A 230,686-nucleotide genomic window follows, 5' to 3' on the forward strand; every position below is an offset into this window, starting at 1 on the left:
CGTACAGGTTCATGCCGGCTTCCAGGCGCAGCGTGTCGCGCGCGCCGAGGCCGGCCGGCTTCACGCCCGCCGCCAGCAGGCGGTTCCAGAACGCGACCACGGCATCCTGCGGCAGCAGGATTTCGAAGCCGTCTTCGCCGGTGTAACCAGTGCGGGCGACGAACAGCTCGACGCCGTCGTCGGACTGCACCTGGAGGGCGGCGAAGCGGCCCAGCTTGGTCAGCGCCTCGCGCTCGGATTCGCGGGCCAGGCCGATCACGATCCCGCGCGCCTGTGGGCCCTGCACGGCCAGGATGGCCAGGTCCGGCCGCTGCTCGACGCTGACGCCGAACGGCGCGGCCTGCTCGCGCAGCCAGGCCAGGTCCTTTTCGCGGGTGGAGGCGTTGACCACCATGCGGAAGAAATCTTCGCCCAGGTAGTAGACGATCAGGTCGTCGATGACGCCGCCGCGCGGATTCAGCATGCAGGAGTACAGCGCCTTGCCCGGCACCTTCAGCTTGTCGACCGAGTTGGCCAGCAGGCGGCGCAGGAACGGCTTGACCTGGTCACCGCGCAGGTCGACCACGGTCATGTGGCTGACGTCGAACACACCCGACTCGCGACGCACCAGGTGGTGCTCGTCCAGCTGCGAGCCGTAGTGGATGGGCATGTCCCAACCCCCGAAATCGACCATCTTGGCGCCAAGGGCGCGGTGGGTATCGTTGAGCAGCGTCTTCTGGGTCATGACCGGGTCCGGCAGCAGAGGAAACAAGAATCCCCATTATCCCAGATCGGTCGCCCGCAGGCGCGCCGCAGCGCAGCGGCGGAGCTGTAGAGCCGAGCCTACGCTCGGCTCCCACACGAAGAGCAGCCGAGCATGGGCTCGGCTCTACACGGGGCGGTCTGCCACCTCGACCACCAGCGTGCTGCCCCGTACCGCCACCACCCGCACCAGGCTGCCGGCCTGCAGTTCCGGGCCGCTTACCTGCCAGTACGCATCATCGATGCTGACCCGGCCCTGCCCGCCGACGATGCCCTGCTGCAATGGCACCACCCGTCCGACCAGCTGCTCGGCGCGGCGGTTGAGCAACGGTGCATCGCTGGGTCGCGCCCTTGCCTTGCCCCAGCGCCGGTAGCACTGGATCGAGACCACGCTCAGCACGACGAAGGCAACGACCTGCCACAGCAATGGAATGCCGCTGAACACGGCCACCAGCACGAACACGGCGGCCGCGCCGATGCCGATCCACAGCATGAACGCGCCCGGCGCCAGTGCCTCTGCGGCAAACAGCAGCAGTGCCAGCGCGCCCCAGCCCACGACCTCCCAGCGCATGTCAGCCTCCGATCGGCGGCGGCCGCTTGCCTGCGGCCTTGTTGTTCTGGTCGCCCAGTGCCTGCTTGGCCAGTTCGGCCACGCCAGCGATCGAGCCGATCACACCGCTGGCCTCCATCGGCATCAGCACCAGCTTCTGGTTTGGCGAACTGGCCAGCTCCTTGAACGCTTCCACGTACTTCTGCGCAACGAAGTAGTTGATCGCCTGCACGTCGCCTTCGGCGATCGCCGCCGACACCATCTGGGTTGCCTTGGCTTCGGCCTCGGCCAGGCGTTCGCGGGCCTCGGCATCGCGGAACGCCGCCTCGCGGCGGCCTTCGGCTTCCAGCACCGTGGCCTGCTTCTCGCCATCGGCGCGCAGGATCTCCGACTGTCGCGAACCCTCGGCTTCAAGGATCTGCGCGCGCTTCTCGCGCTCGGCCTTCATCTGCCGCGCCATTGCATCCAGCAGGTCGCGCGGCGGCTGGATGTCACGGATCTCGATGCGGTTGACCTTCACGCCCCACGGGTTGGTGGCATGGTCGACCACGCTCAGCAGCTGGGCGTTGATCACTTCGCGCTGGCTGAGCGATTCATCCAGGTCCATCGAACCGATCACGGTACGGATGTTGGTCTGCACCAGGGCGATCATCGCCACTTCCAGATTGGCTACCTCATAGGCCGCCTTGGCCGCGTCCAGCACCTGGAAGAACACCACGCCGTCCACGCGTACGGCAGCGTTGTCCTTGGTGATCACTTCCTGGCTGGGCACGTCCAGCACCTGCTCCATCATGTTCACCTTGCGCCCGACCCCGTACACGATCGGGATCAGGAAGTGCAGGCCGGGGGTCATGGTGTGCGTGTAGCGCCCGAAGCGCTCGACGGTCCATTCGTATCCCTGCGGCACCATCCGCACCGCCTTGAACAGGATCACCACGGCCACAAAGGCCAGTACCACGGTAAAGAACATGGTCGGGAACATCGCGCTTTCCTTATCGATGACGTCCAGGCCCCAGCATAGCGCGTGAGGGCGGCCCCCAGGGCGGCCGCTACCAGGGTACGCGCCGGCGCAGGATGTCGGCGAACATCACCCAGTCGCCCATGAACGAGTACAGCGGATGCTGGAATGTTGCCGGACGGTTCTTCTCGAAAAAGAAATGACCGACCCAGGCGAAGCCGTAACCGCAGAACAGGGCGGCAAGCACGAGGATGGCTTGCCCGCGCAGGATCGCCGCCGCAACCAGCAGCAGCACCCCGCAGCTGCCGATGAAGTGCAGGCGGCGCGACACCGGGTGGCGGTGCTCGCTGAGGTAGAACGGATAGAACTCGCGGAAGCTGGCGAAGCGGGACATGCGCGTGCTCCGGGGACCAGGGGCGCCCCCATCATGCACCTTCCGGGAAGGGAGCGCTGCCCTTGCAGAGCCGAGCCATGCTCGGCTTGCGCGCGCCCGCGCGGCCGGAAGGAAGAGCAGCCGAGCATGGCTCGGCTCTACACTGATGAGGCGCGCGGCCCGAACATGATCACTGCCATGCCGGCCAGGCACAGCGCCGCACCCAGTATGTCCCAGCGACTGGGGCGGATGCCATCGACCAGCCACAGCCAGAACAGCGCGGTGCCGATGTAGACGCCACCGTAGGCCGCATAGACCCGGCCGCTGGCGGTCGGGTGCAGGGTCAGCAGCCAGGCGAACAGCGCCAGGCTGGCGGCCGCCGGCAGCAGCAGCCAGATGCTGCCGCCCTTGCGCAGCCACAGCCACGGCAGGTAGCAGCCGACGATCTCGGCCAGCGCGGTCAGCAGGAACAGGCCGAGTGTCTTCACGCTTTCTCTGCTGCCTTGGCGTGCTGCCACAGCGCTTCCTGCGCATCCAGGTCCATCGCTGCCAACGCTTCCCCCTGCGCGTCGGCCTGCGCTTCCATCGCACGGAAGCGACGCTCGAACTTGTGGTTGGCCCCGCGCAGCGCCGCGCCCAGGTCGATGTCGGCATGGCGGGCCAGGTTGGCGCAGACGAACAGCAGGTCACCCAGCTCCTCCTGCAGGCGCGCCTTGTTGCCGGCGATGTCGCCGCGCTCGAACTCCTCGCGCAGCTCCTGCAGTTCCTCGGCCGCCTTGTCCAGCACCGGGAGCGGGCCCGGCCAGTCAAAGCCGACCTTGGCCGCGCGCGACTGCAGCTTCACTGCCCGCTGCCATTCCGGCAGGCCGCGCGAGATGCCGGCCAGTGCGGAGGTGTCCTGCTCGCCCTTGGCGGCGCGCTCGGCGCGCTTGATCGCCTCCCAGTTGCGCATCACCCCGTCGGCATCATCGACGCTGACCTCGGCGAACACGTGCGGGTGGCGGCGCTGCATCTTGTCGCTGATCGCGCGGGCCACGTCTGCGAAGGCGAAGCTGCCCTGCTCTTCGGCCATGCGCGCATGGAACACCACCTGCAGCAACAGGTCGCCCAGTTCGTCACACAGGTCGTCGAGGTCGCCGCGGTCGATCGCATCGGCCACCTCGTAGGCTTCCTCGATGGTGTATGGCGCGATGGTTGCGAAGTTCTGCTCCAGATCCCACGGGCAGCCGCCCTGCGGGTCGCGCAGGCGCGCCATGATCGCAAGCAGGCGCTCCAGCTCCTCGGAGGCGGCGCTGCCGGTGGTGGGGGTGTCGTGCGCGCTCATGCGGCCTCCAGGGTCAGTCGGACAACCAGTCGCGCCACGGCAGGCTGGTATCACCAAGGGCAATGAAATCGCCGTTCAACAGGGTTTCGCGGCGGTTGTAACGGAAAGGCTTGCCGGTCGCGGCCGACAGCACCGCGCCGCCCGCGGCATGCAACACGCACTGGCCGGCAGCGGTATCCCATTCGGAGGTCGGGCCCAGCCGCGGGTAGACATCCAGGCCGCCTTCGGCGATCCGGCAGAATTTCAGCGACGAGCCCTGGGCGACTGTCTCGATGCGGCCCATGCGCGCCAGCAGCGCTTCGGTTTCCGGTGAGCGGTGCGAGCGGCTGGCGGCGACGCGCAGCGGTGCGGTGGCCGGCGTGCGGGTGCGCAGCACGGTGTCGTGCAGGCCCTGCCGGCGATAGGCCAGCTCGCCACGCATGGCATGCCAGACGATGCCGGTGACCGGGGCCAGCACCACGCCGAAGGCAGGTGCGCCCTGGTAGATCAGGGCGATGTTGACGCTGAACTCGCCATTGCGCTTGACGAACTCGCGGGTGCCGTCGAGCGGATCGACCAGCCAGTACGCGCCCCAGTGGCGCCGCTGCTCCCACCCCACCTGCGCCGATTCCTCGGACAGGATCGGCAGGTCCGGAGTCAGCTGCTGCAGGCCCTGCTCGATCACGAGGTTGGCGGCCAGGTCGGCGGCGGTAACCGGGCTGTTGTCATCCTTGATCTGCACCTCGAAGCCATCGGCATACACCTGCATGATGGCTTGTCCGGCTTCCTGGGCGATGGCGATGGCGGTCTCGCGCAGGTCCGTGGTCAGTTTGATCATCGCGTTCCCTGCAGCCACTGGCGCGCGATGAACAGCGCCGCCAGCGAGCGTCCCTCGGAGAAGTCCTCGCGCAGCATCAGCTGGTCCAGTTCGGCCAGCTTCCACGGCACCACTTCCAGTTCTTCCGGCTCGTCACCGGCCAGCTTTTCCGGATACAGGTCACGTGCCACCACCAGCCACGACTGATGGCTCATATAGGTCGGGGCCAGGGTCATTGCGCGCAGCACGTCGACCCGGCGCGCACCGTAACCAGCTTCTTCCTTCAGCTCGCGATCGGCGGCCTGCTCGGGGGTTTCGCCGGCGTCGATCCGGCCCTTGACCAGGCCCAGTTCGTAGCGGTGCATGCCGGCGGCGTATTCACGCACCAGCAGCACGGTCTCGTCATCCAGCATCGGCACCACCACCACCGCGCCGTGGCCACGGCTGACCAGGCGCTCGAAGCGGCGACGTTCGCCGTTGGAGAACTCCAGGTCCAGGTGCTGGCGCTGGAAGGGGCCGTTCTCCTCATCGGTGATCCGATGGATGATCGGCAAGCGACGGCCGGCACGGTCATCGTTCATGCGGAATCTCCGCGGCGGCCGGCGCCAGCGCCGGGGCCGATAGAATGTGCAGGCAGCAACATGTTCATGAGCCCGAAATGCTAGCAGACCCAACCCCCTCCCCGCTGGCCCAGCACTGGCGGCAACGCGACCTGCAGGTGCTGTGGCACCCGTGCACGCAGATGCGTGAGCACCCGCACACCCTGCCGCTGGTGCCGATCGCCCGTGGTGAAGGCGCATGGCTGATCGACCACGACGGCAACCGCTACCTGGACGCCGTCAGCAGCTGGTGGACCAATCTGTTCGGCCATGCCGAGCCGCGCATCGGCGGCGCCATCGCGGCGCAGGCCGGGCAGCTGGAACAGGTGATGCTGGCGGGCTTCGGCCACGAGCCGGCGATCACCCTGGCCGAGCGCCTGCTGGCGCTGGCGCCACGCCAGCCCGGCCGCGAACCGCTGGCCAAGGTGTTCTACGCCGACAACGGTTCGGCCGGCGTGGAAGTCGCGCTGAAGATGGCGTTCCAGTATTTCCAGAACCGTGGCGAGCCCCGGCGCACGCGTTTCATCGCGCTGGAGAACGGCTACCACGGCGAGACCCTTGGCGCGCTGGCGATGGCGGACATCCCGTTGTACCGCCGCGTCTACGCACCGCTGCTGGCCGAAGGCCTGTTCGCGCCCTCGCCCGATGCCTACCTGGCCGAGCCGGGCCAGAGTGCCGCTGATCGTGCACGCCAGGCTGCCGATGGCCTGGCCACCCTGTTCGACCAGCATCCCGGCGAGATCTGCGCGGTGGTCCTGGAGCCACGCCTGCAGTGCGCCGGCGGCATGCGCATGCATGACCCGGTCTACCTGCAGCGTGTGCGCGAACTGTGTGATGCGCACGGCGCATTCATGATCGCCGACGAGATCGCCACCGGCTTCGGCCGCACCGGCACGCTGTTCGCCTGCGAGCAGGCCGGCGTGATGCCGGACCTGATGTGCCTGTCCAAGGGCCTGACCGGCGGCTTCCTGCCGCTGGCCGCGGTACTGGCCACGCAGGCACTGTACGACGCCTTCCTTGATGACTCGCGCGAGCGCGCCTTCCTGCATTCGCACAGCTACACCGGCAACCCGCTGGCCTGTGCGGCCGCGCTGGCGACGCTGGACATCTTCCGCGACGACGATGTCATCGCCCGCAACCGTGGTATCGCCTCGGTGATGGGCACGCTGGCTGCGCCATTCAGCGACCATCCGCACGTGGCCGACGTCCGCCAGGCCGGCATGGTGGTGGCCTTCGAGCTGTCGCGTGATGGCAACAAGCGCACCCCGTTCGACCCGGCGCTGCGACTGGGCCTGCACGCCTACAAGGCCGCGCTGAAGCGTGGCGTGGTGCTGCGTCCGTTGGGCGACGTGCTGTACTGGATGCCACCCTACTGCGTGGATGACGAACAACTGGAGCTGCTGGCACATACCACGCTGGCGGCGATTGACGAGGCGATTGCATGCGCGTGACCCGCTGCCCCATCGACCTGGCGCTGCACAGCGGCCAGACCCTGACCCTGCCGGAAGAGACGGCCAACCACCTGGTGCGGGTGATGCGCCTGCGCGAGGGTGATACCTGCGTGCTGTTCAACGGCGATGGCCACGACTACAGCGCCACGCTGACCGCGGCCGGCAAGCGCGAGGTGCAGGTGCGCATCGATGCGGTGCAGCCGGTGGACAACGAATCGCCGCTGGCGATCACTCTGCTGCAGGGCATTGCCCGAGGCGAGAAGATGGACCTGATCCTGCAGAAGGCCACCGAGTTGGGCGTGAGCGCCATCGTTCCGGTGAATGCCGAGCGCACCGAGGTGAAGCTGGATGCCGCGCGCGCGGAGAAGCGCGTGGCGCACTGGAACAACGTGGTGACCTCGGCCTGCGGCCAGTCCGGGCGCGCACGTATTCCGCAGGTGGGTTCGCCGTTGTCACTGGCGCAGGCTGCGGCGGCACTACCCGCCGATACGTTGCGGCTGACACTGGATCCGCTGGGCGCGCATCGCCTGTTGACGCTGGAGGCTGCGCCGGCCGGTGGCATCGTGATCGCGATCGGCCCGGAAGGCGGCTGGTCGCCGCGCGACCGTGATCAGCTGGCAGCAGCAGGCTTCCAGGGCCTGCAACTCGGCCCGCGCATCCTGCGCACGGAGACGGCCGGCCTGGCCGCGATCGCGGCGTTGCAGGCGCGGTTGGGCGATCTGGGGTAAGGCTGATTCGTGGTAGTGCCGGCCGCTGGCCGGCATCCACGGGATCATGCGGTTGCCGGCCAGCGGCCGGCACTACCGCGACCAGCGCGTCCAAGGCAGCAGCCGAGCGTGGGCTCGGCTCTACAGGGCCGGCGCCAGATTGCAGTTTCCTTGTGGAGCCGAGCCATGCTTGGCTCGGTGCCGGCCAGCGGCCGGCACTACCGGTCTGGTGGATCAGGCCGCCAGCGAATCCAGCGCGGCTTCCAGCGCGTCCAGGTTCGGCAGCAGCGCGCTCTGCTCCCCCAGCAGCACGCGCATGTGCACGATCTGCGGCAGGGTTTCCTCGGAAGCATCGGCCAGCAGGCCATCGCGCGGCACCGAGATCAACTGCGGGAAATTCTGCGTCAGCAGCGCGTAGTACGGGCGCTGAGCGTTGCCGCTCAGTGCCTTCAGCACCACCACCTTGTTGTGGCCGCCCACCGCTTCCTCGCCCAGCCCGGAAAGCCGCGCGAACGACACCAGCGGCACCTGCCAGCCGTGCCAGCCGATCTCGCCGACCAGCCAGCGCGGTGCATCGGAGACCGGCTGTACCGGCACCCGCGACATCATTTCGGCCACAGTGGCATTGGGCAGCAGCACGCGCTCGTTGCCGGCCTGGATCAGGACGCCGCGGATTTCGTCATTGCTGGCATAGCTCATGGTGCGTCTCCGTTGTCGTCCTGCTCGCCCCAGCGCGCGGCAATCGCCTGCGCCAGGTCCTGCGGTTCGCCGGCCACCATGCCGGCAGCCACCACGGCCGTCGCCGCGGCGGGGTCGTAGCAGCCCTCGCCCACCTGGCCGGCCACCCAGGCACCGGCTGCGGCAAGGTCCAGTGCCGGCCCGACATGGGCCAGGTCGGCGCCGCTGAGCAGCACCAGCGCAGTATGTTCCGCCGGCAGCGCGGCCAGCGAGATACCCTGCGCATCGCTTAGGAAATGCAGGCCGTCGGCGGTCACGCTTACGCCGATGTCATCGGCCAGCACGTGCACCTCACCGGGGACGGCCCGCTGGCCGGCTTCGGCCAGCTGCACCGGCAACGGCGACACGCGTGCCATCTGCTTGACCAGGTTGCCGTAGCGGCCGCCATCCAGGCGCATGTGCACCAGCACCGGTACGCTCAGCGACGACGGCAGCGCGCCGAGCAGGCGGCGCAGCGCGTCCGGGCCACCAATGCCGGCCAGCACCAGCAGCGAGCCGGCACGTGCGCCCGCAGGCGCCGCAGCGTCCAGGTCCACCAGGCTGAGGTGATCGGTATCGAAGGATGGCAGCGGCGCTTCCACCGCGGCGCTGTGGCCGGTGGCCGCGGGTACGTCTGCCACGTCATCGACCAGCGACCACGCGGTGTGGTCGAAGGATACCGGCGGCGTAACCGGTGCGGCCGGCGTGGCGACCGGCTGCATCGGCGCTGCCTCCAGCGGCTCCGGCACGACCGGCTGCAGCGCGGCCAGTGCCTGCTCCAGCGCGATCGGTTCGTGCAGGTGCGCCGGTGGCGCATACAGGCTGTCCGCCGGCACTTCGTCCGCCCAGCTCAACGCCTGGTCCAGATGCGGCTGAAGCGCTTCTTCCCGTGGTGCCGGCGGCGGTGCCGGGTGACCCGGTTCCAGCTGCAGGGCGGGTTCGTCTTCCGCACCCGGCGGCAGCACCTGCTGGTGACCGTGCAGCTTGGCGGCCAGGTGGCGGCCCCAGCGCTGTGCCTCCCAACCATCACGGCGCGCCGCGAGTTCGGCCTCGTCGAAGACCAGGGTCAGGCCCGGTGCGGACAGCACCGCTTCAAGCCGTTCCAGAGCATCCTCGATGGCCGCCTCCAGCGCGATCACCACGAACTGTGGACGCGCGTCCTGCAGGAGCTGAGGCTCCAGGACGTTCGGGTCGTCTTCCAGCACCAGCTGCACATCGGCGTGCGACAACGCTTCGCGCAGGCGCTCGCGCGCCGCGCCAGGGCGGGCCAGCAGGGCGACGGCCGGAGCCGCCTGGGCTTCACTCACGGACACGGGCGATCCCCAGCAGGTCGTACACGTTACGCATCAGGTCCAGCTCCTGGTACGGCTTGCCCAGGTAGCGCTGCACGCCGATCTCGAAGGCACGCTGGCGGTGCTTGTCGCCGCTGCGCGAGGTGATCATCACGATCGGCACGTCCTTGTAGCGCGGGTCGGCACGCATCGCGGTGGCAAGCTCGTAGCCATCCATGCGCGGCATCTCGATGTCCAGCAGCATCAGGTCGGGCACACGCTCTTCCAGGCGCTCCAGTGCTTCCACGCCGTCGCGGGCGACACTGACCTCGAAGTTGTGGCGTTCGAGGATGCGCCCGGTGACCTTGCGCATGGTCAGCGAGTCGTCCACCACCATCACCAGCGGCACCTGGCGCTCCTGGCGCGGGGCGTTGGCCAGCACCGGCAGCGTCGGGTTGGCGAGGAAGCGGCGCACCAGCGGTGCCACGTCCAGGATCACCACCACGCGGCCATCGCCGGTGATGGTGGCGCCATAGATGCCCGGCACCGAAGCGATCTGCAGGCCGACCGGCTTGACCACGATTTCGCGGTTGCCCAGCACCTGGTCGATCGCCACGGCGGCACGCAGGTCACCCGCACGGACCAGCAGCAGCGGCACCTGGTCCTGGCCATCGGCACGCGCCGGAGCCTGCCCGACCAGGCTGCCGAGGTCGTACAGCGGATAGTCCTCGCCGCTGTAGCGATAGCTGCTGTCGGCCGCTTCGAAACGCTCGCGCGACAGGCGGCCGATGCCACTGACCGAGGCGACCGGCACCGCAAAGGTGGTTTCGCCGATCTGCACGAACACCGCCTGGGTGACGGCCAGCGTCTGCGGCAGGCGCAGGGTGAAGCGCACGCCCTGGCCACGCACCGACTGGATGTCGACCGAACCACCCAGCTGGCGCACTTCGTTGCGCACCACGTCCATGCCCACGCCTCGGCCTGCCAGCTGGCTGACCTGGTCGGCGGTGGTGAAACCGGAGGCGAAGATCAGGTTGTCCAGTTCCTGCTCGTTCGGCTGCGCATCGGCGGCCAGCAGGCCACGGTCGATGGCGCGGCGGCGGATCGCTTCGCGGTCCAGGCCGGCACCGTCGTCAGCCACTTCCAGCACGATCTCCGAGCCTTCGCGGTGCAGGCGGATGGCGATCTCGCCCTCCTCCGGCTTGCCAGCGGCGCGGCGCTGTTCCGGCGCTTCCAGGCCATGGGCCACGGAGTTGCGCAGCATGTGCTCCAGCGGCGCGACCATGCGATCGAGGACGTTGCGGTCCAGTTCGCCGTGAGTGCCTTCCAAGGTCAGGTGGACCTGCTTGCCGGTATCCATGCCGGATTGGCGGACCACGCGGCGCAGGCGCGGCACCAGGCCATCGAACGGCACCATGCGCGCACGCATCAGGCCGTCCTGCAGTTCCGAGCTGACGCGCGACTGCTGCTGCAACAGCGAATCGTACTGGCGCGACAGATCGTCCAGCACGCCCTGCAGGCCGCCAAGGTCGGCAGCGGACTCGTTCAGCGCACGGCTGAGCTGCTGCAGGGTGGAGAAACGGTCCAGTTCCAGCGGATCGAACTTCTGGTCAGCCTGGTCCTGCTCGCGCTGGTAGCGGGCGACGATCTGCGCCTCGGTTTCCAGGTCGAGGCGGCGCAGCTGGTCGCGAAGACGCGCATTGGTGCGCTCCAGTTCGCCCATGGCGCCACGGAAGGCGCCGAGCTGCTGTTCCAGGCGCGAACGGTAGATCGCCACTTCACCGGCGTGGTTGACCAGGCGGTCGAGCAGGTCGGCGCGCACGCGCACCTGTTCCTGCTGCGGACGGGCCGACGGGTCTTCGTCGGCCACGCCTTCGGCCGGCAGCGGTGCCGACAGCGGGGCATCGGCCGGCGACGCCAGCGGGCCCTCAGCCTGTGCCGGCACAGCCTCGGCCTCGCTGGCCGCACGCGCGGCCACAGCGGCCGCCGCGATATCGGTGGTGGTGCGGACCTCGAAGGCCTCCACCAGATCCTGTGCGGGCTCCACCACGCGGTGGGCACCGGTGCGCGTGAGCAGCTGGTGCAGACGGTCGAAGCCGCGCTCCAGCAGCTGCACGTCGCGGCGTTCGATCTCGGTGCGACCGGCCGCCACGGCTTCCAGCAGGGATTCGATGCTGTGGCCCAGATCGCCGATGGCATTGATGCCGGCCATGCGTGCGCCACCCTTCAGGGTGTGCAGGTCACGCTGCAGGCCGGCCAGTACCTCTCGATCCTGCGGCGCATCGCGCAGTTCGCTGATCAGGCCGTCGCAGTGGTCAAGCAGATCCTTGCCTTCCTCGACGAAGATGTCGACCAGCTCGCGGTCATAAACACTGAAATCGAGCGCATCGGCGCCGTCCGCGTTGTCTTCCAGAGCGGAGGCTTCTTCGTGGAGCGGGGAACGCGCCACGGCGCCGGCCTCGACATCGGCCTGGACCTCGCCCTGCCCCGGTGCATCTTCCAGTTCGAAGAACCGCACCGGCTCGGCGGAGGCCTGCAGTGCTTCGGTCGCGCTCACCTCATTCACCGTCGCCGGGGACGGCTGATCGGCGCTCTCTCCTTCGCCGACCGCCGCCTCCCCGCCGACGTCCGCATCCTCGGCAAAGGCTTCCGCCTCGCCCGGCGCGAGTTCGCTGGCCTGGAGGCCGAGCACGGGCCATTGCCCGTCGTCGTCCAGGGTCTGCTCTTCGTCGATCACGTGCAGGCCGGCCTCGAGCGCGGCTGCCAGCGTGACCGGTTCTGCAAAACCCGGCGCAGCCATTTCATCCTGCAGGCTCGACAGCTCGCTGTCGAGTGGCAGTGCAGCAGCGTCGTCATCGAGGCTGGCGTCGGCATCGCCCAGGTCAGCGGACATCGACGTATTCAGGTCGATTGCGTCAACCTCCACGGACACCGGCATCTCATCGGCGTCGCGGTCATCCACCGGCAGCGCGCGGGCGTCGAGGTAGGGCGACAGGTCGTCCGCGGCGGTCAGATCGGCCTCCGCGACCGGCGTCGCTGCGGCGTCCACGTCGGTCGTCGCAACAACCGGCTCGCCCTCGACGGGCTGGATCGATTCAATCGATCCGATGTCCTCGGCGATGGCTTCGCCTTCACCCGGTACCAATGGCCATCCGGCATCGAAGTATCGCGACAGATCATCGCTGCCGGTCAATTCGCCGACATCGAGGCCTGTGCCGATCGCGCCCGCGGTCCCGGCGGCCTGCACATCGGCGGCAAGCGGTTCCAGCTCGGGCCCGGCAGGTTCGATCCCGGGCGCAGCAGCTTCGAACGCAGGACCAGTCTCCCCGGCCTCCAGCGCCAGATCCTCGTCGTCGGCCTCCAGCCCGACCATCGGCCAGCGCGCTTCCGGCAGTTCACCGGCCAGCGCCTGCAGGCGCTGCACCAGCGCTTCCTGCGGGGTGATGCGCGGCTGTTCGGCCTGCAGCGCTTCCATGGTCGCGGTGATCGCCTGCGCGGTCGCATCCAGCGCAGCCACGCCCTCGTCGCCCGGCACCACGTCTGCAGCCAGCGCACGCTTGATGTAGGACTCGGCACCGCCGGTAACGGCAGTGATTTCCGGCACTTCGGTCATCGCGAAGGCGCCGTTCATGGTGTGCACCGCGCGCAGCAGCGCGTCGCTGACCGGCTGCGGCGCCTGCTGCGCCGAGCGCAGCCAGTCCTGCAGGGTCGCCTGGTGGACTTCCACTTCGGCTTCCAGGATCTCGCGCAGTACGCTGTCGATGTTGGCCGGCGTGCCCAGTGCTTCGGGCGCCGGGTCCGCATCGGCTTCAGCCTCCACCGACGCCATTGCTTCGGCTTCGAGGATGCGGCTGATCTCGTCCTCGCCATCGACTTCGACCACCGGTGCGGCGGGAGCAGCCGCAACCGGCAGCGGTACGTAATAGGTTTCCTCACCCGCGCCGACGCGATCGGCAATGGCCTGCATCGCCTGCAGGTCCAAGCTGATCCGCTGGCCATGGCGCAGAGCGGCGTTCAGCTGCGGCAGCGCGGCATGCGCGTTGTCGACCATGGCCAGCACGGCTGGCGTCGCCGGGCGGCTGCCGTCGAGCACGCGGTTGAGCATGCCCTCGATCTTCCACGCGAATTCACCCAGGGTGCGTGCACCGACCAGTCGGCCACTGCCCTTGAGCGTGTGGAAGATGCGGCGGATAGGACGCAGACGGTCCATGTTGTCCGGCTGCATGCGCCATGCCGGCAGCAACGTACCGAGGTTGGCCAGTTCGTCGTCGAACTCTTCCAGGAACACCTCGCGGATGTCCTCGTCGATGTTCTCGGCATCGTCGTCGAAGCCCGCCTCGAAGCCGGCTTCTGTACCTTCCGCGTCGCCCACGGCGACCGGCGCTTGCGCATCGGCCGGCGTTGGGGTCGCCTGCGGATTGAAGTCCGCGGCCGCAGCGCTCAGCTCGGCAAAGAACTGCGCGTCGGCTTCGCTGAAATCAATCGGCGCGATGGTGTCGATGTCGATCACCGACACCGCCGCTGCCGGCGCATCGGCAAGCGACGCGGGCGCTTCCACCGGCACATCCACAGGGGTGATGTCCGGTTCTGCGGCAACAGGGTTCTCTTCCACCACCACAGGGGCGGTGGCATCGACGCTCTCCAGCAACGGATGCAGCCCGGCAGCGTCGTCCAGCGACAACGTTTCCATCGCGTGCAGCGAGAGCACATCGTCGGCGTTATCCAGCGAGTCGGCGTCGAAACGGAACACCACGTCGTCGCTTGCAGAAACCGCATCATGCTCGGCGGCCACCGGGTCGAACACCGGTGCGGCATGCGTGCCGGTCTCGATGGACAGCGTCGCGTCGGCGGCGTCTTCGACGTCCAGGCCAGCCGTTGCACTGGACTGCACCGGCAGCGTCCACTGCGTGGCGGCCCCCTGCCCTGCATCGACCTGTTCGAAACTGACCGGATCGAAGCTGGCAAACGTCGGGCTGCGCTCATCGTCCGCTGGTGCGAGCGGATCGGCCTCCGGATGGAACGGTGCCAGATCCCATTGCGGGACCTCGGGCGCCGGTGCACTGGAAGCAGCAAAGACCAGCGGTGCATCCGCCTCGTCATGCAGCGACAGCGGCGCGGAGGCGTCGGACCCCAGCCCACCGAACATCAGGCTGTTGTCGACCGCCGCCGTCGAAGGCGTGGCCGGTGGCGGATCGAAGGTGAAGTCCGGCAGCGGTACCGGCACCTCACCGGGTGCCGGTGCCGCCGACTGTACCGGGATCTCGATGTGCTCCGGCTGCAGTGCCGTGGCCAGCAGCGAAACCGGCTCACGCTCGATGGCCTGCGGCGCAAACAGTGCCGGCTCGCCCGCATCGCGGTCCGGCAGCGGCCAGTAGCGCAGCGCCTCGAGGCTGCTGCGGGTGATGTCGAGGATGTCCTCGCGGCCCGGACGACGGTCGCGCAGGGCTTCCAGGTAGTACTCCAGGCTGGCCATGGCGTCGGCCAGGGTGTCCAGCTGGCGGCCGCTCGGCACGCGCTGGCGGCCAATCAGCTCGGCCTCGATGTACTGCTGCACACCGCGCAGGTAGTCGGCAGCGGTACCCAGGTCGAGCATGCGCAGCGCGCCGGAGACGTCGCCCAGCAGGCGCGGCACGTCCTGCAGCTCAGCGTGGTGCCAGCCGGTTTCGATGAACGCGACGAAATGCTCGCGGGCGGCGGCGAAGTTGGCGATGGCCTCATGGGCCAGTACCTCTACCGTGCGCCGGTTCTCCACTGCGCTCGGATCGTCCTCGCCACTGCCGCCGGCGCCCAGATGGGCGACCTGGTCATCCAGCGAGGCATCCACGTAGAGCAGCGCACCGGCGATATCCAGCAGCAGGTTCTCATCGATCTGCTGGCGGCCTTCGACCACGCCACGCAGTGCATCACGCTGCTGCACGACCACGCCGCGGGCCACGCCCAGGCCCATCATGCCCAGCGTATCGGCCACCGCGCCCAGTTCATTGGCCTGGGTCTGCAGCTGTTCCGGCGCACCGCCGGTACGCAGGTGCAGGTCCAGTGCGTCCTTGATGCGCAGCAGTTCTTCCTTCACCGCGCTGCCAACGGTGTCGAGCAGTTCGCGGTTGCGCCCGCTCAGACTGCCACGCGCATGGTCCAGTTCGGCCTCGGTGGCGGTGACGCTGTCCGGCGCGAACGCCAGCAGCACGCTGTCATGCACGCCTTCCTCGCCACGCGCGGCGCGGATCTCGTTGAGCAACGGCATCAACACGATCGGAATGTCGCGATGACCGTTCTGCAGGCGCTCCAGGTAGTCGGGCAGCAGCACGCTGCCGCGCATCAGGGTCGCGCAGGCTTCATCCCGGTCCGCCACGCCACCGGCGCCGATGGCATGGGCCAGCTGTTCAAGCTCCTCGGCCACCATCGCCGGCGCGTACAGCTCGACCATGCGCAGGGTGCCCTGCACCTGGTGCAGGTAGCCGGCGCAGATGCGCATGCGGCTGGCATCGCTCGGGTCTTCCGCGTAGTACTCGACCTCGTTGCGCACCTGGCGCAGGGTCTCGTCCAGCTCGGGCTTGACCCAGCCCAGCGCTGCATGGCTCATCGCATCGCGCAGACTGCTCATGGACGCGCTCCGTTCGCCGCCGCGCGGAAGCCGCGCGAGTTCTGGCGTGGGGAATGGAAATGCTTCATCGACTGGTTCCTTGCTCGCCGCCCTGCCCGCGTCACGCCGGCAGCTTGAAGTCGGCGACCGAACGACGCAGGTCGGCCGCCAGTTGCGCGAGGTGGCCGATCGATTCGGCGGTCTGCCCGGCACCCTGCGAGGTCTGGCCGGTGATCTGCCGGATCACGCCCATGGTGCGGGTGATGTCCGAGGCCGCGGCCGACTGCTGCTGGGCGGCGATGGAGATGTTCTTGATGAGGGTGTTCAGTGCATTGGACACGCGCTCGATTTCGGTCAGCGCGGTGCCGGCGTCCTCGGCCAGGCGTGCACCGGACACCACTTCGGCGGTGGTCTGTTCCATCGAGGTGACCGCTTCGTTGGTATCGGCCTGAATGGCCTGCACCAGGTTCTCGATGCGTCGGGTCGCACCCGAGGTGCGTTCTGCCAGGCGCTGCACTTCGTCGGCCACGACCGCGAAACCGCGACCCGCTTCACCGGCCGAAGCCGCCTGCACCGCCGCGTTCAACGCCAGGATGTTGGTCTGCTCGGAAATGTCGTTGATCAGTTCCACGATCGAGCCGATTTCCTGCGACGACTCGCCCAGGCGCTTGATGCGCTTGGAGGTTTCCTGGATCTGGTCGCGGATCTGGTCCATGCCCTGGATGGTCTCGCGCACCACGCCGGCACCCTCGGCGGCGATCACCACCGAGCGCTGTGCCACGTCGGCCGATTCGGCCGAGTTGCGCGACACCTGCTCGATGCTCGCCGCGATTTCGCCGATGCGGTCCGACGCCGAGGTGATCTGGTTGGCCTGGTGGCCCGCCGCCTCTGCCAGCTGCATGGCGGTGGCCTGGGTTTCCTGGGTGGACAGCGCGACCTTGGCCGAGGTGTCGTTGATGGTGGTCACCAGGTGGCGCAGCTCGTCGACCGCGTAATTGATTGCGTCCGCGATCGCGCCCGTCATGTCCTCGGTCACCGAGGCCTTCACCGTCAGGTCACCCTCACCGAGCGAGGAAATTTCGTCCAGCAGCCGCATGATCGCCTGCTGGTTGCGGCTGTTGAATTCCACCTGGGTCTGGTAACGCAGTTCCTGCTCGCGCGAGCGGCTGCGCACGTTGGTGGAGACAAAGCCGATGATCGCGATCAGCGACAGCGCACCGGACACCACGCCGATCCAGAAATTCGGGAACAGGCGGGTATCGGACACCGAACCGAACGAGGAGAACGCCTCGAACAGCTTGCGGCTATCGTCCAGCATGTGCGCCGAACCCTGGCCCAGCGCGGTGGCCGCCGACTGCGCGGCGAACAGCTGGCGCGAGCTGGCCAGGATCGCGTCGGCGTCCTGCTTCATCGCCTGCCACTTCTGCTGCGACTGCTCCAGCGCGGCGACGGCAGCGGCACCGCGCACGGCGGTGATGCCCAGTTCCTCGTTGCCGTTGCGCAGGCCGTCGAGCACCTGCGAGAACACGGTGATGTCACGCGCCAGCGCGTCACCGGCGGTGGCCGCGGCGCTGCCACCGGCACGCATTTCGGTCACGCGGCGGGCCATCGAACCGGCCACCACCACCTGCTGCAGTGCGCTGTACACCTGCGCCGACGGAGCACCCGAGGCTGACATCGCGCGCACCAGCTCGTTCAGCTGGGCCTGCAGGCCCGGCACCGCGCCGGTGAAGTTGTTGGCGTTGCCGGCCAGGGCCAGCACCGCCGGCTCGCTGGCCACCAGCTGCCCGGCCTGCTTGCCCAGCGGCGCCCAGGTTTCACCCAGCGTGGTGATCGCGCCGGATACGCCCGGCTCCTTGCCGTAGCGTCCCTGCAGGGTCGACACGTTCTGTTCGATCGCATTGCGGGTCGCCTTGAAGGCGGTGAACGCCTGCGCGTTGCCGCCGACGGCATCACGGCCCTGGTTGGCCAGCTGCTGCGACAGCACCTGCAGGTCGGCAGCCTTGGAGCCGGCGTCGGCCAGGCGGCTGCCCTGCCAGGTGGCGACGCCGGTGTTGACCCCGAACAGGATCATCGATGCCAGCAGCAGGAACAGCCAGAGGTTGCTGCCGCCCAGCCGCAGCTTGCCGGATTTGGTGGCGTCCGAAGCAGTACTCATCGTTCAACCTCGATCTTCAATGCAGGGGGCGGTGCCCGGCCTCAGGCCGCGGCTTGCCGGAATTCAGGGGTGCGCGACAGCAGCGAGAGCGAGAACACGCCCCAGTCATGGCCGTCGGCGTGGAAGGCGCGATCGACGAAATGGCCGTAGCGCCCTTCGGCCAGCATGCCGGCTTCGATCTGCTGGTCCAGTTCAAAGCTGCGCTGGCCGAACAGTTCATCGATGGTCAGCGCGACGTCGCCACCGGCCTGGCGCATGATCAGCACGCGCTGGCCTTCCTGCTGCACGGTACGCGTGCCTTCCAGGAAGTACTTCAGGTCGACCACCGGGAACAGGTTGCCGCGCAGGTTGCCCACGCCCAGCAGCCACGGCTGGGCGCACGGCACCGGGGTGACCGGCGGCATCGGCACGATCTCCACCACTTCGCGGAAATCGGACACCAGCCGGCGCTGGCCGACGCGGTACCCCACGCCACGCCAGAGATCCTGCGCGAACTGCCGTTCGGGCAGCTGCACCGCGTGGGCCAGGCTGCGCCGTTCGTAGGCTTCGAGGATGTCGAAGGGCGAGCGCATCAGGCCACCAGCTCGTTGATCCGCGCGATCAGTTCATCCTCGCGCGGCGGCTTGACGATGTAGTCGGCCGCGCCCTGGCGCAGGCCCCAGGCCTTGTCGGTTTCCATCGCTTTGGTGCTGACGATGATCACCGGGATGTGCTTGATCGCTGCGTCACGGGCCATCGCCCGGGTCGCCTGGAAGCCGCTCATGCCGGGCAGGACCACGTCCATCAGCACCAGCTGTGGCGCCTGGTCACGCACCAGCTGCAGTCCATCCTCGGCGTTGTCCGCTTCCAGCACCTCGTGGCCGGCACGGCGCAGCCACTGGGTGAACACCGCGCGGTCGGTCGGTGAATCCTCGATCAGAACGATACGAGCCATTGTGCCTTTCCCCCCTGGTCAGGCGTTGACGTATGTGCGGATGGCACCCAGCAGTTCTTCACGCGTGAAAGGCTTCGTCAGGTATTGCTCCGAGCCGACGATGCGTCCCCGCGCCTTGTCGAACAGCCCATCCTTGGACGAGAGCATGATGACCGGGGTCGCCTTGAACAGCTGGTTGCCCTTGATCAGCGCGCAGGTCTGGTACCCGTCCAGGCGCGGCATCATGATGTCGACGAAGATGATCTGCGGTTGCTGGTCTGCGATCTTCGCAAGCGCTTCGAAGCCGTCGGTGGCGGTGACCACCTCGCAGCCTTCGCGCTTGAGCAGCGTTTCCGCAGTCCTGCGGATGGTCTTCGAATCATCGATGACCATCACCCGGAGTCCTGCGAGTTCCCCGCCCGCAGTCGTGTTTTCAGTCATTGCCTATCCCCAAGCGCACGGCCCGATCTCTGGCGGGGGCCGCTACGAAAGCGTATCTATATCGCACTTTCCGCGCCCGCTTCAAGGCCGCCCCACGGCGTGGGGCATGGAGGCCCCTGAACGTGACGGGTTTCGCAATGACTGCGCGAGCGCCCGGCGGACGCAGCGTTGCAGTACGGCGGGGAGGCGCGCGACCGGCGTTGCCGCTACCATCAACGCCTTGCCTGACAGGTGCGCCCATGCCGTTGAACGTCATCGTGGTGATGGACCCCATCGCCCACATCAAGATCGCCAAGGACACCACCTTCGCCATGCTGCTGGAAGCCCAGCGCCGCGGCCATGCCCTGCACTACGTGCGTCCGGGCGGCCTGGCCCTGGAGGGCGGCGTGGCGGTGGCCCAGACCGCGCCATTGCAGGTGCGCGACGACCCGGCCGGCTGGTATGAGCTGGGCGCATTCAGCCGCACCGAATTCGGCCCCGGCCAGATCGTGCTGATGCGCAAGGACCCACCGGTCGACGCCGAGTACATCTATGACACCCAGGTGCTGGACGTGGCCGCAGCTGCCGGCGCCTGCGTGGTCAACAACCCGCAGGGCCTGCGCGACTACAACGAGAAGCTGGCCGCCCTGCTGTTCCCGCAGTGCTGCCCGCCCACCCTGGTCAGCCGCGACGCCAAGGCGTTGAAGGCCTTCGCGCTGGAGCATGGCCAGGCCGTGCTGAAGCCGCTGGACGGCATGGGCGGCCGCTCGATCTTCCGCAGCGGCCAGGGCGATCCGAACCTGAACGTGATCCTGGAAACGCTGACCGACGGCGGCCACAGGATGGCGCTGGCGCAGAAATTCATTCCCGACATCACCGCCGGCGACAAGCGCATCCTGCTGGTCGATGGCGAGCCCGTCGACTACTGCCTGGCGCGCATCCCGCAGGGCGATGAATTCCGCGGCAACCTCGCCGCCGGCGGTCGCGGCGAAGGCCGCCCGCTGAGCGAGCGCGACCGCTGGATCGCTGCCCAGGTGGGCCCGGAAATGAAGCGTCGTGGCATGCGCTTCGTCGGCCTGGACGTGATCGGCGACTACCTGACCGAGGTCAACGTGACCAGCCCGACCTGCGTGCGCGAACTGGACGCACAGTACGGCCTGAACATCGCCGGCACCCTGTTCGACGCGCTCGAGGCCGGCCTGCGCTGATGCCCTCCGCACCTGCCGTCCTGCCCCCGCCACCGCGCGAAGCGCAACGGCTGGGGGCGACCATCGCGCTGTCTGTGCTGGTCCACGCCCTGCTGATCCTGGGCGTGGGCTTCGCCGTGAAGGGCGATGCGCCGCTGGTGCCGACGCTGGAAGTGATCTTCAGTCAGACCCGCACCGCGCTGACCCCGAAACAGGCCGATTTCCTGGCTGCGGCCAACCAGGAAGGTGGTGGCGAGCACGACCGCGCGCAGCGTCCGCGCGACAACCAGGCCGGCATCGTGCCGCAGGCCCAGTCAGGGCTGAGCCCTGTGCCGCAGCAGCAGCAATCGGCTGCGCCGGTTCCGCCGCCGCAGGCACGGGTGGTCAGCAGCCGCAATGGCGAAGAGGTGGTAGCGCAGGCGCAGGCCCGCCCCACGCCGGATCAGCCCGAACCGGATGCGCCCTTGAGTGCGCGCGAACAGCGCGACGTGGAGATGGCACGGCTGGCTGCCGAAGTGCACCTGCGCTCGGCGCAGTACGCCAAGCGCCCGAACCGCAAGTTCGTGTCGGCCAGCACGCGTGAGTATGCCTACGCCAATTACCTGCGCGCCTGGGTCGACCGTGCGGAGAAGGTAGGCAACCTGAATTACCCGGATGAGGCCAGGCAGCGCCGCCTCGGCGGCCAGGTGGTGATCAGCGTGGGCGTGCGCCGCGATGGCAGCGTGGAGAGCAGCCGGATCCTGCGTTCGAGCGGTACGCCGTTGCTGGATGAGGCAGCGCTGCGGGTGGTGCAGCTGGCGCAGCCGTTCCCGCCGTTGCCGAAGACCGAGGACGAGATCGATATCCTGCAGGTGACCCGTACCTGGGTGTTCCTGCCGGGCGGCACCCTGCACGACGACCGGTAGGGGTTTGTTGCCCGGGCCTGCGGCCCGGGGCCCGCTGCAAGGCTGGAGCAACGGCAACAGCAACGGCAACAGCGGCGGTCGGTGTACTGAGGCTTGGCGGGGCGGTGTCGGGCGGCGGGGACGCCGCAAGTACGTCCCTGTAGGCTTAGCCGCGGCATCCATGCCGCGGATACCCCGCCACCCGACACCGCCCCACCTCCGACAGATCGCGGCGCATCATCGCTTTTGGTAGGTGTCGACCTTGGTCGACACACATCCGCGCCATGCGTGGATGCGAGCGAAGCGATCCGCTTTTGACTTTGATTTTCTTTTTGATTTTCCGTGGCGGACGCGCACGGAAACTGTCCGAGGCCGGGCGGGGTGGGTTCGCGGGGGTGTCGGCGGCATGGATGCCGCGGCCAAGCCCCCAGGGGTGAGGGCGCTTTGGTTGCGAAGCACTGCTTCGCAAGCGCCCGAACGCACAGCCGCCAGCGGCTGGGCCGGTCTGGGGGTTCACGGCGTCCCCCGCGAACCCACCCCGCCCGGCCAAGCGCGGCTTTTGATTTACACGACCAACCACCCCCGCCACGAGGGGCTCAGCCGTTGGCCTTCGCCTTCGCCTCGCGCGCGGCCTGCTGCTCCACCAGGGTCAGTGCCACGTTGTCACGCAGGTACGCGGGCTCGACCTTTTCCGGCGCAATCGCCTCGCCACGCGCGAAGGCCGGCACCGCCAGTGCCAGCACGTCCGACGCCCGCGGCAATGCCGTGGCATCGAATCCGCGAAGGCCGCTGGCCAACTCCGCCACCAGCGCGCCGTCGGCCGCGCCAAAGCCAGTGCCGACGCCGTAGGCCGACAAACCTTCCGGCAACGCCACCGCAGTGGGTGCGCACACGCGCTCGCCATCGCGCGCGACCGGCAGGGCGTCAACACGCTCGAAGCGCGCAACGTACAACTCCCCCATCCGTGCGTCGATCGCCGACAGGATCTGCGTTTCTTCCGCTGGTGCCCGCAGCGCCAGCACCTGCAGCGTCGAGACCGGCAGCAGCGGACGATCCAGCGCCAGTGCGATGCCCTGCGCGATGGCGATCGCCAGGCGCACGCCGGTGAAAGCACCAGGACCGCGGCTGAGCGCGATGCCGTCCAGCTGGCGACGGCTGATGCCGGCCTCGGCCAGCAGTGCCTCGGCCCACGGCAGGCTCAGTTCGGCATGCCGGCGCGGGGCAATCTCGAAGCGTTCCAGCACCTGCCCATCGACATGCAGGGCAACGGAACAGGCTTCGGTGGCGGTTTCAAAGGCGAGCAGTTTCATCGGATCAGGTCAGAACAGGGGGAACGTGGCGCCGGGCGCCGGTTCCGGGCCCACCGGAGGGGCGGTGGCTGGAACGGCATCATCGGCCACGGGCGCCCATTGTGGCGTAAAGAAGGCCTGCACATCGGCCAGGCTGCGGGTACGGCGGAACGGTGGCAGTGAATCGAGGAAAACCCGGCCGTAACCCCGGTTGAGCAGGCGCGGGTCGCACAGCACCAGCACGCCGCGGTCGCTCTCGCTGCGGATCAGGCGGCCGACCCCCTGCTTCAATGCGATCACCGCCTGCGGCAGCTGTTCATCACGGAACGGGTTGCCGCCCTGGCTGCGGATCGCCTCCAGCCGCGCCTCGTAGACCGGGTCGTCCGGGGCGGCAAAGGGCAGCTTGTCGATCATCACCACGCTCAGCGCTTCGCCGACCACGTCCACGCCCTCGCGGAAACTGGCCGAGCCCAGCAGCACACCATTGCCCGATTCGCGGAAGCGTTGCAGCAGCGTCGCGCGCGGCGCCTCGCCCTGCACGAACAACGGCCATGGCCCATCGCGCAGTGCCTCGGCAGCCTCACGCAGGGCGCGATGCGAAGCGAACAGCAGGAACGCCCTGCCCTGCGAGGCCTGCAGCACCGGCCGCAGGGTCTGGATGAGCGCGGTTCCGAAACCACGTGCGGCCGGATCGGGCAGGCCTTCGGGCAGGTAGCACAACGCCTGCTCGGGCCAATTGAAGGGGCTTGGCTGGACCAGCGTATGTGGATCGTCCAGGCCCAGGCGCGTGGCGATGTGATCGAATCCGCCGCCGACGGTCAGCGTCGCCGAGGTGAAGATCCATGCGGCGCGACTGCGTTCGCGATGCTCGCGCAACGGGCCGGACACATCCATCGGCGTGCGCTGGCAGCGGAAACCACGCGGCGTGAGCTCGTACCAGAGCACATCGGCGGCGCTGGCGGTCTCCACCGGATCGGTATCGAAATCGAGGGTGGGCTCATCATCGCCCAGCCAGCGACTGAGCCGCGAGACCGCCTCGCGCGCCCGGGCATGGCAGGCATCCAGGCCCGCCGCCGCTTCGCGCAGCGGCTGCAGCGCCTGTTCCAGCGCCACCAAGGCTGCCATCACCATGTCGAATCCGTCGCGCACCTGTGGCATCGCCAGCGCTCGCCATTGCGTGCCACGCGGCGGCAGCCCTCCCATCGACGAGCGCAACGCCAACAGCGACTGCTGCAACTGGTCGACCGGTTCCTGCAACGCCGACTGCGCCCCTCCTACGCCACGCGCTTCGGCCAGGCAGTCGCGACCCAGTTCCTGCCACGGGCGCATGCCAAAGCCTTCGCCGAAGAACTGCGCAGCCAGCTCGGGCAACTGGTGCGCCTCGTCGATGACGAAGGCCTGCGCACCCGGCAGCAGTTCACCGAAACCGTCCTGCTTCAACGCCAGGTCGGCCAGCAGCAGGTGATGGTTGACCACCACCACGTCGGCGGCCTGTGCGCGCTGTCGCGCACGCACCACGAAGCAGTCGTCCCAGAACGGGCAATCGGTGCCCAGGCAGTTGTCGACAGTGGAGGTGACCATCGGCAGCAGCGGTGAATCGTCGGCCAGCCCGTCGAGCTCGGCGACGTCGCCGAACTCCGAGCGACCGGACCAGGCCAGGATGCGCTGGAACTGCGCCGCTTGTTCACGGCTGGAGAACCGCGGCTCGCCGCGTGCCTGCTGCAGACGGTAACGGCACAGGTAGTTCGCACGTCCCTTCAACAGCGCGCTGCGCAGGCCGACACCGAGCGCTTGGCGCACGCGCGGCAGATCGCGGTGGTAGAGCTGGTCCTGCAGCGCGCGGGTACCGGTGGAGATGATGGTGCGCAGCCCGGACAGCAGCACCGGCACCAGATAGGCGAAGGTCTTGCCGGTGCCGGTACCGGCCTCGGCCAGCAACAGATCGCGCTGCTGCATCGCGTCGGCGATGGCTTCGGTCAGGCGCAGCTGGGCCGGGCGCGGGACGAAGGCGTCCAGATGCGAGGCGAGCGCGCCGCCGTCGCTGAGGGCTTCGCGGCTGGCATGGACAAGGTCGGACATCAGAGAGAAAGGATACCCGGCCGGGCGCTGCCCGGCACCCGTTTCAAGCCAGAGCCGGAGCAACAGCAACAGCAACAGCGTTGTTCGTGGCTCTGGGGTGTCCTGAGGGTTGGCGGGGGACTGTGGGTTTGCGGGGACGCCGTGAACCCGTCCCTGGGGGCTTGGCCGCGGCATCCATGCCGCGGACACCCCGCAAACCCACAGTCCCCCGCCTTCGACAGTTTCCCGGTGACGGATGGGCGCGCTTCGTAGAGTCGAGCTTGCTCGACTGGCAGCTCAGGAGCTGTGGCAGGAACGGGAAAAGAAGATGGATTACTGCGAGAGCGCGCAGCGCGCGACCCGCTTTTGATTTTCTTTTTCTTCTCCGTGGCTGGCCGCACACGGAAATTGTCAGAGGTCGGGCGGGGTGGGTTCGCGGGGGTGTCCGCGGCATGGATGCCGCGGCCAAGCCCCCATGGATGGGTTCACGGCGTCCCCCGCGAACCCACCCCGCCCGGCCAAGCGCGGCTTTTGCTTCACGCGGCCAAACAGCCAGCCACGAGGGGCTGCGCCGTTGGCAGGAAACCTAGTACCGCTTGATCCCAGGCACAGTGCAGCCTTCCAGCTGCGCATGCGCCGACACCGCATTCTCCTTCTCGCCCCGTGCCAGGCGCGACTGCTCGATCGTCGCCCAGTGCCGGCGGCACAGCGGCCCCGTCTTCGAGCCCAGGTCGACCGCCTTGCGTGCGAACGTCTCCGCCTGCGCCCACTGCCCCTGCAGCAGCGCCAGCTCGGCGCGCTCCTGCAGCACCGCCGGATCACCAGCGACGATCTCCAGCGCATGGTCCAGGCTGCTGGCGGCACCGGCCAGATCGTTGGCCTGGCGTTGCGCCTGCGCGGTCACCCGCAGGTCTTCCACCTGCGAATCACGCAGCGGCTGCACCGACAGCTCCTTGTCGTCCGGGCCAGCGGCGGCGTCCACTGCCGCCAGGCGCTGCGCCGGCGTCGTGGTATCGACCGGCTTGACCACCGGCGGCGCACTGGTCACGCAGGCGGCCAGGGCCAGGCTGAGGCCGGTCAAGGCCAGGGGCTGCAGCAGGGATCGCATGTTCATCGGCATCATCGGCTCGGAGGAGGAGTGGCAGCGGCAGGCGCCGCGGCAGGTTCGGCAGGGGCATCCGGCTTGCGGTCCAGGCCGAACCAGCTGCGCCAGCCACCGCCCTCGCCTTCGGCCTCGCCCTGCCCGTCCGGCGATACCGCCGGTGCGCAGGGCGCATAGGCCGGCGCATAGCCGACCACGAACGGGAAGCGACGCGCTCCCGGACAGCCCTCGTCGGTGGTGTTGAGGCCGGTGGCGGCCACCGACTGCCAATCCAGGCCCTTGTTGCTGACCCGCAGCGGCGCACTGGGAAGGCGCTGGAAGATGCCCGACCAGACCCGCATCGCGCCGGTGGCGCCATACAGTCCGGCCTGCTCGTTCTGGTCGTTGCCGATCCAGATCACCGCCAGGTGATCGCCGGTGTAACCGGCATACCAGCTGTCGCGACCATCGTTGGTGGTACCGGTCTTGCCGGCGGGCTGCAGGCGGCTGAGGCCATCGGCGTTGAGGCGCTGCGCGGTACCGCTGGCAACCACCTGCTGCAGGCCCACGCTGATCAGGTTGGCGGCAATCGAGTCGCCCTCCTGCGCCGGTGCCGGGGTCTTGTCGTAACGCTTGAGCAGCTTGCCCTGCGGATCGAGCACACCACGCACCGCGTGCAGCGGCTGGATCTCGCCACCGGACGCCAGGAACTGGTACAGCTGCGCCATCGCGTACGGGCTCTGGTCGGTCGAGCCGAGGATCACTGCAGGGTTGGCCTCAGCCTTGATGCCCGCCAGCACATGGATCAGCTGGGTCACGCGCTCGGGACCGACCTGCATGCCCACGCGCACCGTGGCCTGGTTGTAGGAGTGCGCCAACGCATCGATCAGGCGCACCGTACCGTGGCTGCGGTTGTCCGCGTTGCCGGGGTTCCAGTTGCGGCCGCGGCCGAGCTGCACGGTCACCGGTGAATCATCGACCCAGCTGGCCAGCGAGTAACGATCCGGCTGCGCCAGCGCCAGCAGGTAGACGAACGGCTTCAGCAGCGAGCCGACCGGGCGCTGTGCTTCGATCGCGCGGTTGAAGCCCACCTCGGACACTTCACGGCTGCCGATCACCGCCAGCACGTCACCGTTGTGCACGTCGGTCAGCACCATGCCGGCCTGCAGTTCGGGACGGCGCTTGCTTTCCAGCGACTTGATGGTGCGGGTCACCGCGCCTTCGGCATAGGCCTGCGCGGACGGTGACATGCCTGTCATCACGCTCAGGCCGGCGCCCTGCAGCGCCGATTCCGGATAGTCATGGCCGAGCTGGCGGCGAACCAGGTCCACATAGGCCGGGAAGCGGTTGGCCGCCACCAGGCCCGGCGTCTTGGGCACGCCCAGCGGCGCTTTCAGCGCACGCTGGTACTCGGCATCGTCGATCAGCGTCGCCTCGTGCAGCTTGCCCAGCACGAAATTGCGGCGATCCAGCGCGCGTTCCGGATTGCGCCGCGGGTCGTAGAAGGACGGACCCTTGACCAGGCCGATCAGCAGCGCGATCTGCTCGGTTTCCAGCGACTGCAGGTCACGGCCGAACCAGAACTCGGCGCCGGAAGACATGCCGTGGATGGCCTGGCTGCCACGCTGGCCCAGGTACACCTGGTTGAGATAGGCCTCGAAAATGGTGCGCTTGTCGTAGCGCGCTTCCATGATCAGCGCGTACAGCACTTCGTTGAATTTGCGGGTGACCGTCTGTTCCTTGCCGATCCCGAGCAGACCGCTGCGAGCCAGCTGCTGGGTCAGCGTGGAAGCACCCTGGCGACTCTGGCCACCGGAGCGGATCGTCACCCACACCGCGCGCGCAATGCCGGACAGATCGATGCCGTGGTGGCGGTTGAAGTCCTTGTCCTCCACCGCCTGCAGGCCGGTCACCAGCAGGTCCGGCGCCTCGTCCATGCGGATCAGGCGGCGTTCTTCCTGCTTCTGCCCGTACAGGGTGGCAATACGTGCCGGGTCCAGGCGCGCAGCCTTCAGCGCCTTGCGGTTGTCGGCGTCACGCAGCGAGGCGACCGCACCGTCGGCCAGCGACAGTTCCAGCCGGCGCGGTGCGACGCGGCCATCCACATCGTTGTAGCCACGGCTGGAAATGACGAAGCGCCCGCCGTTCGCCGCATAGGTGGCCGGCTCCTTGCCCTGCCCGTCATCGCGGTAGGCGGATGCGGCGAGCTCGGTCTTCAGGGTCGCCGCGTCCATCGCCTTGCCCGGCGTGAGCACCAGCGGGCGGGCGTACACCCGGGTCGGAATCTGCCAGCGAAGTTCGCCGAAGCGCTGGGTCACCTGTTGGTTCAGGTACAGCGTATAAGGGATCAGGAAGCCCAATCCCAACGCGACCGCAGCCATGCTCCAGGTGATCAGGCGACGCCGCCACAGCGGGCTGTCGTCCTGCTGGTCGTCGTCGAAATCGTCGATGTCGTCGGAATCGTAGCGTCGGGGCACGGGGATGCAGGCAGGTAGGATCTGGCGAGTCTAACGCAGGCACTGCGGTGGCTGGCAGGCGATGGACCGCGGTTTCACTGCAGTTCAAGCAGCGCGCGGCGCCCGCCACCCGGCCCAGGCGCCCGCAAGCGCCGCCCAGCCCCCTTTCCAGCCGCCCCCCGCCAGGCAGACGTTGGCCAGGCGTGCGATCAACCGCGGCGCATCATGGGCGATCCAGCCTGCCGGCACGTCCGCGCGGCGATACAGCTGCAGTCGCGACCAGGCCATGCGCCAGGCGAGCGCGTGAAGTCCCTGGAAGCGCTCCGGCGCCACCACCACGCCGCGCTGCCCCAGCAGATCGGCCAGGGCAAGCAGGCGCCCGGCAGTGCGCTGGCGTGCCTGCGAATCGAACAGATCGAGATGGCGCAGGCGTTGCAGGAAACCGCGGCGACTGGCTCCGATCTGGTTGTTGCCATGCTGCCGGTAGTCGATGGTCGGTTCGGCCAGCATGTCCAATCCTCCACGCAGCGATGCGTGGACCGCCAACCATTCGTCGTGGCTCCAGCCCGGCGGGACCGGCAGCGATTCGGCCAGCAGCCTACGGCGCAGCGCACAGGTGGCACCGGTGATGAAGTTGCGCAGCAGGATCGCGTCGATCGCAAGGCCCGAGCGTTCCAGCTCGACCTCGGCCGGATGGACCACCAGTACCTCCAGCAGCTGGTGGCCCAGCGGCGCGCCCTGCGCGTCCACCAGCCGCGCATCGCTGTGCAGCAGCAACAGGCCCGGGTCGGCGTGGAAGCGCTCCACGTAGCTGCGGACACGCCCCGGATGCCAGACATCATCCTGGTCGCAAAGGAACAGGATGTCGGCCTGGCAACGCATCAGTGCGTCGGCGAAATTGCGCACATAGCCGAGATTGCGCGCGTGCTGGACGATCTCGACACGGATGCCCAGCGCCTGTGCGCGCGGTACGAAGGCCCGCAGCAGCGGTAGCGTCTGGTCGCTGGAACCGTCATCGCCGATCATGACTTCGTTCACCGGAAGATCCTGGTCCAGGATGCTGTCCAGCTGCGCCTGCAGGTAGCGCGCACCGTTGTAGGTGCACAGCGCGACGCCAATGCGCTCGGCAGGGGCCGATCGGGATGGCGCGTCAGGCATCGAACGTACTCGCGGAAACAGGGGCCGGGGGATGGTAGCAGAGCCCCCACTTGGCGGATGGATACGGTGGCTGGCTAGCCGTTGCCGGGATACGCAGCGATCCGCTGCAGGGCCTGGGCCGCGCTCATCGGTCGCCATGTGTTCGCGTCAGGCTGGAACGGCCGCGGATGTACGCCCAGCAGCGCCTGAAGCGGGCCGTTGTCCGCAATCAGATCCTGCTGCAGGCGTGACACCGGACCACGCGCTCGCGGCAGCACCGCAGCGAGGCCTCGCAGTGCAGCGCCCGGCAACGGCAGCGCCAATGTTGGCTGTGCCAGGCTGGCGTGCACGCGGCGGAACATCACGTGGTACGGCAGGCGCTCGCCACCGCCGATTTCCAGCACGCGCGCCGAAGCTGCTCCGGTGGCGATGCAGGCCACCACGGCGCGGGCGATATCGTCGGCATGCACCGGTTGGCGCAGGCCTCCCACCAGCGGTATAGGAAACAGGCGCAGACGCAGTGCACGCTGCACGATCGGGGTGATGCTGCGGTCGATGCCGGCCCCATAGATCAGGGTTGGCCGCAGGATCGTCCACGCCATGCCAAGTCGCTCGGCCTGTGCGATCAAGCCCGCTTCGCCCCGCTGCAGCATCGCCACGACGTCCTGCTCATCGGCCTGCTCGGAATTCTGCTTGCTCAACACGCTCATCGAACTGGTGGCGATGACCTGCCGCGCCGGAGCTGCCGTCTGCCGCGACAACCACTGCGCCAATGCTTCAAGGGGGCCGAAGCTGGCGATGGCCTGCCAGTCCGGAGACGGCACGCTGTCCAGCGCAGCCGCCAGGTCCCCGCACAGCCACTGCACGCCGTCCTGTACCGGTTGCGGTTGCCGGCTCACTGCCTGTACCCGCCCATGCGCCTGCACCAGGCGTGGCAGCAGGAACCGGCCGATCTGGCTGGTGGCTCCGGAAACAAGGACGGTCATCGGCACTCCGTGGGGATGTTGCGAGGGGGGCTACTATAGCGGTCCCTGCGGCAGTGGCGGGCTCAGGGCGACGACACCCCGATGTCGCGCAGGCGCTGCCGCAGCTGCTGGTACTCGCTGCTGGAAGTGCCAACGCCAAGTTCGCCCGCCTGCTGGAGCGCACGTTCGGCAAAGGCAACATCGCCATTGCCCAGTCGCTCGCTGCCGATCGCCAGCCAACGCTGGGCGAGGCGCTGGCGGGCCGCGGGCAGGCCCCCGGCAGTGGGAGCCAGCGTCTGCCAGGCCTGCAGGCAGGCACCTGCAGCCTGCACCCGGTTCTGCCGCAGGTTGTCGTCGAAGCAACGGCGACTGGCAGGCAACAGGCGCGCGGCAGCGGCCTTCACCCGTGAATCGCGCGGTGCCAGCGCCTGAGCTTCGCGCAGGGCATCAAATGCGCTGTGTCCCGGCGGGCTGATCCACTGGCCTGCGCGCTCTGCGCGTTCGATCCGGCGCAGGTGATCGCGCAGCTCGCGTTCACGCTGCGCGTTGCTCACTGCGGGCTGCTGCAGTGCCTCCCGGGCCTGCCGTGCACGCTGCAGGCGCTGCGCCAGTTGCTGTTGTGCCGCCAGCGAAGCGCTCAGTGCTTCCGCCAGCGCGGCATCACGCTGCGCCGCCTCGAACTGGAAATCGTCGGCCTGGACCTGGCTTCGCGCCAGTACCGCCTGCAGCACCTGCTCGCGGCCCCGCTGGGCAGTGGGATCATCCGGCGCCACCGCCAGCACGGCCAGGAACCCCTTTGCGGCACTCTCCAGCTGCTGTCGCTGCAGTGCGCGCTGCGCCTGCCGCAAGCGCTCATCGACCGCCCGTGCCAGCGCCTCCTGGCTGGCGGGCAGATCGGCGTGGCCTGCGTCGAACAGTCGCGCGCGCTGCAACGTCGCAGCGGCTTCAGCCAGTTCCCCGCGTCCGGCCAGCGTGCGCGCGTGCTGCAGCAGATCGCTCAGTGCGTCCTCGCGACCCTCCAGTGCAGGCAGGTTGTCCGGCTGCAGTGCCAGGATGCGCTGGAACAGCGGCAACGCACTGCTGTCGCCATCGTCCAGCCGGCCGGCTGCGAACGCGTTGCGGGCTTGGGCCAGCAACGCGCCGATACCGGCGCCGGCACTACGCCGCGCCTGCAGTTGCCGGGCAACGGCGTCGGCGTCGCCCTGCGGCACCTGCAGCTCGCGGGCCAGCGCCAGTGACTGCGCGCTGCCCTCAAGATCGTCGCCCTGCAGCTTGTCGCGGGCCTGCTGCAGGGCCGCCGCTGCGGTTCGTGCAAGGCCCTGGCGGGCCTGCGGCCGATCACCATCCAGTGCCAGCACCGCCTGGTAGCGCTCGCGCGCACCGCTGCCGTCGGCCGCACTCAGCCGGCCGGCGGCGAGCGCACGATCACCTTCGACCAGCAGCTGTTCGATCTGCGGCTCATCCCAGAACCAGTCGGCCAGCGGCTTGCGCAGCAGCACCAGCAGCACGAACACCGCCAGCGCCGCGACCAGCGCCCAGCGCCAGACCCGCCGCGCATGGCGTGCCTGCAGCCACCACCATCGGCCTTCGCGGCGGACGCGATCCAGCGCAGGGTGTTCAGCGCCATGCGGGCGATGCGGGGGCTCGCGTTCCATGCGTGCAGGGTAGCCGGGGCAGCGTGAAGCTCAGCCGAGGCGGCGCGCCTCGCTCACGCCCGGCAGCGCGTCCAGCTTTCCCAGCAGGTTCGACAACTGGTCGTAGTCGCTGACCTTCAGGCGCAGGCGCAGATGGGCACGGCCACTGTTGCGCACGTTGTCACTGTGAATGTCCAGCACGTAGGCGTCTTCCTGGGCGATCAGGTTGGTGATGTCCTTCAGCAGCCAGCGGCGGTCGACCGCATCGACCACCACGTCCACCTCGTAGCCGCCCCCGGCCTGGCCCCATTCCACCGGCAGGATGCGCTGCGGGCTGGTGGCCGCCAGCCGGGCCAGCGCGGCACAGTCTGCCCGGTGCACGGTGACACCGCGGCTACGGGTCAGGTAGCCGACGATCGGTTCGCCAGCCACCGGCTGGCAGCAGCGCGCCAGCTGCACCAGCAGGTTGCCCACGCCCTGCACCGTGAACTTGGACTTGCCCAGGTTCTCGCGGCGGGCGGTCGGGCGCGGAAGCGTCGGCGCAGGGGCCGGCTGGCTGGCCGCGCGCTCTGCTTCCAGCAGGGTTCGGCTGACCTGGTTGGGGCCGGTATCGCCCAGCGCCACCTGGATGTAAAGGTCATCAACGCTGTCGGCGTGGAACTTCTTCGCCGCCACCGCCAGGTCCGAATGCTGCAGCCCCAGGCGCTTCAGCTCGCGCTCGAGCAGTTCGCGCCCGGCCTGCACGTTGCGCGCGCGGTCCAGCTTGTGGAACCAGCTGCGCACCTTTTCGCGCGAGCGGTTGCTGGCCAGAAAGCCCAGCGCCGGCATCAGCCAGTCGCGACGTGGATCGGCCTCCTTGCCGGTGAGGATCTCGACGCGGTCGCCGCTGCGCAGGCGGTAGGTCAGCGGCACGATGCGGCCGTTGACCTTGGCGCCACGGCAGCGGTGGCCCACCATCGTGTGTACCTGGTAGGCGAAATCGAGCGGCGTGGCCCCCTGTGGCAGGTCCAGCACCTCGTCCTTCGGGCTGAGCGCATAGACCCGGTCCTCGGTCAGCTCAGCGTCGAGTGCCCCGGCCAGCTCATTGCCCTGCCCGTCCTGCGCCTGCTCCAGCAGCTGGCGCATCCAGGTGATCTTGCGATCGAACGACTTTTCCGCGCCCTTGCCGCCTTCCTTGTACTTCCAGTGCGCGGCCACGCCCAGCTCAGCCTGCGAATGCATCTCGTGGGTGCGGATCTGCACTTCGATCGTGCGCCCTTCCGGACCGACCACGGCGGTGTGCAGCGAACGGTAGTCGTTGGCCTTCGGGCGTGCGATGTAGTCGTCGAACTCGCTCGGCACCGGCGCCCACAGCGCATGCACCACACCCAGCGCGGCGTAGCAGGCGGCGACGTCGTCGACCATCACCCGCACCGCGCGGATATCGTACAGCTGGTCGAACGCCAGCCGCTTCTTCTGCATCTTCCGCCAGATGCTGTAGATGTGCTTCGGGCGGCCACTTACTTCGGCATGGATGCCCTGTGCGGCCAGCTCGCGCGACAGCTGCTTCTTCACGTTCTGCACGTAACGCTCGCGCGCCACGCGGGTTTCGTCCACTTCACGCGCGATGCGGCGGTAGGTCTCCGGCTCCAGGTGGCGGAACGCCAGATCCTCCAGTTCCCACTTCAGCTGCCAGATGCCCAACCGGTTGGCCAGCGGCGCGTGGATGTCGCGGGTCAGCTGGGCCAACGCCCGGCGCTGTTCGTCGTCCAGCTTGTCGGCAGCGCGCATCCTCGCCAGCTGCCGGGCCAGCAGGATCGGCACCACGCGCAGGTCGCGGATGATCGCCAGCAGCAGGCGGCGCAGGCCCTCGCTGTTGCGCCCGGCCTCCCGGCCAGCATGCAGCGCCCAGACTGGATCGGCGGCGTCCTGGCCGTCGAGCAGGCCGATCACCGCCGCCTTGTGGTTGCCCAGCGGCAGCCGGTCCAGGCTGGCACGCAGGCCGGGCAGGTCGAACAACAGCGCGGCGACCACCGCGCCTTCGTCGGCCGAGAGCATCGACAGCGCATCGAGGGTATCGCCCAGCACCGACCAGCTGGCGCGCATCTGGTGGTCGCACTCCGGTGCTTCCCAGTGCTCGCGCAGGGCCTGGCGCAGCGGAGCGGGCAGCACCGCTGCGGAGGGACGGTTCAACAAGGCATCCAGGCCGGGGACAGAAGCGCGGTTCACAGCATCGAGCAGGCAAGACAGAGGTTCCTACACTAGCGCCGGCGCCGTTCAGGGACAATCACCGCGGCCACCATCACCCGGCATGAAGACATGCCGCTACACTCGCGGGCAAACCCAGGAGAGTTCCGCCATGCCCTCGATCGCCCCGCGTTTCCGCCCACGGCTGCTGGCCTGCGCCGCACTGCTGCTGTCCCTGTCGGCGCCTGCGCTGGCCCAGCGCGTGGTGGACGGTGACCTGCAGCAGCAGATGTCTCCGACCGAGTTCAAGGCGGCCGGCCTGGACAAGCTGAGCGCGCAGGAACTGGCCACGCTCAACCGCTGGCTGCAGGGCAAGGTCGAAGCGGCGACGACCCAGGCGGTAGCGGCGGTACGCGAAGAAGCCCGCGAACAGGGCCGCCAGGAAGTGATCGTGAAGAACCGCGGTTTCTTCGATTTCGGCAGCAGCGAGCCGATCACCGGCGTACTGCAGGGCGAGTTCCGTGGCTTCGGCAAGGGCCGTGTCTACGTGTTGGACAACGGCCAGGAATGGGAGCAGACCGACAGCACCAGCGTGGTCGGTGTGCGCAAGCAATCACCCAAGGTCAGCATCAAGCCCGGCGTGATGGGCGTGTGGTACATGAAGGTGGAAGGCGTGAACAGCCAGCCCAAGGTGCGCCGCTCCAAGTAACGCCGCGGCTTTACCTGTAGAGCCGAGCCCATGCTCGGCTGCTTTTCGATGCACCGTCATCATCCATCGCGGGAAGCAGCCGAGCATGGGCTCGGCTCTACAGGAGGGGGGCTACGCCTGGCGCAATGCGGTCACCCGCTGCGCCAGCTTCTTCGCCGAAATGCCGGTGCGCGCGCCCAACTCCTGCGCAAACAGCGACACCCGCAGCTCTTCCAGATCCCAGCGCAGCGCCTGCCATTGCGGGCGATCGCGCAGGCCCTGCTGCTCGCCCACCTCCAGCGCTTCCAGGAATGGGTGCAGCTCCAGCATGCGCGCCTGATCACGCGGCGGATCACGCTTGGCACGCTCGGTGCGCAGGATCATCGCCTTCAGGTAGCGCGGATACTGCGCCAGCGCGTCGGCCGGCGTATCGCGCAGGAAGCCAGGATGGATCAAGCCGGCCAGCTGCGCCTCCATGTCGTCCAGGTTGCCGCGCGCCCAGCCCATCAACGGCGCCTCCAGCATCGGCTTCAGTTCCGCCACCAGCGCCAGGATGGACTCGGCCAGTTTAAGCCGCGACATCGCCTCGCCGAACAGGGCCTTGGCAGCATGCTCGCGTCGATGCTCAAAGGCAGCCGCATCGCGGATGTCTTCCAGGCCCTCGGCCAGCACTGCGTTCATCGCCGCATCGACCAGGTCGCCGCGCAGGCGTTCCTGTGATTCGATCGCGGCATACAGCAGGCCGGTCTTGGCGCCCACCGGCAACTGCTTGCGTGCCTGCTTGACCTTCTCGGCCAGGGCGATCTCCAGCAGGCGGCGCACGCCCAGCGGATGAGCCTCCTGCGCCTGCTGCCGATCGGCGAAGATGCGCAGCGCTACGCTGTCACCCTCGTCCAGCAGCGCCGGATAGGCCGGTACACCGGCTTCGCCGGGCACCTGCAGCGGAACCGGCGTGGCCGGGAACGTGCGCAGGCCGTCAGCCGCCATCTCGCGCCCGGCACGCGCCGCGAAGGCATCGCCGGCACGGCCGCCAAACTTCCCGCGCAGCGCGTCCAGATCACGCGAGGTGGCCAGCACCTTGCCCTGTTCGTCGCGCAGGCGCAGATTCATGTGCAGGTGCGGTTCGATCGAACCCGGCTCGAAATCGAGCGCGGTCACCGTGGCGCCGGTCGCGCGTGACAGGAAACGCGCCAGTTCGCCGGTGATGGCATCGGCGCTGGGCTGCGGGAACGCCTCGAAGAACGCGCGTCCGAAATCCGGGGCCGGCACATAGTTGCGGCGCATTGCCTTGGGCAGGCTGCGGATCAGTGCCGAGGCCTTGTCGGCCACGAAGCCCGGCGCCAGCCAGCCCAGCTGCACCGGATCCAGTGCATTGAGCAGGTGCAGCGGCACGTCCAGGGTCACGCCGTCGTCGTCTGCACCCGGCTCGAAGCGGTAGTGCAACGGCAACCGCGCCTGGCCCAGCGCCAGGTACTTCGGGTAGCGCTCCTGCTCGCTGCCTTCGCCGGGCAGCAGGTCGGCCAGCGACCAGTGCAGGGTCTTGCGCTGTTCCAGCGCCAGCCCCTTCCACCAGGAATCCAGGCCCGCGGCCGAATGGATCTGCGGCGGTACGCGGTCCAGGTACCAGCGTGCCTGCCAGTCCTCGTCGGCAACGATGCCGGCGCGGCGCAGCTTCGCTTCTTCCTCGCGGGCGATCTCCAGAACTTTCTGGTTGTCGGCCACGAAACTGGCGCGGGTATTGATCTCGCCGGTCACCAGCGCCTGGCGCACGAAAATGTCATGCGCCTCGCCCGGTTCGATGCGGCCGTAGTGCACAGGTTTCTTTGGTGCCAACACCAGGCCGAACAGGCTGATCTGCTCGGACGCCAGCACCTGGCCCTGCGCGCGCGACCAGTGCGGGTCAAAGTGCTTGCGCAGCAACAGGTGAGGCAGCTCGGCGATCACCCAGTCCGGCTCGATCGCGGCCAGGGTCATGCCCCACACCTTCTGCGTATCCAGCAGGTTGGCCACCAGCAGCCACGGCGGCGGGCGCTTGGACAGCGCCGAGCCCGGGAACGGCAGGAAGCGACGCTGGCGTGGCGCCTGGAAATCGCCCTTCTCGGTGCGGTGACCGATCTGCGTCGGCAGGCCCGCCACCAGTGCACGGTGCAGGGTCTGGTAGGCAGTGGCACGCACGCGCTCGCTGAAACCGCCGCCAGCCGGCGCCTGTTCCTTCTGCGCACGCACCGCCACCGGGGCCGTTGCGGCCTCGGCCTTGCCTTCGCGGGCCAGGCGTGCCGCGCGATGCAACTGGCCACGGGTGGCCTTCACTGCGGCGGCGTCATCACGCGCTGGCGCCGGCGCGCTGCTGCCGGCCAGCAACGGCGCCATCGACGCCTCGTTGGCCTCTTCCTTCCAGCCCAGTTCCTCGCACAGCAGGCGCAGCTGGCGATGCAGCTCGCGCCACTCGCGCATGCGCAGGAAGCCGAGGAAATGGCGGCCACACCAGTCGCGCAGCTTGGACTGGGTCAGGTCTTCGTGGGCCTGCCGGTAGGCATCCCACAGGCGCAGCACGCCAACGAACTCGGAGCGGCCATCGGCGAACTGCGCATGCGCGCTGTCGGCCGCACCCCGCGCCTCCGGCGGGCGCTCGCGCGGGTCCTGGATGCCCAGGAACGAGGCGATCACCAGCATCGGCCGCAGGCAGCCGGCGGCCTGCGCGGCCACCAGCATGCGCGCAAGCTTCACGTCCACCGGCAGGCGTGCCATCTGCTTGCCGATGGTGGTCATGCGCCGCTCGGCATCAATCGCGCCCAGCTCGGTCAGCTGCTGCCAACCGTCGGCAACGGCACGCTCGTCCGGTGCTTCCAGGAACGGGAACTCCTCGATGCGGCCCAGGCCCAGCTGCAGCATGCGCAGGATCACCCCAGCCAGGCTGGAGCGACGGATTTCCGGATCGGTGAACTCTGGCCGCGCCTGGAAATCGGCCTCGGCGTACAGGCGGTAGCAGATGCCCTCGGCGATACGGCCGCAACGGCCCTTGCGCTGGTTGGCGCTGGCCTGCGAGATCGGCTCGATGTGCAGGCGGTCCAGCTTGTTGCGCGGGCTGTAGCGCTTGACGCGGGCGAAGCCCGGATCGACCACGTAGCGGATGCGCGGCACCGTCAGCGAGGTTTCGGCCACGTTGGTGGCCAGCACGATGCGCCGGTTCGGCCCCGGGTTGAACACCCGGTCCTGGTCCTGGTTGGACAGGCGCGCGTACAGCGGCAGCACCTCGGTATTGCGGTACTTGCGTCGCTCCAGCGACTGGTGCGCATCGCGGATCTCGCGTTCGCCCGGCAGGAAGATCAGCACGTCACCGCGCGAATCCAGGCGGGTGATCTCGTCGATGGCCGACACGATGGCATCGTTGACCGTGCGTTCGCCCTGGTCTTCGCCCTCGCCTTCCAGCGCGCGGTAGCGCACTTCGACCGGGAAGGTACGCCCTTCCACGCTGATCACCGGCGCATTGTCGAAATGCTGGGCGAAGCGTTCGGTGTCGATCGTGGCCGAGGTGACGATCAGTTTCAGGTCCGGGCGCTTGCGCAGCAGCTGCTTCAGGTAGCCCAGCAGGAAGTCGATGTTGAGGCTGCGTTCGTGCGCCTCGTCGACGATGATCGTGTCGTAGTTCGACAGCCAGCGGTCGCTGGCGATCTCCGCCAGCAGGATGCCGTCGGTCATGAACTTGATGCGGCTGTCTTCGCTGACCTTGTCATTGAAGCGCACCTGGTAGCCGACCAGCTGGCCCAGTTCGCTCTGCAGTTCCTGCGCCACGCGGCTGGCCACCGCACGTGCGGCAATCCGTCGCGGCTGGGTGCAGCCGATCATGCCGGCCTGGCCGCGACCCGCGGCCAGGCACAGTTTCGGCAGCTGGGTGGTCTTGCCCGAGCCGGTTTCACCGGCGATCACCACCACCTGATGATCGCGGATCAGCTCGATGATCGCGTCGGCTTCACGCGCAATCGGCAGCTGCGGGTCCAGAGTAATGGACGGCTGCTGTTGCGCCCGCACCTTGCGGCGCTGCACCGACGCCTGCAAGGCCTGCTCGAAGGTGGCGGCCAACGCCGCATCCTGTGGCTTGGCCTGGCACCGCGAGAGCATCCCCAGCAAACGGCCCCGGTCGCGGCTCATGGCGCCGTCGATGGCGGCGCGCTGTTGGCGCAGGCGGGGCGATGGATTTTTATCGATAGAGTTCATCAATCGGTTCGTTCAAAACTTTGAAAGCGACCAGTCATCACGACCGGTTTATTGTGAAGGCCAACGATTCCACAAGGAGGAACCCCATGGCGAAGACCAAGAGCACGACCAAGGCCAAGACCGGCAAGCAGAAGCTTGCGGCGGCGGCACCGTCGGCACCGAACATCGATATCGGGATCACCCAGGGCGACCGCAAGAAGATCGCCGACGGTCTGTCGCGCTTCCAGGCTGATGCGTTCACGCTCTACCTGAAGACGCACAACTTCCACTGGAATGTGACCGGGTCGATGTTCAACTCGCTGCACACCATGTTCGAGACGCAGTACACCGAGCAGTGGGCGGCACTGGACGACGTGGCCGAGCGCATCCGCGCGCTGGGCTTCAATGCCCCGGGCTCCTACCGGGAATTCGCTGCGCTGACCTCGATCGCCGAGGAACCGGGCCTGACCGACAGTGCGGACTGGCGTGAAATGGTACGCCAGTTGGTGGTCGCCAACGAAGCGGTCTGCCGTACGGCACGTGAAGTGCTGGACGTGGCGGCCAAGGGCGACGACGCTCCGACCGAGGATCTGATGACCCAGCGCCTGCAGACGCACGAGAAGTACGCCTGGATGCTGCGTTCCCTGCTCCAGTAAGAGTTGGGGGTGGTTCGGCAGGGCTGCGCCCTGCACCCGCAGAAACCTTGAAACCAAGGCCAGAGCCAGAGCAAAAGCTGGTTTCCTGTGGGTTGGCGGGGTGGGTCCGGTTGCGGGAGACGCCGTAAACCCGTCCATGGGGGCTTGGTCGCGGCATCCATGCCGCTCACACCCCCTCAACCGGACCCACCCCGCCTTCGACAGATTTCCGCGATCTGCCAAGGCATTGCTTGGGGTCAGATCCGTTTTCCGCAGGAAAACGGATCTGACCCCATTTTGATTGTCGATATCTGACAGATTTCATCCACGCATGGCGTGGATGGCCCCTCCGTCAACCGAAAGCTGTCGGGGGCGGGTCGGTGTGGGCTTGCAGGACCGTTGGCGCCATGGATGGCGCCATCGAGCCCCCAAGGACGGGTTTACGGCGTGTCCTGCAAGCCCACACCGCCCCGCCCAACCAGCAGACACGCCAGAGCCGGCTGTTGCCGTTGACGTTGCCGTGGCTTGTAGCAGGTGCAGGGCGCAGCCCTGCCGCCGCCTCCGGGAGGTAAACTAACCGGATGGCTTCCCGTCCCGCGCACGACCTGCTCCAACGCGTCTTTGGTTACGACGATTTCCGTGGTCCGCAGCAGGACATCGTGGAGCATGTGGCTGCCGGTCACGATGCCCTGGTGCTGATGCCCACCGGCGGCGGCAAGTCGCTGTGCTACCAGGTGCCGGCCCTGCTGCGTGACGGTTGTGGCATCGTCATCTCGCCATTGATCGCCCTGATGCAGGACCAGGTCGAAGCCCTGCGCCAGCTCGGCGTGCGTGCCGAGTACCTGAACTCCACTCTGGATGCCGAGACCACCGGTCGCGTCGAGCGCGAGCTGCTGGCCGGAGAGCTGGACATGCTCTATGTCGCCCCCGAGCGGCTGCTGACCGGCCGCTTCCTGTCGCTGCTGTCACGCAGCCACATCGCCCTGTTCGCCATCGACGAAGCACACTGCGTGTCGCAGTGGGGCCATGACTTCCGCCCCGAATACCGCCAGTTGACCGTGCTGCACGAGCGCTGGCCGCAGATCCCCCGGATCGCGCTGACCGCCACCGCCGACCCGCCGACCCAGCGCGAGATCGCCGAGCGCCTGGACCTTCAGGAAGCACGCCACTTCGTCAGCTCCTTCGACCGCCCCAACATCCGCTACACCGTGGTGCAGAAGGACAATGCCCGCAAGCAGCTGACCGATTTCCTGCGCGGCCACCGTGGCGAGGCCGGCATCGTCTACTGCATGTCACGGCGCAAGGTCGAGGAGACTGCCGAATTCCTCTGCGGCCAGGGCTTCAACGCCCTGCCCTACCATGCCGGCCTGCCGCCGGAAGTGCGCGCTAACAACCAGCGCCGTTTCCTGCGCGAGGACGGCATCGTGATGTGCGCCACCATCGCCTTCGGCATGGGCATCGACAAGCCGGACGTGCGCTTTGTCGCACATACCGACCTGCCCAAGTCGATGGAAGGCTACTACCAGGAAACCGGCCGCGCTGGCCGTGATGGCGAAGCCGCTGAAGCATGGCTGTGCTACGGCCTGGGCGACGTGGTCCTGCTCAAGCAGATGATCGAGCAGTCCGAGGCCGGCGAAGAACGCAAGCAGCTGGAGCGGGGCAAGCTCGACCACCTGCTGGGCTACTGCGAATCCATGCAGTGCCGCCGCCAGGTGCTGCTGGCCGGTTTCGGCGAGACCTATCCCCAGCCCTGCGGCAACTGCGACAACTGCCTGACGCCGCCAGCCTCGTGGGACGCGACCATTCCAGCGCAGAAGGCGCTGAGCTGTGTCTACCGCAGCGGCCAGCGCTTCGGCGTCGGCCACCTGATCGACGTCCTGCGTGGCAGCGAGAACGAGAAGGTGAAGCAGCAGGGCCACGACAAACTCAGTACCTATGCGATCGGCCGCGACCTGGATGCACGTACCTGGCGCAGCGTGTTCCGGCAACTGGTCGCCGCCAGCCTGCTGGAAGTGGACAGCGAGGGCCACGGTGGCCTGCGCCTGACCGATGCCAGCCGTGACGTGTTGACCGGCCGTCGCCAGATCAGCATGCGCCGCGATCCGGCCAGCAGCACAAGTGGCCGCGAGCGCAGTGCGCAGCGCACCGGCCTGTCGGTGCTGCCGCAGGATCTGCCCCTGTTCAACGCCCTGCGCGGCCTGCGGGCCGAACTGGCGCGCGAACAGAATGTGCCGGCCTTCGTGATCTTCCACGACAGCACCCTGCGCAACATCGCCGAGCAACGCCCGACCAGCCTGGACGAACTGGCACGGGTCGGCGGCATCGGCGGTACCAAGCTGAGCCGCTACGGCCCGCGCCTGGTCGAAATCGTGCGTGAAGAAGGGTAGCGCCAACCGTACGCTGATGCCCCTGTAGAGCCGAGCCCACGCTCGGCTGCCGTTCGTGCAGACGCAGCCGAGCGTGGGCTCGGCTCTACACTGGAGCAGGTCCAACCTTGAACCAGCCATTCAGCCGGAAGTGCATCCACGCCCGCTTGCAGCTAGATTAGCGCCATGTCCCTCGCCTCGACCCTGCTTCGTGTCGTGCTCATGCTCAGCCTGCTGCTCAACGGGCTGAACGCGGCCATGGCCAGCGGTCATGAGGAAATGGGGCGGATGGCCCATGCCGTGGCCGCCACGGTTGAGGGCGGCGATGCCGACTGCCACCACCACGCCGCCATGCGGGCCGACGAGACCCCGCAGGCCAAGGCTCCCGCCCACGACGCCCACTGCCAGATCAAGGACTGCGTGCGCAGCTGCGCCCAGCACCCGTTGCTGGTGGTGCAGCCGCTGCCGTACCTGGCCGCTCCCGGCCTGTCGCTGGCACCGCAGCCGATGCCGGCCAATGGCCGCCCGGCGCCGCCGCTGCCGCCGATCTCACGCCCTCCCATCGGCTGATTCCCCACGAACCGTGCGCCCTGCGCACCGGAGCCGGCCGCCTGCCGGCGTCTTTCCGTGTCTGGAGTCTCCACCATGAATACCCGCAATCCCCCCGGTCCGGGCGCCGTGCCCATGCCGTCGCGACGCCTGTTCGTACAGGGTCTTGCCGCCGGTGGCGTGGTCGCCGGCATCGCTGCCGTCGGCGTGCCGCAGCGCGCGCTTGCCGCGGCCACTGCCACCCCACGCCTGGCCGGTGCCCCGGCCGTGCTCAGCGATACCCGCATCGAACTGGCCATTGGCGAATCGCTGGCCAATTTCACCGGCCGTACCCGCCCGGCGATCACCGTCAACGGTTCGCTGCCCGCGCCGATCCTGCGTTGGCGCGAAGGCCAGACGGTGGATCTGTTCGTGCGCAATACGCTGGACCGCCACCCGACCTCGATCCACTGGCACGGCATCCTGCTGCCAGCCAACATGGACGGCGTGCCCGGGCTGAGCTTCAACGGCATCGGCCCCGGCGAGACCTACCACTACCACTTCGACCTCAAGCAGTCGGGCACCTACTGGTACCACAGCCACTCGATGTTCCAGGAGCAGGCCGGCCTGTACGGTGCACTGATCATCGACCCGGCCGAACCGGCGCCGTACCACCACGACCGCGAGCACGTGATCATGCTGTCGGACTGGACCGACATGGATCCCGGCGCGCTGTTCCGGCGCATGAAGAAGCTCGCCGAGCATGACAACTACTACAAGCGCACCCTGCCCGACTTCCTGCGTGACGTGAAGCGCGAGGGCTGGTCGGCCGCGCTGTCCGACCGTGGCATGTGGGGCCGGATGCGGATGACGCCGACAGATATCTCCGACATCAACGCGCACACCTACACCTACCTGATGAACGGCACCGCCCCGGCCGGCAACTGGACCGGGTTGTTCCGCAGCGGCGAGAAGGTGCTGCTGCGCTTCATCAACGGCGCCTCGATGACCTACTTCGATGTGCGCATCCCCGGCCTGAAGATGACCGTGGTGGCCGCCGACGGCCAGTACATCCATCCGGTCAGCATCGACGAGTTCCGCATCGCCCCAGCCGAAACCTACGATGTACTGGTGGAACCGACCGGCCAGGACGCGTTCACCATCTTCTGCCAGGACATGGGTCGCACCGGCTATGCCGCCGGCACGCTGGCGGTGCGCCATGGCCTGCAGGCACCGATCCCTGCGCGCGACCCGCGCCCGTTGCTGACCATGAGCGACATGGGGCATGACATGGGGGGTGACCACGCGGGGCACGACATGTCCGCGATGATGGGCATGGGCCAGGGCGACATGGACCACAGTGCACATGGCGGCGGCAGTACCGCCAGCAAGGCACCGAAGCATCCGGCCAGCGAACGCAACAACCCGCTGGTGGACATGCAGAGCTCGGCCACCGAACCGAAGCTGGACGACCCCGGCATCGGCCTGCGCGACAACGGCCGCCAGGTGCTGACCTACGGCGCGATGCGCAGCCTGTTCGAGGACCCGGATGGTCGTGAGCCCAGCCGCGACGTTGAGCTGCACCTGACCGGGCACATGGAGAAATTCTCCTGGTCGTTCGATGGCATCCCGTTCGCCAGCGCCGAACCGCTGCGGCTGAACTACGGCGAGCGCATGCGCATCGTGCTGGTCAACGACACCATGATGCAGCACCCGATCCACCTGCACGGCGTGTGGAGCGATCTGGAAAACGCGCAAGGTGAGTTCCAGGTCCGCAAGCACACCATCGACATGCCCCCTGGCACCCGCCGCAGCTATCGCGTGCGCGCCGATGCACTCGGCCGCTGGGCCTACCACTGCCATCTGCTGTACCACATGGAAGCGGGCATGATGCGCGAAGTGAGGATCGAAGAATGAGCCGCTCACTCCTTTCCCCCAGCCTGCTGGCCCTGGGCCTGGCCGCCGCATTGCCGGTGTTCGCGCAGTCGCACGCGGGCCATGACATGGGCGCGATGAACGCACCTGCGAAGACCGCGAAGACCCCGGCCGAACCGGTCGATCATTCAACGATGGATCATTCGAAGATGGACATGGACGCGGCAGATCACGCCGGCATGGACCACTCGAAGATGGACCATGGCGCGACGCAGCCAGCGACGATGGACCATTCGCAGATGGACCACGGGGCGATGGGCCACGGCACGCCCGCACCTACCGAACCGCGCGAGCCGATCCCGGTCCCGACCGACGCCGACCGCGCCGCCGCGTTCCCGCCCATTGCGCATGGTGCGATGGAACACGCGCCGGAGATCAACAGCCTGCTGCTGATCGACCGCCTCGAACACTGGGATGGCAAGAGCAGCAACGGCCAGGCCTGGGAAGCCACCGGCTGGATCGGCGGCAACATCAACCGCCTGTGGCTGCGCACCGATGGTGAACGCAGCCGTGGCCGCACCGAGTCTTCATCGCTGGAGGCCCTGTACGGCCGTAGCGTGTCGCCGTGGTGGGACGTGCTGGTCGGCGTGCGCCAGGACTTCCGCCCCGCCGACTCGCGCACCTGGGCGGCCCTTGGCATCCAGGGCCTGGCGCCGTACAAATTCGAGAGCTCGGCCACGCTGTACATGGGCTCCGGTGGCCAGGTGCTGGCCAAGGCCGAAGTCGAGTACGACGTGCTGCTGACCAACCGGCTGATCCTGCAGCCGCTGCTGGAAGCCACGGTGGCGGCCAAGGGCGAGCCGGAGTACGGCATCGGCCGCGGCCTGAACAAGGTCGAAGCCGGGCTGCGCCTGCGCTATGAGTTCAGCCGCCGCTTCGCGCCGTACATCGGCATCAGCCACGAACGCAGCTTCGGCGACACCGCCGACTATGCCGGCGACCACGCACGCGATACGCGCTGGGTGGCCGGCGTCCGCATGTGGTTCTGATCAGCGGATTGTGAGCAACCGCCAGCCCCGGCAGCCGCCGGGGCCGGCTACACTGCGCCACGTTCCAATGCAGGCTCCGCCATGTCGCTGCAGATCCGCCGCGCCACCCTCGCCGATGTCGACGCGCTGTCGGCCATCGCCATCACCACCTACAACGAAACCTGGGGCGACTCCTACCCGGCGCAGGAGCTGCAGGATTTCCTGCAGGCGCACTACAGCAGCGAACCGCAGCGCGCCGAACTGTCCGACCCGCGCAGTGCGATCTGGCTGCTGATGGACGGCGACGCCGTGGTCGGCTATCTGGCGGCCGGTGCCAACACCCTGCCGCACGCCGAGGCGCGCGAGGGCGACATCGAACTGAAGCGTTTCTACATCCTGGCCGACCATCAGAACGGCGGCCACGGCGCGCGCCTGATGCAGGCGTTCATGGACTGGCTGGACCACCCGCAGCGCCGCACCCTGTGGGTGGGCGTATGGGAAGAGAACTTCGGCGCGCAGCGCTTCTACGCGCGCTACGGCTGCAGCAAGGTCGGCGAGTACGACTTCATCGTTGGCGACACCCACGACCGCGAGTTCATCCTGCGCCGGCCGTGAGCATGCGGCCCCTGTAGAGTCGAGCATGGCTCGACTGTACAAAAGCAACGCGCCTAGAAGTCGAACAACTCCGACAGGAAGCTGTCCTTCTTCTTTTTCTTGTAGCCGTGGCCGTACTGCTGGCCGCGGTTGTCCTCGTAGCGCTGGCCAAGGTGGCGGGTATCGCGATGCATCACCGGCGGCGGCGCAGCGGCCGGCTGTGCCTGCACCGGCGCAGGCGGCGGTACCGTTGCACTGGCACCAGCACCGGCGCGCTCGATGATCTTGTCCAGCTCGCCACGATCCAGCCACACACCTCGGCAGCTCGGGCAGTAATCAATCTCGATGCCATGGCGCTCGGCCATCTGCAGGGTCTGGGTCTTGCACACGGGGCACAGCATGGGCATGGCTCCTGAAGGTCTGGCAACGACTCTACCTGCCCACGGATGACTGTGCGGCAACACATGACCGATGGCACAGGGACTTCCGGCGCGTGCGAGCGTCCCCGGCCGCCTTCCACACTGCACGCTGGTTCCGCAGGGAGTGCGTGCATGACCGTCCTGTCCCGCCTGTCCCGTCTGCCCAGCGCCGCGCGCCTGCTGTTGGTGCTGCTCGGCGTCGGCCTGGGCCTGAATCTGCGTGATGTCGCTGCGGCCGCAGGCGCGCCGATTCCCGCCTTGCCTATGCCCTACGGCGGCAGCCTGCTCGACAACGCACTGGCCGTGCTGCTGGCGCTGCTGCTGGCCGCACTGCTGCGCCCGCGTGGGGAGGGCCTGATGGCCAGCCTGGGGCTGCGCGGCAACGGCTGGCGCGGCCCGTTGTGGGTGTTGCTGGCCAGCCTGCCCTGCTGGCTGGGACTGGCGCTGCTGGGCACGCCCAACACCGCACTGACCGCACTGGATGCAACGACGCTCGCCGTGCTGTTCCCGCTGGCCGAGGAAGTGCTGTTCCGCGGCCTTGGCTTCGTGCTGCTGGTGAAGCTCATGCGCGGCCCGTGGGCCCTGCTTGCGCTGCCGCAGGCGCTGCTGTTCGGCTGGGTGCACTGGCTCGGCTTCGGTGGATTCGACGGCGGCGGCACCGCCCTGTTCGTCGGCGCGGTGATCGCACTGGGCGGCTTCATCTTCGCCTGGCTGGACCATCTGGATGGCGACACCCTGTGGTGCGGCCTGGTGCTGCACGTGTCGATGAACCTGGCCTGGAATGTGTTCAGCCTCGATGACACCGTCGCGCTCGGCTGGCAGGCCACCAGCCTGCGCATAGGCACCGCGCTGCTGGCGGTAGCGGTACTGGCCTGGCAGGTACGCCAGCGGCGCCAGCGCCCGCTGTAACGCCCACTTAGCCTGGCGTGCACGCCGGGATCACCCCCGGCTTGCGCATACTTGCGCGCCTTTTCATTGCTGCTTTCCGGAGCTGTAGCGTCATGTTGCTGTCCAAGCGCCACGTTGAACCCCGCGTCCTGCTGATCGAGGACGCCGAGGAAACCCGCGAGCTGAGCCGTCTTGCGCTGGAAAGCCAGGCCTGCCACGTGGTGGGCGTGAGCTCTGCCGAAGCGGCATTGGGCCTTCTGGCCGCTGGTGAGCGTTTTGACCTGCTGTTCACCGACGTCAACCTGGGTGCGATCAGCGGTATTGAAGCTGCCAACCAGGTGCGCGGGCTATATCCGCAACTGCCGATCCTGGTGACCTCGGGCATGGACCAGCATCAGGTGCTGCCGCAGCTGCGCGATGGCATCCATTTCCTGCCCAAACCGTACAACATGAGCGAGCTGCTCGACGCCATCCGGCTGTGCTTCCGGCACGCCGATGTGGGCGTGTTGACCCGGCCGGATGCACAGGCGGCGTGAGGCGTTCATCCACCATCAACCGCTGCTGTACGGTCCGGTACCCGGGAACACCTTCAGCAGCGCGCGGGTGATCATGTCCGGGTAGACCGTGAAGTGATCTTCGTCATCGATCACCATGTTCTCCACCTTCAACGATCGCCCGCTGTTGCGCAGCTGCTCGGCGAATTCGGCGTTGTGGCGCAGCATGTCGTTGCGGGTGAAGTAACGCGGTTCGGGCTTGACCGTTTCAAAGCTGCCCACCGACAGCACCACCGTGGTCGGCTGCGCCGGCGCCTTGGCTTCGGCCTGCATGCGCGGCACCCGATGGTCGTCGAACCACAGCGATGGGCTGGAGAGGATGTAGGTGCGGAACATATCCGGGCGCGTGGTCAGCACATAGGCGCCGAACAGGCCACCATAGGAATGACCCGCATAGGCGCGCCGCGCCGGATCAGTGCGGTAGCGCGCATCGATCATCGGCAGCACCTGCTCAGCGAGGAAATCGCGGTAGTGCGCCGCGCCGCCGTAGCTGACGTCATCGCTGTAGTCACGCGGATCGGTACGCGCCGGGTCGCTGGGCGTGTAATCGCGCGAGCGGCTCTGCTTGGACGTCAGGCCCTCCTGCGGCGGCAGCCCGACCAGGATGAAATCCTCCAGGTTGGCGCCCTTTTGCCCCACCATGTTGCGCACGCTGCGTACCAGCGGGAAGCTGTACAGCGCATCGGTTACGTACAGCACCGGATAGTGCTTTTCCGGATGTGCGGCGTAGTCGGCCGGCAGCGCCACCCAGACCGGGTAATCGCGGCCGACCGGATCGTGCACGCGCAGCGCTTCGGTATCCGGCAATACCACGCCCGACACAGCGGTGGCCGGGCTCTCCTTCGCTTCACTCTGCGCTGCCGGCGGCGCCACCGACATCGCACAGCCGCTCACGGCCAGGCAGGCCGCCACACTCCATCCACGCACACGCTGCATCCACACGCTCCCGTTGCGGGCGGCGCACCGGATGGCGCCGCTGCCGCATCCTTGCATGGAGTGCAGCCGGGTACCAGTGCGGTCAGGGCGAGGCCGGCGGCGGTGCCGGGAACAGCGTGCGCAGCGCCTGCAATGCGGCCGGGTGATAGATGGTGGCGTGGGTTTCTTCCGGCAGCGGCAGGTATTTCACCAGCGGCGACGGCGACGCCTGTTGCAGCAGCGTGGCCAACTGCGCGGCGGACGCAGCCAACTCCGGCTGCCCACTGCTGGCCAGGAACACGCGCGGCTGCACACGCGTCACTGCCGGCAGCTGCTTGGCCACACCCGCCAGCATCGTGCCCCGGTTCCACCACAGGCTAGGGTCCAGCGCGATGTAGCTGTTGAACAGCGTCGGCTCCTGCAGCAGCGTTTCCACCACGAACAGGCCGGCCAGCGATTCACCGATCAGCGCGCGCTCGTCGGTGGTCGGGTAGCGCTGGCGCACCTGTGGCATCAGTTCATCGCGCAGGAAGGTGCGGTAGGCCGCCGAGCCGCCGATGCGCGGCGCGATCTTCTGGTCCTGCGGGTCCTTGCTGGGGCCGGTCATGTCGCGGCGGCGCTCGGTGTTCTCGATGCCGACCAGCAGGAACGGACGCATGCTGCCATTGCCACTCAGCACCTGCACCAGGCCGGCCACGTGCAGGAAATCCTCACCGATGCCGCCGTCGGGCATGTAGAGCACCGGCAGCGGCGTTTTCGGGTCAAGGCCCCACGGCTGCGGGCGGTAGACGTTGATGCGACGGGTCTCGCCCAGCGCCTTCGACTGCACGGTGAAGGTCTCGCCGATGACCAGCGGCGTGGCCGGCGTTGTCTGCGCGGACGGCGCCGGTTCGGCGGCCATCAGTGGCGTGGTGGAGACAGCGGACAACAACAGCGACAGCACGATGAGGCGCATGGGGAAAACCCATCCTGGGAAAGAGACCGAGGATACCGCCCTGCCGCAGGCATTGGCGGCTTCGGCACGCTCAACACCCCTGCCAGATGCGTAGATCCACGCCAAGCGTGGATGGACCACTGTAGAGCCGAGCCCACGCTCGGCTAGGCCTTGGTGCAAACCGCAGCCGAGCATGGCTCGGCTCTACAACACCTCACCCAGGCGCGGACGCCAACACCTCGTTCGTCGCAAATGCACCGATATTTGAGGACATGACTCGCGGGTCGTGCCACCACTTCAGGCGATAATCACGCCAACTATCCACGTGATACATCACGGCATTGTCGCCGCCGCCAGCAGATTTCGACATTTTCCAACGCGATTGACTGAGCACTAGAACGAACACGTCGCGTGCTGTCGCTTGCTGCATCAGATGTGTCTGCGCCACCATCGCCGCGCGCCTGGGTACTGCATTTCTCTTCGGAGAATCCTCATTGAAATCCAAGCGCATGCGTAAACACCATGCTGCGCCACCGACAACGGGTGGCACCGGGCCTGCAAGCCCGTGATGACTGTAAGCATGTTGTTTGCGCTCACCCGCCGACACTGTCTCTGGACCGTGCCGGCGGGTGATCCGTCGGCCTTCATGGCGGGCGGTGCGTGGGGGTTTTCGGACCCGCCGGTTAACTGCTTACTGTCATCCCGGCTTGCAGCCACGCATCGCCCGCCACCCGCCCTGCGCGGTGGCATTCCCACCCCAGCGCCGAGGAAGCCGACATGACCCAGCGTCCGCCCTATGCTTCAGATGCCGCCAGCGTCAACGATGACGACGACAACCCTTCGCCCGAACTGAGCACCTTCCTGGGCTGCCTCAGACGCATCCGCGCGGGCGAAGGCGCCGATGGCTTGCCCTGGCCTGAAACCAGCCTTTCCGCAGGGCGCGGGGTTGCCCTGTCGCGGGTGGAACGGGCCGCCATCGGCATGCTGACCGTGGCGGAAATGCTGCACGCAGCCGACCGTTGTCGGTCGATGGCAACACCGGAACGCCATCTGGATGAGGGCGTGGTTGAAGGGCTGTTCTTTGGCTGCCGCAGCCTGGCCGAGCTGGTGTGCCGGGATGTGCGGCCGGAGTAGCCTCACCCTGCACCGCAAACCGGGCCATACTGGGGCCGGACCGGCCGGTACCGGGTCCCATCGAAACCTACAAGGAGGTTTGTATGTTGAATGTTGTGATCGTTGCCGCGCTGGCTGCTGGCCCCGCTGCGTCCGTACCGTATGCCGATTGCCTGCTGGGCAATATCCAGCCCGGACTGTCCGATCATGCAGTGCAACTGGTACAGCAGGCGTGTGCCGCAAAGCATCCAGACAGTTTCCTTGCCTCGCTGGAACTGGAACGCACCTACAGCGCCCAGCGGCAGGCGCGGTTCGATGCGGATCGTGCCGCGGCGGAGCGGGCCGCCAACGCCGCAGCCTCTGCCGCACAGGCAGCGGCGGAGCGCGAGACGGCGCGAGCGCAGGGTGCCAAGGCCAAGTAGGAGTTGGCACAAGCAACAAAAAAGGCACCGCTTGGCGGTGCCTTTTTGAATGACCTGGATCATTGATGCAATGGTGGGCCGTGTAGGATTCGAACCTACGACCAAAAGATTAAAAGTCTTCTGCTCTACCGACTGAGCTAACGGCCCATTGCACTGCCCCAGCCTTTCGGCGGGGTGGGCATTCTACCCTACTTTGTCCGATCGCGTGAAACCCCGGTGTGTCGAGGTTGCCGGCCAGCGGCCGGCTCTACCTCGATCTGGGCCGCGGGCTTAAACCTTCCGGGCCAACGTCGCATCTCAGCTGTGATCCATCGCGGAACTCCGGATGCGCCTGCCCTTCAGCCTCATTGCCGCCCTGCTGCTGCCCTGCGCGGCCCTGGCCGCCCCGTCCCAGGTGGTCACCGACGACATTGCCCGCTTCTGGGCCACCTACGATGCGGTGCGCGCCGAACCCGACGCCGAGCGCCAGGTGGCGCTGGTCCAGCAGCGCTACATCGATCCGGGCAGCCCGGGACTGCATGCGCTGATGCAGGTGCGCAACTACACCGCCCGCGAATACGCCGAGGCCATGAACGCGTGGCCGCGCTTCTGGACATCGGTGCGGCCGCTCACCGCCAACGCACAGCAGGCCAGTGCCTCGCTGGAGCGCGATCTGGCTGCGTTCCGTGCGCTCTACCCTGCCCTGCGCCCGGCCACCATCACCTATGCGGTGGGCGTGCTGCGCACCGGTGGCACCACGCTGGGCGACAAGGTGCTGCTTGGAGCGGAGATGGCGCTGGGCGATGAGCGCGTGGACGTGAGCGAGCTTCCGGAGAAGATGCGCGACCGCCTGCGGATCTTCTACGACAGCCGGCCGGGCGCGAACAACGCGCAGAACAACCTGCACGAGTACGTGCACACGCAGCAGCGTGAGACCACCGGCAGCCTGGCCCAGTACGCGGTGCGCGAGGGTGTGGCCGAGTATGTAGCAGAGCGGTTGAGTGGGCGTCGGCCGGCGTTGCCGCTGTACAGCTACGGGCCCGCGCATGAGGCGGACATCCGCACGCGTTTCATTGCCGAGATGGACGGCGGTAACCTCGACAACTGGCTCTACAACAGCGCCCGCAATCCGTTCGGGGTGAGTGATCTGGGGTACTACGCCGGGTATCGCATCGCACAGGAGTACATGCGGCGGCAGAAGGATGAGAAGGCTGGGATCGCGCGGATGATCGAGTTGGACTATGCCGATCCGAAGTCGGTGCGGGCCTTCATCGAGGCGTCGGGGTGGTTGCCTGATGAGGCTGCCGGCCAGCGGCCGGCACTACCAGACTCCAGCCGCCGGTAGCGCCGGGACAGAGAGTGCGAACCAACGGTTCGCACCCACCATCGGGGGCATCAGCCCCATCACCTCAGGCGTACAACGTGGGGTCCGGCACGCCGGCTTCGGTGAAGCCCTGCGCGCGCAGGCGGCAGGCGTCGCAGTGGCCGCAGGCGGCGCCGTTGGCGTCGGCGTTGTAGCAGGACACGGTCAGGCCGAAGTCCACGCCCAGGCGCACGCCTTCGCTGACGATCTGGCCCTTGCTGAGGAACTGCAGCGGGGCATGCACCTTGATGCCCGCGCCTTCCACGCCCGACTTGGTGGCCAGGTTGGCCAGCGCCTGGAACGCGGCCACGAACTCGGGGCGGCAGTCCGGGTAGCCGGAGTAGTCCACGGCGTTGACGCCGCAGAAGATGTCATTGGCACCGAGCACTTCGGCCCAGCCCAGGGCCAGCGACAGCATGATGGTGTTGCGCGCCGGCACGTAGGTGACCGGGATGCCGGCACCGCCGGCTTCGGGCACGTCGATGTCGTCGGTGAGTGCCGAGCCACCGATGCTGCGCAGGTCCACGTCCACGGTCTTGTGCGCGACCACGCCCTGGGCCTTGGCCACGCGGGCGGCGGCGTCCAGTTCGGAGGTGTGGCGCTGGCCATAGCGCACGCTCAGGGCATGCACGGCGAAGCCCTGTTCCTGGGCCATGGCGATGACGGCGGCTGAATCCATGCCGCCGGAGAGAAGCACGACTGCCTTCTTCATGGGTAAAACATCCGGTTGGGAGGGGAAAGCCAGCACGCTGTCCCGCGCCGGAGTTACATCAGGGAACGTTGCCTGGCCTCATCGGCCCGGCTCGTCGTTCCACAGGATTTTATGCAACTGCATCTGGAAGCGCACCGGCAGGCGGTCTTCGACGATCCAGTCGGCCAGCTGGCGCGCGGTGATCTCGCCCTTGCTGGGCGAGAAGAACACGGTGCAGCGCTTGACCAGATCGTGCTCGGCCAGCAGGGCCTTGGCCCAGTCGTAGTCTTCGCGGCTGCAGATGACGAACTTGATCTGGTCGCGGGCGGTCAGCAGCGGCAGGTTTTCCCAGCGGTTGCGCGCCACTTCGGCCGAACCCGGGGTCTTGATGTCGACTACGCGCGATACGCGCGGGTCCACCGCGCTGACATCCAGCGCGCCGGAGGTTTCCAGCGAGACGTCCATGCCGGCGTCGCACAGCTTCTGCAGCAACACCAGGCAGCGCTTCTGCGCCAGCGGCTCGCCGCCGGTCACGCAGACGTGGCGCACGCCCTGGGCCATCACCTCGGCCACGATGTCGTCGATGTCCCACCAGGTGCCGCCGTGGAAGGCGTAGGCGGTGTCGCAGTACTGGCAGCGCAGCGGGCAGCCGGTCAGGCGCACGAACACGGTCGGCCAGCCGGCGGTATCGGCTTCGCCCTGCAGCGAGGTGAAGATCTCGGTGATCTTCAGGCGCGGCAGCGGCGACTGCACGATGTCGCTGGGGGTGGCGACGGCGTTGGACGGGGTAACGGCGGTCATGGCGGGCACTTCTTGGTGGGACACGTGGCGGGTGGGCTACCGTGGCCGGTAACGAAAGCAGCCGAGCATGGCTCGGCTCTACAACTGCAACCGGACGGGCATGGCCCGGCGCTACCGGATCCGGGCGGGTTTGCCGATCCGGAAACGAAAGCAGCCGAGCATGGGCTCGGCTCTACAGGGCATCTATTGTACGCCCGGTCAGCGGATCAGCGGATCTGCTTGCCGAGGCGGATGGACTGCAGCCGGTCCTGGGCGGTGCGCGCGGCGTCCGAGCCCGGGTACTGCGCCACGACGGTCTCCAGCGTCTGCTGGGCCTGGTCGACCTTGCCCTCGCCATACTGCGAGAGGCCAACCTTGAGCAGGCCACCAGCGGCCTTGTCGTGGGTCGGATAGCGCGCGAGCAGTTCACGGAACTGGGTCTCGGCCATCGGGAAATTGCGGGTGGCGTAGTAGCTCTCGCCCAGCCAGTACAGCGCGTTCGGCGCGTAGACGCCGTTCGGGTACAGCTGCAGGAAGCTCAGGAACAGCTGCGCCGAATCATCGTACTTGCCGGCCTTCAGCGAATCGAAGGCGACGTTGTAGGAGGTGCGCTCGTCGCCGGTGGCGGCAAGGCTGCCGGCATCACCATGGACGGAAGGCGGCCGCTCGGAAGTGGCCGCCGCTGCGGGTTTTGCCGGGGCCGGTGCGGCCTTCGGCGCGCTCGCCGGAACGGGCGGCAGGGCCGGGGCGGCATTGCCCCCTTCCAACCGGTTCAGGCGGCTGTCCAGATCCAGGTACTGGTCCTGGGCGGACTGCTTGAGCTGGGCGTTGTCGTGCTGCAACTGCTCGATCGAGGCCTGCAGGCTGGTGACCTGCTGCCGCAGCTGGTTGATCTGGTTCAACAGGTCCTGGTTGGCACTGTTGTTGTACATCTGCTGCTCGAGCGCGCCGACACGGTCAGCCAGGCTTTGTCGCTGTGCATGCGCCGGTGCGGCAGCCACGAGGGCTGCCGCAACGACCAGCATCAGTTTGATGCCAATGCGCATGGATTACTGCGCGGTGTAGACGATTTCGACGCGACGGTTCTGCGACCAGCAGGACTCGTTCGACTCGGTGCAGACCGGACGCTCTTCACCGTAGGACACGACGGTCAGCTGCGAAGCCGAGCCACCGTTGGCCTGCAGGGCCGAGTTGACGCCGTTGCCACGACGCTCGCCCAGGGCCTGGTTGTACGCGCGCGAACCGCGCTCGTCGGTGTGACCCTGCAGGGTGATGCGCGAGGACGGACGGTCACGCAGGTACTTGGCGTGGCAAGCCATGATGGCCTGGAATTCCGGCTTCACGTCTTCCTTGTCCAGGTCGAAGTAGACAACGCGCTGGCGCAGGCAAGCGTCGGTGTCCAGGTCGCCCGGGCCGTACAGGCCCGAGGTCGACGGACCGGTCGGGGTGGTGGTCGAGGTGCCGGTGTCGACCGGGGCTGCCGGCTCTTCCTTCACCTTCTTCGAGCAACCGGCCAGGACGGCCACAGACAGCAGGGAAACAAGCAGAACGCGGGTGGACTTGTTCATGGCGATACCTTTGTGGCTCCTAGGCCGATGAGGGGTTCAAGACAACGAAAATATTAACACTCTTTTAGCGCTGGGTACGGTATGGGGACCATGCCGGTTCGCGCACATCACCATCGGCCAGGACCAGACGCTGGCGAACCCGCGCATCGGCCGAGACGGCATACAACACGCCACGCCCACCTTCGCGGGCGGCGTACAACACCATGCTTGCGTTGGGCGCAAAGCTCGGCGACTCATCCAGCGAACCCGGCGACAGCGTGCTCCAGCGCGGCGAACCCAGCGAGCTGTCCATCATCGCGATCTTGTAGCTGTTGCCCGAGCCCTGGGCGACGGCGATCTTCTTGCCGTCGTAGGACACCGAGGGCTTGGCATTGTAGTTGCCCTGGAAGGTCACGCGCTCGGCGCTGCCGCCGCCCGCACCCACCTTGTAGACCTGCGGACGGCCGCCGCGGTCGGAGGTGAAGTACACCGCGCTGCCATCCGGCGCCCAGGTCGGCTCGGTATCGATGGCGAAGTGGTTGGTCAGCTGGGTCAGCTGCTTGCTGCCCAGGTCCATCACGTAGATTTCCGGGTTGCCCGAACGCGACAGGGTTAGGGCCAGCTTGCGGCCGTCCGGCGAGAACGCCGGGGCGCTGTTGATGCCGCGGAAGCTGGTGACCAGCTCACGCGCGCCGGTGCCGATGTTCTGGATGTAGATGGCCGAATTGCCACGCTCGAAGCTGACGTAGGCCAGCTTGCTGCCATCCGGGCTCCACGACGGCGACAGCAGCGGCTCGGCCGAACGCACGATGGTCTGCGGGTTGTAGCCGTCGGAGTCGGCCACCATCAGCGCATAGCGCATGGCATCGCCCTTGCCGCTGGCGGTCACGTAGGCGATGCGGGTCCAGAAGGCGCCGCGCACACCGGTGATCTTTTCGTAGATGGCGTCGGCCATCTGGTGGGCAACGTCGCGCATGGCGTTGCCACGGGCGGTCATCGCCAGGCCCAGCAGGCGCTCCCCCTTGGGCACGTCGAACAGTTCGTACTCGACGCGGTAGGCGCCAGCCCCGGCGTCGAGCACGCGGCCGACCACGATGTAGTTCTGCTTCAGCGCGCGCCAGGTGGCGAACTGGATGTCGCCGCCGCGCACCGGCTTTTCGACGATCTGCGCTTCGGGCAGCGTACGGAACTGGCCCGAACGCTCCAGGTCGGCACGGACCACGCCAGCGACGTCGGTCTGCGGTGCAGCCGCCGAACCCTGATAGGGCATCGGCACGATGGTGATCGGCAGCGCGGAGGCATTGCCGCCGATGATGTCGATATCCAGCCCCTTCTGCTGCGCGACGGCAGCAAAGGGCAGCAACAGGGCCGCAAACACGGCAAGCCAGCGAGGCATCTTTTTCATGGAGCGCTCAATAGGGGGAAACCGGAACGAGGGATAACAAAGCGGAAGTGAACCGCTTCGCAATCATGAACCAAGGGTACGTGAATTCCGGGTCAGTTCCAGCCCGTCCTCTCACGCACCGTTAACGTCGTGGCTAACATCGCGCCCGCCTGCCCCGTCACGCCGCCCAGCGGGGCGGTGTTCGACAGCAGTCCACAGACTGCCCGACCGGAACCGGGCCGACCAGAGGCAGGCACGACAAACGTGGGCACGAGCGGCCGTGCTGGCCGCCCTGCCCGGCCGCCTCAGCGATCCTGGGCGGTAAAGGTGAAGTTGAGCGTGCGCGCGAATACCGACTCAAAGCCGCGATACGGCAGCGGCTGCGCGTTGAGCACAGCGGCCTCGATCGAACGCTTGCCGGCCTCGTCGTACGGGCAGTTCGGGCTGACCTTGGCCTGCATCACCGTGCCACCCGGAATCTGGGTAATGGTGATCTGGCAGCGCTGGCCCAGCGGCACCGTATCCGGGCGCACCCACTGCGACAGTACCTTGGCCTGGATCGCGGCTGCGTACTTGGCCGAAAGATCGTCGCTGTTGCCTCCACCACCGGCGGCCGGCTGGGACGCACCGCTGGCACCGGCGGCGGCACTGCCGGCAGCGTTGCGCGCGGCGGCCACCTGGCGCAGCTTCTGTTCGGCCAGCTTGGCTTCCTTCTCGGCCTGCTCGCGGCGGGCACGGATCTCGGCGATCTTCTTCTGCTTCTCGGCCTCGGCCTTGTCAGCGGCCACGCGCTCCTGCTCGGCCTGCTTCTTCTTCTCGTCCGCTTCCTGCTGCTTTGCCAGGCGCAGCTTCTGCTCCGCTTCTTCCTGGCGCTTGCGTTCGGTCAGGTCGATCTGCTCCTGGCGGCGCTTGGCTTCCTGCTCCTGCTTGGCCTTCTCCTGCGAGATGGCCAGCGCGCTCACCGCTTCCTGGTCCTTGGTGTCCGGCTGCGCGACGCGCTCCTGCGCCTGTTGCTGCTGCGGCGTGGGGGCGTCCTGCGGGCGCGGCTCGGGGATCGGCTGCGGCGGCGGAATGGTGTCTTCCGGCACCGGGACCGGCTCGGCCACCGGCGGCGGCAGGTCTTCCAGCTTTTCCGACTGCCGCAGGGCCTGGCGCGCAGCGGAGGCCTCGGACGCAGACAGCGCCAGGCTGGCCTCGACCGACGGATCACCGGCGGCGGCGTCGGTGTTGCGCTCGGGCGACCAGAACCAGGCCACGATGAAGACCAGCGCGACCAGCAGGTGCACCAGCAACGCCAGCGCCAGGGGCAGGCCCCAGCCGGGTTCGCGCTGCTGCGGGGGTGGCAGGGCGTCAGCGTGCATCGGTGGCCAGGCCTACCTTGTCTACCTTGGCGCGCTTGATCACATCCATCGCGGCGATGACCTTTTCATAGGCCACGGCACGGTCGGCGGCGACGATCACGCGCACGCCCTTGTCCTGGGCGGCGATGCCGGCCAGGCGGCCTTCCAGTTCCTCGGCCGACACGGCAGTCGGTTCCTTGGCATCGGGCAGCTTCAGGCTGAGCTGGCCGTCCTGGCGCACCGAGACGATCACCGGGTCCTGCTTGCTTTCCAGCGCCTTGGCGTTGGACTGCGGCAGGTCGACGTCGAAGCTCAGCGTGAGCAGCGGCGCAGTGACCATGAAGATGATCAGCAGCACCAGCATGACGTCGATGTAGGGAACGACGTTGATTTCCGATTTCAGCTTGCGGCGCTTGCGGCGACCGATGGCAGCGGACATGGCTTGGACTCCCGGGTCAGGCGCTTACTCGTCGCCAGCGCTCTGGCGCTGCAGGATGGAGCTGAACTCTTCGGCAAAGGTCTCGAACCGCACCGACATGCGCTCAACGCGGGTGGTGAAGCGGTTGTAGGCCCACACTGCCGGGATGGCCACGAACAGGCCGATGGCGGTGGCGAACAGCGCTTCGGAGATGCCCGGGGCAACGGCGGCGATGCCGGCCTGCGCACCGCTGCTGATCATGTCGTGCATGGTCACCATGATGCCGAACACGGTGCCGACCAGGCCTACGTACGGCGCGGTCGAGCCGATGTTGGCCAGCAGCTCCAGGTTACGCTCGAGCTGGTCCACTTCGCGGGTGTAGGTGGTGCGCATGGCACGCTGTGCGCCTTCCAGCTGCGCGCGGCCGTCCAGCCGGCGCTTGTCGCGCAGGCGGGTGTATTCGCGGAAACCGGCTTCGAAGATCGCTTCCAGGCCACCGACATTGCGGCTGCGGTCGGTGGCCGAGCTGTACAGCTTGCCCAGGTCGGCGCCGGACCAGAAGCGGTTCTCGAACTCGTCGGCTTCACGGGTGGCCTGCTTGAACACGCGGGCCTTGCGGAAAATGATCACCCAGCTGACGAACGAGCCGACCAGCAGCAGCAGCACGATGATCTTCACCGGCAGGCTGGCCTTGGCCATCAGCTCGAGGTAGTTGATGCCGCCGCCGGTGGTGGCCTGGGCAAGGGTCTGGGTCGCGGCGTTGCTGACATCGGCCGGCAGTGCCTCGGTGACCGTGGCCTGCAGGGCCAGGAGCGTTGCGATCATCCGTTGTTCCTCAAAGTTCGGATTCGGGGTGGAGGTGGGGTTGCAGCATGGCAAGGACGGCCTCGTCCATGCCACGCGGGCGGAAACTGGCCGCTTCCAGTGCGGCGATGCGGACCTGGGCCGACAGCAGCAGTTCGCCATCGCGCAGGATCTGCTGCTCGAAGACCATGCTGGCCTTCTTCAGCTGGACCAGGCGGGCGCTCACCTGCAGGGTGTCATCCAGCCGTGCCGGCCTGATGAAATCCATCTGCATCGAACGCACCGCGAAGATCATGCCGTGCTCGATGCGCATGCGCTCCTGGCCGTAGCCCAGCGCGCGCATCCATTCCGTCCGGGCCCGTTCCATGAAGGCCACGTACCGGGCGTGGTAGACCACGCCACCGGCATCGGTATCTTCCCAGTAAATGCGTGTCGGCCAACTGAATCGCGGCTCAACCGACATCGGGAACCTCGGCGAACAGGTCCTGCGGCGGGTTCTTGGGTTTCAGGCCCATGTGCCGGTAGGCCTTGTGCGTGGCCATGCGGCCACGCGCAGTGCGCACCAGGAAGCCCTGCTGGATCAGGTAGGGCTCGACCACGTCTTCCAGCGTGCCGCGCTCTTCGGACAGCGCCGCAGCCAGCGATTCGATGCCGACCGGGCCACCGTCGAAGTAGTCCACCATCGTTTTCAGCAGGCGCCGGTCAAGCTCGTCGAAGCCTTCCGGGTCGACCTTGAGCATCTTCATCGCGGCCTGGGCCACCGGCTCATCGATGTGGCCACCTGCCTTGACCTGCGCGTAGTCGCGCACGCGTCGCAGCAGGCGGTTGGCGATACGCGGGGTACCCCGCGCGCGGCGCGCGATCTCCCCTGCCCCATCGGCGGTGCAGTCGATGCCGAGGATGCTGGCGGAGCGGCGCACGATACGGGTCAGCTCCTCGACGCTGTAGAACTCCAGGCGCTGGACGATGCCGAAGCGGTCGCGCAGCGGCGCGGTCAGCAGGCCGGCGCGGGTGGTGGCGCCGATCAGGGTGAACGGCGGCAGGTCGATCTTGATCGAGCGCGCCGCGGGGCCCTCGCCGATCATGATGTCGATCTGGAAGTCTTCCATCGCCGGGTACAGCACTTCCTCGACCACCGGCGACAGGCGATGGATCTCGTCGATGAAGAGCACATCGTGTGGCTGCAGGTTGGTCAGCAGCGCGGCCAGGTCGCCGGCCTTCTCGATCACCGGGCCGGAGGTCACCCGCAGGGCCACGCCCAGTTCATTGGCGATGACATGACTGAGGGTGGTCTTGCCCAGGCCCGGCGGCCCGAAGATCAGCACGTGGTCGAGGGCGTCGCCACGCCCCTTGGCCGCCTGGATGTAGATCTCCATCTGCTCGCGCACCGGCACCTGGCCGAGGTAATCGGCAAGGCGCTTGGGGCGGATGCTGGCGTCGGCGGCGTCATCCTCGCGGGTGGCGCCGGCGCCGATGATGCGGTCGTCGGTCATGTGCTGATTATGCGGCAAAAGTACGGGTTTCGGCCGGGCTGCGCCCGGCACCCGCAGAGGCCGAAGCAACGGCAACAGCCGAAGCAAGAGCAGAAGCAGGGTTGCTGAGGGATGGCAGGGTGGGTCCGGCTGCGGGGGGGCCGTAAATACGTCCATGTAGGCTCGGTCGCCGCATCCATGCGGCTCACGCCCCCGCAACCGGACCCACCCCGCCTTCGACAGATTCCCGCGATCTGTCTGGATGGCGTGGCCTGCTCTGCCCGCTCTTGGTGGGTGTCGACCTTGGTCGACACGGTAGATCCACGCCATGCGTGGATGGAACGGTGCAGCCGAGCAATGCCCAGCTGCTGGCGCGGAACACTTCGGGAAGCCCAGCCCCCTTGTTGTTCAAGGGGGCGCGCCGATAGGCGGGGGGATAAGGTGGAATGCGCGCGGGGCCCACGGTTTGCGCAGCAAATCGTGGGACGTAGCGCAGGTGGAGATTAAATCTCTACCTGCGCGCCCAGCTCGACCAAACGGTTGCCTGGAATCCGGAAGAAGCCCGTGGCCGGCGCGGCATTCCGATGCATCAGCGCGAACAGCTTGTCGCGCCAGATCGGCATGCCGCGGTTGGCGGTGGCCACGATGGTCTCGCGGCTGGCGAAGAAGGTGGTGTCCATCGGGTCGAAGTAGATGCCGCCGTGGTCGCACGAGCGCATCAGCGCCAGCGGCACGTCCGGGGTCTCCATGAAGCCGAAGCGCACGTAGACCCGGTAGAACTCGTCGCCCACCGATTCGATCTTCAGCCGCTGTCCCTCCGGCGCGTACGGCACCGGCAGCGTCACCACGTGCAGGAACACGTTGCGCTCGTGCAGCACCTTGTTGTGCTTGAGGTTGTGCATCAGCGCGTGCGGGGCCACGGTCGGGTCGGCGGTGAGGAACACGGCGGTGCCCGGCACGCGTACCGGCGGTGCCAGCATCAGGCCCGGCAGGAAGGTATCCAGGCGGATGCCGTCCTTGCGGATCTCATCGCGCAGCAGTTCGCGGCCACGGCGCCAGGTGCGCATCATGGTGAACAGGAAGATGCCCAGCACCACCGGGAACCAGGCGCCCTGCAGCAGCTTGGCGCCGTTGGCGATGACGAAGCCGAGGTCGATGATGAAGAACACCACGCACAGCGGCAGCAGCCAGGCGCGCGCCTTCGGCCACAGCGAGCGGGCGACCAGGGCCAGCAGCAGGGTATCGATCAGCATGGTGGCCGACACCGAGATGCCGTAGGCCACGGCCAGGTTGGACGAGCTGCGGAAGGCCAGCACCAGGCCGATCACCATCACCGCGATACCCCAGTTGATCCCCGGGATGTAGATCTGGCCGATGGTGTCGTGCGAGGTGTGCTTGATGCGCATGCGCGGGATGTAGCCCAGCTGCATGGCCTGGCGCGAGACCGAGAACGCGCCGGTGATGACCGACTGCGAGGCGATCACCGCCGCCATCGTGGCCAGGATGATCATCGGGTACAGCGCCCACGACGGCACGGCCTCGAAGAACGGGTTCTTCAGCGCCTCGGGATGGTTGAGCACCAGCGCGCCCTGCCCCAGGTAGTTCAGCACCAGGCACGGCAGCACGAAGAAGTACCAGGCGTGGCGGATCGGCTTGGCGCCGAAATGGCCCATGTCGGCGTACAGCGCTTCGCCGCCGGTCACTGCCAGCACCACCGCACCGAGGATGAAGATGCCGTGCCAGCTGTGCTCCATGAAGAAGCGGATCGCCCACCACGGGTTGAAGGCTTTCAGCACTTCCGGCGCGTCGACGATGTTGTAGATGCCGATCGCCGCCAGCGAAATGAACCAGACCGAGGTGATCGGGCCGAACGCCTTGCCGATCTTCTCCGTACCGAAGCGCTGCGCGGCGAACACCATCAGCAGCACCACCACGGTGATCGGCACGATGAACGCATGCAGGCCGGGGGCCGCCACCTCCAGGCCTTCGACCGCGCCCAGCACTGAAATGGCCGGGGTGATCACGCCGTCGCCGAAGAACAGCGAGGCGCCGAAGATGCCCAGGATGCCCACCACATAGGCCGAGCGCGACCCGTTGCGCAGCGTGCGCTGGGTCAGCGCCATCAGCGCCATGATGCCGCCCTCGCCGTCATTGTCGGCGCGCATGATGATGGTCACGTACTTCAGCGTAACCACGATGTTCAGCGCCCAGAACGCCAGCGACAGCACGCCCAGCACGGTGTCGTGGTCGCTGTTGAGCCCATAGTGCGGCGAGAACGCCTCCTTCAGGGTGTACAGCGGGCTGGTACCGATATCGCCGAAGACCACGCCGATCGCACCGATGATCAGCGCCATGCCTCCGGCTGGAGGAGCGTGACCGTGGCCGCCGGGGGCAGCTGCGTGCGGGGTTTGACTGCTGGACATGGGACTCCTGGCGAAGCTCAGGCGGTTCGTTGAAGGAAAGGAAGGCGGATCAGCGCAGCGCCGACTGCAGCGCCTTGCGGATCACGGTGGCCACTTCGTCGCCTTCATTGAAGGCGTCCCGGGCCATGCGGGCGGCTTCAGCCGGCTTGTAGCCCAGCTGCTGCAGCGCCACGGTGGCATCGGACAGCGGGTCGGCCGGGGCCGGGCCACTGCCGGTGGGCAGCGCGCCGCCGGCACCGAACTGGGCGGCGCGGTCACGCAGCTCCAGCACCATGCGCTCGGCGGTCTTCTTGCCGATGCCCGGAATGCGGGTCAGCGCGGTGATGTCGCCGGCCTGGACCATGCGCGCGAATTCCTCGACGGTGACGCCTGACAGCACGGCCAGCGCGATCTTCGCGCCGATGCCGCTGACCTTCTGCACGTCGCGGAAGAGGCGCCGCTCGCCCTCGCGCAGGAAGCCGTACAGCGAGACGCTGTCTTCCTTCTGTGCGTAATGGGTGTACAGGGTGACCTCGCGGCCGAGCTCGGGCAGGTCATAGAAGGTGCTCATCGGCGCCTCCAGCTCGTAGCCCACTCCGTTCACGTCCACCACCAGCCACGGCGGCGCCTTGTAGGCGACGATGCCGCGCAGTCGACCGATCATTGCGTGCAGCTCCTCATTTGCGGCCCCACGCCTGGCGGGCACTGAGCCCCAGGCGGTTGGCCGTCGCCCTTACGTGGGCATGGGTGATCGCCACCGCCAACGCGTCGGCCGCGTCGGCCTGCAGCTTGGTTTTCAGGTTGAGCATGAGCCCGACCATGTGTTGAACCTGTTGCTTTTCGGCGCCACCGCGGCCGACCACCGCCAGCTTGATCTCGCTGGCCGCATATTCGTGCACCGGCAGGTCGCGCAGCACCACGGCCGAGATCGCCGCGCCACGGGCCTGGCCCAGCTTCAGCGCTGAATCGGGGTTGCGGGCCATGAACACGCGTTCGATGGCCACTTCCTGTGGCTCGTATTCGCGGCACAGGTCGGCCAGGCCCAGCACCAGCAGCTTCATGCGCTGCGGGAAGTCGTCGGCGCCCAGCAGCACCAGCGGCTGGTGGTGCACGTGGCTGACGCGGCCGGTGGCGTCGACATCGATGATGCCGACCCCGGTCCGCTGTGAACCGGGGTCGATGCCGAGGATGCGGGTCATGCCGCACTCCTGGCGGGGCGGAACGGGATGCGCTGGCAGGCGTATGGGCTCATGACTGTCCGCGGTGACCGTTCAACGGCCCGCGCCCAGGCCGTCGAAGACGGCTCAGGCGTAGGCGTCGGCGCCGAGTTCGGCGTTGGAGTACACGTCCTGCACGTCGTCCAGGTCTTCCAGCATGTCCAGCAGCTTCTTGACCTGCAGGGCGACGTCGCCTTCGACCTTGATGTCGTTGTCGGCGCGGAAGGTGATCTCGGCGTGGTCGGCGACATGGCCCGCAGCGGTCATTGCATCCTTGACCGCGTTGAACGCGTCAGGGCTGGTGACCACATCGATCGAGCCGTCGTCCGGATAGACCACAATGTCATCGGCGCCGGCCTCGATGGCCGCCTCGGTGATGGCTTCCTCGTCGGCACCCGGGGCGAAGCTGAGCACGCCCAGGCGCTTGAACATGAAGGCCACCGAGCCTTCGGTGCCCATGTTGCCGCCGCACTTGCTGAACGCATGGCGGACATCGGCCACGGTGCGCACGCGGTTGTCGGTCAGGCAATCGACGATCACGGCCACGCCACCCGGGGCGTAGCCCTCGTAGCGGATTTCCTCGTAATCGACGCCTTCCAGTTCACCGGTGGCCTTCTTGATGGCGCGCTCGATCACGTCCTTGGACATGTTCACGGCCAGGCCCTTGTCCACCGCCACGCGCAGACGCGGGTTGTTGTTGGGGTCGCCTCCACCGCCGCGCGCGGCAACGCCGATCTCGCGGATGATCTTGGTGAAAATCTTGCCGCGCTTCGCGTCGGACGCGTTCTTGCGGGCTTCGATGGAGGGGCCTCTACCCATGGGTGCTACCGTCTGGCTGCTTCAGGATCAAGGCGCGGATTCTACCTGATCGGGGGCGGCAACCGTGTCTAGGCCCTTATTGTTGTAGAGCCGAGCCAATGCTCGGCTCAATGGGCCCGACGGAATGCAGCCGAGCATGGGCTCGGCTCTACAGGGCGGCCCCGCCCCCCCCTGCCCCTATGCCGCCGCCGCGTCGCGGCTGTGGTCGAACTGGCCGTGGCGCAGGAAATGCGCGGTCTGCCGGGCAGCGTCGGGCGACACCACCAGGCCACTATGGCTGGTACGCACCACGCAGTGGTCAGCCAGCCCCGGCAGGCGGGTCTCGGCCAGGGCCACGGTGCCATCGGAGGCGTCGTCCATCGCGCCCAGCAGGCTGCCCAGCCCATGCGGCACTGAGCCGGCGATCAACCCAACCTCGGCCTTGCCCTGCCAGTCCGGCAGGCCATCCAGCAGCAGCTCGCTGCTGCGGCCCAGCGCCAGGCCCCAGCCATGATCGGACAACGAGCGCGCGGTGCCACTGCCGCGCAGCGGCGAGCCCAGGCAGACCACGCGCTGTACCGGCAGCTGCGGATTGCGCCGCAGCGCTTCCAGCGCCAGCAGCCCGCCCAGGCTGTGGCCGACCAGCGACAACGGGCCGGCATCGGCCAGCCGCTCCAGCAGCTGCGGCACGGCCACGTCCGGGCCACCGAACACCGAGGAATAACCAAACGCGTGCACCTGGAAGCCACGCGCGCGCAGGCGCCAGGCCAGCGGCCCGACCCAGGCGCGGGCATTCCAGATGCCATGCAGCAGCAATACGGGGGGAGTCATGCAAACAGCCTGGCAGTCAGCGGGGCAGGAACGTACGGTGATTGAACACGCGCGCGCAGCAAGCGGCGGTGAACATCAGGCTGCGCGCGGTGCGCGGCGCAGGATGAATTCGAGATCGTTCGTGTCGCCCACCGGGAACAGGTATTCGCCGGCCTTCTCGAAACCGTAGCGGGCGTAGAAGCGCTGTGCGCCGAAGTTTTCCGACCACACGCCCAGCCACAGGGTGCGCGGGCCTTCGTGTTCCAGCCAGGCCAGTGCGGTTTCCAGCAGGCGGCTGCCCCAGCCACAGCTCTGCTGGGTCTTGATCAGGTACAGGCGCTTGAGCTCGCCGTCACCGGGCTTCACGTCCGGGTGCGGCAGGCCACAGGGACCGGCGGCGGCATGGCCGACCGCCTCCCCGTCCAGCTCGAGCAGCCACACCGCGTAATCCGGGTGGGCCAGGATCACGCGCTGGCGCTCGACCGTATAGGCCTCCTCAAGGAAGGCCTGGAGGTCCTGCGGCGGATACAGATGGCCGAAGGTTTCGGTGAACGTGCGGGCCGCCAGCGCCGACAGGGTCGGCGCGTCGTCCACAGTAGCGCGGCGGATCGAATACATGCAGGAAGTTGACGTCAGCGCGGAGGGACGGTCAAGCCTTTTCCGACGATTCCGCTTCTTCGTCTTCCTCGTCCTCTTCCTCGTATTCCTCTTCGTCCTCTTCTTCCTCGCCTTCCTCGCCTTCCTCGTCCTCGTCGTACTCTTCCTCTTCGTCGTCTTCGTAATCCTCGACGCCGAAGTCTTCACCGTCCCAGCGGCCTTCGCCGTCGGAGACGAAGGTCAGGGCCATCGCCGCCGGGTTGGTACCGACGCGGACCAGCCAACCACCGAACACACGCGCACGCTCGGTGACCAGATTGGCCTCGGCGCCTTCATTGCCCAGCTTTTCCCACTCCAGCGAAAACGCGAACTCGGTCATTGCCTGGATCTCCTGATCAGTTGGTCTTGGGGCGAACCTGGATGTGCACTTCGGCCAGCTGCGCGTCGACGATCGGCGACGGCGCGTCGGTCATCAGATCCTGTGCACCGGTGGTCTTCGGGAACGGGATCACGTCGCGGATCGACTCGGTGCCGGCCATCAACGCGGCGATGCGGTCGATACCGAAGGCGATGCCACCGTGCGGCGGCGCGCCGTAGTTCAGCGCGTCGAGCAGGAAGCCGAACTTGGCACGGGCCTCCTCGGCACCGATGCCGAGCAGCTCGAACACCGCGCTCTGCATGTCCGGACGGTGGATACGGATCGAACCACCGCCGATTTCATTGCCGTTGAGCACCATGTCGTAGCCGCGCGAAACGGCGGTACGGGCGTTGGCGCGCAGGTCGGCGATGTCGTCCACGGCCGGTGCGGTGAAGGGGTGGTGCAGGGCGACGTAACGCTGTTCTTCCTCGTCCCACTCGAACATCGGGAAGTCGGTGACCCACAGCGGCGCCCAGCCCTCGGCGACCAGGCCGAAGTCCTTGCCGGCCTTCAGGCGCAGGGCGCCCATGAAGTCGGAGACCTTGTTGTAGCCACCGGCGCCGAAGAACACGATGTCACCGTTGCCGGCACCGACGTGGGCGACCAGCGCGGCGAAGGACGCTTCGCTGAAGAACTTCTGGATCGGCGAGCTGACTTCGCCGTTGTCGGCGATCTTGATGTAGGCCAGGCCCTTGGCGCCGTACTTGGCGGCATGCGCGGCGTATTCGTCGATCTGCTTGCGCGACAGCGACGCACCGCCCGGGATGCGCAGCGCAGCCACGCGGCCCTCGGCATCATTGGCCGGGCCGGTGAACACCGGGAACTCGCTGTCCTTGACCAGTTCAGCCACGTCCACCAGTTCCAGCGCGATGCGCAGGTCCGGCTTGTCCGAGCCGTAGCGGCGCATGGCTTCAGCCCAGGTCATCCGCGGGAAGCTGGCATCCAGCTGCACGTCCACCACTTCCTTGAAGATGGCGCGGATCATGTCTTCGACGAAGTCCTGCACGTCGCGCTCGCGGACGAAGGCGAATTCCATGTCCAGCTGGGTGAACTCCAGCTGGCGGTCGGCACGCAGGGCCTCATCGCGGAAGCAGCGCGCGATCTGGTAGTAGCGGTCGAAGCCGGCCACCATCAGGATCTGCTTGAACAGCTGCGGGCTCTGCGGCAGGGCGTAGAACTCGCCCGGGTGCATGCGCGCCGGCACCAGGAAGTCGCGCGCGCCTTCCGGGGTGGCCTTGGTCAGGATCGGGGTTTCGATGTCCTGGAAGCCCTTCTCGTCCAGGTGGCGGCGCAGGGCCTGCACCAGCTTGATGCGGGTGCGCTGCATGCGCTGCATTTCCGGGCGGCGCAGGTCCAGGTAGCGGTACTTCAGGCGGGTTTCCTCGCCCGGGTTCTCGTGGGCGTGGAACGGCAGCGGCGCGGCCTTGTTCAGCACGGTGATGGCGGTGGCGATCACTTCCACCTTGCCGGTGCGCATCTTGTCGTTCACCGCGTGGCGGGCGCGCACGACGCCTTCCACATGCAGCACGTCCTCGTAGCCCAGCGACGCGGCCACGGCGAACACTTCGGCATTGTCGACCTCCACCGTCACCTGCACGATGCCTTCATGATCGCGGAGATCGATGAAGCAGACGCCGCCCTGGTTACGGGCCACGTCGGTCCAGCCGGCGAGGGTGACAGTCTGGCCAATCAGGGTCTCGTCGACCAGGCCGCAGAAGTGGGTACGCATGGGGGGAAGCTCCGCTGGAGAACGCCGGCACCGGATGGGGGCCGGAAAGCCTCGTATTCTGCGGCCGAGGCCCCGGCCGGGGCAAATCCGGCCAGTCACACCGGCTTGATCGCCCCCCTCCCTATAGTCGGGCACCTGCCACCGTATGGGATGCCGCCATGAAACCGCTGTCCCTGGCCAGCCTGGCCGTAACCCTCAGCCTGGGTGCCCTGGGCACCCTCACCCTGCCCGCCCCATCCGCCTCTGCGCAGAACGGGGTGATCCGCTGCGAAAGCCAGAGCAACCGCGAACGGGTCTGCAACACCGGCTGGCGCGGCGCGCAGCTGGTCCGTCAGTTGTCTGGCAGCCCCTGCGAGGAAGGCCGCACCTGGGGCAGCCGCAACGGCACCATCTGGGTCACCGGCGGCTGCCGCGCCGAGTTCGTCGAGTCGCGCGGCGGCTGGGGCGGTGGCAATGGCGGCGGCTGGGGTGGCAACAACGGTCGACCCGGCGAGACCATCCGCTGCGAAAGCCAGAACAATCGCGAGCGCAGCTGCCCGGTCGGCTGGCGCAATGCCCGCCTGGTCCGCCAGTTGTCCGGCAGTCCTTGCGAGGAGGGCCGTACCTGGGGTGTGCGCAACGGCGCGGTGTGGGTCAGCAATGGCTGCCGCGCCGAATTCGCCGAGGCCCGCGGCTGGGGCGGTGGTGGTGGCGGCTGGGGCGGTGGCAACAGCAACTATTCCGTCACCTGCAGCAGCAACAACAACCGTTCGCAGACCTGCGACTGGGATGATCGCCAGGGCCGGCCAGTGCTGCAGCAGCAGCTGTCCGGCAGCGCCTGCCAGGAAGGCCGCAGCTGGGGCTACTCGCGCGGCCAGGTGTGGGTGAGCAACGGCTGCCGCGCGCGCTTCGGTACGCGCTGAGTTGCGGGGGCGGATCCCTGGCCAGCGGCCAGGGCTCTTACCCCGGCCAGGCATCCCGCATCCACGCATGGCGTGGGTCTACTGGCGGTCTTTCCGGGGTCGGAGCCCTCCGCAGGAGGGATCCGATCCCGCGATCACGGTGCGGGCGCTTTGTCGTCGCCCCAGGGCGGCGGCGGCAGATCGACCGGCTTGCTCAGGTCGAACTGCACGCGGAACCGGCGGCCCTCCGGGCGCGTCAACTCGTAGACGAACGTCTGGTCCGGATCGATCTCCATCGCCCAGGTGTTGTGCGTGGAAGCCAGCATGTCGGCACGGCGGAACATCGCCACCGAGTCGGCATCGGCCGGGAACTGCTGACGTTCGGCAGTTCCCGGCGGCGTGCTGTCGCCACCGTACAGGGTGATCGCGTCGGGGCTGCCGTCTTCGTGGCGATGGTCGTGTTTCAGGCGCAGCCCGTTCGGCGTGCGGGTCAGCACCCAGGTCCGCGAGTGGTCATCACCGACATGGAACGGGATGCGCAGCTCATGCGCCGGATCGGCGCAGCCGCGCACATGCATCACCAGGCGCTGCCCGGCGAACGGGTCCTTGCCGGTTGGTGCCGGCGTGTCCTCCACCACCTTGCCTGCGTAGGCCTGGCCGCAATGTGCGGCGATGGCGGCCATGAACGCATCGGCCGGTGCGGTCGCCAGGTCATGGGCGACCGTATCGGAGCGCTGCGTGCACGCAGCGAGGCTGAGCAGGAGGGCGGCGGTAGTGGCAACGGCAATCGGTCTCATGCCCCAACCCTAACGGCCATGGCCGATGGGCGCAAACCGCGCGCCAGGTCCGCTCAGCGCTCGGCAGACGGTGCTGCCGGCAGTACTTCGGTCGCCGCCACCGGTGCGGCCTCGCCCTCGCCGGCCGGCTCCTGTTCCACCGGGTCGACATCGAACGGGGTACGGAACACCAGCGACGGCAGCAGCGTGGTCAACGCGGCATACAGCAGCAGCGCGCCGAACAGCACCGCCGGAATCTGGAAGCGCTCGCGCATGATCGCCGCCAGCACCAGGGTGAAGATCAGCGTCGGTGCCAGCGCCAGCGAGACCCGCAGGCTGCTGCGGAAGCTCTCGCCGAACATCACCCGGCGCTGCAACCAGACCACGCCGATGCGCAGCGGCAGCACCACCAGGGTGATCACGATGCCCAGCCCCAGCGCCTCGAAGCTGAGCGCTTCACTGGGCACCTTGGTGCCGGCGTTGAAGAAGTAGAACGGCACGAAGAACGAGGCGAACAAGCGCAGCGCGTGCAGGTTCTCGTGCGAGGCCAGCAGCGGCATGCGCTGGTGCAGCAGACGCGCGACCAGCCCGGCGATGAACGCGCCGACCAGGTAGTACACGCCCAGCAGGTAGGTGATGTAGGCCGCCACCATGCCCACCATCACCAGCAGCGAGAACTCTGAACCCGGCGCGTGCGGCGCCACCCAGCGTCCCAGCGCGATGAACAGCAGCGGCAGGCCGACCATCATCGCCAGCAGGGCCAGGCTGGACAGCGCCATGTGGCCCGGATCGCCGGCCTGCAGCACGATGAACAACGCCGCCAGCGCCAGCAGTTCACCAGCGATGGCCTTGCTGGTCACCCAGAACCGCTCGTCTTCGCTCAGGCCCAGCCGTGACAGCGAATCCATGATGAAACCAGTGGAGGGCGTCAGCAGCGCCAGCGCCAACAGGCCGGCGGCCTGCCAAGGCAATCCCGCATAGCGCCAGGCCAGCCAGCCCACGCCGAACAGCGTCGCACTGCGGATCACCAGGTGCGCCAACAGCGGCCACATGCCACGACGTAGCGCCTGCAGGTCCACTTCCAGGCCCGCGAACAGGAACAGCGAGGAAATACCCAGCGTGGCCAGCAGGCCGATCACCGCATCGTGGGCCTGGTCGCCCAGCCAGAGCATGCCGATGATGCCGAACAGCAGGCAGGTCAGTGGTGCGGGCAGGCTGAAGCGCTGCAGCGCGCGCGGGATCACCAGCAGCGCGAAGATCAGCAGCAGGTAGATCAACTCATGGCTCATCGGGGTCTTCCGTGGGGTTCGAACGCGCGCAGGATGCGCGCGCCGAACCGATCCGGCAAGCCACGTTTGAATGACCCCGGTTACCTCATCCAATCAGTCGGTCGGCGATCCGGCCTACCTGGGCCAGCACCAGGGCGCGCTGCTCGTTGCTGATCGCGCCGGCCTGCAGATAGGCGGTCAGCACCCACGGCGCGCCGCCCGCGCGCGGCCACAACACGGCGATGTCGTTGCGCGCGTCCTCGCCATTGCTGCCGGTCTTGTCGCCCACCCGCCAGCGCTTGCCCAGGCCCGCGCGCAGGCAGGCATCGCCGGTTTCATTGTCGATCAACCAGTCGGCCAGCTGCTGGCGCGATGCCGGCTGCAGCACTTTCCCCAGCACCACGCGCTGCAGCGAACCAGCCATCGCCGCCGGCGTGGTGGTGTCGCGCGGGTCACCTTCGGCGAAGCTGTTCATTTCCGGCTCCAGCCGGTCGCTGCGGCTGACCGCATCGCCGCTGGCACGCAGGAACGCGGTGACCGCTGGCGGCCCGCCGACCACACCGAACAACAGGTTGGCAGCCGTGTTGTCGCTGGTGATGACCGTGGCCCGGCACAGGTCGCGCACGGTCATGTCCTTGCCGGCATGGCGGCGGGTCACCGGTGCGTGCGAGAGCAGGTCGGCCTCGCGCACCGGTACGCGCCGGTCGAGCAGCGAAGGGGTGCGTTCGGCCTGGCTGAGCACGGTCGCGGCCAGCATGCTCTTGAAGGTGCTGCACATCGGGAAACGCTCGTCCTGGCGATGGCCGACGCGGCGGCCGCTGGCGGTATCGAGCAGGGTCACGCCCAGACGGCCGGCGCAGGCCTTCTCCAGCGCGGCGAAATCACTGGCGGCGGCGATGGCCGCATCGGCCGGGGCGGCGGCGGTCGTGGCGCCCGCCGCACGTGCCAGCAACGGCAGGGCGAGCGAGGAAGCAACAGCGGCACCACTGAACTGCAGGAATCGGCGACGGGCGAGCATGCGGGGTTCTCCTGGGGACCGTTCGATTATTGGCGTCGCCCACCGGGGCGACCAGCGCAAAAAATCAGCGCGAGCCATTAGCTGAACTCATGCCTGTCGCATTCAACCCCTTAATTTTCCGAAATCACCCGTTGCCACGCTAGGATCATCCATCACTCCAGCTCACGACTGCGCCATGCTGCACCCGACCCTGCCGCTGAACGCCCTGCGCGCCTTCGAGGCCGCCGCGCGCCACCAGAATTTCACCCGTGCCGCGCTGGAGCTGTGCGTCAGCCAGGCCGCGCTGAGCCACCAGATCCGCAGCCTGGAGGACCGGCTCGGCATTCGCCTGTTCCATCGCCTGCCGCGCGGCGTTGCCCTGACCGATGAGGGTTCCGCGCTGTACCCGGTGCTCAGCGAATCGTTCGAGCGCATTTCGGCCAGCATCGCGCGTTACACCGGCGGACCTGCGCGTGAGGTACTGACCCTGGGCGTGGTCGGCACCTTCGCCACCGGCTGGCTGCTGCCACGACTGGCTGCGTTCGAGAGCGCGCATCCGGACATCGAGCTGCGCCTGCAGACCCACAACAACCGTATCGATCTGGCGGGAGAAGGGCTGGACCTGGCGATCCGCTTCGGTGATGGCGACTGGCAGGGCCAGCACTGCACGGCGATCCTCGACGCGCCCTTCGCACCGCTGTGCGCGCCGGCGCTGGCACGGCGCCTGAAGCAACCGCGTGACCTGGGCACGCTGCCACTGCTGCGCTCCTACCGCAGCGACGAGTGGCCGCGCTGGTTGCAGGCGGCCGGGGTCAGCGGCGTGGAGGCACGCGGGCCGGTATTCGATTCCTCGTTGACGGTGGCGATGGCCGCTGCCGGCGGTGCCGGCGTGGCGCTGCTGCCGTTGCGCATGTTCGAGCAGGAACTGGCCGAGGGCCGCTTGTTGCAGCCGTTCGGCACCACGCTGGAGCTGGGCCGCTACTGGCTGACACGGCTGCGCTCGCGCGTCGAACGTGAGCCGGCCAAGCGCTTCCGCGAGTGGCTGCAGGCGCAGTCATGATGTAGAGCCGAGCCCACGCTCGGCTGCTTCATGTCCAATACCGCGCTGCGCGCGCAAGCCGAGCATGGCTCGGCTCTACAAGAAAGCCAGCCGGCCAGCGGCCGGCACTACCGGTCAGGACTCCAGCAGTTCCATCCAGGCCGCTTCGGCTTTTTCAAGCTGCGCGGCAGCGGTTTCGCGGTCACGGCCGATCACCGCCATGCGCGTGGCATCGGCGTAATTGGCCGGGTCGGCCAGCTGCCGGTCCAGTTCGGCCAGGGCGCCTTCCAGCTCGGCCACCTTGGCTTCGGCGGCGGCCAGCTTGTGCGGGTTCACCGGCTTCTTCTGCACCACCTGCGCCACCGGGGCGGTCTTGACCACCACCGGCTCTTCCACCTGCTCCATGCGTGCCTTGGTGCCCTGCGCCTGCGGGCGGGTACGCAGCCAGGCGGCGTAGGCATCGAGGTCGCCGTCGAACGGCTCGACCACGCCATCGGCCACGCGCCAGTAGGTATCGCAGACCAGGCCGATCAGGTGGCGGTCGTGCGAGACCATCACGATCGCGCCTTCGAAGGTGGCCAGTGCTTCGGCCAGCGCTTCGCGCATTTCCAGGTCAAGGTGGTTGGTCGGTTCGTCCAGCAGCAGCACGTTCGGCTGCTGCCAGGCGATCAGCGCCAGCGCCAGGCGTGCGCGCTCGCCACCGGAGAAGCCATCGACCGGCTCGAATGCGCGGTCGCCGGGGAAGTTCCACTTGCCGAGGAAGTCGCGGAACGACTGGTTCGGCGCATCCGGGGCGATCTCGCGGAAGTGCTCCATCGGCGACTGGCCTTCGTGCAGCGACTCCACCGTGTGCTGGGCGAAGTAGCCGATCTTCAGGTCCGGGTGCGCCATGCGCTCGCCGACGATCGGTGCCAGTTCGCCCACCAGGGTCTTCACCAGCGTGGTCTTGCCGGCGCCGTTCGGGCCGAGCAGGCCGATGCGCTGGCCCGCTTCCAGGCCGAAGCCGACGTTGTGCAGGATCACCGCGTCCTTGCCGTAGCCGGCCTCGACGTGGTTCAGGCGGATCAGCGAGAACGGCAGCTTGGCCGGCGGCGCGAATTCGATGCGGAACTCACGCTCGGCGCGCACCGCTTCGGTGCCGGCCAGCTTGGCCAGGCGCTTCATGCGGCTCTGCGCCTGCGCGGCCTTGCTGGCCTGCGCCTTGAAGCGGTCGATGAAGCTCTGCAGGTGGGCGCGCTCGGCCTGTTCCTTCTCGTGCGCGATCTGCTGCTGGCGCAGCTGTTCGGCGCGCTGGCGCTCGAAATCGGTGTAGCCACCCGGGTAGAGCTTGGCGCCACCACCGTGCAGGTGCAGGGTGTGGGTGGCGACGTTGTCGAGGAACTCGCGGTCATGCGAGATCAGCAGCAGCGTACCCGGGTACTTCAGCAGCCACTGTTCCAGCCAGTACACCGCGTCCAGGTCGAGGTGGTTGGTCGGTTCGTCCAGCAGCAACAGGTCGCTGGGCATCATCAGCGCGCGCGCCAGGTTCAGGCGCACGCGCCAACCGCCGGAGAACGAGGACACCGCGCGGTGATGGGTCTCGGCCGGGAAGCCGAGGCCGTGCAGCAGCTTGCCGGCGCGCGCTTCGGCATCGTAGGCATTGAGCTCGGCCATCTTCGTGTGCGCCTCGGCCACCGCTTCCCAGTCTTCACGGGCGGTCGCCTCGGCCTCGGCGGCCAGCACCGCGGCCACTTCGATGTCACCGCCCAGCACGAAGCTCAGCGCCGGGTCCGGCAGCGACGGGGTTTCCTGCGCCACGCTGGCGATACGGACCTTGCCGGGCAGGTCGACGTCCCCCTTGTCGGCCTCCAGCTCGCCCTTCACCGCCGCGAACAGGCTGGACTTGCCAGCACCGTTGCGGCCGACCACACCCACCCGGTAACCGGCGTGCAGGGTCAGGTCGACATTGGACAACAGCAGCCGCTCGCCGCGGCGCAAGGCGAAATTACGAAGGGAGATCATCGGGGGAGGGGTCCATATAACCGGATGGAATGTGCTGGTAAGCACTGTTCCTGCGACGCAATTCTAGCGTTAACGAATACTTGACGTGTCCCGGGATGCGCAGTGGCCGACGTTCCTCTCTCCCACGTCCTCGCCGCGCGCGTCCCGGGCTCCCTTCCCGCCAGCGCTGATCCGGGCTAAATGGTTGCTGCTGCAACGTTTTTTCTGACGCCCGGCATTTGACAGGCACTGAATATCCCGTTAATTGCTGTATTGCGCACCGCAACAACCGCCGTCCGCCTCACCCCCGTGATGTCGATTCCGGTGCCGCCCCTGCCAACCGGAGCCCCATCCCGATGACCCGCAAGACCAGCCTGATCGCCGCCGCCGTCGCTGTCGCACTCGGTGGCTCTCCGTTCGTCGCCGCTGCCCAGCAGGCCGGCACCGCCGCCAACACCCTGGACACAGTGATCGTCACCGGCACCCGCGTGGCCGACCGCACGGTGGCCGAATCGCAGTCGCCGATCGACATCATTACCCCCGAAGCACTGCAGTCCACCGGCACCAGCGAACTGGCCACGGCGCTGTCGCGCGCGCTGCCCTCGCTGAACTTCCCGCGCCCGGCCCTGACCGACGGCACCAGCGGCGTGCGCCCGGCGCAGCTGCGCGGCCTGTCGCCGGACCAGGTGCTGGTGCTGGTCAACGGCAAGCGCCGCCACACCTCGGCGATGATCAACGTCAACGGCAGCATCGGCCGTGGCTCGTCGGCGGTGGACATCAACGCGATCCCGATCGCCGCGATCGAGCGCGTGGAAGTGCTGCGCGACGGCGCGTCGGCGCAGTACGGCTCGGACGCCATTGCCGGCGTCATCAACATCGTGCTCAAGGGCAGCGGCCGTGGCGGCAGCCTGGCGGTGGATTACGGCCAGTACTCGGCCGGTGACGGCAACAAGTACCAGCTGTCCGGCGATACCGGCGTCGAGTTCGGCAACGGCCGTGGCCGCGTGCACGTGGCCGGCCAGATCAGCCAGCAGGACGAGAGCAACCGCGCCGGCCCGTACCGCGGCACCACGCCGAACACCGGCAACTTCCCGAGCATCGGCCAGAAGACCTTCATCGTCGGCGACCCGCGCGTGGATGCCACCGCCGCCTCGGCTAACGCCAGCTTCGACTTCAGCGACCACGTGACCGGCTACGCCAGCGCGCTGCTCAGCAACCGCGACATCACCTCGTTCGCGTTCTACCGCTCGCGCAACCACAGCGGGCAGAGCGCGCTGCTGGCGCAGACCTACCCGGATGGCTACGTGCCGGAGATCAACCAGTATTCCAAGGACCGTTCGCTGGTGGCCGGGGTCAAGGGCAACACCGACAGCGGCTGGACCTGGGACCTGAGCCTGAACCACGGCGAGAACACCCTCGATTTCCACACCCGCAACAGCATCAACTACAGCCTCGGTGCGACCAGCCCGCGCTCGTTCTACGACGGCACGCTGAAGTACCAGCAGGACATCTTCAACGCCGACCTGACCAAGTCGCTGGACTGGGGCCTGGCCTACCCGGTCACGCTGTCCTTCGGTGGTGAGTACCGCAAGGAGAAATGGGACCAGAAGCCGGGCGAGCTAAACTCGTACACCGGCAGCGGCGCGCAGGGCTTCGCGGGCTTCACCCCGACCAATGAAGTGCATGCCGACCGCCACAACTACGCGGTCTACGCCGGCCTGGAAGCGGACCTGACCGAGAAGTTCTCGGCGGGCATCACCGGCCGCTACGAGGACTACTCGGACTTCGGCGACCGCTTCTCCGGCAAGCTGTCGACGCGCTACGCGTTCACCGACAAGGTCGCGCTGCGCGCTACCGCGTCCAGTGGCTTCCGCGCACCGTCGCTGGCGCAGCAGGGTTACCAGGCCGTCACCAGCCAGTTCCTCAATGGCGTGTTCGTTGAACGCGGCACCTTCCCGACCACCAGCCCGGCCGCGCAGGCGCTGGGCGCCTCGCCGCTGAAGGCCGAGACCTCCACCTCCTACAGCCTGGGCCTCGTGCTGCAGCCGGTGGACCGCCTGTACATCACCGTCGATGCCTACCAGATCGACATCGACAACCGCATCGCGCTGTCGTCCAGCATCACCACCAACGCGGCTTCCAGTGCCCTGCTGGCCGGGTTGGGCCTGCCGCAGGTGACCGCGTTCTCGTACTTCACCAACGGCCTGGATACGCGCACCCGTGGCGTGGACTTCGTGTCCAGCTACACGGTGCCGTTCAGCGCCAGCAGCCTGGAGCTGACCGCGGCCTACAGCCTCAATGACACCGAAGTGCGTCGCGTCGGCGGCACCCCGGCGGTGTTTGGCACGCTGGGCCTGACCCAGTCGCTGATCGGCCGCGATGAGATCGGCCGCATCGAGGACAGCTACCCGCGCGACAAGGCGATCCTGAGCGGCACCTGGCGTTCGGATCACTGGGAACTGGGCCTGGCCGCCACCCGCTACGGCAAGTTCACCGTGCGCAACTCGGCCACCGCGCTGCGTGACCAGACCTACGGCGATGCCTGGGTGGTGGATGCCTCGGCCAGCTACAAGCCGAGCAGCAACTGGACCCTGACCGTGGGCGCCGACAACCTGCTGGACAAGTACCCGGACCGCACCGAAGACCTGCAGAACTCCACCTTCGGCATGCTGCCGTACAGCAACTACTCGCCGTTCGGCTTCAACGGCGCGTATGTGTATGGGCGGATCAAGTACACCTGGTAAGGGGTAGTGCCGGCCGCTGGCCGGCATTCCGTGGCCCGGGTGGGGTCAGATCCCTTTTCCTGCAGGAAAAGGGATCTGACCCCATTTGCCTGCTGGGTTTGCTGCATCTGGCGCATTAGGTGAAAATCGGGGCATCCCCCCGATTTCTGCGAGAGCCGATGCACCATGACACCGACCTGATCAACATCGTTGCCGTTGGCCTGGGGCTCGCCTTCATCTTCGGCGCGCTGGCCAACAAGCTCCGCTTGTCTCCCCTGGTCGGTTACCTGGTTGCTGGCATCTGTGTAGGCCCGTTCACCCCCGGCTTCGTCGCCGACCAGGCGCTGGCCAACCAGCTGGCCGAACTGGGCGTGATGCTGCTGATGTTCGGTGTCGGCCTGCACTTCTCGCTGAAGGACCTGATGGCGGTCAAGGCCATCGCCATTCCCGGTGCCATCGGCCAGATCGCGGTCGCCACCCTGCTCGGCTGGGGCGTGGCCTCGCTGATGGGCTGGCCGGCCATCCATGGCGTCATCTTCGGTTTCTCGCTGGCCACTGCCAGTACCGTGGTGCTGCTGCGGGCGATGGAGGAGCGGCGCCTGCTGGAGACCATGCGCGGCAAGATCGCGGTCGGCTGGCTGATCGTGGAAGACCTGGCCTGCGTGCTGGCACTGGTGATGATGCCGGTGATGGCCGGCGTGTTTGGCCCCGATGCGGCCAAGGAATCGCACTCGCTGGGCAGCGTGCTGGCCGACATCGGCTGGACCTTCGTGCAGCTGGGCCTGTTCGTGGCGGTGATGCTGGTGGTCGGGCGCCGGGTCATTCCGTGGATCCTGGAACGCATCGCCGGTACCGGCTCGCGCGAACTGTTCACCCTGTCAGTGCTGGCGATCGCGCTGGGCGTGGCATTCGGCTCGGCGATGCTGTTCGGTGTCTCGTTCGCACTGGGCGCGTTCTTCGCCGGCATGCTGCTCAACGAATCGGAGCTGAGCCACAAGGCTGCGCACGATTCGCTGCCGCTGCGCGACGCGTTCGCGGTGCTGTTCTTCGTCTCCGTAGGCATGTTGTTCGACCCCAACATCCTCGTCCAGCACCCCTGGCAGGTGCTGGCCACCGTGCTGATCATCATGTTTGGCAAGTCGGCCGCCGCGTTCTTCATCGTGCGTGCGTTCGGCCACCCGACCAGCACTGCGCTGACCATTTCGGCCAGCCTGGCGCAGATCGGCGAGTTCGCCTTCATCATCGCCGGTCTGGGCGTGGCGCTGCAGATCCTGCCGAAGGAAGGCCAGTCGCTGGTGCTGGCTGGTGCGCTGGTGTCGATCATGCTCAATCCGCTGGTGTTCGGCCTGCTCGACCGTTGGCAGGCCAAGCAGGAACAGCAGCCGCAGCCGGCGGAGCCAGAAGAGGCCATCGGTCCCTCGCGCGACCTGCGTGACCACGCCATCGTGATCGGCTACGGCCGGGTCGGCAGCGAACTGGCGCAGGTGCTGCGCGATCGCGGCGTGCCGGTGCTGGTGATCGATGACAACAAGGAACACGTCGAACAGGCGCACGCCAAGGGCCTGGCGGCGATCCGCGGCAGTGCCGCCGCCGACCGGGTGCTGGCCGAAGCTCATCCGGAGCGCGCCAAGATCGCGGTGCTGGCGATTCCGCAGCCGCTGGAAGCCGGTGAGGCGCTGGCCAAGCTACGGGCGATCAACCCGGACCTGACCCTGCTGGCACGTGCGCACAGCGATGCCGAGGTGAAGCACCTGCTGGAACACGGTGCCGATGGCACGGTGATGGCCGAGCGCGAGCTGGCCTATTCGCTGGCGGAGATGATCATGTCGACGCCGCCGTACCGGAATCTGGGGCAGCACAGCATTCCGGTGGTGTGAGGGGTGTGGGTGCGGCAGGGCTTGCAGCCCTGCACCTGCCAAAGCAACGGCAAAAGCAAAAGCTGACTATCCGTGGGATGGCGGGGAGGGTCCGGTTGCAGGGGACGCCGTGAATCCGTCCATGGAGGCTCGGTCGCGCCATCCATGGCGCTCACGCCCCTGCAACCGGACCCACCCCGCCTTCGACGGTTCGCTGCTGCTGTTGGTGGGTGTCGACCTTGGTCGACACGGCGGCGTATGGGGTCAGATCCGTTTTCCGCAGGAAAACGGATCTGACCCCGGAAACATGAAAAATCCCCGGTCGACCCGCATCGACCGGGGATCTGGATCGCCACGTTGCCACGCCTTGGAGAGGCAGCTCCACCGTAGCGCATTGCGCGATGGGTGGTGATCGCCTGTGGCGATGACGACCAAGCGTGTGGCTATCAGGCGCCGGCCAGGGCCTGCTCAAGGTCCGCGCGCAGGTCGCCGATGTGCTCGATGCCGATCGACAGACGCACGGTGTCTTCGCTGACGCCGGCCTTGGCCAGTTCAGCTGCGTCCAACTGGCGATGGGTGGTGGACGCCGGATGGGTGGCCAGCGACTTGGCGTCTCCCAGGTTCACCAGCCGGGTGAACAGCTTCAACGCATCGAGGAAGCGTGCGCCGGCTTCGCGCCCACCCGGCAGGCCAAAGGTCAGCACGCCCGAGCCGTGGCCACCGAGGTAGCGCTGCGCGGCGGCATGCTCCGGGTCGTCGGCCAAACCAGCGTAACGCACCCACGCCACCTTGGCGTGCGCCTTCAGGAACTGCGCGACGGCCAGTGCGTTGGCGTTGATGCGCTCCATGCGCAGTGCCAGCGTCTCGATGCCCTGCAGGATCAGGAAGGCATTGAACGGCGACAGCGCCGCGCCGGTATTGCGCAGCGGCACTACGCGCGCGCGGCCGATGTAGGCGGCAGGCCCCAGGGCCTCGGTGTAGACCACGCCGTGGTAGCTGGGATCGGGCTGGTTGAGGCGGGCGAAGCGCTTCGGCTGCGCAGCCCAGTCGAAACGGCCAGAGTCGATGATCGCACCGCCCAGGCTGTTGCCGTGGCCGCCCAGGTACTTGGTCAGCGAATGCACCACGATGTCGGCTCCGTGCTCGAACGGGCGCAGCAGGAAGGGCGTGGCCACGGTGTTGTCGACGATCAGCGGCACGCCGGCCGCGTGAGCGACTTCGGCGATGGCGGCGATGTCGGTGACATTGCCGCGCGGGTTGCCGATCGATTCGACGAACACCGCCTTGGTTCGCTCGTCGATCAACGCGGCGAACGCGGCCGGATCGGCGGGGTCGGCGAAGCGCGCCTGGATGCCGTACTGCGGCAGCGTATGCGCCAGCAGGTTGAGGCTGCCGCCATACAGCGCGCTGGAGGCGACGATGTTGTCGCCGGCCTCGGCAATGGTCTGGATGGCATAGGTGATCGCGGCCTGCCCCGAGGCCAGCGCCAGTGCGCCGATGCCACCTTCCAGGGCGGCCAGGCGCTGCTCCAGCACGTCGGTGGTGGGGTTCATGATGCGCGTGTAGATGTTGCCCGGCACCTTCAGGTCGAACAGGTCGGCGCCATGCTGGGTGTCATCGAAGGCGTACGCCACCGTCTGGTAGATCGGCACCGCCACCGCGCGGGTGGTCGGGTCGGGACGGTAGCCGCCATGCACGGCCAGGGTTTCCAGTTGCCACTGCGGGTCGCTCATTGCACCAGGCTCCATCCGGGGAAACCGCCACCATAGGCCAGCCGCAGCCTGGCACTGAGAGCCACTGGCGATGACGTGCGTACCGGCGGTTATCAGGTTGGCCGGGATTCAGGCAGCCGTCATGAGCCGTTGCTAGGCTTCGCCGCCGGGCGCTCCTGCCCGGGCACGGAGGCCCCACGCGCATGCAGCCATCCCCTTGGACACCCACCACCAACGGCATGCCGACACCGGTCCTGCTGGTGGAGGACGATCGTCGCCTTGCCGAACTGGTCAGCGACTACCTGCACGAGCATGGCTTTGCCGTGCAGCATGTCGCCCGTGGCGACCAGGCCGGCGCCGCCTGCCGCCAGCATGCGCCGGAACTGGTGGTACTGGACCTGATGCTGCCCGGCCTCGGTGGCATCGACGTGTGCCGGCAGATCCGCAGCTTCTCCGACGTGCCGATCCTGATGCTGACTGCCTGCGAGGACGACATCGAACAGGTGCTGGGCCTGGAATCGGGCGCCGATGACTATGTGCACAAACCGATCGAGCCGCGCTTGCTGCTGGCCCGCCTGCGCGCGCTGCTGCGCCGCCGCCACGGCAGCAGCAACACCGGCACCCCCTGCCGGCTGATGCATGGTGAACTGCTGATCGACCGCATGCAGCGCGACGTACACCTGCACGGCCAGCCGGTCGAGCTGGGCACCACCGAATTCGAGATCCTGTGGTTGCTGGCCAGCCAGCCCGGGCAGATCCTCTCCCGCGACCAGATCCTGCAGGCGGTGCGCGGCATCGGCTTCGATGGCCTGGACCGCAGCGTCGATGTCAGCATCGGCAAGCTGCGCCGCAAACTCGGCGACGATGCGCGTGAACCGCGGCGCATCAAGACCGTGTGGGGCCGTGGCTACCAGTTCAATCCATCGGCCTGGTCGGCGTGAAGCGACTGTTCCTGTGGCTGTGGTTTATCACGGGTGCCTGCTTCCTGGTGTCGGTGTTCTTCCTCAACCACATCCTGGACGGCATCTACACGCCTGTGCAGGATCGCGTGTTCGTCGAGCAGGTGCGCGGGCAGGTGTACGCCCTGCGCAGTGGCCTGGCCGGCCTGGACGCCGGCCAGCAGCGTGAGCGCCTGCAGCAGTGGCAGCCACACTACGGCATCGCTCTGACCCTGCTCGACAGCCCTCCCGCGCTCGCCCCCCAGGAACAGGCAGCCGTGAAGACCGATGGCTTCATCGTGCGCGATCAATACCAGCAGGTCCTGCTGCCCATCGAAGGCATCGGAGGCCGGTGGCTGCACCTGCGCCTGCCTGGCGCGGTGCAGATGACGACGTACATGACAATCGCGGCATACCTCAGCATCCTGCTGCTGGTCGGCGCCAGCCTGTACGCCTGGGTGCGCCTGCTCTGGCGCGATCTTGAAGCGCTGCGCCTGCACGCCGACCGCATCGGTGCCGGTGATCTGCAAGCGCGCGCACAGGTCTCGCCGCGCTCGCAGATCCGGGTCATCGTCGAACACTCCAACCGCATGGCAGCGCGCGTGGCCGAACTGGTGCAGCGCCAACGCGACCTGACCCATGCGATCTCGCACGAACTGCGCACCCCGATCGCGCGCGTGGCCTTCGGCCTGGACCTGATGCAGGACAGCGATGATCGCGAACGTCGCGAGCGACTTGCGCAGGGACTCCACGGCGACCTGGCCGAACTCAACCGGCTGGTCAGCGAACTGCTGGCCTATGAGCGGCTGGAACACCCCAGCGAAAGCGAGCCGCTACAGCGCATCGAAGCCAACGACTGGCTGCAGGCCTGCCTGGCCGATGTGCGTCGTGACGCCGAACGCGCCAGCCTGGTGCTGCGCGTGCTGCGCGTGCTGCCCAGCGCGCTGCCGCGCGTGGACGCCGAGCCGCGCCTGCTGCAGCTGGCGTTGAGCAACCTGGTCGGCAACGCGCTGCGCCATGCACGTTCACAGGTCGAGGTCTCGCTGGTCGGCGTCGACGGCCGTGCCTGCCTGCGTGTGGATGACGACGGCCCCGGCATCGCCGAAGCCGATCGCGAGAAGGTGATGCGTCCATTCACCCGCCTGGACGACAGCCGCAGCCGCGATACCGGCGGCTTCGGCCTGGGCCTGGCCATCGTCAGCCGCATCGCCGCCCGCCACGGTGGTGAGCTGCGCATCAGCCGCGCCACGCTGGGCGGCGCTCGCCTGGAAATGCACTGGCCGCTGGCTGCCAGCTGAACGCCCGAGGGCGCGATTACAGTTGATTACAACTCCCGCACAACTGCGGAGGGAACCGTCGCCGGCATATCGCCACGCTGGCGACCCTGCAGCGTACGCCGGATGCGCGTGCTGCTTTCCTCCCATTGCCGAGAGTTTCCATGTCCCAGCGTCGCCGTTCCCGTTCCCCTGCCCTGCTCTGCCTGGCCGTGTTGCCGCTGTTCGCCGTACCGATCGCCCATGCCAGGGATGACCACTGGACCTTCGAAGTTGCCGCTGGCGGCGGCGTGACGCCGCGCTACAGCGGCAGCGAGGAGTATCGTGCGACGCCGTCGTTGTCCTTTGATGTCACCTCGCCGGGGGGATGGTTTCTGGGCACCAGTGGCATTGGCTGGGGCACCTCCATCGGCGAGCACACCCGCGTGCGTGCCTATGTCGGCGCCAGCGGCATCCGCAAGGAAAAGGACTCGCTGCTTGGCGGTTCGGACTTCCTGCGCGGCATGGGCGATATCGATACCCGTCCCCTGGTCGGCGTCTCGGCTGGTTATACGCTGGGCGAAGCCGTGCTGAGCGGTTCCTGGCAGTTCACCCGCAAGGATGAGGACAAGGCCGAGAACGGCCTGGCCACCCAGCAGGTGCACCTGAACCTGACCATGCCGCTGTTCGACCTGGCCGGCGGTGTGGTCAGCGGCAGCGTCTCCACCGACTACGGCAACCGCGGCTACATGCAGACCTGGTACGGCGTCAGCCCGGAACAGGCGGCGCGTACCGGCTTTGCCGAACACAAGCCGAAGGCCGGCCTGTTCAGCGCCGGTGTCGGCCTGAAGTGGAGCCACCGCGTGGGCCGCAACGGCAACTGGTACATCTCGGCCGAAGGCACGCGCCTGCTCGGCGATGCCGCCGACAGCCCGATCGTGCAGAAGCCCAACCAGTTCGGCTTGATGAGCGGTTACACGCACCGCTTCTGAGAAGTCGCCGGGCATGGCCCGGCGCTACCGGAAAAAACGGGGCGCTACGATCAGGCAGCGCCCCGCATGATTCACGCCTTGGCGAACACCAGGTGACCGCCGTCGTTGCCGACTTCGATGGTGTCGCCGTTGACGAAGGCCCCGGACAGGATCTTCTGTGCCAGCGGGTTTTCCAGCTGCGCCTGGATCGCACGCTTCAACGGACGCGCGCCATACACCGGATCGAAGCCAACGTTGCCGAGCAGGTCGAACGCCGCATCGGAGACCGCCAGCTTCAACCCACGCTCGGCCAGCCGCTTCTCCAGCCCACGCATCTGGATGCGCGCGATCTGCTTGATCTGCTGCTTGTCCAGCGGATGGAACACCACGATGTCGTCCAGGCGGTTGATGAATTCCGGACGGAAGTGCGCCTGCACCACGCCCATCACCGCCGCCTTCATCTGCGTGTAGGCCTCCGGGCTGTCGTCGGCGCTCATGTCCTGGATCTGGTGCGAACCCAGGTTCGAGGTCATCACGATGACGGTGTTGCGGAAGTCCACCGTGCGACCCTGGCCATCGGTCAGGCGACCATCGTCCAGCACCTGCAGCAGGATGTTGAACACATCCGGATGCGCCTTCTCCACTTCGTCCAGCAGGATCAGCGAATACGGGCGACGACGCACGGCCTCGGTCAGGTAACCGCCTTCCTCGTAGCCGACATAGCCCGGGGGCGCACCGATCAGGCGGGCGACGCTGTGCTTCTCCATGAACTCGCTCATGTCGATGCGGATCATCGCGTCGGCGCTGTCGAACAGGAACTCGGCCAGCGACTTGCACAGTTCGGTCTTGCCCACGCCGGTCGGACCGAGGAACAGGAACGAGCCGGCCGGACGGTTCGGATCGGACAGGCCCGCACGCGAGCGGCGCACCGCATCGGAGACGACCTTGATCGCTTCCTCCTGGCCGACCACGCGGTTGTGCAGCACCTCTTCCATGCGCAGCAGCTTGTCGCGCTCGCCTTCGAGCATCTTGTTGACCGGAATACCGGTCCAGCGCGAAACGACTTCGGCAATCTCCTCGTCGGTCACGCGGTCCTGAACCAGCTTGAAGTCCTTGTGCTCGGCTTCCTGCGCGGCGGCCAGCTGCTTTTCCAGCTGCGGCAACAGGCCGTACTGGATCTCGCTCATCCTGGCGAAATCCTGGCGGCGCTGCGCGGCCTCCAGTTCCAGCCTGGCCTGCTCGACCTGCTCCTTGATCTTCGTCGCACCCTGCAGCGCGGCCTTCTCCGACTTCCAGATTTCATTGAGATCGGAGAACTCGCGCTCCAGCGCCTCGATGTCGTTCTCCAGGTCGGCCAGGCGTTGCCGCGAGGCTTCGTCCTTTTCCTTCTTCAGCATCTCGCGCTGGATCTTCAACTGGATCACCCGGCGCTCCAGGCGGTCCAGCTCTTCCGGCTTGGAGTCGATCTCCATGCGCAGGCGCGAAGCGGCTTCGTCCATCAGGTCGATGGCCTTGTCCGGCAGCTGGCGGTCGGTGATGTAGCGGTTGGACAGCGTCGCGGCGGCGACGATGGCCGGGTCGGTGATCTCCACGCCATGGTGCAGCGCGTACTTCTCCTTCAGGCCGCGCAGGATCGCGATGGTGTCCTCCACCGACGGCTCGCCCACGAACACCTTCTGGAAGCGGCGCTCCAGCGCGGCATCCTTCTCGATGTACTTGCGGTACTCGTCCAGCGTGGTCGCGCCGATGCAATGCAGCTCACCGCGTGCCAGCGCCGGCTTCAGCATGTTGCCGGCATCCATCGCGCCATCGGCCTTGCCAGCGCCGACCATGGTGTGCAGTTCGTCGATGAACAGGATGATCTGGCCTTCGTTCTTGGCCAGGTCGTTGAGCACGCCCTTCAGGCGTTCCTCGAACTCACCGCGGAATTTGGCACCGGCGATCAGCGCGCCCATGTCCAGCGACAGCACGCGCTTGCCGCGCAGGCCCTCAGGCACTTCGTCGTTGATGATGCGCTGGGCCAAGCCCTCGACGATGGCAGTCTTGCCCACGCCGGGTTCGCCGATCAGCACCGGGTTGTTCTTGGTCCGGCGCTGCAGCACCTGGATGGTGCGACGGATCTCTTCGTCGCGGCCGATCACCGGGTCGAGCTTGCCGCTCTCGGCGCGCGCGGTCAGGTCGATGGTGTACTTCTCCAGCGCCTGCCGCTGTTCCTCGGCATTCTCCGACTGCACGTTCTCGCCGCCACGCAACTTGTCGATGGCCGCCTGCAGGCGGGTCTTGTCGGCACCGGCGGCGCGCAGCGCCATGCCCAGCGTGCCGCCATCGTCCAGCGCGGCCAGCACGAACCACTCGCTGGCGATGAAGGCATCCCCATGCTGCTGGGCCAGCTTGTCGGTCTGGTTCAGCAGGCGCCCCAGGTCATTGCCCATCGAGACATTGCCGGCCTGGCCGGACACCTTCGGCAGCGCGTCCAGCGCCTCGGTCAGGCGCTCGCGCAGCACCGGCACGTTCACCCCGGCCTGGGCCAGCAACGGGCGCGTGCTGCCGCCCTGCTGGTCCAGCAGCGCGCTGAACAGGTGAACCGGTTCGATGATGCTGTTGTCGCGGCCCACGGCCAGCGACTGTGCGTCTGCCAGCGCCTGCTGGAAACGCGAGGTGAGCTTGTCCATCCGCATTGCGAATCCTCATCGGTCATCAGGGCCGGCCCGCGCCGGCGATGCTGGAAAGATGCGGTTGCCCCACCCAGTTTCAAGGGTGGCTGCGACTGCACCCCGAGGCCAGTCAGCCTGTGGCCAGCATGCCGGAACCGGTGTGGTCGGCGCGTTGATCCCGATCAGTTCCTCGTGGCGGACGGGCTCAGCGGGTGATCGCGCTGCGGATCGCGCGCAGCTGCTGCTTGACCGCCCGCGCCTGCGCCACGTCCATGCGCAGCAGCGCCTTCTGCCCGATCGAGCGCGACTGCAGGGCGGGATCGACAAAGCGATAGCGGCCACGCTCATCGCGCTGCAGCAGCGGTGCCTGGACCAGGTCCGGGGTATCCAGCAGATGGTCGATCACCGCGACCAGGCGGTCGTTGAAGTAGCCTTCGGGCCGGCCCAGGTCGACGTAGGCCTGCTGGATCAGCGGATAGAAGCGTTTGTACGCGGTGGCCGTTGCCGCCGGGTCCAGCGCGGTGAAGGCCTGCACATAGGGCGCATAGCGCGCGGCGTTGCCGGCGGCGATGCGTTCGCCACCCTCGCCGGGCTCGACCTGCAGGTTGCCAGGCAACGGCCTCGCAGCCAGCGCGGTTGGGGGCACGCTGGGCTTGTCCAGGTTGTCGACCTGGGTGACCAGGCGCTGGATCAGGTGATCGCGCAGCAGCAGGGTCAGCGGGCCCTCGCCCTGGAACAGCTGGCTCAATGCGCCCCAGGCCGCGGTATCGCTGTCGGCCAGTTTCGGCAGCGCGGGATCGGCGGCGGCATCGGTGTCCAGCGGATGCCTGATGGCAGGTGGCGCCGGTGCGGTCTCTACGGCCGGCTTCGGTTGTGGCGGCGCACCAGCACTGGCGGGGGGTGATTGCACCGGCACCGGGACACCGTCCGCCAGGCTCTTCAGCTGATCGCGGAACAGCCAACCGCCCGCGCCACCGATCACCACCACGCCCAGCACCCAGGGCCAAACCGCTTTTCCACTCTGCATGATGCAGCACCTCGTTTCACACGCATGTAGAAGGTGTGACCCCGCCGATTCCAACGGGTTCCCCACCTGTTCCGCTGCCGTTCGGGTTCGGGCCTGCAGCAAAACCGCGCTCACGCCTGCTTTGCACGCTCCGCGCGAGGCTGTAGGTCTTGTCCTGTGGAGGCACTGCCATGCAGTACGCGCTGTATTACTGGACCGGCATCCAGGGCCGTGGCGAGTTCGTGCGGCTGGCACTGGAAGATGCCGGCGCCGACTACATCGACATGGCGCGGGTGCACGGCGATGCAGTGATGCAGCCGCTCCTCGACGGTGGCAGCGAAGGCGCACAACCGTTCGCGCCACCGTTCCTGAAGGCGGGACGACAGGTGATCGCACAGGTCGCGGCCATCCTCGATTTCCTCGGTCCGACGCTGGACCTGGTGCCACAGGCGGCGTCGCGGCGGATGCAGGCGCTGCAACTGCAGCTGACCATCGCCGACCTGGTGGCCGAGGTGCATGACACCCATCATCCGATTGCCGCATCGAAGTACTACGAGGAGCAGAAGACCGAGGCCAAGGCGCGTGCAGTCTCGCTGCGCAGCGAACGGCTGCCGAAGTACCTCGGCTACTTCGAGCAGGTGCTGACGGCCAATGGCGGTCGCCATGCACTGCGCGAGCATTCGTATGTGGACCTGTCGCTGTTCCAGCTGCTGAGCGGGCTGGACTACATGTTCCCGCGCCGCATGCAGGCACTCGGCCCCACCCTGCCGCTGCTGCGTGCACTGCAGGAGCGGGTGTCGAAGCGACCGAACATCGCCGCCTACCTGGCCTCGGAGCGACGGCTGCCGTTCAACACCCAAGGCATCTTCCGCCACTACCCCGAGCTGGATGGAGCGCGCTGATACCGCCGCCTGCAACTCCTGTTGTAGAGCCGAGCCATGCTCGGCTCAGAGCAGCCGAGCGCAGGCTCGGCTCTGCAACACATCGGAGGCGGAAAGAAAGCGGTAGCGCCGGGCCATGCCCGGCGCCCCCGGTCAATGATCGATGCGATCGCCCAACGGCTTCACCGGTTGCTTCTGCAGCGACAGCAGCCCCAGCAGCATCGCCAGCGCCACATACGCGCCCGCGAACTGCCAGCTGATGATGCGCGCCAGGCCGTCAAGGTCCCACGGCAGGTAGATGCCGCCGCGCGGGTCCACCGAGTGGATCAGCCCGAACAGGGTCAGCAGCGCCGCCACCAGCAGGAAGCCACAGGCGCGGCGCAGGCGGCCGTCCACCATTGCCGCCACCGCCGAGATCCACAGCATCGAGGTGATGATGAAGCCATTGCCGAGGGTGAAGATCACCGCCAGTTCCGGCAGGCCGTGGCCGTCGAGCTTGGTCAGCAGCTGCGGCAGCTGGTCCGGTGCGATCCAGCCCGGTGCCTTGATCGCCAACAGGTAGGCCACCGACGGCAGGAAGCCGAACACCATCGCACCGGCGTGGTGGCGCGGCGTGGCCTGGAAGGCCTGGGTGGTGATGTCGATGGCCACGTACACGATGATCGGTGCCAGCACTGCCAGCGGCAGCCACTGCACCAGCCCGGAAATGATGCCGAGCATGCCGCCGATGCCGACGAACAGGCCGGTCAGCAGCGTGTAGCCGCTGCGTGCGCCCATGTGCTTGTAGGCCGGCTGGCCGATGTACGGCGTGGTCTGCGCAACGCCGCCGCAGACACCGGCCACCAGCGTCGCCACCGCTTCCACCAGCAGGATGTCGCGGGTGCGGTAGTCATCGCCGGCCGCACGTGCGCTCTCTGACACGTTGATGCCACCGACCACCATCAGCAGGCCGAACGGCAGCAGCAGCGGCAGGTAGGTCATCGCGGTGGGCAGGCCCTCAAGGAAGCCCAGCGTCGGCAGCGGCAGCACCACCTGCGGCGGCACCCATTCCGGCACATGGAAGCCCGGCGCGCCCAACCCGGCCACGCCGAGGCCGTAATACAGCACGGTGCCGAACACGAAGGCCAGCAGCACGCCCGGACCACGCACCGGCAGCCTGCCCTTGGCGATCAATACATACAGCAGGAGGCCCAGCGTGGTGAAGCCGACCAGCGGCGAGCGCAGCGTTTCCAGCAGCGGCAGCAGGCCCATCAGTACCAGCGCGATGCCGGCGATCGAGCCCAGCAGCGCCGCACGTGGCAGCGCGCGGGTGACCGCTTCGCCGAAGAACGACAGCACGAACTTGAGTACGCCCATGATGACCAGCGCGGCCATGCCCAGCTGCCAGGTGGCGATGCCCGCAGCGTGCGGGTCCATGCCCTGCTGCTTGAACGCGATGAAGGCCGGGCCGAGCACCAGCAACGCCATGCCGATGCTGGTCGGTGCATCCAGGCCCAGCGGCATGGCGGTGACATCGTCGCGGCCGGTACGTGCCGCCAGCCGGCGCGCCATCAGGGTGTACAGCAGGTTGCCGACCAGCACGCCGAAGGCGGTGCCGGGGAACATGCGGCCGAACACTACATCGGCCGGGAACTGGAAGATCCCGACCAGCGCCATGGCGATGAAGCCGAGAATGGAGAGGTTGTCGACGACCAGGCCGAAGAAACCGTTGAAGTCACCGGCGACGAACCAGCGACGCGGTGCGGCGGAAGCGGGAGCGGACATGGAAGGGGCGGTGGGGGTGGGGACCGCCGATGGTAGGCCCAGCGGGGCCCGGGCGCCAATTCCGCGGTGGGATGATGGGTTCCAGCCAACGGCGGGGCCCCTCGTGGCTGGGGGTGGGTCGCCAAAAGCAGCTTTATTGGAGTCGGCCGGTCGGGATGGGCTGCGCAGGACACGCCGTAAACCCGTCCTTGGGGGCTCGATGGCGCCCTCCATGGCGCCAACGGTCCTGCGCAGCCCATCCCGACCGGCCCCTGACAATTCCCTGCGCGTGCCAGCCACGGAAAGGAATCAAAAGATCAAAAGCAAAAGCGGGTCGCTTCGCTCTGAGCCGAGCATGGCTCGGCTCTACACGAACAATTCGATCATTTCCACGTTATCCACACATGGCGTGGATCTACCGACAGATCGCAGGAAACTGTCGAAGGCGGGGTGGGTCCGGTTGCGGGGGGCCAGATCAGTCCGCGGCATGGATGCCGCGGCCAAGCCCCCAGCGACGGGTTTACGGCGTCCCCCGCAACCGGACCCACCCCGCCATCCCTCAGGAAACCAGCTTCTGCTCTGGCTCTGGCTCTGGCTCGTAGCGGGTGCAGGGCGCAGCCCTGCATAAAACCCCAACCCTCACTTCTTCAGGAAGTTGTCCACCAGCAGATGCTTCACGTCGTCGAAGCGGCCGTTCAATACCGCCTTGGCGGCATACAGCGCCGTGCCTGCCACCTGCTTGGCCTCGATCTGCGGCGGCATCACCAGTTCGGCGCGGCTGGTATGCACATCCAACAATGCCGGGCCACGTTGCGACAGGAAGTCTTGCACCGCTTCCTCCAGATCCTCGCTGCGGGTCACGGTGCGGCCGTGGAAGCCGATCACTTCGGCAAGGCGGCCAAAATCCGGGTTCTTCAGGTCGGTGTAGTTGTCCAGCAGCCCTTCCACTTTCTGCTCCAGCTCGACGAAGTTCAGCGAACCGTTGTTGAACACCACCACCTTGATGGGCAGGTTTTCCTGCACTGCGGTCAGCAGATCGCCCAGCAGCATCGCCAAGCCTCCGTCACCGGACAGCGAGATCACCTGGCGGCCCGGGAACGCCTTCTGCAGGCCCAGTGCCTGCGGCATCGCGTTGGCCATCGTGCCGTGAAGCAGGCTGGTCAGCGTGCGGCGGCGGCCGTTGACGCGGATATGCCGCAGTACCCACACCATTGGCGAGCCGCCGTCTGCGGTGAACAGCGCATCGTCGGTCGCATACTTCGACAGCAATGCGGTCAGATGCTGCGGGTGGATCAGCTCGCCTTCGCCCGGCTGTTCTTCCTGTTCGCGCTTCTTCAGCGCCTTGTCTCGGCGCTCGATGCATTCGTCCAGGAACGTGCTGTCCTCACGCGGCGGCAGCATCGGCAGCAGCGCATCCAGCGTGGGCGCAATATCGCCGACCACGCCCAGGTGCACCGGGTGGCGGCGGCCGAGGTGGCTGCCATCGCGGTCGACCTGGATGATCGTGGCCTTGTCCGGGTAGAACTGGCCCCAGGCGAAGTCGGCGCCGAGCAGCAGCAGCGTGTCGCACTCCATCAGCGTGTGGAAGCCGGATTCGATGCCGAAGATGCCGGTCATGCCCATGTTGTACGGGTTGTCCGGCTCGACGAAATCCTTGGCGCGCGAGGTGTGCGCGATCGGGGCCTGCAGGCGCCGGGCCAGTTCCAGCAGCTGCGCGTGCGCACCCTGGCAGCCGGCGCCGGCATAGACGCCGATGCGCTTGCCCTGCCCCAGCAGCTCGGCGATACGCTGCAGTTCGGCGTCGGAAGGGCGCAGCACCGGCTGGGTGTAGTGCACCGAAAACGGCACATCGTGCTTCACCTCGGCCTGGCTGATGTCGGCCGGCAGGATCACCACCGCCACGCCGCGGCGGCTGATCGCGGCCTGGCAGGCCAGTGTGACCACGCGGCGTGCCTGTTCGGCGCTGTGCACCTGCTCGCAGAACACCGAACAACTGGCGTACACCGCCTTGAAGTCCACTTCCTGCGGGAATTCCATGCCCAGTTCGCTGGTCACCACCTGGCTGGCGATCAGCACCATCGGCGCGCGGTTGCGGTTGCTCTCGAACACACCGTTGATGAAATGCAGGCTGCCGGGCCCGCAGGAGCCGGCGCAGGCGGTCAGTTCGCCGCTCACCAGCGAATCGGCGCCGGCAGCAAACGCTGCCACTTCTTCATGCCGCACGTGCACCCAGGCGATCTCACTGCCATGCATCGCATCGGTCACATGGTTGAGCGTATCGCCCACGATGCCGTAGCAACGGCGGACACCGGCCTGCTGCAGGGCGTCCACCACGATTTCGGCCACGCGCTTGCTCATCGGATACATCCTCGAACGGGGGAACGTCCGAGGCTAGACCCGGTGAAGTGATGCCTCCGTGGGCAAGTTGCGCATCGCCTCGATGTGCAAACTGCGGGTAGACATCTCGTCAATCATTGACGTTGATCCAACCCTCCACCACGCCCTGCTTCGGGTTGCGGTAGCGCAGCTTCACCCAGCCGTCCTGTTCATCCAGCATTTCCACGCGATCGCCCTGCACCAGATAGCGCTTGGTGCTGGTCGCGCCGGGTCGGTCGAACAGGAACAGGCGTGTTGGCACCACGGTGGCCTGCTGGCCACGCAGCGGCCCCTCGGGCCGTGCGCCCAGGCCATCGGCGATGGCCGTCTCCAACACGCGGCCATCGGCATCGTAGGTGCGCCAGACCGCCAGCGGGCCCTGCTCGTCGGTCTGTTCCCACTGCAGCGCGGCGCTCACCGTATCGCCCAGCATCAGCACATTCTCGCTGCGGTAAAGGTAGAGCTTCGCGCCTGCGAACCGGTACTGGTCGGCGTACCACATCGGGCCGCTGCGGCAACTGCTGGTGAGGGTGCGGGTGGCAACGTCCACGCTCAGCCCCATCAGGTCACCGCAGCTGTCCTTGCCGTGGGTTTCGGTCTGCAGAACGCGATACGAAGCGCTGGCTGGATCGAACCGGTACACCGCTACCGCTTCGTTGACCATGCCCACCGATGCACGCGCAACCAGTTCCGGGTAGCCATCGAAATCGACGTCTTCGAGCGACCACCGCGAATTGCCGTCGGCATCCGCCGCGCCCGCCAGCACCTGGCGCTTGCCCGACGGAGACAGCTGCACGGCGATGCTGCCGTCCTGCTGGGGATCGGCGTGCGCCTGCACGTGAGCGGCCACCTGGAACCGCAGCGTTTCGCCGTCGCCGCCACTTGCCTGCGCCGACGGCGCCAGCAATCCCGCCAGCACCAGGCCCAGCGCGCATTCCCTGTGTTTCATCATCGCTCCCTGCGGCACCGCAGCGGCACCTTCAACTCAGAACGATACCTCGACCGGCTGCCGCGACCACAGCACCGATTGATGCTTGGTCTGCTGCTTCCACGCCAGGCGGATCGCTTCGATATCGGTGCGACGCTGCGGAGTGTCCTCATGCAGCACCACCAGCACCTTGGTGCGCAGGCGGTTGGGCGAAGCATCGCCGCGGAACAGCCACTGGCCATAGGCATCGAACACGGTCAGTCCATCCGGGAAGCGCGGGGTCACTTCCTTGTCCAGGAATGCGCGCCACTGCGCCTCGCTGATGGTGTCGGCCTGCGGACGGTTGCCCGCGCCCTGCTCCTCGCCCACGCCGAAGTACAGCTCGCTGCGCACCCAGCCGTGGCCGTCGGACGGGCGTGCGGCATCGCCCTTCAGTTCGGCGGTGGTGGCCGTGGCATAGGCGCTGGGCGCCTGCGAGGACAGGCTGGCACAGCCACTGGTGGCCAGCAGCACGGCAAAGACGAGGCCAAGGTGTTTCATCGGTACAGCTCCGGGGAAGGGGGACAGGGCGAGCCGGCAGCGTACAGCGCCACCGGCCCGGCGTGCTGATGCCAGCAGGGCATCAGCTCATGCCGGACCGGCAGGGGCTTGCATCTGCACCGGCCATCACGCGAAGATGATATATCGCTTCATCCGGATGGATGTAAGTGAGTCTATCTCCCCCTTCCCCGTCGTCGTTGTTGCTGGAGCCCCCATGTCCGCCCGCCTGCCCGCGTCGCCGCTCGGCCTCGCCATCGCCCTCGCGCTTTCCTCCGCCGCCGTCCCGGCCCTGGCCCAGGACGCCACCAACCTGGACACGGTGATCGTCACCGGCACCCGCGCCGCCGACCGCACCGTGCTTGAATCCACCTCGCCAGTGGACGTGCTCACCGCCGAGGACATCCGCAAGGCCGGCGTGGTCAACGGTGAGCTGGGCAGCGCACTGCAGGCGCTGCTGCCGTCGTTCAACTTCCCGCGCCAGTCCAACTCCGGCGGTGCCGACCATGTACGCGCCGCGCAGCTGCGTGGCCTGTCGCCGGACCAGGTGCTGGTGCTGATCAATGGCAAGCGCCGCCATCACACCGCGCTGGTCAACACCGACAGCAAGATCGGCAAGGGCACCACCCCGGTCGACTTCAATTCGATCCCGGTCAGCGCGATCAAGCGCATCGAAGTGCTGCGCGATGGTGCTGGAGCGCTGTACGGCTCTGACGCGGTCGCCGGCGTCATCAACGTGATCCTCGACAACGGCGGCGACGGTGGCGAGATCGAAGCCAGCTACGGCGCCAACCACACTGACCTCAAGCCGATCGGGCGCACCCTCACCGACGGCCAGACCGGCAACATCAGCGCCAAGGTCGGCACCTCGCTGGGCGAGGATGGCGGCTTCCTGCGCGTCGGCCTGGAATACAAGCACCGCAACGGCACCAACCGCGCCGGCTTCGACCAGATTCCGCCGTGGGACCAGACTCCAGGCAACCTGGTGCTGCAGGGCAAGCGCAACTACGTGCTGGGCGATGGCAAGAGCAAGGACTTCAACCTGTGGCTGAACACCGAGATCCCGGTCGGCCAGACCTCGACGTTCTACGCGTTCGGCACCTTCAACCAGCGTGACACCGAGGGCGCGAACTACTTCCGCTACCCCGACGGCGATGCCAACTGGAAGCAGGTCTATCCGAACGGTTACCGGCCGATCTCCGAAGGCGAGAACCGCGACGTGCAGGCCGTGGCCGGCGTGCGCGGCCAGTGGGGCGAGTGGAGCTACGACGGCAGCCTGGATTACGGCCAGAACGACTTCACCTACCGCCTGCGCGATTCGCTCAATGCCTCGCTGGGCCCGACCAGCCCGACCCGTTTCAAGACTGCCGATTACGAGTACGCGCAGACCGTGGGCAACCTCGACCTGAGCCGCGTGTTCACCCAGAGCGAGAGCATCAGCCACACCCTGGGCCTGGGTGTGGAAGCACGCCACGAGCGCTACCAGACCCGCCCCGGTGACCCCGCCAGCTATGCGGCCGGCCCGTTCACCGACCGCCCGACCGGCTCGCAGGCCGGCGGCGGCCTGACCCCGCAGGATGCGGCGCGTCTGTCGCGCGATGTGGCCAGTGCCTATGCCAGCCTGTCCAGCCAGTTCGGCGAGAAGTTCTCCACCGATCTGGCCGCGCGCTACGAGCACAACGATGATTTCGGCGGTGAACTGACCGGCAAGCTCGGCCTGCGCTACGAATTCACCCCGGCGTTCGCGTTGCGTGGCGCCATCTCCAACAACTTCCGTGCGCCGTCGCTGGCACAGATCGGCTACGAGTCCACCTCCACCGGCTACAACGCTGGCGGTCAGCTGGTGCAGGGACGCCTGTTGTCGGTCAACAATCCGATCGCGCGCGGCCTGGGTGCGCAGAACCTGAAGCCGGAAAAATCGCTCAACACCTCGCTGGGCTTCACCAGCCGCATCGGCGAGCACTTCGACCTGTCGCTGGACTTCTTCCAGATCGACATCGACGATCGCATTGCGCTGTCCGAGAGCATCACCGGTGATGCGCTGACCGACTATGTGGCAGCCAACTACGGCGTCACCGGCCTGCAGAGCGCCAGCTTCTTCGTCAACGCCGCCGACACCCGCACCCGCGGCGCCGAGCTGGTGAGCAACTGGCGCCAGTCGCTGGGCGATGGCCAGCTGCTGCTGGCCGGCACCTATGCGTACACGAAGACCACGCTGAAGAACGTGCTCGCCACGCCGGCCCAGCTGCGTGCACTGAATCCGGACTACGTGCTGTTCGGCATCGAGGAGACCAACACGCTGACCGATGCCACGCCGCGTACCCGCGGCAGTTTCTCGGCGGCCTGGAGCAACGACCATTGGTCGCTGAGCACCCGTGTGAACCGCTATGGCAGCGCCACCCGCGTGTTCAACTTCGGTGACGGCTACATTCCGCGCCAGACCTACCAGGCCGAATGGCAGCTGGATGCGGAGGTCGAGTACCGCATCACTCCGCGCTGGAGCGTGGCCATCGGTGGCCAGAACCTGACCGACAACTACCCGGATCGATCCAACAGCGACATTCACTACTTCGGCAACCTGCCGTATGACGTGCTGTCGCCGATCGGCAGCAACGGCGCGTACTACTACGGCCGCGTCCGCTATACGTTCTGATTCGCAGAATCGACCCGGTAGAGCCGACGGGGTAGAGCCGACGGGGTAGAGTCGACTGTTAGTCGACTGCTCTTCACGCAGATCGCAAAAGTCCCGCGCTGCGCGCGATAGTCGACTAACAGTCGACTCTACCCCGTCGTGGTTTCCCCATCGTCTTCCGTCCCGACCAGCGGTCGGCACCCACCACGAACTGTCGCCCTGCCTCGACCTGCCCTACACGCCCACGCTGGCAAGGTGGGGGCATGGCTGAACCGCTCCCCCTGCGTCCGCCACCGCCATTGCTGGATGACGCCTGTGCGTTGTTCCTCGATGTCGATGGCACCCTGATCGAATTCGCTGCGCGCCCGGATGCCGTGCAGCTGCTGCCGGATGTGCGTGAAGCCATCGGCCGCATCAGCGACCGCCTGGAAGGTGCCGTGGCACTGGTCAGTGGTCGCCCGCTTGAGCAGCTGGACACGCTGTTCGCCCCGCTGCAGCTGCCTGCCGCCGGCCTTCACGGCCACGAACTGCGTGGCCAGGATGGTCGCGTCCTGCGCGACGAGCATGACGACGACACCGCCGAATGGCTCCACGCACTGCACCAGCAGGCCATGCGCTTCGCCCATGGGCATCCCGGCGTGCTGGTCGAGGACAAGGGCGTGGGCCTGGCCCTGCATTGGCGCGGTGCGCCGCACGCCGCCAGTGATGTCCGCGCATTCGCCGACCGGCACGTGCGCGGCCGCACCAGCTATCGCCTGCAGCCCGGTGACCACGTGGTCGAGTTCGTGCCCGTAGGCACCGACAAGGGCCGGGCAGTGCGGAGGATGATGCAGTACCTGCCGTTCCGCGGTCGCCTGCCCGTGTTCATGGGCGATGACCTCACCGATGAATTCGGCTTCGATGCCGCCAACGGCCAGCATGGCTGGAGCGTGCTGGTGGGCGAGCGTGAACCCAGCGCGGCGGTGTTCGCACTGCCCGACATACGCAGCGTGCACGCCTGGCTGCGTGAGAATGCCTATTGACCCGGCCCCCCCCACGGCCGCAACCGAGATGTACCGCGTGATGACCCAACCCGATCTTGATCTGGGCGTGGTCGGCAACGGCAGCTTCGGCGCCCTGGTCGACAAACATGCCCGCGTTGTCTGGAGCTGCCTGCCCACCTTCGACGGCGACCCCACCTTCTGCGCCCTGCTCGGTCCCAACCAGCAGACCGGCGGCGACTTCGCCATCGAGCTGGAGGACTTCGCCGACAGCGAGCAGGAATACCTCACCAACACCGCGATCCTGCGCACCGTGCTGCGTGACACGCATGGCGGCGCACTGGAAATCCTCGATTTCGCCCCGCGCTGGCGCCAGAACGACCGCTTCTACCGCCCGGTCAGCCTGATCCGCCAGGTCCGCCCACTGGCCGGCAGCCCACGCATCACCGTGCGTGCGCGCCCGCTGGCCGACTGGGGCGCGCGCGTGCCCGAGTCCACCTGGGGCAGCAACCACGTGCGCTGGATCCTGCCCGAGCACGTGCTGCGGCTGACCACCGACGTGCCGGTACGGTTCGTGCGTGATGGCCTGCCGTTTGTGCTCAACCATCCGATCCACCTGATCCTCGGCGTGGACGAATCGCTCAACCGCTCCATCAGCGGCTATGTGCAGGAAGCCTTCCAGCGCACCCGTGATTACTGGCGTGAGTGGGTGCGCTACCTGTCCATTCCGCTGGAATGGCAGGACGCGGTCATCCGCAGTGCAATCACGTTGAAGCTGTGCCAGTACGAGGACAGCGGCGCGATCATCGCGGCGATGACCACCTCCATTCCGGAAGCGCCCGGCAGCGTGCGCAACTGGGACTACCGCTACTGCTGGCTGCGCGATGCCGCCTTCGTGGTGCGTGCGCTGAACCGTCTTGGCGCCACGCGCACGATGGAACAGTTCCTCGGCTACATCTTCAACCTGGCCACCACCGATGGCACGCTGCAGCCGCTGTATGGCATCGGCTTCGAGGCCAAGCTGGACGAGAACGAAGTCCCCAGCCTGTCCGGCTATCGCGGGATGGGCCCGGTGCGTCGCGGCAACCTGGCCTGGGTGCAGCGCCAGCACGATGTCTACGGCAGCGTGGTGCTGGCCTCCACGCAGCTGTTCTTCGACCGTCGCCTGCAGGACCCGGGGGATGCGCACACCTTTGCCCGCCTGGAACCCTTGGGCGAACAGGCATTCGCCCTGCACGACGTACCCGATGCCGGTCTGTGGGAGTTCCGCGGGCGTACCGAGGTGCACACCTACACCAGTGCGATGTGCTGGGCGGCCTGCGACCGCCTGTGCAAGATCGCCGTACGCCTGAAGCGCGACGACCGGGCGCACTATTGGCGCGAGCGCGCCGACACCATCCACGCACGCATCATGGCTGAAGCCTGGAGTGACGAGCTGGGCCACTTCACCGACACCTTCGGTGGCCACCGACTGGATGCCTCGTTGCTGCTGCTGGCCGACATCGGCTTCATCGATGCGATGGACGCCCGCTTCATCGCCACCGTGGAGGCCATCGGCCGCGACCTCAAGCATGGCAATTCGCTGTACCGCTATGTCGCACCGGATGACTTCGGTGAGCCGGAAACCAGCTTCACCATCTGCACCTTCTGGTACATCGATGCGCTGGCGGCGATCGGGCGCATGGACGAAGCACGCGGGATGTTCGAGCTGCTGCTGAAGCAGCGCAACCACCTGGGCCTGCTGTCGGAGGATCTGGCCTTCGACAGCGGCGAGGCCTGGGGCAATTTCCCGCAGACCTATTCGCACGTCGGCCTGATCACCGCCGCGATGCGCCTGTCGCGGTCCTGGCAGGAGGCATCGTGAGTCGTCTTGTAGTGGTTTCAAACCGGGTGGCGGTGCCCGGCGAGAATCGCGCCGGTGGCCTGGCCGTCGGCCTGCTCGCCGCGCTGAAGGAACGCGGCGGCATGTGGTTCGGCTGGAGCGGCAAGAGCGTGCGCGATGGCAGCGGCACGCTGCACACGCAGAAGGACGGCGACATCGAATTCGTCACGCTGGACCTGAGCAAGCGCGAGGTGGATGGCTATTACAACGGCTTCGCCAACCGCACATTGTGGCCGCTGCTGCACTTCCGCCTGGACCTGGTCGACTACGACCGTGGTACCCGCGAGACCTACCACAAGGTCAATGCGCTGTTCGCCGACAAGCTCGCGCCGCTGCTGCGCGAAGACGATATCGTCTGGATCCACGACTACCACCTGATCCCGCTCGGCGCACTGCTGCGTGAGCGCGGCATCGGCTGCCGCATCGGCTTCTTCCTGCACATCCCGATGCCCTCGGCCGACCTGCTGCAGGCCATGCCCGACCACCTGCGCCTGTTCTCCGCGCTGTATGCCTATGACCTGGTCGGTTTCCAGACCCAGCGCGACGCCGATCGCTTCCAGACCTACCTGCGCCTGTTCGGTGGCGGCCGCGTACTCGACAATGGCGAACTGGAAGCGCCAGGTGGACGCCGCTTCCGCGCGGCCGCGTTCCCGATCGGTATCGACACCGAGCTGATCGCGCGGCAGGCCAGTACCGCCGCGACCAAGGCCGCAGTGAAGAATCTGCGCGCCAGCCTGCGCGACCGCCAACTGGCCATCGGCGTGGATCGCCTGGACTATTCCAAGGGCCTGCCCGAGCGCTTCCTTGGCTTCGAGCGCTATCTGGAGCGCCATCCCGACCAGCGGGGTTCGCTGACGTACCTGCAGATCGCTCCGGTCTCGCGCGGTGATGTCACCGAGTACCGTCAACTGCGCAGCCAGCTGGAACAGATCGCCGGCCACATCAACGGTGGCCACGCCGAACCGGACTGGACACCGCTGCGCTACGTCAACCAGAACTTCACCCACGCCACGCTTACCGGCTTCTACCGGGCGGCGGCAGTGGGACTGGTGACCCCGCTGCGTGATGGCATGAACCTGGTGGCCAAGGAGTACGTGGCCTCGCAGGACCCGGACGATCCCGGCGTACTGGTGTTGTCGCTGCTGGCCGGGGCCGCCGACGAACTGAAGCAGGCGCTGCTGGTGAACCCGCATGATCTGGACGGCGTGGCCGACGCCATCGCCACGGCCGCGACGATGTCGCTGCGCAGGCGCAAGGAACGCTGGCACGCGATGATGGAGCACCTGCGTACCTACGACATCAACCATTGGCGGCGCAGCTATCTGGACGTTTTGGAAGGCTGAGCGACCACCTTCGCTGCGGGCCGGTTCGACACGTCATCGGCGTGCCAGCACGGCCCGCAAATTGTCGCTTTCAGCACTAAAGTGGATGCGAATGAAACCAAATCACCGCACCGGCAACGCGACCGGCCCACGGCCGCGCGGAATGCCGATCCTCATGTAAAGCCAGCTTCGCATAGGGGTTTTTTCCGGTTTCATCACGCCTGCCGCTCATGCGTCCGCAAAAACGAAAGCTGCAGCGCGCACCGGTTTTCATTCCGCATTGACACCCGCTCCCCAAAGTGACGCCCCCAGAACGACCGCACGCCATCGCCACCGCGTTTGCGAGGCGTCGCGCACATCACACCTGGGGAGTCACCGCATGTCCGCTTACGACCGTTTCATCGAAGATGCAGCAACACGCCTTGAACTGGGCCATCGCACCCGTTGGGTGATCGAGGTGATCACCGCCTGGGTGGCCTCGCATCCCCACGGTCTGGACGGCGTGCAGCAGCGCTTCGAACAGGCCGGCCTGGCCGCCCGCTTCCACTCCTGGCGGCACCCGGCCAGCCTGCGCCTGCCCATCGTTGCCAGCGAAATGGAGCGCGCCCTCGGGGCGCACACGCTGGCCATGATCGCCCACCGCAGCGGCATGTCACCCGGGCCGTTCCGTGTGGTGATCTGCAACCTGCTGCCCGGCGTCGTCACCCTGATGTCCGCCCCGCACAGCGCCGATGAAGTGGCCGCTGCCGCCGTTCCAGCACGCAGGAACGCCGCGCCCAGGCGCATGCGCAGTCTGGTGCCCTCGCGTGCGATGTACGGCATGGCCCTGCGCGGCCTGCTCTGGACCGTGGCTGTGGTTGCGGTGCTGGGCCTCACCACATGGTTGTTGCTGAAAGCGCGCACACCGCTGTGGACGGTGCAGGACACGCCCGCGCAGCATGAAGCGCACCTGTCCCTCCTTCAGCGCGGCACGCAGGTACAGGTACACGGGCGCCTGCCCAGCGAGAGCGACCGTCGCCGCGTCTGGAATGCGCTTTCCGCCGTGCACGGCGCGCGCAACCTGGAGGGTGGCATCGCACTGGACCCGCACACCCAGGCGCCGCGCTGGCTGGATCGCCTGATCGTGGATCTTCCCCTCCTGCGGGGCGACGGCCTGCACCTTGTGTTTGAAGGCACCCGGTTGCGGATCGATACCCGTTCCATGCAGGAGCCCGAGCGGCTGGCCATCTCGCGGCGGTTGCGCCAGGACTTCCCGTCGCTGGAGATGCGCGGGCTGTGGGGCCCGGGCCTGGCCGCGCTGGCGCAGCTGTCACCTGACGCTGCCCCTGCACAGCGGGTAGCTGCGTTGAACCAGACCACGCTGAAATTCCACGCCGGCTCCTCCGAATTGACCGGTGACTCGCGGCAGACGCTGGAAGCTGCCGCCAACGCGCTGCGTGACACGCCAGCAGGCACGCGCGTGGAAATCGGTGCGCACACCGACAGCCGCGGCCAGGCCGAAGCCAATCTGCATCTCAGCCAGCAACGTGCCGAAGCGGTGTCGCAGGGGCTGCAGGCGCTGGGGGTGGAGCCTGACACGCTGGTCGCCGTGGGCTACGGTCAGGAACATCCCGTGGCCGACAACCGCAGCGACAGCGGCCGCGCGCAGAACCGCCGTATCGATTACCGGCTGCTCGACTGAGCCTGCCGACGCTGCAGGCTTGAAGCACCTGCTCCTGTAGAGCCGAGCCATGCCCGGCTGCCTTTTTCATAGCCTCGACGGGAACAGCCGAGCATGGCTCGGCTCTACAGACGTCCGGTGATCAATCCAGGAACCGCGCGAGGTGTTCCGGCGCCGGCAGATGGCACGCATCGTGGCGTCCGAACCAGCGATAGCGGTTACGCGCCAGCAGGCGATACGCCGCGTCCCGCCAGCTGCGCGGCAGCAGGCGCAGCACGCCGCTAAAACGCCAGGCACCGCCGAGTCCCGCCAGTACGCGCAGGATCGCATCGGTATCGGTCCACGCGCCCCGTGCGTCCAGCAACAGGAACGACGCCGGGTCCTGCGGATCCAGCCCGTGCGCACGCAACAGCGCGCTGCCCTGCGTGCCCTGCATCGCGGCGAAGCGGTAACGCCCCGCGCGATCGAAGCGCAGCAGGAAGCGCACCCATTGGTTGCACAGCGCGCACACACCATCGAACACGATCACCGCGCGGCCGGTCTCGGTGGCAACCTCACTGCGGTTCGAGCCAGCCTTCATAGCGGATCAGGGCTCCGGCCCAGGGCAATGTCACATCGACCAGGAAAGTGTAGCGCTGGCCGTGCCACGCTTCACGGCAGCGCACGCCACCGAACCAGCGTGTTGGCAGCGGCAGCAGGCCCAACGCCCAGACCCGCCGCACCGTCCAGTCGATGCCGCCATCGCGGGCCTGCAGGTCGAACGCGAAACGCACTGCACCCAGCTGCTCGTGCAGATGCCCTTCGTGCTCCCACAACCGCGACACCATCGGCCAGCGTCCGAAGCGTCGCGCCCATTGCTCGCCCTGCCCGTGGGCGCTGAACGCTACCTCGGTCGGCAGCGCATCGCCGTTGTTCGGCAAACGTGCCACTGCGGCCAGCAACGGCACCAGCCAGTGCCGTCCCCGCACGATCCGCGCCTGCCCTGCATAACGGCAGGGCAACGGCGCGGCATGCAGCGCCTGCACCGGGGCGGCCAGGGTGGCGAAGGCCGGCCCCAGCACCCGTGCGAACAGGGGCGTACTCAGGGTGCGATCCAGGCCAGCGTCGCCATGCGTCCGGTACGACGATCGCGCCGGTGCGAGTACAGGTCCGGATCGGCCATGGTCGACACCGTGCCGCCGTATACCTGCGCCGGGTCCATGCCCGCGGCCTGCAGGCGCTGCCGCGCCAGCGCGAACAGGTCCACCTTCCAGTGGCCTGCGCGGGTGGCCACGAACGCCGCCTCGGCGGCCGGATCATGGCCGACGAAAGCGTGGTAGACCTCTTCACCGATCTCGTAATCGGCCGGCCCGGCAGCCGGTCCCAGCCAGGCTCGCAACTGCCCGGGCGGCGTCTGCATGGCCGCCACGGTGGCCTCCAGCATGCCGTCGGCCAGGCCACGCCAGCCGGCATGCGCCGCGCCCACCTCACTGCCATCAGCGGCGGCGAACACCACCGGCAGGCAGTCGGCGGTCAGGATCGCCAGCACCACGCCGGGCACCGAGGTTACTGCGGCATCGGCCACCGGCTCGCTGGCGCCGGGCACTGGTGGCGTGCTGAAGCGCAACACGGTGCTGCTGTGCACCTGGCGCAGCCAGTGCGGCGCGGAGGGCAACGCCAGCCCCTGCTGCAGCAGCTGGCGGTTGTGCTCGACGTTGGCCGGGGTATCACCATCGGCCGCGTGCCGGTTGCCCAGGTTGAACTGCGCGAACGGCGCCGGCGAGATGCCCGCGCCATGCCGGCGCGTCGTCAGCGCATGGACGCCCGCAGGCGCCGGCCAATCGGCCCACAGCAACGGCAGCGCGGCGTCCATTACCAGCGGTCCCGCTCGCGCGCGGCGAAGGCTTCGCTGTCTTCGCGCAGCACCTTCATCAGGTGCAGCATGTCCTCCGGCACCGGCGCGGTGTTGCGCACCGGCTCACCGGTGATCGGGTGCGTGAACTCCAGGGTCTCGGCATGCAGGGCCTGGCGCTTGAAGCCACGCAGCGCGGCCACCAGCTCATCGCTGGCGCCCTTGGGCAGCTTCAGCGCGCCGCCGTACAGCGGATCACCGATGATCGGATGGCGAACGTGCGCCATGTGCACGCGGATCTGGTGGGTACGCCCGGTTTCCAGACGGCACTCCAGCGCGGTGTGCGCACGGAAGCGCTCACGCAGCCGGTAATGGGTGATCGCCTCCTTGCCGTCCTCGCGCACCGCCATCTTCAGGCGGTCGCGCGGGTGGCGGTCGATCGGGGCATCGGCGGTACCGCCGGCCACCAGCGCGCCCATCACGATGGCCAGGTACTGGCGGTGCACGTCGCGTGCGGCCAGCTGCTCGACCAGCGCGGTCTGCGCTTCCAGGGTCTTGGCCACCACCATCACGCCACTGGTGTCCTTGTCCAGGCGGTGCACGATGCCCGCGCGCGGCAGCACCGCCACCGACGGGTCGCGGAACAGCAGGGCGTTGACCAGGGTGCCGCTGTGGTTGCCGGCCCCCGGATGCACCACCAGGCCGACCGGCTTGTTGATCACCAGCAGGTGCTCGTCCTCGAACAGCACGTCCAGCGGGATGTCCTCCGGCTGGGCGTCGGTCTGGGTTTCCAGCACCACGTTGAGGGTCACCACCTCGCCGCCGCGCAGCGGATCGCGCGGGCGCACCTGGGCGCCGTCCAGCAGGACCTCACCGGCCTTGATCCACTCGGTCAGGCGCGACCGCGAGTATTCGGGGAACAGTTCGGCCACCACGGCGTCGAAACGGCGGCCGGCAGCGGTGTCGGGGACGATGGCCTGGCGGGCCGATTCAGAGGGTTGTTCAGACATGGCAGGGGCATTCTTTGAAATTTTGGGGTCCCGGCGGCCGGTTTCAGTCGCTGGACAGGACACTAGGCTATCATCGACCCTTCGTATTCCAGCCGCGTCCCGCCTCGACCTCATGATCCGACGCTCCTCCATGCTCTCCGCGCCCGTCCGCCTCACCGCCCTGCTGCTGGTGCTGGTCATCGCCGCCACCGGCTGCCACCGTGGCGCCAAGAAGGGCGATCGCCCCGATGAAGGGACGCCGGTCGAACAGTTGTACGAGAAGAGCCACAAGCTGATGCAGGGTGGCAACTGGAGCGGGGCTGAAACCAGCTTCCGCCGCCTCGTGGCCCAGTATCCGTACGGCCCGTATACCGAACAGGCGATGATCGAAACCGCCTACGCGCAGTACAAGGCCGGCAAGCACGACGATGCGGTGTCCAGCATCGACCGCTTCATCCGTACCTACCCGACCCACCGCAACATCGCGTACCTGTACTACCTGCGCGGCCTGGCCAACTCCAACCGCAGTACGGTTTTCCTGCGCCGCGTATGGTCGCTGGACGCCAGCCGCCGCGACCTGTCCACGCCGCACCAGGCGTATTCGGACTTCAACATCGTGGTCGACCGCTACCCGAACAGCCGCTACGCCGCCGATGCGCGCCAGCGCATGCTGGAGCTGCGTGACGTGTTCGCCCAGCACGAGCTGGACAACGCCCTGTACTACATGCGCCGCGGCGCCTGGGTCTCGGCCGCCGGCCGCGCCAACTACCTGCTGGAAACCTATCCGCAGAGCGCGTTCCAGTACGACGCCGTCGCCGTCCTGGCCGATTCCTACACCCACCTGGGCAACAAGACCCTGGCCGACGACGCCCGCCGCGTCCTGCAGCTGAACCAGCCGGACCACCCGTGGCTGGAAGGCAAGTGGCCGAAGTACCCGTGGATGATCCGCAAGCTGAACCCGTTCGCCGGCGAGAAGTCCGCCAGCACCGGCCAGCGCAACGCGCGACTGGAAAAGAAATAAGAAAGCAGAGGGCCCCGCAAGGGGCCCTTTCTTTATCCGGTAGATCCACGCCATGCGTGGATGGCGGGCGCCCCGCTGGACTTGGGGTATTAGGAATTCTACGAATCGGCCGCCGTTGCGATGCCGTTCCCAAACCGGACCCGCACGGCCCTCCACACTCCAGCGCACGGCCATTCCCGCCTGCCTGGAGTCCGAATGAAGACCTCAACCGTTTCCCGCACCCGGCCCCTGCTGGCCACCCTCGCCGCCACCCTGCTGGCCCTGCCCGCTGCAGTCCAGGCCTCAGAGCCGGGCGAGCTGCTCAGCGCAGCGCCCTATCGTGCCGCCTGGGTGCCCTCGAAGGCATCCCAGGCGTACCTGCTCAGCTACCGCACGCCCGATCATCACAACCGGCTGGCGCAGGGCACCGGTCTGCTCTATCTGCCGGCAGGCACGGCGCCAGCGGGCGGCTGGCCGGTCGTTGCCTGGGCGCATGGCACCCAGGGCATTGCCGATCACTGCGCCCCTTCCCGTTCCGGCCCCACCCACGCCGAACGCGATGGGCGCTTCCTGGACGCCTTCCTCGCCCAGGGCTACGCCGTCGTCGCGGCCGACTATCAGGGCCTCGGCAGCCCCGGCGATCACGCCTACCTGCATGTACGCACCGCCGCGCGCAACAGCATCGACATGGTCAAGGCCAGCCATCGGTTCCTGGGCAGCCGCCTGTCACCGCGCTGGGTCTCGGTGGGCTACTCGCAGGGCGGTGCCGCGGCGCTCAGCGCCGGCCACCAGGCTGCCGCCTATTCCGGCCCCGGCCTGCAGTACAAGGGCAGCTTCACCGCAGGCACGCCCACGGCCGTGGAGATGACCGCACTGGTGATGCGCCCCGACAGCCGCAGCGCCAATCCCGGCGCACTCAATGCCTACCATGCCTATCTGCTTGATGGCCTGCTGCAGGTGGCGCCGCAGATCGACCGCGTGCTGAGCCCGCAGGGGCGGGCACGCATTGCCCTGGCCCGACAGCACTGCCTGACCGATCTGGCGGCACAGCTGGAGGGCGCCAGCACCGGCGAGATGTTCAGCGCGCCGTTGACCTCGGTGCCGGGCATCTGGACGCTGCTGCACGACTATCTGGGCGTGCCACGGCACGGGTTCGCCCAGCCGCTGATGCTGGCCCACGGCACGCGCGATCAGGACGTGCCCTATCTGACCACCCTGCTGTATGCCGCCGGCTTGGCCCTGCGCGGCGAACCCGTGGCCTTCCGCCAGTATCCGGTCGACCACCGCGCCACGCTGGATGCGGCCACCGCTGACGGGGTGGCCTTCGTAAAAGCACGCCTGGCAGATGCCCGCTTCGACGAAGCCGCCGAAGCCACCGGCCTGGAAAAACTGCTGGACGCCGCACGGTAGATCCACGACATGCGTGGATGATCTTCGACGATCGTGCGGACCAAGGTCCGCACCCACCGGAGAGGGGCCAACGGGTTGCCGGCCAGCGGCCGGCATTACCCCCCACCGCTACCTCAGCCCTTGTAGCCGTTGCTGATCGGGTAACGACGCTCGCGGCCGAACGCGCGACGCGAGACCTTGGGCCCTGGCGCGGCCTGGTGCCGCTTCCATTCGCTGATGCGCACCAGGCGCAGCACGCGGTCGACCACGGCGGCGGCGTAACCGGCGGCAACGATCTCCGTGCGCGACTGCTCCTGGTCGATGTAGCGGTACAGGATCCCGTCCAGCACGTCGTAGGCCGGCAGCGAGTCCTGGTCCAGCTGGTTCTCGCGCAGTTCGGCCGACGGCGGGCGGCTGATCACCGCCGGCGGGATCACCGGTGCACCGCCCACGGTATTGCGCCACTTCGACAGGCCGAACACTTCGGTCTTGTACAGGTCCTTCAACGGCGCATAGCCACCGCACATGTCGCCGTAGATGGTGGCGTAGCCCACCGCGTATTCGCTCTTGTTGCCGGTGGTCAGCAGCAAGCCGCCGAACTTGTTGGCCAGCGCCATCAGGATCACGCCACGGCTGCGCGACTGCAGGTTCTCTTCGGTCACGTCCGGCGTGGTGCCCTCGAACATCGGCGCCAGCGATTCCATCAGGCCCTTGAACGCCGGCTCGATCGAGACCGCTTCCAGCTTCACGCCCAGTGCCTGGCACTGTTCGGCCGCCAGGTCATTGGACAGGCCGGCGGTGTAGCGCGACGGCAGGCGCACCGCGGTGACGTTCTCCGCCCCCATCGCGTCCACCGCCATGGCCAGTACCAGTGCCGAATCGATGCCACCGGACAGGCCCAGCCACACCTTCCTGAAGCCGTTCTTGCGGCAGTAGTCCTGGATGCCGCGGGTGACGGCACGCCACGCCAGTGCATCCATGCTTTCGTCGCCATCGTCCATCCACACGTGCGGCATGAAGCGGCGCGTTTCGCCGTCGTACTCCACCACCAGCCACTGGTCGACGAAGGCGGCGGCGGCGGGGTGCACCGTGCCGTCACCATCGGCCACCACCGAGGCGCCATCGAACACCAGCGCATCCTGGCCACCGACCACATTGAGATAGGCGATTGCCGCGCCACTCTCGCGGGTACGTGCGGCCAGCACCGCATCGCGCTGGGCGTGCTTGCCGCGCTCGTACGGCGAGGCATTGGGTACCACCACCAGCTGCGCGCCGGCGCGCACGGTGTCGGCCAACGGCTCGGCGAACCACAGGTCCTCGCAGATCAGCAGACCCACCGGAATGCCGTTGACCTCGAACACGCAGCTGCCACCGTCCGGATCGACATCGAAGTAGCGGCGTTCGTCGAACACGGCGTAATTGGGCAGCTCACGCTTGCGGTAGGTCTGCTCGACCAGGCCATCGCGCAGCACGCTGGCGGCGTTGTAGACCACCGCGCCAGCCGCCTGCGGCCAGCCGACCACCGCGGTGATGCCGCGGCAGGCCGCGGCGATGCGCGTCATTGCCTGCTCGCACTCGTACAGGAAGCCCGGGCGCAGCAGCAGGTCTTCCGGCGGATAGCCGCTCACCGCCAGCTCGGGGAACATCACCAGCTCGGCGCCGTACTCGTCGCGCGCCTGGCCGATCATCTCGATGATGCGCTCGGTGTTGCCGGCGACATCGCCGACCGGGAAGTCGAACTGCGCCATCGCGATGCGGATCGAAGCCATGGGAATCCAGCCTGTGGTTGCAATGCCGCCATTGTAACGCCGCGCCATGCGCGCGCCGGGCGCGCTCACTGCGTGGACAGCCCTGGCTCAGTAGATCCACGCCGTGCGTGGATGGAGCCGACCGGGACACTGCCAGACGCAGAACAGCCGCCCGGAGGCGGCTGTTCTATTGAAGCAGGTAGAGCAGTCGACTAACAGTCGACTCTACCGATCGTGCCGGCCGCAGGCCGGCAACAATCTTATTTCACCAGCTTGGCGATGGCAGCGCCCAGGTCGCCCGGCGAGCGGACGGTGACAACACCGGCAGCTTCCATGGCAGCGAACTTGCCTTCGGCAGTGCCCTTGCCGCCCGAGGCGATCGCACCGGCGTGGCCCATGCGCTTGCCGGCCGGAGCCGACGCACCGGCGATGAAACCGACGACCGGCTTCTTCACGTGGTTCTTGATGTACTCGGCGCCGGCTTCCTCGGCGTCGCCGCCGATTTCGCCCACCATGATGATGCCTTCGGTCTGCGGGTCTTCGTTGAACAGCTTCAGGCAGTCGACGAAGTTCAGGCCGTTGATCGGGTCGCCACCGATGCCGATGCAGGTGGACTGGCCCAGGCCGACTTCGGTGGTCTGCTTGACCGCTTCATAGGTCAGGGTGCCCGAACGCGACACGATGCCGATCTTGCCCGGCTGGTGGATGTGGCCCGGCATGATGCCGATCTTGCACTCACCCGGAGTGATGACGCCCGGGCAGTTCGGCCCGATCAGCACGGTGTCCGGATGCGAGCGGGTCAGCACGTTCTTGACGCGCAGCATGTCCAGCACCGGGATGCCTTCGGTGATGCAGACGATGACCTTGATGCCGGCAGCAGCGGCTTCCAGGATCGCGTCAGCCGCGTACGGCGGCGGCACGTAGATGACCGAGGCATTGGCGCCGGTGCTCTGCACGGCGTCGGCAACGGTGTTGAAGACCGGCAGGTCGATGTGGGTGGTGCCACCCTTGCCCGGGGTCACGCCGCCGACAACCTGGGTGCCGTACTCGATCATCTGAGTGGCGTGGAAGGTGCCCTGCTGGCCGGTGAAGCCCTGCACGATCACCTTGGTGTTCTTGTTGATCAAAACAGACATTGGAATTCCTTGGTGTCGGTATCAGGCGGCGTTCTTGACAGCTTCAACGATCTTCTTGGCGCCATCGTTGATGTTGTCAGCCGGGATGATGGCCATGCCGCTGTCACGCAGCAGCTGCTTGCCTTCTTCCACGTTGGTGCCTTCCAGGCGCACCACGACCGGAACCTTGACGCCCACTTCCTTCACGGCGGCGATGATGCCTTCGGCAATCATGTCGCAGCGGACGATGCCGCCGAAGATGTTGACGAAGATGCCTTCGACCTTGTCCGAGGACAGGATCAGCTTGAAGGCTTCGATGACGCGCTGCTTGTTGGCACCGCCGCCCACGTCCAGGAAGTTCGCCGGCTCGCCGCCGTTGAGCTTGATGACGTCCATGGTGGCCATGGCCAGGCCGGCGCCGTTCACCATGCAGCCGATGTTGCCGTCCATGGTGACGTAGTTGATGTCCAGCTCCGAAGCGATCACTTCGGTCGGATCTTCCTGGGTCTTGTCGCGCATGGCGACCAGGGCCTTCTGGCGGAACGCGGCGTTGTCGTCGCTGTCGAACTTGCCGTCCAGCGCGTACAGGTTGCCGTCGTCCAGGATGGCCAGCGGGTTGATTTCAACCAGGGCCAGGTCTTTTTCGTTGAACAGGCGGTACAGGTTCACCATGATGCTGGCGAACTGGCCGGCCTGCTTGGCGGTCAGGCCCAGCTTGAAGCCGAAATCACGGCCGTGGTAACCCTGCACGCCTTCGACGAAGTCGACGTTCAGCGAGTGGATCAGCTCCGGGGTTTCAGCAGCGACCTGCTCGATCTCCACGCCGCCTTCCGAAGAGGCGATGTAGGTGATGGTCTTGGTGCCACGGTCGACCAGCACCGACAGGTACAGTTCCTTGACGATCTCGCCGGCTGTGGTCACCAGCACCAGGTTGACCGGCAGTTCAACGCCTGCGGTCTGGTAGGTGGCCATCTTGGTGCCGAGCATCTTGGCCGCAGCGGCCTTCACGTCGTCGGTGGTCTTGCAGAACTTGACGCCGCCAGCCTTGCCGCGGCCGCCAGCGTGGATCTGCGCCTTGACCATCCAGGGGCCCTGGCCCAGGGAGTTGGCAGCGGCAACCGCTTCGTCCGGGGTCGCAGCGACCTTGCCGGCCGGGACCGGGATGCCGTACTCGGCAAGCAGTTGTTTTGACTGGTATTCGTGGAAATTCATGCGTCACCGTGGGAATAGGAACGACCGCACGCAATTCCTCAGGGCCCCGGCGGGGCGCCGGCATGGACCGCGGCGGGCCCACTATTGTGGCCGAGCCGGCGCCGGGGCGCAAAGAAGTCTGTACAAAACGCCGGACGCGGGCAGATTTCCACCATCATAAATGCGCGATCCGGGCCACTTCGGCGGCGCCCGGCCGGGGGCCCTATACTGCCCTTCGCAAACGCGACGTGCCGGCCCGGCTTCAGGGGGCGCCGGCCAGGCCCGCCGCAGAATCCAGACCCAGGCAGCCAGAAGGGGAGTTCCGGCGTGTCACCCAGTGCTTCATTGATCGACCGCATCGAATCGATTCCGCGGCGTGAACTGTATTTCTTCGCGCTGTACCGGGTGCTGATCGCTACGGTCATCGCCGCCCTGCTCTACAGCCCGTTGTCGGCCATGGTCGGTGAAGCCCATCACCCGCGGCTGGCCGACGTCGTTGCGGTCATCTACCTGGCCCTGTCGCTGCTGGCCCTGGCACTCGGCCGCAACGAACGCTGGCTGCGTCCGATCGTGGTCAGCGGCGTGCTGGTGGATATCGTGGCCGCCACCCTGCTGTCGCACGCCCTGCCCGGCGCCAGTGCCGGCATCTCGATGTCGCTGCTGTTCAACATCGCCGCCGCCGCCACCCTGCTCCCGCTCAGCCTGGGGCTGGGCCTGGCGCTGGCCGCCAGTCTGGCCACCGGCGTGGAGTACACATGGAAGCTGCTGGAAGGCGGCGACCCCACCCGCACCCTGGCCGAACTGGCGATGTTCGCCACCAGCTACCTGGCACTGGCCTTCATCAGCTACCAGGTGGGCAACCGCGCTCGCCGCAACCAGCAACTGGCCAACCAGCGCGGCGACGAAGTAGCCAACCTGTTCCAGATCAACGAACTGATCATCCGCCGCATGCGCACCGGCGTGCTGGTGGTGGACGCCGACAACCGCATCACCCTGGCCAACGAAGCCGCCTCGATGCTGCTGGGCGACAACGACGGCAACGGCGAAAGCGGGCGCCTGGACCTGGCCAGCGCCGCACCGGAACTGGCGCGCAGGCTGCAGCGCTGGCGCAATGGCTGGGCACAGGACGAACTGCCGCTGCAGCTCAACCCCGACCAGCCGGAAGTGCAGCCGCGCTTCGCCCGCCTGCTGGCCGGCAGCGACCTTGCGCTGGTGTTCCTGGATGATTCCAGCGTGGTCTCGCGCCGCGCCGAATCGCTCACCCTTTCCGCGATGGGCCGCTTCTCGGCCAGCCTCGCCCACGAGATCCGCAACCCGCTGGCGGCGATCAACTATGCCGTGCAGCTGCTCGAGGAAGGTACCGGCTTCAACGAGAGCGACCGCCGCCTGCTGCAGATCATCCGCCAGCAATGCCAGCGCACCAACGGCATCGTCGAAAGCGTGCTGGGCCTGGCACGGCGCGAGCGTGCCACGCCCGAGAACGTGGACCTGGTCGCCTTCGTGCGCCGCTTCGTGCTGGAGTACAAGCAGGGCCAGACCCTGGAGACCGACAGCATCGAACCGATCATCAGCGATACCTCGGTGATGGCCCAGGTCGACACCAAGCATCTCTACCAGGTGCTGACCGTGCTGGTGCACAACGCGCTGAAGTACGGCCGCATCGGCCAGCAGCCGGCACGGGTGCGGCTGCGCGTGGCCCAGCACGAACGCAGCGCGGTGATCGACGTGATGGACCGTGGCCCGGGTATCCCCGAGAGCGTGGCCGCGCAGCTGTTCCGGCCCTTCTTCACCACGTCCGAGCATGGCACCGGACTGGGCCTGTATATCGCGCGCGAACTGTGCCGGGCCAACCAGGCCCGCCTGGACTACATCGCGGTGCCGGCCGGCGGCTCCTGCTTCCGCCTGGTGCTGCCCGGTCCACACACGCTGCTGCCCAGCTGATTCCCATCCTGTGCGTCAAACATTTGTCGCTTCCAGCCCCCTCGTTTATCTTTCACGCCCATGAATGAAACCCGCAGCGCCCTCGTCGTCGACGACGAACGCGACATCCGCGAACTGCTGGTGCTGACCCTCGGCCGCATGGGGCTGCGCATCAGTACCGCCGCGAACCTGGCCGAGGCACGTGAGCTGCTGGCCAGCAATCCGTACGACCTGTGCATCACCGACATGCGCCTGCCGGATGGCAACGGCATCGAGCTCGTCAGCGAGATCGCCCAGCACTACCCGCGCACGCCGGTGGCGATGATCACCGCGTTCGGCAGCATGGATCTGGCCGTGGAGGCGCTGAAGGCCGGCGCGTTCGATTTCGTCAGCAAGCCGGTGGACATCTCGGTGCTGCGCGGACTGGTCAAGCACGCGCTGGAACTCAACAACGCCGAGCGCCCGGCACCGGGCCCCAACGCCGAACAGGGCGGGCGCCTGCTCGGCCACTCACAGGCCATGGATGTGCTGCGCACCACCATCGGCAAGGTCGCGCGCAGCCAGGCGCCGGTCTACATCCTCGGCGAGTCGGGCGTCGGCAAGGAGCTGGTCGCACGCACCATCCATGCGCAGGGCGCGCGCGCGGCCGGCCCGTTCGTGCCGGTCAACTGCGGCGCCATTCCCGGCGAGCTGATGGAGAGCGAATTCTTCGGCCACCGCAAGGGCAGTTTCAGCGGCGCGCACGCCGACAAGCCCGGCCTGTTCCAGGCGGCGCATGGCGGCACCCTGTTCCTGGACGAAGTGGCTGAACTGCCACTGCAGATGCAGGTGAAGCTGCTGCGCGCGATCCAGGAAAAGTCGGTGCGCGCGGTGGGGGCGGCCAACGAGGAGCCGGTGGATGTCCGCATCCTCTCGGCCACCCACAAGGATCTGGCCGAGCTGGTCGAGGACGGGCGCTTCCGCCACGACCTGTACTACCGCATCAACGTGATCGAACTGAAGGTGCCGCCGCTGCGCGAGCGCCGTCAGGACCTGCCCGAACTGGCCGCGGCCGTGCTGGCCCGATTGGCCCGCAGCCACGGCCGTGCCACCCCGCTGCTGGCGCCGTCGGCGCTGGAAGCGCTGGCGCAGTACGCGTTCCCGGGCAATGTGCGCGAGCTGGAGAACATCCTGGAACGTGCGCTGGCCCTGGCCGAGGAAGACTGCATCGGCGCCGACGACCTGCGCCTGCCGCAGCACGCGCCGCGTGCACCCGGCAGCGCGGCGCCCGCCGAAGCGGTGGCCGACCTGCAGCCGGGCAGCGCCGCCCTGCCCTCCTACATCGAGCAGCTCGAGCGCAGCGCCATCCAGCGTGCGCTGGAAGAGAACCGCTGGAACAAGACCCGTACTGCCGCGCAGCTGGGCATCACCTTCCGTGCGCTGCGCTACAAGTTGAAGAAGCTGGGGATGGAGTAGAGCCGAGCCCATGCTCGGCTGCGCGGTGATTGGGGCCACGTAATCCACGCATGGCGTGGATCTACTGTGGAGCCGAGCATGGGCTCGGCTCTACGGAAAACCGCGTTGCATCAATCCTTGGTGACGCGGTTGATCTCGGCCAGGCTGGTGATGCCCGCTGCGGCCTTCTTCAACGCCGACTGGCGCAGGTCATTCACGCCGATCTGCTGCGCCGCCTCGGCAATCTGCAGCGCATTGCCACCGGCCAGCACGATGGTGGCGATCTCATCGGTCATCGGCATGACCTGGTAGACGCCGGTCCGGCCCTTGTAGCCCTCGGTGCATTCATCGCAGCCCACGGCCTCGTACAGCTCGATGCCCGCATCCAGCTGCGCCTGGGTGAAGCCTTCGGCCAGCAGCGCATGTTCGGGCAGGCTGGACGGGCGCTTGCAGTTGCCGCACAGGCGGCGTGCCAGGCGCTGGGCGATCACCAGCGTCACCGAGCTGGTGATGTTGTACGGCGCAATGCCCATGTTCATCAGGCGCGCGATGGTCTGCGGCGCATCGTTGGTGTGCAGCGTGGACAGCACCATGTGGCCGGTCTGCGCGGCCTTGATCGCGATCTCCGCCGTTTCCAGGTCGCGGATTTCGCCGACCATGATGATGTCCGGGTCCTGTCGCAGGAACGAGCGCAGCGCCGCGGCGAAGGTCATGCCACGCTTGTTGTTCTGCTGTACCTGGTTGACGCCCGGCAGGCGGATTTCCACCGGGTCTTCGGCGGTGGAGATGTTGCGCGTCTCGTCGTTGAGGATGCCCAGCGCGGTATACAGCGACACGGTCTTGCCCGAACCGGTCGGGCCGGTCACCAGCACCATGCCGTAGGGCTTGTGGATGGCATCCAGGAACAGCTTCTGCTGGTCCGGCTCGTAGCCCAGCTTGTCGATGCCCAGCTTGGCCGCGCTGCCATCGAGGATACGCAGCACCACCTTCTCGCCGAACAGGGTCGGCAGCGTGCTGACACGGAAGTCGATCTGCTTGGTCTTGGACAGGTTGAGCTTGATGCGGCCGTCCTGCGGGACGCGCTTCTCGGCGATGTCCAGCTGTGCCATCACCTTCAGGCGGGCGGCGATGCGCTGGTTCAACTTCACCGGCGCGCGCGCGACCATCTTCAGCAGGCCATCGATGCGCAGGCGCACGCGGTAATCGTCTTCGTAGGGCTCGAAGTGGATGTCCGAGGCACCCTTGCGGATCGCATCGACCAGCACCTTGTTGACGAACTTCACCACCGGGGTGTCGTCGCCCTTGGCGTCGATGCCGGAATCGCCGCCGGTGGCGCCGAGATCCTCGTCGCCGGCCGCCACGTCCAGATTGCCCATGCCATCGTCATCGCCACCCAGGGCGTCGCCGAGGGTGTCATGGCTGGCGTGCCACTGTTCCAGCGTGCGGCGGATCTGGTCCTCGTCGACCAGGATCGGCTCGACCACCAGGTTGGTGTGGAACTTGATCTCGTCCAGCGAGTGGGTCGGGTTGCTGGTGCCGACGAACAGCTTGCCGCCGCGCTTGAACAGCGGCAGCACGTTGTGCTTGCGCAGCAGCTCCTCGCTGACCAGGCTCATCGCGTTCTGGCTGGCGTCGAAGGTGGACACGTCGAACAGCGGCATGCCGAACTCGACCGCATTGGCGGCGGCCAGCTGCGAGGCATTGACCAGCTTGTTCTGCGCGAACCACGTCGGCAGTGGCTGGCGGGCGGCCGCGGCCTTGGCCATGGCGTCGCGGGCGGTGGCCTCGTCCAGGGCCCCGTCCTGCACCAGACGACGGGCCAGGCCGGTGATGCCGACAAGATTGGCGGTGGTGACAGCGTTCATATGAATCCTTGGCTCATGGGGTCATGCCATGCCGTGCGTCTTGCACGGACACCGCACGGGGCAGCAGAACCCGCCGCGACCCAATGGCCACCGGCATCGCCAATCCATGAGCAACACTGCCTTGCCCGGCACTCCCGGCCCGGCAGGCACGATCCTGACTCCCCCGGGGATGATAGCCCCGTCAAGGGGCGGCCAGCATCCCATTGAAGCGCTGAAGTGTGATCAGCAGCCGGTCGGGCGATAGCGCGCTTCGAACGCGCTGCCATCGCAGCTCCAGATGCCCTCGGCGGAGCGGCGCAGGATCAGGTCCTTGCCGTCCAGCACGCTGTGGCCCTTCAGGGTGCAGCTGATATGGCCGACACCGGATTCACTGAGCTCGGCCTCGACGTTGGAGCAGTGGGCGTTCTGGGCACCGCCGATAAGATCGGCTGTCACCAGACTGGCCGGACGGTTCTCGTTGACGAGGATTTCCACCTTGGTCTTTCCCGGCGTGATATCCGCAAGCGCCGCCGCCAACTGGGTGCGCACGACGTATGGCTGAAATGCCACAGTCGCAATCGCCGCAAGGATCGCGATGATGGCCACCACGATCATCAGTTCGATGAGCGTGAAACCCTTCTGGGTGTACATGATTCCCCCTGTTTGATCCAGCAATCCCCATTGCTGCCTGCTGACCGGATTTCACGGCCCGGTCAGCACAAGGCCCGCCGAAGCGGGCCCTGTGTTCATCTCATGAAATGAAGGGAGCGTATGCTACGCGCCACTCAGGAAATCATTAGATCAGCTGCAGCCCTTCGGCTTGAACTTGGCGTCAACAGCATTGGTAACGCAGGCGAAGCCGCCAGCAGTCGTGATGGCACCAGTGGTGGCATCAACAACCGAATCCGTGTAAGTCAACGCGATGGTGGAGCCGGTGCCAATGCGGCCCGGATCACGGATGGTGCAAGTCATACCATCACCGTCCACGGCGATCGTCGAGCAACTGCCAGTCGAGGTACCCTGGAAACCAGCACTGTTCGGAGTCGGAACGCGACCCGCGCTCTTTTCCATCTCGAACTGGGTCTTGTGCGAGGCCAGGTCGGCCAGCGCAGCGGTGACCTTCGACTTCGAGGTGTAGTCCTGGTAAGCCGGCAGCGCGATGGCGGCCAGGATGGCGATGATCGCGACGACGATCATCAGTTCGATAAGGGTGAAGCCCTTCTGGTTCTTCATTGGTACATCCCCAAGATAGTGGTGGTTGAGTTCAGTGCACGGGATCGGACCGGACAGCGCCGGCATGAGCGGGCCCCATGCCCTGCGGGTGGATCAACGCAGGTTGCGTGCCAACCCCGGCACGCCTCCCCCTGGATTTCCCCGCGCCCATGATGGCAGCAATTTCGCGGATGGGAACCCCCCGCATCCGAATCTGCGATGGACGCGGCAATGTGACGCAGTGCGTCACCTTTGGTCGGCACCCGGCACGAAATCGCACGCAGGGCCGCCTGCCAACTGCCCATCCGGCCTTGAACCCGCTACCATCGATGGCTAGTTACCCGCCTGGGGATGGCGGGTCTTGGGGAGCCAACATGTCTGTCAGTCGCAGTGCGATCAAGAAAGAGCCGGTGGCGCGCGCCACCATGGAACTGCAGCCGTTTGTCTGGGAGGGGACCGACAAGCGGGGCGTGAAGATGAAGGGCGAGCAGCTGGCCAAGAACGCCAACCTGCTGCGCGCCGAACTGCGCCGCCAGGGCATCAACCCGGGCCAGGTCAAGCCCAAGCCGAAGCCGCTGTTCGGCGCCGCCGGCAGCCCGGTCAAGCCCAAGGACATCGCCTTCTTCAGCCGGCAGATGGCCACGATGATGAAATCCGGCGTGCCGATCGTGTCGGCGCTGGACATCATCGCCAGCGGGCACAAGAACCCGCGGATGAAGAAGCTGGTGGACACCATCCGCACCGACATCGAGGGCGGCTCCTCCATGTACGAGGCGGTCAGCAAGCACCCGGTGCAGTTCGACGAGCTGTACCGCAACCTGGTGCGGGCCGGCGAAGGCGCCGGCGTGCTGGAAACCGTGCTGGACACGGTGGCCACCTACAAGGAGAACATCGAAGCGCTGAAGGGCAAGATCAAGAAGGCGCTGTTCTACCCGATCATGGTGGTGGTGGTAGCCATGCTGGTCAGCGGCATCATGCTGGTGTTCGTGGTGCCGCAGTTCGAGGACGTGTTCAAGAGCTTCGGCGCCGAGCTGCCCGCCTTCACCCAGCTGGTGGTGAACCTCTCGCGGTTCATGGTGTCGTGGTGGTGGCTGATATTCCTGATCGTGGTGGGCTCCGCTGTCGGTGCCATCATGGCCTACAAGCGCTCGCCGAAGATGCAGCACGCGATGGACCGGTTCGTGCTGAAGGTACCGGTGATCGGGCAGATCATGCACAACAGCGCCATCGCCCGCTTCTCGCGCACCACCGCGGTCACCTTCAAGGCCGGTGTGCCGCTGGTGGAGGCGCTGGGCATCGTGGCCGGTGCCACCGGCAACACCGTGTACGAAGAGGCGGTGCTGCGCATGCGTGACGACGTCTCGGTAGGCTACCCGGTGAACATGTCGATTAAGCAGACCAACCTGTTCCCGCACATGGTCATCCAGATGACCGGCATCGGTGAAGAGGCCGGCGCGCTGGATGCCATGCTGTTCAAGGTGGCCGAGTACTATGAGCAGGAGGTCAACAATTCGGTGGATGCCCTGAGCAGCCTGCTGGAACCGATGATCATGGTGTTCATTGGTACCATTGTGGGCGGCATGGTGATTGCCATGTACCTTCCCATCTTCAAACTCGGCGCCGTCGTCGGATAACACATACATGGCTTTTCTCGACCAGCATCCTGGCCTCGGCTACCCCGCCGCGGCCGCCTTCGGACTGCTGCTGGGCAGTTTCCTGAACGTCGTCATCCTGCGCCTGCCCAAGCGGCTGGAATGGCAGTGGAAGCGCGATGCGCGCGAAGTCCTGGAGGAACCGGACTTCTATGAACCGCCCCCGCCGGGGATCGTGGTCGAGCCGTCGCACTGCCCGCACTGCAAGCACAAGCTGAGCTGGTACGAGAACATCCCGCTGTTCAGCTGGATCATCCAGGGCGGCAAATGCCGCCACTGCAAGGCGCCGATCTCGCTGCAGTACCCGCTGGTGGAGGCGATGACCTCGCTGCTGGTGGTGGCCTGCGTCTGGCAGTTCGGCTTCGGCTGGCAGGGCTTCGGCGCCATCGTGCTGACCTGCTTCCTGATCGCCCTGTCCGGCATCGACCTGCGCACGCAGCTGCTGCCCGACCAGCTCACCCTGCCGCTGATGTGGCTGGGGCTGATAGGCAGCATCGACAACCTCTACATGCCGGCCAAGCCCGCCCTGGTGGGCGCGGCGGTGGGCTACCTGTCGCTGTGGACGGTCTGGTGGCTGTTCAAGCAGCTGACCGGCAAGGAAGGCATGGGCCACGGCGATTTCAAGCTGCTGGCGGCCCTGGGTGCCTGGTGTGGCCTGAAGGGCATCCTGCCGATCATCCTGCTGTCCTCGGTGCTGGGCGCCATCATCGGCTCGATCTGGCTGTACAGCCGGGGCCGTGACCGCGCCACCCCGATTCCGTTCGGGCCCTACCTGGCCATCGCCGGCTGGCTGTACTTCATGTGGGGTGCGCCGCTGGTGGAGCAGTACATGGTGATGAGCGGGCTGCGCTGAGGGGAGTCCCCATGAGCCGCTACGTGGTTGGCCTGACCGGCGGCATCGCCGCCGGCAAGAGCGAGGTGACCCGGCGCTTCGAGGCGCTGGGCATCGTGGTGGCCGACGCCGACCTGGCCGCCCGGGCCGTGGTCGCCGCCGGCAGCCCGGCCTTGGCCCGCATCGCCGAGCGCTTCGGCGCCGGCATGTTGCTGGCCGACGGCAGCCTGGACCGGGGTCGCCTGCGCGCCCACGTCTTTGCCGATCCGGCCGAGCGGACGGCGCTGGAAGCCATCACCCATCCGGCCATCCGCCTGCTGATGCAACAGCAGTGCGAGCAGGCTGAAAGCCCGTATGCGATTGCCGCCATTCCGCTGCTGACCGAGGTCGGTGGGCGGAAGGCATACCCGTGGCTGGACCGGGTACTGCTGGTGGATGCGCCGGAAGCCGTGCAGCATGCCCGCCTGATGCAGCGCGATGGCATCGACGCTGCGCTGGCTGACCGGATGATTGCCGCCCAGGCCAGCCGCGCGCAGCGGTTGGCGCTGGCCGATGACGTGGTGGTCAATGATGGACGGCCGGAGGACCTGCAGGCGCAGGTGGAACAGCTGCATGCGCGGTATCTGGGGTTGGCCCGGGGGTGAGGTCTGGTTGCCGGCCAGCGGCCGGCACTACCGGAACGCATCCACCCATGGCGTGGATCTACTGTAACTCTGGTTGCCAGCCAGCGGCCGGCACTGCCGGAGCGCATCCACGCGTGGCGTGGATCTACTGTAGAGCCGAGCCCATGCTCGGCTCCGGAAAGCCAGGGCAGCCGAGCGCAGGCTCGGCTCTACACGAGGCAGGCGCTTACAAGGGTTTCGGCGAGAACGTCAGGGTGGCAATCACGCCGCGCTCGCCACCGGGGCGCACGCTCACCTGCCAGCCGTACAGGTCGCACAGACGGCTGACGATCGACAGGCCGATGCCGCCACCCTGCGAATGGCCGGCGTGCGTGCCGCGGTAGCCACGCTGGAACAGCTTGGCTGCATCTTCCTCGCTCAGGCCTGGGCCGCTGTCCGTCACCGATACCGAATTGGTGCCGACGAAGACGCGCACTTCGCCGTCCTGCGAGTACTTCACCGCGTTGCCGATCAGGTTGCCCAGCGCCACCGACAGCGCCGCCTCGGGTGCATCGATCACCAGGTTGCGCTCGCCTTCCAGCAGCAGCTCCAGCGGCTTGCCGCCCAGCTGCGCGCGGTGCGCATCCAGCAGCTGCTCGGCCACGCGCGCCACGTTGCTGGTGCCCTGCCCGCGCTCGTTGCGCGACAGCAGCAGCAATGCGCCGATCAGGTCGCTGCACTGCTGTTCGGCTCGCTGGATGCGCTGCAGGCGCTGCAGCACCTTCTCGTCCAGGCCGGGCCGGGTCAGCAGCAGCTCGGTGGCCCCGCGGATCACCGCCAGCGGCGTGCGCAATTCATGGCTGACGTCTGCATTGAACTCGCGGTCGCGCTGAACGACTTCGGTCAGCCGCGAGGAATAATCGTCCAGCGCCTGTGCCAGCTGCCCCACTTCGTCATCGGGAAAGCGCGGCGCCAAGGGCTCAGGTTCACTGGTACCGCCACGGTACGCACGCAGCCGCGCGGCCAGGTCCGACACCGGCTTCATCACCTTCGACGCCGACCACCAGCCCAGCACCAGCGACAGCACGCTGAACACCAGCACCGACAACACCAGCGCGCGGTTGAGCTGCTTGCCACCGCGCACGCTGTCGGTCATGTCATAGGCGAGGAAGAACCAGGCGTCGGGCGTCTTCCGCACGGCCAGCTTGTAGGAATAGGGTTCGCCGTGTTCGTCGCCGCTGACGCTGTGGATGCCATCGGAGAAGCCCGCCCACTGCGCGCGCTCTTCGCGCACCCGGTCGAACTTGTCCTTGGAATAGGCATACGCACGGATCTGCAGCACCGGCGCGTCCGGGTTGTGGCCCGGGTGTTCGTAGTAGCGCCGCGCGTACTCGTCGATGTTGCGGTTCATCAGCTCTTCCACCAGCTGGTTTTCCACGCGCAGGCGGGCCCAGTTGGTGGCGAACGCGAACAGTGTTGTCAGGCAGAAGCCCAACAATACGAACGAGACGATGATGCGGCTGCGCAGGCGCCGCCTGTATGGCGTGCGCCGGCGCTCCCCCTTGGTTGCCACGGAATCAGGCTTCCGGGGTGGCGATGCGGTATCCGATGCCATGGCGGGTCTGGATCAGCGGCACTTCAAACGGCTTGTCGACCACCGCACGCAGGCCATGGATATGCACGCGCAGCGAATCCGAGTCGGGCAGTTCCTCGCCCCACACGCGGGTTTCCAGCTCCTGGCGGGTCACCACCGCCGGCGCCGCTTCCATCAGCGCCTGCAGGATCTTCAGCGCGGTCGGGTTGAGCTGCAGCAGCTTGCCCTGGCGGCGCACTTCCAGCGTGTCCAGGTTGTACTCCAGATCGCCGGTTTCCAGCACGCGGGTCTGCACGCCCTTGCCGCGGCGCGACAGGGCGTTCAGACGCACTTCCACTTCCTGCAGCGCGAACGGCTTGATCAGGTAGTCATCGGCACCGGAATCGAAGCCGGCCAGCTTGTTGTCCAGCGAATCGCGGGCCGTCAGCATCAGCACCGGCGTCTGCTTGCGCGCTTCGTTGCGCAGCTTGCGGCAGACTTCGATGCCGTCCATGCCTGGCAGGTTGAGATCCAGCACGATCGCGTCGAACTCGTGCACCACGGCCAGATGCAGGCCGGTGACCCCGTCAGCCGCGAAGTCCACCGTATGCCCCCGGTCCTCCAGATAGTCGCCCAGGTTGGCCGCAATGTCGCTGTTGTCTTCGATTACCAGGATTCTCACTGTCACCTCTAATTGACTGTACTGCCGGCGCGCATGACCTGCCTCATGTCCTGCTGAGCCCGTTCCTTCTGCCGAGCGCGCTCGGCAACGGTCATGCACTGCGTCGTGGTCCGATTGGAACCGATGGGCTTTTCACGTTGGCATATTAGACGACTATCTTCACGCGCCTGTGTCAAAACCGTGTTCACGACCTGCTGATCGTTGAAGACCTGGGTTTGCACCGGTTCAGGCATGGAATCACGTGCCGGGTACTGCTCCACCGCCGCCCGCATGCGTGCCAGGGCGTCGTTGACGCGGGTGCGCTCGTCCTGCTTGAGTTCCGAATAGGTTTCGCCGTCCTTGAGCTCCACCTCGATACGCGCGATCTGCTGCTGCAGCGGCTGACCGGGCACGAACACGTCCTTGCCCCTGGATGCCGATGCGGTACTGACCAAGGCGAGTCCTGACAACAGGACGGCCGACATCAAAGCCTGTTTCATGGCAAACAAATCCTTGTCTGTGGCGAATCCCGACTCTATTCGCACCACCTTCACGCCAGCAAGTGCCAATGGTCGGGGCAGCGGTGGCCCTACCGCGAGCTGGCAGGGTTGAAGTTGTTGAAGGTGCGCTGGTCGTTCAACAGAGCCTTGCCCTTTTCTTCGATCCGGCGGCGCTCCGCCACCGTCAGGCAGCGGCTTTTCGGCATGTTGCTGCCGGTGGTGCGCGTGTGCTGGCAGATCTGCCGGCTGTCCTCATGGGCGCGGGTGAGCAGGGTATTGATCCGCTCCTGGTCGTTGAAGACTTCCCCCTGCACCTGCGGTGGCAGTTCCTGCAGGCTCTGGTGGCCTCCCATCCGCGCGGTGATCCGGGCCAGTGCCTGGCGCACCTCGCTGCGGTCATCAGCGGAAATCTCGCTGTAATCGCCATCACCCAGGGCCTTTTCCACCTGGCGTACCTGCTCGGCCACCGGCGACTGCCGGTCCATCTGCACAACGGATTTCTCCGGCTTGGCCGCAGCAGATCCGGCCAGGGACAGCAACAACGCGATCATCGTGATGCGGTACATCGCCAGCCTCCGATCCATCCAGGAACGATGGGGGCCACTCTACGGGCGTCACGCTGCCTCCACAAGGGACGCCGGGCAGGCATAAAAAAGACCCAGGCGGTGCCCCCGCCTGGGTCTGAAGTTGTATCCCGATACCGATCCTGCTGAGAGGCAGAGCTGCGGTTCGCTGAAGCCTACGCGCGGGCCGATTAAAGGCTTGTTAAAGCCGGCCTCATCCGCCCATGAGAATCTCAAGCAACTGAAATTTCAAGGTTTTTTCAGCTTCTCGACGTGCTCGATGATGCGCGTGGCCACGTCCACCCCGCAGGCAGCCTCGATCCCTTCCAGCCCCGGCGTGGAGTTGACCTCCAGCACCAGCGGGCCGCGCGCGGAGCGGATCAGGTCCACCCCGCACACCGACAGTCCCAGTGCCTTGGCCGACCGCACCGCCACCTGCTGCTCGGCACGGCTGGCCTTGGCCGCCACCGCCGTCCCCCCCGCATGCAGGTTGGAGCGGAAGTCACCTTCCGGCGCCTGACGCTGCATCGAGGCCACCACCTGGTCGCCGACCACGAAGCAGCGCAGATCCGCCCCCTTGGCTTCGCCGATGAACTCCTGCATCAGGAAATTGGCATACAACCCGCGCAGGGCCTCGACAATGCCGCGCGAGGCGCTGGCCTTCTCGGTCAGGATCACGCCCCGCCCCTGGGTACCCTCGTTGAGCTTCACCACATGCGGCGGCGGGCCCAGCATGGACAACAGGTCGACGGTGTCGTCAGGGTTGTCGCCGAACACAGTGACCGGCATGTCGATGCCCTTGGCCGCCAGCAGCTGGTGTGCACGCAGCTTGTCGCGCGAACGCAGGATCGCGTCGGACGGATTCGGGGTACGTGCGCCCATCAGTTCGAACTGGCGCAGTACTGCGGTGCCGTAGCGGGTGATCGAGGCACCGATGCGCGGGATGACCATGTCCACGCCGGTCATCGGCCGGCCCTTGTAGTGCATCGAGAAGCCATCAGCGGCGATGCGCATGTAGCAGCGCAGCGGGTCCAGGATGCGAACGGTGTGGCCGCGCGCGCGCGCCGCCTCGACCAGCCGGCGGGTGGAGTACAGGGAGCTGTTGCGGGACAGGATGGCGAGCTTCATCGCGGCAGGATCGGGCGGCAGGCGCGCAGCATAGCGCGGGCGTGTGGCGCTGCGATGATGGATGTACTCAGAGCCGCTGGCGCAACAGTGCCGGTGTCAGCTGCGTCATCTTCAACGTCAGCTTCCGCAGCGACGTTGCATTGGCATAGCCAACCCGCTCGGCCACATCCTCCACCGAAAGATCTGTCCGCTCCAGAAGCCGCTGAGCCATCCGCATCCGTACTGTCTGCACCAGCACCCGTGGCGAACTGCCGGTAACCCGATGGACGCGTCGGGCCAGGGTACGCGCCGTCAGGTGCAGGCGCCGGGCCGCTTCTTCCATGCCCAGAGCATGCGGAAGGCTGGTTTCGATCAACGATTCGAAACGGCGCACGGTGTCGTCATCGTGGTCGGCATCCTGCCAGGCCATGTAGCGAGCCTGGGTGGTGCGGCTGTCCACCAGCAGGAAACGCATGACCGCCTCGGCAACGTCACGCCCGGAGTACTGGCGCACCAGGTGCAGCATCAGATCCATCTGTGCCATTGCTGCTCCTGCCGTGGTCAGTCGACCTTCCTCTGCCACCATGCAGGCCGGATCCAGCCGTGCCTGCGGGAAGCGCCGACGCAGCAGGCCCGCCAATGCCCAATGACTGGTGACACGACGGCCGTCGAGCAATCCAGCCTCCCCCAGCACCAGTACCCCCGAACAGCTGGCGCAGACCCTGCCCCCGCTCGCGTGGAAGTGGGCAGCCAAGCGTGCCAGATGCTGGGCATCCGGCATGGCCAACCGGCGCAATGCAATACCGTCGGTGTAGCGGGCGTCCAGTCCACATGGCTCGTGCCCGTTGGCATCGAGCATGCCGTCCAGCCCCAGGCTGGGTATGACCAGTACGCCGGCAGCCCCATCGCCGATGCTGGACAGCGGCTCGGCCTTCAGCGTCATGCCATTGCTCAACCGCAACTGGCGACGGCTGCCTGCCACGCGCCAGCGCAGCGCCGGCTGACCGAGGCGCTCGGCCGAGCGATTGGCGAAATCCAGTACATCGAGTGTCGCGCCCACGCTGGCAGCCAACGTCCCGTCGAGCACCGCGATGATGAATTCAGGCTTGTCCATTCTGGATTGTTTTTTGTCAATCAAGACACCTCGCAGTGTAGACCAGCAACGCTTTAATAGGTCACGCGGTCATCACATCGGGGGCTTGAGCAATGCAGACAGAGCCACGCAGCACGGTGTTGATGGGCTCGCCTGCAGTACTGCCATCACTGTGGCCAGCCTTCGCCCTGTGCCTGTCGATGGCGGTTGCCAACGGCCTGGGGCGATTTGCCTACGCACTGCTGCTTCCCGCCATGCGCGAGGATCTGCAATGGACCTATGCGCAGGCGGGTTGGCTCAACACGGCAAATGCGCTCGGCTATGTGCTTGGAGCAGGCACCGCCTATGCGCTTCTGCACCGGGTCAGCGCACGCCGCTTGTTCCAGGCAGGCCTGGGGCTGTGCGTGTTCACTCTGGCCGTGACCGGCGCCAGCGGTGCCCTGCCCTGGCTGAGCACCCAACGCGTGCTCAACGGCGTTGGCGCTGCCTGGGTCTCGGCCTGCGGCAGCACGCTCGTGCTGCTGCACTACCGGCATGCACCCAACCGTCGCGGAGCGGCAACAGGTCTGTTCTTCGGCGGCGCCGGCATCGGGCTCATTGCCGCCGGCCTGGCCGTGGCGCCGCTGCTGGCCATCCATGGGGCCGCAACCTGGCCAACGGCGTGGCTGGTGCTGGGGGCCGTTGGGCTTCTCGCCTCGATATGGCCAATGACACTGGCCGGCCGGATACAGGAATCAACCGCCGTCACTGAAGCCCACGACCATGCGCCGCTGCCACTTCGGCACCTGGGTGCCTGCCTGGCAGCCTACTTCTGCTGGGCCGGTGGCTACATCATCTATCTCACTTTCATTTTTGCGTGGCTGCGCGACCACGGACTGTCCTGGCAGCAGGGCATCGCCGTGTGGACGGTGCTGGGCATCGCAATCCTGTGTTCGGGAATGCTCTGGCGGCGCGCGCTGGGTGCATGGCCTGGCGCGCACGTGCTGTCAGCGTGCTGCGCGGTGTCACTGCTGGGCACGCTGGCACCGTTGCTGGGCGGCACGACGGGCCTGTTTGTTTCCGCTGCGGTGTTCGGCTCAAGCGTCTTCATCGCTGCAGCCGCCATCGCGGTCCTTGTCCGGCAGAACCTGCCCGCAGCGCGCATAGGCCGCGCGATGGCTCTGTTCAACCTCGCCTTCGCCGCCGGCCAGGCCATCGGTCCGGTGGCCGCCGGCGCAGTGGCCGATCGTACCGGTCTGGATGGAGCGCTATGGCTCAGTGCCGCGCTGCATGTCGCCGCCGTCGCCCTGCCGTGGGCGGCACGCGCCCCGCGCGGCGCCGGATGAACCTCACCAGCCTCCAAGGAGCTCCGTGTGCGCATTGTCATCTCTCCGCGATTTTCCGAAGTCGATGTGCTCGGGCATGTCACCAACACCGCGCTGCCGGTGTGGTTCGAGCATGGCCGCCTTCCGATCTTCCTGCATTTCAGCCAAACCGGAAACATGCGCGATCTCAGTCTGATCCTGCGCCGTTATGAGGTCGACTTCCTGAAACAGATCCGCGCAGAGCACGACGTCGAGATCGACACCCGCATTGATGCGATCGGCCGGTCGTCCCTGTCCATCGTGCAGAACGCCTTCCAATGCGGCCAGCAGGTCGCCAGCGGACGCTGCGTGATGGTCCATTTCGACTACGCCGCCAACGCTACGCAGGAGATCGACGGCACGCGACGGCGCGCCCTGTCGATCTTCTTCACCGAGGAGTACGCCCAATCACTTGCGATGAAGGAACCATCATGCTGAACAAGACCCACCGCGACACCGAGAGCTTCCTGCGGCAGATCCAGAACTTGCTGCCCGTGTTCGACAGCAATGCGCTGCCGCAGGAGCCGCTGCCCAAGGAGCGCTGGGCGCAACTGATGGACGAGGGCATCTGCCTGCCCGCTATTCCGGTGTCGCACGAGGGGCGGCACAACCACCGCGAAATGTGCGAAGTGATTGAAATGATGTCGGAGTACAACCTGCCGCTGGGCATGTACACGATGATCGTAACCGTGCTTTTCCTGCGCAACGTAGCGCTCAGCGGATCGTCCCGGCTGCAGGCGGAGGTCTTCGAGGACTTCCTCGAAAACCCCGTGATCGGCGGCATCGCCTTCACCGAGCCGGAGCATGGCTCGAGCCTGTCGCGCATGAAGACTACCTATGAAGAACAGGATGGCAGCTACTACGTGCGGGGCAGCAAGCATTGGCAGGCCTTCAGCGCACAGGCCGACTGGTGGATCGTGTGCGCCCGCCAGTACGCCGGAAAGCAATTCGGCTACTTCGTGCACCGGCGCTCGGACGGTGGCTTCGTTACCACCGAGGTTTACGACAGCCTGGGCCTGAAGAACCTGGGGTACGGGCTGAACGAAATCGACATCCGGGTCGCCCCCCATCGGCGGCTCGACAAGCGTCGCACGGGACTGGGCGATACAGCCGAGATCCTGTGCGCGTCGAGGTTCAGCAAGGCGGCCATGTCCAGCGGCTTTCTGCGCCGTCTCTACCGGGAAGCGCTGTCGCAGACGCAGAACCGACAGATCGGCGAAGGCTCCCTGTATGACATCGAATACGTGCGCTACAAAGTGTCGCGCATCCGCAACCACTACGTGATCTGCAACGCGCTTTACCACCATCTTCTGCTTGAAGAAGACTACACCTGCGATATCTCCGGCAGCATGTTCGCCTCCCTGGCCACCAAGGTGCTGTCGTCGGAACTGATGCTGGATTCCGCCATCGACTACCAACAGCTGTGCGGCGGAGAAGGCTACCGCACCGGTGCGGACAACATCGCTGCACACGCCCTGCTGGATGCACGGGTGTACACGATCTTCGATGGAACCAATGATCTGCTGTGCCAACACCTGGCCGACATTGCCCTGCATGAGATGCATGTTGGCGGGTTCGCGAATCTGCGCGACGTCCTGCAGGCCAACCCCTACAGCCGCTTCGCTGCGGCTCAGGCACCCCAGTTCTACGACATCGATACGCAGAACCTCAACCAGGCAGGCCGGGTTGTTCTGGGGCGGATGCTGTCGCGGATCTTCGGACTGGACTGCCTGGTGCGCCGCGCACAGCGCCTGCACCAGATGCCCGGAGCGGGTCTGGTGGCGCGCGACCACGAGTCACAGGCACGCTACGACCGTCGCGACATTCGACAGGCGTCAAAACTGCTGATGCTCAATCTCAATGCGCTGCGGGAAGAGCTCGATTACGTGCAGAGCGACGCATGCGCATGAAGCAGCGTCGATCAACGGCAGCTGTGGCAGGACCGCGTGGCGCAGCAACGTGGAAACTGCAGGTTGAACCACAGGGCTGTGCGGAAACCCGGAGCATCTGATACTGGCCCAGACCGCAGGGTGGAGCGGGCGATGGGAATCGAACCCACGTCAGTAGCTTGGGAAGCTACAGCTCTACCATTGAGCTACGCCCGCGTTGCGGTGGAAAGTCTATGCGCTGGGGCCGGTGTTGTGCAATGGTGCCCCCCCGCATCAGAGCGGGGTCGGAGCCCTTTGGTTGCCGAAAGGGATCCGACCCCGCCTGGTTTCTGCTTAGAAGCTGCCGCTGAAGTTGGCGAACAGCGTCGCGTCCTGGGCACGCTTCTGCCCGGCCGAAGCGCTCAGGCCGAAGTTGCTCTGCAGGCCGAACAGCTCGGTACGGGCACCCAGCACCACGGTGGCGTAGTCCTTGTCGAACTTCAGGCCCGGCACGCGGTAGCTGCCCAGCTCCGGCAGCGTCTGCAGCCATGCGCTGGCCTGCTTGGTGTCTTCGAACTCGTGGTCGTAGGTCAGCTGCGCGTATGGCTTGACGGTGCCGCCATCGAAGCGTGCCTGCCAGCCGATGCGGCCAACGGTCGAATCAACGTTCTGTCGGTCGTAACCCAGCGCGGTGGCCAGGGTGCCGGCCGCAGCGCTTTCGGTGTAACCATCGATCTTCACCTTCTGCCAGATCACCGAAGCGATCGGACCGTGGCGGAAGCCGCCTTCGGTGCCGAACTCGTAACCGGCGTTCAGGGCGGCAGTCAGGTTGCTGCCGTCCGGCGAACCACCGTGCTCGCGGGTGGCCGGGCCGAGCTGGACCTTGCGGTTCACGTCATACGACAGCCAGGTGTAGCTGACCTGGCCGTTGACCCAGATGCGATCGCCGTACCAGCCGGCGAACAGACCGGCGGTGGTGTCCTTCTGGGTGAAGTCGCCACGGCTGTTGCCGAAATCGGCGTTGAGGCGGCCGAAGCCGGCGAAGCCGCCGACCACCATGCCGTCGCGCGCCCAGTCGATGCCGAACAGGCCGGCCGGCGCCAGGCCGTCGTACAGATCCGCGTGGTCGTAACGCTGCAGGTCACCGCGCACGCCACCCCACCAGGACAGGCCGTCGGCCGAACGACCGCCCAGGTGCATGCTGACCTGATCGGCACGCGAACGACCGATGGTCTGCGCCGAGTGGCTCAGCACCTGCTGCAGGCGCGGGGCTTCCAGCACCGAGACCGCGTACTGGCCCAGCAGCTGGTGGCCCGCCGTGGTCGGATGCACGCCATCGGCAAACAGATAGGTGTTGGCCGCATCCGGGCTGACGTAGCTGGTCGGATTGCAGGTCAGGATGCTCTGCGTCGAGTTGGCCGGATCGATCTTGCAGGCGGTGCTGGTGACGTTGGTGAAGCCATACATGCCTGGATTGGCGGCGACTTCGCCCAGAACGGTGAAGGTATCGAGCGGAATGAACTCGATACCGGCCTGCTTCAGCCCGCCGTACAGCGCCTTGTTGTAGCCGGCCGACAACGCGGTGGCAGCGGCGGCATTCGGGCCGCGGAAGGCCGGAGTCAGGCCGACGTTGGGCAGGTTCGGCACCAGCACGTATTCGGCACCGGCCTGCTTCAGCGCGCCGACCAGGGCGATCTGGTCGGTGACGGCGGCGCCGATGATGGCCTGTGCCTGCGTCGGCGCAGCGGCGGCGGCGAACAGGTCATTGGCACCGCCCCACACCGTATACAGGACATTGGCGTCAGCCTTGCCGCCATTGGCAGCCAGATAACGGGCCGCCTGCGACTTCAGCGACGGGATGGTTCCCATCGGACTCGCCACGTCCACGCCGACGCGGGCACCGCCGACCGCGTAGTTGTCACCGCTCTGGCCGTTGCCATTGGCGGCGCCATTGAGGCCATAGTAGTTGGCGACCTGCTGCGACCACACCCAGCCCGGGTTGGTGGTGAACTGGCCGGTTACCGGGCGCACATCGGCCGGCAGCAGCGGGCGGAAATAGCCGGCATCGGTCAGGCTGTCGCCGAAGAACACGGCCTTGGAATACGGGGATTCGCCTGCCATGGCCGGAAGCGCGGCCAGCGCGATCGCGGCCGCCATCAGGGAGCGGATCGGGTGTTTGCTGAGCTGCATGTAGGAAACTCCTGTGGGGAAATCATTGGGGACCCGGCGCACGTACGCCGGCGCACGGTGAATGGTTTCACTGCGCAGCGTTTTGCTCACGCTGCGCCGCCGCATGGATTGTCGCCCGATCACCGGGAAACCTGCTGTGCCGGAGCTGGCGCCCCGTTCAATTTGCAAGCGTTCCGATCCCGGCGGGCTATCGGCGACAATGCGCGGATGAACATCCAGCTCAATGGCGAACCCCGCACCCTGCCCGCTTCGGCGACCGTCCACGACCTGCTCGAGGCCGAGCAGTTGCTGCAGCGCCGGGTGGCCGTGGAGGTCAATGGCGAAATCGTCAGCCGCAGCCGCCACGGCGAACATGTACTGGCCGAGGGTGATGTGGTCGAGATCGTGCACGCACTGGGCGGGGGTTGAGGCTGCGCGGGTCTTCAGGGGTCAGAGCCCTTTGCCGGTGGCAAAGGGCTCTGACCCCATGCTCGGCCCTGCCCGCTGTATGACCCCATCTTCAGGCGGATAGGCGATAATCGCGCCATGAACGTTCATGTCTCCCCCGATTCGCTGGTGATCGCCGGCAAGACCTATGGCTCGCGGCTGCTGACCGGCACCGGCAAGTTCAAGGATCTGGAAGAAACCCGCCTGGCCACCGAGGCTGCAGGCGCCCAGATCGTCACCGTGGCGATCCGCCGCACCAACATCGGGCAGAACCCGGGGGAGCCGAACCTGCTCGACGTGCTGCCGCCGGAGCGCTACACCATCCTGCCCAACACCGCCGGCTGCTACACCGCCGAAGATGCCGTGCGCACCTGCCGCCTGGCCCGTGAGCTGCTGGACGGCCACAACCTGACCAAGCTGGAAGTGCTGGGCGACCAGAAGTCGCTGTACCCGGACGTGGTGCAGACCCTCAAGGCTGCCGAGCAGCTGGTCAAGGACGGTTTCGAGGTGATGGTCTACACCTCCGACGACCCGATCCTGGCCAAGCGCCTGGAAGAGATCGGCTGCGCCGCGGTGATGCCGCTGGCCGCGCCGATCGGTTCGGGCCTGGGCATCCAGAACAAGTACAACCTGCTGCAGATCATCGAAGACGCCAAGGTGCCGATCATCGTCGACGCCGGCGTGGGCACCACCTCCGACGCGGCGATCGCAATGGAGCTGGGCTGCGATGGCGTGCTGATGAACACCGCCATTGCCGGTGCACGCCACCCGGTGCTGATGGCCAGCGCCATGCGCAAGGCAGTCGAGGCCGGCCGCGAGGCCTTCCTGGCCGGGCGCATTCCGCGCAAGCGCTACGCCAGCGCCTCCTCCCCGGTGGATGGGCTGATCGGCTGATGACCAATCCTTTTGACAGCGCCGGCTCCAAGGCCCCGCCCAAGCCCTTCACCGTGAGCGAGGGCCGCCGCGAGGTGCGCAGCTTCGTGTTGCGCCAGGGCCGCTTCACTCCCGCCCAGCAGCGCGCGTTCGATGAACGCTGGCCGCGCTTCGGCATCGACTACAACGGCCAGCCGCGCGACCTGGATGCCACCTTCGGCCGCCCGGCGCACAAGGTGCTGGAAATCGGCTTCGGCAACGGTGCCGCGCTGCGCTTCGCCGCCCAGCACGACCCGTCGCGCGACTACATCGGCATCGAAGTGCATGCCCCGGGCGTGGGTCGCCTGCTGAACGCGCTGGCCGAGGACAACGCCGACCACGTGCGCCTGTACCACCACGATGCCGTGGAGGTGCTGCAGAACGAGATCGCCGACGGTGCGCTGGATGAAGTGCGCATCTACTTCCCGGACCCGTGGCACAAGAAGCGCCACAACAAGCGCCGCCTGTTGCAGCCGGCGTTCGCCGACCTGCTGGTGCGCAAGCTGCGCCCGGGCGGCCGCCTGCACTGCGCCACCGACTGGGAAGACTACGCCGAGCAGATGTGGGACGTGCTCGATGCCACCGCCGGGCTGGTCAACCGTGCCGGCCCGCGTGGCAGCGTGCCGCGCCCGGACTGGCGCCCGCAGACCCACTTCGAGACCCGCGGCCAGAAGCTCGGCCATGGCGTCTGGGACCTGCTGTACGACCGCACCTGACGATCATCTGAGGACACCGCGCCCCACATGGATACCGCGCTGACGCTGACCAACGACATGAAGCTCGTGCTCGGGCTGGTCGGCTTCACGATGGCGATGTTCCTGTTCGAGCGCATCCGCGCCGACGTGGTCGCGCTGGTGGTGCTGGTGGTGCTGGGTGTCACCGGCCTGATCGCGCCAGAAGAGATCTTCGGCGGCTTCTCCGGTAACGCGGTGATGAGCATCATCGCCACGACCATCCTCGGTGCGGGTCTGGACCGCACCGGGGCGCTGAACCGGCTGGCCGCCTGGCTGCTGCGGCGCGGCCATGGCGTCGAGCAGCGGCTGCTGATGATGACCACGGCCATCGCCGGCCTGAACTCGTCCTTCATGCAGAACCCGTCGGTGATGGCGCTGTACCTGCCGGTCGCTTCGCGGCTGGCAGCGCGCACCGGCCTGACCCTGCAGCGCCTGCTGCTGCCGATCTCGGCGGCGATCGTGATGGGCGGCGCGCTGACCATGGTCGGCAACTCGCCGCTGATCCTGCTGAACGATCTGCTGGCCTCGGCCAACAACAACCTGCCCTCGGGCCTGGCCACCATCGAACCGCTGCGCATGTTCGCGCCGCTGCCCATCGGCGTGGCCCTGCTGATCGCCTCGCTGCTGTATTTCCGCTATTACGGCGACCGCAAGCTGGTCGAAGAAGAAAGCCTGGTCAACGACGGTGTCACGCCGGCGCGCACCGAGAGCTACTTCGCCAAGACCTACGGCATTGAAGGTGATGTGTTCGAGCTGGTGGTCAGTGCCGAAAGCCCGCTGGTGGGCATGACCCTGGGCGAGGCCGAGAACCTGCACGACGCGCCGCTGCTGCTTGCCCTGAAGACCGGCAACGACACCCGCCTGGCGCCGCCGGCGGAAATGCGCATCTGGGTTGGCAGCGTGCTCGGTGCGATGGGGCCGCGTGAGCAGATCAACGACTTCGCGCAGAACCAGTTCCTGCGCATGTCCTCGCGCCTGAAGCACCTGGGCGACCTGTTCAATCCCAGCCGTGCCGGTATTTCCGAGGCGGTGGTGCCGCCGACCTCGAACGTGATCGGCAAGAGCGCGGCCGATCTGCGCCTGCGCAAGGAGCGCGGCATCAGCCTGCTGGCGATCAACCGCGACAAGCAGGTGATCCGCGAGGACGTGCGCGATGTGCAGCTGCGCGCCGGTGACATGCTGGTGTTCCACAGCATCTGGACCGACCTGGCGCAGGCCGCGCGCAGCCGCGACTTCGTGGTGGTGACCGACTACCCGACGGGCGAACAGCGCCCGCACAAGTTCAAGATCGCGATGGCGATCTTCGCGTTGACCATCCTCATCGCGCTGACCAGCAAGCTGCCGGTGGCGCTGACGCTGATGACCGGCGTGGCTGGCATGCTGCTGACCGGCGTACTGCGCATGGACGAGGCCTACGCCTCGATCAACTGGAAGACGGTGTTCATGATGGCCGGGCTGATTCCGCTCGGCTGGGCGATGGATTCCAGCGGTGCGGCGGCGTGGGTGGCTGGCCATACCATCGACAAGTTGCCCACCGGTATCCCGATCTGGGTGCTGGAAGTGGCACTGGCGCTGCTGACCACGGCGTTCTCGCTGGTGATCAGCCACGTGGGTGCGACCATCGTGATGGTGCCCATTGCGGTGAACCTGGCACTGGCGGCCGGTGGCAACCCGACCGCGTTCGCGCTGATCGTGGCGCTGTCGGCGTCCAACAACCTGATGACGGCGTCGAATCCGGTGATTTCGATGATCACCGGTCCGGCCAATTACACCCCGCGCGAGATGTGGCGGGTCGGCGGACCGTTGTCGCTGATCTACACCTGTGTGGTGGTATTGATGATCAACCTGATGTTCTGAGGGTTGGGGTTTGTTGGCAGGGCTGCGCCCTGCACCCGCAGAAGCCGAAGCAACGGCAACAGCGTGCATTCCGTGGGATGGCGGGGCACTGTGGGTTTGCGGGGACGCCGTGAACCCGTCCATGGGGGCTTGGTCGCGGCATCCATGCCGCTCACACCCCGCAAACCCACAGTGCCCCGCCTTCGACAGGTTCATGCTGCTGATGGTGGGTGCCGACCTTGGTCGGCACGGATCTCGCTCTGCTGGGTGTCGACCGTTGGTCGGCACGGATCTCGCTCTGGTGGGTGTCGACCTTGGTCGACACGGCTTTTGTAGAGTCGAGCCGTGCTCGACTGCTTCCGGCCTCAGGCCAGGTAAACCTGCCCGTCACGCACGTCCACCGGCACGGCGCGCAGGCGGTCGCCCTTGCACGGGCCGGCAATGCAGTCGCCGCTGTCCAGCGCGAACGAGGCGCCATGCGCGGCGCAGACCAGGTGGCCCTCGCGGCTCTTCAGGAACTGGCCCGGGGCCCAATCCAGGCGACGGCCGGCGTGCGGGCAGATATTCAGGAAGGCGCGGACCTGCGCGCCGTCGCGGTACAGAACCAGGGACTCGGCATCGCCATCGACCACCGCTTCGACCTCGGCAAACGCACCATCGGCAATGGCTTCAAGGGCGATCAGGGCGGTAGCGGTAGTCATGGCGAAGGCTCGGACGGTAAACCGGAATTGTCGCATGCCTGCTCAGGTGACTGGCTGCGACATGAACACAAGTCATTGATCCGTAATAAGCACAGGCTATATTTAACGAGTTTTTCACTCAATGACAGTGGCGCGTCCCGATACTCTGGTTTCGCTGATCCCAGCCTATCGAGCCGCCATGTTCAATCGCGCATCCGCCTTCAACCAGTTCCGCACCCTGTTCGCGCCGCGCAAGCCGCGCCATCCGCTGGTGCGCGTTGCCGTGGGCCTGCTTGGCCTGGCGATCCTGGCCGCGATGGTGTTCATCGGTGTGTTCGTCGGTGCGGCGATGATCCTGGTCGGCCTGGCGTGGAAGCTGCTGGCCTCGCGCAAGCCCGGCGCCGCGCGTCCGGTCGACCCGACCGTGGTCGAGGGCGAGTACCGCGTAGTGCGCAAGCCGGTGCTGCCGGCCTCGCGCTGATCCACGTCTTCCGCGCCCGCTGACGGCGGGCGCCATGCGTTCTAGACTGCGGGCCCGCCCTTCCTGGATGCCCGCATGTCCGATGTCTCCGATGTGATCCCTGCCGTAGCCCTGCCGCGTGTGCCGGTAGCCGGTGGCGGCAGCTTCCCCGTGCACCGCATCTACTGCGTCGGCCGCAACTTCGCCGACCACGCCCGCGAAATGGGCGCAGCGGTGCCGGCGGCCGATGACCGCGGCCGCCCGATGTTCTTCAGCAAGCCGGCCGATGCGATCGTGGTCGGTCACGACGATGCCATCCCCTACCCGCCGGCGACTGCCAACCTGCACCACGAAGTGGAACTGGTGGTGGCGATCGGCAGCGATGCACCTGCCGGTGAGCTGGCCGTGGCCGATGCCGATGCACTGGTCTACGGCTACGCCGTGGGCCTGGACCTGACCCGCCGCGACCTGCAGGCCGCCGCCAAGGACAAGGGCCACCCGTGGGACGCGGCCAAGGGCTTCGATGCTTCCGCGCCGATCAGCGAAATCGTCCACGCCGAGGAAGTGGGCGACCTGGCCGCGCTGAACCTGTCGCTGGAGGTCAACGGCGAGGTGCGCCAGCAGGCGCTGCTGGACCAGATGATCTGGAATGTGCCGGAGATCCTGCACGAGCTGTCCAAGCTGTGGCAGCTGCGTGCCGGCGACCTGGTGTTCATGGGCACCCCGTCCGGGGTGGCCGCACTGAAGCCCGGCGACCGCTTCAGTGCCCGCCTGGAAAACGTGGCCGAGCGCCACGGCGTGATCGCCGGCTGACATCACCTGCGCTACCCTGCGCGCTGTCCACTTCCCCCACCGGAGAACAACAACAATGGGAATGCTCACCGAGTTCAAGGAATTCGCGATGCGCGGCAACGTCATCGACCTCGCCGTCGGCGTGGTGATCGGCGCGGCCTTCGGCAAGATCGTGACCGCGCTGGTCGAGAAGATCATCATGCCGCCGCTGGGCTACCTGATCGGCCGCGTGGACTTCTCCAGCTTGGCCTGGACGTTGTCGCCGGCTCACCTGGGCCCGGATGGCAAGGAGATTCCGGCCGTGGTGGTTGGCTATGGCGACTTCATCAACACCGTCATCCAGTTCGTGATCGTGGCCTTCGCCATCTTCATCGTGGTCAAGGCGATCAACCGCCTGTCGCGCAAGCAGGAAGCAGCACCGGCCGCCCCGGCCGAGGAAGTGGTGCTGCTGCGCGAGATCCGCGACAGCCTGAAGAAGTAAGGGTACCGGGTGCCGTCGGCGCCCCTCCCACCTGTAGAGCCGAGCCCACGCTCGGCTGATCTGCAAAAGGCAGCCGAGCATGGGCTCGGCTCTACAGAAGCAGGTGAAAGCCCCGCTCCGGCGGGGCTTTCGCTTTGCCGGACATGGCGGAAAACAGCGTTCGCGCCAGGCATGACCTCCCGCCCATGCGCGGGCCTGAACGACTGTTAAGCTCCAAGGCTTGGTCCCTTCCGGAGTTGCCCATGCGTCGCCGCGTCCTTGCCATCGCATCCTCCCTCGCCCTGCTGGCCGCTCCGGCCTTTGCGGCGCCGCACATCACTACCCTGCCCCCGGCATCGCTGGCCACCGCTGCACAGCTGCGCGATCAGGCACTGGCCGACGACACCGGCTGGAAGGTGGTCGAATCGCTTACCACCGAAATCGGTCCGCGCATTGCCGGCAGCGAAGCCGACGCCCGCGCCGTGGCCTGGGCTGAGGCCAAGTTCAAGGCCCTCGGCTTCGACAAGGTGTGGAAGGAGCCGGTGACGTTCCCGAAGTGGGAGCGCCGCAGTGAACACGCCGCCGTGACCGGCAGGAACCCGCAGCCGCTGCAGATCACCGCACTGGGTGGCAGCCCGGGCGGCACCGTGGAGGCCGAGGTGGTGCGCTTCGCCGACCTGGCCGCGCTGCAGGCCGCACCGGCCGGTTCGCTGAAGGGCAAGATCGCCTTCGTCGATTACCAGATGCTGCCGTTCCGCGATGGCCGCGACTACGGCCGTGGCGGCGCGATCCGCAGCAAGGGCCCGTCCGAGGCGATCCGCAAGGGCGCGGTGGGTTTCCTGATGCGCTCGGCCGGCACCGATTCGCACCGCGTGCCGCACACCGGCATCACCCGTTTTGACGATGGCCTGACCCCCGTGCCGTCAGCCGCACTGTCGGTGCCCGATGCCGACCAGCTGGCCCGCCTGCTGGCCCGTGGCAGCACCACGGTGAAGGTGGCGCTGGACTGCGGCTGGGATGGCACGGCGACCTCGTACAACGTAATCGGCGAGATCACCGGCCGCAGTCTGCCGAAGGAAGTGGTGGTGATCGGCGGCCACCTTGATTCGTGGGACCTGGGCACCGGCGCGGTCGATGACGGCGCGGGCGTGGGCATCACCATGGCTGCTGGTCACCTGATCGGCCTGCTGAAGCAGGCACCGAAGCGCACCATCCGCGTGATCGCCTTCGCCAATGAAGAACAGGGCCTGTACGGCGGCAAGGCCTACGCCGAAGCACACGCCAAGGACGTAGCCCTGCACCAGCTGGCCGCCGAAAGCGACTTCGGTGCGGGCCGCATCTATGCCTTCAATACCGGTTCGCCGAATCCGGAAGGCTCGCGCGAAGCCACCAAGCAGATTGCCGAGGTGATGAAGCCGCTGGGCATCGAGTACCAGGCCGACAAGGGTGGCCCGGGCCCGGACGTCGGCCCGTTGGCCGCCAAGGGCGGCGCGTGGGCGTGGCTGGCGCAGGATGGTTCGGACTACTTCCACCTGCACCACACCGCCGACGACACGCTGGACAAGATCGACCCGAAGGCACTGGCACAGAACGTGGCCGCCTATGCGGTATTCGCGTATCTGGCCGCGGAAGCCGATGGCAGTTTCGGCAGCGAAGCCAAGGCGACCACGCCGCCGAACGAGTGATGCGGTAGCGCCGCAGGGTCAGAGCCCTCGCTATTGGCGAGGGTTCTGACCCCTGATCGCATTAGCCCTCCCAAACCCGCGAATTGCGTATCCCGATCGTCTGCGGCTTGAACAGTGGATCACGCTGCTTGCGTTTCTGCGCCTCGTAATCGCGCAGTGCGGCCAGGGCAGGCCTTTGTAGCAGCAGGATGGCAATGATGTTCAACCAGCTCATCATGCCCACGCCGATATCGCCCAAGGCCCAGGCCACCGTCGCAGTGTTGACTGCCGAGTAGCCTGTGGCAGCCAGGAACAGCAACTGGAAGCCGGTGATGGTCCCCCGCCCGGGACGATCCCGGGACAGGTAGCTGACATTGGTTTCGGCCATGTAGTACAGCGCCAGGATGGTGGTGAAAGCGAACGGCAGGATAGCGAGCGCGACGAACGACTTGCCGAAGCCCGGCAGCGCCGATTCCACCGCATGCTGCACGAAGCGTGGACCGGCCTCGACACCCGGCAGGCTGGCGAACAGCAGGCGCGCTTCATCGGGAACACCCTTCACGGCCGGCTCGTAGACGTTGTACAGCCCGGTGGACAGGATCAGGAAGGCCGTTGCGCTGCATACCACCATGGTGTCGATGTAGACCGAGAACGACTGCACCAGGCCCTGCTTGACCGGATGCGAGACCTCCGCTGCAGCGGCCGGATGCGCACCACTGCCCATGCCCGCCTCGTTGGATAGAACTCCGCGGCGCACGCCCCACTGGATTGCGGTACCGATCATCGCGCCGAACGCAGCATCCACACCGAAGGCACTGCGCAGCACCAGGCCGAAGACCTCGGGGACCTTGTCCACGTTGATCACCATGACCACGGCCGCGACCAGCAGATACGCCACGGCCATGATCGGCACCACCCACTCGGCTACCCGGGCGATGCGCCGCACGCCGCCGTACAGCACGGCCGCAAGTACGACCAGCAACACCGCCGTGGTGCCTGCCACAGGTATGCCCCACGCCTCGTTCACCGCGCTGGTGATGGCATTGGACTGGGTACCCGCCAGCATCGCCCCGGCCAGAACAGTAACGAGCGCGAACATCACCGCGTACCAGCGCTGGCCCAGGCCCTTTTCGATGTAGTAAGCCGGGCCGCCCCGGTACTGGCCGCTGGCGTCGCGCTCCTTGTAGATCTGCGCCAGGGTCGATTCGATGAAGGCGCTGGAAGCGCCGAGGAAGGCCACGACCCACATCCAGAAAATGGCACCCGGCCCGCCGAAGGAGATGGCCATGGCGACACCGGCAATGTTGCCAACGCCGACCCGGCTGGACAGTGACAACGACAAGGCCTGGAAGGGTGAGACGCCCGCAGAAGAGCGTTCGTGACGGAACATCAGGCGCAGCATGTCTGGCAGCGCGCGCAGCTGGATGAAGCGCGTGCGCACGCTGAAATACAGACCTGCCAGCAGGCAGAGCACGACCAGCCAGGGGCTCCAGATGATGCCCAGTACGGCATTGACGATCGATTCGATGCTCATATGCAACGCCCCTCAGAAGAACACGCCCAGGGCGACCTGGGGGCTGACGATGCGGCCGGTGTTGCGTCCATCCACGGTGAATTCCACGCCGGCGATCAAGCCCAGCGACGGACTGAAGTGGTACTCCACTGCCGGTGCCAGAGTGACGCTGCGGCTGGCCGGGCGATGCTCGTCGATGCGCTCGATGGCGCCTCCGGCGTTGCGCGCGAAGCCGCTGAGCCGCTGGCCAGTCTCGCGGCTGGCAGCCACTTCCATCACGCCCACCCAGCGCGGGTTGAAGCTGTACTCGGCCGCCACCGACAGACCCAGCACCGAACCACGCGCGATGTGCCCCTGGAAGCTGTCATCGGTGCCATACACGCTGGCGCCGGAAATGGCGGTGCGCGACGGTGCAGGCCCTGCGCTGAGCTGGGCGCGCCAGCGCATTGGCCGCTCGTTGCCCATCCACACCACCTGCTGCACGCCCAACGCAGCTGTGGTGCGCTGCACGCCATCGCCCTGCGCATCCAGCGCATTGCCGGTGATGCGATCGTGACTGCCGGTACTGAAGCGTTGCACCAGCGCCACTGAAACAGCGGGACGGGTGCCGTCCGCATTCGGTGCCTGCAGCAGGTACTGCAGGCGGGCGGTGGTATCGCCGGCGCGGAAGCCACTGCTGCGCGCGCTGCCGGATTCGGAGCGCGACGCGCTGAGGTTGACCTGGCCCATCATGCGGTCGCTGAAGCCGTACATCACCGGCATGACGACCGCCCACGCACCACTGTCCTGCGCGCTGCGCCGACGCTCGCCGTCAGCGTCGTAGTAGGCGTTGCTGTCGACGCGGACCAGATAGGGTTCGAGGAACCAGCGGCCCTGCGGCAGGCCCGCGGGATTGGGGGTGATCAACGGCCCCATGAAATTGACGTTTTCCAGGCTGCGTTCGTTGGCGCAGGCACTGGCACTGGCCAGCGCGCTGGCCAGCAGCAGGGACACGGACAGGGTGCGTTGCAGATGGGACATGACAGCCACTCCGGGACAACGAGGGTTGGAGTTCCACCCTGCGTCGCCGGGAATGGCGAACCAATAAGGAAAGTTTCAAATCACCAGCACGCCATGCGCGTTGCAAAGCGTACTAAGCTGCCGCCCAGGGTCAGAGCCCCCGCCCTGGGCGAGGGATCTGACCTCGGTCACGGGGCTCAACCGCGTCGGCTGGCCCACTGCGCCAGCAGCACCGCCGTGGCGGAGGCCACGTTCAGGCTCTCCACCGCGCCGCTGCCAGGAATCGAGACCTGCAGATCGCACTGGCTCGCCAGGCCACGGTCCATGCCCTCGCCTTCGGCGCCCATCACGTACACCAGCCGGTCCGGCAGCGACGCGCGGAACACGTCATCACCGCCCTCAACCAGCGTCGCGGCCAGGCCAAAACCGGCGCTGCGCAGCTGTGCCATCGCCTCCGCGGTCTCCGGCAACTGCACCAGCTGCACCGATTCCGCACCGCCTTCGGCCACGCGTGCGGCAGCACCGGACAGCGCCAGCGTGCTGCCTGCCGGCAGCAGCAGCGCCTTGACCCCGAAGTGCGCGGCCGAGCGCAGGATCGCGCCGAAATTGTGCGGATTGCCGACACCGTCCAGCCACAACGCCAGCGCCGGGCCTTCGCCCAGATCGGCCAGCCACTGTGCCAGCGGCACAACCGGCGCGCGCAGCACGTCGGCCACCAGGCCTTCGTGATGGGTGGTGGCAGCCAGCTTGTTCAGGTCGCCTTCCTCGACGACGCGATAGCCCACGCGGTTGGCCACGCACCACTTCAGCACCGGCTGCATGCGCGGAATCAGCGCGTCCACCAGGTACAGCTTGCGCAGCGCCTGCGGGCGCTTGGCGAACAGGGCCTGCACGGCGTTCCAGCCATACAGGCGCAGTTCGTCGTTGCCGCGCCCCGGCGGCGGCGGGGTGCCGCCCTCACGCGGAGGCAGCGGGGTGGCCCGCGGCGGTCGCGACGACGGGCGGCGGGCATTCTTCCAGGGATCATTCACTACGGGACAACTCCAGCTTGCGTTGACGCCAGAAATCGGCGTTCTTGATGCCCAGGGCATCGGGGTCGAAGATCGGATCCAGGCCGAGCTTCTTCTGACGTTCGTAATCACGCAGGGCCAGCATCGCCGGCTTCTGGATGATGAGGATGGCAATGATGTTCAGCCAGGCCATCAGGCCCACGCCGATGTCACCCAGCGCCCAGGCCAGGGTGGCATTGTGGAACGCGCCGAACACCACCATGCCGATGATGCCCAGGCGCAGCAGCAGCACGGTCAGTGGGCGCTTCTTGTTGTGGTTCACATAGCTGAGGTTGGTCTCGGCCATGTAGTAGTACGCCATGATGGTGGTGAAGGCGAAGAAGAAGATGGCGATCGAGACGAACGCCGAGCCCCAGCCCGGCAGCACCGCTTCAACGCCAGCCTGCGCGTAGCCCGCGCCTTCCGGAATGCCGGCCAGGCCCTGGAAGATCGGCGCGGCGCCGGGCACCGGCGAGTACACATTGTAGGTACCGCTGGCCAGGATCAGGAACGCGGTGGCGGTGCACACCATCATGGTGTCGAAGTAGATGGCGAAGGCCTGCACATAGCCCTGCTTGGCCGGGTGCGAGACTTCCGAGGCGGCCGCCGCATGCGGGCCCGAACCCTGGCCGGCTTCGTTGGCGTAGATGCCGCGCTTGATGCCCCACTCCACCGCCAGGCCCATCATCGCGCCGAACGCCGCGTGCGTGCCGAAGGCGCTCTTGAAGATGATGCCGAACATTTCCGGCACGCGGTCGTAGTTGATGATCATGATGACGATGGCCATCAGGATGAAACCGGCTGCCATGAACGGCACCACCACTTCAGCGAAGTTGGCGATGCGCTTGACGCCACCGAAGATCACCACGCCCAGCAGCAGGGCCACGACGATGCCGATGCCCAGCTTCAGCGCCTGCACGGACTCCATGCCGAAGGCCTGGCCATCGAGCGGACCGCACAGGGCAGTGCCGCGGCAGGCGTTGATGATGCTGTCGGCGATGGCATTGGCCTGCACGCCCGGCATCAGGAAGCCGGCAGCGATGATCGTGGCGATGGCGAAGGCCAGCGCGTACCACTTCAGGCCCATGGCCTTTTCGATGTAGTAGGCGGGGCCACCGCGGTAGCGGCCTTCGGCGTCCTTGGTCTTGTAGATCTGCGCCAGGGTGCATTCCACGTACGAGGTGGACGCGCCGAGGAAGCCCATCACCCACATCCAGAAGATCGCACCGGGGCCGCCGAAGGCGATGGCGGTAGCCACGCCGGCAATGTTGCCGATGCCCATGCGGCCCGCCATCGACATGGCCAGGGCCTGGAACGAGGACACGCCGGCGTCGGATTTCTCACCCCTGACGGTGAGGCGGCACATCTCGACGAAACCCCGGATCTGCATGAAGCGGGTGCGCAGGCTGAAGAACAGGCCGGCGGCCAGGCACATGAAGATCAGTGCCTTGCTCCAGATGATGCTGTTGATGAAATGTACGGTAGCTTCCACGCGCGCTCTCTCCAGTCGGCGGGTTGTAAGGACGTCCCGTCGGCTGGAAGGGACCGGTCGATTCTCCCTGATCGAAGGCCACTGCGGTAGCGGCAGAAGGCAGGCGGCCTCGGGAGGGCCGGAATAGCGGCGGTAGAGTCGACTGTTAGTCGACTGCCGTTGGCCCCGGTTGCAAAAGAGCCCGCGCTGCGCGCGATAGTCGACTGACAGTCGACTCTACCCCTCCCCCTCCCCGGCTGCTCAGGGAAGCTGCGTGCGTACCCGGGCGAAGCGGCGCAGGTCGTGCAGCTCGCCCCGCTTGTAGATCGCGCAGCGATCCACGCCCTCTTGCTGGAAACCGTTCTTTTCCAGTACACGTGCCGAGCCGAGGTTGAAGTCGACCACCCCGGCCTGCAGCCTGAACAGGCGCAGCTCGTCCATCACCCATGGCGCGAACAGGCCGACCACGCGGGTCATCAGGCCCTGGCCCCAGTAGGCCTGGCCCAGCCAGTAGCCGAGTTCAGCCATATGACCGCGCTCGGCGCTGCCCTGCTGCGCGCCGACGCTGCCGCAGGCCTGGCCGTCGATCTCGATGGCCAGATTCAGGGTACCGGGCGCCAGCACGCGACCGGCGAGGAAGGCCTCGCCGTCGGCACGCGTGTAGGGGTACGGGAAGCGGTCGCGCAGGCCACGGGACACGTCGGGGTCGTTGGCGTGGCGCAGCAGTGATTCGAGGTCGTCGGGGCGCCAGGGGCGAAGTTGGAAGCCGTCGCCTTGCAGGGGTGGGGTCAGAGCCCTTTCCCGTTGGGAACGGGATCCGACCCCCGATCCGACCCCGTCGGCGCGAGCGTCAGGCATGCCCACCCACCGACGGCGATTCGGCTTCCTGCTTCTCCAGTTCGCGCTTCACCGCTTCCGGCGAGCGGGTGTACGGGGCCAGTCGCGCGTAGAACGCCGGCACCACGAACAGCGACAGGAACGTCGAGAGGGTCACGCCGAAGATGATCACGATGCCGATGGTGCCACGGCTGGCCGAGCCGGGACCACCGGCCACCACCAGCGGGATCGCACCCACCACGGTGGCGATCGAGGTCATCAGGATCGGGCGCAGGCGCACCATCGCCGATTCGATGATCGCCTCGCGCACGGTGCGCCCGTCGTCGCGCAGCTGATTGGCGAATTCGACGATGAGGATGCCGTTCTTCGCCGCCAGGCCGACCAGCATGACGATGCCGATCTGGCTGAAAAGATTCACCGTGCCCCCGCTCACCCACAAGCCGACCAGCGCACCGAGCACGCCCAGCGGCACGGTCAGCATGATGGTGAGCGGGTGGATGAAGCTTTCGAACTGCGCGGCCAGCACCAGGTACACCACCAGCAGGGCCATGGCGAAGGTCAGCAGCACTGCGCCACCGGCACTCTGGTACTCGCGCGATTCGCCCTTCCAGTTCACCTGTGCGTACTGCGGCAGCTCTTCGCGGGCCACGTTCTGCGCCCAGGCAATGGCCTCGCCCAGCGGATAGCCCGGCGCCAGGCCGGCGGTGATGGTGATCGAGCGCAGGCGGTTGAAGCGGTTCAGGGTGCCCGCCTCGGCCACTTCACTGAGCGTAACCAGGTTGGACAGCGGCACCAGCTCACCGGAGGTGGCACGCACGCGGATCGCAGCCAGGTCGGCCGGGCTGGCGCGTCCATCGCGACCGGCCTGCACCAGCACGTCATACTCTTCGCCGTTGTCGACGAAGGTGGTGACGCGGCGCGAACCCATCATGGTTTCCAGCGCCGAACCGATCGCGGTGACCGGCACGCCGAGATCGGCCGCGCGCTGGCGGTCGATGTTCACCCGCATCTGCGGCCGGGTTTCCTTGTAGTCCGAATCCGGGCCGACCAGGCCGGGATTGTCGGCCATGCGCAGCAGGATGCGGTCGCGCCACTGCGCGATCTCCGCGTATTCCGGCCCGCCCAGCACGATCTGGAAGGGCTGGCCGCCACTGCGCACCAGGCCACCACCGACCTGGGTACGCACGCGCACGCCGCGCATGGTATCGAGTTCCTTCTGCAGTGCGTTGGCCACATCCGGGGTGGCCTCGCTGCGCTGGCGCCACGGCTGCAGGAAGATGCTGACGCGGCCGGTGTGCATTTCCTCGCTCGCGCCCCAACCACCCGGCACGCGCGGATTGGCACGCACGATCGGCTTGTCCGGACCGACGTGCGGGGCCAGCAGCGCTTCCACCTGCTGCACCTGCTGCACGGTGTAGTCGTAGCCGGCGCCTTCCGGGCCGTCGATCATGATCTGGAACGAACCGCGGTCTTCGGCCGGCGCCAGTTCCGACGGCAGCAGCTTCAGCAGGCCCCAGCTGGCGGCCAGCGCGGCCACCATCACCAGCAGGTAGATCCAGGTGCGGTCGACATGGTGGTCGAGCACGCGGCCGTAGCCCGAGGCCAGGCGTTCCAGATTGCGGTTGATGAAGCCATGCAGGCCGCGCGGGGCGTGTCCGGTGTGCGGCTTGAGCAGCTTGGAGGCCATCATCGGCGTCAGCGTCAGTGCCACGAACGCGGACAACGCCACCGCTGCCGCCAGCGCCACCGCCAGTTCGCGGAACAGGCGGCCGGTATTGCCTTCCAGGAAACCGACCGGCAGGAACACCGCCACCAGCACGGCGGTGGTGGCGATCACCGCGAAGGCAACCTGCGTGGTACCGCGCTTGGAGGCCACCAGTGGGGGCTCGCCCAGGTCGATGCGGCGCTGCACGTTCTCCACCACCACGATCGCATCGTCCACCACCAGGCCGATGCATAGCACCAGGGCAAGCAGGGTCAGCAGGTTGATCGAGAAGTCGAACGCATACAGTGCGATGAACGCAGCCACCAGGCAGACCGGCACGGTCACCGCTGGAATCAGTGCGGCACGGAAGCTGCCCAGGAACAGCCAGATCACCGCCAGCACCAGGATCATCGCCTCCACCAACGTGGCATAGACGCGGTCCACAGCGGCTTCGATGAAGGTGGTGTTGTCGAACGCCACGAAGATCTGCGTGCCCTTGGGCAGCGACAGCGCAACGCGTTCGGCTTCGGCACGCGCCGTGCGCGCCACGTCCAGCGAGTTGGCGGTGGAGGTCTTGACGATGCCCAGGCCGATGCCCGGCTCGCCGTTGCTGCGGTAGTACGCGCGACGCTCGGCCGAGGCCAGCTCGATCTTCGCCACGTCGCCCATGCGCACCACGTAGCCGTCGCGGCCCTTGCCCAGCGGGATGGTGGCGAAGTCTTCGGGCTTGATGTAGTTGCGCTCCACGCGCAGGGTGAAATCGCGGTCGGTCGACTCGATGCGCCCGGCAGGCAGTTCCACGTTCTCGTTGCGCAGCGCGGTTTCCACATCACCGGTGGTCAGCCCGCGTGCGGCCAGCTGGTCACGGTCCAGCCAGATGCGCATCGCATAGCGCTGGCGACCGCCAATGCGGACCTGGGCCACGCCATCGAGGCTGGAAAAACGATCGACCACATAACGGTCGGCGTAATCGCTCAGTTCCAGCGTGTCCATGGTCGAGGAGACCATGTTGAACCAGATGATCGGGTCGGCATCGCTTTCGACCTTGGCGATTTCCGGCGGCCGCGCTTCTTCCGGCATGCGGTCGGCGACACGGCTGACCGCATCGCGCACGTCATTGGCCGCCGCTTCGATATCGCGGTTGGAAGTGAACTCGATGCTGACCTGCGAGCGGCCGTTGGTGCTGCGCGCGTTGATCGTATCGATGCCTTCGATGCCGGCCAGTGCGTCTTCCAGCACCTGGGTGATGCGGCTTTCGATGACCGCCGCCGACGCGCCGGTGTAGTCCACCGACACCGACACGATCGGCGGATCAATGGCGGGCAGTTCGCGCAGGGTCAGGCGGGTGAAGGACATCACGCCCAGCACCAGCAACAGCAGGCTCATCACCACGGCGAACACCGGCCGCTGGATGGAGATGTCGGACAGCTTCATCCGCCGTGGCCCTCGGCCGCGACCGGTGCCGACGCGTCAGCCGGCTTCGCACCGCTGGCCGGTGCCGCATCCTTGGCCGCGACCTTCAGGCCCGGGCGCAGCTTGCCGGTGCCGTCGACCACGATGCGCTGGCCGGCCTCCAGGCCCTGCTTGATCTCGACCACGCCGGCACGGCGCGCACCGGTCACCACGTCCACGCGCTCGACGCTGTCGTCGTTCTTGATGCGGTACACGAAGGTATCGCGGCCGACCTGCACCACGGCGATTTCCGGCACCACCAGCGCCGGGCGCTCGGGGCGGAACAGGCGCACGTCCAGCAGCATGCCGGGGCGCAGTGCGTGGTCGCCGTTGGCGAAGTCGGCGCGCACGGTCACCGCGCGGGTGGCCGGATCGATGCGTGCGTCGATGGTGCTGACCACGCCCTCGAAGGTACGGCCCGGCCACGCCACGCTGGCGGCACTGACCTTGTCACCGACGCCCAGCGCGGCCAGTTCCACTTCCGGCACCTGGAAATCGATGTGCATGTGCTCGATGTCGTCGAGCGTGGCGATGACCGTGGTCGGGGTCACCAGCGAGCCAGGGCTGACCTGGCGGATACCGAGCACGCCGGCGAACGGTGCGCGCACACGGCGATCGCCGATGTCGGCCTGCATCTGCATCACGCGCGCCTCAGCGGCATCACGGATCGACTTCTGCGTATCCAGCGTGGCGCTGGACACCAACCGCTGGGAGGCCAGCTCGCGCTGGCGCTTGTACAGCTGGTCGGCCTCGTGGAACGTGGCCTGCGCCTGCACCAGCGCCGCTTCCTGGGCCTGGCCGCGCAGGGTCACGATCGGCGCACCGGCGGCGATGTGCTGGCCGCTTTCGAAATGCACCTTCTCGACGATCTCGCTGACCTTGGCGGTGACACTGATCGACTCGCGCGCCTTGGCGGTGCCCAGTGCCTGCAGGGTGTCGTTCCACTGCGTGGGCTGCACCACCTGCGCGGTAACCGGCACTGCTTCGCCCTGCCGACGCGCGGCGGCCTCCTGTTTGCCTGCGCACCCGGCCAGCACGGCCAGGCTGAGGCCAAGGGCCAGGGTCGAAGCGATACGAGCCAACATGAACGGTCCTGATTGATCCACGGCCGCCGAGTGTAGGCAAGGGCCTGCAAAAGCGGTATGTGCCAAGCGTTTACCGGCGTGGAGCCGGCATCGCGATAGCGCCTTGAACCCGTTCCATGCAAGGCTGATGACGGCAGTGTCGGCGTGTGTCGGGGTGTATCCAGCCGTGCACGGCAGGCGTTGCCATCGTAGAGTCGAAGCTGCCCGACCGAGGGCGTTGGGCAGGGGGCGGATCCTGGCGGGGATCCGGCCCCGTTTTTTTGCCCGGTGCATGGGTAGCGCCGGGCCATGCCTGGCGGATCAATACCGGTAATTCACCTTCATCCAGACGCTGCGCCCGGGCTCGTTGATGCGCACCGGATCGGCCGGGAAGCCGAAGTCGGCGCTGCCGGCCAGGTTCAGGTGCTCGCTGTAGGCGCGGTCGAACAGGTTGTCGACACCCGCGCTGAGCTGCAGCTGCGAACTGAAGCGATAGGCGGCGTTGAGCGCGAACGTGGCGAAACCAGCACTGGGACCCAGGTCCTGGGCCACCACGTTGCCTTGGCCATCTGCGACACGATGCTGGTGGGTCACCGCGCGCAGCAAGGCCCCCGCGCTCCAGCGCTGGCCTTCCCAGTTCGCACTCAGGCGCGCTTCCAGCGGCGGCATCTGCGGCAGCGGACGCTGCTGGTCGCGGTTCTCGCCCCAGGCGTAAGCCAGCGTGCCCCCCAGTTTCCATTGCTCGGCCACATTCACTTCCAGCCCTGCCTCGGCACCGGCGATGCGCGCATCGATGTTGCTGGCCTGGCTCATGCCCATCATGCCGCTGCCGTGATAGGTGAACAGGATGTAGTCCTGGATCTGCCCGGCGTAGGCCGAGACCCAGGCCTGCACGCGTGGGCCCTTGTACTGCAGGCCGACGTCGAGCTGGGTGGTGCGCTCCGGCTGGATGCCGGCAAACGCGTTCGGTGCACCGGCCGGACCGTGATCGGGCGAGAACAGCTCCCAGTAATCGGGCATGCGCTGGCTGTGACCGAGACCGGCATACCAGGTCAGGCCGTTGGCCAGGTCCTGTTCGTAACGCAGGAAACCACTGCCCAGCCATTCCTTGCGACGCTGGCCTGCGGTCGGATTGGGCATGTTCCCCATCATGCCGCGGATCGACTGCCGCTCATCGCGCACGCTGGCGCGATCGATGCGCAGGCCACTGATCCAGCGCTGGTCGGTGCCGGCGCCCAGGGTCAGTTCGCTGAACACGCCATAGCGACGGAAGCTGGCATCGGTCTCCCACGCCGCCTGCCGGTAGGTATCGCGGCCCATGCCCATGCGGCCGCGGTGGCGGCTGTCTTCGCCATCCACACCCGCCACCAGCTGCACGTCCTGCCAACGCCACTCGGAACTGACCCGGCCGCCCTGGGTACGGCGGTCCACGTTCGAGGCCATCGGCATCGGCATCATGCTGTTGGGATTCGGCGTGCGCAGCGTGTAGTTGTCCATCACGTGGTCGGCTTCGTTGTAGTACACGTTGGCCTGCACCGTGTCCCACGCGCCCGGCAGGTTGCGCTTCTCGAAGCGTGCCGCGTAGCTGGTGCGCTCGAACGCGGCGCCGTCCATGCCGCGCCCGGCATAACGCGCGATCGCATCGCCGGCACCGGCTGAGATTTCCAGCAGCGTATCGGCATCCGGCGTCCAGCCGATCGCCACATCACCGTTCCACTTGCGCCACTTCGACGGCACCACGTCACCGTGGCCGTCCTTGTAGTCATCGGCTTCGGAGCGGTTGCCGCTGGCACGCACGTAGCCGGTCGGGTTGCCCAGGGTCAGGTCCAGTACCTGGTCGTTGCGGTTGCGCGAACCGACCAGCGCACTGGCATCGGCACGCACGCCCGGCTCCTCGAAGCGCGGCGTGTCGCGCTCGAAGCGCACGGTACCTGCCGACGCACCTGCGCCCCAGCGCACGCTCTGCGGGCCCTTGATGATGGTCAGGCGGTCGAAGCTCTCCGGGGCGATGTAGGACAGCGGATTGTCCATGCGCGACGGGCAGGCACCGATCAGGTTGCCGTCGTTGCTGAGGATGTTCAGGCGCGACCCGAACATGCCGCGCAGCACCGGGTCGCCGTTGGTGCCGCCGTTGCGGATGGCGGAGAAACCGGGAACGGTTTTCAGGTAATCGGCACCATCACTGGCCGGCACCGGCTGCCGCGGCAGGCGCGGATCGGTCACCCAGTGCAGCGGCGAGGACGGTGCGGCGGCGGTGACCACCATCGTGTCGAGGGTGCGCGCTTCTTCGGCAGGCGCAGCGTGGGCCAGTGACGTGGCCACGGCCAGGCCAAGGGCAACCGGCAGGCGCGCGCAGGCGCCCGCGGGGCGGGAAGTCATTTTCATCGGAACAGCTCCAGGGTACGCACACGCGCACGGCGCCCGGTCAGGCGTCGTGCGGCAGATTCATGGGGATATCAGCGGACGATGGAGACGCGTGGTGGCCCACGTGCGGCATGTGCTGGCCAGTGCAGCGCGGGCAGCACCTGCTGCGACCACGGGAACACCAGGCGCGGCCGCCACAGCAACGGCAACAGCAGCACCAGCACCGCCAGCCACGGCAGCAGGCGCATGGCCAGCACGCAGTACTCGCAGGCTTCGCCGTGCATGGCGTGGGGATCGGCGGGGCGGTTGGGCGCTGCCGGCGCAGCGCCATGATGATCGTGCCCGGCCATGGCCATGTCGTGCATGTCATGGCCCATGGCGGCGTGGTCCATCGGCGGCGCCTGCAGCGCGCGGCTGACCAGCGGCGCAAGCACCATCAGCAGCGTCGCCAGGATGGCGAGCTGGAGCAGAAGGCGCTGCGGGCGGGACAGGCGGGTCACCCCGCTAGTGTAGAGGCGGGTCGAGGGTTGCCCGTGCGACGAACCGTCGCAGGAGGGGGTTTGTCGGCAGGGCTGCGCCCTGCACCTGCCGAATCAACGTCAACGTCAAAAGCGGGCAATCCGTGGGATGGCGGGGTGGGTCCGGTTGCGGGAGACGCCGTAAACCCGTCCTTGGGGGCTTGGCCGCGGCATCCATGCCGCGGACACTCCCGCAACCGGACCCACCCCGCCTTCGACAGATTTCTGCGATCTGTTGGAACGGCTTTGGGGTCAGATCCGTTTTCCGAAGGAAAACGGATCTGACCCCAGATGTATTTCGATATCTGACAGCTTTCATCCACGCATGGCGTGGATCTACCGAGTCGACCAAGGTCGACACCTACCAACAGCCGCCGGAATCTGTCAGAGGTGGGGCGGTGTCGGAGTGCGGGGTGTCAGCCGCATGGATGCGGCTGCCAAGCTTACAGGGACGTACTTGCAGCGTCCCCGCACTCCGACACCGCCCCGCCAACCCACGGAATGCCGCTTCTGCTGTTGCTGTTGCTGTTGCTTGAATGCCGCGGCAGATGCAGGGCTGCAAGCCCTGCTCGACCAACCTCACACCGTGATGGTCTGGGTCAGGGATTCCCAGGTCGGTGGCACCGGCCAGGCAGCGGCCTGGTTGCCATCCAGAACTCTTCGCAGGTCGCGCGGATCAATCTGCGGTGCCAGCACATGCACCAGTTCCAGCGCGTAATCACGCAGCACCCGGTCGCGCGGCAGCACCGCCCAGGCGATGCACTCGCTGATAGGGTCCGGCGCCGGCCACGATCTCAGGTCTTCGTCGTTGGAACTGACCGCCATCTCGGCCAGCAGCCCCACGCCCAGCCCGGTGCGCACGTAGGTCTTGATCAGGTCGGCGTCGAGCGCGGTCAGCGCCAGGTCCGGCACCAGCCCGTTGGCGGCGAAGGCGCGCTGCAACGACGAGTTCGGGCGGGTCGAGGATTCATAGCTGATCAGCGGCTGGCGGGCCAGCGCGGCCAGGTCCGGTGCACGACCGGCGCGATCCAGTGGATGGCCCTTGGGCACCACCACCAGCCGTCGCCAGCGGAACAGCGGCACCGCGATGCCATCGGTGGGTTCGCCACCGGCGGTACTGATGATCGCGATATCGGCATCGCCCTGGTTCAGGCGGTCCAGTGCGTCGGCCTCACCGGCCTGCTGCAGGTGCACGCTCACCTGCGGGTAGGCCTGCTTGATGGCTGCCACCGCCGGCGGCAGCACGAAGCGCGCCTGGGTGTGGGTGGTGGTCAGGATCAGCTGGCCCTGGCTCTCGCGGCGCTGGTTGGCAGCGTAGGTGCGGATGTTGTTGGCCTCGGACAGCACCGCGCGGGCGCGGGCGATCACCTCGGTGCCGGCCGGGGTGACCGATTCCAGGCTGCGGCCCTTGCGCACGAACAACAGGAAGCCGAGCTCGTCCTCCAGCTGCTTGAGCTGCTTGGACAGGCCGGGCTGGGTGGCGTGCACGCGCGAGGCGGCCAGCGTGATGTTCAGCTCGGCGTCGGCGATGGCAACCAGGTAGCGCAGCTGGGTCAGCGTCATGGGAGGCGGGCGGCGTGGGGCGGAGGTCCACTCTAGGGTCAATTGCCGTCACCAGCTTATAACCAAAGGTTGTTTAAGAAAGGTATCTGGTCATTTCCGGGCGTCATATGCCGGCGCTACGGTCAGCCGGCAGCCGCTGGCCTAACAGCCAGCCCTCCCCCCTTCGCCCGCCGAAGCCCGGCGCGGCCCCGTTTCCGGAGCGCTTCCATGGCCCTGTACGACTCCATCCTCGATACCGTCGGCAACACCCCCATCGTCAAGCTGCAGCGCCTGGCGCCGCCGCAGGTCAGCCTCTACGCCAAGGTCGAGTCGTTCAACCCGGGCGGCTCGGTGAAAGACCGCCTGGCGCTGGCGATCATCCTCGACGCCGAAGCGCGCGGCCTGCTCAAGCCGGGCGACACGATCGTGGAGGCCACCTCCGGCAACACCGGCGTGGCACTGGCGATGGTCGCCGCCGCACGCGGCTACAAATTCGTGGCGACCATGGTCGAGACCTTCTCGGTGGAGCGCCGCAAGCTGATGCGCGCGTATGGCGCGAAGGTGATCCTGACCCCGGCCGCCGAACGCGGCAGCGGCATGGTGCGCAAGGCGCGCGAACTGGCCGAGCAGCACGGCTGGTTCCTGGCCAGCCAGTTCGCCAACCCGGCCAATCCGGCGTATCACCGCAACACCACCGCCGCCGAAATCCTGCGCGATTTCGCCGGCAAGCGGCTGGACTACTTCGTCAGCGGCTGGGGCACCGGCGGCACGCTCACCGGCGTAGGTGAAGTACTGAAGGTCGCGCGCCCGCAGACCCGCATCATCGCCACCGAGCCGGCCGGCGCCGCACTGCTGAAGGGCGATGACTGGAAGCCGCACAAGATCCAGGGCTGGACCCCGGACTTCGTGCCGGACGTGCTCAACCGCGATGTGGTGGATGAACTGGTCTCGGTGGACGACGACCGCGCCATCGCCACCGCGCGCCGGCTGGCGGCGGAGGAAGGCATCTTCGTCGGCATCTCCGCCGGCGCCACCGTGGCCAGTGCCCTGGACGTGGCCGCACGTGCCGAACCGGGTTCAGTGATTCTGGCCATGCTGCCGGACACCGGTGAACGCTACTTCTCCACGCCGCTGTTTGCCGATGTGAACGAAGGCTCCGACGACGAGTGGCTGGCCGGCCTGCCGTGATGCGATTCGCCGGGCATGGCCCGGCGCTACCGACATGCGACTGCGGGTAGCGCCGGGCCATGCCCGGCGTGCGCCCCGCTTCAGCCTGCGTGAAGGCGTCGCCCGCCATCGTGCGTGAAGGCCGTCGGATCGCAGCGCGTGAGACGGTCATGACGCAGTATCGATGCCCTGTCCCCTACCGTGGGAACAGCCGGCGCAGATGCTGCGCGGATCACCTCACAGGCAGGAGACGGACGCATGAAGATCGAAGTTTGGCAGGGCGACATCACGACCCTGGCGGTGGATGCGATCGTCAACGCGGCCAACGAAACACTGCTCGGTGGCGGCGGTGTCGACGGCGCGATCCATCGCGCAGCGGGCCCCGCATTGCTGGCCGAATGCGAGCAGCTGCCGGAGCTGCGCCCGGGCGTGCGTTGCCCGACGGGCGAGGTGCGTGCCACGGCCGCATATGCGTTGCCCGCGCGACACGTACTGCACACGGTCGGCCCGGTCTGGCACGACGGCCAGCGCGACGAACCGGCATTGCTGGCCAACTGCTACTGGAAATCGCTGCAGCTGGCCGAGTCGCTGGGCGTACAGTCGATCGCGTTCCCGGCCATCAGTTGCGGCGTGTATGGCTATCCGCTGTACCAGGCTGCACAGATCGCGGTGACGGAAACGCTGGCATGGCAGCGCAGCCACGCGCAACCGATGCGCATCGTGCTGGTCGCGTTCAACACGGCCACCGCCAAGGCCTACCAGCAGGCGCTGGCCGCCGCCGGCCAGACCACGGAAAGCGAGCCACGCGGCGCGATGCTGCCGCCGCTCGGCGATGCAGGCCTTGCCGCCGCGCATTGAAACGCGACGCAGCGTGGAAAAGAAAAGGCCGGGCATTGCCCGGCCTTTTCCGTTGCACCGTTGATGTCATCCACGCATGGCGTGGATCACGCTCAACGGCTGGCAGCTTCCACCGCAGCAGCGTCATCGGCCACGGCGGCTGCAGCGTCGGCAGCAGCGCGGGCCGCGGAGGCGGCGGCACCGTCAGCGCTGGCACCATCCACCTGCACGCGCACTTCCACCATGCCTGCGCCATTGTTCAGGCTGGACACGTCGACGGTGTAATGGCCGGCCGGCAGGGTCTCCTCCAGGCGCGAGTTGGTACCGTTGCCACCGTCGTCGTCGGTCAGCTCGACATCGCCACCGACCACGCGCAGCACGGTATCGACCTGGCTGGAGATCGCATCCAAGCGCACGTCGGCGGTACGATCCAGCGTCAGCAGGAAGCGGCGACGGCCTTCGTTGTCCAGCATGGTGTACACGCTGCCCGACTTCGGCAGGGCAGTGCCATCGCGCTCGACCAGATTGCCCGGCAGTTCAATGCGGGTGGCAGACAGGGTGAACATGCCATTGACACCGCTGCCGAGGCCGCGCGCGGTCAAGGTGTACTTGCCCGGCTTCAGCGACAGGGTCAGCCGCGAGTTGGTGCTGTCGTTGCCATCGTCGTTTTCGGCTTCAACGCCCTGGCCCGACAGCTTCAGTACCGGATCGAAGACGTCCGACACCAGGCGGATTTCGTACAGGCCGGCCTTGTCCACCTGCAGGGTGTAGTCCTGCGAGTCACTGGCCAGCATGTCCACGATTTCGCCACTGCCCGCCAACGGCTTGCCGTCGTAGGGTTTCAGCTTCTCGGCGCGCAGGCGATACGGACCAAAGGCGGTCGGGCCATCGGCATTGACCGCCACCTGGTAGGTGCCGCCGCCATTGGCACGGAACGCCAGCGAGACGTCGCCTTCGCGTTCGTAACCGGTGTTGCTGGTGGAAACAAGGCTGCCGTTGTTGAACACGGCGATCGAGCCGCTGAGGGCACCGGTGAGCTTCAGGCCGACCAGATCCTTGTCTTCCAGCTTGATCTGGTAGAGCTGGTGATGGCTGCCGTCGTTGAAGTTGATGCCGCTGCGCGAGGTGATCTCGCCGGACACCGGCTTGTCGAAATCGAGCGACGCGGCCTTGCCTGCGTCACCACTGCTGCCGATGCGGTTGCAACCGCTGGCGACCAGGACCGCGGCAACGGTCAGTGTGAGTACTGCCAAACGCATGTTGTTTCTCCTTGGCCTTCCATGTAGTTCCCGCGTGCCGGCCGGGCGCGCGGGGCCGGAAACGATACCCGCAAAAGCAAACGCCGGCGTGATGCCGGCGTTGCCCTGTTCATCCAGCGATGGGACGGATCAACCGTTCCACTTACCCAGCGCGGCCAGACCGTTGTCCTTGGCGCGCTCGTACACGGTCTTCTGGGCAGCGGCGTAGTTGCCCTTCATGTCCTTGGCCCACAGCTTCAGCGCGGCCTGCTGCATGGCGCGGCCGTAGGAGAAGCTCAGCGGCCACGGCAGGTTGCCCAGCTGGTTCATCGCGTTCAGGTGCTCGGTCGACTGTTCGTCGCTCTGGCCACCGGACAGGAACACCACGCCCGGCAGGATCGCCGGCACGGTGCTCTTCAGGCACATCACCGTCGACTCAGCCACTTCCTCGACGTCGGCCTGCTCATCGCAGTTCTTGCCGGAGATGACCATCGACGCCTTCAGGATGGTGCCTTCCAGCAGCACGTTCTGCTGGTACAGCGCGTCGAACAGCGAACGCAGGGTGGCTTCGGTGACTTCGTAGCAGGTCTCGATGTCGTGGTCGCCGTCCATGATCACTTCCGGCTCGACCATCGGCACCAGGCCGCATTCCTGGCACAGTGCGGCGTAACGGGCGAGCGCGTGAGCGTTGGACTCGATGCAGGTGCCCGACGGAATGCTCTCGCCGATGTTGATGACCGCACGCCACTTGGCGAAGCGCGCGCCCAGCTTGTAGTACTCCTGCAGGCGCTCGCGCAGGCCGTCCAGGCCTTCGGTGACCAGCTCGCCCGGGCAGCCGGCCAGCGGGTGCGCACCCTTGTCCACCTTGATGCCCGGAATCATGCCGTGGTCGGCCATGTACTTGGCGAACGGCACGCCGTCCTTGGTCGACTGGCGGATGGTTTCGTCGTACAGGATGGCGCCGGAAATGTGCTCGTTGAGCTTCGGCGTGGTCAGCAGCAGCTCGCGGTAGGCACGACGGTTCTCCTCGGTGTTCTCGATACCGACGCCGGCGAAACGCTTGGCGATGGTAGCGGTGGATTCGTCGATCGCGATGATGCCCTTGCCCGGGGCGACCATGGCCTGGGCGGTTTCGGCCAGCTGTTCGATGCTCATGTATTTCCTGTGGCGGGTGCGGGAAAAACGTAAGTATAGCCCCGCTGCCCGTTGCCCCGGTGTCGAGGGCAGGATGGAAACGATTCCAAGTCTGCACAGGACAAAGAATGTCCTGCCGTTGGGGGTCAGAGCCCCTGCGGGGATCTGACCCCGGGCCGGATCCGCATGGCGGCTCCCGCCCGATGCGGCCCTTTCTTACAGGTCGCCCAGGCCGATGGCGCGGCCGTCGTCGCCCACTTCCAGCAGGCGCAGGGTGTTGGTCGCGCCCAGGGTTTCCATATGCTCACCGCTGGTGAACACGACGCGGTCGCCGGCCTGCAGCAGTTCGGCTTCGACCAGCAGGCGGATGCTGCCCCGCGCCGCTTCGCGCGGGGTCAGGCCACGGCTGTCGAAGTTGATCGGGTAGACATCGCGCATCAGCGCCATCTGACGGCGTGCGCCGTCATGGCGGGTGACCGCGAACACCGGCGCCTTGGCACGGAAACGCGACAGGTAACGCGCAGTGCCACCGGATTCGGTCATCGCCACGATCGCGCGCACGCCCACGTGCTGGGACAGGAACATGGTGGCCATGGCAATGGCCTGGTCGGCGCGTTCCAGGTTGCGCGGCGAAGCGTTGAAGTCGGTCTCGGTCTGGAACTGGCGCTCGGCCCCCAGGCAGATGCGCGCCATCGCTTCGACGGCCTTGACCGGCCAGGCACCGGCAGCGGTCTCGGCCGACAGCATCACCGCATCGGTGCCGTCGATGACCGAGTTGGCCACGTCCAGCACTTCGGCACGGGTCGGGATCGGGCTTTCCACCATCGACTGCAGCATCTGCGTGGCGGTGATCACCACCTTGTTCTGCGCCAGCGAGGCCTTGATGATCTTCTTCTGCAGGCCCGGCAGTTCGGCATCGCCGATTTCCACGCCAAGGTCGCCACGGGCCACCATCACCACGTCGCTGGCCTCGACGATTTCTTCCAGGTTCTCGATGGCCTCGGTGCGCTCGATCTTCGACACCAGCGCAGCATCACAGCCATGCGAGCGGGCGATGTCACGCGCATCGTTCATGTCCTGCGCGTTGCGGCAGAACGACACGGCGATGAAGTCGACGCCGATCTTGGCGACGATGCCGATCAGCTCCTTGTCACGCTCGGTCAGCGCGCCCAGCGACAGGCCGCCGCCCTGCTTGTTCAGGCCCTTGCGGTCGGACAGCACGCCGTCGTTGAGCACGGTGTTGATGATGCGTTCGCCCTGCACCTCCACCACCTGCAGCTGCATCAGGCCGTCGTCGAGCAGCAGCACATCACCCGGGCCGACGTCCTGCGGCAGGCCGAGGTAGCTGACACCGACCTGGGTGGCATCACCCGGGCCGGCGTTGGTGCTGGCGATCAGGTCGAAGCGGTTGCCCGCCTTCAGTTGCACCTTGCCTTCGGCGAAGCGCTCGATGCGGATCTTCGGGCCCGGCAGGTCGGCCAGGATGCCCACTTCCACGCCCACGCGGGCGGCGGCGGCACGCACTTCGGCGGCCCGCTTGGCCTGGCCGGAGGGGTCACCATGGCTGAAGTTGAGGCGCACCACGTTGACGCCGGCGCGGAACAGATCCTCCAGCACGCCCGGCGGATCGGTGGCCGGGCCGAGGGTGGCAAGGATCTTGGTGCGACGCTGACGCTCGAACATGGTGAATGGGCCTCTCCCGATAAAGAACGGAAATTAGCACATCCTTCACGTCGCATGTATACGGTTACAGCCTTGTGCTGCCTGACTTCGCGGGTCATGGAACGGACATGGTCCGGACATACGCTGGCGCAGGGCATTCTGTAGAGCCGAGCCCATGCTCGGCTGGGTACACGCCGAAGCAGCCGAGCATCGGCTCGGCTCTACAGGAGCCTAGGCCAACAGCGTGGTCAGCTGTGCCGGCTCACGGGCCAGCTGGCCCGCACCGGCTTCGGTGAGTTCCGCTTCGCCACCAAAGCCCCACAGCACGCCCACGCTTCGCAGACCGTGGTGGCGCGCGCCCTCGATGTCCATGCGGCGGTCGCCGATCATCCAGCACTGCGCGGGCTGCACCTGCAGCCGACGCAGCGCTTCGCCGACCAGCTCCGGCTTGTGGCTGCGCGAGCCATCCAGGGTCGAACCGACGATCTCCTCGAACAATCCACCAAATGGCAGATGGGCGAGGATGCGCCGCGCGTGTGGCTCGTTCTTGGCAGTGACCACCGCCAGGCGGTGGCCACGACCATGCAGCGCGCGCAGCGTGTCTTCAATCTGCGGGTACACCGTGTGCTCGCGCCAGCCTTCGGCGTCGAAGCGCTCGCGGTAATAGCCCACCGCCTGCTCCACCCGCGCCGGTTCACCGAACAGCGGCGCGAAAGTGGTGCGCAGCGACGGACCGATCCAGCCCAGCAGCGTTTCCTGCGCCGGCACCGGATGGTCCATCTTCTGCAGCGCGTAGGCGATGCAGGCGGTGATGCCCACCTGCGAATCGATCAGCGTGCCGTCCAGATCGAAGAACAGGACATCCTTGCCGTGGTCGGCACTCATGCGCCGCGCGCGTCGAGTGCCGCCACTGCCGGCAGGGTCTTGCCTTCCAGGAACTCCAGGAACGCGCCGCCACCGGTGGAGATGTAGCTGACGTCCTTGGCGATATCGAACTTGTCGACCGCCGCCAGAGTGTCGCCGCCGCCCGCGATGGAGAAGGCCGGCGAGCTGGCGATGGCGCGGGCCAGTGCTTCGGTACCCTTGCTGAAGGCCTCGAACTCGAACACACCGACCGGGCCGTTCCAGACCACGGTGCCGGCCTTTTCGATCAGCCGCGCGTACTGCGCGGCGGTCTGCGGACCGATGTCCAGGATCAGGTCGTCCTCTGCAACGGCGTCGACCGCCTTCACTTCCGCGACGGCGTCGGGCAGGAACTGCTTGGCGGTGACCACGTCCACCGGCAGCGGAATGTCGGCGCCACGTGCCTTGGCATCGGCGACGATCTTCTTCGCGGTATCCAGCAGGTCCGGTTCGTACAGCGACTTGCCGACGTTGTAGCCGGCGGCGGCGATGAAGGTGTTTGCGATGCCGCCACCGACGATCAGCTGATCGACCTTGCCGACCAGGTTGGCCAGCAGTTCCAGCTTGGTGCTGACCTTGCTGCCGGCGACGATGGCCAGCAGCGGCTTGGCCGGTGCATCCAGCGCCTGTGCCAGTGCATCCAGCTCGGCCATCAGCAGCGGGCCACCGGCAGCCACCGGGGCGAAGCGGATGACGCCGTGGGTGGAGGCCTGGGCGCGGTGCGCGGTGCCGAAGGCATCCATCACGAACACATCGCACAGCGCGGCGTACTTCTTCGACAGGGCGTCATCGTCCTTGCCCTCGCCGACGTTCATGCGGCAGTTCTCCAGCAGCACCAGCTGGCCCGGCTGCACGTCGACGCCGTCGATCCAATCGCGCACCAGCGGAACCTCACGGCCGAGCAGCTCGGACAGGCGCCCCGCCACCGGTGCCAGCGAGTCGGCTTCGGTCCACACGCCTTCCTTCGGGCGACCCAGGTGCGAGGTGACCATCACCGCCGCGCCCTGCTCCAGCGCGCGCTTGAGCGTCGGCAGCGAAGCGGTGATGCGCTGTTCGGAAGTGATGCGGCCATTCTCGATCGGCACGTTCAGATCCTGGCGGATCAGCACGCGCTTGCCGGAGAGGTCGAGGTCGGTCATGCGGACGATGGACATGGGCAACTCTTTGGCTCAGGGACGGGATGCCGGGATGCGGCAGATGGCCATTGTATCGGGTGCGGGTGGTGGGAGGGCCGATGCCTGCGGCAGGCAGAGGCGCAGGGCAACGGCAACGGCAACAGCAACTGCAACTGCCAAAGCGCTGGCGCTTCATGATGCCGGGGGTGGGCCGGGGCGGTGTGGGCTGGCAGGGGACGCCGTGAACCCATCCTTGGGGGCTTGGCCGCGGCATCCATGCCGCGGACACCCCTGCCAACCCACACCGCCCCGGCCTCGACAGGTTCATGAGGTAGAGCGGATGGCAAAAGGCAAGAGCGGTTTCTGATGTCGGACGGAGAAGGAATGTAGAGCCGAGCCCATGCTCGGCTGGAGATTTCGCGGAGAGCAGCCGAGCGCGGGCTCGGCTCTACAAAGAGCGCCCAGCCAGGCAGCTTTTGCTCTTCTTCTTTCTTTCCGTGGGTGGAAGCAACCGGAAACTGTCAAAGGACGTACTTGCGGCGTCCCCCGCGAACCCACCCCGCCCGGCCAAGCGCGGCTTTTGCTTTTGCTTTGCACGACCACCCCCACCCACGAGGGGCTGCGCCGTTCGCCGGAACCTACGCCGAAGGCGCAGGCTTCTGCCGAAGCAGGCTGACCGCCAGGCCGCCAACAACCAGCACACCCAGCCCCAGCAATGCCCACAGCAACCACGACTTCCAATCATGCTGGGCCTTCAGCGCCGCATCGCCGGCCAGCGGCTCCGGGCTGCCTTCCAGGCGCGCCAGCGTCGGCTGCCACGACGGGTCGTTGCGCTGTCGCAGTTCCTCGATCAGCACCCCGATCGGCGCCTCCATCCGGCGCGCGGTCGAGCTGCCCACCGCCAACGCGTAGGGCGCCGCGCCCTGGCTGAGGAACACCAGCACTTCCGGCTGGTAGCCCAGGCGCAGGGACGGCGCAGTCGCCAATTCGGCAGGATTCGCAACCAGCTTCCAGTAGCGGTCGCGATGCACGCCGCCCAGTGCCTGCGCGGCCGACTGCTGGCGCGGGCCCTGTGCGCCCTGCTGCAGCTGGTAGGCAATCCACGGCGCACTACGGCGCTGCCACTCCGCACTTTCGTCGTCGCGGCTGAACAACGTCCACTGCACCAGGCTGTTGTCGGTACTGGCCACGTCTGCACGGGCGACCGGGAAACGGCCATCCATCTCAAAGGTGTATTCCCCCTTGCCCGTCGAGGTCGGCTCCAGCGACAGCCACTCCCACGGCAGTGTGGCCGGCGCCGGCGGCAGCTCGGCCAGTACGCTGCGCAGCGCCGGCAGGCGTGCATCGCCCTGCGCCAGCACGCGCAGGTAGCGCGCCTCGCCGTCCACCTGCAGGCGGCGCTGCAGCAGGCGCTTGCCAGCACGCTGCAGGTCGACCAGCGGGATATCACGCCCGATCGGACGCCAGTGCTGCAGGTCGTCGCTGGCATCCAGCTGCACCTGTGCCTGCAGCGGCTCTCCGCTGTCGGCCCAATCCAGTACCAGCGCCGCCACCGGCTGCTGGCCGAGCACGCTGGCGTCGATCAGCCAGCCACCCTGCCCGCTCGCCGCCGCACCGCCACTCACGCGTGCTTCGACGCGACGCACACGGCCATCGGTATCACGCTCGGTCAGCAACTGCAGATCGTTGCGCTGCGCTTCGGCCAGCGGCGGCAGCGCGAACCAGGGCAGCTCACGCTGCACCGGCGGCTGCGCCAGCGGCTGATCGGGCGCCAGCAAGGCGGAGGGCAGCGACTGGCCTGCGGCATTGAACACCTGCAGATCGCTCAGGTCCGCGGTACCGGCGCGACGGTAGATCGCCGGTTCCAGCACGACGCGATAAGCACCGGACTGTGCACTGGACAACGTCAGTGGCCACTGTTCGGCGTACTGCGTGCGGTAATCGGCGGCCTGCACCGCGACGGCGGCCAACAGGCCGAACATCGCCGGCAGCAGCACCCTGCTCCACATTTTCATTGCTTTTCCTCCACGGTCGGCGCCGCGCTGGGCGGTGCCGGTGCCAGATAACCCACGACGGTGCACAGCAGGCCGTAGGCGATGAACGATGCGATGCCCAGCAGGTTGCCCAGGTGCTGGCGATCGACGATGACCAGCTTGGCCAGCACCACGCCCATCAGCACGGCACCGACCATCCACAACACGCGCTGGCCGCGACGCGAACCCCATACCCAGGCGATCACTCCGAGCACGCTCCACAGCACGGTCAGGCTGGTCTGCGCCAGGCTGAAGCGCATCATCGACGCGTTCCACGACAGGCCGCCCCACTGGTGCACGCCATGCAGCACCACGCTGGTCAGCGCAACGAACGTTGCCAGTGACAGCAGCGGCATGCGGATACCCAGCAGTGCCTTCGGCGCCTGGCCGCTGTACAGCCAGCGCGCGAGCAGCAACAGGCTGAGCCACTGTCCAAGCTCGGCCGGGTTCAGCACCGGCAGCCAGAGCAACGGAGAAGCATCGCCCGGCAACAGCTGCCCCAGCAGCCAGCCGATCGACAGCAGCCCGAACAGCACGCACTGCAGCGGCGTGCGCACGCGGTCGAACGCTTCACCCAATGGCCAGCGCAGCGTATTCCAGCGCCACAGCGACAGCGACGCCATCAGCAGCCACGGCAGCGTGACCAGCAGCGTCGTCCAACCCTGCGCCAGACCGGCCTCGCCCCCCCCCCACAGCGCCAGCAGCGAAAGCAGCGACGGCCACAGCAGCCACCACAGGAACTGCGCGATGCGCGCCACGCTGTCACCGCCCTGGCGCAGGCACAGCAGCGTGCGTACACCGAGCACGGCGAATACCGCCCAGGCCAACGCACCGTAGCCGGCGAACGGCTGATGGTGCGCGTCGCTCTGCATCAGCGCCAGCGGGAAGCCCAGCGCCAGCATCGCCAGCGCAGTCACGCCCAATGCACGCGCCGGCTGGCGGCGCTGCATTTCGGCGGCCAGCCATGCGGTGACCGCAGCCAGCACCAGCAGCGCATCCACTTCCATGCGGTACGGGAAGAAACGGGTGATCTCGTGTACCAGCCCGCCCAGCCACCACAGCAGGCCCCACAGGTAGTAGACCAGTGCGACCTCATGGCGCGGCCGGCGCTGGTAGCTCCAGGCGGAGGCGAAACCTGCCAGCGCCAGCAGCAGCGCGCCGATGGCGGTCGGATTGATCAGGAAGCGCAGGTCCTCGTGCCAGTGGTCGCCGCCGGCCACGAAGGCGAACGCGGCGCCCATCTGCAGCAACGCGCCAGCCACCTGCGGCAGCCAGCGCTTCTGGCGCAGGCCCAGCCAGGCCAGGCCAGCGCCTTCCAGCGCGAACACGGCACCCGTGGCGCGTGCCGACAGCGCCAGCGGCACTGCCAGCGTGGCAAAGCCCGCCGCCAGCACCGCGTGCGACTGCGCCAGCACGGTGTACGACGCACGCCGGATCAACGCCCACGCCAGCACCGCGTAGATCGCGGCCAGGCCGAGCGCGCAGAGCGCCAGCGTCATCGGCTGCTCATGCAGCATGCCGGCCTGCAGCGAGAACGCGACCAGCGGGGTGCCGAACACCAGGCTGCCATCGACCAGGTCGCGGCGGCCGGCGGGCTGCCGGCGTGCGTACAGCAGCGGGATCAGCAGGTAGAAGGCAAAGAACAGCAGCAGGAACGGTTCGGTACTGCCGAACTTGTCCGGCGCGTACTGCAGCACGCCCCAGAACGTACCGATGCCGAAGGTGAAGGCGAAACCCAGCAGGTTCAGCGCGCGCCACGGCCGGAACCAGGCAATGGCGAAGATGCCGGCGTTGAGCACCGCGTAGTAGCTGAACAACCCCACGTGGTTGCCACTGCCGGTGGACAGCCACAGCGGCGCCATGAAGCCGGCGAGGATGCCCAGCACCGCCAGGGTTCGCGAGTTCTGCATCACCGCCAGCACGCACAGGCCTGCCACCAGCGCAATCGAGCTGACGAAGGCGAAGCCTGGCGGAATCAGGTCGAATCGCTTGAAGGCGGCGAAGATGGTCAGCAGCAGCACGCCGATGGCACCGCCCTGCAGCGCAAGCGCGAACATGCGCCTGCGTTCGCGCTGGTGCCAGCCGAAGGCCAGCAGGCCCAGCGCGCCCACGGTGACGCCGGCCAGGCGCAGTTCGATCGGCAGCACCAGCCAGCCCTGGTCGCTGACGTATTTGAGCAGCGCGGCGACACCGGCGAGCAGCACCAGCATGCCGATCTTGACCGGCACGTTGCCTTCGGTGAACCAGCGCTTGACCGCACCGATGCCACGCTCGATGAAATTCGGCAGCGCCGGCTCGGCAGGCAGTGGTGGCGCCACCGGTACCGGCGGCGGCGTGACGGGACGGGGCGCAGGTGGCCCGGCAGGCAGGGCTTCAGGCGCCGGCGGCGGTTGTGGTGTCGCCGCCGCGACTGGCCGCAGGAACGGAGGATCGGCGCTGGCCGAAGGCGTCACCACCGACCGGGCAGGCGCCGCTTCGGTGGCGGTGGCCGCAGCGGCCGGCCGGGTGGCAGGCGCGGCGGCCAGCGCGCTTTCCAGCGCGGCGACGCGGCGGCGCAGGCCGGCGATCATCACCAGCGCCACCACCAGCAGCAGCGGGATGGCCAGCAGGACCAGTACGACCAGGGCGATCAGAGCTTCCATTGCGTGCTTCCATTGCGTTCCCGCGCCCCAGCGGCAGCGGTCGACCGGGCCATGCTACGACAGGGCCGGCCCCATAAACGACGAACCCCGGCCAGGCCGGGGTCCGCGTGCGATCTTCGCCGGCCTTACTTGGCGGCGACAACCTTGGCCATTTCCAGGCACTTGTTGGAATAGCCCCACTCGTTGTCGTACCACGACACGAGCTTGACGAAGGTGCCGTCCAGGGCGATGCCGGCGTCGGCGTCGAACACCGAGGTGTGGGTTTCACCGACGAAATCGGTGGCCACCACCTTGTCTTCGGTGTAGCCCAGGATGCCCTTCAGCGCGCCTTCGCTCTGTGCCTTCACTTCGGCGCAGATCTCGGCGTAGGTGGCTTCCTTTTCCAGCTCGACGGTCAGGTCGACCACCGACACGTCCGAGGTCGGGACGCGGAAGCTCATGCCGGTCAGCTTCTTGTTCAGTTCCGGAATGACCACGCCGACGGCCTTGGCCGCACCGGTGGACGACGGAATGATGTTTTCCAGGATGCCACGGCCGCCGCGCCAGTCCTTGTTGGACGGGCCATCGACGGTCTTCTGGGTGGCGGTGGCCGCATGCACGGTGGTCATCAGGCCACGCTTGATGCCCCACTTGTCGTTGATGACCTTGGCCAGCGGGGCCAGGCAGTTGGTGGTGCACGACGCGTTGGAAATGATGGCCTGGCCGGCGTAGGTCTTGTCGTTCACGCCGAACACGAACATCGGCGTGTCGTCTTTCGACGGGGCCGACATGATGACCTTCTTCGCGCCCGCATCGATGTGCTTCTGCGCGGTTTCCTTGGTCAGGAACAGGCCGGTGGCTTCCAGCACCACGTCGGCACCGACTTCATCCCACTTCAGGTTGGCCGGGTCGCGTTCCTGGGTCAGGCGGATCTTCTTGCCGTTCACCAGCAGGTCGTTGCCCTGCACGGCCACGTCGGCCTTGAAGCGGCCGTGCACGGAGTCGTACTTGAGCATGTACGCCAGGTAATCCGGCTCCAGCAGATCGTTGATGGCCACGATTTCGATGTCGTCGCCGAAGTTCAGCACCGCCGAGCGCAGGACGTTACGCCCGATGCGACCGAAACCGTTGATACCAACCTTGATTGCCATGTTCTCAAGCTCCTGCGGCCGCGACGGGTGCGGCGGGATGGATAGGGCCCACAAGTCTAGCAAACCGGGGCTGGCCACCGTGGGCCAGCGCCCGCGCCAGAGGGCTGGCGGACAGGATTTGATCCGGATCAAAGCGTTAGCGCGGCGTGAGGCCGAGACTGTCGCCATCCACCCAGCAACGAGATCACCCCCATGCGCAAGACCTCCCCCCTGATCCTGGCCGGCCTGGCCGCCGCCCTGTCCCTCGCCGCCGCCCCGGCCATGGCCCAGTCCAAGGGTGACTGGACCGTCTCGGCCGGCATCCACCAGGTGGCGCCGAAGTCGAACAACGGCTGGCTGGCCGGCCACACCCTGAAGGTCGACGTCGACAACGACGTCAAGCCGACCATCACCGGCGAATACTTCATCGCCGACAACCTGGGCATCGAAGTGCTGGCCGCACTGCCGTTCAAGCACGACATCAACATCAACGGCCTGGGCCGCGTGGGCAGCACCAAGCAGCTGCCGCCGGTGGTGACCCTGCAGTACCACTTCAACAGCAAGGGCAAGGTCTCGCCGTTCGTTGGCGCGGGCGTGAACTACACGACCTTCTTCAGTGAAGACACCACCGGCGCACTGGCCGGCAGCAAGCTGAAGCTGCAGGATTCGTGGGGCCTGGCCGCGCATGCCGGCATCGACTTCGCGATCGGCGAGAAGGGTGCCCTGCGCGTGGACATGCGCTGGATCGACATCGACAGCAAGGTGAAGTTGAACGGCGAGAAGATCGGCACGGTCAACATCGATCCGCTGGTCTACGGTGCGTCGTACGTCTTCAAGTTCTAAGCGGTGTGTTGAGCGCGGGGGCTTCGGCCCCCGCTCCCTGCCACACGCAAAACCCTCGCAGCATGTTGCCCCGGTCTTTGCCGGGGCTTTTTTTCGGGAAGCATGCGTAGGCGCGCTCTTCTGTAGAGCCGAGCCATGCCCGGCTATCTCGCGGAGCGCGCAGATATCCGAAGAAGAGCAGCCGCGCATGGCTCGGCTCTACAGAAGCATGAACGGGCCGCCTTTCAGTCGATTATTGATCCGGCGCCACTTCCACCCGGTTGCGGCCGCTTTCCTTGGCGCGATACAGCGCTGCATCGGCGCGTGCCAATGCCTGCTCCAGCGTATCGCCACCATCGTCATGCCAGCGCGCCACGCCGATGCTCACGCTCACCACCGGGGCTGCATCCGAATCGGCATGTGCGATCGCCAGTGCCTGCACCTGTTGCCGAAGCTGCTCGAACGGCGCTGATTCCGGTTGGCCCGGCGCCCAGTGGCCCAGCGCCACGAACTCTTCGCCGCCGTAGCGCGCCACCACCGAGTCGCTACCGCGCAGCTGCGCGGCCAGGGTGGTTGCCACCGCATGCAGGACGGTGTCGCCGGCGGGATGGCCGTGGTGGTCGTTGTAGCGCTTGAAGTAGTCGATATCGATCATGGCGATGCGCAGTGCGCCGCGCGCATGCGACGTGCGCAGATAGCGCTGGAAGATCTGGTTGGCCTGGCGATCGAAGGCGCGCCGGTTCAGCAGGCCGGTCAGCCCATCGTGGTTGGCCAACGCATCCAGGCGTTGCTCGGCCCGCCACGTTGCACGCGCCTGCCGTTCGGAAATGTAGCTGCCGACAATGCCGGCCAGGTTGCTGGCCAGCACGAACATCACGCTCTGCAGCATCTGCGCCCAGTGCCGGCCCACCTGCAGCTCGGCCAGCAGGAACGCCAGCGCGATCAGGGTTCCGGTCAGCGTCGCCACCCCGAAACGCAGCCCGCACAGGAAGTAGTTCAGCAACAGGAACAGGCTGATGCCTTCGTAGGGGTAGTTCACGCCGGCACGGTGCGCGGTCCAGATCATGGTCACCAGCGCCAGCCCGCTGACCAGCACGACGCTGCCGCCCAGCCACTGGAGGTGGCGCCGCAGCATCGGCACGAAGGTCAGCGCGACGCCCAGCAGCAGTGCCGGCAGCAGAACGCCCAGCCGCCAGCGCAGCACCGGCGCGTGCACCTCCGGCGGCAACCAGTAGGTATCGAGCACGGCAAAGCCCAGCGAGAACGCGCCTGCCACGGCGCAGGCCCAGCGCATGCGCCAGACCACCTGGGCATCGAACGCGGCGGCGAACCCGTCGTCATCGGGATGCCCGGCCATGATGCGCCTGTCCGTGATCGCCATCAGCCCCTCCCCCGCGTGTGCCCGGGTCACCCTAGCGGCTGGTGCATCAAGACCGTGTGGCGAACGCCACGCGTGATCAAGCCCGGGTCTGCCGAGGCCCGCTAGAATGTACGCATGAAAGCCCTGCACTCCCTGTTCCTCGCCGCCGCCCTGGCGCCGGCCCTGCTGTCCGCTTCGGCCCCGGCCCATGCCTGGGGCGCACAAGGCCACCGCCTTGTCGCCGAAGTCGCCGACGCCCGCCTCAACCCCACCGCCCGCGCCGAAGTGGACCGCCTGCTGGCCACCGAGCCAGACGCCACCCTGGCCAGCATCGCCCCCTGGGCCGATCAGCTGCGCGCCAAGGACCCCGGCCTAGGCCGTCGCTCGGCCGGTTGGCACTACGTCAACATCGCCGAAGACAACTGCCATTACGAAGCACCGAAGCACTGCAAGAGCGGCAACTGCATTGTCGAGGCACTGAAAGCACAGAGCACCATCCTCGGCGACCGCAGCCTGACCGACGCCGAGCGCCTGCAGGCGCTGAAGTTCGTCGTGCACCTGGTGGGTGACATCCACCAGCCGATGCACGCCGGCTATGCCCATGACAAGGGCGGCAACGATTTCCAGCTGCAGTTCGGCAACCGCGGTACCAACCTGCACTCGCTGTGGGACAGCGGCATGCTCAACACCCGCAAGCTGGACGATGCCGGCTATCTGCCTCTGCTGCAGAGCCAGCGCGCGCCTAAGCTGGCGCGCCAGTCCAACCCGCAACGCGACCCGCAGATCTGGGCCGAGGCCAGCTGCCGCATTTCCATGCAAGCTGGCGTTTATCCGGCCACGCGTAAAATCGGTGATGAATACACCGAGCGCTACCGGCCGCTGGCCGAAGCGCAGCTGCGACTGGCCGGCGAGAACCTGGCCCAGTTGCTGAACCGCGTGCTCGGCGCGCGCTGAGGAGCGTTCCAATGTCAGTCCAGGTGCAGTCGTTCTTCCACCGTGACAGCAATACCTTCAGCTACCTGGCCAGCGACCCGGCCAGCGGCGAGGCGGCGCTGATCGACCCGGTCCTGGACTACGACCCGGACACCGACGCCAGCAGCGAGTCGCCGCTGCGCGACGTGCTGCAGGCCATCGAACAGCAGGGCCTGCAGCTGCGCTGGCTGCTGGAAACCCACGCCCACGCCGACCATGTGTCGGCGGGGCGTCGGCTCAAGCAGCGCTTCCCGCAGGCCACGCTCGCCATCGGCGAAGGCATCCGTGCGGTGCAGGCGACGTTTGCACCACGCTATGGCCTGCAGCTTCCTGCTGCGGATGACATCTTCGACCACCTGTTCAGCGATGGCGAAACCTTCACCCTTGGCGGACTGGATGGACGGGTGATCGCCGTGCCCGGCCATACCAGCGACAGCGTCGCCTACCTGATCGGCGATGCACTGTTCACCGGCGACTCGCTGTTCATGCCCGACGGTGGCACCGCCCGCTGCGATTTCCCGGGCGGTGATGCCGCACAGCTGTACCGTTCGATCCAGCGCCTGCTGGCCCTGCCCGATGCGACCCGCGTATTCGTCTGCCACGACTACGGTCCGGGCGGTCGTGATTTCGCCAACGAAACCACCATCGGCGAGCAGCGCGCGCACAACATTCACGTGCACGACGGTGTAGCCGAGGCGGAGTTCGTCAGCGTGCGCCAGGCCCGCGATGCGACGCTGGAAGAACCGAAGCTGATGCAGCCAGCGGTGAAGGCCAACATCCAGGGCGGGGCGTGAGCCTTCGCACCGGAGCCGGACATCACCCGCACACTGCAGGGCTGTTCCGTGCTGCAGTGGGCGCAGTGCCACTGCGAATGCGCGCAATGACGACGCTGCGGCGGGTTGCAGGCGTGTTCTTCAGCAAGGTGCACACTGCAGGCCCCTGCCTGCGGTAAAGCGTCGCAGCCATCTCGCTGATTTCTTCACTGGCCATGCCATCGGCCACAATCATGAAATCGATCAGTGCCTGCAGCTGCGCCCGCGTCAGTCGACCAGCATCGCGTTCCACCATCGCGTGTACAGCAGGGATCACACGGTCTTCGATGAAGGGTTCGTCTGCATTGCGCGCTGTGTCGGCACGCGCGTCGTGGACGGCGATGAACCGGGTTGCGATGACCACCATATCGGCGCCCTGGTCCCGCTCCGTGGCCAGGCAAGGCGTCATATGCAGCCCCAGGTACACCAGGACGATGGTACCGAGCGCTCTGATCATTCGTAGATCACCTTGTGATAGACGGTTTCCTGCAGCAGGTCATCCTGCGCCGTGCCCACATACATCTGCCGTGACAGCACGCGCTGCGCATCGAAGCGGATACGCACGTTGTAACTCTCCGATGCGTCGCCGCCCTGCAGGTCCAGCACACCGCCGCCAGCATCTGCCTTCAGGGTTCCGCGATGCAGGTCGAAGAGATCGCGGTACACCGAGTACGCCACCGGAACCGGCTGGCCATCCACGCGCAGTTCCAGATGCGTGACCTCGCGGCATGGCGAGGTGGTCCCGCCGCACGCAACGCCGCTTGCGGCCGGTGCATCGGCCGTGCGCATGGCAAGCGTGGCTTCCACTCGCCTGGTGGCAGACGCGTCTGACAGGCGTACCTTCGACTTCTGCGTCAATACACGCGAGGAAGGGTCCTCCAGTTCCTGCAAGGCCTGCCGCAGGCGCTGCAGCTGTTCCGCGCATTGCGCCGGCGCCCCTGGGGAGTCGGTACAGGCCGCCTGCAGCTGCAGCGCATCCACCTGTGCAGCGGTGATTTCGCCGCGATCGACCTTCATTGCCACCGCGCCGACCAGAAGCGAAAGATCACTGCGCTCTCCCCCATCGAGGATCGCCTGCCGCGCAACCGGCAGCAAGGCCGGCGGCTGGGCGGCGAGCAGTTCGGCGATGCAGGGCGATCGCGGGCGGACCTGCAGCGCTCCCCGCAGATACGCCACGCGTGCGGGGTCGTCCAGCGCTGCCAGGTAGCCGCCGGCCGAGCAGGCCGGCGGACCATTTCGATACGCATCCAGGTCGTGCTTGTCCTGCCCATGCGGCGTGCAACCGGCCAGTACACAGGAAAGCCCGGCCAGCATGATTGTCCAGATACTCATCCCCAGCTTCCGTTGCCGTGTCGCCCGCACTGTACGCCTGTGCGGGCGACGGCGCCTGCCTGGTCGCGCATGGCCCGGCACTACCGGCCCTGTGTACGCACCACATGCTGGCCCTTCACGACCTCGAAGGTGAAGGCGTACTGCAGGGTAACGGCCACCGGCTCGACCCGCTCGGCACCGCGGCAGTCGCCGCGATCCGCAGGTACCTTGCCCGCTGCGAAGTGGCAGACCGCGGCGGACGAATACTTCCACATCGCAACCGCCTCCTGCGCGGCCTGCAGCAAGGGCGCATTCTCCGGCGCCCCACCCGCACTGCATTCGCTGCGGTCGGTCAACGGCATGCTGCGCTCAACGCTGCCCTGCGCATCCACCACCACCTGCAGGCAGACCGTGGTCGGCGGCAACGACGTGCGAGGATCGCGATCACCCACCACGGGATCAGGTGCCGTGTGCAGCTGCGGCATCCGGTAGCCTTCGCTGGCGGCCAGCGTGTAAGGCTGGATCTGGCCAGCCCCTCCCCCTGCATCGGGCCGCAGCCGCTGGTGACCGACATTCTCGCTGCGGGTATCAACCGTGGTCAGGCGATCCTGGGTTGCACACCCCACCAGCAGCGCCGCCATCATCAACAGCGGCGCGGACTTCACTTCGTATCCTCGGTGTCATCCATGGCGTAGGTGATCGGAATGCGTACGGCACCGGCCACCGGCTTGCCGTTCTTCCGCGCCGGTCGGTAGGTCCAGCTGCGCGCGGCGGCGATGGAGACGGCATCGAACACCCCCGGATTGGTCGCGCTGAGCACCTGTACATCGGTCGGATGGCCCTGTGCGTCCACCTCGATGCGCAGGTTGATCACGCCCACCTGGCGCTGCTCGAAGGCGGACTTCGGATAGGACGGTGGCGGCATCTTGTCGACCTGGATCGGACTGTCCAGCCCCGCCTTTGCCGCATCCTCTTCCGCATGTTCGAACGGCTCGACACCGATCCGGGTACCTACCGCCGCACCGCCCTGGCTGGCCCACGCCACCGCCGCCATTCCCACGCACAACCCGACCACCAGCACCTGCCCCGACACCCACGGCAATGCCTTCCGCTTGGACTGCTTCAACATGGCGATACGCTCCTTCAACACGGGTTGGCTGCGCCAATGGCAGACCGCGGGCGCAACCGGATGGACCAGCTGCGCCTTCAGCAGCGTGCTGGCATAGAGGCCGCGCAGCGCAGGCTGCGGGGCAATGGTGCGGGCATCACAGGCCAGCTCCTGGTCGCGCAGGAAACGGCGTGCAGCCCATGGCAGAAGCGGGTGGAACCAGAACACTGCGCGCACCAGCAGCAGCGCGCCGTTGGCCCAGTGGTCGCCATTGCGGCGATGGCTGCGCTCGTGCTGCAGGATCAGGTTCTGCTCCTGTGCGGTGAACTGCTGATCGAATTGCGGACCGACCACGATGCGCGGCCGCCACAGGCCGACCAGCGCCGGCAGCCCGGGATCGCCACTGGCCTGCCAGCTGCCATCGGCACGCGCACGCAGCTGGCCCATGCTGCGTTCGAAACGGCGCTGCGCACGCAGGTCGCGCAGCAGGCAGATGCCCGTGCCCAGCGCCCATGCCAGCAGCGACAGCAGGGCCCCAGGCACCGACCAACCTGCCCCACCGTCAGTGGCCCCCGGCACCACTTTCAACGGCAGCGTCGGTACATGCTGCAGCAGCGCGACCTGCGGCAACGGCAGCAGCAAGGTCACCAGCAGCAACGGCAGCAGCCACCAGCTGCGATAGGCCAGCCCGGCGCCGCCCAGGCCCACCAGCAGTGGTCGCAGCGCCGCCAGCAGCAGCACGCCCACCGCCAGCCACAGGCTGGCCCGCCACAGTCCGTCGAGCAGCTCAGTCATGGTCCAGCTCCTGGATCAGCTTCTTCAGTTCGGCAATGTCCTGCGCGCTCAGCTGCCCACGTTCGCTGAAGTGCGCCACCAGTGGCGCCACGCGGCCCTCGAAGACGCGTCCGATGAAGTCCTGGCTTTGCGCCTCCACCCAGGCCTGGCGCTGCAGCAGGGGCCGGTACAGATAGCGCCGGCCATCGCGCTCGGCGGCGATCGCGCCCTTGGTCAGCAGGCGGTTGAGCAGGGTCTTGATGGTCGGCTCGGCCCAGTCGCGATGGGCCAGCGCGGCCACCACGTCATCGGCACTACGTGGTGCCTGTTGCCACAGCACCTCCATCACAACGGCTTCGGCTTCGCTGATCGGGGTCATGGTTTACATCCGTAATCGACGATCTGATTACGCGCGTAATCGACTTGGCTGTCAAGTCCCTCGACTCCGGGTTCATCCCGGCTGCGCCAGCATCGGTTCCTCCCACCCCTGGCATCGGATGAAAGCGCTGCCCAAGAAGGACTTCCCGGTCGAGCAGGCACGTCGCTTCCTCGAACCCGGCCCGATCGTGCTGGTCAGTACCGCGTGGCAGGGCCAGCGCAACCTGATGACGATGGGCTGGCACATGGTGATGGGCTTCTCGCCTTCACTGGTCGCAACCTACCTGTGGAATGAAAACCACAGCCACGGCCTGGCCGTCGGCAGTGGCGAGTGCGTGATCAACGTACCCGGCGTGGAGCTGCTCGATACCGTGGTGGACATCGGCAACTGCAGTGGTCGCGAGGTCGACAAGTTCGCCCGGTTCGGGCTCGACGCGCTGCCCGCACGCGAGGTCGGCGCGCCGCTGGTCGGGCAATGCCACTCGAACTTCGAATGCCGCTTGTACGACGACAGCCAGGTGGCATCGAACAACCTGTTCATCTGGGAAATCGTGCGCGCACACGTAGCGCCACGGCCGAAGCTGCCGCGCACGGTGCACTACCGCGGCGATGGGCAGTTCATGGTGGCCGGCGCCGAAGTCTCGCGTCGACGGCGGTTCAAGCCCGACATGCTGTAATGCCAGCACTCCCCCACACGCAGGACCGCCCCGCATGACCGAACACCTCACCGACCTGGACGCCGCTGTCGACTGGTTGTTTGCGCGCGTGGACGGGCCGTTGCGGATCGGGGCACCGCTGGCGCTGGGCAAGCCGCACCGGCTGCTCAATGCCCTGTACGCGCGCGTCGAGCACGACCCGTCGCGGCCGCTGCAGCTGTATACCGCGCTGTCGCTGAACCCGCCGAAGGCGCGCGGCAACGGCCTGGAAGCGCGCTTCATGGCACCGTTCACGCAGCGCCACTTCGGCGACGATTTCCCGCGCCTGGCCTATGCCGATGCGATCGCACGCGACGCGCTACCGGCACATGTGCAGGTGGAAGAGTTCTACATGCAGTCCGGCGCCCTGCTCGGTTCGCGCCAGGCGCAGTCCAGCTATACCAGCCTGAACTACACCCACGCCGCCGACGCGGTCGCCCAGCGCGCGCCGCAGGTGATCGTGCAGAAGGTGGCGATGCGGCCGGATGATCGCCGGCTGTCGCTGTCATGCAACAACGACATCACCCAGGACACCCTGGATGCCATGGCCGCACGTGGCCTGCCGCGGCCCCTGCTGATCGCCGAGATCGACCCGCAGCTGCCCTACCTGGGCGGCTCGGCCACCGTGGATGTGTCGTTCTTCGATCTGGTGATCACCCCGCCGCCGCCGTACCCGGCACTGTTCGGCCTGCCGCGGCAGCCGGTCGGCGATGCCGACTACGCCATCGGCCTGTATGCCAGCACGCTGGTACGCGACGGCGGCACCCTGCAGATCGGCATCGGCACGCTGGCCGATGCGCTCAGCCATGCGCTGGTGCTGCGCCACACCGACAACGCGCGCTACCGCCGCGTGCTGCACGCGCTGGACCCGCAGCTGGCCAGCCACCCGCTGGTGAAGGAGATTGGCGGGCTGGATCCGTTCGAGGTCGGCCTGTACGGCTGCAGCGAAATGCTCAATGAGGGCTTCCGCCGGCTGGTGCAGACCGGGGTGATCAAGCGCAAGGTGCATGACGACCTGGCGCTGATGCAGCGCATCGAGAACGGCAGCACGCTGTCCATCGACCACGCCACTCTGGCCGCCGAGGGAGAATACCTGCACGGCGCGTTCTACCTGGGCTCGCCGGAGTTCTACGAATGGCTGCGCACGCTGCCGGATGACGAATGCCGTGCGATCGGCATGCGCAGGATCAGCGAGATCAACCAGCTGTACGGCGGCAACGAGACGCTGGAACGCCTGCAGCGCCGCCATGCGCGCTTCTTCAATTCCTGCATGATGGCCACCGCGCTGGGCGCAGCGGTGTCGGATGCGCTGGACGATGGACGTGTGGTGTCCGGCGTGGGCGGCCAGTACAACTTCGTGGCGATGGCCCATGCCCTGCCCGAAGCGCGCAGCGTGCTGATGTTCCGCGCCGCGCGTGACGACAAGGGGCGCCGCGAATCCAACGTGCGCTGGAACTACGGGCACACCACCATTCCACGCCACCTGCGCGACATCTACCTCAACGAATACGGCATCGCCGATCTGCGCGGCTTGACCGACGAGGATTGCGTGCAGGCGATGACCGCAATCACCGAGGCGCCGTTCCAGGGCGACCTGCTGCAACAGGCGCAGGCTGCACGCAAGCTGTTGAAGAGCACCCAGCCGGATCCCGAGCGCCTGCAGCGAAACACGCCGCAGGCATTGGCCGCCGCACTGGCACCGTTCCGTGCCGATGGCAGCCTGCCGGACTATCCGCTCGGCAGCGATTTCAACGAGATTGAACAGGTGCTGGTGAAGGCGCTGGGATGGCTGAAGGCCAACACGCAGACCCGTGGCGACAAGCTGCGCACGGTCTGGGCGGCGCTGCGGCAACCGGCCGGCGACGGCGACGCGGTGTACCTGCAGCGCATGGGCCTGCAGGCGCCGAAGGATTTCGCCGAGCGCCTGGACGCGCGCCTGCTGCGCCTGGCGCTGGCGCGTACTGCGTAATCACGCGTACGGTAGCGCCGGGCCATCCCCGGCGAAAAAGCATCAGTGCCAACCAAGGTTGGCACCTACCAGGGCACGGCGGCACGCTATGCTGTGGCGATGAACGATGATTCCCGTTTCCTGCATGATCTGCAGCAGCGCGAGGCTTCAGGCGAAGACCTGCGTTACCTCTGCTTCTGGGGCCACCAGCCGCCGCGCAGCGGAGTTTCTGCGTCCTGTTTCAGCCAGTGGTATGACGCCGGCTTCGAGATCGATGGCGTGCACTACCGCACCGCCGAGCACTACATGATGGCCGGAAAGGCGCGTCTGTTCGGCGCCACCAAGCTGCTTGAGAAGATCGTCGCCAGCACCACGCCGGACAAGGCCAAGGCTTTCGGCCGCCAGATCGAAGGCTTCGATGAAGCGCGCTGGACGCAGGCCCGCTACGACCTGGTGGTGGAAGGCAACAGGGCCAAGTTCGCGCAGAACCCGGAACTTGGGGCGTTCCTGCGTGCGACCGCAGGCTGGGTGCTGGTCGAAGCCAGCCCGGTGGATTTCATCTGGGGCATCGGCCTGGCCAAGGATCACGCCGACGCGCACAACCCGGCGCAGTGGCGCGGATTGAACCTGCTGGGGTTTGCGCTGATGGACGTGCGGGACGCAATGTAACGCTCATCCACGCATGGCGTGGATCTACTGGCACGGCGGCCGATTCGTTTCGCCCCACAGAAAAAGAGAAAGGCCGGCTTGCGCCGGCCTTTCCTTCATCACGCTGCGATGCTGCTTACAGCGCCTTGGCAGCTTCCACCACATGGGCGGTGGTGATGCCGAAGTGCTTGTACAGCTGGTCGGCCGGGGCCGAGGCACCGAAGGTGTCGATACCGATCACGGCACCGTCCAGGCCGACGAACTGGCGCCAGAAACCGGTGACGCCGGCTTCCACGGCCACGCGCTTGCGCACGGCGTTCGGCAGCACCGATTCACGGTAGGCCGCATCCTGGCGCAGGAACACGTCGGTGGACGGCATCGAGACCACGCGGGTCTTGAGGCCGGCCGCGTCCAGCTGGGCCTTGGCTTCGGTGGCCAGCGAGACTTCCGAACCGGTGGCGATCAGGATCACGTCCGGGGTACCGGCAGCGTCGGCCAGCACGTAACCACCGCGCTCGATCTGGGCGATCTGCTCGGCGTTGCGCGGCTGGTGCGGCAGGTTCTGGCGGCTGAACACCAGGCAGCTCGGGCCGTCCTGGCGGGTGATCGCGGCCTTCCAGCTCACGGCCGACTCGACCGCATCGCACGGGCGCCACACATCGTTGTTCGGGATGTAGCGCAGCGAGGCCAGGTGCTCCACCGGCTGGTGGGTCGGGCCGTCTTCGCCCAGGCCGATCGAATCGTGGGTGTAGACGTGGATGGCGTGGGCCGGGATCAGCGCGCTCATGCGCACACCGTTGCGGGCGTAATCGCTGAACACCAGGAAGGTGGCGTCGAACGGAATGAAGCCACCGTGCAGGGCCAGGCCGTTGGCAATGGCGGTCATGCCGAACTCGCGCACGCCGTAGTACACGTAGTTGGCGTTGGCGTCGTCGCTGGCGACCGACTTGCTGCCCTTCCACAGGGTCAGGTTCGAGTGCGCCAGGTCAGCCGAGCCACCGACGATTTCCGGCAGCAGCGGTGCGTAGGCTTCGATGGCCAGCTGCGAGGCCTTGCGCGAGGCGATCGTCGGGCCTTCAGCGGCGACCTGGGCGATGTAGGCATCGGCCTTGGCAACGAAGTCGGCCGGCAGTTCGCCGTGCGAGCGACGGGTCAGTTCGGCGGCTTCGCCCGGGTACTGGCTGGCGTACTTGTCGAACAGCTGTTCCCACTCGGCCTGGCGCAGGGTGCCGGCGCCATTGGCGCGCCAGCCGTCGTAGATCGCCTGCGGGATCTCGAACGGACCGTATTCCCAGCCCAGCTGCTTGCGGGTGGCTTCCAGTTCGTCCTTGCCCAGCGGGGCACCGTGGCTGGATTCCTTGCCCGCCTTGTTCGGCGAACCAAAACCAATGGTGGTGCGGCAGCAGATCAGGGTCGGCTTGTCGTTCTGCGACAGCGCGGCCTCGATGCCGGCCTTGATGCTTTCCGGGTCATGGCCGTCGACGTCGCGGACCACGTTCCAGCCATAGGCCTCGAAACGCTCCGGGGTGTTGTCGGTGAACCAGCCCTCGACGTTGCCGTCGATGGAGATGTGGTTGTTGTCCCAGAAGCAGACCAGCTTGTGCAGGCCCCAGGTACCGGCCAGCGACGCCGCTTCATGCGACACGCCTTCCATCAGGCAGCCATCGCCCATGAACACCCAGGTGCGGTGGTCGACCACTTCCAGCTCCGGGCGGTTGAAGCGCTGTGCCAGCAGCTTCTCGGCCAGGGCGAAGCCCACGGCATTGGCGAAACCCTGGCCCAGCGGGCCGGTGGTGGTTTCCACGCCCGGGGTCTCGTGGCGTTCCGGGTGACCGGCGGTGTGGCTGCCCAGCTGGCGGAACAGCTTCAGCTGCTCGATCGGCAGGTCGTAGCCGCTCAGGTGCAGCAGCGCGTACTGCAGCATCGAACCGTGGCCGTTGGACAGCACGAAGCGGTCGCGGTTGAACCAGTGCGGATTGCTCGGGTTATGGCGGAGGTAGTCGTTCCAGAGGACTTCGGCGATATCGGCCATGCCCATGGGCATGCCGGGGTGGCCGGACTTTGCGGTTTCAACCGCATCGGCGGCAAGGAAGCGGATGGCGTTGGCCAACTGGCGACGGGTAGGCTGCGTCATGGTTCTGTCGGAATCGGGAGGCGGCCGCGGACGTGCGGGCGGCCTATTGTCCCATAGTCGCCGGGCGGGGGGTCGGTTCACGGTGCCCGGTCGTGGCGGCCGCTGGCCGGCGGCGGCGTGGTCTCCGCCGGATTCCGCATGTGAAAAGGGGTCGGATACCTTTCCCTGCGGAAAGGAATCCGACCCCGATCAGGTCGCCAGCTGTGGCGTTGGACTTAGTCCTGCTGCGGGCCCAGCGCCGGGCCGTCGTGGGACTCGCCCTTGGCCACCAAGGTGGTCAGGGCCAGGTCGCCGGTCACGTTCAGCGCGGTACGGCACATGTCCAGGAAGTGGTTCACGCCCAGGATCAGGCCGATGCCCAGCGGGTTAACGCCGACCATCGCACAGATCATCGCCACCACCGGCAGCGAGCCCGACGGCACGCCGGCGGTACCGATGCCACCAAGGATGCAGACCGCCATCACCATGATCTGCTGGCCGATGCTCAGGTCCACGCCGAAGAACTGGGCCAGGAAGATCACCGTCACGCCCTCGAACAGCGCGGTGCCGTTCTGGTTGGCGGTGGCGCCCACGGTCAGCACGAAGCGCGACACGCGCTGCGGCAGGCCCATCTGGTCGGCCACGCGCAGCGCGGTCGGCAGGGTGGCGTTGCTGGAGGCGGTGGAGAACGCCATCACCGTCGCTTCCTGGGTATCGCGGAAGAACGACAGCGGCGAACGGCCGGACAGCCACACCGCAGTGCCGTAGGTCACGACCATGTGCAGGCCCAGCGCCAGCACCACCACGCCCACGTAGGCACCGAGGCGGATGATCAGTTCGAAGCCGAACAGTGCGGCCAGGTTGAACATGAAGCAGGCCACCGCATACGGGGCCAGGCGGATGACCAGGTTGATCAGGGTCATCGAGATTTCAAACACGCCTTCGATGGCGCGGCGCAACGGGGCGACCTTCTCGTTGTCGGTCAGCACCATGCCGATGCCGAACATCAGCGCGAAGAACATCAGCGACAGGATCGCACCGTTGTCCGACGCCGCCTGCAGCACGTTGCTCGGCACGATCGACAGCAGCATGTCCATGCCCTTCGGCGTGCCATGGATGCCGGCAACGATTTCCTTGCTGCGCTCGGCGTTCTCCGAAAGCATCATGGCGGCGACCTGCGGATCGACGCCGGCGCCCGGCTTGAGCAGGTTGACCAGCACCAGGCCGATGCCCACGGCGATGCCGGACAGCAGCACGGTGTAGGCCAGGGTCTTCCAGCCGATGCGGCCGAGGGCGCGGATGTCGCCCATCTCCGACACGCCCATGATCAGCGCCGAGAAGATCAGCGGCACGATCAGCATGAAGATCAGGTTGAGGAACAGGCCCGACGCCGGGGTGGTGACGTAGTCCATTACCCACTTGGCACCGGCCTGCAGACCATCGACGCTGCCGCCCAGGGCGTGCACGATCAGTCCCAGGACCAGGCCGATCGCAAAGCCGATGCCCATCTTCCAATGCAGGGGCAACTTCTTCTTGTCGGCAGCAGCTGCTGTCATACGCGGGTTTCCTCGAAAAATGAATGCACTCTAACAAAGCGCGCAAGCGACGCCGGTTCAGGTTCGCCGCGGTGGATACAGCGGCGCCAGGCCAGTGTCGGCGGGGCCGGCAGCCGTCGACCAGTGCGGTCCGTCACGGAAGACCTCGCGCAGACGCGAACGCAGCGATGCCAGATCGCCCTGCCCGCCCCAGCGTGCCTGCTGCAGGTCCTGCAGCACCTGGCGCTGGGCCGGGTCATCCAACCGCGCAACGACCTGCTCGATGCGTTCGACGCCGGCCATCGCGCACAGCTGTGCCTCGACCTGCTCGAACCCTTCGCCATCCAGCGTGCGGCGCAGTTCGGCCAAGCCAGCACGTCCGCTCGCCACAATCGGCACAGAGGGCTTGCCAGCTACCGGCGCCGCCGCACGCGGTCGGCGGCCTCGCTGCCAGCCCCACAACAGGGTCAACAGCCACAGCAACGCCAGGCCGACGGCCGCGCCCATCCACGGCCACGGACGTTCGGCCAGGCCACCGGCACGCGGATCGGTCGCGGCGATGCGGCTGTCCTGGCCATCGCTGCCGGGCAGCGCGGCATCGGTATCGATTGGCGGCGGCGGTGCCGGCGAGGTGCTGCCAGCGCCATTGCCCGCCGCGACCGTCAGTGTCAGATCCGGCAGCTTCGCCTCCTGCGCCTTGCCTGCGCGCACATCCCACCACGGCAGGCGTGTACCGGGCACCACCAGCGAGCCGGGCTGGCGCGGCACGATCGAATAGCGGCGGGTGATCTTCAGCCGCGGCGTGCTGCCATTGAACGATTCTTCGTACTGCGCAGGTTCGGCGAATACCTGCGCGGCACTGCCGACATCGGGCACCGGCAGGTCGGTGAACTGCGCGCGGGTTGCCCCTTCGGCAACCGCTTCGACCACCACATTGGCCGCTTCGCCCGTACGGGCACTGGTCGGTGCACTGGTGTAGCGCAGCTGCAGGCTCTGCAGCGGCAGCCACGGTTGTGGCGCCTGCGCCGGTTGCGCCTGCACCTGCAACGTGCGGTCGGCGCCGGTGGCGTTCATGCGCCCGTCGCCACCGCCGAAGAAGTCGTCGAAGAAGCCACCGGCGCTGCGGCCGTTGAAGCGCGCACCTGCGAGGCGCAGGGTGCCGCTGCGCTCCGGGATCAGCAGGAAGCGACGCTCGACCATGTTGTAACGGCGGCCGTTGACCTGGCGCACATCGGTGCGGTCATCGCCCACGCGCTGCAGCGACGCACCGGCCGGTGTATCCAGCACCAGCTCGCCCGACGCCAGCTGTGATGCGAAATACAGGCGCACGACCACGCCCACGCTCTGCTGCACATAGGGCGTCTCATCATCGACAACGGTCTCGATGAAGGCCATCGCATTGCTGTCGGGGCCGGCGACGGCAGCGGCGTCCACCTGCAGGGTCAGCGGCGCGGTACGTGCACTGCCCACCTGCAGGCCCGGAATCACAAGCGCTCCGCTGCGCCGTGGCGTCAGTGCCACGCCATACAGATTGCGCTGCTGCATGCTGCCATTGCTCCACTCCACCTGGCGGCTGCTGGTCTGCCCGCTCAGATCGAAGTCGTTGCGCAGCAGGGTGAAGTCCGGCGCGCCCTGGTCGCTCTCAACGTTGAGGGTGACCGTGTCGCCCATCGCGATGCGGTCACGGTCAAGCCAGGCCCGCGGTTGCGCCCAGGCCAGCAGCGGCAGCCACAACAGCAGCGCCGCCAGAACGTTCCGTGGCCAGCGCCCATGCATGTTGATCGCCCGCGTCATCGCCCTTCCCTCTTCCTGCGTTCGTTTTCCAGCTGGAACTTGGCCCGCAGCAACGCGCCCGGATCGTCCGGAACACGCCGCATCCACGCTTCCACCGCTTGCTGCTCCTCGCGCTGGCGCGCGGTGCGGCCGTCACCGGCCGGTACCGGCTTGCCGTCCTTGTCCGCCTCGCCTTCGCGCGCCTGCTGCATCGCCTGCTGCATGCGCTGGCGCTGCTGCTCGTCGGCCTGCGCCTGGGCCTTGGCATCCTCAACCTGCGGCGGCACCTGCTGGCCATCGCGGCTGCGCTCGCCGGACTGCGGCTTCGATTGCGTGCTGTCGTCACCCGGCCTGGGCTGGCCCTGCTGGCCCTGCTGTGACTGTGGCTGACCCTGTCCCGGATCCTTCTGGCCCTGCTGCGGCTGCTGGCCTTGCGGGTTCTGCTGGCCCTGGGACGGGTTCTGCTGCTTCTGCTGCCCGTTCTGCTGCGGCTTCTGCTGGTCCTGCCCCTGCCCCCCCGACTGCTTGCGCTTGCGCGCGGCATCGACCACCGCGCGGTTGGCCACCGCATCGGGCATGCCGGGATGCAACGCCAGCGCACGGTCGTAGGCGGCGATGGCTTCATCGTAGCTGCCCTGGCGCGCCAGCGTATTGGCCAGGTTGTACCAACCGGCATCGTTGTCGATGCCTTCGAACTGCTTGCGCGCGGTGGCGAAGTCGCCCTTGCGATAGGCCTGCACGCCGTCGGCCAGACGCTGGTGCTGCAGCTGGTCGGCCCGCTTCCACAGGGTGCCCTGCGGCGGCTGCGAAGCAGGCGCCGCAGGCGTCTGCGCGTGCACGTCACTCATCCATGGCAACAGACCCACCGCCAGCACCGCCGCCAGCACCGCTCGGCGTCGGAACGCCAGCAGCGCCAGCAGCATCAGCGGCGGCAACAGCCAGAAGCCCTCGTCACGCCATTGCTTGCCTTCGCCCGGCCGTTGCGTGGCGCTGCCTTCGCGTGCATCAAGCACGCCCAGCGCACGCAGGTCGCTGTCATCTGCAGCGATGCGCGCATAGCGGCCGCCACCTGCCGTGGCAACGGCACGCAGGCTGCCTTCATCCAGCGCGGCCTGGCGAATCTGCCCACTGCCATCACGGTAGGCCGCGCCGGCGGGCGTGCCCAGGCCCAGTACCGACACCTGCAGTCCAAGACCGCGCGCCTGCGCGGCTGCCAACGCAGCTTCGCCATCGGCTTGATCGGTGACCAGCAGGATCTGTCCCTGCGGTGCAGCGATCTGCCGCATCAGCCGCGTGGCCCAGTCGATGCCACGGTCGGCACGCTGACCATCACGCGGCATCACATCCGGCGACAAGGCATCCAGATACAACGCAACATTGCTGCCGTCATCGGTCAGCGGCGCCACGGTGTAGGCATCTTCGGCGTATACCACCAGGCCGACCTGCCCGCCCTTGCGTGCGCGCAGGAGCTCACCGACTTTGGCCCGTGCCTGCAGCAGCCGCGACGGCGGCAGATCGGTGGCAGTGATGCGGCTGGACAGATCCAGCACGACCAGCAGCGGTGCGCTGGGCTGGAACATCGGCTGTGCCTGCTGCCGCCAGCTCGGTCCGGCCATGGCCAGTGATGCCAGCGTCCAGCCCAGCAGCACCGCCAATGGCAGCCGCATGCGACGGCGCGTACCCGCCGCCAGCAGATGCGGCAACAGGTGTGCATCCACCGCCTGCCGCCACGCATCGCTGCGCCGCTGCCGGTACAGCGATACGGCGAGAATCACCGGCAGCGCCAGCAATGCCCACAGCCATTCCGGGCGCAGGAAGTGCAGCGCGTTCCAGTCCGGAAGATGGGAGACGAACGCGATCATCGACGACGCTCCGGCCACGCCCAGGCCAATGCGCCCAGCAGCAACGCCAGGCCCAACGGCCATGCGTAGCGTTCCTCGCGCGGGCGCAGGCTCGGTCCCTTCGCCGCGATTGGCTCCAGACGGTCCAGTTCGGCGTAGATGCCGGCCAGCTGCGAGGTATCGCGTGCACGGAAGAACTGGCCACCGGTCAGGCTGGCAATTTTCTTCAACGTCGCCTCGTCCACCGGATCCTGGTCAGCGGAAATCGGAATGCCGAGGAAGCGCATGCTGCCATCGCCACCAAACGCAACGGTGTGGATGCGTACACCTTCGGCCTGCGCGACTTCGGCCGCACGCAGCGGTTCGAGCACGCCGGCATTGCTGACGCCGTCGGTCAACAGGATCAGTACACGCTGCCCTTCGGGCTGGCTGCGCAGGCGCTTCACCGCCAGGCCGATGGCATCACCGATGGCCGTCTCGCGGCCAGCCAGGCCGACCACGCTGTCGCGCAGCTGGTCGCGCACGCTGGCCAGGTCGGCAGTGAGCGGCGTGAGCGTATAAGCGCGGTCGCCGAAGATCAGCAGGCCGATGCGATCACCGGCGCGACGATCCAGGAAGTCGGCCAGCACGGCCTTGGCCGCGGTGAGGCGATCCACCGCCTGCCCCCCCAGTACCATGTCGCCCTCGCCCATGCTGCCGGATACGTCCATCGCCAGCATCATCTGCCGCCCCTGCTGCGGTGGCGTGATGGCCTCACCCAGCTGCTGCGGGCGCGCGAACGCGATGCACAGCGCGCACCAGCCCAGCCACAGCAGCAGCGTACGCAGCCACGACACATCGACGCGGCCACCACCGGACAGCGCTTCCAGTTCACTCGCCGCGTACGGTACGCGCAGTGCCGCACCCGGGTCGGCGCGGCGCTTCCACCCCTGCATAAGCAGTGGCAGCGGCAACGCCAGCAGGGCCAGCGGCCACGCCAGCTGCAGGTCCGGCCATGGCCAGTAACTCGCCAGCAGGTTCATCGGCGGCGCTCCAGCAGCATTGCCAGGTAGCGCTCGCGGGCCCAGCTGCGCACGGCCGCCACTTCGCTGGCGTCCACGCGGGGGCGATAGGCACCTTCGGCCAACAGGCTGCGACGCGCGTCGGGCAACGTGCCCTTCGGATCCACGCGCTGCCACCAGGCATCGTCGCGCAGGGATTCACTGCCCGGCTGCGCCTGCCGCGCGGCACGGCGCAGCAGGCCGGCGATCACCGCCAGTTCCGCGGTGGCATCAGTGGTGGTGGCCAGCTCCTGGTCGAACGCCTGCAACCAGCGTTGGCGACGGCGGCGGCGTTTCCACCACAGCAGGGCCAGCGCCAGGATCACCAGCAACACCGCGCCGCCGATCATCAGATAGCCGGGGGCCGGCGGCCACCACGACGGTGCCGGCGGCAGCTGTACATCGCGCAGCGGAAGGTTGGCGCTCATGCCGGTACCTCGGTCGCCGACGGCGCCAACCAGGCATCGCTGGGCGCATCGGTGGACAACACCTGCACGTCAACGCGGCGTGCGCCGAGCTGGCGGCGCAGCGCCTGCAGCGGTTCGACGAAGTGCGCCTGCCAGTGCGACTGCACTTCGCTGCGCCGCAGATCAAGGCCAATGCGCTGCTGCGCGGTCTGGAACTGCAGGGCCGCCGAAGGTGGTTGCAGCTCGAGGGGATCGACCAGCAGCACCAGGCTGAGGTCATGGTGCTGGGCCAGCGCGCTCCAGCGCACGACGGGAATCTTCGCGGCCTGCTGCGGATCGGCCAGCACCAGCATGCGCGCCCCGGGACGCAGCACGCGGGCGGCATGGTCCAGCGCGCGCTCCAGGCCGAGATCGTCGGCGGGCGGCTGCGCGTACCAGCGGGTGAGTGCGTCGAGCACGCGCAGTACGCCCCGCGGCCCACCCGCAGGTGCAATCGGCGCTTCACGGTCGCTGCCGCGCAGCGCGCCCACACGATCGCCGCGACGCTGCGCCGACCACGCGGCGACGGCGCCGGCGCGTGCCGCCTGCACCGACTTGAAGCGCACACGGGTGCCGAAGTACAGCGCCGGCGAGGTGTCGGCCACGATCAGGCTGACCCGCTCGCGTTCGGCCTGGAAAAGCTTGGTATGGGCACGCCCGGTCCGCGCGGTCACGCGCCAGTCGATATGCCGGGCATCATCACCGGCCACGTACTCGCGTGACTCGGCGTACTCCATGCCACGCCCACGCAGCGGCGACGGCGCCTGCCCGGCATTGCCGGCACGACCACGGCGCGGCGGCGGCGGCCGCTGTGCCAGCCGGCGCAGCGCCACCAGTTCGGACAGGTGCGGGCGCAATCCGTCGCCATCACTGACGGTGGATGCGGCTTCCAGGGATCGATCGGTCATGCGCAGGCTCAGGGTGCCGGCACCCGGGCCAGCAGCTCCTGCACCAGGCGCTCGCCATCCCAGCCTTCGGCGGTGGCTTCGTAGCTGGGCAGCACGCGATGGCGCAGCACGTCGGCGGCGACCGCACGCACATCGTCGGGAGTGACGAAGTCGCGGCCGGCCAACCAGGCGCGTGCACGTGCGCAGCGTTCCAACGCAATGGAACCACGCGGGCTTGCGCCCCAAGCGATGCGGCGCCCGAGGCCGGCGTCATAGCGCGACGGATCACGCGAGGCCAGCACAAGTTCGACCAGATAGCGTTCCAGTGCCGGTGCCATATGCAGGTCCAGCACTTCGCGGCGGGCATCGAACACATCCTGCATCGGCAGCTTCTCCGGTGCGGGTGCCGCTTCGCCCAGCGCGCCACGGGCACGCTCGCGGGCGAGCCGCAGGATCTCCGATTCGGCCGCCTGGTCCGGGTAGCCGATGCGTACGTGCATCAGGAAACGGTCCAGCTGCGCTTCCGGCAGCGGGAAGGTACCTTCCTGCTCGATCGGGTTCTGCGTGGCCATCACCAGGAACAGCGGCGGCAATGCGTAGGTGTGGCGGCCAACGGTGACCTGGCGCTCGCCCATCGCTTCCAGCAGCGCCGACTGCACCTTGGCCGGCGCACGGTTGATTTCATCGGCCAGCAGGATCGGATGGAAGATCGGGCCGGGTACGAATTCGAAGCGCCCTTCCTGCGGGCGCCAGATCTCGGTGCCGGTCAGGTCGGCCGGCAGCAGGTCGGGGGTGAACTGCACGCGGGCGAAATCCGCCTCCAGGCGCGAGGCCAGCGCACGGATGGCCGTGGTCTTGGCCAGGCCCGGCGCGCCCTCCACCAGCAGGTGGCCGTCGGCCAGCAATGCGATCAACAGGCGTTCGACCAGGGCCGCCTGGCCGACGATTTCGGCCGACAGCGCGTCGCGCAGCTGGTTGAAGGCGCCATGCAGGCGGGAGGTGGCCGGCGCGGGCGGCGGCGAGACGGTTTCGGGCATCGGCGGTGGCAGGTTCATGGGGGCCTTTGACCGGCGCGGGACGGCACGGGTTCCCGACATCATCGCAGGGTGCCTTGCGATTGGCATCAAGAACGGCTGAACGGGCACCTCATCCACGCATGGCGTGGATCTACCGGATCGTCCGCGCATTACGTCCGGCATGAACGAAGAAGGGCCGCACATGGCGGCCCTTCTTCGTGTCGCGGGTGCGTTGGCTCAGTTCTGCCTGGCCACGCGCAGCACCTTCGGGGTGACGAACACCAGCAGCTCGGCCTTGTCCTTGCTGCGGCCACGCTTCTTGAACAGGTTGCCCAGGAACGGCACATCGCCCAGGAACGGAACCTTGCTGATGCTGTTGCGGTCGGTGAACTCGTACACACCACCGATGACCACGGTCTGCCCGTCCTCGACCAGCACTGCGGTGTTCACTTCGCGGCGGTTGATCGACGGCACGGTGCCATAGCCTTCCAGCTGGATCAGCCGATCCACTTCGTCCTTCTTCACCTGCATGTTGAGGAACACGCGGTTGTCGTTGGTGATGGTCGGGGTGACCTTCAGTTCCAGCACCACTTCCTTGAACTGCACGTTCGGCGTAGCGACACCGCCGGCACCGGCACTGATGGTCACATAGCCGATTTCCTTACCCTGCTTGATCAGGGCCTCGCGCTGGTTGGTGGTGACCACGCGCGGGTTGGAGATCACTTCACCACGCGACTCCTCCTGCATGGCCGACAGCTCCACGTCCAGCAGGTAGCCGGCATTGAGGATCGATAGCGCCAGCGAACCCGCCGGATTGGTGGACGCCGCCGGCATGGCCCAGTTCAGGCCACGGGTGATCGTCGAACCGACCGGAATCGGCGCCGGGCCGGTGCTGCCGCCCGCCACCCAGTCACGGTACGCCTTGGCGTTGGTCGCATTGGCTTCGACCTGCGACTTGCGGGTTTCCGCATTGGCTTCGAGGTTGCCGCTGAAGTAGGCGTTGTCGCGGCTGCCGCTGATGCCGAACCGCGCACCCAGCTCACGCGCGAAAGTATCGGTAGCGATGACGATGCGGCTCTCGATCAGCACCTGGTCGACCGGACGGTCGATCACGCTGATCAGTTCACGCATGCGCGCGATCTTCTTCGGGATGTCGCTGATCATCAGCGTGTTGGTGCGCTCGTCGGCGACGATGCGGCCACGGCCGGACAGGAAGCCGCTTTCCTCCTGCGACGACCCACCGCCCCCGCCACCTGCACCACCACCGCCACCACCGCCGATGCCCTTGGCTTCGGTCAGGGCTTTGAAGATCTGGGTGGCGCTGTGGTAGTTGATCTGGACGTAATCGGTCACCAGGTCTTCGCGGTTCTCGATGGCGATGCGCGCGTCTTCCTTCTCCTGCTCGAACTTGGCCAGTTCGGCCTGCGGGCCGACCCAGATCACGCTGCCGTCGCGTCGCTTGTCCAGGCCCTTGGCGCGCAGCACGATGTCCAGCGCCTGGTCCCACGGCACGTTGACCAGGCGCAGCGTCACATTGCCCTGCACCGAGTCGGAGGCCACCACGTTGAGGTTGGACTCTTCGGCGATCAACTGCAGCACGGTGCGCACCGGCACGTCCTGGAAGTTGAAGGTCACCGGCTTGCCGGTGAAGCCGCGCTGGCCGACGGCCTTTGCCGCCTGGGTGACGCTGCCGGCGGTCACTGCACCGACGGCGGCCGGAGCCTGCCGCGCGCTGATCTCGACCACGTATTCGTTGCCGCTCTGGTAGGCCAGCGACTCCACCGCACCGCCGGTGCTCAGCACCAGCTGGGTGCCGGCGCCGGACGGCTTGGCGTCGATGCGCTGCACCGGGGTGGCGAAGTCGACGACGTTCAACGGCTTCTGCAGATTGGCCGGCAGGCGGGCGTTGCCGACGTCGACCACCACGCTGTTGCCCTGCGTGCGCAGGTCCGGGATCGCGCCCTGGCCGTCAAACTGCACGATCAGGCGGCCCGCGCCATCATCGCCGCGCTTGAAATCGATCTTGGCCACCGACAGGCCGGCGGGTGCCGCGGCCGGTGCGACGGTGGTGCCCACCGGCTTCTCCGCCGGTGCGGCGGCCAGCGCCGGAGCGCAGGCCAGCATCAGCGCGACTCCCAACGCGCTGACACGGTTCAAGGTAGAGCGCCGGATGGGACGCAGCCCCTTGGCTTGGTGAAAGGTCATCGTGCTATCCCCAGTAAACGATCATTGATCTTCAAGCGAGAGCGTTGCCGGCCGTTCCAGCCAGCCACCCGCGCCATCCGGCACCAGTTCGATCAGCTCCACACGGTCTTCGAAGACCGCAGTGACCCGCCCGTCGCTCTGCCCCAGGTAGCCGCCCGGGCGCACCCGGTAGGTCACCTTGTCCGGCCCCATCACCAGCGCGACGGTGCCGCCGCCGGTGCCGATGGTACCGACCATGTCCAGTGCGTCCAGCGGGAAGCCCTCCAGGGGCTCCTTGCGCCGGTTCGGATCCGGCCGCAATCCGCCATTCCCCTGCGGATTGGTCCAGGCGTCGGTGAACGGATCACGCAGGCCCTGCGCGGAGTACTCGAAGGTCTCGAACTGCTGCATCACAGGCAACGGTTCCAGCGGCTGCGCCGGCCGGGCACGTTCGCCTTCCACCCACTTCTCGAGATTCGGCGCGTCGCCCGGCGTGCTGGTCACGCCACGGCCGCAGGCGGCCAGCAGCAGCACGGCAGCGACCATCCCGCAACGTGCAAAGAAGGAACGGATCACTTGCTGCCCTCCTTGCCGGCTTCAGCCTTCTGCTGTTCCTGCACCTCGGTCTCGTCGAGATACCGGTAGGTCTTGACCGTGCCGGACAACTCCAGCGCACCGGCACGCGAACCACCGCCAGCCTTGTCCGCCGGCTTCAGGTTGATGTCGTGCATGGTCAGGATCACCACGCGCGGCAGCGAGGCCACGCCACTGACGAACGCGCCGAACTGGTGATAGCTGCCCACCATCTTCAGCTTGATCGGCTTCTCGGCGTAGAACTCCTTGACCTGCTCCTGTTCCGGTTCGAACAGCTGGCTGGTCAGGCCGCTGGACAGCGCGGTCTGCGAAATGTCGATGATCAGGTCCGGCATTTCGGTCTTGCTGGGCAGCTGCCGCAGCATCTGCTGCAGGACCTGCTCCATCTGCGCCAGCTGCTGCTTCAGCGGCCCCAGGTTCACCGCGCGTTCCTGCTGCTTGGAGAACTCGGTACGCAGATCGCTTTCCTTCGACTCCAGGCTGGCCAGTTCATCACGCTTGCCGCTGATCAGCAGCATCCACGCAACGAACATGATGACCAGGGCCAGCAACGAACAGAAGACGATCTTGGCCTTCTGCGGCCAGTTGCCGATGTCGTTGAAATCCAGGTTCTTCAGATCGATTTTCTGGCTCATGCGCGATCCCCCTGCAGCGGGGCGTAAGAGGCCTGCGGCGGCTGCGCCAGGCGGCTGCCCTCAGGCCTGGCGGCCGGTGCCGGTGCGGCGGGCTGGTTCGGCTTGGCCGGTGCAGGCGCCGGCGCAGTGGCCGGTGCGGTGGCCGGTGCGGTGGCCGGTGCGGTGGCCGGCGCCGCTGCCGGGGCCGCCGCCGGTTGGGCCGGGGCCGGCGCTGCTGCAGCGGCCGGGGCCGCCGCATCGGGGCCGGCGGCAAGCGGCGCCACGGCGGGCGTCGCAGCCGGCGCGGCCGCCACGCTGCCATCGGCGTTCAAACCGGGGGTGCCGGTCTCTTCACTCTGCGCAGGCAGCTTCACCGTGACCTTGAACATGTACGGCAGTGCCTTGATGTCCGATACCGGGCCGGCAGCACTCTTGTCTGCGGCACTGGCCTGGATGATCGACAGCTCCGGGTTGGTCATCCAGCCGGAAGTTTCCAGGTTGCGCATGTAAGCCGACACGCGTGCATTGGACTGGGTGCGCCCCTCGAGGGTGAGCATGTCCCCCTCCTGCTGCAGGGCGGTCAGCACCACGCCGTCAGGAATCGTGCGCACCAATGCGTCGAACAGGTGGACCATCTGCGAGCGCTTGGCCTGCAGTTCCTCGATCACCTTCTTGCGGGCCAGCAGGCGGTCCTTCTGCGCATCGAGGCGGTCGATCTCCTTGTTCTGTTCCTTGACCTTCTCGATCTCGGCTTCCAGATAGGCGTTGCGGTCCATCTGGCCGCTCACCTGGCGGTCGTAGTAGAACCAGATCAGCAGCGACAGCAGCAGGCCACCAATCGCGGCCATGCCCAGCATTGCGTAGAACTCGCGCTGGCGTTGCTTGCGCCGCTCGGCGCGCCAGGGCAATAGATTGATGCGTGCCATCAGTCGAAGCTCCTCAGCGCCAGACCGGTGGCGATCATCAGCGCGGGGGCATCCTGGGCCAGCGCATGTGCGTTCACCTTCGGGCCCAGGGTCATCTGTGCCAGCGGGTTGGCGACCACGGTCGGCACGCCCAGCTGTTCTTCAATCATCTCCGGCAGACCCCCCAGCACGGCGCAGCCGCCGGCCAGCACGATGTGGTCGACACGGTTGAACTCACTGCCCGCATAGAAGAACTGCAGCAGGCGGCTGATCTGCTGGACCGTGGCCTCCTTGAACGGCTCCAGCACTTCCATCTCGTAGCTTTCCGGCAACCCGCCCTGGCGCTTGGCCAGACCGGCTTCCTCGTAGCTCAGGCCGTAGCGGCGCATGATCTCGTCGGTCAGCTGCTTGCCACCGAACACCTGTTCGCGGCTGTACAGGCTGCGGCCACCGCGCAGGACATTGAGGGTGGTCATGGTGGCGCCGATGTCGACCAGCGCGACCACGCCGTCGATCGATACCGGCAGCTCGCTGGCGACCAGGGCGTAGGCGTTCTCGACCGCGAAGGCCTCCACGTCCATCACCTTGGCCTGCAGGCCACCCAGTTCCAGCGCGGACTGGCGCAGTTCCACGTTCTCAGAACGCGACGCGGCCAGCAGCACCTGGACCATCTCCGGGTTGTTCGGGATCGCCCCGATCACCTCGAAGTCCAGGTTCACTTCCTCGATCGGGTACGGAATGTAGTTGACCGCTTCCAGCTCGATCTGGGCTTCCATGTCGTTCTCGTCGAGCTCGGCCGGCATCGGGATCACCTTGGTGATCACCGCCGACCCGGCGACGGCGGCAGCGGCCAGCTTGGCCTTGCTGCCTGAACGGTTCATCGCACGGCGGATGGCCTCACCCACGGCCTCCACTTCCACGACGTTCTTCTCCACCACCGCATTCGGCGGAAGAGGTTCCACAGCGTAGTGTTCCACACGGAAACGATTGCCGCTGCGGGACAGCTGCAAAAGCTTTACCGCAGTCGAACTGATGTCGACGCCTACAAGCGGCGACTGACTTTTTGGGATGAGCCCCACGGTTTCTCCCCTGCCGACGGGCACTTGGACGCAAGACCTGCGTCCGAGCATTAATAACGTATTCTTAGCAAATGGCAACGGCCCTGCTGTGAAGTTCCTCACGGATTCACGATGCAGCCCCTGACTGTTCCCCTTGCGCTCCCCGGTGCCGACCCCAGCCGCCACCTTGCGTAATCTATACTCTGCGACCACGAAATTCGCAATCGGAATCTGAACCCGATGACTCGACTCCGCCGCTGGCTGCGCTGGATCTTCCTGATTGTCCTGGTCCTGGCGCTGATCGGCGCGGCCGCCGTGGGCGGTCTGTACTACGCTGTGTCCTCCAAGCTTCCCGACGTGCAGACCCTGCGCGACGTGGAAATGCAGGAGCCGATGTACGTCTATGCTGCCGACGGCAAGCTGATGGCGGTGTTCGGCGAGACCCGGCGCACCCCGATCACCATGAAGGACGTGCCGGAAAAGCTGAAGCAGGCGTTCCTGGCCACCGAGGATGCCCGCTTCTACGAGCATGGCGGCGTGGACTACATGGGCATCGGCCGTGCGGTGTGGCTGCTGGCCACCACCAGCGACAAGCGCGTGCCGGGTGGCTCCACCATCACCCAGCAGGTGGCCCGCCAGTTCTTCCTCAGCTCCGAGTACAGCTACACCCGCAAGCTGGCCGAGATCCTGCTGGCGCGGAAGATCGAGTCCGAGCTGAGCAAGGATGAGATCTTCGAGCTGTACCTGAACAAGAGCTTCTTCGGCAACCGCGCCTACGGCGTGGCCGCCGCGGCCGAGTTCTACTACGGCAAGAAGCTGAACGAGCTGGACCTGGATGAAATGGCCTCGCTGGCCGGCATCCCCAAGTTCCCCTCGTCGGGCAACCCGATCTCCAACCCGGAACGTGCCCGCCAGCGCCGCGACAACTACGTGCTGCAGCGCATGGCCGACCTGAAGTTCGTCAGCCAGGCCGAGGCCGACGCGGCCAAGGCCGTGCCGATGCACGCCACCGCGCATGAGCCGCCGGTGCAGGTCGACGCCCCGTACGTGGCCGAGCTGGTGCGCCAGGAAATGATCGCCCGCTTCGGCGGTGATGTGGTCAACAAGGGTTACCACGTCACCACCACCATCGACTCCACCCTGCAGACCGCCGCCAACCAGTCGGTGCGCGACGGCCTGCTGCTGTACGACCACCGCCACGGCTGGCACGGCGTGGAGAAGCAGGTCCAGGTGGGTGCAGGCGAAGACGCCGCCGCCCTGGCCGAGCACCTGCGCGGCATGTTCGGCCAGGCCGGCCTGCTGCCGGCGATCGTCGCCAGCACCGGCGCCGATGGCAGCGCCACCGTGGTGCTGGCCAACCGCAGCGAGATCGTGCTGCCGGCCGGTGCCGCCAAGTGGACCAACAAGACCCCGGGCAAGCTGGTGCAGCGCGGTGACATCGTGCGCGTGCGTGCCGGTGCCAAGGAGGGCGAGTGGCTGCTGGACCAGATTCCGCGCGGCCAGTCCGCGCTGGTCTCGCTGGATGCCCATAACGGCGCGCTGAAGGCGCTGGTCGGCGGCTTCAGCTTCTCCGGCAACAAGTTCAACCGCGCCACCCAGGCCCGTCGCCAGCCGGGTTCGAGCTTCAAGCCGTTTGTCTACGCGGCCGCCTTCGACAAGGGCTACAACCCGGCCTCGATCGTGCTCGACGCCCCGGTCGTGTTCCGCGACCGCCGCGGCAAGACCTGGGCCCCGCAGAACGATGGCGGCGGCTTCCGCGGCCCGATGCGCCTGCGTGAAGCGCTGGTGCAGTCGCGCAACCTGGTCTCGGTGCGCCTGCTCGACGGCATGGGCGTGGACTACGCACGCAAGTACATCAGCGAGTTTGGTTTTGCCGAATCCGAGCTGCCGCCGAACCTGTCGATGTCGCTGGGTACTGCTTCGCTCACCCCGCTGTCGGTGGCCCGTGGCTACGCCGTGTTCGCCAACGGCGGCTCGCGCGTGGACACCTGGCTGATCGACCAGGTGAACGACCGCGACGGCAACCTGGTGTTCAAGGAAAACCCCGCTCTGGCCTGCCGCGACTGTGCCGGCAGCAGCGACCAGCCGGTCAACCAGGTGGTGGACGGCTTCAACTTCGGCGCCCCGGCCCCGAAGGTGGACCCGGCCGCTGCGGCCAAGGCCGAAGCCAAGACCGAGACCCCGGCGGCCCCGGTCAACCCGGATGCCCGCACCGCCCCGCGCGCGATCGACGCCCGCACCGCCTACCAGCTGGTGTCGATGATGCGCGACGTGGTCCAGCGCGGTACCGGCGTGCAGGCCAAGGTACTTGGCCGCGAGGACGTGGGTGGCAAGACCGGTTCCACCAACGACCACCGCGACGCCTGGTTCTCCGGCTTCGGCGGCCCGTACGTGACCACCGTGTGGGTGGGCCGCGACGACTTCCGCTCGCTGGGTTACCGCGAATACGGTGGCAAGGCCGCCCTGCCGATCTGGATCGACTACATGCGCACCGCGCTGAAGGACACCCCGATCGCGCAGAACGATCCGCCCAGCGGCATGGTCCAGGCCACCCTCAACGGCGCAACCGAGTGGGTGAAGGTGGAAGACATGGATCGCCTGACCGACTACGACCTGAACCTCAATACGCCGCAGGCCGACGCCGCCGCGTTCGATATCTTCTAAGAGGCAGGTAGGGATGGGGGCCAACCTTGGTTGGCACCGCCTCTGTAGAGCCGAGCCCATGCTCGGCTCCGGTGGCCCGCGATAGAGCAGCCGAGCATGGGCTCGGCTCTACAGGATCAACGGCACCCGCACATACCCACGCAGATGTCACATCCGTGCGCTAGTCTGTAGCCAGGTCGCAACAGGGAGTCATCGCATGCATCGCGCCCGCCAGCATGCTGCCAGCCAGACCCGCGAGCGGCGCCACCGCCTCGCCCACGAAGCCGCCCGCCTGATGGCCGAAGGCGGCATCCGCGACTACCACCAGGCCAAGTTGAAGGCCGCCAGCCGGCTCGGCATCCACGACGATGCCTCCCTGCCCCGCAATACCGAGATCGAAGACGCCCTGCGCGAGTACCAGCGGCTGTTCTCCGGGCCCCAGCATGGCAACGAACTGCAGCGTCGTCGCGAAGCCGCAATGCGTGCGCTGGAGTTCCTGCACGGCTTCTCCCCGCGCCTGGCCGGCCCGGTGCTGGATGGCACCGCGGATGCCAACAGCCCCGTGCAGCTGCACCTGCACAGCGACGACCCGGAGGCGGTGCATCGCTTCCTGGACGAGCACGGCATTCCCGCAGAATCGCGGGTGCGCCGCCTGCGCATGGACCGCGAACGCAGCCTGGATGTGCCGGTATGGGTGTTCAGTGCCGAGGAACTGACCTTCGACCTGGCCGTGCTGCCGTACGACGCCCTGCGTCAGGCACCGTTGTCGCCGGTGGATGAGAAGCCGATGCGGCGCGCGTCTGTTGCGCAGTTGCGGCAGGTGCTGGCGGAAGCGGAGATCACCGCGTACATCGGCGGATGACGACGGTAGCGCCGGCCCATGGCCGGCGAGCGCAGCGGCACCTGCCCTGGGTGGGTGCGGACCGTTGGTCCGCACTCTGCTTCAGGTTTCACAGATGCCTGGCCGAAGAGCAGCCGAGCATGGCTACAGTGGCAATCCGGTGCCACGCGACGGCTCGGGGTCACTCATCCACTCGGCCAGCCAGGGGGCGGCGGCACGCTTCGGATACTCCTCCATCATCCGCGCATGCATGGTCTGCAGGTCATTCAACAACCAGGCCTGATGGTAGATGTCGCTGAACGAATCAGACCAGCCGCTCTTCACCCGCTGGCGATCGCTGCTTTCCAGGCTCGGCACCAGATCGTGGGGCCCATCCAGAATGGTCTGCAGCGCGCGGTTGATGCCGGCGTTTTCCTCGGCCGCCTCACGCAGCGAGGCAATGCGGTCCACCACACGCGTGCAGCGATAGGGCGCACAGCCGCCCGTGGCCTCGATGTAATCGGCAATATCCGCCAGCAGGTTGGCCTTCAACCGCCACGCCACTTCGCTTTCCATCGCCTGCCGTACCCGCATGGTTCGCCGCGTGCTGGCACGGATGTCCTCCGCGGTGACGTACGGTTGCCCCGGCGTGTTGCTGCCATGACGCACCAGCACGATGCGATGGATCGCCTCCTTGCCGATGCCCTCCACCCGCAGCGCGGCCGCCTGCGGGTGTATGCGCGGCGGAGGCACATTGGTGAACCGCCAGTAGTACCAGAGCAGCATGACCACACCGGACAGGCACAGCAGGCTGGCCAGCATCCAGCCATCCAGGTGCCGGGTGTAGTAGTAGTACCGCGCACGCCACAGATAGAAGCTGCGGTAGCTCATGAATCGACGTACCCAACCGTACATTGCCATCTCCTCGGCCAGTGCCCCGGCGCGGCGGGGCTCGTTACGCGCACCACGCCGGGGCGTCATGGCTTACCAGCCGATGCCCACACCCACGCCCACGGTACGTTCGCCACTGTTGGTGAACGCGCCATTGAGGCTGAAGGTGGCTGAGCCCTTTTCGTTGAGCACGCGCTGGTAGCCCATCGCCATGGCCGACTCGCCATCGCTGTAGCCCACGCCCGCACCCAGGCGGTTGTAGGTGTTCAGGCCGGCGGTGTTCATGGCCATCGCACTCTGCGCGCTGCTCATCGCCGCCATGCGGTTGAAGCGCTTGTCCATCTTGTCCAGGCGACGATCCACCTCGCGCGAGATGCCATCGCTGTACTCGTTGGCGCGGGCCAGCATCTTTTCCAGATCCGCGGTATCGACCTGCGGGGTCGGCTCCTTCGGGGTTTCCGGCGTGGCGTTGGGTGCCTTGCCGATGTCAGCCACGGTCGACGTTTCGGCCGGCGGCGTGGGGGCCTCGGGGGCTCCGGTGGCGTTGACGGCAACACGCGCCTGCGACTGGCCGTCGATGCGCTGTTCCAGCCCGTCCATGCGGCCGTTGAGCTGCTGCTGCACGTCGTGCAGCTGGCCGCCGTTGACGGCGTCGCGGCTACCGGCAGCTACCAGGCCGTTGGCCACGTTGGAGATGACCATGCCCTGTGCACCGGCCAGGGTGAGCTCGTTCAGGCCATCGCTGCGGGTGGTGGTGTCCTGGAAGACGGAGCGGAGCTGGGTTTCCACCTTGTCCACGCGCGAGCCCTGGCTGGTGACAGCGCCATCAAGCGACTGCAGTGCATCGTTGAGCGTGGACTGCTGCTGGCCCTGGACGGTGAAGTGCGGGCCGATGATGTTGCCGTTGCTGTCGATGTGAGCGCCGCCGCCTAGGTTGGCGAGGGTGGCGTTGAGTTGGGCGACGGTGGTGGCGTCCTGGGCGTTGCGGCCGTTGGCGACGTTTACGATGCGGCGGCGATAGTCCTCGTTACCAACAGAAACGGTGTCCGCCTCCTGAGCAACAGAGGCATACCCAAGTGCAACGCTGTTGCGAGCGCCATCAACAACAACCGAGCGAGCGCCAAGTGCGACACCCCCACTTTCATTCACGGTCGAGCTCGCGCCCAAAGAAAAGCCTTCTATCGCCGACTCCGTAACAAATGCTGCGCGACCTAGCGCGACAGAATTTCGTCCGAGAGCCTTCGAGAAGCTACCAACCGCTGTGCCACCCTCGCCTGTCGGCGAAGATTCGGCGGAATCACCGATAGCCACACCCAACCAGCCCGCCGATGCATCAATGCTCAGATCGTCGTAGCCAACCTTCACGAAGCGGCTTCCCTGCTCAAGGCCATCCATGCGCTGGTTGGTGGTGTACAGCTGCCGGCCATTCACAACATCCTTGCTCCCTGCGGACAGCTCGCCATCCGCCACACCAGTCAGTGTCGCGCCGCCGAAGTCAATTACGTGCCCTGTCTCAGCCGCAGACAAGCGTGCAAGATCGTTGTTCGTCACCTGAGAGTCGCGCAGCGCATCCAGATCGCTGCGATTGCGGGCGATCTCCTGCTTGGCATCGTGCAACTGGCTACCCGTCACTGCATCGCGACTGCCCGCTGCGATTCGACCATCAGCCAGATTGGTCAGCACCGCCCCCTGTGCGCCGGACAGCGTGAGTTGGTTCAAACCATCAGCGCGGATCGTGGTGTCCTGGAATGCCGAGCGCAGCTTGCCTTCCAGCGAGCCAACGCGTGCATCGGTCACAACCACCGCACCATCCAGCGCGGTCAGCGCATCGCCGACGGTGTTGTGGTTGCTCCCCTGAATCGCGTAGGTGGGCGCGATGATGTTGCCGCTGGCGTCGAGGCTGGCACCGCCGCCAAGGGTGGCGAGACCATCTTTGAGCTGCTCCACCGTAGCTACGTCAGTGCTGTTTCGTCCCCTCTGGACGTTGACGATACGTCGCTCCTGGTTCTTCATACCGACCGATACGGTGTTCTCCTCATCCGCATACGAAGAGTGACCCAGGGCGACGCTATTCCTCGCATTCTGATCAACAATTGCGAGTGCACCCACCGCAACACCACCGGCAGCACCCACTCTTGAACTCGCCCCAAGTGCAAAGCCTTCGCCCGCCTCTACAGCGACATAGGCACCGCGTCCCAGCGCCACTGAGTTGATACCAAGCGCCTTCGAGAAGCTGCCCACAGCGGTGCCACCCTCACCAGTCGGTGACGACTCTGCGGAATCACCGATGGCGACACCCAACCAACCAGCCGACGCATCCTCGCTGAACTCATCGTAGCCGACCTGCAGGAAACGACTACCCTGCTCCATCTGCTCGATCCGGGCATTGGTGGCAAACAACTGCCCACCATTCACCGCATCCGTACTGGCAGCCGAGCTGATATCCCCCGGACCAACGCCTTTCACCACAGCACCTTCAAGGTCAACCAGGGTCCGGTCAGCATTGAACTTCACCACGCCTTCCAGATCCGGTTCGAAGCCATCGAACTCGGCGCGCAGGCGGTCCAGATCCACGCGATGGCCAGCCAGACGATCAGCATGATCCACCAACTGCAGATCCTGGGCCTCGTTCCGCGCCTCTGCCGAGCCTACGCGCTCGTTGGTGGCAAACAGCTGCTGACCGGTCACCGCATCGGTGCTCGATGCGCCCAGGATGCCGTTGGCGACACTCTGGATGCGGCGGCGCGCACCATTCTTGTTGGACACGTCCAGTACGGTGCCGGTGTTCTCGGCGCCCAGGCGGACCTGGCCACTGGCCGACACCTGCCCGATCAGACCGGCCACCGTACCCACCTGGCTGATGGCGCTGTCGGCCGCCGTCTTCGCGGCAGTTGCCGTGGACTGTGCGGTGGTCACCGCCGTGTTGGTGGCATGCAGCTGCTGGCCAGTCACGGCATCGGTGCTGGATGCACTGAGCGTGGCATTGGCCACGTTGCTGATGCGGCGGGCAGCACCATTCTTGTTGGCTACATCCAGCACGGTGCCGGTGTTCTGCGCACCCAGGCGCACATTGCCGCTGGCCGATACCTGCCCGACCAGACCGGCCACGGTGGTCACCTGACCAAGGGCATTGTCGGCGGCCGCCTTGGCCGCGGTAGCGGTGCTACTCACGCTGGTCAGTGTGGTGTTTGTCGCGTGCAGCTGCTTGCCGGTAACGGCATCGCTGCTGGTTGCGCTGAGGGTGCCATCGTTGACATTCACAATGCGGCGCTTGACCGTGTCGTTGCCGACCGAAATCTGATTCACACCGGTGGTTCGCGAGTTGCTGCCGAGCGCAACGCTGCCGGCAAAGCTGGACACCGCGTCGTCACCCAGCGCAACCGCATTCGATGCGGAGGCCATGGCGTCCATGCCCATGGCAATGGAGCGATTACTCAACGCCCTCGCGCGATAGCCGATGGCCGTGGCTGCATTCGCACTCCAACTGCCTGAGCCGATCGAAGTTGCCCCAACACCATTGTTGTTCTCGCCATCGGCACCTACGCCCGCCCGTGCCTTCGGCCCCAGAGCGATACTGTCACGGCTGTAGGCAGCGGCGTTGGTTCCCAGGGCAACTGCAGCCGAATCGCCAGTGCCACCGGCCAAGGCCGAACGGCCGAGCGCCAGCGCCTGCGCATCCACGCGCGCCGCGACAGTGTCCGCCGCGCCCTTCGCTGCCGTTGCCGTGGTCTGCGCCGTGGTCACCGCAGTGTTGGTGGCATGCAGCTGCTTGCCGGTGACTGCTTCGGTGCTGGTGGTGCTGAGGGTGGCGTCGGCCACCCCGGTCAGCTTGCGGTTGGCGTTGGACTTGTTGCGGATGTCCAGTTGGGTGCCGGTGTTGTCACCGCCCACGCGTACGGCACTGCTGGCCGAGGTCTGGGTGACCAGTCGCGTGTTGACCAGTGCCTGGTCGGCAGCGGTCTTTGCGGCATTGGCCGTATTGGTCGCGGTGGTGACGTTCTGGTTGGTCGCGTAGAGCTGCTGGCCAGTTACCGCATCGGTACTGGTGGTGGACAAACGCGCGTCTGCCACGTTGACGACTCTGCGCTTGGTGCTGCTGCTACCCACCGATACCGAATTTGATTCGGTCGCCTCTGAGTTGATACCCAGCGCAACCGAGCCGGTTGCGAGTGCCTTGGCATGGTGCCCCAATGCGACGCCATTGTATTCCGCGCGAGCATTGCCGCCGAGGGCAACGGCGCCGGAGTATCCGGCTGTGCCCGCGAAGGCATTGCCGCCGATCGCGACACGTGAGGTGCCAGCCTGACTTTCCACGGTACGAGCACCACTACCGAATGCCATCGAATTGAGGCCGTACGCGCGCGCATCATTTCCTACAACCGTAGTACCGATACCGTTGCCAATAGCCGTGGCGCCGATGATGGTGCTGTATCCAGCAAGTGCCTTGGCGTCGTATCCAAATACAGAAGTGAAGTCACCACGAACATTGATACCGTGTCCGAAGGACGTGGAGTAGTGGCCGCTCACGTCGATGGCAACGCCGGTGTGCAGAACGTCTTTTGAGCTATAGTTCACTTTGCTCCCTACGAAGTTTTCAATGGACCCGTAGGAAGGTGTACACCGGTAGTAGGTCCCGCCCAGGTCCCCGTCACAGGATTCGTTGAACATGGCATAGCCACCGAGGGTGGATCCATTGGCCATCGGCATCTGGCCCATTACACCTACCCTGGATTCATACCCCGCATGTGCCGCCGAGCGCATCGCCTCCTGCATGGCAAGCTGGGTGGCGGGTGCCCCCAGGTCATTGCCTACGATTTCCAGTGGCGCCTCGCCATCTTCATTTTCGCTGCCACGCTCCGATGCAACAGACAGCAGGGGTGTGCCAAGCAGCATCAGCAGCACGCTGGCCAGTGCGCGCGGGCCAGCAGCACGCTTGCCACGCGCCGCGGCCAACTCACTGGCCACCACCCAGCACTGCCGCGCAGTGCACCAGATACGACGATAGATCCTGTTCATGGTGTCTCCTTAACAACCAAGGGAAAAGAAGCCCGTCGCAGCGCGCTGCCGCGACGGGGCGAGCGCTTCAGAGCGCGAGGGCCTGCACGTGTTCGCGATAGCCATCGCGGGTCAACCGATAGCGCAGCTGCAGGCGATGGCCGGGCTTCGGGGTAAAGGGCAATTGCAGGGACGCACCGGGGTAGAGGCTGCGTGAGACGTCATGGGCGGTGCAGGCGCCGGCCGCATCGCAGTCGGCCACGCTGGTCAGGCCCACGCGCAGGGTTCCGGTATTGACCAGGCTGTTGCCCTGCACGCGCACGTCCACATGCCCGTTGGCCGGCACCACGTTCACCAGCGCCCCCCAGATCAGGCTCATGCCCACGGCAGCGCGGGTGGCCGGATCGTCCGGCTCGGCATCATCAGGACCGCGCACACCTTCGAAGTACACGCGGTAGGCGGTCTCCTTCTCCACCGGCTGCAGCGGAATGATCCGGATCAGGCGATTGCCGCCACCGGCCAGGGCGAACTTGCCCGGGGTGATGGCAATGGCCGCGTCGGCTGGCTCGATCTCGATTTCCTGCTCGTCGCTACTGGCCGGATCGTCGATGCGGCGAACAGTGGCCTGCACGTATTGCGCCGTGGTGGATTGCGAGTACACGCGGATCTGCGCGCCCTTCCGGGCCTCGACCGAGGTACGCATCGGATGCACGGTGAGGTTGGCGTGGGCGGGCGCGGCTGCAAGCAGCAGCGCGCAGGTGAACAGGCAGGACAAGGCGGGATGCATAGTGAGCTCCATCGACGTCACGGGCGGGAGGTAGGCAGGCGCAGTTCGACCTTCAGATCGCCCTGGTAGGCACCAGAACGTTTCTCGTCGATGGGTACGCGTGGGGTATCGAGGGTGAGTGGCGTGGGTACGCAGAACACCGGCTGCGACATCCCTGGCAACATCACCAGGCGCAGCCGCGCCGTATCGATGTTGCGCAGTTGTTCTTCCACCCCGTTGCGCAATGGAATGCGCGCGCCGTTGTGGTCGAGGGTGACGGTGTAGTCCATGCGTTGGCTGTCACCGCCGGCACCGTCGGTATGCCAGACCGAATAGCCGGTGGGCCCCGGAGGGCGCGTGCCGCTGTCGCGCACGGTGACCCCCAGGTACTCGCTCTGCGAACCCAGGCCGTCGTACAGGCACATGTCCAGATGCGCACGGCCACCCACGGTTCGGGCAATGGGGTCGTAGCTGAGATTGAGGCCTACGGTGGGCGCGGCTTCCTGGAACTCGGGCAGGTAGATGGAGACCGCGTCGTAGTCGGTGATGGTGAGTGTGAAGCGGTAGGTGTACGTGGCGAGGTTGCGGGCGTCGGGGGTGTTCGCGCGGAGTTCGAGCGTCGCGGTCCAGATGCCGGCGACGAGTTTCTCAAGCTCGGTTGCGAAGAGAGCGATCTGCGCGCCAGTACCCACTGCAGAATCAGTCGAACATTCTGGCGCGAACGTCGACCACGGCGCCCGGATACCTTCCTGCCAGAAGTCACCAAGACAGGACCGCCCACTGAGTGCCCTCTCGAGTCCAGCCTGCAAGCCGAGCTCGACGCGCATGTTTGATCTCGCCTCAACGAACTCAAGCGGTATGGCTCTTGTCCCCAGCAGAATATCGAGGAAGCCCTCCACCGGGCACCGCCCCCTCTCCGCGCTACTATCCGAAACACACGTCAGATGCAGCTCGCCATAGCGCTTACCCGGATCCACATGGTCGTACGCCAGCAGCGTGCGCGGCGGCATCAACACGATGTCCCCCGGCATCGCAGACCGATCCCAACTCATCACGATGTCGCGATGCTCATCGGTCGGATGCGTTTCCGGTGGCCGCTGTGCCATCGCCTGCGGCACCACCAGCACCAGCGCACTGAACAGCATCAGCCACCACCACAGCCACCGGCTCATCGCGCACCTCCCGCGGCAGCCTGCTGGCTGCTGGCGATCAACGCCTTTTCCTGCAGCAACCGCGTCACCCGCGCCTGCTGGCGGATGTCCGCCGGCAGCTGCGCCACGTTCAGCGGTTCGCACTGCACGGCACCCACCAGCAGCACTACCTGGCGGCGCTCGCGCACCTGCAGCGGGCATTGCAGCAGGCGGTCGTCCTGCAGCAGGTACAGCACCGCTTCGCGGCGCGGGAAGTCGGCCACGAAGCCGCCGTTGCTGCCGGTGCCCGGCACCGGTGCGTTGAGGATGCGGGCACCGCGCAGCGGCGTGCCGGCCAGGTCGTGCGCATTGCCGATGAAGGTGTAGGTCACTTCAATCGGTACCGGCATGCGCAGCAGCTTGCCGGGCGGCAGGAACAGCGGGCGCGCGCCGCCCACGCCGGTCACGCGGATGGAGGCGATGCTGTCCAGTGCGCTGGCATCCTGCACTTCGGCACGATGCGACTGGTACGCCGACACCGGCAGCAGCCGGCGGTCGCCCAGCTTCAGGCGCTGGCGGCGCAGGCCGCCCACCTGCAGTTCGGCGGCCACGCCGGTCAGTTCCAGGTCGTCGGTGCCATCCACCTGCACGGCCAGGCCTGCATCGGCGCCCAGGCCGCCGCCCCAGTACAGGCCGCGCGAACCGAGCGCCACGCCGGAACTGTGGGTGGCGCTGTAGGCCAGCTCATCGCGCCCGCGCTGCTGGTAGTGCGACACGGTGGCGCCGGTGTGGCCGATGCGGTTCTGCAGCTGCCCGCTGAGCGTGGCGCTGTAGCGGTCGCTGTTGTTGCCGCGCAGTTCGGCGGACAGTTCGCGGAACTGGTCGTCGTGATCCTGGCGCAGGCTCTGTGCCACGCTGTAGGTCACATCCGGGCGCTGGTGCCGCGGCTGGCGCAGGTCCAGCCCGTAGCGGCGCTGCGCGGTGCCGCGCTCGCCCTGCTGCAGGCGGGTGAGGGTAAGGGTGAGAAACACGCCACGGTCGCGGCTGCTGCGCAGGCTGCCGTCGTTGTGCTGCTGCCACACGCCCACGCGTGTGGAGGCGCTGAAGTCGCCCCAGCGTTCACTGCGGTTGTAGCTGGCCTGCCAGGTACGGCTGAGCTGCGGTTCGCGGCTGGGACGCGGCGCCCACGGCGGCAGCAACGGGTCCAGGCCGTACAGCGGATCGTCGATATCGCCGGGGATGCCCACGCCCTGCCGCCAGGTCTGGCGCCGGGTATAGGCCAGGTAGGCATGGCCACCGGCCACCGGCAACGCCACCGAGGCGCTGAGCGAATCGGCGCAGCCGAGCTGGTCGCGGGCATCGTCGCGGAACTCGCAGGCCTTGCCGCGCATGCGCTGCTGGTACAGGTTCCAGGATGCGTGGCGGCGGTAGGACAGCTGGTGCTGCTGCCCGCGGCTGCCATCACTGCCCTGCATGCCGCTGAAGCTGGCGCGGATCTCCTGCGTGGCGAACACCCGGCGCAGGTCCACGCGCAGTTCGCCATAGCTGAAGCCCGCCAGGTCGGCCACGCCAGCGGTGACGGTGGCGCTGCGGCCCAGCGGCACGCGCACACCGGCCATGGCAGCCATCTCGCCATCGAACTGGTCGCTGCGGCGCTCGCTGCGGCGGCCGCCCTGCATGAACCACTGCACGCTGCTGTCGGCCCAGTCGCCGCCCTTGTCGAAGGGCGCTTCTTCGCTGCGTACCAGCACACCGTCTTCGTAGATGCGCAGGGTGACGGTGTAGTTGCCGAACGGGAAACGCCGCGTATCGATCTGGTTGATGCCGGCCTGCAGGTAATAGGTCTGCAGCAGGCGCTGGCCATCGAAGGCATCGACGCGGGCATCGCGCGCCAGCAGCACGGTCAGTGGCGTGGCCTGCACGGCCGCTTCGCTGTCCACGTAGGCCTGGGTGGTGCCGATGCGCAGGCCCTGGAAGCGGTCCAGCGGCAGCATGCTGAAACTGAAGGTGCCGCCCTGCGGGCTGGACAGGTTGCGGCGGTCCATGCGCCCGGCCTGCAGGTAGTGCTCCGGGCCGATGTCGTGCCGGTAGTAGGCGTTGTCCAGCTGGAAGTCGTGTCGCGTGCGCTGGTTGCGGTAGCGCTGGTGGCTGAAGGTCCAGTTGGCCGAGACATGGCCACGCTCGAACACCCCAAGTACGCCCGCACCCTGCGCGGCCAACGCCTGGTAATCACGGCCGCCACTGAGGTTGACCGTCTGCTGGTGCAGGAAGGCGTTTTCGGCGTTGGCGCTGACCTGGTGGTGGCGCTGCGCGGCCGGCTCGCCGGGAATCCATTGGCGGGCGACGAACAGGCGCACCGCGCCCTCGCCCTCGTCATACAGTGCGCGCACGGCGGTGGGGTCCTCCGGGGGATCGAGATAGCCGCAACCGGCGGCGGCACCGCCGTAGCGGCAGGCCAGGTGGCTGTTGCGCGGCAGCGGCTGCGACAGCGCCGGCAGCAGCGCCGCCTGTGCCTCGGCCGGCAGCTGCAGCGCCTGCAGCGCCTCCGCAGGCGCTTCCAGCTGCACGTGGTCGAGGGTGACGCGCACGGGCATCAACCCGGTCGAACGCCCGAACAGGCGCACGTCCAGCTGCTCGGTCTGGCCTTCAACCAGATCCTCGAAGCCGGCGGGAACGCCGCGTGCCGCGACCAGCGGTGCGGACAACGACAGGGCGAGCGCGAGCGCCAGCCGGGTGACGGCGGGGGCAGAAGCTTTCATGGGGGCGACCAGAAGCGGCCGGCCCGACACCCGGGCCGGCGCGGGGGGACTTACGGGCTGGTGGTCTTCTGCTTCATGGCGATGCTGACCATGCCCTGGAAGCTGTCAGCCACGTCGATGGCACCCGGGGTCTTCTGCGCGATCTGCAGCGGCATGGCGACCGAAGCGCCCGGCAGTGCGCCGTCGAACAGGTCGGCGGCCAGGTAATCGGTGGCGGCCAGGCCCAGCTCGCGACTGTTGAGGCTGACCGACAGCGGTACCGACGGCGTGCCCGGGGCATTACCGATCAGCACCGGCTCGTTGATCAGGCGCACTTCGATGTCCTTGTCGATGTCGTTGGAATAGATGCGCACCTGCTGCGACCACGGAATCAGGCCACGGCCCGGGGCGTGGTCCAGCTTGACGGCGTCCGGCAGCGGGCTGCCATCGGCCTGCAGCAGGGCCAGGGTCGGGTCGACGTCGGCCAGGACGGTGATGTGGGTTTCGGCGGCATTCGCGGACAGCGAAGCAGTGACCAGCGCTGCAGCCAGCGCGGCCTTCTTGAGCATGTGCATGGGTGTCTCTCTCGGACAGGGGGAATAGTCGAAAGCCTCCCTTCCGGCATGACCGGAAGGGAGGCGCCGCCTGCAGAGGTGGTTGCCGGCGACGGAGAGAATGTTAGAAACCCTGCGAGCCGCAGACTATTCAAGCATTCCTAAAAAGTTGAACGTTAAGAAGGATCCTAGAGGCCGTTCAATGTTTGAGGGTTATGCAATTTTCCTCATCTGCTGAATGCAAGAAACTTCATTGCAGGATGAAAAGACTTCTGGTGATGTGCTTCGGATCTGCTCAAAAAGCGTCAGGCCGCGTCGCGGCGGCCTGACGGGTTCCACTCAACGATGCACTCTCAGAAGAAGATTGCGTACAGGATCAGCAGCGGAATCGGCACGCCCAACAGCCAGAGCAGAATCATTTTCATGGCAGGTCTCCTTGCATGGAATGCGGGTTACAGGTCGCGGCGGCGGCCGCCCCAGGTGGCGCTGAGGCTGGCGAAGAACGCGCCGATCAGCAGGGTGATGAACAGCCACAGCGCGGCATGCGCTGCGGCCTTGCGGGCATCGTCGGCCGCCTGCTTGGCGGTGGTCTTTGCCTTCTCCAGCGCGGCACGCATGCGCGTCTGTACATCGGTCACACGGGCCTGCGCTTCGGCCTGGCTCATGCCGGTTTCGCGCGCGATGAGCTGCGACAGGTACTGGGTATCGGCCGGGTCGAGGCCATCGCCCTGCAAGCTGTTGACGATGATGCGGTTCACTTCGGCGCGCAGTTCACGACGGTCGCTGGCCGGTGCACGGACCGGCATCGGGCGCGGCGGCGCCATGCCAACCTCGCGCGGGCCCGCATTCGGTGCCGGCGGCGGGGCCGCGTTCGGATCCATCGGCGCGCCCGGCGGTGGCGGCGCCGCGGGATCGGCAGCACCGGCGTTGGTGGCACTGCGGAACAGGGAATCCACCCAATAGTTGAGGTCGCCTTCCGGTGCGGCTGCGGCGGCGCTACCGGCACCTGCGGCGGCAACACCGGCCGTGGATGCAGCGGCGCCTGCAGTGGCGCCGGCCACCTTCGCGCCCGTGCCGAGCACGCCGCCGATGGCCGAGGTCAGCAGGCCCGCAGTCAGCAGCGTGGCCACCGCCCACGACACGAAGCCGTGCGCGGTATCGCGGAAGTAGGTTTCATCGCCATGGATCTGCGTCCACTTGGTGCGCAGGCGGCCAGCCAGGTAGCCGCCCAGGCCGGACGCGGCCAGTGCGGTGAAGGTGAGCCAGGCGATGCTGGACCAGCCGAAGGTTTCCTTGCTGACGCCTTCGAACGACCACGGCGACACCGAGGAGAGGCCAAGGCCGACACCGAGGATGAGCAGGATGAGGGAGAGTGCGGCGGCGGCGACGGCACCGGCGAAAATCGCGCTCCAGGACACGGCGCTTTCGCTGGCGGGTGGCACGATGGGGGCGGTGACGACAGTGGCGACGTCGGGGCCGAGCGCGCCGCGCTCGGGTGGATCGAATCGGGTACTCATTGCGTGGATGCTCCGTCTCGGACGCTGCGGGTGCAGCTGGCGTCCTGAGGCTGCGCGAGCGGTCGTGAAGCTGGCGAGACCCTTGAATCACGCGGTCTTTGCGCGGTGAAGCGTGTGCCAACCAAGGTTGGCACCTACCGAAGGCGGATGCGGTGGTAGATCCACGCCATGCGTGGATGATTTTCTGCGAACACCACAGAACGTGCCAACCAAGGTTGGCACCTACCACAAGCGCAAAAAAAACGCCCCGCGGATGCGGGGCGTTCTCGGCACAACCTACGCAGGCGATCAGCCCTGGTAGTCGCGCACGTCGCTGCCGGTGTAGACCTGGCGCGGACGGCCGATCTTCATTTCCGGGTCGACCTGCTGTTCCAGCCAATGCGACACCCAGCCGGAGGTACGGCCCAGCGCGAACATGACGGTGAACATCTCGGTCGGGATCTGCAGCGCCTTGTAGATGATGCCGCTGTAGAAATCGACGTTCGGGTACAGCTTGCGGGCGACGAAGTACTCGTCCTGCAGCGCGGCCTGTTCCAGCTTCACGGCCACGTCCAGCAGCGGATCCTGCACGCCCAGCTGCTTGAGCACCTTGCTGGTCATCTCGCCGATGACCTTGGCGCGCGGGTCGAAGTTCTTGTAGACGCGGTGGCCGAAGCCCATCAGGCGGAAGCCGGAGGTCTTGTCCTTGGCCTTGACCACGGCGGACTCGACGTTGTCGGCGGTGCCGATCTCTTCCAGCATCTTCAGCACGGCTTCGTTGGCACCGCCGTGGGCCGGACCCCACAGCGCGGTGACGCCCGCGGCGACCGACGCGTACGGGTTGGCACCGGTCGAGCCGACCAGGCGCACGGTCGAGGTCGAGGCGTTCTGCTCGTGGTCGGCGTGCAGGATGAACAGCAGGTCCAGCGCCTTCACCACGTCCGGGTTCAGATCGTACTGGCCGTCAGCCGACTCGAAGGTCTGCTTCAGGAAGCGGCTGACGTAATCCAGCGAGGTGTCCGGCTTGTTGGCCGGCAGGCCCTTGCCGTGGCGGTAGATCAGCGCCGACAGGGTCGGCACCTTGGCGATCAGGCGCACGGCGGCCTGGCGGCGCTGTTCGGCGTCGGACAGGTCCAGCGAGTCGTGGTAGATGGCCGACAGCTGGGCGATCGCAGCGGCCAGGATCGCCATCGGATGGGCGTCCTTGGCGAAGCTGCCGATCAGGGTGTTGATCGAATCGTCGACGTTGGCTTCGGCAGCCAGCTCATCGGTGAAGGCCTTCAGCTGCTCGGCGCTCGGGCGCTCGCCGTTGATCAGCAGGTAGGCCACTTCGACGTAGCTCGACTTTTCCGACAGCTGTTCGATCGGGTAGCCGCGGTACAGCAGCACGCCCTTGTCGCCGTCGATGTAGGTGATGGCGGACTTGCAGCTGGCCGTCGCCGTGAAGCCGGAATCGTAGGTGAAATACCCCGTTTCCTTGGTCAGCTTCGCGATGTCGACGCAGTCGTTGCCAAGGGTGGGTTTGATGACGGGCAGAACGACCGACTTATCGCCGGCGTTGAGCGTGACCTGATCAAGATCGGACACTGTGTGCGCTCCTTCATGGGAAGGCGCCTGCCCAAGCGCATTGGTCAGGCACGTGAATGACGTCCTCGGCCTGTGCCGGGGATCAGGTCATTATCGCACAGCAGCATTTGTCGGGTGCTAGACGGAAGTCGTATACGACAGGCGGCCAGACGCCGGCCGTTGAGCGGCCCGGATCGGCAAAAGCGCTGTCATACGAACGCAGTGTTCCGTCCATCCAAACGCCCGTTGGGCAGGCGTTGGGGAAAAACAAACGGCCGCGCAGAGCGCGGCCGTCGGTTCGAAGCTGGATCGACAGATCAGCGCGCGTAGCGCTTCTGGAACTTGTCGATACGGCCCGAGGTGTCGATGACCTTGTGCTTGCCCGTGTAGAACGGGTGCGAAGCCGAGGAAATTTCAACCTTCACCAGCGGGTAGTCGTTGCCGTCTTCCCACTTGATGGTTTCCTTCGTCGCCATGGTCGAGCGGGTCAGGATCTTGAAATCGGAGGTGACGTCATGGAAGACGACGTCGCGGTAGTTCGGATGGATATCGGCCTTCATGGGCTCACACCGTAAATGGGCTGGTGGTCAAGAGCGGCATTATAAGCACCGGTTGCCGCCCGGGGCAACCGGTGCCGGGCAATTGACTTCAGTCCGCGCCCAGGGCCTGGCGCACCAGGGCCTCGAAACGCTGCTGGTCGTAGGCCATCAGCAGATCGCAGTTGTCCGGCTGGCCGGTCTGGCGGTTCCAGTCGACGATGGTGGCACCGCGGCTGAACGTGCCGTTCAGTTCCACGTTCAGCGGACGCGATTCCACCTGCAGCTGCCCTTCCGGGTTCAGCGCCCAGGCCATGGCCACCGCATCGGCGGTGTACCAGCGGCCGCCCTTGGCGTCTTCCGACAGCGCGCGGGTCTTGCGCGAGATCAGCTCGTAGAAGCGGGCGCGATCGGAATCGGCCTGCAGCCACTGCTCGGCATCTTCCAGCGGCAGGCCGTGGGCGACGGTGGCTTCCCAATCCGACACCAGCAGGTGCTTGAACGAGGTGAACACCACGTGCGCCGCTTCCGGGTCGAAGGCGATGTTGAATTCGGCCGCCGGGGTGATGTTGCCGTGGCAGGTGACCGCGCCGCCCATCACCACGATGCGCTTGATGCGCTGTGGCAGGGTCGGGTCCAGCTTCAGCGCCAGTGCCAGGTTGGTCAGCGGGCCGAGCATCACCAGCATCAGTTCGCCGGCGTGCTCGTGCGACAGGCGCAGGATGGCCAGCGCGGCGTGCTCGGCTTCGGCCTGGCGGCTGGGCGGCGGCAGGTCCACGTCGCCGTAGCCATCACGGCCATGCACGTGGGCAGCGTCGACGGAGGGATGCAGCAGCGGATCCGGGCTGCCGGCAAACACCGGCACGTCGGTGCGGCCGACGATGTCGCAGAGCTTGAGGGCGTTGCGGACGGTGTATTCGAGGCCGACATTGCCGGCGGCGATGGTCAGGGCGACCACGTCGTGCCGTTCATCGGCGAAGGCCATCAGCAGGGCCAGGGCGTCGTCCACACCGGGGTCGGTGTCGATCAACAGCGGGATCTTGTGGGTCATCGTTGCCGTCTTCAGATCGGCAACGAAGTGTGGACCGGGATGATGACCGTTGCAAGTATGTGGGTTCGGGTTCGGCAGGGCGGCGCCCTGCACCCGCAGAGGCAACAGCAGAGGCAACATCAGCAGCAACGGCAAAAGCTGATTTCCTGGGGTTGGCGGGGTGGGTCCGGCTGCGGGGGCACTGTAAACCCGTCCATGGGGGCTTGGTCGCGGCTTGCTCGTGTGCGCTGTCCTGCGCACACGGCAAGACCGGGGTTGGGCGTCCTGCCCAACCCGCCCGAGGCATGCCTCGGGCCCATGCCGCTCACACCCCCGCAACCGGCCCCACCCCGCCTTCGACAGACCCTGCAGTCTGTCGGAACGGCGTCCTGCCTTGGTAGGTGTCGACCTTGGTCGACACATCCATGCGATGCGTGGACGAACATGGAAATGATCGAAAAGGCTGTCTGTAGAGTCGAGCCATGCTCGACTCACGCGCGCAGCGCGAACGGCAGCCGAGCACGGGCTCGGCTCTACAGTAGATCCACGCCATGCGTGGATGAGCATGTCGGGAATGGGGTCAGATCCCTTTGCTGCGCAAAGGGATCTGACCCCGTGCATTACGCCGAGGCGTAACGCACGGCGGTGCCGATCCAGCGCTGTACCACGCGGTCGGCCAGCGCGGGTTGCTGGGCCAGCAGGCGCTCGGCCAGGTCGTGCACGCCGGGCAGCAGCCCGGCGTCGCGGGCCAGATCCGCGATGCGGAAGCCGGCCAGGCCGGTCTGCCGCGTACCCAGCAGTTCGCCGGGGCCACGCAGCTCCAGATCTTTTTCGGCGATGACGAAGCCATCGTTGGTTTCGCGCATGGTCTGCAGGCGTTCGCGCGCCATCTGCGAAAGCGGCGCCTGGTACAGCAGCACGCAGCGCGATACCGCCGAACCGCGGCCAACACGGCCACGCAGCTGGTGCAGCTGGGCCAGGCCCAGGCGTTCGGCGTTCTCGATCACCATCAACGAGGCGTTCGGTACGTCCACGCCCACTTCGATCACCGTAGTTGCGACCAGCAGGTCGATGTCGCCGGCCTTGAACGCCACCATCGTCGCCAGCTTCTCGGCGGCTTTCAGGCGGCCATGCACCAGCCCGACGCGCACGCCGGGCAGCAGCGCCTGCAGTGATTCGTAGGTTGCCTGTGCGGGGGTGGCATCCAGCTCTTCGCTTTCCTCGATGAGCGTGCACACCCAATACACCTGCCGCCCTTCCTGGCAGGCCAGCGCAATGCGCTCGATCAGCTCCGGGCGACGGTCATTGTTCAGTGCGACGGTCTGCACCGGCGTGCGCCCCGGCGGCAGTTCATCGATGGCCGAGACATCCAGATCCGCGTATTCGGACATCGCCAGCGTGCGCGGAATCGGTGTGGCGGTCATCACCAGCTGGTGCGGGACGCTGTTGCCGCCCGCGCCCTTGTCACGCAGGGCCAGGCGCTGGTGCACGCCGAAGCGGTGCTGCTCGTCAACGATGGCCAGGGCCAGGTCCTGGAACACCACCGCTTCCTGCATCAGCGCGTGGGTACCGACCACCACCTGCGCTTCGCCATTGGCGACCTGTTCCATCACCTTGGCGCGCGCCTTGCCGGTGACCTTGCCGGCCAGCCACGCGATGCGCACACCGAGCGGTTCCAGCCAGCCGCGCAGGTTGTTGAGGTGCTGCTCGGCCAGCAGCTCGGTGGGTGCGGCCAGTGCGACCTGCTTGCCCTGCTCCACCGCCAGCATCGCCGCCAGCGCGGCGACGACAGTCTTGCCGGAGCCGACATCGCCCTGCACCAGCCGCAGCATCGGGCTGGGCCGTGCAAGGTCTTCGCGGATCTGCTTGAACACACGCGCCTGCGCACCGGTCAGTGCAAAGGGCAGCTGTTTCAGCAACGCCTTGGCCAGCTTGCCGGGGCCGGCCAGCGGTGGTGCATGGTGGGCCTGCAATGCAATGCGCTGGCGGCGCAGGCTGAGGTGGTGGGCCAGCAGTTCTTCCATCGCCAGGCGGCGCTGGGCCGGATGAGTGCCGGCCGCCAGCGCGGCCAGATCGGCATCGGGCGGTGGCCGGTGCACGGTCAGCAGCGCGCTGCGCAGCGATGGCAGGCCGAGGCCATCGAGCCAGCCACTGGGCAGCAGTTCCAGCGTGCTTTCCTCGGGCAGGCGGTCCAGCGCCTGGCCGATCAGCTTGCGCATCGTCATCGGGCCCACGCCTTCGACGGTGGGATACACCGGGTCGAGGCGGTCGCCGAGTTCGGGATCGTCGTTGCGGCCCAGCACCTGGTAGCTGGGGTGGACGATTTCCAGGCCAAGGTGGCCGGGCTTGGGCGTGCCGAAGCAGCGCAGCCGGTTGCCGACCGCGAACTGGCCGACCTGCTGCTGGCGGAAATGGAAGAAGCGCAGCACCAGGGTGCCCTGCCCTTCGTCTTCCACCGCCACCTTCAGCATCGGCCGGTAGCGCATGCCGCGCTCGACCGCGACCACCCGCCCCTCCACCTGCGCCGGCACGCCGTTGCGCAGGTCTTCGATGCGGGTCAGCCGGGTGCGGTCTTCATAGCGCAGCGGCAGGTGAAGCCAGAGATCCTGCAGGGTGGCCAGGCCACGCGCCTGCAGTTTGGCGGCCACGGCCGGACCGACGCCAGCGAGCATCGCCAGGGATGCTTCGCCGGACGGTGACAGGACCGGGGTGACCGCCGCCTTGCGTGCCACGTGGCGGTCAGTCGATGACCATCACCGCGTCGACCTCGAAGTTGGCGCCCTTCGGCAGGCCGGAGACTTCGATGGTGGAACGGGCCGGGTACGGGGCCTGGAAGTAGTCCTGCATGACCGCGTTGACCTTGGCGAACTCGCCCAGGTCGGTCAGGTACAGGCCCAGGCGCACGACCTTGTCCAGCGAGCCGCCAGCGGCTTCGGCCACGGCCTTGAGGTTGTCGAAGGCGCGGCGGGCCTGCGCTTCGACGTCACCGGCGCCGACGATGTCGCCGGTGGCCGGGTCGAGCGGGATCTGGCCGGAGAAGTACACGGTGTTGCCGGCGCGCACGGCCTGCGAGTACGGGCCGATGGCGGCGGGAGCCTTTTCGGTGTTGATGATCTGGCGGGACATGGGTCGCTCCGGTGCGTTGGGGGAAAACAGAGCGGTGATTGTACCGGGTGGGGGTGCATCCACGCATGGCGTGGATCTACGGCAATCCGGTCATGTGATGCGCCGTCTGTAGAGCCGAGCCCATGCTCGGCTGCCTCGGGCTGGAGCAGCCGAGCATGGGCTCGGCTCTACAGAAAGCATCCACCCATGGCGTGGCTCTACTGGCGGCGCACCGACTGCACGACCGACAGGCGGCGCAGGCGGCGCATCACTTCGGCCAGGTGGTTGCGGTCGCGTACCTGGATGTTGAACGCCAGCACGGCGGCGTTGAAGTCGCGGTCCAGGTAATCCACGCGCTCGATGTTGGAGTGGCTCTGCGCGATCGCCGCGGCCAGCTGCGCCAGCACGCCGGTGCCGTTCTCCACTTCCACCACCAGCGAGGTGTCGTAGTCGCCGGAAACGGTGGTGTCCCAGCCGATCGGCACCCAGCGCTCGGGCGACTTGCGCAGCTCGGCCAGGTTCGGGCAGTCCATGCGGTGCACCACGATGCCCTTGCCGGCGGTGTGGTAGCCCATGATCTCGTCGCCGGGAATCGGCTGGCAGCAGCCGGCGAAGGTGACCACGCCGCGCTCGCTGCCGTTGATCAGGATCTTTTCCTGCGAATGGTGGCGCGAATGCGGACCGCCCCGCAGTTCGGCGTAGGCCATCAGTGCCTGCGCGGCCTGGGTCGGCATCCAGTTGCCCAGCGCGACCTCGGCCAGCAGGGCTTCCAGGCGCGGGAAGCGGTGTTCGGTGAGGAACGCATCCAGGCGCCCCTTCGGCAGCCGTTCCAGCGAGGAATCCATCGCTTCCAGCGCGCGGTCCAGCATGCGGTGACCCAGCTGCACGGCGTCTTCGTGTTCCAGCTGCTTCAGCTGGTGGCGGATGGCGGTGCGTGCCTTGCTGGTGACCACGAATTCCAGCCACTGCGGTTTCGGCGTGGCCGAGCGTGCGGTGATGATCTCCACCGACTGGCCCGACACCAGCTTGGTGCGCAGCGGCACCAGCTTCTTGTCCACGCGCGAGGCCACGGCCATGTTGCCGACGTCGGTGTGCACGGCGTAGGCGAAATCGAGCGCGGTGGAGTTGCGCGGCAGGGCCAGGATCTTGCCCTTCGGCGTGAACAGGTAGACCTCGTCCGGGAACAGGTCGACCTTGACGTTGTCGAGGAACTCCAGCGAGGAACCGGCGGCGCGCTGCGAGTCGATCAGTTCGACGATCCAGGCATGTGCACGGCTCTGCGCGCTGTTGGGCGAATCGCCGCCGAACTTGTAGGTCCAGTGTGCGGCCACGCCACGCTCGGCGATCAGGTCCATTTCCTCGGTGCGGATCTGCACTTCGATCGGCGAGCCGTACGGCCCGAACAGCACGGTATGCAGCGACTGGTAACCGTTGGCCTTGGGAATGGCGATGAAGTCGCGGAAGCGGCCATCCAGCGGCTTGAAGGTGGCATGTACCGAACCCAGCGCGTGGTAGCAGCTGGGCACGCTGCGCACGACCAGGCGGAAGCCGAACACGTCCATCACCTGGTCGAAGGATTTGTTCTCGTCGCGCATCTTGTTGTAGATGCTCCACGGGGTCTTGATGCGGCTGATCAGCCGATGCTCGATCCCCTCCTTGGCCAGGCGCTGCGACAGCTGCACTTCCACCTGCGCCATCGCCTCGCGGCGCACCACCGGCTGGCTGCGGATGTGCTTTTCGATGATGGCGTGGCGCCACGGGTACAGCGCCTTGAAGCCCAGGTTCTGCAGCTCGCTCTTGACCAGGCTCATGCCCAGGCGCTGGGCGATGGGCGCATAGATCTCCAGCGTCTCGCGGGCGATGCGACCGCGCGCTTCGCGGCTCTGCGCGCCCAGCGTGCGCATGTTGTGCAGGCGGTCGGCCAGCTTGATCATGATCACGCGCAGGTCGCGCGACATCGCCAGCAGCATCTTGCGGAAGCTCTCGGCGGCCGCTTCCTGGCGATCGCGGAACTTCAGCTTGTCCAGCTTGGTCACGCCGTCGACGAGCTCGGCCACGGCTTCGCCGAACTCGGCGGCCAGCGCCTCGCGGGTCAGCGGGGTGTCTTCGATGGTGTCGTGCAGGATCGCGGCGATCAGCGCTTCCACGTCCAGGCCGAGCTCGGCCAGCACCTGGGCCACGGCCACCGGATGGGTGATATAGGGCTCGCCCGACTTGCGCGTCTGTCCAGCGTGCGCGGAGGCTCCGACTTCCCAGGCACGGCGCAGCAGGGGCAGCTGTTCCGGCGGCAGATAGTGGGCGGCGCGTTCAAGCTGGAGGACGTAGTCGGGTACGGCGGCAGCGGGGGCTGCGGCGACCTTGGCAGTGGGGCCTGGGTTCATGCCCGAAGCCTATTCCAGCGCGACGTTTACGGCAAATCCTGAATGCGAAACAGCCCGCACGGGGCGGGCTGTTCGGCGATCCAGCAATGACGTTGATCGATGCGATCAATCGTCGTTCTTGGACATGTCTTCGTCGGCGACCACTTCGGCGGCGGCCCACTCCAGCGCTTCGCGCTCGGCGCGCTCACGCTCGGCCTTCTCGACTTCGTCGATCAGCGCGTTGTCGATCTTGCGGGCGGCGATTTCGCGCAGCGCCAGCACGGTCGGCTTGTCCTCGGTCTCGCTGTTGTCCAGCGTGGCCTGCACGCCGTTGGCGAGCTGGCGGGCACGCTTGGAAGCCATCATGACCAGTTCGAAACGGTTGTTAACGACTTCCAGGCAATCTTCTACGGTGATGCGGGCCATACGGGCTCCCGGCGACCGGTCGGCCGCTCAGTCGAATGAGGGAAAGGGGACGGAGTGTACTGGCAGGGGCTGGACAAAATCAAGCCAACCCCCACCCGATTCTTTTGGAATCAGTCAGTTGCACCCGGATCGGGGGTCAACAGGGCCTGGATCAGGCCGGCATGGCGGACCTTCTGGGCCTCCCGGCGCAGGCGGCTGGCAGTGAAGATGGCGCACAGCTCGTCCACCGCGGTGTCGAACACCTCGTTGACGATGACGTAGTCGAACTCGTTGAAGTGAAGCATTTCATCGCGGGCCGCGCCCAGGCGCTGGGCGATGACCGCCTCGCTGTCCTGGCCGCGCTTGCGCATGCGGTCCTGCAGGGCCTGCCTGGACGGCGGCAGGATGAACACGGTGACCGTGCCCGGCACCAGCTGGCGCACCTGCTGGGCGCCCTGCCAGTCGATTTCCAGCAGCACGTCCTGACCCGCGGCCAGCTGCGGCTCCACCGACTGCCGGGCGGTGCCCTTCCAGTCACCGTGCACCCAGGCATGCTCGAAGAAGTCGCCGGCGGCGATCATTTCCTCGAACTTTTCCGCAGAGACGAAATGGTAGTGCTGGCCGTTCACTTCACCCGGACGCATCGCGCGCGAGGTGAAAGAGATCGACAGGGCGATCTGCGAGTCACGCGCCAGGGTGGCATTGACGATGCTGCTCTTGCCGGCGCCGGACGGGGCGGCAACGATGTACAGCGTGCCGCGCGCAACGGCGTCCGACGACTTCGACGGGGCGCTCATGCGGCGGATCCAACGGGTTGATTTCGCAAAATTTTTCCTCGGTGTTCCAGATCCGGCGCGGACGATCGCGCCAGGATGGCGGGGGCTGCGCGGAACATCCTGGAACCAGGCCCGGCAGACGCTTCCCCGGGGTGCGGGCACGCAACTTTACCAGAGCGGCCCCTTTTCGCGCCCGTCCGGCCGGTACCGGCCCTAGTGCCACATGGGCATCCGGGGGCCTGTGCTATAACCGGCGCGTACCTACCGACAGCCGGGTGGTCTGCGTGCCGCCCCGCCATCCAAGGAGAACGGCATGCCCTCGATGAGTCGCCGCCAGTTCCTGAAGGTCACCGGGACAACCCTGGTGGGCTCCAGCCTGGCTTTGATGGGCTTCGCGCCCGGCATCGCGCTCGCGGAGGTCCGGCAATACAAGCTGACCCGCGCGACCGAGACCCGCAACACCTGCACGTACTGCTCGGTGGCCTGCGGCATCCTGATGTACAGCCTCGGCGATGGCGCCAAGAACGCCGAGCCGAGCATCTTCCATATCGAGGGCGACCCGGACCATCCGGTCAACCGCGGCACGCTGTGCCCGAAGGGGGCCGGCCTGGCCGACATCATCCACAGCAAGTCGCGCCTGCTCTACCCCGAGTACCGCGCGCCGGGCTCGAACGAGTGGAAGCGGCTGAGCTGGGACGATGCGCTGGACCGCATCGCGCGGCTGATGAAGGAAGACCGCGACGCCAACTTCGTGCAGAAGAACGAAGCCGGGCAGACGGTCAACCGCTGGCTGACCACCGGCATGCTGGCCGCCTCGGCCACCAGCAATGAAACGGCGGTGCTGACCCACAAGGTCGTGCGCTCCCTGGGCATGCTGGCATTCGACAACCAGGCACGTGTCTGACACGGCCCGACGGTGGCAGGTCTTGCCCCGACGCTAGGCCGTGGTGCGATGACGAATCACTGGGTCGACATCAAGAATGCCGACCTGATCCTGATCATGGGTGGCAATGCCGCCGAGGCGCACCCGTGCGGGTTCAAATGGGTAACCGAGGCCAAGGCACACAACAAGGCTCGCCTGATCGTGGTCGACCCGCGCTTCAACCGCTCGGCCGCGGTGGCCGACGTGTACGCGCCGATCCGTACCGGCACCGACATCGTGTTCCTGGGCGGCCTGATCAACTACCTGTTGACCGAGGACCGCATCCAGCACGAGTACGTGCTGAACTACACCGACATGTCGTTCCTGGTGAAGGACGAATTCGCCTTCAAGGACGGCCTGTATTCGGGCTACAACGCCGAGAAGCGCAGCTACGACCGTTCCAGCTGGGACTACGTGTACGGCGATGATGGCTTCGTGCGCAGCGACCCGACGCTGAAGGACCCGCGCTGCGTCTACACCCTGCTCAAGCAGCACTATGCGCGCTACACCGTGGAGATGGTCGAGCGCATCTGCGGTACGCCGGCCGACAGCATCCGCCAGATCTGGGACATGATCGCGTCCACCGCCGGCAAGGACAAGGCAATGACCATCCTGTATGCGCTGGGCTGGACGCAACACTCGATCGGCGCGCAGAACGTGCGTGCCGGCACCATGGTGCAGCTGCTGCTGGGCAACATCGGCGTGGCCGGTGGCGGCATGAACGCACTGCGCGGACATTCCAACATCCAGGGCCTGACCGACATCGGCCTGATGTCCGACCTGCTGCCCGGCTACCTGACCCTGCCGAAACAGGACGAGCAGGACTACGACGCGTACATCGCAAAGCGCACCCAGAAGCCGCTGCGCGCCAACCAGATGTCGTTCTGGCAGAACTACCCCAAGTTCCACGTCAGCCTGATGAAGTCGTGGTGGGGCGACGCCGCCACCGCCGACAACAACTGGTGCTTCGACTACCTGCCCAAGCTCGACAAGCCGTACGACATGCTGCAGGCGTACGAGCTGATGAACGAAGGCAAGATCCATGGCTACATCTGCCAGGGCTTCAACCCGCTGGCCTCGGCGCCGAACAAGGGCAAGCTGATCAGCGCGTTCTCCAAGCTGAAGTTCATGGTCAGCATGGACCCGCTGGAAACCGAGACCATCGCGTTCTGGCAGAACCACGGCGCGCTGAACGATGTCGACCCGAGCACGATCCAGACCGAGGTGTTCCGCCTGCCGACCACCTCGTTTGCCGAGGAGAACGGCGCGGTGGTGAATTCCTCGCGCTGGCTGCAGTGGCACTGGAAGGGTGCCAACCCGCCGGGCGAAGCGCGCAGCGACATCGAGATCATGTCCGAGCTGTTCCATCGCATCAAGGCGCTGTACGAGAAGGACGGCGGCGCCTGGTGGGAACCGGTGCGCGACCTGGCCTGGAAGTATTCCAACCCCGAGGCACCGACGCCGGAAGAGCTGGCGATGGAATACAACGGCAAGGCGCTGGTGGATGTGTTCGACCCGAAGGACCCGACCAAGCTGGTGCGCAAGGCCGGCGAGCAGCTGGCCGCGTTCGGCGACCTGCGCGACGACGGCAGCACCTCCTCCGGCTGCTGGATCTACATCGGTGCCTGGGGCCCGACCGGCAACATGATGGCGCGGCGTGACAACAGCGACCCGACCGGCATCGGCAATACCCTGGGCTGGGCGTGGGCGTGGCCGGCCAACCGTCGCGTGATGTACAACCGCGCTTCGTGCGACGTGGCCGGCCAGCCGTTCGATCCGCGGCGCACGTTGCTGGCCTGGAACGGCAAGAACTGGGGCAGCGTGGACGTGCCGGACTTCAAGGCCGACGAAGACCCTGCCGGTGGCATGGGCCCGTTCATCATGAATCCGGAAGGCATCGCCCGCTTCTTCGCCAAGGCCGGCATGGCCGAAGGCCCGTTCCCGGAGCACTACGAACCGTTCGACACGCCGCTGCGCAGCAACCCGCTCAGCCCCGGCCAGGCGCAGACGCTGAACAACCCGGCCGCCCGCGTGTTCGCCAGCGACCGGGCGCAGATCGGCTCGCCGGACGAGTTCCCGCACGTGGCCACCACCTACCGCCTGACCGAGCATTTCCACTTCTGGACCAAGCACGGCAAGCTCAACGCCATCATCCAGCCCGAGCAGTTCGTCGAGATCGGCGCCGCACTGGCCGACGAGCTGGGCATCAACAACGGCAGCCGCGTGCGCGTGAGTTCCAAGCGCGGCCATATCGAAGCCGTGGCGATGGTGACCAAGCGCATCAAGGCCCTGCAGATCGATGGCAAGACCGTGCACCAGGTGGGCATTCCGATCCACTGGGGTTTCCTCGGTGCAGCCAAGCCCGGCTACATCGCCAATACGCTGACCAATGCCATCGGTGACGGCAATTCGCAGACGCCCGAATCGAAGTGCATCCTGGTCAAGGTCGAGAAGGTGTAGGAGACACGCCATGTCACTGCAATCGCTGGACATCATCCGCCGCTCGGCCACCACCACGCCCTCGCCACAGGCGCGCAGCGCACACACCGGCCAGGTCGCCAAGCTCATCGACGTGAGCAAGTGCATCGGCTGCAAGGCCTGCCAGGTCGCGTGCATGGAGTGGAACGACCTGCGCGACGAAGTCGGCAGCTGCGTCGGCAGCTACGACAATCCGCCGGACCTCAGCGACCAGTCGTGGACGGTGATGAAGTTCCGCGAATACGAGGACGAGAAGGGCAAGCTGGAGTGGCTGATCCGCAAGGAAGGCTGCATGCACTGCAGCGACCCGGGCTGCCTGAAGGCCTGCCCCTCGCCCGGCGCGATCATCCAGTACGCCAACGGCATCGTCGACTTCCAGGAAGAGAACTGCATCGGCTGCGGCTACTGCGTGACCGGCTGCCCGTTCGATGTGCCGCGCATTTCCAAGAAGGACCACAAGGCCTACAAGTGCACGCTGTGCTCGGACCGGGTGGCGGTGGGCCAGGAGCCGGCCTGCGTGAAGACCTGCCCGACCGGCGCGATCACCTTTGGCAGCAAGCAGGCGATGACCGAACATGCCGCCGGCCGCGTCGAAGACCTGAAATCACGCGGCTACGAGAACGCCGGCCTGTACGACCCGCAGGGCGTGGGCGGCACCCACGTGATGTACGTGCTGCAGCACGTGGACAAGCCGGAGCTGTATGCCGACCTGCCCAAGGACCCGCGGATCAGCCCGATGGTGGAGATCTGGAAGGGCGTGGCCAAGCCCTTGGGCGTGCTGGCGATCGCCGCCACCGCCTTCGCCGGGTTCCTGCATTACATCGGCATCGGCCGCAATACGGTCAATGACGAGGAGGAAGAAGAAGCCGAGCACGAGGCGAAGAAGATCGAAGAGGAGCAGCGGCCATGAAGTACGCACCGCACCCGCGACAGATCATCCGCTACCGCGCGCCGACCCGCATCAACCACTGGATCGTGGCGATCTGCTTCGTACTGACAGCCTTGTCCGGGCTGGCATTGTTCCACCCTGCCCTGTTTCCGCTGACGCAGCTGTTCGGCGGCGGACCGTGGACGCGCATCCTGCATCCGTTCATCGGCCTGGCGATGGTGGTGGGCTTTGCGCTGCTGGCGTTCCGCATGTGGCGCGACAACCTGCCGAGCGCCGACGATGGCAAGTGGATGCGCGGCATGCGCGATGTACTGCGCAACGAAGACGAGCGGCTGCCACCGGTGGGCCGCTTCAATGCCGGCCAGAAACTGCTGTTCTGGGCCATCATCGGTTGCCTGTCGGCGCTGTTGCTGACCGGCTTCGTGATCTGGCGGCAGTACTTCAGTCATTTCTTCCCGATCGGGGTGATCCGGTTCTCGGTGCTTGCCCATGCGCTGTTCGGCTGGGTGCTGATCTGCGCGATCGTGGTGCACATCTATGCGGCGATCTGGATCAAGGGGTCGGTGCGGGCGATGACGCAGGGCAAGGTGACCTACGGGTGGGCGTACAAGCACCACCGGCAGTGGTTCCGCGACATCCTGCGCGGGCGGCGGGAACAGGGCTAGCGGCAGGGCCTGCGGCCCTGCACCCGCTTCAGGCCAATGCAACAGCAACAGCGGCTATCCGTAGGACGGCGGGGTGGGTCCGGTTGCGGGGGACGCCGTAAACCCATCCATGGGGGCTTGGCCGCGGCATCCATGCCGCGGACACCCCCGCAACCGGACCCACCCCGCCTTCGACAGTTTCCTGCGATCTGTCGGGACGGCTTTCTGCGCTGCTTTTGGTGGGTGTCGACCTTGGTCGACACGATGAACACGGCAACAACCGAGGGGGTCAGATCCGATTTCCTCTGGAAAACGGATCTGACCCCGACCTTTCAAATGGCCGGCGTCACGCTGGACGCCAGCGCTGACAACGGCGAGGATGGAGGCTGGTTCTTCCGGCTGGCCCTGCATGGCGCAACGCATCCTTGAACCCGGTGAGATCGAGACGCTGGCCTCGCGCGATGTTCCGCGCATCATCCTGCCCGATGCGGCATCGCTGTTCGCCGAACGCGCGGCGCGGCTGCGCAGCCTGGCTGTGCACAGCGCCATCGGTGGCTACCTGCAGCTGCTGGCGGCGCTGGCCGATGCGCAGCAGGCACTGCTGGATGAGTTGACGCCGCAGCAACGCGAGGAGGTTCAGACACAGGCGCGTGCACAGCAGTCGACTGCGGCCGCCAGTGCCGGGATGCCGTTACGCCCGGCCAATACCCTGCAACTCGATGGCTGCTGGCGCAACTGGCTGCGCACGCTGTGCCAGCACTGTGCCGACGAAGCCGGGCTTCCGGTGGAAACCCGGCAGGAGCTGCAGCGCGTCGCCGCTGCCGACGATGCCTGGCTGGATGCGCAGGCCCATGCCGTGCTGGAGCGTGATGACGCGCCATCGGTGGACGCGGTTGCAGCACTGCTGGTGATGAACGCACTGCAGGTCTACTGGGCAGTGCTCGCGGCCAGCTTCCGGCCCACCGACCTCAAGCCACTGGCGGATGCGCCGGGGCTGTGCCCGCTGTGCGGCACGCTGCCGGTGGCCAGCGTGGTGCAGGCGCGCCCGCCCTACGCCTCCTATCGTTACCTGTCATGCTCGCTGTGCGCCTGCCAGTGGCATTACGTGCGCGTGCAGTGCAGCCAGTGTGGTGCCGCCGGCAAGGACATCGCGTATCGCGCCTTGGCCGAGGTGGACGGCGACAGCGGCGAGGCGGTGCGCGAGAGTGCGGTGCGTGCCGAGACGTGCGACCACTGCCACAGTTATCGCAAGATCCTGTATCTGGAGAAAGACCCGTCACTGGAGCCGGCGGCTGATGACCTCGGCACACTGGCGCTGGATCTGCTGCTGGCCGAGGAAGGCTATGCGCGTTCCAGCCAGAATCCGCTGCTGTGGCAATCCGACAGCGACTGATCGATGGCTGCCATGTCCCTCCCCCCGGCATCGGTCGCCGCCCTGCCCTCGCTGGACCGGTTGCTGCGCCTGCCTGCACTGGCAGCACTGATCGAACGCCACGGCCGCAGCCGCATCACCCAGCTGCTGCGTTCGCACCTGCAGGGGCTGCGCGACCGTATCGGCGCCGGCCAGCTGTCGACCGCGCAGCTGCAGGAAGTGGTTGGCGGTCCGGCGCTGGTTGCGGCGGTCGAGGCCGCGCTAGCGGCCGATGCACGGCTGGATCTGCAGCCGATGTTCAATCTGACCGGCACCGTGCTGCACACCAATCTCGGCCGCGCATTGCTGCCCGATGCCGCCGTGCACGCGGTCAGCCGCGCGATGACCGCGCCGGTGGATCTGGAGTTCGACGTCATCCGTGGCCGTCGCGGCGACCGCGATGCACGGGTGCAGGCATTGATCTGCGAGCTGACCGGCGCCGAAGCCGCCACCGTGGTCAACAACAATGCGGCAGCGGTCCTGCTGCTGCTCAACAGCCTGGCCAACCGCCGTGAGGTGGTGGTGTCGCGCGGCGAGCTGGTGGAGATCGGCGGCGCTTTCCGCATCCCGGATGTGATGCGCAGCGCGGGCGCGCGGCTGCTGGAAGTGGGCACCACCAATCGCACACACCCGACCGACTTCACCAACGCCATCGGCGCGCGCACAGCGCTGCTGATGGAGGTGCATGCCAGCAACTACGCAATCACCGGTTTTACTGCCAAAGTTGACACTGCGACGATGGCGGACATCGCGCACGAACATGGCTTGCCGTTGGTCGTGGACCTGGGCAGTGGCAGCCTGTGCGATCTGGCGGCCTTCGGGCTGCCGCACGAGCCCACCGTGCAGGAAGCGCTGGCCGCTGGCGCCGATCTGGTTTCGTTCAGTGGCGACAAGCTGCTGGGTGGTCCCCAGGCCGGCATCATCGCCGGCCGCGCTGACCTGATTGCGCGGATCAACCGCAACCCGCTCAAGCGGGCACTGCGCATGGACAAGATGGGCCTGGCCGCACTGGAAGCGGTGCTGGCCCTGTACCGCGAACCGGAGCTGCTGGCGCAGCGGCTGCCGACCCTGCGTATCCTGTCGCGTACGCACGACGATGTTTCTGCGCAGGCGCAGCGTCTGCTGCCGCAGGTGCGCGCCGGGCTGGCAGCAGACTACAGCGTCGAATGTGCAGCGATGCACAGCCAGATCGGCAGCGGCGCGCAGCCACAGGCGCAGCTGGCCAGCGCCGGACTGCGCATTGCCAGCGCACGCCGTGGCGGACTGGATCGCCTGGCCAAGCGCTTGCGTCAGCTACCACGCCCGGTGCTGGGCCGCATTGCCGATGACGCGTTGTGGCTGGACCTGCGCTGCCTGGAACCCGGGGACGAAGCGGCCTTCCTCGCCCAATGGAGCGCGCTGCAGGCATGA

General features: G+C 67.1%; 191 protein-coding genes and 2 tRNA genes (2 of these 193 only partly in view). 64 read left to right on the forward strand and 129 right to left on the reverse strand.

Annotated features, from left to right (window positions below):
* The 8 genes from gcvT to nudE all read right to left on the reverse strand — a co-directional run.
* On the reverse strand, positions 1 to 724 hold the 5' portion of the coding sequence (gene gcvT, locus AASM09_RS17225; RefSeq protein ID WP_049431756.1) for a glycine cleavage system aminomethyltransferase GcvT. It extends 389 nt beyond the left edge of the window; the window shows 724 of its 1,113 coding nt (coding positions 1–724); it begins with the start codon at positions 722 to 724; the stop codon falls past the left edge of the window.
* Positions 725 to 868: 144 nt separating this feature from the next.
* Entirely contained in the window at positions 869 to 1,312 is a 444-nt protein-coding gene (locus AASM09_RS17230; protein WP_049431759.1) for an NfeD family protein, read from the reverse strand.
* Position 1,313: 1 nt separating this feature from the next.
* The gene (locus AASM09_RS17235) at positions 1,314 to 2,273 is read right to left on the reverse strand and encodes an SPFH domain-containing protein (protein WP_049431762.1); all 960 of its coding nucleotides are present in this window, start codon (positions 2,271 to 2,273) and stop codon (positions 1,314 to 1,316) included.
* A 67-nt stretch (positions 2,274 to 2,340) separates the two neighbouring features.
* Positions 2,341 to 2,643, reverse strand: coding sequence for a DUF962 domain-containing protein (locus tag AASM09_RS17240; protein ID WP_049431766.1), 303 nt, complete (start codon positions 2,641 to 2,643; stop codon positions 2,341 to 2,343).
* A 137-nt stretch (positions 2,644 to 2,780) separates the two neighbouring features.
* Positions 2,781 to 3,110 carry a YnfA family protein gene (locus AASM09_RS17245; protein ID WP_049431769.1) on the reverse strand — a complete coding sequence of 110 codons (330 nt, stop codon included), beginning with the start codon at positions 3,108 to 3,110 and terminating at the stop codon, positions 2,781 to 2,783.
* A complete protein-coding gene (gene mazG, locus AASM09_RS17250) occupies positions 3,107 to 3,946 on the reverse strand; it encodes a nucleoside triphosphate pyrophosphohydrolase (protein WP_049431772.1) in 840 nt (279 codons plus the stop codon). The genes AASM09_RS17245 and mazG overlap by 4 nt, the downstream gene beginning before the upstream one ends.
* Positions 3,947 to 3,959: 13 nt before the next feature.
* Positions 3,960 to 4,763: a 3'(2'),5'-bisphosphate nucleotidase CysQ gene (gene cysQ / locus AASM09_RS17255; protein ID WP_049431778.1), complete on the reverse strand. Its 804-nt coding sequence runs from the start codon at positions 4,761 to 4,763 to the stop codon at positions 3,960 to 3,962.
* Complete coding sequence (gene nudE / locus AASM09_RS17260) at positions 4,760 to 5,323, reverse strand: ADP compounds hydrolase NudE (RefSeq protein WP_005418435.1); 564 nt, start codon at positions 5,321 to 5,323, stop codon at positions 4,760 to 4,762. Before nudE ends, cysQ begins: the two co-directional genes overlap by 4 nt.
* A 77-nt stretch (positions 5,324 to 5,400) precedes the next feature.
* On the opposite strand from nudE, the gene bioA reads away from it, so the two are divergent.
* Both bioA and AASM09_RS17270 read left to right on the forward strand, forming a co-directional pair.
* The gene (bioA, locus tag AASM09_RS17265; RefSeq protein WP_049431781.1) at positions 5,401 to 6,792 is read left to right on the forward strand and encodes an adenosylmethionine--8-amino-7-oxononanoate transaminase; all 1,392 of its coding nucleotides are present in this window, start codon (positions 5,401 to 5,403) and stop codon (positions 6,790 to 6,792) included.
* Complete coding sequence (locus tag AASM09_RS17270; RefSeq protein WP_049431786.1) at positions 6,783 to 7,520, forward strand: 16S rRNA (uracil(1498)-N(3))-methyltransferase; 738 nt, start codon at positions 6,783 to 6,785, stop codon at positions 7,518 to 7,520. Before bioA ends, AASM09_RS17270 begins: the two co-directional genes overlap by 10 nt.
* A 213-nt stretch (positions 7,521 to 7,733) precedes the next feature.
* Here the strand turns inward: AASM09_RS17270 and AASM09_RS17275 are convergent, their stop codons facing one another.
* The 7 genes from AASM09_RS17275 to pilG form a co-directional block, all read right to left on the reverse strand.
* The gene (locus AASM09_RS17275; protein ID WP_005410712.1) at positions 7,734 to 8,198 is read right to left on the reverse strand and encodes a chemotaxis protein CheW; all 465 of its coding nucleotides are present in this window, start codon (positions 8,196 to 8,198) and stop codon (positions 7,734 to 7,736) included.
* The gene (locus AASM09_RS17280; RefSeq protein WP_049431789.1) at positions 8,195 to 9,529 is read right to left on the reverse strand and encodes a chemotaxis protein CheB; all 1,335 of its coding nucleotides are present in this window, start codon (positions 9,527 to 9,529) and stop codon (positions 8,195 to 8,197) included. Before AASM09_RS17280 ends, AASM09_RS17275 begins: the two co-directional genes overlap by 4 nt.
* A complete protein-coding gene (locus AASM09_RS17285) occupies positions 9,516 to 16,088 on the reverse strand; it encodes an Hpt domain-containing protein (RefSeq protein ID WP_049431791.1) in 6,573 nt (2,190 codons plus the stop codon). Before AASM09_RS17285 ends, AASM09_RS17280 begins: the two co-directional genes overlap by 14 nt.
* Positions 16,089 to 16,188: 100 nt before the next feature.
* Positions 16,189 to 18,225: a methyl-accepting chemotaxis protein gene (locus AASM09_RS17290; RefSeq protein WP_049431794.1), complete on the reverse strand. Its 2,037-nt coding sequence runs from the start codon at positions 18,223 to 18,225 to the stop codon at positions 16,189 to 16,191.
* Between the two features lie 41 nt (positions 18,226 to 18,266).
* A complete protein-coding gene (locus AASM09_RS17295; protein WP_049431795.1) occupies positions 18,267 to 18,797 on the reverse strand; it encodes a chemotaxis protein CheW in 531 nt (176 codons plus the stop codon).
* On the reverse strand, positions 18,797 to 19,159 hold the full coding sequence (locus AASM09_RS17300; protein ID WP_014648093.1) for a response regulator transcription factor: 363 nt from the start codon (positions 19,157 to 19,159) through the stop codon (positions 18,797 to 18,799). The genes AASM09_RS17295 and AASM09_RS17300 overlap by 1 nt, the downstream gene beginning before the upstream one ends.
* A gap of 18 nt (positions 19,160 to 19,177) precedes the next feature.
* Entirely contained in the window at positions 19,178 to 19,579 is a 402-nt protein-coding gene (gene pilG, locus AASM09_RS17305; protein WP_005418455.1) for a twitching motility response regulator PilG, read from the reverse strand.
* Positions 19,580 to 19,818: 239 nt separating this feature from the next.
* Here pilG and gshB point away from each other — a divergent pair, with 239 nt between their 5' ends.
* Together gshB and AASM09_RS17315 are read left to right on the forward strand one after the other, a co-directional pair.
* A complete protein-coding gene (gene gshB / locus AASM09_RS17310; RefSeq protein ID WP_012511876.1) occupies positions 19,819 to 20,766 on the forward strand; it encodes a glutathione synthase in 948 nt (315 codons plus the stop codon).
* Positions 20,766 to 21,650 (forward strand): energy transducer TonB, encoded by an 885-nt coding sequence (locus AASM09_RS17315; protein WP_049431798.1) that lies wholly within the window; start codon positions 20,766 to 20,768, stop codon positions 21,648 to 21,650. Before gshB ends, AASM09_RS17315 begins: the two co-directional genes overlap by 1 nt.
* A gap of 575 nt (positions 21,651 to 22,225) precedes the next feature.
* On the opposite strand, the gene tsaB is transcribed toward AASM09_RS17315, so the two are convergent.
* The 8 genes from tsaB to AASM09_RS17355 form a co-directional block, all read right to left on the reverse strand.
* A complete protein-coding gene (gene tsaB, locus AASM09_RS17320; RefSeq protein ID WP_343368552.1) occupies positions 22,226 to 22,939 on the reverse strand; it encodes a tRNA (adenosine(37)-N6)-threonylcarbamoyltransferase complex dimerization subunit type 1 TsaB in 714 nt (237 codons plus the stop codon).
* Between the two features lie 9 nt (positions 22,940 to 22,948).
* The gene (locus AASM09_RS17325; RefSeq protein WP_049427807.1) at positions 22,949 to 24,997 is read right to left on the reverse strand and encodes an ATP-dependent DNA helicase; all 2,049 of its coding nucleotides are present in this window, start codon (positions 24,995 to 24,997) and stop codon (positions 22,949 to 22,951) included.
* 565 nt (positions 24,998 to 25,562) lie between these two features.
* Positions 25,563 to 26,099, reverse strand: a complete 537-nt coding sequence (locus tag AASM09_RS17330; RefSeq protein WP_049430084.1) for a hypothetical protein — start codon at positions 26,097 to 26,099, stop codon at positions 25,563 to 25,565.
* Positions 26,096 to 28,534, reverse strand: coding sequence for a penicillin-binding protein 1B (mrcB, locus tag AASM09_RS17335; RefSeq protein WP_049430083.1), 2,439 nt, complete (start codon positions 28,532 to 28,534; stop codon positions 26,096 to 26,098). Before mrcB ends, AASM09_RS17330 begins: the two co-directional genes overlap by 4 nt.
* Before the next feature lie 84 nt (positions 28,535 to 28,618).
* Positions 28,619 to 29,671 (reverse strand): glycosyltransferase family 2 protein, encoded by a 1,053-nt coding sequence (locus AASM09_RS17340; RefSeq protein ID WP_049430082.1) that lies wholly within the window; start codon positions 29,669 to 29,671, stop codon positions 28,619 to 28,621.
* Positions 29,672 to 29,745: 74 nt separating this feature from the next.
* Positions 29,746 to 30,636: an NAD-dependent epimerase/dehydratase family protein gene (locus tag AASM09_RS17345; protein ID WP_049430081.1), complete on the reverse strand. Its 891-nt coding sequence runs from the start codon at positions 30,634 to 30,636 to the stop codon at positions 29,746 to 29,748.
* A gap of 62 nt (positions 30,637 to 30,698) precedes the next feature.
* Positions 30,699 to 32,270, reverse strand: coding sequence for a hypothetical protein (locus AASM09_RS17350; protein ID WP_100443657.1), 1,572 nt, complete (start codon positions 32,268 to 32,270; stop codon positions 30,699 to 30,701).
* A gap of 30 nt (positions 32,271 to 32,300) precedes the next feature.
* Complete coding sequence (locus AASM09_RS17355; RefSeq protein WP_049430079.1) at positions 32,301 to 34,457, reverse strand: bifunctional (p)ppGpp synthetase/guanosine-3',5'-bis(diphosphate) 3'-pyrophosphohydrolase; 2,157 nt, start codon at positions 34,455 to 34,457, stop codon at positions 32,301 to 32,303.
* Positions 34,458 to 34,587: 130 nt separating this feature from the next.
* Here AASM09_RS17355 and AASM09_RS17360 point away from each other — a divergent pair, with 130 nt between their 5' ends.
* Positions 34,588 to 35,124, forward strand: coding sequence for a hypothetical protein (locus AASM09_RS17360; RefSeq protein WP_005410728.1), 537 nt, complete (start codon positions 34,588 to 34,590; stop codon positions 35,122 to 35,124).
* 111 nt (positions 35,125 to 35,235) lie between these two features.
* On the opposite strand, the gene hrpA is transcribed toward AASM09_RS17360, so the two are convergent.
* The gene (hrpA, locus tag AASM09_RS17365; protein ID WP_100443658.1) at positions 35,236 to 39,318 is read right to left on the reverse strand and encodes an ATP-dependent RNA helicase HrpA; all 4,083 of its coding nucleotides are present in this window, start codon (positions 39,316 to 39,318) and stop codon (positions 35,236 to 35,238) included.
* Between the two features lie 86 nt (positions 39,319 to 39,404).
* Here hrpA and AASM09_RS17370 point away from each other — a divergent pair, with 86 nt between their 5' ends.
* From AASM09_RS17370 to AASM09_RS17395, 6 genes are all read left to right on the forward strand, one after another.
* Entirely contained in the window at positions 39,405 to 39,953 is a 549-nt protein-coding gene (locus tag AASM09_RS17370) for a Dps family protein (RefSeq protein ID WP_006439098.1), read from the forward strand.
* A gap of 560 nt (positions 39,954 to 40,513) precedes the next feature.
* Complete coding sequence (gene recQ, locus AASM09_RS17375) at positions 40,514 to 42,319, forward strand: DNA helicase RecQ (protein ID WP_100443659.1); 1,806 nt, start codon at positions 40,514 to 40,516, stop codon at positions 42,317 to 42,319.
* A 165-nt stretch (positions 42,320 to 42,484) separates the two neighbouring features.
* Entirely contained in the window at positions 42,485 to 42,868 is a 384-nt protein-coding gene (locus AASM09_RS17380; RefSeq protein ID WP_049429918.1) for a CopL family metal-binding regulatory protein, read from the forward strand.
* Between the two features lie 75 nt (positions 42,869 to 42,943).
* Positions 42,944 to 44,743 (forward strand): copper resistance system multicopper oxidase, encoded by a 1,800-nt coding sequence (locus AASM09_RS17385; RefSeq protein ID WP_049429917.1) that lies wholly within the window; start codon positions 42,944 to 42,946, stop codon positions 44,741 to 44,743.
* A complete protein-coding gene (locus AASM09_RS17390; RefSeq protein ID WP_100443660.1) occupies positions 44,740 to 45,750 on the forward strand; it encodes a copper resistance protein B in 1,011 nt (336 codons plus the stop codon). Before AASM09_RS17385 ends, AASM09_RS17390 begins: the two co-directional genes overlap by 4 nt.
* 81 nt (positions 45,751 to 45,831) lie before the next feature.
* Positions 45,832 to 46,344: a GNAT family N-acetyltransferase gene (locus AASM09_RS17395; RefSeq protein WP_049428695.1), complete on the forward strand. Its 513-nt coding sequence runs from the start codon at positions 45,832 to 45,834 to the stop codon at positions 46,342 to 46,344.
* A 53-nt stretch (positions 46,345 to 46,397) separates the two neighbouring features.
* Here the strand turns inward: AASM09_RS17395 and AASM09_RS17400 are convergent, their stop codons facing one another.
* A complete protein-coding gene (locus AASM09_RS17400; RefSeq protein WP_049428698.1) occupies positions 46,398 to 46,724 on the reverse strand; it encodes a zf-TFIIB domain-containing protein in 327 nt (108 codons plus the stop codon).
* Positions 46,725 to 46,883: 159 nt separating this feature from the next.
* Between AASM09_RS17400 and AASM09_RS17405 the strand changes: the two genes are divergently transcribed.
* Complete coding sequence (locus tag AASM09_RS17405) at positions 46,884 to 47,651, forward strand: CPBP family glutamic-type intramembrane protease (protein WP_414488878.1); 768 nt, start codon at positions 46,884 to 46,886, stop codon at positions 47,649 to 47,651.
* Between the two features lie 92 nt (positions 47,652 to 47,743).
* The gene (locus AASM09_RS17410) at positions 47,744 to 48,166 is read left to right on the forward strand and encodes a response regulator (RefSeq protein ID WP_049428703.1); all 423 of its coding nucleotides are present in this window, start codon (positions 47,744 to 47,746) and stop codon (positions 48,164 to 48,166) included.
* Between the two features lie 15 nt (positions 48,167 to 48,181).
* Here the strand turns inward: AASM09_RS17410 and AASM09_RS17415 are convergent, their stop codons facing one another.
* The 3 genes from AASM09_RS17415 to AASM09_RS17425 form a co-directional block, all read right to left on the reverse strand.
* A complete protein-coding gene (locus tag AASM09_RS17415) occupies positions 48,182 to 49,120 on the reverse strand; it encodes an alpha/beta hydrolase (RefSeq protein ID WP_049428706.1) in 939 nt (312 codons plus the stop codon).
* Positions 49,121 to 49,202: 82 nt separating this feature from the next.
* Positions 49,203 to 50,054 (reverse strand): alpha/beta hydrolase, encoded by an 852-nt coding sequence (locus AASM09_RS17420; protein ID WP_049428707.1) that lies wholly within the window; start codon positions 50,052 to 50,054, stop codon positions 49,203 to 49,205.
* Between the two features lie 193 nt (positions 50,055 to 50,247).
* Positions 50,248 to 50,544: a hypothetical protein gene (locus AASM09_RS17425; RefSeq protein ID WP_152906565.1), complete on the reverse strand. Its 297-nt coding sequence runs from the start codon at positions 50,542 to 50,544 to the stop codon at positions 50,248 to 50,250.
* A gap of 266 nt (positions 50,545 to 50,810) precedes the next feature.
* Here AASM09_RS17425 and AASM09_RS17430 point away from each other — a divergent pair, with 266 nt between their 5' ends.
* On the forward strand, positions 50,811 to 51,167 hold the full coding sequence (locus AASM09_RS17430) for a hypothetical protein (RefSeq protein ID WP_049428708.1): 357 nt from the start codon (positions 50,811 to 50,813) through the stop codon (positions 51,165 to 51,167).
* Between the two features lie 83 nt (positions 51,168 to 51,250).
* Complete coding sequence (locus tag AASM09_RS17435) at positions 51,251 to 51,568, forward strand: hypothetical protein (RefSeq protein WP_049428710.1); 318 nt, start codon at positions 51,251 to 51,253, stop codon at positions 51,566 to 51,568.
* 71 nt (positions 51,569 to 51,639) lie between these two features.
* On the opposite strand, the gene AASM09_RS17440 is transcribed toward AASM09_RS17435, so the two are convergent.
* A tRNA-Lys gene (locus AASM09_RS17440) sits at positions 51,640 to 51,715 on the reverse strand.
* Between the two features lie 178 nt (positions 51,716 to 51,893).
* On the opposite strand from AASM09_RS17440, the gene AASM09_RS17445 reads away from it, so the two are divergent.
* Positions 51,894 to 52,892 carry a DUF2268 domain-containing putative Zn-dependent protease gene (locus AASM09_RS17445; protein ID WP_049428711.1) on the forward strand — a complete coding sequence of 333 codons (999 nt, stop codon included), beginning with the start codon at positions 51,894 to 51,896 and terminating at the stop codon, positions 52,890 to 52,892.
* A 64-nt stretch (positions 52,893 to 52,956) separates the two neighbouring features.
* Here the strand turns inward: AASM09_RS17445 and queC are convergent, their stop codons facing one another.
* The 18 genes from queC to aspS form a co-directional block, all read right to left on the reverse strand.
* Positions 52,957 to 53,622 (reverse strand): 7-cyano-7-deazaguanine synthase QueC, encoded by a 666-nt coding sequence (queC, locus tag AASM09_RS17450; protein WP_043400548.1) that lies wholly within the window; start codon positions 53,620 to 53,622, stop codon positions 52,957 to 52,959.
* Between the two features lie 78 nt (positions 53,623 to 53,700).
* The gene (queE, locus tag AASM09_RS17455; RefSeq protein ID WP_100443661.1) at positions 53,701 to 54,402 is read right to left on the reverse strand and encodes a 7-carboxy-7-deazaguanine synthase QueE; all 702 of its coding nucleotides are present in this window, start codon (positions 54,400 to 54,402) and stop codon (positions 53,701 to 53,703) included.
* A gap of 206 nt (positions 54,403 to 54,608) precedes the next feature.
* Positions 54,609 to 55,427, reverse strand: coding sequence for a tol-pal system protein YbgF (gene ybgF / locus AASM09_RS17460; protein WP_033832980.1), 819 nt, complete (start codon positions 55,425 to 55,427; stop codon positions 54,609 to 54,611).
* A gap of 3 nt (positions 55,428 to 55,430) precedes the next feature.
* Positions 55,431 to 55,949: a peptidoglycan-associated lipoprotein Pal gene (gene pal / locus AASM09_RS17465; protein ID WP_005410748.1), complete on the reverse strand. Its 519-nt coding sequence runs from the start codon at positions 55,947 to 55,949 to the stop codon at positions 55,431 to 55,433.
* A gap of 64 nt (positions 55,950 to 56,013) precedes the next feature.
* Positions 56,014 to 57,333, reverse strand: a complete 1,320-nt coding sequence (gene tolB, locus AASM09_RS17470) for a Tol-Pal system beta propeller repeat protein TolB (RefSeq protein ID WP_032128528.1) — start codon at positions 57,331 to 57,333, stop codon at positions 56,014 to 56,016.
* A 284-nt stretch (positions 57,334 to 57,617) separates the two neighbouring features.
* Positions 57,618 to 58,673 carry a cell envelope integrity protein TolA gene (tolA, locus tag AASM09_RS17475; protein WP_049428717.1) on the reverse strand — a complete coding sequence of 352 codons (1,056 nt, stop codon included), beginning with the start codon at positions 58,671 to 58,673 and terminating at the stop codon, positions 57,618 to 57,620.
* The gene (tolR, locus tag AASM09_RS17480; protein WP_005410751.1) at positions 58,663 to 59,091 is read right to left on the reverse strand and encodes a protein TolR; all 429 of its coding nucleotides are present in this window, start codon (positions 59,089 to 59,091) and stop codon (positions 58,663 to 58,665) included. The genes tolA and tolR overlap by 11 nt, the downstream gene beginning before the upstream one ends.
* Positions 59,092 to 59,115: 24 nt before the next feature.
* Positions 59,116 to 59,895 carry a protein TolQ gene (gene tolQ, locus AASM09_RS17485; protein WP_006438802.1) on the reverse strand — a complete coding sequence of 260 codons (780 nt, stop codon included), beginning with the start codon at positions 59,893 to 59,895 and terminating at the stop codon, positions 59,116 to 59,118.
* A gap of 10 nt (positions 59,896 to 59,905) precedes the next feature.
* A complete protein-coding gene (ybgC, locus tag AASM09_RS17490; RefSeq protein WP_049428719.1) occupies positions 59,906 to 60,337 on the reverse strand; it encodes a tol-pal system-associated acyl-CoA thioesterase in 432 nt (143 codons plus the stop codon).
* The gene (gene ruvB / locus AASM09_RS17495; protein ID WP_005410754.1) at positions 60,327 to 61,367 is read right to left on the reverse strand and encodes a Holliday junction branch migration DNA helicase RuvB; all 1,041 of its coding nucleotides are present in this window, start codon (positions 61,365 to 61,367) and stop codon (positions 60,327 to 60,329) included. The genes ybgC and ruvB overlap by 11 nt, the downstream gene beginning before the upstream one ends.
* 482 nt (positions 61,368 to 61,849) lie before the next feature.
* A complete protein-coding gene (locus tag AASM09_RS17500) occupies positions 61,850 to 63,700 on the reverse strand; it encodes a potassium transporter Kup (RefSeq protein ID WP_180848865.1) in 1,851 nt (616 codons plus the stop codon).
* A 118-nt stretch (positions 63,701 to 63,818) separates the two neighbouring features.
* Positions 63,819 to 64,412, reverse strand: coding sequence for a Holliday junction branch migration protein RuvA (gene ruvA / locus AASM09_RS17505; protein ID WP_010481591.1), 594 nt, complete (start codon positions 64,410 to 64,412; stop codon positions 63,819 to 63,821).
* A gap of 13 nt (positions 64,413 to 64,425) precedes the next feature.
* The gene (gene ruvC, locus AASM09_RS17510) at positions 64,426 to 64,947 is read right to left on the reverse strand and encodes a crossover junction endodeoxyribonuclease RuvC (protein ID WP_006386268.1); all 522 of its coding nucleotides are present in this window, start codon (positions 64,945 to 64,947) and stop codon (positions 64,426 to 64,428) included.
* 105 nt (positions 64,948 to 65,052) lie between these two features.
* The gene (locus AASM09_RS17515; RefSeq protein ID WP_049429571.1) at positions 65,053 to 65,784 is read right to left on the reverse strand and encodes a YebC/PmpR family DNA-binding transcriptional regulator; all 732 of its coding nucleotides are present in this window, start codon (positions 65,782 to 65,784) and stop codon (positions 65,053 to 65,055) included.
* A 177-nt stretch (positions 65,785 to 65,961) separates the two neighbouring features.
* Positions 65,962 to 66,594, reverse strand: coding sequence for an esterase/lipase family protein (locus AASM09_RS17520; protein ID WP_043035110.1), 633 nt, complete (start codon positions 66,592 to 66,594; stop codon positions 65,962 to 65,964).
* 75 nt (positions 66,595 to 66,669) lie between these two features.
* Complete coding sequence (locus AASM09_RS17525) at positions 66,670 to 67,191, reverse strand: GNAT family N-acetyltransferase (RefSeq protein ID WP_005410760.1); 522 nt, start codon at positions 67,189 to 67,191, stop codon at positions 66,670 to 66,672.
* Positions 67,192 to 67,222: 31 nt separating this feature from the next.
* Positions 67,223 to 67,549, reverse strand: coding sequence for a hypothetical protein (locus AASM09_RS17530; RefSeq protein ID WP_049429570.1), 327 nt, complete (start codon positions 67,547 to 67,549; stop codon positions 67,223 to 67,225).
* A gap of 16 nt (positions 67,550 to 67,565) precedes the next feature.
* Complete coding sequence (gene aspS / locus AASM09_RS17535; RefSeq protein ID WP_049429569.1) at positions 67,566 to 69,317, reverse strand: aspartate--tRNA ligase; 1,752 nt, start codon at positions 69,315 to 69,317, stop codon at positions 67,566 to 67,568.
* Positions 69,318 to 69,475: 158 nt separating this feature from the next.
* Between aspS and AASM09_RS17540 the strand changes: the two genes are divergently transcribed.
* Positions 69,476 to 70,219: a DUF3011 domain-containing protein gene (locus AASM09_RS17540; protein WP_049429568.1), complete on the forward strand. Its 744-nt coding sequence runs from the start codon at positions 69,476 to 69,478 to the stop codon at positions 70,217 to 70,219.
* 134 nt (positions 70,220 to 70,353) lie between these two features.
* Here AASM09_RS17540 and AASM09_RS17545 read toward each other — a convergent pair whose 3' ends face one another.
* From AASM09_RS17545 to blaL2, 3 genes are all read right to left on the reverse strand, one after another.
* A complete protein-coding gene (locus AASM09_RS17545; RefSeq protein ID WP_049429567.1) occupies positions 70,354 to 70,995 on the reverse strand; it encodes a hypothetical protein in 642 nt (213 codons plus the stop codon).
* A gap of 53 nt (positions 70,996 to 71,048) precedes the next feature.
* A complete protein-coding gene (locus AASM09_RS17550; RefSeq protein WP_049429566.1) occupies positions 71,049 to 72,263 on the reverse strand; it encodes a cation:proton antiporter in 1,215 nt (404 codons plus the stop codon).
* An 85-nt stretch (positions 72,264 to 72,348) separates the two neighbouring features.
* A complete protein-coding gene (gene blaL2 / locus AASM09_RS17555; RefSeq protein ID WP_049429565.1) occupies positions 72,349 to 73,260 on the reverse strand; it encodes a L2 family extended-spectrum class A beta-lactamase in 912 nt (303 codons plus the stop codon).
* Between the two features lie 175 nt (positions 73,261 to 73,435).
* Between blaL2 and ampR the strand changes: the two genes are divergently transcribed.
* Positions 73,436 to 74,299, forward strand: coding sequence for a LysR family transcriptional regulator AmpR (gene ampR, locus AASM09_RS17560; RefSeq protein ID WP_049429564.1), 864 nt, complete (start codon positions 73,436 to 73,438; stop codon positions 74,297 to 74,299).
* A 114-nt stretch (positions 74,300 to 74,413) separates the two neighbouring features.
* On the opposite strand, the gene AASM09_RS17565 is transcribed toward ampR, so the two are convergent.
* Positions 74,414 to 76,279 (reverse strand): ABC-F family ATP-binding cassette domain-containing protein, encoded by a 1,866-nt coding sequence (locus AASM09_RS17565; protein ID WP_043400521.1) that lies wholly within the window; start codon positions 76,277 to 76,279, stop codon positions 74,414 to 74,416.
* 335 nt (positions 76,280 to 76,614) lie between these two features.
* Between AASM09_RS17565 and AASM09_RS17570 the strand changes: the two genes are divergently transcribed.
* Together AASM09_RS17570 and ybaL are read left to right on the forward strand one after the other, a co-directional pair.
* Positions 76,615 to 79,002, forward strand: coding sequence for a TonB-dependent receptor plug domain-containing protein (locus AASM09_RS17570; protein WP_100443662.1), 2,388 nt, complete (start codon positions 76,615 to 76,617; stop codon positions 79,000 to 79,002).
* 158 nt (positions 79,003 to 79,160) lie between these two features.
* Positions 79,161 to 80,858 (forward strand): YbaL family putative K(+) efflux transporter, encoded by a 1,698-nt coding sequence (gene ybaL / locus AASM09_RS17575; protein ID WP_049428477.1) that lies wholly within the window; start codon positions 79,161 to 79,163, stop codon positions 80,856 to 80,858.
* A gap of 425 nt (positions 80,859 to 81,283) precedes the next feature.
* Here ybaL and AASM09_RS17580 read toward each other — a convergent pair whose 3' ends face one another.
* On the reverse strand, positions 81,284 to 82,570 hold the full coding sequence (locus AASM09_RS17580) for an O-acetylhomoserine aminocarboxypropyltransferase/cysteine synthase family protein (RefSeq protein WP_049430683.1): 1,287 nt from the start codon (positions 82,568 to 82,570) through the stop codon (positions 81,284 to 81,286).
* A gap of 182 nt (positions 82,571 to 82,752) precedes the next feature.
* Between AASM09_RS17580 and AASM09_RS17585 the strand changes: the two genes are divergently transcribed.
* The 3 genes from AASM09_RS17585 to AASM09_RS17595 all read left to right on the forward strand — a co-directional run bounded on the left by AASM09_RS17585 (position 82,753) and on the right by AASM09_RS17595 (position 85,732).
* Complete coding sequence (locus tag AASM09_RS17585) at positions 82,753 to 83,490, forward strand: response regulator transcription factor (protein WP_049430685.1); 738 nt, start codon at positions 82,753 to 82,755, stop codon at positions 83,488 to 83,490.
* The gene (locus AASM09_RS17590; protein WP_049430687.1) at positions 83,487 to 84,785 is read left to right on the forward strand and encodes an ATP-binding protein; all 1,299 of its coding nucleotides are present in this window, start codon (positions 83,487 to 83,489) and stop codon (positions 84,783 to 84,785) included. The genes AASM09_RS17585 and AASM09_RS17590 overlap by 4 nt, the downstream gene beginning before the upstream one ends.
* A gap of 140 nt (positions 84,786 to 84,925) precedes the next feature.
* Positions 84,926 to 85,732: a MipA/OmpV family protein gene (locus tag AASM09_RS17595; RefSeq protein ID WP_049430689.1), complete on the forward strand. Its 807-nt coding sequence runs from the start codon at positions 84,926 to 84,928 to the stop codon at positions 85,730 to 85,732.
* 71 nt (positions 85,733 to 85,803) lie between these two features.
* Here AASM09_RS17595 and clpB read toward each other — a convergent pair whose 3' ends face one another.
* Positions 85,804 to 88,389: an ATP-dependent chaperone ClpB gene (gene clpB, locus AASM09_RS17600; protein WP_049430692.1), complete on the reverse strand. Its 2,586-nt coding sequence runs from the start codon at positions 88,387 to 88,389 to the stop codon at positions 85,804 to 85,806.
* Positions 88,390 to 88,570: 181 nt separating this feature from the next.
* The gene (locus tag AASM09_RS17605) at positions 88,571 to 89,392 is read right to left on the reverse strand and encodes a DUF3014 domain-containing protein (protein WP_049430693.1); all 822 of its coding nucleotides are present in this window, start codon (positions 89,390 to 89,392) and stop codon (positions 88,571 to 88,573) included.
* A gap of 170 nt (positions 89,393 to 89,562) precedes the next feature.
* On the opposite strand from AASM09_RS17605, the gene AASM09_RS17610 reads away from it, so the two are divergent.
* Complete coding sequence (locus AASM09_RS17610) at positions 89,563 to 90,273, forward strand: glutathione S-transferase (protein ID WP_049430694.1); 711 nt, start codon at positions 89,563 to 89,565, stop codon at positions 90,271 to 90,273.
* Positions 90,274 to 90,405: 132 nt separating this feature from the next.
* Here AASM09_RS17610 and AASM09_RS17615 read toward each other — a convergent pair whose 3' ends face one another.
* From AASM09_RS17615 to AASM09_RS17630, 4 genes are all read right to left on the reverse strand, one after another.
* Positions 90,406 to 92,016: a membrane protein gene (locus AASM09_RS17615; RefSeq protein WP_049430696.1), complete on the reverse strand. Its 1,611-nt coding sequence runs from the start codon at positions 92,014 to 92,016 to the stop codon at positions 90,406 to 90,408.
* 618 nt (positions 92,017 to 92,634) lie between these two features.
* The gene (locus tag AASM09_RS17620) at positions 92,635 to 94,353 is read right to left on the reverse strand and encodes a thiamine pyrophosphate-dependent enzyme (protein ID WP_100443664.1); all 1,719 of its coding nucleotides are present in this window, start codon (positions 94,351 to 94,353) and stop codon (positions 92,635 to 92,637) included.
* 109 nt (positions 94,354 to 94,462) lie between these two features.
* On the reverse strand, positions 94,463 to 95,320 hold the full coding sequence (locus AASM09_RS17625) for an XAC2610-related protein (protein ID WP_049429159.1): 858 nt from the start codon (positions 95,318 to 95,320) through the stop codon (positions 94,463 to 94,465).
* Positions 95,321 to 95,356: 36 nt separating this feature from the next.
* Complete coding sequence (locus tag AASM09_RS17630; protein ID WP_049429156.1) at positions 95,357 to 95,839, reverse strand: DUF3574 domain-containing protein; 483 nt, start codon at positions 95,837 to 95,839, stop codon at positions 95,357 to 95,359.
* 214 nt (positions 95,840 to 96,053) lie between these two features.
* On the opposite strand from AASM09_RS17630, the gene AASM09_RS17635 reads away from it, so the two are divergent.
* The 5 genes from AASM09_RS17635 to AASM09_RS17655 all read left to right on the forward strand — a co-directional run bounded on the left by AASM09_RS17635 (position 96,054) and on the right by AASM09_RS17655 (position 104,333).
* A complete protein-coding gene (locus AASM09_RS17635) occupies positions 96,054 to 98,489 on the forward strand; it encodes a TonB-dependent receptor plug domain-containing protein (RefSeq protein WP_343368553.1) in 2,436 nt (811 codons plus the stop codon).
* Between the two features lie 242 nt (positions 98,490 to 98,731).
* Positions 98,732 to 99,490, forward strand: a complete 759-nt coding sequence (gene otsB / locus AASM09_RS17640; protein WP_049429154.1) for a trehalose-phosphatase — start codon at positions 98,732 to 98,734, stop codon at positions 99,488 to 99,490.
* Positions 99,491 to 99,530: 40 nt separating this feature from the next.
* On the forward strand, positions 99,531 to 101,312 hold the full coding sequence (locus AASM09_RS17645; RefSeq protein WP_049429158.1) for a glycoside hydrolase family 15 protein: 1,782 nt from the start codon (positions 99,531 to 99,533) through the stop codon (positions 101,310 to 101,312).
* The gene (gene otsA, locus AASM09_RS17650; RefSeq protein ID WP_049429153.1) at positions 101,309 to 102,673 is read left to right on the forward strand and encodes an alpha,alpha-trehalose-phosphate synthase (UDP-forming); all 1,365 of its coding nucleotides are present in this window, start codon (positions 101,309 to 101,311) and stop codon (positions 102,671 to 102,673) included. The genes AASM09_RS17645 and otsA overlap by 4 nt, the downstream gene beginning before the upstream one ends.
* Positions 102,674 to 103,031: 358 nt before the next feature.
* Complete coding sequence (locus tag AASM09_RS17655) at positions 103,032 to 104,333, forward strand: OmpA family protein (protein ID WP_049429152.1); 1,302 nt, start codon at positions 103,032 to 103,034, stop codon at positions 104,331 to 104,333.
* Positions 104,334 to 104,454: 121 nt separating this feature from the next.
* On the opposite strand, the gene AASM09_RS17660 is transcribed toward AASM09_RS17655, so the two are convergent.
* From AASM09_RS17660 to rluD, 4 genes are read right to left on the reverse strand one after another with little or no spacing between them, the layout of a single operon-like run.
* Positions 104,455 to 104,892: a thiol-disulfide oxidoreductase DCC family protein gene (locus AASM09_RS17660; RefSeq protein ID WP_049429151.1), complete on the reverse strand. Its 438-nt coding sequence runs from the start codon at positions 104,890 to 104,892 to the stop codon at positions 104,455 to 104,457.
* Complete coding sequence (locus AASM09_RS17665) at positions 104,867 to 105,373, reverse strand: DUF4166 domain-containing protein (protein ID WP_049429150.1); 507 nt, start codon at positions 105,371 to 105,373, stop codon at positions 104,867 to 104,869. The genes AASM09_RS17660 and AASM09_RS17665 overlap by 26 nt, the downstream gene beginning before the upstream one ends.
* A 20-nt stretch (positions 105,374 to 105,393) precedes the next feature.
* Positions 105,394 to 106,164 (reverse strand): peptidoglycan editing factor PgeF, encoded by a 771-nt coding sequence (gene pgeF, locus AASM09_RS17670; RefSeq protein WP_049429149.1) that lies wholly within the window; start codon positions 106,162 to 106,164, stop codon positions 105,394 to 105,396.
* Positions 106,164 to 107,153 carry a 23S rRNA pseudouridine(1911/1915/1917) synthase RluD gene (gene rluD, locus AASM09_RS17675; protein WP_019660164.1) on the reverse strand — a complete coding sequence of 330 codons (990 nt, stop codon included), beginning with the start codon at positions 107,151 to 107,153 and terminating at the stop codon, positions 106,164 to 106,166. Before rluD ends, pgeF begins: the two co-directional genes overlap by 1 nt.
* 112 nt (positions 107,154 to 107,265) lie before the next feature.
* Between rluD and AASM09_RS17680 the strand changes: the two genes are divergently transcribed.
* Positions 107,266 to 108,153 carry an outer membrane protein assembly factor BamD gene (locus AASM09_RS17680; protein WP_024956778.1) on the forward strand — a complete coding sequence of 296 codons (888 nt, stop codon included), beginning with the start codon at positions 107,266 to 107,268 and terminating at the stop codon, positions 108,151 to 108,153.
* Positions 108,154 to 108,348: 195 nt separating this feature from the next.
* Entirely contained in the window at positions 108,349 to 109,542 is a 1,194-nt protein-coding gene (locus AASM09_RS17685) for a lipase family protein (protein ID WP_049429148.1), read from the forward strand.
* Between the two features lie 113 nt (positions 109,543 to 109,655).
* Here AASM09_RS17685 and AASM09_RS17690 read toward each other — a convergent pair whose 3' ends face one another.
* The 3 genes from AASM09_RS17690 to sucC form a co-directional block, all read right to left on the reverse strand.
* Positions 109,656 to 111,290 (reverse strand): NAD+ synthase, encoded by a 1,635-nt coding sequence (locus AASM09_RS17690; protein WP_049429147.1) that lies wholly within the window; start codon positions 111,288 to 111,290, stop codon positions 109,656 to 109,658.
* Positions 111,291 to 111,529: 239 nt separating this feature from the next.
* The gene (sucD, locus tag AASM09_RS17695) at positions 111,530 to 112,405 is read right to left on the reverse strand and encodes a succinate--CoA ligase subunit alpha (RefSeq protein ID WP_005410793.1); all 876 of its coding nucleotides are present in this window, start codon (positions 112,403 to 112,405) and stop codon (positions 111,530 to 111,532) included.
* 21 nt (positions 112,406 to 112,426) lie between these two features.
* Positions 112,427 to 113,596, reverse strand: a complete 1,170-nt coding sequence (gene sucC / locus AASM09_RS17700; protein ID WP_004154430.1) for an ADP-forming succinate--CoA ligase subunit beta — start codon at positions 113,594 to 113,596, stop codon at positions 112,427 to 112,429.
* 306 nt (positions 113,597 to 113,902) lie between these two features.
* Between sucC and AASM09_RS17705 the strand changes: the two genes are divergently transcribed.
* Together AASM09_RS17705 and AASM09_RS17710 are read left to right on the forward strand one after the other, a co-directional pair.
* On the forward strand, positions 113,903 to 115,516 hold the full coding sequence (locus AASM09_RS17705) for a sensor histidine kinase (RefSeq protein ID WP_049427898.1): 1,614 nt from the start codon (positions 113,903 to 113,905) through the stop codon (positions 115,514 to 115,516).
* Between the two features lie 60 nt (positions 115,517 to 115,576).
* Entirely contained in the window at positions 115,577 to 116,950 is a 1,374-nt protein-coding gene (locus tag AASM09_RS17710; protein ID WP_005410795.1) for a sigma-54-dependent transcriptional regulator, read from the forward strand.
* Positions 116,951 to 117,060: 110 nt separating this feature from the next.
* Here the strand turns inward: AASM09_RS17710 and pilB are convergent, their stop codons facing one another.
* The 3 genes from pilB to AASM09_RS17725 all read right to left on the reverse strand — a co-directional run bounded on the left by pilB (position 117,061) and on the right by AASM09_RS17725 (position 120,006).
* A complete protein-coding gene (gene pilB / locus AASM09_RS17715; RefSeq protein WP_005414305.1) occupies positions 117,061 to 118,794 on the reverse strand; it encodes a type IV-A pilus assembly ATPase PilB in 1,734 nt (577 codons plus the stop codon).
* Positions 118,795 to 119,016: 222 nt separating this feature from the next.
* Positions 119,017 to 119,424 (reverse strand): pilin, encoded by a 408-nt coding sequence (locus AASM09_RS17720; RefSeq protein WP_049429914.1) that lies wholly within the window; start codon positions 119,422 to 119,424, stop codon positions 119,017 to 119,019.
* Between the two features lie 150 nt (positions 119,425 to 119,574).
* The gene (locus tag AASM09_RS17725) at positions 119,575 to 120,006 is read right to left on the reverse strand and encodes a pilin (RefSeq protein ID WP_049429913.1); all 432 of its coding nucleotides are present in this window, start codon (positions 120,004 to 120,006) and stop codon (positions 119,575 to 119,577) included.
* 353 nt (positions 120,007 to 120,359) lie between these two features.
* On the opposite strand from AASM09_RS17725, the gene AASM09_RS17730 reads away from it, so the two are divergent.
* The 3 genes from AASM09_RS17730 to coaE are packed head-to-tail and all read left to right on the forward strand — an operon-like array spanning position 120,360 to position 123,113.
* The gene (locus AASM09_RS17730; RefSeq protein ID WP_343368554.1) at positions 120,360 to 121,619 is read left to right on the forward strand and encodes a type II secretion system F family protein; all 1,260 of its coding nucleotides are present in this window, start codon (positions 120,360 to 120,362) and stop codon (positions 121,617 to 121,619) included.
* A gap of 7 nt (positions 121,620 to 121,626) precedes the next feature.
* Complete coding sequence (locus AASM09_RS17735; protein ID WP_049429911.1) at positions 121,627 to 122,490, forward strand: prepilin peptidase; 864 nt, start codon at positions 121,627 to 121,629, stop codon at positions 122,488 to 122,490.
* An 11-nt stretch (positions 122,491 to 122,501) separates the two neighbouring features.
* The gene (gene coaE / locus AASM09_RS17740; RefSeq protein WP_049429910.1) at positions 122,502 to 123,113 is read left to right on the forward strand and encodes a dephospho-CoA kinase; all 612 of its coding nucleotides are present in this window, start codon (positions 122,502 to 122,504) and stop codon (positions 123,111 to 123,113) included.
* A gap of 205 nt (positions 123,114 to 123,318) precedes the next feature.
* On the opposite strand, the gene AASM09_RS17745 is transcribed toward coaE, so the two are convergent.
* The 6 genes from AASM09_RS17745 to AASM09_RS17770 all read right to left on the reverse strand — a co-directional run bounded on the left by AASM09_RS17745 (position 123,319) and on the right by AASM09_RS17770 (position 128,589).
* Positions 123,319 to 124,686 (reverse strand): sensor histidine kinase, encoded by a 1,368-nt coding sequence (locus tag AASM09_RS17745; RefSeq protein WP_049429909.1) that lies wholly within the window; start codon positions 124,684 to 124,686, stop codon positions 123,319 to 123,321.
* Positions 124,649 to 125,326 (reverse strand): response regulator transcription factor, encoded by a 678-nt coding sequence (locus tag AASM09_RS17750; RefSeq protein WP_005410804.1) that lies wholly within the window; start codon positions 125,324 to 125,326, stop codon positions 124,649 to 124,651. The genes AASM09_RS17745 and AASM09_RS17750 overlap by 38 nt, the downstream gene beginning before the upstream one ends.
* 8 nt (positions 125,327 to 125,334) lie before the next feature.
* Positions 125,335 to 125,805 (reverse strand): hypothetical protein, encoded by a 471-nt coding sequence (locus tag AASM09_RS17755; protein ID WP_005410805.1) that lies wholly within the window; start codon positions 125,803 to 125,805, stop codon positions 125,335 to 125,337.
* A gap of 89 nt (positions 125,806 to 125,894) precedes the next feature.
* A complete protein-coding gene (locus AASM09_RS17760; RefSeq protein ID WP_049429908.1) occupies positions 125,895 to 126,371 on the reverse strand; it encodes a hypothetical protein in 477 nt (158 codons plus the stop codon).
* A gap of 246 nt (positions 126,372 to 126,617) precedes the next feature.
* Positions 126,618 to 127,496 carry a 30S ribosomal protein S6--L-glutamate ligase gene (rimK, locus tag AASM09_RS17765; protein WP_005410807.1) on the reverse strand — a complete coding sequence of 293 codons (879 nt, stop codon included), beginning with the start codon at positions 127,494 to 127,496 and terminating at the stop codon, positions 126,618 to 126,620.
* Positions 127,497 to 127,563: 67 nt separating this feature from the next.
* Complete coding sequence (locus AASM09_RS17770; RefSeq protein WP_100443665.1) at positions 127,564 to 128,589, reverse strand: GlxA family transcriptional regulator; 1,026 nt, start codon at positions 128,587 to 128,589, stop codon at positions 127,564 to 127,566.
* A gap of 122 nt (positions 128,590 to 128,711) precedes the next feature.
* Between AASM09_RS17770 and AASM09_RS17775 the strand changes: the two genes are divergently transcribed.
* From AASM09_RS17775 to AASM09_RS17785, 3 genes are read left to right on the forward strand one after another with little or no spacing between them, the layout of a single operon-like run.
* The gene (locus AASM09_RS17775; protein ID WP_049429906.1) at positions 128,712 to 129,893 is read left to right on the forward strand and encodes a YbfB/YjiJ family MFS transporter; all 1,182 of its coding nucleotides are present in this window, start codon (positions 128,712 to 128,714) and stop codon (positions 129,891 to 129,893) included.
* Between the two features lie 27 nt (positions 129,894 to 129,920).
* Entirely contained in the window at positions 129,921 to 130,349 is a 429-nt protein-coding gene (locus AASM09_RS17780) for an acyl-CoA thioesterase (protein ID WP_049429905.1), read from the forward strand.
* Entirely contained in the window at positions 130,343 to 131,821 is a 1,479-nt protein-coding gene (locus AASM09_RS17785) for an acyl-CoA dehydrogenase family protein (protein ID WP_049429904.1), read from the forward strand. The genes AASM09_RS17780 and AASM09_RS17785 overlap by 7 nt, the downstream gene beginning before the upstream one ends.
* Positions 131,822 to 131,942: 121 nt before the next feature.
* Here AASM09_RS17785 and AASM09_RS17790 read toward each other — a convergent pair.
* Both AASM09_RS17790 and AASM09_RS17795 read right to left on the reverse strand, forming a co-directional pair.
* A tRNA-Gly gene (locus AASM09_RS17790) sits at positions 131,943 to 132,016 on the reverse strand.
* Positions 132,017 to 132,133: 117 nt separating this feature from the next.
* Positions 132,134 to 133,969 (reverse strand): autotransporter outer membrane beta-barrel domain-containing protein, encoded by a 1,836-nt coding sequence (locus AASM09_RS17795; protein WP_100443667.1) that lies wholly within the window; start codon positions 133,967 to 133,969, stop codon positions 132,134 to 132,136.
* 207 nt (positions 133,970 to 134,176) lie between these two features.
* Between AASM09_RS17795 and thiS the strand changes: the two genes are divergently transcribed.
* The 4 genes from thiS (at position 134,177) to AASM09_RS17815 (ending at position 137,898) form a co-directional block, all read left to right on the forward strand.
* Entirely contained in the window at positions 134,177 to 134,377 is a 201-nt protein-coding gene (gene thiS / locus AASM09_RS17800) for a sulfur carrier protein ThiS (RefSeq protein WP_049429902.1), read from the forward strand.
* A gap of 117 nt (positions 134,378 to 134,494) precedes the next feature.
* Positions 134,495 to 135,289: a thiazole synthase gene (locus tag AASM09_RS17805; RefSeq protein ID WP_049429901.1), complete on the forward strand. Its 795-nt coding sequence runs from the start codon at positions 134,495 to 134,497 to the stop codon at positions 135,287 to 135,289.
* Positions 135,289 to 136,023 (forward strand): tRNA (guanosine(46)-N7)-methyltransferase TrmB, encoded by a 735-nt coding sequence (trmB, locus tag AASM09_RS17810; protein ID WP_049429900.1) that lies wholly within the window; start codon positions 135,289 to 135,291, stop codon positions 136,021 to 136,023. The genes AASM09_RS17805 and trmB overlap by 1 nt, the downstream gene beginning before the upstream one ends.
* Positions 136,024 to 136,050: 27 nt before the next feature.
* Positions 136,051 to 137,898, forward strand: a complete 1,848-nt coding sequence (locus AASM09_RS17815) for an SLC13 family permease (RefSeq protein WP_049429899.1) — start codon at positions 136,051 to 136,053, stop codon at positions 137,896 to 137,898.
* Between the two features lie 344 nt (positions 137,899 to 138,242).
* On the opposite strand, the gene AASM09_RS17820 is transcribed toward AASM09_RS17815, so the two are convergent.
* Positions 138,243 to 138,578 carry a Rieske (2Fe-2S) protein gene (locus AASM09_RS17820; RefSeq protein WP_049429898.1) on the reverse strand — a complete coding sequence of 112 codons (336 nt, stop codon included), beginning with the start codon at positions 138,576 to 138,578 and terminating at the stop codon, positions 138,243 to 138,245.
* A 178-nt stretch (positions 138,579 to 138,756) separates the two neighbouring features.
* On the opposite strand from AASM09_RS17820, the gene AASM09_RS17825 reads away from it, so the two are divergent.
* The 4 genes from AASM09_RS17825 to AASM09_RS17840 all read left to right on the forward strand — a co-directional run bounded on the left by AASM09_RS17825 (position 138,757) and on the right by AASM09_RS17840 (position 141,954).
* Positions 138,757 to 139,038, forward strand: a complete 282-nt coding sequence (locus AASM09_RS17825) for a hypothetical protein (RefSeq protein WP_019660189.1) — start codon at positions 138,757 to 138,759, stop codon at positions 139,036 to 139,038.
* A gap of 75 nt (positions 139,039 to 139,113) precedes the next feature.
* Positions 139,114 to 139,830, forward strand: coding sequence for a fumarylacetoacetate hydrolase family protein (locus AASM09_RS17830; RefSeq protein ID WP_049429897.1), 717 nt, complete (start codon positions 139,114 to 139,116; stop codon positions 139,828 to 139,830).
* Between the two features lie 55 nt (positions 139,831 to 139,885).
* Positions 139,886 to 140,290 carry a large-conductance mechanosensitive channel protein MscL gene (gene mscL / locus AASM09_RS17835; protein WP_049429896.1) on the forward strand — a complete coding sequence of 135 codons (405 nt, stop codon included), beginning with the start codon at positions 139,886 to 139,888 and terminating at the stop codon, positions 140,288 to 140,290.
* A gap of 242 nt (positions 140,291 to 140,532) precedes the next feature.
* Positions 140,533 to 141,954 (forward strand): M28 family peptidase, encoded by a 1,422-nt coding sequence (locus tag AASM09_RS17840; protein WP_049429895.1) that lies wholly within the window; start codon positions 140,533 to 140,535, stop codon positions 141,952 to 141,954.
* A gap of 61 nt (positions 141,955 to 142,015) precedes the next feature.
* On the opposite strand, the gene AASM09_RS17845 is transcribed toward AASM09_RS17840, so the two are convergent.
* From AASM09_RS17845 to AASM09_RS17890, 10 genes are all read right to left on the reverse strand, one after another.
* Positions 142,016 to 143,467 carry an alanine/glycine:cation symporter family protein gene (locus AASM09_RS17845; RefSeq protein WP_049429894.1) on the reverse strand — a complete coding sequence of 484 codons (1,452 nt, stop codon included), beginning with the start codon at positions 143,465 to 143,467 and terminating at the stop codon, positions 142,016 to 142,018.
* A gap of 12 nt (positions 143,468 to 143,479) precedes the next feature.
* Entirely contained in the window at positions 143,480 to 144,466 is a 987-nt protein-coding gene (locus AASM09_RS17850; RefSeq protein WP_100443668.1) for a hypothetical protein, read from the reverse strand.
* Between the two features lie 176 nt (positions 144,467 to 144,642).
* A complete protein-coding gene (locus tag AASM09_RS17855) occupies positions 144,643 to 145,476 on the reverse strand; it encodes a TrmH family RNA methyltransferase (RefSeq protein ID WP_049429892.1) in 834 nt (277 codons plus the stop codon).
* The gene (locus tag AASM09_RS17860) at positions 145,469 to 146,986 is read right to left on the reverse strand and encodes an alanine/glycine:cation symporter family protein (protein WP_049429891.1); all 1,518 of its coding nucleotides are present in this window, start codon (positions 146,984 to 146,986) and stop codon (positions 145,469 to 145,471) included. Before AASM09_RS17860 ends, AASM09_RS17855 begins: the two co-directional genes overlap by 8 nt.
* Before the next feature lie 240 nt (positions 146,987 to 147,226).
* Positions 147,227 to 147,823: a GNAT family N-acetyltransferase gene (locus tag AASM09_RS17865; protein ID WP_049429890.1), complete on the reverse strand. Its 597-nt coding sequence runs from the start codon at positions 147,821 to 147,823 to the stop codon at positions 147,227 to 147,229.
* Positions 147,816 to 150,941 (reverse strand): efflux RND transporter permease subunit, encoded by a 3,126-nt coding sequence (locus AASM09_RS17870; RefSeq protein WP_049429889.1) that lies wholly within the window; start codon positions 150,939 to 150,941, stop codon positions 147,816 to 147,818. Before AASM09_RS17870 ends, AASM09_RS17865 begins: the two co-directional genes overlap by 8 nt.
* Complete coding sequence (locus AASM09_RS17875; protein WP_343368555.1) at positions 150,938 to 152,044, reverse strand: efflux RND transporter periplasmic adaptor subunit; 1,107 nt, start codon at positions 152,042 to 152,044, stop codon at positions 150,938 to 150,940. Before AASM09_RS17875 ends, AASM09_RS17870 begins: the two co-directional genes overlap by 4 nt.
* A gap of 300 nt (positions 152,045 to 152,344) precedes the next feature.
* The gene (locus AASM09_RS17880) at positions 152,345 to 154,408 is read right to left on the reverse strand and encodes a TonB-dependent copper receptor (RefSeq protein WP_049429887.1); all 2,064 of its coding nucleotides are present in this window, start codon (positions 154,406 to 154,408) and stop codon (positions 152,345 to 152,347) included.
* 71 nt (positions 154,409 to 154,479) lie between these two features.
* Positions 154,480 to 154,887: a DUF2946 domain-containing protein gene (locus tag AASM09_RS17885; protein ID WP_049429886.1), complete on the reverse strand. Its 408-nt coding sequence runs from the start codon at positions 154,885 to 154,887 to the stop codon at positions 154,480 to 154,482.
* A gap of 597 nt (positions 154,888 to 155,484) precedes the next feature.
* Complete coding sequence (locus AASM09_RS17890; RefSeq protein WP_049427427.1) at positions 155,485 to 156,468, reverse strand: LysR family transcriptional regulator; 984 nt, start codon at positions 156,466 to 156,468, stop codon at positions 155,485 to 155,487.
* 207 nt (positions 156,469 to 156,675) lie between these two features.
* On the opposite strand from AASM09_RS17890, the gene cysK reads away from it, so the two are divergent.
* On the forward strand, positions 156,676 to 157,635 hold the full coding sequence (gene cysK, locus AASM09_RS17895; protein ID WP_049427425.1) for a cysteine synthase A: 960 nt from the start codon (positions 156,676 to 156,678) through the stop codon (positions 157,633 to 157,635).
* 237 nt (positions 157,636 to 157,872) lie between these two features.
* Positions 157,873 to 158,472 (forward strand): O-acetyl-ADP-ribose deacetylase, encoded by a 600-nt coding sequence (locus tag AASM09_RS17900; RefSeq protein WP_049427424.1) that lies wholly within the window; start codon positions 157,873 to 157,875, stop codon positions 158,470 to 158,472.
* Between the two features lie 92 nt (positions 158,473 to 158,564).
* On the opposite strand, the gene AASM09_RS17905 is transcribed toward AASM09_RS17900, so the two are convergent.
* From AASM09_RS17905 to gap, 8 genes are all read right to left on the reverse strand, one after another.
* Positions 158,565 to 159,710, reverse strand: a complete 1,146-nt coding sequence (locus AASM09_RS17905) for a hypothetical protein (RefSeq protein ID WP_049427421.1) — start codon at positions 159,708 to 159,710, stop codon at positions 158,565 to 158,567.
* A gap of 129 nt (positions 159,711 to 159,839) precedes the next feature.
* Positions 159,840 to 160,844, reverse strand: a complete 1,005-nt coding sequence (locus tag AASM09_RS17910) for a class I fructose-bisphosphate aldolase (protein ID WP_049427418.1) — start codon at positions 160,842 to 160,844, stop codon at positions 159,840 to 159,842.
* Between the two features lie 195 nt (positions 160,845 to 161,039).
* Positions 161,040 to 162,506, reverse strand: coding sequence for a pyruvate kinase (gene pyk / locus AASM09_RS17915; RefSeq protein WP_049427416.1), 1,467 nt, complete (start codon positions 162,504 to 162,506; stop codon positions 161,040 to 161,042).
* A 210-nt stretch (positions 162,507 to 162,716) separates the two neighbouring features.
* Positions 162,717 to 163,370 carry an HAD hydrolase-like protein gene (locus tag AASM09_RS17920; protein WP_049427413.1) on the reverse strand — a complete coding sequence of 218 codons (654 nt, stop codon included), beginning with the start codon at positions 163,368 to 163,370 and terminating at the stop codon, positions 162,717 to 162,719.
* Positions 163,367 to 164,542, reverse strand: a complete 1,176-nt coding sequence (locus AASM09_RS17925; RefSeq protein WP_049427409.1) for a phosphoglycerate kinase — start codon at positions 164,540 to 164,542, stop codon at positions 163,367 to 163,369. Before AASM09_RS17925 ends, AASM09_RS17920 begins: the two co-directional genes overlap by 4 nt.
* Positions 164,543 to 165,141: 599 nt before the next feature.
* Positions 165,142 to 166,518, reverse strand: a complete 1,377-nt coding sequence (locus AASM09_RS17930) for a DUF3999 domain-containing protein (protein ID WP_049432709.1) — start codon at positions 166,516 to 166,518, stop codon at positions 165,142 to 165,144.
* Positions 166,515 to 169,178 carry a DUF2339 domain-containing protein gene (locus tag AASM09_RS17935; RefSeq protein ID WP_049432705.1) on the reverse strand — a complete coding sequence of 888 codons (2,664 nt, stop codon included), beginning with the start codon at positions 169,176 to 169,178 and terminating at the stop codon, positions 166,515 to 166,517. Before AASM09_RS17935 ends, AASM09_RS17930 begins: the two co-directional genes overlap by 4 nt.
* 125 nt (positions 169,179 to 169,303) lie before the next feature.
* Positions 169,304 to 170,308, reverse strand: coding sequence for a type I glyceraldehyde-3-phosphate dehydrogenase (gene gap / locus AASM09_RS17940; RefSeq protein ID WP_019660012.1), 1,005 nt, complete (start codon positions 170,306 to 170,308; stop codon positions 169,304 to 169,306).
* 192 nt (positions 170,309 to 170,500) lie between these two features.
* Here gap and AASM09_RS17945 point away from each other — a divergent pair, with 192 nt between their 5' ends.
* Positions 170,501 to 171,130 (forward strand): OmpW/AlkL family protein, encoded by a 630-nt coding sequence (locus AASM09_RS17945; RefSeq protein ID WP_049432699.1) that lies wholly within the window; start codon positions 170,501 to 170,503, stop codon positions 171,128 to 171,130.
* A gap of 232 nt (positions 171,131 to 171,362) precedes the next feature.
* Here the strand turns inward: AASM09_RS17945 and AASM09_RS17950 are convergent, their stop codons facing one another.
* Complete coding sequence (locus AASM09_RS17950; protein WP_049432696.1) at positions 171,363 to 172,490, reverse strand: GGDEF domain-containing protein; 1,128 nt, start codon at positions 172,488 to 172,490, stop codon at positions 171,363 to 171,365.
* A 114-nt stretch (positions 172,491 to 172,604) separates the two neighbouring features.
* Between AASM09_RS17950 and AASM09_RS17955 the strand changes: the two genes are divergently transcribed.
* Positions 172,605 to 173,423 (forward strand): S1/P1 nuclease, encoded by an 819-nt coding sequence (locus AASM09_RS17955; protein WP_049432694.1) that lies wholly within the window; start codon positions 172,605 to 172,607, stop codon positions 173,421 to 173,423.
* An 11-nt stretch (positions 173,424 to 173,434) separates the two neighbouring features.
* Entirely contained in the window at positions 173,435 to 174,235 is an 801-nt protein-coding gene (locus AASM09_RS17960) for an MBL fold metallo-hydrolase (RefSeq protein ID WP_049432690.1), read from the forward strand.
* A 22-nt stretch (positions 174,236 to 174,257) separates the two neighbouring features.
* Here the strand turns inward: AASM09_RS17960 and AASM09_RS17965 are convergent, their stop codons facing one another.
* From AASM09_RS17965 to AASM09_RS17985, 5 genes are all read right to left on the reverse strand, one after another.
* Entirely contained in the window at positions 174,258 to 174,710 is a 453-nt protein-coding gene (locus tag AASM09_RS17965; protein ID WP_049432687.1) for a hypothetical protein, read from the reverse strand.
* On the reverse strand, positions 174,707 to 175,585 hold the full coding sequence (locus AASM09_RS17970) for a hypothetical protein (RefSeq protein ID WP_049432683.1): 879 nt from the start codon (positions 175,583 to 175,585) through the stop codon (positions 174,707 to 174,709). The genes AASM09_RS17965 and AASM09_RS17970 overlap by 4 nt, the downstream gene beginning before the upstream one ends.
* A gap of 80 nt (positions 175,586 to 175,665) precedes the next feature.
* Complete coding sequence (locus AASM09_RS17975; protein WP_049432681.1) at positions 175,666 to 176,229, reverse strand: hypothetical protein; 564 nt, start codon at positions 176,227 to 176,229, stop codon at positions 175,666 to 175,668.
* Positions 176,226 to 177,467, reverse strand: coding sequence for a M56 family metallopeptidase (locus AASM09_RS17980; protein ID WP_049432679.1), 1,242 nt, complete (start codon positions 177,465 to 177,467; stop codon positions 176,226 to 176,228). Before AASM09_RS17980 ends, AASM09_RS17975 begins: the two co-directional genes overlap by 4 nt.
* Complete coding sequence (locus AASM09_RS17985; protein ID WP_010484077.1) at positions 177,460 to 177,825, reverse strand: BlaI/MecI/CopY family transcriptional regulator; 366 nt, start codon at positions 177,823 to 177,825, stop codon at positions 177,460 to 177,462. Before AASM09_RS17985 ends, AASM09_RS17980 begins: the two co-directional genes overlap by 8 nt.
* A gap of 118 nt (positions 177,826 to 177,943) precedes the next feature.
* Here AASM09_RS17985 and AASM09_RS17990 point away from each other — a divergent pair, with 118 nt between their 5' ends.
* From AASM09_RS17990 to AASM09_RS18000, 3 genes are read left to right on the forward strand one after another with little or no spacing between them, the layout of a single operon-like run.
* A complete protein-coding gene (locus AASM09_RS17990; protein ID WP_049432676.1) occupies positions 177,944 to 178,501 on the forward strand; it encodes a flavin reductase family protein in 558 nt (185 codons plus the stop codon).
* A 34-nt stretch (positions 178,502 to 178,535) separates the two neighbouring features.
* Positions 178,536 to 180,488 (forward strand): acetyl-CoA hydrolase/transferase C-terminal domain-containing protein, encoded by a 1,953-nt coding sequence (locus tag AASM09_RS17995; protein WP_049432673.1) that lies wholly within the window; start codon positions 178,536 to 178,538, stop codon positions 180,486 to 180,488.
* Between the two features lie 45 nt (positions 180,489 to 180,533).
* A complete protein-coding gene (locus tag AASM09_RS18000; protein WP_238380329.1) occupies positions 180,534 to 181,136 on the forward strand; it encodes an NADAR family protein in 603 nt (200 codons plus the stop codon).
* Between the two features lie 115 nt (positions 181,137 to 181,251).
* Here AASM09_RS18000 and tkt read toward each other — a convergent pair whose 3' ends face one another.
* From tkt to AASM09_RS18065, 13 genes are all read right to left on the reverse strand, one after another.
* Positions 181,252 to 183,249 (reverse strand): transketolase, encoded by a 1,998-nt coding sequence (gene tkt / locus AASM09_RS18005; protein WP_049432670.1) that lies wholly within the window; start codon positions 183,247 to 183,249, stop codon positions 181,252 to 181,254.
* Positions 183,250 to 183,464: 215 nt separating this feature from the next.
* The gene (locus AASM09_RS18010; RefSeq protein ID WP_049432668.1) at positions 183,465 to 184,784 is read right to left on the reverse strand and encodes a dicarboxylate/amino acid:cation symporter; all 1,320 of its coding nucleotides are present in this window, start codon (positions 184,782 to 184,784) and stop codon (positions 183,465 to 183,467) included.
* A 57-nt stretch (positions 184,785 to 184,841) separates the two neighbouring features.
* Entirely contained in the window at positions 184,842 to 186,557 is a 1,716-nt protein-coding gene (locus tag AASM09_RS18015; protein WP_049432664.1) for a BatD family protein, read from the reverse strand.
* Complete coding sequence (locus AASM09_RS18020) at positions 186,554 to 188,398, reverse strand: vWA domain-containing protein (RefSeq protein ID WP_049432661.1); 1,845 nt, start codon at positions 188,396 to 188,398, stop codon at positions 186,554 to 186,556. Before AASM09_RS18020 ends, AASM09_RS18015 begins: the two co-directional genes overlap by 4 nt.
* Complete coding sequence (locus tag AASM09_RS18025; protein ID WP_049432658.1) at positions 188,395 to 189,399, reverse strand: vWA domain-containing protein; 1,005 nt, start codon at positions 189,397 to 189,399, stop codon at positions 188,395 to 188,397. Before AASM09_RS18025 ends, AASM09_RS18020 begins: the two co-directional genes overlap by 4 nt.
* A complete protein-coding gene (locus AASM09_RS18030) occupies positions 189,396 to 189,845 on the reverse strand; it encodes a DUF4381 family protein (RefSeq protein ID WP_049432655.1) in 450 nt (149 codons plus the stop codon). Before AASM09_RS18030 ends, AASM09_RS18025 begins: the two co-directional genes overlap by 4 nt.
* Positions 189,842 to 190,771, reverse strand: a complete 930-nt coding sequence (locus AASM09_RS18035; protein ID WP_049432652.1) for a DUF58 domain-containing protein — start codon at positions 190,769 to 190,771, stop codon at positions 189,842 to 189,844. Before AASM09_RS18035 ends, AASM09_RS18030 begins: the two co-directional genes overlap by 4 nt.
* An 8-nt stretch (positions 190,772 to 190,779) precedes the next feature.
* Complete coding sequence (locus tag AASM09_RS18040; protein ID WP_049432649.1) at positions 190,780 to 191,805, reverse strand: AAA family ATPase; 1,026 nt, start codon at positions 191,803 to 191,805, stop codon at positions 190,780 to 190,782.
* A gap of 198 nt (positions 191,806 to 192,003) precedes the next feature.
* Positions 192,004 to 193,971 carry a type IV pilus secretin PilQ gene (locus AASM09_RS18045; protein WP_100443671.1) on the reverse strand — a complete coding sequence of 656 codons (1,968 nt, stop codon included), beginning with the start codon at positions 193,969 to 193,971 and terminating at the stop codon, positions 192,004 to 192,006.
* Between the two features lie 21 nt (positions 193,972 to 193,992).
* Positions 193,993 to 194,496: a pilus assembly protein PilP gene (locus AASM09_RS18050; RefSeq protein ID WP_043035665.1), complete on the reverse strand. Its 504-nt coding sequence runs from the start codon at positions 194,494 to 194,496 to the stop codon at positions 193,993 to 193,995.
* 26 nt (positions 194,497 to 194,522) lie between these two features.
* Complete coding sequence (locus AASM09_RS18055) at positions 194,523 to 195,179, reverse strand: type 4a pilus biogenesis protein PilO (protein ID WP_005410857.1); 657 nt, start codon at positions 195,177 to 195,179, stop codon at positions 194,523 to 194,525.
* On the reverse strand, positions 195,176 to 196,084 hold the full coding sequence (locus AASM09_RS18060; RefSeq protein WP_049432643.1) for a PilN domain-containing protein: 909 nt from the start codon (positions 196,082 to 196,084) through the stop codon (positions 195,176 to 195,178). Before AASM09_RS18060 ends, AASM09_RS18055 begins: the two co-directional genes overlap by 4 nt.
* Positions 196,084 to 197,142 carry a pilus assembly protein PilM gene (locus tag AASM09_RS18065; protein ID WP_049432640.1) on the reverse strand — a complete coding sequence of 353 codons (1,059 nt, stop codon included), beginning with the start codon at positions 197,140 to 197,142 and terminating at the stop codon, positions 196,084 to 196,086. The genes AASM09_RS18060 and AASM09_RS18065 overlap by 1 nt, the downstream gene beginning before the upstream one ends.
* Positions 197,143 to 197,361: 219 nt before the next feature.
* Here AASM09_RS18065 and AASM09_RS18070 point away from each other — a divergent pair, with 219 nt between their 5' ends.
* Both AASM09_RS18070 and AASM09_RS18075 read left to right on the forward strand, forming a co-directional pair.
* Positions 197,362 to 199,785 carry a penicillin-binding protein 1A gene (locus tag AASM09_RS18070; RefSeq protein ID WP_049432636.1) on the forward strand — a complete coding sequence of 808 codons (2,424 nt, stop codon included), beginning with the start codon at positions 197,362 to 197,364 and terminating at the stop codon, positions 199,783 to 199,785.
* Between the two features lie 196 nt (positions 199,786 to 199,981).
* A complete protein-coding gene (locus AASM09_RS18075; RefSeq protein WP_049432633.1) occupies positions 199,982 to 200,626 on the forward strand; it encodes a hypothetical protein in 645 nt (214 codons plus the stop codon).
* A gap of 123 nt (positions 200,627 to 200,749) precedes the next feature.
* Here AASM09_RS18075 and AASM09_RS18080 read toward each other — a convergent pair whose 3' ends face one another.
* From AASM09_RS18080 to gmk, 15 genes are all read right to left on the reverse strand, one after another.
* Entirely contained in the window at positions 200,750 to 201,499 is a 750-nt protein-coding gene (locus AASM09_RS18080; RefSeq protein WP_049432630.1) for a hypothetical protein, read from the reverse strand.
* Between the two features lie 69 nt (positions 201,500 to 201,568).
* Positions 201,569 to 206,491, reverse strand: coding sequence for an ESPR-type extended signal peptide-containing protein (locus tag AASM09_RS18085; RefSeq protein ID WP_343368556.1), 4,923 nt, complete (start codon positions 206,489 to 206,491; stop codon positions 201,569 to 201,571).
* 67 nt (positions 206,492 to 206,558) lie between these two features.
* Positions 206,559 to 207,257: a pilus assembly protein gene (locus tag AASM09_RS18090; RefSeq protein WP_049432627.1), complete on the reverse strand. Its 699-nt coding sequence runs from the start codon at positions 207,255 to 207,257 to the stop codon at positions 206,559 to 206,561.
* A gap of 17 nt (positions 207,258 to 207,274) precedes the next feature.
* A complete protein-coding gene (locus AASM09_RS18095; protein ID WP_049432624.1) occupies positions 207,275 to 208,408 on the reverse strand; it encodes a CfaE/CblD family pilus tip adhesin in 1,134 nt (377 codons plus the stop codon).
* Positions 208,405 to 211,125 (reverse strand): TcfC E-set like domain-containing protein, encoded by a 2,721-nt coding sequence (locus tag AASM09_RS18100; protein ID WP_049432621.1) that lies wholly within the window; start codon positions 211,123 to 211,125, stop codon positions 208,405 to 208,407. Before AASM09_RS18100 ends, AASM09_RS18095 begins: the two co-directional genes overlap by 4 nt.
* 50 nt (positions 211,126 to 211,175) lie before the next feature.
* Complete coding sequence (locus AASM09_RS18105; RefSeq protein WP_049432619.1) at positions 211,176 to 211,679, reverse strand: CS1 type fimbrial major subunit; 504 nt, start codon at positions 211,677 to 211,679, stop codon at positions 211,176 to 211,178.
* 431 nt (positions 211,680 to 212,110) lie between these two features.
* Complete coding sequence (locus tag AASM09_RS18110; protein WP_049432617.1) at positions 212,111 to 213,175, reverse strand: hypothetical protein; 1,065 nt, start codon at positions 213,173 to 213,175, stop codon at positions 212,111 to 212,113.
* 288 nt (positions 213,176 to 213,463) lie between these two features.
* Positions 213,464 to 214,741: a citrate synthase gene (locus AASM09_RS18115; protein WP_049404024.1), complete on the reverse strand. Its 1,278-nt coding sequence runs from the start codon at positions 214,739 to 214,741 to the stop codon at positions 213,464 to 213,466.
* 296 nt (positions 214,742 to 215,037) lie between these two features.
* Positions 215,038 to 215,280, reverse strand: coding sequence for a type B 50S ribosomal protein L31 (locus AASM09_RS18120; protein ID WP_010484049.1), 243 nt, complete (start codon positions 215,278 to 215,280; stop codon positions 215,038 to 215,040).
* 88 nt (positions 215,281 to 215,368) lie between these two features.
* Complete coding sequence (locus tag AASM09_RS18125; protein WP_049432713.1) at positions 215,369 to 216,307, reverse strand: nucleoside hydrolase; 939 nt, start codon at positions 216,305 to 216,307, stop codon at positions 215,369 to 215,371.
* Positions 216,308 to 216,906: 599 nt separating this feature from the next.
* A complete protein-coding gene (recG, locus tag AASM09_RS18130; protein WP_049432614.1) occupies positions 216,907 to 219,018 on the reverse strand; it encodes an ATP-dependent DNA helicase RecG in 2,112 nt (703 codons plus the stop codon).
* A gap of 7 nt (positions 219,019 to 219,025) precedes the next feature.
* On the reverse strand, positions 219,026 to 219,412 hold the full coding sequence (locus AASM09_RS18135; protein WP_005410875.1) for a RidA family protein: 387 nt from the start codon (positions 219,410 to 219,412) through the stop codon (positions 219,026 to 219,028).
* Between the two features lie 197 nt (positions 219,413 to 219,609).
* Positions 219,610 to 221,772, reverse strand: coding sequence for a RelA/SpoT family protein (locus AASM09_RS18140; protein WP_049432610.1), 2,163 nt, complete (start codon positions 221,770 to 221,772; stop codon positions 219,610 to 219,612).
* Between the two features lie 105 nt (positions 221,773 to 221,877).
* On the reverse strand, positions 221,878 to 222,177 hold the full coding sequence (rpoZ, locus tag AASM09_RS18145) for a DNA-directed RNA polymerase subunit omega (RefSeq protein WP_005410877.1): 300 nt from the start codon (positions 222,175 to 222,177) through the stop codon (positions 221,878 to 221,880).
* A gap of 110 nt (positions 222,178 to 222,287) precedes the next feature.
* The gene (gene gmk / locus AASM09_RS18150; RefSeq protein WP_049432607.1) at positions 222,288 to 222,953 is read right to left on the reverse strand and encodes a guanylate kinase; all 666 of its coding nucleotides are present in this window, start codon (positions 222,951 to 222,953) and stop codon (positions 222,288 to 222,290) included.
* 292 nt (positions 222,954 to 223,245) lie between these two features.
* Between gmk and fdnG the strand changes: the two genes are divergently transcribed.
* The gene (gene fdnG / locus AASM09_RS18155; protein WP_152906617.1) at positions 223,246 to 226,314 is read left to right on the forward strand and encodes a formate dehydrogenase-N subunit alpha; all 3,069 of its coding nucleotides are present in this window, start codon (positions 223,246 to 223,248) and stop codon (positions 226,312 to 226,314) included.
* A 10-nt stretch (positions 226,315 to 226,324) separates the two neighbouring features.
* Entirely contained in the window at positions 226,325 to 227,242 is a 918-nt protein-coding gene (fdxH, locus tag AASM09_RS18160) for a formate dehydrogenase subunit beta (protein ID WP_049432603.1), read from the forward strand.
* Positions 227,239 to 227,886 (forward strand): formate dehydrogenase subunit gamma, encoded by a 648-nt coding sequence (locus tag AASM09_RS18165; protein WP_049432600.1) that lies wholly within the window; start codon positions 227,239 to 227,241, stop codon positions 227,884 to 227,886. Before fdxH ends, AASM09_RS18165 begins: the two co-directional genes overlap by 4 nt.
* A 222-nt stretch (positions 227,887 to 228,108) precedes the next feature.
* Positions 228,109 to 228,294 carry a hypothetical protein gene (locus tag AASM09_RS18170; RefSeq protein WP_152906545.1) on the forward strand — a complete coding sequence of 62 codons (186 nt, stop codon included), beginning with the start codon at positions 228,109 to 228,111 and terminating at the stop codon, positions 228,292 to 228,294.
* Entirely contained in the window at positions 228,275 to 229,258 is a 984-nt protein-coding gene (fdhE, locus tag AASM09_RS18175; protein ID WP_049426703.1) for a formate dehydrogenase accessory protein FdhE, read from the forward strand. The genes AASM09_RS18170 and fdhE overlap by 20 nt, the downstream gene beginning before the upstream one ends.
* Positions 229,259 to 229,261: 3 nt before the next feature.
* Positions 229,262 to 230,686, forward strand: a complete 1,425-nt coding sequence (gene selA / locus AASM09_RS18180) for an L-seryl-tRNA(Sec) selenium transferase (RefSeq protein ID WP_049426702.1) — start codon at positions 229,262 to 229,264, stop codon at positions 230,684 to 230,686.
* Positions 230,683 to 230,686 carry the 5' portion of a selenocysteine-specific translation elongation factor gene (gene selB / locus AASM09_RS18185; RefSeq protein ID WP_049426706.1) on the forward strand. Its footprint extends 1,928 nt past the window's final position, so only the first 4 of its 1,932 coding nucleotides appear in the window; its start codon is at positions 230,683 to 230,685; its stop codon lies off the right edge, out of view. Before selA ends, selB begins: the two co-directional genes overlap by 4 nt.

The organism is Stenotrophomonas maltophilia (assembly GCF_039555535.1).
Taxonomy (GTDB): Bacteria; Pseudomonadota; Gammaproteobacteria; order Xanthomonadales; family Xanthomonadaceae; genus Stenotrophomonas; species Stenotrophomonas maltophilia_Q.

Excerpts from the sequence above, each read along its gene's own strand:
- AASM09_RS17230 (WP_049431759.1), bottom strand. The coding sequence starts at position 1,312 with ATGCGCTGGGAGGTCGTGGGCTGGGGCGCGCTGGCACTGCTGCTGTTT.
- AASM09_RS17235 (WP_049431762.1), bottom strand. The coding sequence starts at position 2,273 with ATGTTCCCGACCATGTTCTTTACCGTGGTACTGGCCTTTGTGGCCGTG.
- AASM09_RS17240 (WP_049431766.1), bottom strand. The coding sequence starts at position 2,643 with ATGTCCCGCTTCGCCAGCTTCCGCGAGTTCTATCCGTTCTACCTCAGC.
- mazG (WP_049431772.1), bottom strand. The coding sequence starts at position 3,946 with ATGAGCGCGCACGACACCCCCACCACCGGCAGCGCCGCCTCCGAGGAG.
- cysQ (WP_049431778.1), bottom strand. The coding sequence starts at position 4,763 with ATGATCAAACTGACCACGGACCTGCGCGAGACCGCCATCGCCATCGCC.
- nudE (WP_005418435.1), bottom strand. The coding sequence starts at position 5,323 with ATGAACGATGACCGTGCCGGCCGTCGCTTGCCGATCATCCATCGGATC.
- bioA (WP_049431781.1), top strand. The coding sequence starts at position 5,401 with ATGCTAGCAGACCCAACCCCCTCCCCGCTGGCCCAGCACTGGCGGCAA.
- AASM09_RS17270 (WP_049431786.1), top strand. The coding sequence starts at position 6,783 with ATGCGCGTGACCCGCTGCCCCATCGACCTGGCGCTGCACAGCGGCCAG.
- AASM09_RS17275 (WP_005410712.1), bottom strand. The coding sequence starts at position 8,198 with ATGAGCTATGCCAGCAATGACGAAATCCGCGGCGTCCTGATCCAGGCC.
- AASM09_RS17285 (WP_049431791.1), bottom strand. The coding sequence starts at position 16,088 with ATGAGCAGTCTGCGCGATGCGATGAGCCATGCAGCGCTGGGCTGGGTC.
- AASM09_RS17290 (WP_049431794.1), bottom strand. The coding sequence starts at position 18,225 with ATGAGTACTGCTTCGGACGCCACCAAATCCGGCAAGCTGCGGCTGGGC.
- AASM09_RS17295 (WP_049431795.1), bottom strand. The coding sequence starts at position 18,797 with ATGCGCTCGCCCTTCGACATCCTCGAAGCCTACGAACGGCGCAGCCTG.
- AASM09_RS17300 (WP_014648093.1), bottom strand. The coding sequence starts at position 19,159 with ATGGCTCGTATCGTTCTGATCGAGGATTCACCGACCGACCGCGCGGTG.
- pilG (WP_005418455.1), bottom strand. The coding sequence starts at position 19,579 with ATGACTGAAAACACGACTGCGGGCGGGGAACTCGCAGGACTCCGGGTG.
- gshB (WP_012511876.1), top strand. The coding sequence starts at position 19,819 with ATGCCGTTGAACGTCATCGTGGTGATGGACCCCATCGCCCACATCAAG.
- AASM09_RS17315 (WP_049431798.1), top strand. The coding sequence starts at position 20,766 with ATGCCCTCCGCACCTGCCGTCCTGCCCCCGCCACCGCGCGAAGCGCAA.
- tsaB (WP_343368552.1), bottom strand. The coding sequence starts at position 22,939 with ATGAAACTGCTCGCCTTTGAAACCGCCACCGAAGCCTGTTCCGTTGCC.
- AASM09_RS17325 (WP_049427807.1), bottom strand. The coding sequence starts at position 24,997 with ATGTCCGACCTTGTCCATGCCAGCCGCGAAGCCCTCAGCGACGGCGGC.
- AASM09_RS17330 (WP_049430084.1), bottom strand. The coding sequence starts at position 26,099 with ATGATGCCGATGAACATGCGATCCCTGCTGCAGCCCCTGGCCTTGACC.
- AASM09_RS17340 (WP_049430082.1), bottom strand. The coding sequence starts at position 29,671 with ATGCCTGACGCGCCATCCCGATCGGCCCCTGCCGAGCGCATTGGCGTC.
- AASM09_RS17345 (WP_049430081.1), bottom strand. The coding sequence starts at position 30,636 with ATGACCGTCCTTGTTTCCGGAGCCACCAGCCAGATCGGCCGGTTCCTG.
- AASM09_RS17350 (WP_100443657.1), bottom strand. The coding sequence starts at position 32,270 with ATGGAACGCGAGCCCCCGCATCGCCCGCATGGCGCTGAACACCCTGCG.
- AASM09_RS17360 (WP_005410728.1), top strand. The coding sequence starts at position 34,588 with ATGCCCTCGATCGCCCCGCGTTTCCGCCCACGGCTGCTGGCCTGCGCC.
- hrpA (WP_100443658.1), bottom strand. The coding sequence starts at position 39,318 with ATGAACTCTATCGATAAAAATCCATCGCCCCGCCTGCGCCAACAGCGC.
- AASM09_RS17370 (WP_006439098.1), top strand. The coding sequence starts at position 39,405 with ATGGCGAAGACCAAGAGCACGACCAAGGCCAAGACCGGCAAGCAGAAG.
- recQ (WP_100443659.1), top strand. The coding sequence starts at position 40,514 with ATGGCTTCCCGTCCCGCGCACGACCTGCTCCAACGCGTCTTTGGTTAC.
- AASM09_RS17380 (WP_049429918.1), top strand. The coding sequence starts at position 42,485 with ATGTCCCTCGCCTCGACCCTGCTTCGTGTCGTGCTCATGCTCAGCCTG.
- AASM09_RS17385 (WP_049429917.1), top strand. The coding sequence starts at position 42,944 with ATGAATACCCGCAATCCCCCCGGTCCGGGCGCCGTGCCCATGCCGTCG.
- AASM09_RS17390 (WP_100443660.1), top strand. The coding sequence starts at position 44,740 with ATGAGCCGCTCACTCCTTTCCCCCAGCCTGCTGGCCCTGGGCCTGGCC.
- AASM09_RS17395 (WP_049428695.1), top strand. The coding sequence starts at position 45,832 with ATGTCGCTGCAGATCCGCCGCGCCACCCTCGCCGATGTCGACGCGCTG.
- AASM09_RS17400 (WP_049428698.1), bottom strand. The coding sequence starts at position 46,724 with ATGCTGTGCCCCGTGTGCAAGACCCAGACCCTGCAGATGGCCGAGCGC.
- AASM09_RS17410 (WP_049428703.1), top strand. The coding sequence starts at position 47,744 with ATGTTGCTGTCCAAGCGCCACGTTGAACCCCGCGTCCTGCTGATCGAG.
- AASM09_RS17415 (WP_049428706.1), bottom strand. The coding sequence starts at position 49,120 with ATGCAGCGTGTGCGTGGATGGAGTGTGGCGGCCTGCCTGGCCGTGAGC.
- AASM09_RS17420 (WP_049428707.1), bottom strand. The coding sequence starts at position 50,054 with ATGCGCCTCATCGTGCTGTCGCTGTTGTTGTCCGCTGTCTCCACCACG.
- AASM09_RS17425 (WP_152906565.1), bottom strand. The coding sequence starts at position 50,544 with ATGCGCTTGGATTTCAATGAGGATTCTCCGAAGAGAAATGCAGTACCC.
- AASM09_RS17430 (WP_049428708.1), top strand. The coding sequence starts at position 50,811 with ATGACCCAGCGTCCGCCCTATGCTTCAGATGCCGCCAGCGTCAACGAT.
- AASM09_RS17435 (WP_049428710.1), top strand. The coding sequence starts at position 51,251 with ATGTTGAATGTTGTGATCGTTGCCGCGCTGGCTGCTGGCCCCGCTGCG.
- AASM09_RS17445 (WP_049428711.1), top strand. The coding sequence starts at position 51,894 with ATGCGCCTGCCCTTCAGCCTCATTGCCGCCCTGCTGCTGCCCTGCGCG.
- queC (WP_043400548.1), bottom strand. The coding sequence starts at position 53,622 with ATGAAGAAGGCAGTCGTGCTTCTCTCCGGCGGCATGGATTCAGCCGCC.
- queE (WP_100443661.1), bottom strand. The coding sequence starts at position 54,402 with ATGACCGCCGTTACCCCGTCCAACGCCGTCGCCACCCCCAGCGACATC.
- ybgF (WP_033832980.1), bottom strand. The coding sequence starts at position 55,427 with ATGCGCATTGGCATCAAACTGATGCTGGTCGTTGCGGCAGCCCTCGTG.
- pal (WP_005410748.1), bottom strand. The coding sequence starts at position 55,949 with ATGAACAAGTCCACCCGCGTTCTGCTTGTTTCCCTGCTGTCTGTGGCC.
- tolB (WP_032128528.1), bottom strand. The coding sequence starts at position 57,333 with ATGAAAAAGATGCCTCGCTGGCTTGCCGTGTTTGCGGCCCTGTTGCTG.
- tolA (WP_049428717.1), bottom strand. The coding sequence starts at position 58,673 with ATGCACGCTGACGCCCTGCCACCCCCGCAGCAGCGCGAACCCGGCTGG.
- tolR (WP_005410751.1), bottom strand. The coding sequence starts at position 59,091 with ATGTCCGCTGCCATCGGTCGCCGCAAGCGCCGCAAGCTGAAATCGGAA.
- tolQ (WP_006438802.1), bottom strand. The coding sequence starts at position 59,895 with ATGATCGCAACGCTCCTGGCCCTGCAGGCCACGGTCACCGAGGCACTG.
- ybgC (WP_049428719.1), bottom strand. The coding sequence starts at position 60,337 with ATGTCGGTTGAGCCGCGATTCAGTTGGCCGACACGCATTTACTGGGAA.
- ruvB (WP_005410754.1), bottom strand. The coding sequence starts at position 61,367 with ATGACCGACGACCGCATCATCGGCGCCGGCGCCACCCGCGAGGATGAC.
- AASM09_RS17500 (WP_180848865.1), bottom strand. The coding sequence starts at position 63,700 with ATGGCGCTGATCATCGGTGCGATCGGCGTGGTCTTCGGCGATATCGGT.
- ruvA (WP_010481591.1), bottom strand. The coding sequence starts at position 64,412 with ATGATCGGTCGACTGCGCGGCATCGTCGCCTACAAGGCGCCGCCGTGG.
- ruvC (WP_006386268.1), bottom strand. The coding sequence starts at position 64,947 with ATGACCCGCATCCTCGGCATCGACCCCGGTTCACAGCGGACCGGGGTC.
- AASM09_RS17515 (WP_049429571.1), bottom strand. The coding sequence starts at position 65,784 with ATGGGTAGAGGCCCCTCCATCGAAGCCCGCAAGAACGCGTCCGACGCG.
- AASM09_RS17520 (WP_043035110.1), bottom strand. The coding sequence starts at position 66,594 with ATGACTCCCCCCGTATTGCTGCTGCATGGCATCTGGAATGCCCGCGCC.
- AASM09_RS17525 (WP_005410760.1), bottom strand. The coding sequence starts at position 67,191 with ATGTATTCGATCCGCCGCGCTACTGTGGACGACGCGCCGACCCTGTCG.
- AASM09_RS17530 (WP_049429570.1), bottom strand. The coding sequence starts at position 67,549 with ATGACCGAGTTCGCGTTTTCGCTGGAGTGGGAAAAGCTGGGCAATGAA.
- aspS (WP_049429569.1), bottom strand. The coding sequence starts at position 69,317 with ATGCGTACCCACTTCTGCGGCCTGGTCGACGAGACCCTGATTGGCCAG.
- AASM09_RS17540 (WP_049429568.1), top strand. The coding sequence starts at position 69,476 with ATGAAACCGCTGTCCCTGGCCAGCCTGGCCGTAACCCTCAGCCTGGGT.
- AASM09_RS17545 (WP_049429567.1), bottom strand. The coding sequence starts at position 70,995 with ATGAGACCGATTGCCGTTGCCACTACCGCCGCCCTCCTGCTCAGCCTC.
- AASM09_RS17550 (WP_049429566.1), bottom strand. The coding sequence starts at position 72,263 with ATGAGCCATGAGTTGATCTACCTGCTGCTGATCTTCGCGCTGCTGGTG.
- blaL2 (WP_049429565.1), bottom strand. The coding sequence starts at position 73,260 with ATGCTCGCCCGTCGCCGATTCCTGCAGTTCAGTGGTGCCGCTGTTGCT.
- ampR (WP_049429564.1), top strand. The coding sequence starts at position 73,436 with ATGCTGCACCCGACCCTGCCGCTGAACGCCCTGCGCGCCTTCGAGGCC.
- AASM09_RS17565 (WP_043400521.1), bottom strand. The coding sequence starts at position 76,279 with ATGATCTCCCTTCGTAATTTCGCCTTGCGCCGCGGCGAGCGGCTGCTG.
- AASM09_RS17570 (WP_100443662.1), top strand. The coding sequence starts at position 76,615 with ATGACCCGCAAGACCAGCCTGATCGCCGCCGCCGTCGCTGTCGCACTC.
- ybaL (WP_049428477.1), top strand. The coding sequence starts at position 79,161 with ATGCACCATGACACCGACCTGATCAACATCGTTGCCGTTGGCCTGGGG.
- AASM09_RS17580 (WP_049430683.1), bottom strand. The coding sequence starts at position 82,570 with ATGAGCGACCCGCAGTGGCAACTGGAAACCCTGGCCGTGCATGGCGGC.
- AASM09_RS17585 (WP_049430685.1), top strand. The coding sequence starts at position 82,753 with ATGCAGCCATCCCCTTGGACACCCACCACCAACGGCATGCCGACACCG.
- AASM09_RS17595 (WP_049430689.1), top strand. The coding sequence starts at position 84,926 with ATGTCCCAGCGTCGCCGTTCCCGTTCCCCTGCCCTGCTCTGCCTGGCC.
- clpB (WP_049430692.1), bottom strand. The coding sequence starts at position 88,389 with ATGCGGATGGACAAGCTCACCTCGCGTTTCCAGCAGGCGCTGGCAGAC.
- AASM09_RS17605 (WP_049430693.1), bottom strand. The coding sequence starts at position 89,392 with ATGCAGAGTGGAAAAGCGGTTTGGCCCTGGGTGCTGGGCGTGGTGGTG.
- AASM09_RS17610 (WP_049430694.1), top strand. The coding sequence starts at position 89,563 with ATGCAGTACGCGCTGTATTACTGGACCGGCATCCAGGGCCGTGGCGAG.
- AASM09_RS17615 (WP_049430696.1), bottom strand. The coding sequence starts at position 92,016 with ATGTCCGCTCCCGCTTCCGCCGCACCGCGTCGCTGGTTCGTCGCCGGT.
- AASM09_RS17620 (WP_100443664.1), bottom strand. The coding sequence starts at position 94,353 with ATGAGCAAGCGCGTGGCCGAAATCGTGGTGGACGCCCTGCAGCAGGCC.
- AASM09_RS17625 (WP_049429159.1), bottom strand. The coding sequence starts at position 95,320 with ATGAAACACAGGGAATGCGCGCTGGGCCTGGTGCTGGCGGGATTGCTG.
- AASM09_RS17630 (WP_049429156.1), bottom strand. The coding sequence starts at position 95,839 with ATGAAACACCTTGGCCTCGTCTTTGCCGTGCTGCTGGCCACCAGTGGC.
- AASM09_RS17635 (WP_343368553.1), top strand. The coding sequence starts at position 96,054 with ATGTCCGCCCGCCTGCCCGCGTCGCCGCTCGGCCTCGCCATCGCCCTC.
- otsB (WP_049429154.1), top strand. The coding sequence starts at position 98,732 with ATGGCTGAACCGCTCCCCCTGCGTCCGCCACCGCCATTGCTGGATGAC.
- AASM09_RS17645 (WP_049429158.1), top strand. The coding sequence starts at position 99,531 with ATGACCCAACCCGATCTTGATCTGGGCGTGGTCGGCAACGGCAGCTTC.
- AASM09_RS17655 (WP_049429152.1), top strand. The coding sequence starts at position 103,032 with ATGTCCGCTTACGACCGTTTCATCGAAGATGCAGCAACACGCCTTGAA.
- AASM09_RS17660 (WP_049429151.1), bottom strand. The coding sequence starts at position 104,892 with ATGAAGGCTGGCTCGAACCGCAGTGAGGTTGCCACCGAGACCGGCCGC.
- pgeF (WP_049429149.1), bottom strand. The coding sequence starts at position 106,164 with ATGGACGCCGCGCTGCCGTTGCTGTGGGCCGATTGGCCGGCGCCTGCG.
- rluD (WP_019660164.1), bottom strand. The coding sequence starts at position 107,153 with ATGTCTGAACAACCCTCTGAATCGGCCCGCCAGGCCATCGTCCCCGAC.
- AASM09_RS17680 (WP_024956778.1), top strand. The coding sequence starts at position 107,266 with ATGATCCGACGCTCCTCCATGCTCTCCGCGCCCGTCCGCCTCACCGCC.
- AASM09_RS17685 (WP_049429148.1), top strand. The coding sequence starts at position 108,349 with ATGAAGACCTCAACCGTTTCCCGCACCCGGCCCCTGCTGGCCACCCTC.
- AASM09_RS17690 (WP_049429147.1), bottom strand. The coding sequence starts at position 111,290 with ATGGCTTCGATCCGCATCGCGATGGCGCAGTTCGACTTCCCGGTCGGC.
- sucD (WP_005410793.1), bottom strand. The coding sequence starts at position 112,405 with ATGTCTGTTTTGATCAACAAGAACACCAAGGTGATCGTGCAGGGCTTC.
- sucC (WP_004154430.1), bottom strand. The coding sequence starts at position 113,596 with ATGAATTTCCACGAATACCAGTCAAAACAACTGCTTGCCGAGTACGGC.
- AASM09_RS17710 (WP_005410795.1), top strand. The coding sequence starts at position 115,577 with ATGAATGAAACCCGCAGCGCCCTCGTCGTCGACGACGAACGCGACATC.
- pilB (WP_005414305.1), bottom strand. The coding sequence starts at position 118,794 with ATGAACGCTGTCACCACCGCCAATCTTGTCGGCATCACCGGCCTGGCC.
- AASM09_RS17720 (WP_049429914.1), bottom strand. The coding sequence starts at position 119,424 with ATGTACACCCAGAAGGGTTTCACGCTCATCGAACTGATGATCGTGGTG.
- AASM09_RS17725 (WP_049429913.1), bottom strand. The coding sequence starts at position 120,006 with ATGAAGAACCAGAAGGGCTTCACCCTTATCGAACTGATGATCGTCGTC.
- AASM09_RS17730 (WP_343368554.1), top strand. The coding sequence starts at position 120,360 with ATGTCTGTCAGTCGCAGTGCGATCAAGAAAGAGCCGGTGGCGCGCGCC.
- AASM09_RS17735 (WP_049429911.1), top strand. The coding sequence starts at position 121,627 with ATGGCTTTTCTCGACCAGCATCCTGGCCTCGGCTACCCCGCCGCGGCC.
- coaE (WP_049429910.1), top strand. The coding sequence starts at position 122,502 with ATGAGCCGCTACGTGGTTGGCCTGACCGGCGGCATCGCCGCCGGCAAG.
- AASM09_RS17745 (WP_049429909.1), bottom strand. The coding sequence starts at position 124,686 with ATGGCATCGGATACCGCATCGCCACCCCGGAAGCCTGATTCCGTGGCA.
- AASM09_RS17755 (WP_005410805.1), bottom strand. The coding sequence starts at position 125,805 with ATGAAACAGGCTTTGATGTCGGCCGTCCTGTTGTCAGGACTCGCCTTG.
- AASM09_RS17760 (WP_049429908.1), bottom strand. The coding sequence starts at position 126,371 with ATGTACCGCATCACGATGATCGCGTTGTTGCTGTCCCTGGCCGGATCT.
- rimK (WP_005410807.1), bottom strand. The coding sequence starts at position 127,496 with ATGAAGCTCGCCATCCTGTCCCGCAACAGCTCCCTGTACTCCACCCGC.
- AASM09_RS17770 (WP_100443665.1), bottom strand. The coding sequence starts at position 128,589 with ATGGACAAGCCTGAATTCATCATCGCGGTGCTCGACGGGACGTTGGCT.
- AASM09_RS17775 (WP_049429906.1), top strand. The coding sequence starts at position 128,712 with ATGGGCTCGCCTGCAGTACTGCCATCACTGTGGCCAGCCTTCGCCCTG.
- AASM09_RS17785 (WP_049429904.1), top strand. The coding sequence starts at position 130,343 with ATGCTGAACAAGACCCACCGCGACACCGAGAGCTTCCTGCGGCAGATC.
- AASM09_RS17795 (WP_100443667.1), bottom strand. The coding sequence starts at position 133,969 with ATGCAGCTCAGCAAACACCCGATCCGCTCCCTGATGGCGGCCGCGATC.
- thiS (WP_049429902.1), top strand. The coding sequence starts at position 134,177 with ATGAACATCCAGCTCAATGGCGAACCCCGCACCCTGCCCGCTTCGGCG.
- AASM09_RS17805 (WP_049429901.1), top strand. The coding sequence starts at position 134,495 with ATGAACGTTCATGTCTCCCCCGATTCGCTGGTGATCGCCGGCAAGACC.
- trmB (WP_049429900.1), top strand. The coding sequence starts at position 135,289 with ATGACCAATCCTTTTGACAGCGCCGGCTCCAAGGCCCCGCCCAAGCCC.
- AASM09_RS17815 (WP_049429899.1), top strand. The coding sequence starts at position 136,051 with ATGGATACCGCGCTGACGCTGACCAACGACATGAAGCTCGTGCTCGGG.
- AASM09_RS17820 (WP_049429898.1), bottom strand. The coding sequence starts at position 138,578 with ATGACTACCGCTACCGCCCTGATCGCCCTTGAAGCCATTGCCGATGGT.
- AASM09_RS17825 (WP_019660189.1), top strand. The coding sequence starts at position 138,757 with ATGTTCAATCGCGCATCCGCCTTCAACCAGTTCCGCACCCTGTTCGCG.
- AASM09_RS17830 (WP_049429897.1), top strand. The coding sequence starts at position 139,114 with ATGTCCGATGTCTCCGATGTGATCCCTGCCGTAGCCCTGCCGCGTGTG.
- mscL (WP_049429896.1), top strand. The coding sequence starts at position 139,886 with ATGGGAATGCTCACCGAGTTCAAGGAATTCGCGATGCGCGGCAACGTC.
- AASM09_RS17840 (WP_049429895.1), top strand. The coding sequence starts at position 140,533 with ATGCGTCGCCGCGTCCTTGCCATCGCATCCTCCCTCGCCCTGCTGGCC.
- AASM09_RS17845 (WP_049429894.1), bottom strand. The coding sequence starts at position 143,467 with ATGAGCATCGAATCGATCGTCAATGCCGTACTGGGCATCATCTGGAGC.
- AASM09_RS17850 (WP_100443668.1), bottom strand. The coding sequence starts at position 144,466 with ATGTCCCATCTGCAACGCACCCTGTCCGTGTCCCTGCTGCTGGCCAGC.
- AASM09_RS17865 (WP_049429890.1), bottom strand. The coding sequence starts at position 147,823 with ATGCCTGACGCTCGCGCCGACGGGGTCGGATCGGGGGTCGGATCCCGT.
- AASM09_RS17870 (WP_049429889.1), bottom strand. The coding sequence starts at position 150,941 with ATGAAGCTGTCCGACATCTCCATCCAGCGGCCGGTGTTCGCCGTGGTG.
- AASM09_RS17875 (WP_343368555.1), bottom strand. The coding sequence starts at position 152,044 with ATGTTGGCTCGTATCGCTTCGACCCTGGCCCTTGGCCTCAGCCTGGCC.
- AASM09_RS17880 (WP_049429887.1), bottom strand. The coding sequence starts at position 154,408 with ATGAAAATGACTTCCCGCCCCGCGGGCGCCTGCGCGCGCCTGCCGGTT.
- AASM09_RS17890 (WP_049427427.1), bottom strand. The coding sequence starts at position 156,468 with ATGACGCTGACCCAGCTGCGCTACCTGGTTGCCATCGCCGACGCCGAG.
- cysK (WP_049427425.1), top strand. The coding sequence starts at position 156,676 with ATGGCCCTGTACGACTCCATCCTCGATACCGTCGGCAACACCCCCATC.
- AASM09_RS17900 (WP_049427424.1), top strand. The coding sequence starts at position 157,873 with ATGAAGATCGAAGTTTGGCAGGGCGACATCACGACCCTGGCGGTGGAT.
- AASM09_RS17905 (WP_049427421.1), bottom strand. The coding sequence starts at position 159,710 with ATGCGTTTGGCAGTACTCACACTGACCGTTGCCGCGGTCCTGGTCGCC.
- AASM09_RS17910 (WP_049427418.1), bottom strand. The coding sequence starts at position 160,844 with ATGAGCATCGAACAGCTGGCCGAAACCGCCCAGGCCATGGTCGCCCCG.
- pyk (WP_049427416.1), bottom strand. The coding sequence starts at position 162,506 with ATGTTCGAGCGTCAGCGTCGCACCAAGATCCTTGCCACCCTCGGCCCG.
- AASM09_RS17920 (WP_049427413.1), bottom strand. The coding sequence starts at position 163,370 with ATGAGTGCCGACCACGGCAAGGATGTCCTGTTCTTCGATCTGGACGGC.
- AASM09_RS17925 (WP_049427409.1), bottom strand. The coding sequence starts at position 164,542 with ATGTCCATCGTCCGCATGACCGACCTCGACCTCTCCGGCAAGCGCGTG.
- AASM09_RS17930 (WP_049432709.1), bottom strand. The coding sequence starts at position 166,518 with ATGAAAATGTGGAGCAGGGTGCTGCTGCCGGCGATGTTCGGCCTGTTG.
- AASM09_RS17935 (WP_049432705.1), bottom strand. The coding sequence starts at position 169,178 with ATGGAAGCTCTGATCGCCCTGGTCGTACTGGTCCTGCTGGCCATCCCG.
- gap (WP_019660012.1), bottom strand. The coding sequence starts at position 170,308 with ATGGCAATCAAGGTTGGTATCAACGGTTTCGGTCGCATCGGGCGTAAC.
- AASM09_RS17945 (WP_049432699.1), top strand. The coding sequence starts at position 170,501 with ATGCGCAAGACCTCCCCCCTGATCCTGGCCGGCCTGGCCGCCGCCCTG.
- AASM09_RS17950 (WP_049432696.1), bottom strand. The coding sequence starts at position 172,490 with ATGGCGATCACGGACAGGCGCATCATGGCCGGGCATCCCGATGACGAC.
- AASM09_RS17955 (WP_049432694.1), top strand. The coding sequence starts at position 172,605 with ATGAAAGCCCTGCACTCCCTGTTCCTCGCCGCCGCCCTGGCGCCGGCC.
- AASM09_RS17960 (WP_049432690.1), top strand. The coding sequence starts at position 173,435 with ATGTCAGTCCAGGTGCAGTCGTTCTTCCACCGTGACAGCAATACCTTC.
- AASM09_RS17965 (WP_049432687.1), bottom strand. The coding sequence starts at position 174,710 with ATGATCAGAGCGCTCGGTACCATCGTCCTGGTGTACCTGGGGCTGCAT.
- AASM09_RS17970 (WP_049432683.1), bottom strand. The coding sequence starts at position 175,585 with ATGAGTATCTGGACAATCATGCTGGCCGGGCTTTCCTGTGTACTGGCC.
- AASM09_RS17980 (WP_049432679.1), bottom strand. The coding sequence starts at position 177,467 with ATGACTGAGCTGCTCGACGGACTGTGGCGGGCCAGCCTGTGGCTGGCG.
- AASM09_RS17985 (WP_010484077.1), bottom strand. The coding sequence starts at position 177,825 with ATGACCCCGATCAGCGAAGCCGAAGCCGTTGTGATGGAGGTGCTGTGG.
- AASM09_RS17990 (WP_049432676.1), top strand. The coding sequence starts at position 177,944 with ATGAAAGCGCTGCCCAAGAAGGACTTCCCGGTCGAGCAGGCACGTCGC.
- AASM09_RS17995 (WP_049432673.1), top strand. The coding sequence starts at position 178,536 with ATGACCGAACACCTCACCGACCTGGACGCCGCTGTCGACTGGTTGTTT.
- tkt (WP_049432670.1), bottom strand. The coding sequence starts at position 183,249 with ATGACGCAGCCTACCCGTCGCCAGTTGGCCAACGCCATCCGCTTCCTT.
- AASM09_RS18010 (WP_049432668.1), bottom strand. The coding sequence starts at position 184,784 with ATGACAGCAGCTGCTGCCGACAAGAAGAAGTTGCCCCTGCATTGGAAG.
- AASM09_RS18015 (WP_049432664.1), bottom strand. The coding sequence starts at position 186,557 with ATGACGCGGGCGATCAACATGCATGGGCGCTGGCCACGGAACGTTCTG.
- AASM09_RS18020 (WP_049432661.1), bottom strand. The coding sequence starts at position 188,398 with ATGATCGCGTTCGTCTCCCATCTTCCGGACTGGAACGCGCTGCACTTC.
- AASM09_RS18025 (WP_049432658.1), bottom strand. The coding sequence starts at position 189,399 with ATGAACCTGCTGGCGAGTTACTGGCCATGGCCGGACCTGCAGCTGGCG.
- AASM09_RS18030 (WP_049432655.1), bottom strand. The coding sequence starts at position 189,845 with ATGAGCGCCAACCTTCCGCTGCGCGATGTACAGCTGCCGCCGGCACCG.
- AASM09_RS18035 (WP_049432652.1), bottom strand. The coding sequence starts at position 190,771 with ATGACCGATCGATCCCTGGAAGCCGCATCCACCGTCAGTGATGGCGAC.
- AASM09_RS18040 (WP_049432649.1), bottom strand. The coding sequence starts at position 191,805 with ATGAACCTGCCACCGCCGATGCCCGAAACCGTCTCGCCGCCGCCCGCG.
- AASM09_RS18045 (WP_100443671.1), bottom strand. The coding sequence starts at position 193,971 with ATGACCTTTCACCAAGCCAAGGGGCTGCGTCCCATCCGGCGCTCTACC.
- AASM09_RS18050 (WP_043035665.1), bottom strand. The coding sequence starts at position 194,496 with ATGGTCGCTGCCGTGCTGCTGCTGGCCGCCTGCGGCCGTGGCGTGACC.
- AASM09_RS18055 (WP_005410857.1), bottom strand. The coding sequence starts at position 195,179 with ATGAGCCAGAAAATCGATCTGAAGAACCTGGATTTCAACGACATCGGC.
- AASM09_RS18060 (WP_049432643.1), bottom strand. The coding sequence starts at position 196,084 with ATGGCACGCATCAATCTATTGCCCTGGCGCGCCGAGCGGCGCAAGCAA.
- AASM09_RS18070 (WP_049432636.1), top strand. The coding sequence starts at position 197,362 with ATGACTCGACTCCGCCGCTGGCTGCGCTGGATCTTCCTGATTGTCCTG.
- AASM09_RS18075 (WP_049432633.1), top strand. The coding sequence starts at position 199,982 with ATGCATCGCGCCCGCCAGCATGCTGCCAGCCAGACCCGCGAGCGGCGC.
- AASM09_RS18080 (WP_049432630.1), bottom strand. The coding sequence starts at position 201,499 with ATGTACGGTTGGGTACGTCGATTCATGAGCTACCGCAGCTTCTATCTG.
- AASM09_RS18085 (WP_343368556.1), bottom strand. The coding sequence starts at position 206,491 with ATGAACAGGATCTATCGTCGTATCTGGTGCACTGCGCGGCAGTGCTGG.
- AASM09_RS18090 (WP_049432627.1), bottom strand. The coding sequence starts at position 207,257 with ATGCATCCCGCCTTGTCCTGCCTGTTCACCTGCGCGCTGCTGCTTGCA.
- AASM09_RS18095 (WP_049432624.1), bottom strand. The coding sequence starts at position 208,408 with ATGAGCCGGTGGCTGTGGTGGTGGCTGATGCTGTTCAGTGCGCTGGTG.
- AASM09_RS18100 (WP_049432621.1), bottom strand. The coding sequence starts at position 211,125 with ATGAAAGCTTCTGCCCCCGCCGTCACCCGGCTGGCGCTCGCGCTCGCC.
- AASM09_RS18105 (WP_049432619.1), bottom strand. The coding sequence starts at position 211,679 with ATGCACATGCTCAAGAAGGCCGCGCTGGCTGCAGCGCTGGTCACTGCT.
- AASM09_RS18110 (WP_049432617.1), bottom strand. The coding sequence starts at position 213,175 with ATGAGTACCCGATTCGATCCACCCGAGCGCGGCGCGCTCGGCCCCGAC.
- AASM09_RS18120 (WP_010484049.1), bottom strand. The coding sequence starts at position 215,280 with ATGAAGGCCGATATCCATCCGAACTACCGCGACGTCGTCTTCCATGAC.
- AASM09_RS18125 (WP_049432713.1), bottom strand. The coding sequence starts at position 216,307 with ATGACCCACAAGATCCCGCTGTTGATCGACACCGACCCCGGTGTGGAC.
- AASM09_RS18135 (WP_005410875.1), bottom strand. The coding sequence starts at position 219,412 with ATGTCCCGCCAGATCATCAACACCGAAAAGGCTCCCGCCGCCATCGGC.
- AASM09_RS18140 (WP_049432610.1), bottom strand. The coding sequence starts at position 221,772 with ATGAACCCAGGCCCCACTGCCAAGGTCGCCGCAGCCCCCGCTGCCGCC.
- rpoZ (WP_005410877.1), bottom strand. The coding sequence starts at position 222,177 with ATGGCCCGCATCACCGTAGAAGATTGCCTGGAAGTCGTTAACAACCGT.
- gmk (WP_049432607.1), bottom strand. The coding sequence starts at position 222,953 with ATGAGCGCCCCGTCGAAGTCGTCGGACGCCGTTGCGCGCGGCACGCTG.
- fdxH (WP_049432603.1), top strand. The coding sequence starts at position 226,325 with ATGTCACTGCAATCGCTGGACATCATCCGCCGCTCGGCCACCACCACG.
- AASM09_RS18165 (WP_049432600.1), top strand. The coding sequence starts at position 227,239 with ATGAAGTACGCACCGCACCCGCGACAGATCATCCGCTACCGCGCGCCG.
- fdhE (WP_049426703.1), top strand. The coding sequence starts at position 228,275 with ATGGCGCAACGCATCCTTGAACCCGGTGAGATCGAGACGCTGGCCTCG.
- selA (WP_049426702.1), top strand. The coding sequence starts at position 229,262 with ATGGCTGCCATGTCCCTCCCCCCGGCATCGGTCGCCGCCCTGCCCTCG.